Origin of the sequence: Streptomyces sp. NRRL B-24484, assembly GCF_000717715.1 — a bacterium.
Taxonomy (GTDB): Bacteria; Actinomycetota; Actinomycetes; order Streptomycetales; family Streptomycetaceae; genus Kitasatospora.
Genome location: NZ_JOAI01000008.1, coordinates 1 through 177,353, shown reverse-complemented (window position 1 = coordinate 177,353; position 177,353 = coordinate 1). Strand labels below are relative to the sequence as shown.

Annotated in this window: 156 protein-coding genes, 4 tRNA genes, 1 other RNA gene, 3 pseudogenes and 1 riboswitch; of the genes and pseudogenes, 80 read left to right on the top strand and 84 right to left on the bottom strand. The window is 74.0% G+C overall.

Translation table 11 applies throughout. The annotated features are described in order from the left end of the window. Window positions 1–239 precede the first annotated feature (239 nt). From dusB to IE98_RS50715, 4 genes and pseudogenes are all read left to right on the top strand, one after another. On the top strand, window positions 240–1,346 hold the full coding sequence (dusB, locus tag IE98_RS0110235) for a tRNA dihydrouridine synthase DusB (protein ID WP_043173880.1): 1,107 nt from the start codon (window positions 240–242) through the stop codon (window positions 1,344–1,346). Between the two features lie 564 nt (window positions 1,347–1,910). Further along, window positions 1,911–4,619, top strand: coding sequence for a pyruvate, phosphate dikinase (ppdK, locus tag IE98_RS0110230; RefSeq protein ID WP_043173822.1), 2,709 nt, complete (start codon window positions 1,911–1,913; stop codon window positions 4,617–4,619). Between the two features lie 308 nt (window positions 4,620–4,927). Beyond that, the gene (locus tag IE98_RS0110225) at window positions 4,928–5,494 is read left to right on the top strand and encodes a ribonuclease domain-containing protein (protein WP_078660895.1); all 567 of its coding nucleotides are present in this window, start codon (window positions 4,928–4,930) and stop codon (window positions 5,492–5,494) included. Between the two features lie 303 nt (window positions 5,495–5,797). Continuing rightward, window positions 5,798–6,661: pseudogene (locus tag IE98_RS50715) on the top strand (ADP-ribosylglycohydrolase family protein); the annotation flags it as partial. 386 nt (window positions 6,662–7,047) lie between these two features. Here IE98_RS50715 and IE98_RS0110215 read toward each other — a convergent pair. Further along, a complete protein-coding gene (locus IE98_RS0110215) occupies window positions 7,048–8,352 on the bottom strand; it encodes a C2 family cysteine protease (protein WP_030267635.1) in 1,305 nt (434 codons plus the stop codon). Window positions 8,353–8,537: 185 nt separating this feature from the next. Between IE98_RS0110215 and IE98_RS0110210 the strand changes: the two genes are divergently transcribed. Then, window positions 8,538–9,227, top strand: coding sequence for an MOSC domain-containing protein (locus tag IE98_RS0110210; protein ID WP_030267634.1), 690 nt, complete (start codon window positions 8,538–8,540; stop codon window positions 9,225–9,227). A 78-nt stretch (window positions 9,228–9,305) separates the two neighbouring features. Here IE98_RS0110210 and IE98_RS0110205 read toward each other — a convergent pair whose 3' ends face one another. Continuing rightward, on the bottom strand, window positions 9,306–10,025 hold the full coding sequence (locus IE98_RS0110205; RefSeq protein WP_030267632.1) for a GNAT family N-acetyltransferase: 720 nt from the start codon (window positions 10,023–10,025) through the stop codon (window positions 9,306–9,308). Window positions 10,026–10,722: 697 nt separating this feature from the next. Between IE98_RS0110205 and IE98_RS0110200 the strand changes: the two genes are divergently transcribed. Beyond that, window positions 10,723–11,667 carry a PAC2 family protein gene (locus IE98_RS0110200; protein ID WP_030267630.1) on the top strand — a complete coding sequence of 315 codons (945 nt, stop codon included), beginning with the start codon at window positions 10,723–10,725 and terminating at the stop codon, window positions 11,665–11,667. A gap of 152 nt (window positions 11,668–11,819) precedes the next feature. Next, window positions 11,820–12,827, top strand: coding sequence for an SGNH/GDSL hydrolase family protein (locus tag IE98_RS0110195; protein ID WP_052390358.1), 1,008 nt, complete (start codon window positions 11,820–11,822; stop codon window positions 12,825–12,827). A gap of 190 nt (window positions 12,828–13,017) precedes the next feature. Here IE98_RS0110195 and nirD read toward each other — a convergent pair whose 3' ends face one another. The 5 genes from nirD to IE98_RS0110170 all read right to left on the bottom strand — a co-directional run bounded on the left by nirD (window position 13,018) and on the right by IE98_RS0110170 (window position 21,332). Beyond that, window positions 13,018–13,371 (bottom strand): nitrite reductase small subunit NirD, encoded by a 354-nt coding sequence (gene nirD / locus IE98_RS0110190; protein WP_030267627.1) that lies wholly within the window; start codon window positions 13,369–13,371, stop codon window positions 13,018–13,020. Further along, the gene (gene nirB / locus IE98_RS0110185; RefSeq protein WP_043173820.1) at window positions 13,368–15,989 is read right to left on the bottom strand and encodes a nitrite reductase large subunit NirB; all 2,622 of its coding nucleotides are present in this window, start codon (window positions 15,987–15,989) and stop codon (window positions 13,368–13,370) included. The genes nirD and nirB overlap by 4 nt, the downstream gene beginning before the upstream one ends. After that, window positions 15,986–17,275, bottom strand: a complete 1,290-nt coding sequence (locus IE98_RS0110180; protein WP_199922891.1) for an NAD(P)/FAD-dependent oxidoreductase — start codon at window positions 17,273–17,275, stop codon at window positions 15,986–15,988. Before IE98_RS0110180 ends, nirB begins: the two co-directional genes overlap by 4 nt. A gap of 102 nt (window positions 17,276–17,377) precedes the next feature. Beyond that, complete coding sequence (locus tag IE98_RS0110175) at window positions 17,378–19,144, bottom strand: ABC transporter ATP-binding protein (protein ID WP_030267622.1); 1,767 nt, start codon at window positions 19,142–19,144, stop codon at window positions 17,378–17,380. A gap of 106 nt (window positions 19,145–19,250) precedes the next feature. Beyond that, window positions 19,251–21,332, bottom strand: a complete 2,082-nt coding sequence (locus IE98_RS0110170; RefSeq protein ID WP_030267620.1) for a molybdopterin oxidoreductase family protein — start codon at window positions 21,330–21,332, stop codon at window positions 19,251–19,253. Window positions 21,333–21,491: 159 nt separating this feature from the next. On the opposite strand from IE98_RS0110170, the gene IE98_RS0110165 reads away from it, so the two are divergent. Continuing rightward, window positions 21,492–22,310: a sirohydrochlorin chelatase gene (locus IE98_RS0110165; RefSeq protein ID WP_078660902.1), complete on the top strand. Its 819-nt coding sequence runs from the start codon at window positions 21,492–21,494 to the stop codon at window positions 22,308–22,310. Window positions 22,311–22,444: 134 nt separating this feature from the next. Here IE98_RS0110165 and IE98_RS0110160 read toward each other — a convergent pair whose 3' ends face one another. Both IE98_RS0110160 and IE98_RS0110155 read right to left on the bottom strand, forming a co-directional pair. Continuing rightward, window positions 22,445–23,740 (bottom strand): MFS transporter, encoded by a 1,296-nt coding sequence (locus IE98_RS0110160; RefSeq protein ID WP_052390357.1) that lies wholly within the window; start codon window positions 23,738–23,740, stop codon window positions 22,445–22,447. Beyond that, window positions 23,737–24,318, bottom strand: coding sequence for an ArsR/SmtB family transcription factor (locus IE98_RS0110155; protein WP_030267612.1), 582 nt, complete (start codon window positions 24,316–24,318; stop codon window positions 23,737–23,739). The genes IE98_RS0110160 and IE98_RS0110155 overlap by 4 nt, the downstream gene beginning before the upstream one ends. A 94-nt stretch (window positions 24,319–24,412) precedes the next feature. Here IE98_RS0110155 and IE98_RS0110150 point away from each other — a divergent pair, with 94 nt between their 5' ends. The 4 genes from IE98_RS0110150 to IE98_RS0110135 all read left to right on the top strand — a co-directional run bounded on the left by IE98_RS0110150 (window position 24,413) and on the right by IE98_RS0110135 (window position 29,494). Beyond that, window positions 24,413–24,871, top strand: coding sequence for a hypothetical protein (locus tag IE98_RS0110150; RefSeq protein WP_324605757.1), 459 nt, complete (start codon window positions 24,413–24,415; stop codon window positions 24,869–24,871). A gap of 48 nt (window positions 24,872–24,919) precedes the next feature. Beyond that, a complete protein-coding gene (locus IE98_RS0110145; RefSeq protein WP_030267608.1) occupies window positions 24,920–26,200 on the top strand; it encodes a deoxyguanosinetriphosphate triphosphohydrolase in 1,281 nt (426 codons plus the stop codon). Window positions 26,201–26,236: 36 nt separating this feature from the next. Then, window positions 26,237–28,147 carry a DNA primase gene (gene dnaG, locus IE98_RS0110140; protein WP_030267607.1) on the top strand — a complete coding sequence of 637 codons (1,911 nt, stop codon included), beginning with the start codon at window positions 26,237–26,239 and terminating at the stop codon, window positions 28,145–28,147. 207 nt (window positions 28,148–28,354) lie between these two features. Further along, window positions 28,355–29,494 (top strand): sigma-70 family RNA polymerase sigma factor, encoded by a 1,140-nt coding sequence (locus IE98_RS0110135; RefSeq protein WP_078660901.1) that lies wholly within the window; start codon window positions 28,355–28,357, stop codon window positions 29,492–29,494. Between the two features lie 47 nt (window positions 29,495–29,541). Here IE98_RS0110135 and IE98_RS0110130 read toward each other — a convergent pair whose 3' ends face one another. Continuing rightward, window positions 29,542–30,978 (bottom strand): FGGY family carbohydrate kinase, encoded by a 1,437-nt coding sequence (locus IE98_RS0110130; protein ID WP_030267602.1) that lies wholly within the window; start codon window positions 30,976–30,978, stop codon window positions 29,542–29,544. A 100-nt stretch (window positions 30,979–31,078) separates the two neighbouring features. Then, window positions 31,079–31,372: a hypothetical protein gene (locus tag IE98_RS0110125; protein WP_030267600.1), complete on the bottom strand. Its 294-nt coding sequence runs from the start codon at window positions 31,370–31,372 to the stop codon at window positions 31,079–31,081. Between the two features lie 303 nt (window positions 31,373–31,675). Between IE98_RS0110125 and IE98_RS0110120 the strand changes: the two genes are divergently transcribed. Both IE98_RS0110120 and IE98_RS0110115 read left to right on the top strand, forming a co-directional pair. After that, window positions 31,676–31,748, top strand: a tRNA-Asn gene (locus tag IE98_RS0110120). A gap of 46 nt (window positions 31,749–31,794) precedes the next feature. After that, window positions 31,795–31,867 (top strand) — tRNA-Asn (locus IE98_RS0110115). 116 nt (window positions 31,868–31,983) lie between these two features. Here the strand turns inward: IE98_RS0110115 and IE98_RS0110110 are convergent. Beyond that, window positions 31,984–32,727 (bottom strand): trypsin-like serine peptidase, encoded by a 744-nt coding sequence (locus IE98_RS0110110; RefSeq protein ID WP_030267598.1) that lies wholly within the window; start codon window positions 32,725–32,727, stop codon window positions 31,984–31,986. Between the two features lie 271 nt (window positions 32,728–32,998). On the opposite strand from IE98_RS0110110, the gene IE98_RS0110105 reads away from it, so the two are divergent. From IE98_RS0110105 to IE98_RS0110095, 3 genes are all read left to right on the top strand, one after another. Further along, a tRNA-Ile gene (locus IE98_RS0110105) sits at window positions 32,999–33,072 on the top strand. A gap of 252 nt (window positions 33,073–33,324) precedes the next feature. After that, window positions 33,325–33,996 carry a hypothetical protein gene (locus IE98_RS0110100; protein WP_159400872.1) on the top strand — a complete coding sequence of 224 codons (672 nt, stop codon included), beginning with the start codon at window positions 33,325–33,327 and terminating at the stop codon, window positions 33,994–33,996. Beyond that, a complete protein-coding gene (locus tag IE98_RS0110095) occupies window positions 33,996–34,250 on the top strand; it encodes a DUF6881 domain-containing protein (protein WP_159400871.1) in 255 nt (84 codons plus the stop codon). The genes IE98_RS0110100 and IE98_RS0110095 overlap by 1 nt, the downstream gene beginning before the upstream one ends. Window positions 34,251–34,258: 8 nt before the next feature. On the opposite strand, the gene IE98_RS0110085 is transcribed toward IE98_RS0110095, so the two are convergent. Continuing rightward, window positions 34,259–35,068 (bottom strand): polysaccharide deacetylase family protein, encoded by an 810-nt coding sequence (locus IE98_RS0110085; protein ID WP_078660894.1) that lies wholly within the window; start codon window positions 35,066–35,068, stop codon window positions 34,259–34,261. 303 nt (window positions 35,069–35,371) lie between these two features. Between IE98_RS0110085 and IE98_RS44435 the strand changes: the two genes are divergently transcribed. From IE98_RS44435 to IE98_RS0110070, 3 genes are all read left to right on the top strand, one after another. Continuing rightward, window positions 35,372–35,857: a hypothetical protein gene (locus tag IE98_RS44435; RefSeq protein ID WP_030267586.1), complete on the top strand. Its 486-nt coding sequence runs from the start codon at window positions 35,372–35,374 to the stop codon at window positions 35,855–35,857. A gap of 163 nt (window positions 35,858–36,020) precedes the next feature. Beyond that, on the top strand, window positions 36,021–36,719 hold the full coding sequence (locus IE98_RS0110075; RefSeq protein ID WP_043173819.1) for a class F sortase: 699 nt from the start codon (window positions 36,021–36,023) through the stop codon (window positions 36,717–36,719). A gap of 22 nt (window positions 36,720–36,741) precedes the next feature. Then, window positions 36,742–37,674: a 1-aminocyclopropane-1-carboxylate deaminase/D-cysteine desulfhydrase gene (locus IE98_RS0110070; protein ID WP_052390355.1), complete on the top strand. Its 933-nt coding sequence runs from the start codon at window positions 36,742–36,744 to the stop codon at window positions 37,672–37,674. Here IE98_RS0110070 and IE98_RS51895 read toward each other — a convergent pair. Both IE98_RS51895 and IE98_RS0110060 read right to left on the bottom strand, forming a co-directional pair. Further along, entirely contained in the window at window positions 37,661–39,220 is a 1,560-nt protein-coding gene (locus tag IE98_RS51895) for an LCP family protein (RefSeq protein ID WP_030267580.1), read from the bottom strand. The genes IE98_RS0110070 and IE98_RS51895 overlap by 14 nt on opposite strands. 179 nt (window positions 39,221–39,399) lie before the next feature. Continuing rightward, window positions 39,400–39,846 carry a MarR family winged helix-turn-helix transcriptional regulator gene (locus tag IE98_RS0110060; protein ID WP_030267578.1) on the bottom strand — a complete coding sequence of 149 codons (447 nt, stop codon included), beginning with the start codon at window positions 39,844–39,846 and terminating at the stop codon, window positions 39,400–39,402. A gap of 99 nt (window positions 39,847–39,945) precedes the next feature. Here IE98_RS0110060 and IE98_RS0110055 point away from each other — a divergent pair, with 99 nt between their 5' ends. Beyond that, window positions 39,946–40,965: an NADP-dependent oxidoreductase gene (locus IE98_RS0110055; RefSeq protein ID WP_030267575.1), complete on the top strand. Its 1,020-nt coding sequence runs from the start codon at window positions 39,946–39,948 to the stop codon at window positions 40,963–40,965. Window positions 40,966–41,318: 353 nt separating this feature from the next. Further along, complete coding sequence (locus IE98_RS0110050) at window positions 41,319–41,813, top strand: DUF3145 domain-containing protein (RefSeq protein ID WP_030267572.1); 495 nt, start codon at window positions 41,319–41,321, stop codon at window positions 41,811–41,813. Window positions 41,814–41,946: 133 nt separating this feature from the next. Here the strand turns inward: IE98_RS0110050 and fabF are convergent, their stop codons facing one another. The 5 genes from fabF to IE98_RS0110025 form a co-directional block, all read right to left on the bottom strand. Then, window positions 41,947–43,215 (bottom strand): beta-ketoacyl-ACP synthase II, encoded by a 1,269-nt coding sequence (fabF, locus tag IE98_RS0110045; protein WP_030267570.1) that lies wholly within the window; start codon window positions 43,213–43,215, stop codon window positions 41,947–41,949. A 116-nt stretch (window positions 43,216–43,331) separates the two neighbouring features. After that, window positions 43,332–43,574, bottom strand: a complete 243-nt coding sequence (locus IE98_RS0110040) for an acyl carrier protein (RefSeq protein WP_030267568.1) — start codon at window positions 43,572–43,574, stop codon at window positions 43,332–43,334. 91 nt (window positions 43,575–43,665) lie between these two features. After that, window positions 43,666–44,697, bottom strand: coding sequence for a beta-ketoacyl-ACP synthase III (locus tag IE98_RS0110035; protein ID WP_030267567.1), 1,032 nt, complete (start codon window positions 44,695–44,697; stop codon window positions 43,666–43,668). Next, a complete protein-coding gene (locus IE98_RS0110030; protein ID WP_030267566.1) occupies window positions 44,694–45,635 on the bottom strand; it encodes an ACP S-malonyltransferase in 942 nt (313 codons plus the stop codon). The genes IE98_RS0110035 and IE98_RS0110030 overlap by 4 nt, the downstream gene beginning before the upstream one ends. Before the next feature lie 90 nt (window positions 45,636–45,725). Beyond that, entirely contained in the window at window positions 45,726–46,922 is a 1,197-nt protein-coding gene (locus IE98_RS0110025; RefSeq protein WP_078660900.1) for a PucR family transcriptional regulator, read from the bottom strand. Between the two features lie 236 nt (window positions 46,923–47,158). On the opposite strand from IE98_RS0110025, the gene IE98_RS0110020 reads away from it, so the two are divergent. After that, a complete protein-coding gene (locus IE98_RS0110020; protein ID WP_030267560.1) occupies window positions 47,159–47,935 on the top strand; it encodes a pirin family protein in 777 nt (258 codons plus the stop codon). Window positions 47,936–47,948: 13 nt separating this feature from the next. On the opposite strand, the gene IE98_RS0110015 is transcribed toward IE98_RS0110020, so the two are convergent. Both IE98_RS0110015 and IE98_RS0110010 read right to left on the bottom strand, forming a co-directional pair. After that, window positions 47,949–48,740 carry a hypothetical protein gene (locus IE98_RS0110015; protein ID WP_159400870.1) on the bottom strand — a complete coding sequence of 264 codons (792 nt, stop codon included), beginning with the start codon at window positions 48,738–48,740 and terminating at the stop codon, window positions 47,949–47,951. Window positions 48,741–48,827: 87 nt separating this feature from the next. Then, the gene (locus tag IE98_RS0110010; protein ID WP_030267554.1) at window positions 48,828–49,661 is read right to left on the bottom strand and encodes a serine hydrolase domain-containing protein; all 834 of its coding nucleotides are present in this window, start codon (window positions 49,659–49,661) and stop codon (window positions 48,828–48,830) included. A gap of 184 nt (window positions 49,662–49,845) precedes the next feature. Between IE98_RS0110010 and IE98_RS0110005 the strand changes: the two genes are divergently transcribed. Then, a complete protein-coding gene (locus IE98_RS0110005) occupies window positions 49,846–50,286 on the top strand; it encodes a MerR family transcriptional regulator (RefSeq protein ID WP_234443482.1) in 441 nt (146 codons plus the stop codon). Next, the gene (locus IE98_RS0110000) at window positions 50,283–51,287 is read left to right on the top strand and encodes an aldo/keto reductase (protein ID WP_030267550.1); all 1,005 of its coding nucleotides are present in this window, start codon (window positions 50,283–50,285) and stop codon (window positions 51,285–51,287) included. Before IE98_RS0110005 ends, IE98_RS0110000 begins: the two co-directional genes overlap by 4 nt. Window positions 51,288–51,319: 32 nt before the next feature. Here IE98_RS0110000 and IE98_RS0109995 read toward each other — a convergent pair whose 3' ends face one another. The 3 genes from IE98_RS0109995 to IE98_RS0109985 all read right to left on the bottom strand — a co-directional run bounded on the left by IE98_RS0109995 (window position 51,320) and on the right by IE98_RS0109985 (window position 53,745). Continuing rightward, a complete protein-coding gene (locus IE98_RS0109995) occupies window positions 51,320–52,501 on the bottom strand; it encodes an alpha/beta hydrolase (RefSeq protein WP_030267547.1) in 1,182 nt (393 codons plus the stop codon). 153 nt (window positions 52,502–52,654) lie between these two features. After that, entirely contained in the window at window positions 52,655–53,005 is a 351-nt protein-coding gene (locus IE98_RS0109990) for an MmcQ/YjbR family DNA-binding protein (RefSeq protein WP_030267545.1), read from the bottom strand. 50 nt (window positions 53,006–53,055) lie between these two features. Then, window positions 53,056–53,745: a TetR/AcrR family transcriptional regulator gene (locus tag IE98_RS0109985; RefSeq protein ID WP_052390354.1), complete on the bottom strand. Its 690-nt coding sequence runs from the start codon at window positions 53,743–53,745 to the stop codon at window positions 53,056–53,058. 236 nt (window positions 53,746–53,981) lie between these two features. Between IE98_RS0109985 and IE98_RS0109980 the strand changes: the two genes are divergently transcribed. Next, the gene (locus IE98_RS0109980; RefSeq protein ID WP_030267534.1) at window positions 53,982–55,592 is read left to right on the top strand and encodes an MFS transporter; all 1,611 of its coding nucleotides are present in this window, start codon (window positions 53,982–53,984) and stop codon (window positions 55,590–55,592) included. A gap of 199 nt (window positions 55,593–55,791) precedes the next feature. After that, window positions 55,792–57,567, top strand: coding sequence for a serine/threonine-protein kinase (locus tag IE98_RS0109975; protein ID WP_052390353.1), 1,776 nt, complete (start codon window positions 55,792–55,794; stop codon window positions 57,565–57,567). Between the two features lie 66 nt (window positions 57,568–57,633). Here IE98_RS0109975 and aceE read toward each other — a convergent pair whose 3' ends face one another. Continuing rightward, entirely contained in the window at window positions 57,634–60,384 is a 2,751-nt protein-coding gene (gene aceE / locus IE98_RS0109970; RefSeq protein WP_030267531.1) for a pyruvate dehydrogenase (acetyl-transferring), homodimeric type, read from the bottom strand. A gap of 522 nt (window positions 60,385–60,906) precedes the next feature. Between aceE and IE98_RS0109965 the strand changes: the two genes are divergently transcribed. The 5 genes from IE98_RS0109965 to IE98_RS0109945 all read left to right on the top strand — a co-directional run bounded on the left by IE98_RS0109965 (window position 60,907) and on the right by IE98_RS0109945 (window position 64,756). Next, window positions 60,907–61,344 (top strand): DUF3052 domain-containing protein, encoded by a 438-nt coding sequence (locus IE98_RS0109965; protein ID WP_030267527.1) that lies wholly within the window; start codon window positions 60,907–60,909, stop codon window positions 61,342–61,344. 233 nt (window positions 61,345–61,577) lie between these two features. Further along, complete coding sequence (locus IE98_RS0109960) at window positions 61,578–62,036, top strand: peroxiredoxin (protein ID WP_030267523.1); 459 nt, start codon at window positions 61,578–61,580, stop codon at window positions 62,034–62,036. A 181-nt stretch (window positions 62,037–62,217) separates the two neighbouring features. After that, a complete protein-coding gene (locus tag IE98_RS0109955) occupies window positions 62,218–62,793 on the top strand; it encodes a TerD family protein (protein WP_030267520.1) in 576 nt (191 codons plus the stop codon). 238 nt (window positions 62,794–63,031) lie between these two features. Further along, window positions 63,032–63,607, top strand: a complete 576-nt coding sequence (locus tag IE98_RS0109950; protein WP_030267519.1) for a TerD family protein — start codon at window positions 63,032–63,034, stop codon at window positions 63,605–63,607. A 54-nt stretch (window positions 63,608–63,661) separates the two neighbouring features. Then, complete coding sequence (locus IE98_RS0109945) at window positions 63,662–64,756, top strand: DUF475 domain-containing protein (RefSeq protein ID WP_030267518.1); 1,095 nt, start codon at window positions 63,662–63,664, stop codon at window positions 64,754–64,756. Window positions 64,757–64,834: 78 nt separating this feature from the next. Here IE98_RS0109945 and IE98_RS0109940 read toward each other — a convergent pair whose 3' ends face one another. Then, entirely contained in the window at window positions 64,835–65,899 is a 1,065-nt protein-coding gene (locus tag IE98_RS0109940; RefSeq protein ID WP_030267516.1) for a DUF2637 domain-containing protein, read from the bottom strand. A 319-nt stretch (window positions 65,900–66,218) separates the two neighbouring features. Between IE98_RS0109940 and IE98_RS0109935 the strand changes: the two genes are divergently transcribed. Then, the gene (locus tag IE98_RS0109935; RefSeq protein WP_030267509.1) at window positions 66,219–66,959 is read left to right on the top strand and encodes a Tellurium resistance; all 741 of its coding nucleotides are present in this window, start codon (window positions 66,219–66,221) and stop codon (window positions 66,957–66,959) included. 109 nt (window positions 66,960–67,068) lie between these two features. Here the strand turns inward: IE98_RS0109935 and IE98_RS0109930 are convergent, their stop codons facing one another. Next, window positions 67,069–68,082, bottom strand: coding sequence for a TerD family protein (locus tag IE98_RS0109930; protein ID WP_030267505.1), 1,014 nt, complete (start codon window positions 68,080–68,082; stop codon window positions 67,069–67,071). Between the two features lie 320 nt (window positions 68,083–68,402). Here IE98_RS0109930 and IE98_RS0109925 point away from each other — a divergent pair, with 320 nt between their 5' ends. From IE98_RS0109925 to IE98_RS0109910, 3 genes and pseudogenes are all read left to right on the top strand, one after another. Further along, a complete protein-coding gene (locus IE98_RS0109925) occupies window positions 68,403–69,569 on the top strand; it encodes an HpcH/HpaI aldolase/citrate lyase family protein (protein ID WP_030267503.1) in 1,167 nt (388 codons plus the stop codon). Window positions 69,570–69,692: 123 nt separating this feature from the next. Then, a pseudogene (locus IE98_RS44430) lies at window positions 69,693–72,213 on the top strand (phosphoribosyltransferase). Then, on the top strand, window positions 72,213–73,067 hold the full coding sequence (locus IE98_RS0109910; protein WP_030267498.1) for a hypothetical protein: 855 nt from the start codon (window positions 72,213–72,215) through the stop codon (window positions 73,065–73,067). The pseudogene IE98_RS44430 and the gene IE98_RS0109910 overlap by 1 nt, the downstream one beginning before the upstream one ends. Window positions 73,068–73,155: 88 nt before the next feature. Here the strand turns inward: IE98_RS0109910 and IE98_RS0109905 are convergent, their stop codons facing one another. From IE98_RS0109905 to IE98_RS0109895, 3 genes are all read right to left on the bottom strand, one after another. Next, a complete protein-coding gene (locus IE98_RS0109905) occupies window positions 73,156–73,380 on the bottom strand; it encodes an FmdB family zinc ribbon protein (RefSeq protein WP_030267496.1) in 225 nt (74 codons plus the stop codon). A gap of 25 nt (window positions 73,381–73,405) precedes the next feature. Beyond that, window positions 73,406–73,948, bottom strand: coding sequence for a DUF4442 domain-containing protein (locus IE98_RS0109900; RefSeq protein WP_052390352.1), 543 nt, complete (start codon window positions 73,946–73,948; stop codon window positions 73,406–73,408). Window positions 73,949–74,013: 65 nt separating this feature from the next. After that, window positions 74,014–75,267 (bottom strand): hypothetical protein, encoded by a 1,254-nt coding sequence (locus IE98_RS0109895; protein ID WP_234443481.1) that lies wholly within the window; start codon window positions 75,265–75,267, stop codon window positions 74,014–74,016. A gap of 170 nt (window positions 75,268–75,437) precedes the next feature. Here IE98_RS0109895 and IE98_RS0109890 point away from each other — a divergent pair. From IE98_RS0109890 to IE98_RS0109870, 4 genes are all read left to right on the top strand, one after another. After that, window positions 75,438–75,509, top strand: a tRNA-Val gene (locus IE98_RS0109890). A gap of 888 nt (window positions 75,510–76,397) precedes the next feature. Then, entirely contained in the window at window positions 76,398–76,733 is a 336-nt protein-coding gene (locus IE98_RS50700) for a hypothetical protein (RefSeq protein WP_234443480.1), read from the top strand. Then, window positions 76,730–77,311: a potassium channel family protein gene (locus IE98_RS0109875; protein WP_078660892.1), complete on the top strand. Its 582-nt coding sequence runs from the start codon at window positions 76,730–76,732 to the stop codon at window positions 77,309–77,311. The genes IE98_RS50700 and IE98_RS0109875 overlap by 4 nt, the downstream gene beginning before the upstream one ends. 108 nt (window positions 77,312–77,419) lie before the next feature. After that, window positions 77,420–78,316 (top strand): FUSC family protein, encoded by an 897-nt coding sequence (locus IE98_RS0109870; RefSeq protein ID WP_043173860.1) that lies wholly within the window; start codon window positions 77,420–77,422, stop codon window positions 78,314–78,316. Between the two features lie 71 nt (window positions 78,317–78,387). On the opposite strand, the gene IE98_RS44425 is transcribed toward IE98_RS0109870, so the two are convergent. Together IE98_RS44425 and IE98_RS0109860 are read right to left on the bottom strand one after the other, a co-directional pair. Beyond that, the gene (locus IE98_RS44425; protein ID WP_030267481.1) at window positions 78,388–79,644 is read right to left on the bottom strand and encodes an ALF repeat-containing protein; all 1,257 of its coding nucleotides are present in this window, start codon (window positions 79,642–79,644) and stop codon (window positions 78,388–78,390) included. 309 nt (window positions 79,645–79,953) lie between these two features. Then, a complete protein-coding gene (locus tag IE98_RS0109860; RefSeq protein ID WP_052390349.1) occupies window positions 79,954–81,693 on the bottom strand; it encodes a SulP family inorganic anion transporter in 1,740 nt (579 codons plus the stop codon). 158 nt (window positions 81,694–81,851) lie between these two features. Between IE98_RS0109860 and IE98_RS0109855 the strand changes: the two genes are divergently transcribed. Continuing rightward, window positions 81,852–82,349: a hypothetical protein gene (locus tag IE98_RS0109855; protein WP_030267474.1), complete on the top strand. Its 498-nt coding sequence runs from the start codon at window positions 81,852–81,854 to the stop codon at window positions 82,347–82,349. Window positions 82,350–82,451: 102 nt separating this feature from the next. Here the strand turns inward: IE98_RS0109855 and IE98_RS0109850 are convergent, their stop codons facing one another. Continuing rightward, a complete protein-coding gene (locus tag IE98_RS0109850) occupies window positions 82,452–82,877 on the bottom strand; it encodes a MarR family winged helix-turn-helix transcriptional regulator (protein ID WP_030267471.1) in 426 nt (141 codons plus the stop codon). A gap of 75 nt (window positions 82,878–82,952) precedes the next feature. Here IE98_RS0109850 and IE98_RS0109845 point away from each other — a divergent pair, with 75 nt between their 5' ends. After that, window positions 82,953–84,272 (top strand): aldehyde dehydrogenase family protein, encoded by a 1,320-nt coding sequence (locus tag IE98_RS0109845; protein WP_030267468.1) that lies wholly within the window; start codon window positions 82,953–82,955, stop codon window positions 84,270–84,272. Between the two features lie 161 nt (window positions 84,273–84,433). Here IE98_RS0109845 and IE98_RS0109840 read toward each other — a convergent pair whose 3' ends face one another. Both IE98_RS0109840 and IE98_RS0109835 read right to left on the bottom strand, forming a co-directional pair. Continuing rightward, window positions 84,434–85,129 (bottom strand): type 1 glutamine amidotransferase domain-containing protein, encoded by a 696-nt coding sequence (locus IE98_RS0109840; protein WP_030267466.1) that lies wholly within the window; start codon window positions 85,127–85,129, stop codon window positions 84,434–84,436. 128 nt (window positions 85,130–85,257) lie between these two features. Next, window positions 85,258–86,013, bottom strand: coding sequence for a PP2C family protein-serine/threonine phosphatase (locus tag IE98_RS0109835; protein ID WP_030267463.1), 756 nt, complete (start codon window positions 86,011–86,013; stop codon window positions 85,258–85,260). 174 nt (window positions 86,014–86,187) lie between these two features. On the opposite strand from IE98_RS0109835, the gene gcl reads away from it, so the two are divergent. Next, entirely contained in the window at window positions 86,188–87,969 is a 1,782-nt protein-coding gene (gene gcl, locus IE98_RS0109830; protein ID WP_199922890.1) for a glyoxylate carboligase, read from the top strand. Window positions 87,970–88,118: 149 nt separating this feature from the next. Here gcl and IE98_RS50695 read toward each other — a convergent pair whose 3' ends face one another. From IE98_RS50695 to IE98_RS0109815, 3 genes and pseudogenes are all read right to left on the bottom strand, one after another. Continuing rightward, window positions 88,119–88,277 (bottom strand): hypothetical protein, encoded by a 159-nt coding sequence (locus IE98_RS50695; protein WP_234443478.1) that lies wholly within the window; start codon window positions 88,275–88,277, stop codon window positions 88,119–88,121. A gap of 278 nt (window positions 88,278–88,555) precedes the next feature. Beyond that, window positions 88,556–88,984: pseudogene (locus IE98_RS52540) on the bottom strand (alpha/beta fold hydrolase); the annotation flags it as partial. An 81-nt stretch (window positions 88,985–89,065) separates the two neighbouring features. Beyond that, entirely contained in the window at window positions 89,066–90,271 is a 1,206-nt protein-coding gene (locus IE98_RS0109815; RefSeq protein ID WP_030267457.1) for an alginate lyase family protein, read from the bottom strand. 267 nt (window positions 90,272–90,538) lie between these two features. On the opposite strand from IE98_RS0109815, the gene IE98_RS0109810 reads away from it, so the two are divergent. Then, window positions 90,539–92,434, top strand: a complete 1,896-nt coding sequence (locus IE98_RS0109810) for a ricin-type beta-trefoil lectin domain protein (RefSeq protein ID WP_030267450.1) — start codon at window positions 90,539–90,541, stop codon at window positions 92,432–92,434. A 70-nt stretch (window positions 92,435–92,504) separates the two neighbouring features. On the opposite strand, the gene IE98_RS0109805 is transcribed toward IE98_RS0109810, so the two are convergent. Then, entirely contained in the window at window positions 92,505–92,774 is a 270-nt protein-coding gene (locus IE98_RS0109805; protein ID WP_052390348.1) for a hypothetical protein, read from the bottom strand. 39 nt (window positions 92,775–92,813) lie between these two features. Then, window positions 92,814–92,969, bottom strand: coding sequence for a hypothetical protein (locus tag IE98_RS48980; protein ID WP_159400869.1), 156 nt, complete (start codon window positions 92,967–92,969; stop codon window positions 92,814–92,816). 117 nt (window positions 92,970–93,086) lie between these two features. Between IE98_RS48980 and IE98_RS0109795 the strand changes: the two genes are divergently transcribed. Further along, on the top strand, window positions 93,087–93,710 hold the full coding sequence (locus IE98_RS0109795; protein WP_030267444.1) for a TetR family transcriptional regulator: 624 nt from the start codon (window positions 93,087–93,089) through the stop codon (window positions 93,708–93,710). Window positions 93,711–93,722: 12 nt separating this feature from the next. Here IE98_RS0109795 and IE98_RS0109790 read toward each other — a convergent pair whose 3' ends face one another. Beyond that, a complete protein-coding gene (locus IE98_RS0109790) occupies window positions 93,723–94,025 on the bottom strand; it encodes a hypothetical protein (protein WP_043173815.1) in 303 nt (100 codons plus the stop codon). A gap of 127 nt (window positions 94,026–94,152) precedes the next feature. Here IE98_RS0109790 and IE98_RS0109785 point away from each other — a divergent pair, with 127 nt between their 5' ends. The 5 genes from IE98_RS0109785 (at window position 94,153) to IE98_RS0109765 (ending at window position 99,392) form a co-directional block, all read left to right on the top strand. Then, a complete protein-coding gene (locus IE98_RS0109785; RefSeq protein WP_030267440.1) occupies window positions 94,153–94,992 on the top strand; it encodes a S1 family peptidase in 840 nt (279 codons plus the stop codon). A 160-nt stretch (window positions 94,993–95,152) separates the two neighbouring features. Further along, on the top strand, window positions 95,153–95,779 hold the full coding sequence (locus IE98_RS0109780) for a TetR/AcrR family transcriptional regulator (RefSeq protein WP_030267437.1): 627 nt from the start codon (window positions 95,153–95,155) through the stop codon (window positions 95,777–95,779). Window positions 95,780–95,817: 38 nt separating this feature from the next. Next, complete coding sequence (locus IE98_RS0109775; RefSeq protein ID WP_030267435.1) at window positions 95,818–97,443, top strand: acyl-CoA dehydrogenase family protein; 1,626 nt, start codon at window positions 95,818–95,820, stop codon at window positions 97,441–97,443. Next, window positions 97,440–98,321, top strand: a complete 882-nt coding sequence (locus IE98_RS0109770) for an amidohydrolase family protein (protein ID WP_030267433.1) — start codon at window positions 97,440–97,442, stop codon at window positions 98,319–98,321. The genes IE98_RS0109775 and IE98_RS0109770 overlap by 4 nt, the downstream gene beginning before the upstream one ends. A 207-nt stretch (window positions 98,322–98,528) precedes the next feature. Then, window positions 98,529–99,392 (top strand): DMT family transporter, encoded by an 864-nt coding sequence (locus tag IE98_RS0109765; protein ID WP_030267431.1) that lies wholly within the window; start codon window positions 98,529–98,531, stop codon window positions 99,390–99,392. Between the two features lie 19 nt (window positions 99,393–99,411). On the opposite strand, the gene IE98_RS0109760 is transcribed toward IE98_RS0109765, so the two are convergent. Then, entirely contained in the window at window positions 99,412–100,200 is a 789-nt protein-coding gene (locus IE98_RS0109760; RefSeq protein ID WP_052390347.1) for an inositol monophosphatase family protein, read from the bottom strand. 120 nt (window positions 100,201–100,320) lie between these two features. Here IE98_RS0109760 and IE98_RS0109755 point away from each other — a divergent pair, with 120 nt between their 5' ends. Both IE98_RS0109755 and IE98_RS0109750 read left to right on the top strand, forming a co-directional pair. Continuing rightward, window positions 100,321–101,304: an Lrp/AsnC family transcriptional regulator gene (locus IE98_RS0109755; protein ID WP_052390346.1), complete on the top strand. Its 984-nt coding sequence runs from the start codon at window positions 100,321–100,323 to the stop codon at window positions 101,302–101,304. Between the two features lie 38 nt (window positions 101,305–101,342). Further along, complete coding sequence (locus IE98_RS0109750; RefSeq protein WP_030267423.1) at window positions 101,343–101,594, top strand: DUF2277 domain-containing protein; 252 nt, start codon at window positions 101,343–101,345, stop codon at window positions 101,592–101,594. On the opposite strand, the gene IE98_RS0109745 is transcribed toward IE98_RS0109750, so the two are convergent. Together IE98_RS0109745 and IE98_RS0109740 are read right to left on the bottom strand one after the other, a co-directional pair. Continuing rightward, a complete protein-coding gene (locus IE98_RS0109745; RefSeq protein WP_030267420.1) occupies window positions 101,563–102,066 on the bottom strand; it encodes a DUF2269 family protein in 504 nt (167 codons plus the stop codon). The two genes, IE98_RS0109750 and IE98_RS0109745, sit on opposite strands and share 32 nt — an antisense overlap. Window positions 102,067–102,202: 136 nt before the next feature. Then, window positions 102,203–102,910, bottom strand: a complete 708-nt coding sequence (locus IE98_RS0109740; RefSeq protein WP_043173814.1) for a 4'-phosphopantetheinyl transferase family protein — start codon at window positions 102,908–102,910, stop codon at window positions 102,203–102,205. A gap of 262 nt (window positions 102,911–103,172) precedes the next feature. Between IE98_RS0109740 and IE98_RS0109735 the strand changes: the two genes are divergently transcribed. The 4 genes from IE98_RS0109735 to IE98_RS48975 are packed head-to-tail and all read left to right on the top strand — an operon-like array spanning window position 103,173 to window position 109,431. Then, window positions 103,173–103,526, top strand: a complete 354-nt coding sequence (locus tag IE98_RS0109735) for a CU044_2847 family protein (protein WP_030267414.1) — start codon at window positions 103,173–103,175, stop codon at window positions 103,524–103,526. 12 nt (window positions 103,527–103,538) lie between these two features. Then, entirely contained in the window at window positions 103,539–105,353 is a 1,815-nt protein-coding gene (locus IE98_RS0109730; RefSeq protein ID WP_030267411.1) for a trypsin-like peptidase domain-containing protein, read from the top strand. Window positions 105,354–105,401: 48 nt separating this feature from the next. Next, window positions 105,402–106,409 carry an AAA family ATPase gene (locus IE98_RS0109725; protein ID WP_030267408.1) on the top strand — a complete coding sequence of 336 codons (1,008 nt, stop codon included), beginning with the start codon at window positions 105,402–105,404 and terminating at the stop codon, window positions 106,407–106,409. Continuing rightward, window positions 106,399–109,431 carry a TIR-like protein FxsC gene (locus IE98_RS48975; protein ID WP_052390345.1) on the top strand — a complete coding sequence of 1,011 codons (3,033 nt, stop codon included), beginning with the start codon at window positions 106,399–106,401 and terminating at the stop codon, window positions 109,429–109,431. Before IE98_RS0109725 ends, IE98_RS48975 begins: the two co-directional genes overlap by 11 nt. Here the strand turns inward: IE98_RS48975 and kynU are convergent. Together kynU and IE98_RS50040 are read right to left on the bottom strand one after the other, a co-directional pair. Next, on the bottom strand, window positions 109,406–110,629 hold the full coding sequence (gene kynU, locus IE98_RS50045; RefSeq protein ID WP_199922889.1) for a kynureninase: 1,224 nt from the start codon (window positions 110,627–110,629) through the stop codon (window positions 109,406–109,408). The two genes, IE98_RS48975 and kynU, sit on opposite strands and share 26 nt — an antisense overlap. Next, window positions 110,626–111,456 (bottom strand): tryptophan 2,3-dioxygenase, encoded by an 831-nt coding sequence (locus IE98_RS50040; RefSeq protein WP_030267401.1) that lies wholly within the window; start codon window positions 111,454–111,456, stop codon window positions 110,626–110,628. Before IE98_RS50040 ends, kynU begins: the two co-directional genes overlap by 4 nt. 179 nt (window positions 111,457–111,635) lie before the next feature. Here IE98_RS50040 and IE98_RS0109705 point away from each other — a divergent pair, with 179 nt between their 5' ends. Both IE98_RS0109705 and IE98_RS0109700 read left to right on the top strand, forming a co-directional pair. After that, the gene (locus tag IE98_RS0109705; protein ID WP_030267398.1) at window positions 111,636–112,070 is read left to right on the top strand and encodes an Lrp/AsnC family transcriptional regulator; all 435 of its coding nucleotides are present in this window, start codon (window positions 111,636–111,638) and stop codon (window positions 112,068–112,070) included. An 84-nt stretch (window positions 112,071–112,154) separates the two neighbouring features. Beyond that, a complete protein-coding gene (locus IE98_RS0109700) occupies window positions 112,155–113,420 on the top strand; it encodes an alanine racemase (RefSeq protein WP_030267395.1) in 1,266 nt (421 codons plus the stop codon). 22 nt (window positions 113,421–113,442) lie between these two features. Here the strand turns inward: IE98_RS0109700 and IE98_RS0109695 are convergent, their stop codons facing one another. After that, window positions 113,443–114,126, bottom strand: coding sequence for a DUF4232 domain-containing protein (locus IE98_RS0109695; protein WP_030267392.1), 684 nt, complete (start codon window positions 114,124–114,126; stop codon window positions 113,443–113,445). 122 nt (window positions 114,127–114,248) lie between these two features. Next, complete coding sequence (locus IE98_RS0109690) at window positions 114,249–114,560, bottom strand: barstar family protein (RefSeq protein ID WP_052390344.1); 312 nt, start codon at window positions 114,558–114,560, stop codon at window positions 114,249–114,251. Window positions 114,561–114,664: 104 nt separating this feature from the next. Between IE98_RS0109690 and IE98_RS0109685 the strand changes: the two genes are divergently transcribed. From IE98_RS0109685 to IE98_RS0109675, 3 genes are all read left to right on the top strand, one after another. Continuing rightward, window positions 114,665–115,228 carry a DoxX family protein gene (locus IE98_RS0109685; RefSeq protein WP_030267386.1) on the top strand — a complete coding sequence of 188 codons (564 nt, stop codon included), beginning with the start codon at window positions 114,665–114,667 and terminating at the stop codon, window positions 115,226–115,228. 66 nt (window positions 115,229–115,294) lie between these two features. Next, window positions 115,295–115,810, top strand: coding sequence for a hypothetical protein (locus IE98_RS0109680; RefSeq protein ID WP_030267382.1), 516 nt, complete (start codon window positions 115,295–115,297; stop codon window positions 115,808–115,810). Window positions 115,811–116,094: 284 nt separating this feature from the next. Next, complete coding sequence (locus tag IE98_RS0109675; RefSeq protein ID WP_078660891.1) at window positions 116,095–117,897, top strand: glycosyl hydrolase family 18 protein; 1,803 nt, start codon at window positions 116,095–116,097, stop codon at window positions 117,895–117,897. 101 nt (window positions 117,898–117,998) lie between these two features. Here the strand turns inward: IE98_RS0109675 and IE98_RS0109670 are convergent, their stop codons facing one another. Then, on the bottom strand, window positions 117,999–118,559 hold the full coding sequence (locus IE98_RS0109670; protein WP_078660890.1) for a MarR family winged helix-turn-helix transcriptional regulator: 561 nt from the start codon (window positions 118,557–118,559) through the stop codon (window positions 117,999–118,001). Between the two features lie 140 nt (window positions 118,560–118,699). On the opposite strand from IE98_RS0109670, the gene IE98_RS0109665 reads away from it, so the two are divergent. Then, on the top strand, window positions 118,700–120,016 hold the full coding sequence (locus tag IE98_RS0109665) for an MFS transporter (protein WP_234443477.1): 1,317 nt from the start codon (window positions 118,700–118,702) through the stop codon (window positions 120,014–120,016). A gap of 112 nt (window positions 120,017–120,128) precedes the next feature. Then, window positions 120,129–121,514, top strand: a complete 1,386-nt coding sequence (locus tag IE98_RS0109660; RefSeq protein WP_030267370.1) for an FAD-binding oxidoreductase — start codon at window positions 120,129–120,131, stop codon at window positions 121,512–121,514. Between the two features lie 27 nt (window positions 121,515–121,541). Here IE98_RS0109660 and IE98_RS0109655 read toward each other — a convergent pair whose 3' ends face one another. Then, the gene (locus IE98_RS0109655; RefSeq protein ID WP_052390343.1) at window positions 121,542–122,825 is read right to left on the bottom strand and encodes a Mu transposase domain-containing protein; all 1,284 of its coding nucleotides are present in this window, start codon (window positions 122,823–122,825) and stop codon (window positions 121,542–121,544) included. Window positions 122,826–123,162: 337 nt separating this feature from the next. Between IE98_RS0109655 and IE98_RS0109650 the strand changes: the two genes are divergently transcribed. Together IE98_RS0109650 and IE98_RS0109645 are read left to right on the top strand one after the other, a co-directional pair. Then, complete coding sequence (locus IE98_RS0109650; RefSeq protein WP_030267364.1) at window positions 123,163–123,483, top strand: hypothetical protein; 321 nt, start codon at window positions 123,163–123,165, stop codon at window positions 123,481–123,483. 157 nt (window positions 123,484–123,640) lie between these two features. Beyond that, window positions 123,641–124,180: a DUF2637 domain-containing protein gene (locus IE98_RS0109645; RefSeq protein WP_159400867.1), complete on the top strand. Its 540-nt coding sequence runs from the start codon at window positions 123,641–123,643 to the stop codon at window positions 124,178–124,180. Window positions 124,181–124,431: 251 nt separating this feature from the next. Here the strand turns inward: IE98_RS0109645 and IE98_RS0109640 are convergent, their stop codons facing one another. Beyond that, window positions 124,432–125,499, bottom strand: coding sequence for a MerR family transcriptional regulator (locus IE98_RS0109640; protein ID WP_030267359.1), 1,068 nt, complete (start codon window positions 125,497–125,499; stop codon window positions 124,432–124,434). A gap of 183 nt (window positions 125,500–125,682) precedes the next feature. Between IE98_RS0109640 and IE98_RS0109635 the strand changes: the two genes are divergently transcribed. Then, window positions 125,683–127,311 carry a dolichyl-phosphate-mannose--protein mannosyltransferase gene (locus IE98_RS0109635; protein WP_078660888.1) on the top strand — a complete coding sequence of 543 codons (1,629 nt, stop codon included), beginning with the start codon at window positions 125,683–125,685 and terminating at the stop codon, window positions 127,309–127,311. A 3-nt stretch (window positions 127,312–127,314) separates the two neighbouring features. Continuing rightward, the gene (locus IE98_RS0109630) at window positions 127,315–128,064 is read left to right on the top strand and encodes an ABC transporter permease (protein ID WP_234443476.1); all 750 of its coding nucleotides are present in this window, start codon (window positions 127,315–127,317) and stop codon (window positions 128,062–128,064) included. A gap of 22 nt (window positions 128,065–128,086) precedes the next feature. Here the strand turns inward: IE98_RS0109630 and IE98_RS0109625 are convergent, their stop codons facing one another. From IE98_RS0109625 to IE98_RS0109615, 3 genes are all read right to left on the bottom strand, one after another. Beyond that, window positions 128,087–129,076 carry a peptidoglycan-binding domain-containing protein gene (locus IE98_RS0109625; RefSeq protein WP_030267352.1) on the bottom strand — a complete coding sequence of 330 codons (990 nt, stop codon included), beginning with the start codon at window positions 129,074–129,076 and terminating at the stop codon, window positions 128,087–128,089. Between the two features lie 166 nt (window positions 129,077–129,242). Beyond that, a complete protein-coding gene (locus IE98_RS0109620) occupies window positions 129,243–130,160 on the bottom strand; it encodes a GNAT family N-acetyltransferase (protein ID WP_030267350.1) in 918 nt (305 codons plus the stop codon). A 64-nt stretch (window positions 130,161–130,224) separates the two neighbouring features. Continuing rightward, window positions 130,225–131,163 (bottom strand): AraC family transcriptional regulator, encoded by a 939-nt coding sequence (locus IE98_RS0109615; RefSeq protein WP_030267347.1) that lies wholly within the window; start codon window positions 131,161–131,163, stop codon window positions 130,225–130,227. A 141-nt stretch (window positions 131,164–131,304) separates the two neighbouring features. Between IE98_RS0109615 and IE98_RS0109610 the strand changes: the two genes are divergently transcribed. Both IE98_RS0109610 and IE98_RS0109605 read left to right on the top strand, forming a co-directional pair. Further along, on the top strand, window positions 131,305–131,796 hold the full coding sequence (locus IE98_RS0109610) for a DUF1772 domain-containing protein (RefSeq protein WP_030267344.1): 492 nt from the start codon (window positions 131,305–131,307) through the stop codon (window positions 131,794–131,796). 37 nt (window positions 131,797–131,833) lie between these two features. Beyond that, window positions 131,834–132,166, top strand: coding sequence for an antibiotic biosynthesis monooxygenase family protein (locus tag IE98_RS0109605; RefSeq protein ID WP_030267341.1), 333 nt, complete (start codon window positions 131,834–131,836; stop codon window positions 132,164–132,166). Between the two features lie 46 nt (window positions 132,167–132,212). Here IE98_RS0109605 and IE98_RS0109600 read toward each other — a convergent pair whose 3' ends face one another. The 6 genes from IE98_RS0109600 to IE98_RS0109575 form a co-directional block, all read right to left on the bottom strand. Further along, window positions 132,213–133,097 (bottom strand): ECF transporter S component, encoded by an 885-nt coding sequence (locus tag IE98_RS0109600; RefSeq protein ID WP_052390340.1) that lies wholly within the window; start codon window positions 133,095–133,097, stop codon window positions 132,213–132,215. After that, complete coding sequence (locus tag IE98_RS0109595; protein WP_030267335.1) at window positions 133,094–134,704, bottom strand: ABC transporter ATP-binding protein; 1,611 nt, start codon at window positions 134,702–134,704, stop codon at window positions 133,094–133,096. The genes IE98_RS0109600 and IE98_RS0109595 overlap by 4 nt, the downstream gene beginning before the upstream one ends. Then, window positions 134,701–135,807 (bottom strand): cobalt ABC transporter permease, encoded by a 1,107-nt coding sequence (locus IE98_RS0109590; RefSeq protein ID WP_052390339.1) that lies wholly within the window; start codon window positions 135,805–135,807, stop codon window positions 134,701–134,703. Before IE98_RS0109590 ends, IE98_RS0109595 begins: the two co-directional genes overlap by 4 nt. A gap of 20 nt (window positions 135,808–135,827) precedes the next feature. Then, window positions 135,828–136,478 carry an SCO2322 family protein gene (locus tag IE98_RS0109585; RefSeq protein ID WP_234443475.1) on the bottom strand — a complete coding sequence of 217 codons (651 nt, stop codon included), beginning with the start codon at window positions 136,476–136,478 and terminating at the stop codon, window positions 135,828–135,830. Continuing rightward, window positions 136,475–137,818: a prenyltransferase/squalene oxidase repeat-containing protein gene (locus tag IE98_RS0109580; RefSeq protein WP_052390338.1), complete on the bottom strand. Its 1,344-nt coding sequence runs from the start codon at window positions 137,816–137,818 to the stop codon at window positions 136,475–136,477. Before IE98_RS0109580 ends, IE98_RS0109585 begins: the two co-directional genes overlap by 4 nt. A 105-nt stretch (window positions 137,819–137,923) precedes the next feature. Continuing rightward, a riboswitch (cobalamin riboswitch) is annotated at window positions 137,924–137,993 on the bottom strand. A gap of 235 nt (window positions 137,994–138,228) precedes the next feature. Beyond that, window positions 138,229–138,828 (bottom strand): TetR family transcriptional regulator, encoded by a 600-nt coding sequence (locus tag IE98_RS0109575; protein ID WP_106976553.1) that lies wholly within the window; start codon window positions 138,826–138,828, stop codon window positions 138,229–138,231. A gap of 204 nt (window positions 138,829–139,032) precedes the next feature. On the opposite strand from IE98_RS0109575, the gene IE98_RS0109570 reads away from it, so the two are divergent. Genes IE98_RS0109570 through IE98_RS0109560 form a run of 3 tightly spaced genes read left to right on the top strand, consistent with a single transcriptional unit; the run spans window position 139,033 to window position 142,206 of the window. Continuing rightward, window positions 139,033–140,349, top strand: coding sequence for a glycosyltransferase family 4 protein (locus tag IE98_RS0109570; protein WP_030267320.1), 1,317 nt, complete (start codon window positions 139,033–139,035; stop codon window positions 140,347–140,349). Window positions 140,350–140,398: 49 nt separating this feature from the next. Beyond that, a complete protein-coding gene (locus IE98_RS0109565; RefSeq protein ID WP_030267317.1) occupies window positions 140,399–141,133 on the top strand; it encodes a class I SAM-dependent methyltransferase in 735 nt (244 codons plus the stop codon). Continuing rightward, window positions 141,130–142,206 (top strand): prenyltransferase, encoded by a 1,077-nt coding sequence (locus IE98_RS0109560; RefSeq protein WP_030267314.1) that lies wholly within the window; start codon window positions 141,130–141,132, stop codon window positions 142,204–142,206. The genes IE98_RS0109565 and IE98_RS0109560 overlap by 4 nt, the downstream gene beginning before the upstream one ends. 67 nt (window positions 142,207–142,273) lie before the next feature. On the opposite strand, the gene IE98_RS0109555 is transcribed toward IE98_RS0109560, so the two are convergent. From IE98_RS0109555 to IE98_RS0109535, 4 genes are all read right to left on the bottom strand, one after another. After that, window positions 142,274–143,140, bottom strand: coding sequence for a hypothetical protein (locus tag IE98_RS0109555; RefSeq protein ID WP_030267312.1), 867 nt, complete (start codon window positions 143,138–143,140; stop codon window positions 142,274–142,276). A 214-nt stretch (window positions 143,141–143,354) separates the two neighbouring features. Next, on the bottom strand, window positions 143,355–144,317 hold the full coding sequence (locus IE98_RS0109550) for an N-acetylmuramoyl-L-alanine amidase (RefSeq protein WP_052390337.1): 963 nt from the start codon (window positions 144,315–144,317) through the stop codon (window positions 143,355–143,357). A 7-nt stretch (window positions 144,318–144,324) separates the two neighbouring features. Next, window positions 144,325–145,626, bottom strand: a complete 1,302-nt coding sequence (locus IE98_RS44415) for a hypothetical protein (RefSeq protein ID WP_052390336.1) — start codon at window positions 145,624–145,626, stop codon at window positions 144,325–144,327. Window positions 145,627–145,837: 211 nt separating this feature from the next. Next, on the bottom strand, window positions 145,838–146,503 hold the full coding sequence (locus tag IE98_RS0109535; RefSeq protein WP_030267305.1) for a class I SAM-dependent methyltransferase: 666 nt from the start codon (window positions 146,501–146,503) through the stop codon (window positions 145,838–145,840). A gap of 211 nt (window positions 146,504–146,714) precedes the next feature. Here IE98_RS0109535 and IE98_RS0109530 point away from each other — a divergent pair, with 211 nt between their 5' ends. Then, on the top strand, window positions 146,715–147,794 hold the full coding sequence (locus tag IE98_RS0109530; RefSeq protein WP_030267302.1) for an alcohol dehydrogenase catalytic domain-containing protein: 1,080 nt from the start codon (window positions 146,715–146,717) through the stop codon (window positions 147,792–147,794). A gap of 76 nt (window positions 147,795–147,870) precedes the next feature. On the opposite strand, the gene IE98_RS50035 is transcribed toward IE98_RS0109530, so the two are convergent. From IE98_RS50035 to IE98_RS0109515, 3 genes are all read right to left on the bottom strand, one after another. Further along, a complete protein-coding gene (locus IE98_RS50035; protein ID WP_199922888.1) occupies window positions 147,871–148,026 on the bottom strand; it encodes a hypothetical protein in 156 nt (51 codons plus the stop codon). Between the two features lie 194 nt (window positions 148,027–148,220). After that, entirely contained in the window at window positions 148,221–150,164 is a 1,944-nt protein-coding gene (locus tag IE98_RS48970; RefSeq protein ID WP_052390335.1) for an alpha/beta hydrolase family protein, read from the bottom strand. Between the two features lie 49 nt (window positions 150,165–150,213). Beyond that, window positions 150,214–151,206, bottom strand: coding sequence for a hypothetical protein (locus tag IE98_RS0109515; protein WP_030267298.1), 993 nt, complete (start codon window positions 151,204–151,206; stop codon window positions 150,214–150,216). Window positions 151,207–151,657: 451 nt separating this feature from the next. Between IE98_RS0109515 and IE98_RS0109510 the strand changes: the two genes are divergently transcribed. The 3 genes from IE98_RS0109510 to IE98_RS0109500 are packed head-to-tail and all read left to right on the top strand — an operon-like array spanning window position 151,658 to window position 154,430. After that, entirely contained in the window at window positions 151,658–152,494 is an 837-nt protein-coding gene (locus tag IE98_RS0109510; RefSeq protein WP_030267290.1) for a Nif3-like dinuclear metal center hexameric protein, read from the top strand. A 32-nt stretch (window positions 152,495–152,526) separates the two neighbouring features. Then, complete coding sequence (locus tag IE98_RS50030) at window positions 152,527–153,270, top strand: zinc ribbon domain-containing protein (RefSeq protein ID WP_030267287.1); 744 nt, start codon at window positions 152,527–152,529, stop codon at window positions 153,268–153,270. Continuing rightward, a complete protein-coding gene (locus tag IE98_RS0109500) occupies window positions 153,267–154,430 on the top strand; it encodes a bifunctional RNase H/acid phosphatase (RefSeq protein ID WP_420706175.1) in 1,164 nt (387 codons plus the stop codon). Before IE98_RS50030 ends, IE98_RS0109500 begins: the two co-directional genes overlap by 4 nt. Before the next feature lie 280 nt (window positions 154,431–154,710). Here IE98_RS0109500 and yaaA read toward each other — a convergent pair whose 3' ends face one another. Next, complete coding sequence (gene yaaA / locus IE98_RS0109495) at window positions 154,711–155,511, bottom strand: peroxide stress protein YaaA (protein WP_030267280.1); 801 nt, start codon at window positions 155,509–155,511, stop codon at window positions 154,711–154,713. A gap of 190 nt (window positions 155,512–155,701) precedes the next feature. Here yaaA and IE98_RS0109490 point away from each other — a divergent pair, with 190 nt between their 5' ends. The 4 genes from IE98_RS0109490 to IE98_RS0109480 all read left to right on the top strand — a co-directional run bounded on the left by IE98_RS0109490 (window position 155,702) and on the right by IE98_RS0109480 (window position 160,396). Next, window positions 155,702–157,150 carry an RNB domain-containing ribonuclease gene (locus IE98_RS0109490; protein ID WP_030267277.1) on the top strand — a complete coding sequence of 483 codons (1,449 nt, stop codon included), beginning with the start codon at window positions 155,702–155,704 and terminating at the stop codon, window positions 157,148–157,150. 103 nt (window positions 157,151–157,253) lie between these two features. Next, window positions 157,254–158,684 carry a DHA2 family efflux MFS transporter permease subunit gene (locus IE98_RS0109485; protein ID WP_043173833.1) on the top strand — a complete coding sequence of 477 codons (1,431 nt, stop codon included), beginning with the start codon at window positions 157,254–157,256 and terminating at the stop codon, window positions 158,682–158,684. 13 nt (window positions 158,685–158,697) lie between these two features. Next, window positions 158,698–159,102: RNase P RNA component class A (gene rnpB / locus IE98_RS44440), an RNA gene on the top strand. Window positions 159,103–159,337: 235 nt separating this feature from the next. Next, the gene (locus IE98_RS0109480; protein WP_030267272.1) at window positions 159,338–160,396 is read left to right on the top strand and encodes a tyrosine-type recombinase/integrase; all 1,059 of its coding nucleotides are present in this window, start codon (window positions 159,338–159,340) and stop codon (window positions 160,394–160,396) included. Window positions 160,397–160,557: 161 nt separating this feature from the next. Here IE98_RS0109480 and IE98_RS0109475 read toward each other — a convergent pair whose 3' ends face one another. From IE98_RS0109475 to IE98_RS0109405, 15 genes are all read right to left on the bottom strand, one after another. Beyond that, the gene (locus IE98_RS0109475) at window positions 160,558–162,006 is read right to left on the bottom strand and encodes an NDP-hexose 2,3-dehydratase family protein (protein WP_030267270.1); all 1,449 of its coding nucleotides are present in this window, start codon (window positions 162,004–162,006) and stop codon (window positions 160,558–160,560) included. Window positions 162,007–162,030: 24 nt separating this feature from the next. Further along, window positions 162,031–162,771 (bottom strand): 3-oxoacyl-ACP reductase FabG, encoded by a 741-nt coding sequence (gene fabG / locus IE98_RS0109470; protein ID WP_030267267.1) that lies wholly within the window; start codon window positions 162,769–162,771, stop codon window positions 162,031–162,033. A gap of 224 nt (window positions 162,772–162,995) precedes the next feature. Then, window positions 162,996–163,688: a response regulator transcription factor gene (locus IE98_RS0109465; RefSeq protein ID WP_159400866.1), complete on the bottom strand. Its 693-nt coding sequence runs from the start codon at window positions 163,686–163,688 to the stop codon at window positions 162,996–162,998. 181 nt (window positions 163,689–163,869) lie between these two features. Continuing rightward, entirely contained in the window at window positions 163,870–164,628 is a 759-nt protein-coding gene (gene fabG / locus IE98_RS0109460; RefSeq protein WP_030267262.1) for a 3-oxoacyl-ACP reductase FabG, read from the bottom strand. Window positions 164,629–164,738: 110 nt separating this feature from the next. Next, window positions 164,739–164,939, bottom strand: coding sequence for an MbtH family protein (locus IE98_RS0109455; protein WP_030267258.1), 201 nt, complete (start codon window positions 164,937–164,939; stop codon window positions 164,739–164,741). Window positions 164,940–164,975: 36 nt separating this feature from the next. Further along, complete coding sequence (locus IE98_RS0109450; protein ID WP_030267256.1) at window positions 164,976–166,229, bottom strand: cytochrome P450; 1,254 nt, start codon at window positions 166,227–166,229, stop codon at window positions 164,976–164,978. 4 nt (window positions 166,230–166,233) lie between these two features. Then, window positions 166,234–169,248: a non-ribosomal peptide synthetase gene (locus IE98_RS0109445; protein WP_052390334.1), complete on the bottom strand. Its 3,015-nt coding sequence runs from the start codon at window positions 169,246–169,248 to the stop codon at window positions 166,234–166,236. Window position 169,249: 1 nt separating this feature from the next. Next, window positions 169,250–170,818 (bottom strand): ANL family adenylate-forming protein, encoded by a 1,569-nt coding sequence (locus IE98_RS0109440; RefSeq protein ID WP_052390333.1) that lies wholly within the window; start codon window positions 170,816–170,818, stop codon window positions 169,250–169,252. A gap of 34 nt (window positions 170,819–170,852) precedes the next feature. Beyond that, window positions 170,853–171,593, bottom strand: a complete 741-nt coding sequence (locus tag IE98_RS0109435) for an SDR family NAD(P)-dependent oxidoreductase (protein ID WP_078660885.1) — start codon at window positions 171,591–171,593, stop codon at window positions 170,853–170,855. A 92-nt stretch (window positions 171,594–171,685) separates the two neighbouring features. Beyond that, on the bottom strand, window positions 171,686–172,363 hold the full coding sequence (locus IE98_RS0109430) for a 4'-phosphopantetheinyl transferase family protein (protein ID WP_030267246.1): 678 nt from the start codon (window positions 172,361–172,363) through the stop codon (window positions 171,686–171,688). Further along, window positions 172,360–173,211, bottom strand: a complete 852-nt coding sequence (locus tag IE98_RS0109425; RefSeq protein WP_030267244.1) for a metallophosphoesterase family protein — start codon at window positions 173,209–173,211, stop codon at window positions 172,360–172,362. Before IE98_RS0109425 ends, IE98_RS0109430 begins: the two co-directional genes overlap by 4 nt. A 273-nt stretch (window positions 173,212–173,484) precedes the next feature. Next, on the bottom strand, window positions 173,485–174,807 hold the full coding sequence (locus IE98_RS0109420; protein ID WP_030267242.1) for an aldehyde dehydrogenase family protein: 1,323 nt from the start codon (window positions 174,805–174,807) through the stop codon (window positions 173,485–173,487). A gap of 16 nt (window positions 174,808–174,823) precedes the next feature. Next, on the bottom strand, window positions 174,824–176,155 hold the full coding sequence (locus tag IE98_RS0109415; RefSeq protein ID WP_234443473.1) for a carotenoid oxygenase family protein: 1,332 nt from the start codon (window positions 176,153–176,155) through the stop codon (window positions 174,824–174,826). Between the two features lie 35 nt (window positions 176,156–176,190). Next, the gene (locus IE98_RS0109410; protein ID WP_063748893.1) at window positions 176,191–176,964 is read right to left on the bottom strand and encodes a thioesterase II family protein; all 774 of its coding nucleotides are present in this window, start codon (window positions 176,962–176,964) and stop codon (window positions 176,191–176,193) included. 62 nt (window positions 176,965–177,026) lie between these two features. Beyond that, a complete protein-coding gene (locus tag IE98_RS0109405) occupies window positions 177,027–177,242 on the bottom strand; it encodes an acyl-CoA carboxylase subunit epsilon (protein WP_030267235.1) in 216 nt (71 codons plus the stop codon). Window positions 177,243–177,353 lie beyond the last annotated feature (111 nt).

Genomic DNA, 177,353 nt, shown 5'->3' with positions numbered 1-177,353 from the left:
CGGCCGGATTGAACGGCCCCGCGCCCGCCACCCCGCCCACCCCCAACCCGAGCCCGGTCGGGCCGCCACTCGGGTGGGGGACAATGAAGAGTCCCGAATCCCATCAGCCGAGGACTCTGCCGCGCATGACCACCACGTCCAGCACACCCGACACCGCAGGGGCCGCCGAAGCCACCGGTGAGCCCACCCAGTCCGCGTCCGCCGCGGGCGCCGAGTTCGCGCCGCTGAACATCGGCCCGATGCAGGTGTGGCCGCCGGTCGTGCTGGCCCCCATGGCAGGGATCACCAACGCTCCCTTCCGGACGCTGTGCCGGGAGCAGAGCGGCGGCAAGGGGCTGTACGTCTCCGAGATGATCACCACGCGGGCCCTGGTCGAGCGCAACGCCAAGACCATGCAGTTGATCAGGTTCGACCCGAGCGAGAAGCCCCGGTCGATCCAGCTGTACGGCATCGACCCGGTCACGGTCGGCAAGGCCGCCCGCATGATCGCCGACGAGGGGCTAGCCGACCACATCGACCTGAACTTCGGGTGCCCCGTCCCGAAGGTCACCCGCAAGGGAGGCGGCTCGGCGCTGCCCTACAAGCGCAACCTGCTGCGGGACATCCTCCGCGAGGCCGTCGCCAACGCGGGCGACCTGCCGGTGACGATGAAGATGCGCAAGGGCATCGACGACGACCACCTCACCTTCCTGGACGCGGGCCGGATCGGTGCCGAGGAGGGCGTATCGGCCATCGCCCTGCACGGCCGTACGGCGGCCCAGCACTACGGCGGCACCGCCGACTGGTCGGCGATCGCCCGGCTCCGTGAGTCCGTCCCGGCGCACATCCCGGTGCTGGGCAACGGCGACATCTGGTCCGCCGACGACGCGCTGCGGATGATGCGCGAGACGGGGTGCGACGGCGTCGTGGTCGGCCGGGGCTGCCTCGGCCGGCCCTGGCTGTTCAAGGACCTGGTGTCGGTCTTCGACGGCGACGTCGACTACGCCCGCCCCACCTTCGGCGAGGTCGCCCGGGCGATGGTGCGCCACGCCCAGTTGCTCGGCGAGTGGCTCGGCGACGAGGCCCGCGGCGTGATCGATTTCCGCAAGCACGTGGCCTGGTACACGAAGGGTTTCTCGGTCGGGTCCGAACTCCGGGTTCGACTGGCGAACTCCTCCTCCCTCGCCGAGATGGCCGAGTTGCTGCAGCAGATCGACCAGGCACAGACGTGGCCGATCGGCGCGGACGGCCCGCGTGGTCGGACCAGCGGAAACAACCGGGTGGTTCTGCCGGACGGCTGGTTGGACGACCCGTACGACTGCGCCGTACCGTCCGTTGACGCCGAATCGGACACATCTGGCGGATGATCTGTACTTCTCGTCGAAGTCGGTCCTGATCGGCCATCTGCCGCTGCGGACCAGCCCTCTTGTCCGATATGGCCAAGAGGGCTCCTTTCTGGCAGATTTCAGTGACATTCGGCTATCGAATCCACTACGCAGAATCGCATCGCGCGCGATCATGGGCGCTCGAAGGCTGAGATGCGCTCGTGACGCTTGCCACATAGTCTGAGTGGTTGACGGCCGGTCAGGTTGCCGGAAGGCCTCGACAACGTGAATCGCTTCCCGAAGGGGTTGTCGGTCCGATCGGCATGACTGGCTGCAGGAAATCAAGCCGGGGCAACAGAGTCGACGATCGGCCATCACTCTCTGTCCGGTTCGTGTGATCTTCAGGTTTCGCTGTCTTCACTACTTGAACGATAGCTAGCGTCAACCGGACGATTTCGGCAACACAGGTGAATGCCTACCGGGGCATTCGATCTGTTGGGTCCTGAGTGGTTCTCAAGCACGTACGGCCTATTGGCGGCACGAAAGCGCCTTTGAAATGGGTATGTTCTCCGGCGTCAGGGCAACCGTGTGCGAGGAGACCGACCCGTGGCGGCGAAGCAGAAGTTTGTTTACTCCTTCACCGAAGGAAACAAGGACCTCAAGGATCTTCTTGGCGGCAAGGGTGCGAACCTGGCCGAGATGACCAACCTGGGTCTCCCCGTCCCTCCGGGGTTCACCATCACGACCGAGGCCTGCAAGGTCTTCCTGGAGACCGGCAGTGAGCCCGCCTCGCTGCACGAGGAGATCAGCAAGCACCTGACCGCCCTTGAGGCCGAGATGGGCAAGACGCTCGGGCAGCACGACAACCCGCTGCTGGTGTCGGTCCGTTCGGGTGCCAAGTTCTCCATGCCCGGCATGATGGACACCGTTCTGAACATCGGCCTGTCCGACGCCTCGGTGACCGGCCTCGCCGCCCAGTCCGGCAACGAGCGTTTCGCCTGGGACTCCTACCGCCGCCTGGTCCAGATGTTCGGCAAGACCGTGCTGGGCGTGGACGGCGAGCTGTTCGAGGAGGCGCTGGAGGAGGCCAAGCACGCCAAGGGCACCGCCAACGACCTCGACCTGACCGCCGAGGACCTCAAGGGCTTGGTCGAGACCTTCAAGGGCATCGTCCGGCGCGAGACCGGCCGGGAGTTCCCGCAGGAGCCGCGCGAGCAGCTCGACCTCGCCATCTACGCCGTCTTCCACTCCTGGAACGGCGACCGCGCCCGGCTGTACCGCCGCCAGGAGCGCATCCCGAACGACCTCGGCACCGCGGTCAACGTCTGCACCATGGTCTTCGGCAACCTCGGCGAGGACTCCGGCACCGGCGTCGCCTTCACCCGTGACCCCTCCACGGGTACCCAGGGCGTCTACGGCGACTACCTGCAGAACGCCCAGGGCGAGGACGTCGTCGCGGGTATCCGCAACACCCTGCAGCTGGCCGACCTCGAACAGCTCGACAAGAAGTCGTACGACGAGCTGATGGCCATCATGCACACGCTGGAGACGCACTACCGCGACCTCTGCGACATCGAGTTCACCATCGAGCGCGGCAAGCTCTGGATGCTGCAGACCCGCGTCGGCAAGCGCACCGCGGCCGCCGCCTTCCGCATCGCCGTCCAGCTCGTCGACCAGGGCCTGATCGACCTGGACGAGGCGCTGCACCGGGTCACCGGCGGCCAGCTGGCCCAGCTGATGTTTCCGCGCTTCGCGCCGACCTCCGAGACCAAGCCGGTCGCCTACGGCATCGCGGCCTCGCCGGGCGCCGCCGTCGGCCGGGTCGTCTTCGACTCCTACACCGCCGTCAAGTGGTCCCGCTCCGGCGAGAAGGTCATCCTCGTCCGCCGCGAGACCAACCCGGACGACCTCGAAGGCATGATCGCGGCCGAGGGCATCCTGACCTCGCGCGGCGGCAAGACCTCGCACGCGGCCGTCGTCGCCCGCGGCATGGGCAAGACCTGTGTCTGCGGCGCCGAGGAGCTGGAGGTGGACACCAAGAACCGCAAGTTCACCACCTCCGGCGGCCACGTCGTCCACGAGGGCGACATCGTCTCCATCGACGGTGCCAACGGCAAGGTGTACCTGGGCGAGGTCCCGGTGCTGCCGTCCCCGGTCGTCGAGTACTTCGAGGGCACCCTGCACGCGGGCGCCGACGTCCAGGGCGGGCTCGTCCAGGCCGTGCACCGGCTGATGGCGCACGCCGACGTCCGCCGCCGCCTCGCCGTCCGCGCCAACGCCGACAACGCCGAGGACGCGAACCGCGCCCGCCGGTACGGTGCCCAGGGCATCGGTCTCTGCCGCACCGAGCACATGTTCCTCGGTGAGGAGCGCCGCAAGGAGGTCGAGCACCTGATCCTCGCGGACAACGACAAGGACCGCGAGCTCGCCCTGTCCTCCCTGCTGCCGCTGCAGAAGGGCGACTTCCTGGAGCTCTTCCAGTCGATGGACGGCCTCCCCGTCACCGTCCGCCTGCTGGACCCGCCGCTGCACGAGTTCCTGCCCGACATCACCGAGCTGTCGGTACGCGTCGCCCTCGCCGAGGCCCGCAAGGACCCGAACGAGAACGACCTGCGCCTGCTGCAGGCGGTGCACAAGCTGCACGAGCAGAACCCGATGCTCGGCCTGCGCGGCGTCCGCCTCGGCCTGGTCATCCCCGGCCTGTTCGGCATGCAGGTCCGGGCGATCGCCGAGGCCGCGGCCGAGCGCAAGCTGGCCGGCGGCGACCCGCGCCCCGAGGTGATGATCCCGCTGGTCGGCACCGTCCAGGAGCTGGAACTGGTGCGCGACGAGTGCGAGCGGGTGCTCGCCGAGGTCGCGCAGTCCACCGGCGTCCGGCTGGACATCAAGCTCGGTACCATGATCGAGCTGCCGCGCGCCGCGGTGACCGCCGGTCAGATCGCCGAGGCTGCGGAGTTCTTCTCCTTCGGCACCAACGACCTGACCCAGACGGTGTGGGGCTTCTCCCGCGACGACGTCGAGGCCAGCTTCTTCACCGCCTACCTGGAGAAGGGCATCTTCGGCGTCAGCCCGTTCGAGACCATCGACCGGGACGGCGTGGGCTCGCTGGTCAAGCACGCCGCCGAGGCCGGCCGGGCCACCCGGCCCGACCTCAAGCTCGGCGTCTGCGGCGAGCACGGCGGCGACCCGGACTCGGTCCACTTCTTCCACGAGGTGGGGCTGGACTACGTGTCCTGCTCGCCCTTCCGGATCCCGGTGGCGCGCCTGGAGGCAGGCCGCGCCGCCATCGAGACGGCGGGCAGCGATTCGCGCTGACACGAAGCAGCGCGGTCCCATCGCTGACCGCACACCCCCTCCGCAGGGGAGGGGCGTTCGACGGAGCTCGGCGCAGGAGAGCCGTCGGACGTAGCAGCCGGGGCGGGAACGGACAATGGGGTCCGTTCCCGCCCCGGCGGCCTTTTCCGCGCAGCCCTCGTCTCCCGCAGACGGCGAGCCTTCCGCAGACGGCGAGCCGCCCGCTCTCCGGGTCGCCGTGGCGGCCGATACTCCGTCTGCGGCCGAACGGGTGAGAGCGGCGCGAAGCTCGGCCCGGCGCGCTCGGCCGAGCGGGCAAGCTGTCGGCCATGACCAGCCGAAACCACGTGATCGTCGTCGCCGTCCTGCTGGTGTTCGCGATCGTCGCGGCGGCCGCCTACGCCCTGGGCGACCGCACCGGTTCGACGAGGAATCCCGCCACCGGCTCCACGCCAGGCGGCACCGCCACCGGCCCGGCACCGACCGCCCCGGTGTCCGGTCCCACCCCCCGTACGTCTCCCGGCCGGACCGCCACCGCCGGCCGTCCGACCGCCACCGCGGCCACCCCGACCAAGGGCGGCACCGCTCCGGTCTGGCTGCCCAGCGACCCGGCCATCGCCGACGTCTGCCGCACCCGGCTGCCGGCGCAGGCCGACGACACCCTCGTCCTGATCGCCGAGGGCGGCCCCTACCCGTACCGCTCGGACGGGGTCGTGTTCGAGAACCGGGAGGGACTGCTGCCCCGGCACACCACCGGCTACTACCACGAGTACACGGTGGTGACCCCGGACTCCGGCGACCGCGGCACCCGGCGCATCGTCACCGGGACGGCCGGCGAGCAGTACTGGACGTCCGACCACTACGCGAGCTTCCGCGAGATCGACCCCCGCTGCTGAGGCGGCCGGGAGGCCACCCGCGACAGCGGCGGAGGACCCGGCGCCGACCGGAAACACCCTGGTCGACCGTCCGACCCGGCTGTCACCATGGCCGTGATGACCGAATCCACCCGTCCGAGCGAGTCCGACGACCGCACACCGTCCACCCGTCGCACCCCGGCCACCGAGCCCACCGAGCCGACCCACCGCGCCGACCCCACCGGGCACCCTGGCCGCACCGAGCGCACCGAGCGCACCGACCGTACCGGCCCGCAGGCCGACCGGCCGGTCCCCGGTCCCCGGCTCGACGCGGCGCTCGACGCGCTGCAGGGCCTCTCCGTCGGTGATGCGCTGGGCGCCCAGTTCTTCGTCCCCGCCAACCGGCCGCACCTGGACCGGCGGCAGGCCCCGCCGGGCAGGTGGCCGTGGACGGACGACACCGAGATGGCCTGCTCGGTGCACGCCGCCCTCACCGAGCGCGGCCGGATCGACACCTTCGACCTCACCCACGCCTTCGCCCGCCGGCACGACTTCGACCGCGGCTACGGGCCGGCCGCGAACCGGATGCTCCGGCTGATCCGCGAGGGCGGTGACGCCCGCCTGCTGGCCGCCGAGCTCTTCGACGGCCAGGGCTCGTACGGGAACGGCGCTGCCATGCGGGTCGCGCCGCTCGGCGCGGCACACGCCGACGATCCGTCCGCCGCGGTCCGTCCGGCCGCGGACACCGCGGTGATCACGCACACCCATCCCCAGGCCGTGGACGGTGCGATCGCCGTCGCGGTGGCCGCCGCCCTCGCGGCCGGGGCCCGGCTGCGGGACGAGCGGCCGGCGGCGGAGGACTTCCTGGCCGAGGTCCGCCGGCTCACCCCGCGCGGCGCGGTCCGCGACGGGCTGGGGGAGGCGATCGGGCTGGCCGGGGTCGCGGACCCGCACACCGCGGCCAAGGTGCTGGGCAACGGCAGCCGGGTCAGCGCGGCGGACACCGTGCCGTTCGCGCTCTGGGCGGCCGCCCGGCACCTGGACGACTTCCCGGCCGCGATCTGGGACACCGTCGCCGCCGGCGGGGACGTCGACACCACGGCCGCCGTCGTCGGCGGAGTGGTCGCCGCCCGGACCGGTGTGGCGGGCATTCCGGCCGCCTGGCTGGCCGCCCGCGAGTCCCTGCCGGGTTGGGCGACCCCGGCGGCGGACAGCGTCCCGGACGGCGCGGGGAGCGGTACCCGGATCGTGCTGCCGCGGCCGGTCGAGCTCCCGGCGCTGCGCTGGACGGACCAGGACTGGCAGCGCATCAGGACCTCCCGCCGCGACCGGACGGGAGCGCTGCTGATGCACACCGCCGAGGGCGTGCTCCACCTGAGGGACGGCCGCTCCGGCCACGGGGTGCTCGACGTCCGGGTGGGGGCCCTGCCGCGGACGGGCTGGCGACCGGTCTCGGCACGGGTCGAGGCCCACCCGGGCCGTTCACCGCACGCCCCGGACGACCTGCTGGCAGCCCTCGCGCTCCTCTGACCGAGGACCCGCCCGGGACGGGCCCGCCCCGTGCGGTGAAGCCCGGACCGAACCGCCGAGGCCTGCTACCAGGTGTCGACGGCGTTCATCCGCCGCAGGCAGGAGGGGATCTCCTGGAGCGTCAGCCAGCACTCCCACATCCTGCGGTCGGCGCCGTCCCCCCAGGGGTTGCCGAGGCAGATCCGGCCGCCGGCCACGTCCACGTCCTTGATGAAGTAGGCGTGGCTCGCGGCGAGCCGCCCGCCGTGCAGCCGCTCGCGGTCGTCCCCGCGGCCGTGGGTGCTGGCGGTGAGGGCCTGGCCGCGGGACCGCCGGTCGGCGAGTTCGTGGCAGAGCCAGGGGTTGGCGAGGTCGATCGCGCCCTCCTGCGAGGGGCGGCCGGTCAGCAGGCTCAGGGCGTCGGCGGGGTGTCCGCCGTCGGCGACGGCCGGGTAGCCGCCGTAGAAGCGGGCGGCGGCCTTCTCGTAGTACCCGGGCCAGGTCTCGGCGTACCGGGAGTCGTCGCTGTGGCCCTTGGCGCCCCACAGCACGCCGTGCCCGTACGGCAGGTCGGGCACCACGGTGATGTCGATCGGCCGGCCCTGGTCGTAGAGGGTGCAGGTGACGGTGCCGTTGGCCTCCTGGCGCAGGTGGCGCGGGGCGTGGTGCGGGTTGGCCTGGATCACCGCCTGCACGCTGGTCAGCAGCCAGCAGGTGCCGAACCTGCCCTGGTCCATGTCCTGCCAGCTCATCGCCTCGGTCGAGCCGGAGACCCGCTGCCAGCGCTCGGTGTAGTAGGCGCCGTCCACCTGCGCGAACGGGCCCTGCGGCAGCACCCAGCCGTGGTCCCCGCAGTCGCAGCCGGGCTCGTACTCGGGCTGGCTGCACGGCATCGCGGTGCCGATCAGCATGGCGCCGTACGGGCTGACCGAGCGCAGCAGCCAGCCGAACAGCTCCTGCTGGCGGCGCCAGTCGTACGCGGACCGGCCGTCGGCGTCCTTGACGTGGGTGAGTGCGTCCCAGCGGTCCAGGCCCTGCTGGCCGAAGCGGCGCACGACCAGGTCGAGTTCGGCGGGCGGCAGCGGCATCAGCAGGTTGCCGACGTGGTCGAGCAGGGCGCGGGCGCCGTAGTGCTGCTCGCCGGTGAAGAGCAGGTCCCAGGCCTGTCGGCCGACGGCGTCGGCGCGGTGCGGGTCCGGCGGCGGGCCTGGCGGCTGCCAGGGCAGCTCCACCAGCGGGTGACCACCGCGCACATACGGGATGGTGCGCCGGTCGGCCTTGTCGATCAGCCGGTTGGCGGCGTCGACCGTGCCCAGGATCGCCCGGCCGCCCGGGACGAAGGGCGCGGCGGCCCCCGCCACCTGGCGCCAGTTGTTGCGGTGGTAGCCCATCCGGTCCCCCTCGTCCGTTCCACCCGACCCACGAGGGTAAGCCGTCCGGCCGGGGGACTTCCGCACCGGGCCCGGTCCGACGGTCCGTGAGGACCGCACGGGAGAAGGGCTGATGGCGCTGCGTCAGCCGGCGCGGGGGCGATATTCGGCTGCGGCGCCGGGCCGCCGCGCCTACGCTGCGCGGCATGCCGACACTGCTCTCCGTCAATCTGGCCCGTCCGCGTCCCAACCCGGCGAAGCCGGGGACCGGGGGCACCGGGATCGACAAGCGCCCGGTCGACCACCCGGTGGAGGTGCGCGCGCCGGGCCCCAAGCACACCGGGCTGCACAGCGGCCTGGTCGGCGACCGGATCTTCGACACCCGCAACCACGGCGGCGACGACCAGGCGGTCTACGCCTACGCCCGGGAGACCCTCGACCGGTGGGCCGCCGAGCTCGGCCGGGAACTGCCGAACGGCAGCTTCGGCGAGAACCTCACCACCGCCGGGCTCGACGTCGACGGCGCGCTGATCGGCGAACGTTGGCGGGTCGGTCGCGAGGTGCTGCTGGAGGTCGCCGTGCCGCGGATCCCCTGTTCGACCTTCGCGTACTGGCTGGACGAACGCCGGTGGCTGCGCCGGTTCACCGAGGCGGCGCAGCCCGGCGCCTACCTGCGGGTGGTCGAACCGGGCCCGATCGGCGCGGGCGACCCGGTGACCGTGGAGCACCGGCCCGGGCACGGCGTCACGATCGCGGGCTGCTTCCGTGCGCTCACCGGGGACGCCTCGCTGCTGCCGCTGCTGCTGGACGTCGGCGAGCTGCCGGAGGACGTCCGCGAGCTCGCCCGCCGCCGCACCGACCGCCCGCCGTACGCCCCCGGACCGGACGCCCCGTAGCCGGATCAGCCGCGAACAGCCGACCGGGCCCGGGCGCACACGGCGCCCGGGCCCGGTCCGCGGTGGCGGCTGCGGCCGTCAGGCCGGGATCAGCGGACCGCCGTGTCTAAGGCACTCCTGGTTGATGGCCGGGTCCGGGGCGCTCGGCGAGGTGGCGGCGGCGATCCGCAGCTCGACGATGTCGCGGACGGCCGGCCACTCCTCGTCCAGGATCGAGTAGAAGGCGGTCGAGCGGACCACCCCGTCCAGGCCGCGCGAGTGGGCCCGCCGGACCCCTTCGCAGGTGGCGCCGAGCCGCTCGATGGCGGCGCGGGAGCGCAGGTTGCGGGCGTCGGCGCGGAGCGAGATCCGCTGCACCCGCCACACCTCGAAGGCGTGGCGCAGCATCAGCAGCTTCGCCTCGGTGTTGATGCCGGTGCCCTGGGCCCACGGGGCCAGCCAGGTGTTGCCGATCTCGGCGGCGTCCGGCACCGCCTCGCGCGGATCGCCGAACGGCACGCCCGGCACCGGGGGCCACACCAGCGGGCCCTGCCAGTAGTCGAGCTCCAGGAACCGGGTGGAGCCGACCACCCGGTTGTCGGCGCTGCTCACGGTCGCGAACGGCAGCGACCGGCCCGCGGCCTGGTCGGCGAGGGCACGCCCGATGTACTCCCTGGCCGCTTCGAGGCCGTGCGGGACGGGGGTGAAGGCGTAGGTCGTACGGTCCGCTGCACCTGCCTCGGCCAGTGCCTCCGCGTGGTGCTCTGCGAGAGGCTCCAGCCGCACGGTGCGGCCGATGAGGGTGACGGGAACGGGCACGGAATCCTTCGGTCCTTCGGCGGTCGGAGGGTCCCTCGGTCCGGGGTCACGGCGTCGAGGGTCTGGTCTTCGCCCCGCTCCGGGGCCTCCGCCGCACCGTCGGCGCACGCCGGAAGGACCGGTCGGGCGGCGGGGAGCGACGGCCCGGGAACGGGCAGCGCGGTGCCGGAACGGGAACGGATCGACGACCCGGACCGGCGGGATGGGCGAGGGGACAGTGTGCGTCCGCGAGATGGCCGAGAGAGAGACGAGAGCACGAAGGGAAGCAGGCGGCCAAGTGAAGGCAAGGTGCGCAGAAGGTGGCTGGCAACACACCTGTTCGGGGCGTGGCCGACGACGTCACGGACGGCGCGGCGACGACGCGACGGTGCGAGGCAGCGAGAGGACGATACCCGCAAGAAGGCGGTGCGTCACTTCGCGGCGCGAGATCGGGGGCGTGCGCGTGTCGGAGGTACGCCGTGACGGGCGTCCGACGGCCCCGGAACAGCCGTCCGGACGCCTTCCACCAGCCGTTTCGGCCCGAAGTGAGAATATTCTGCAAGCGGGGTGGAGACACGCGGCGGCAGCGGGAATTCCCGCGGCCCCGGGCACGCTGGAGTGATCGACGGGCGTCCGTGCGACGCCTGCCGGGGCGGTGCCGACGAACGGGCGGCCCCGAACGAACGACGTGACGAGACGGAACGGGGTTGGGTGCGCCGTGCGTGATCCCAAGGAGCTGTACGCGCTGGAGCCTGCAGGTGTCGAGGCGGTCGCCGCGGCGCAGGAGGCCGCGGCCGAGGCCGGCGGCGGGCTGGTGCTGCTGTACCACTTCGAGGGGTTCATGGACGCCGGTGAGGCCGGTAGCCAGGTCGTCTCGCACCTGCTGGAGCACGGTGCGCCGCAGACCGTCGCCCGGTTCGACCACGACCGCCTGGTGGACTACCGCGCCCGGCGTCCCGCGATGGTCTTCGACCGCGAGTGCTGGACGGACTACGACCCGCCGGAGATCCTCCTCCAGCTGGTGCACGACTCGGTCGGCGCGCCCTTCCTGGTGCTCTCCGGCCCCGAGCCGGACACCGAGTGGGAGCTGTTCGCCGTCGCGGTGCGCGGCCTGATCGAGCAGTTCGACGTCCGCCTCGCGGTGGACTTCCACGGCATCCCGATGGGCGTCCCGCACACCCGTCCGGTCGGTCTGACGCCGCACGGCACCCGGATGGACCTGGCGCCCGGCTACCCCCGCTGGTTCGACCAGGCGCAGGTGCCGGGCAGCGCCCAGGCCCTGCTGGAGTTCCGGCTCGCCGAGGCCGGGCACGACGTGCTCGGGTTCGCCGTCCACGTCCCGCACTACATCGCCCGTTCGGCCTACCCGGCCGCCGCGGTGCAGATCCTCGAAGCGGTGCAGTCCGCGACCGGCCTGGTGCTGCCCGGCACCGAGCTGCGGCTGCGGGTGGACGAGGTGTACGCCGAGATCGAGGAGCAGCTGGAGCAGGGCGACGGCGAGCTCCGCTCCGCCATCCAGGGCATGGAGGGCCAGTACGACGCCGTGGCGGGTGCGGACGGCCGGGAGAGCCTGCTCGCCCAGGCCACCGACCTGCCCTCCGCGGACGAGCTGGGCCGGCGCTTCGAGGAGTTCCTCGCGGAGCACGAGCGCGACACCGAGTGACGCACCGGCGGACCGTACCGTCCCCCTAACCCCTAACCCCTGACCCCTGACCCCGGCGCCCGGGGCCGGGCGACACGGCCGTCCCGCGGTCCGGGAGCTTCCCCGCACGTCCCGTACGTTGGGACGACCAGGAACGAAACCCGGGGGGACTCATGGCACGACGGCGTGACGGCGGCGGAACCGCCCTGGCGGCGGCCCTGCTGCCGGTGCTGCTGGCCGCGGTCGGCTGCGGCGCGGACGGGGGCGCGCGGGCCGCACCGCCCGCCGGTCCCTCGGGCCAGGCGCTCCGGCCGTCCCCGGGGCAGTCGGCCCCGCAGGGCTCCCCTTCGCCGGCCGGACCGTACGTCGCCCTCGGCGACTCCTACACCTCGGGCCCGAAGGTGCCGCCGCAGAGCGGCACCCCGGCGGGGTGCGCCCGTTCCGGGGTGAACTACCCGGCGCTGGTCGCCGCCGGGCTCGGCCTGACGGGGGACGGCTTCCGGGACGTCAGCTGCAGCGGCGCCCGCACCGGCGACCTGACCGCCCCGCAGCGCACCGCGGACGGCACCAACCCGCCCCAGCTGGACGCCCTCGCCGGCACCACCCGGCTGGTGACTGTCGGGATCGGCGGCAACGACGCCGGCTTCATGGACGTCGTCACCCGCTGCGCGCGGGAGAGCCTGCGCTCCACCCTGGCCGCGGGCGGCGCCACCGGCGGCGCGGCCTCGGCCTGCCGGGCCGTCTACGCCGCGGCCGGCGGCGGTCCGGACGAGGTGCAGCAGCAGGTCGCCGCGGCGGGCCGGAAGGTCGGCACCGCCCTGGCGGAGGTCCACCGCCGGGCGCCCTCGGCACGGGTGTACGTGGTGGGCTACCCGGCGCTGCTCCCGGCCGACCCGGCGGCCTGCCGGGAGACCCTCGGGGACGGCTTCGCCGCCGCCGACCTGACCTTCCTCACCGAGAAGCAGCAGCAGCTGAACGGGATGCTGCGGGAGCGGGCCGCCGCGGCCGGGGCGGTGTTCGTGGACACCGCGGCCGCCTCGGCGGGCCACGACATGTGCGCGGGGGAGGCCGAGCGCTGGATCGAGCCCGCGCTGCCGGCCGGGGGCGCCGCACCGCTGCACCCCAACGCCCGGGGCGAGCAGGGGATGGCCCGGGCCGTCCTGGCGGCCGTCCGCGGCTGAGCCGGCCGCCCCACCCTCCGCTGCGGAACGGCCCGGAACGGCGGAACGCCCGGAAGGGCCTGGAACGGCCCCGAACAGCGGGGTGCCCCCGAAGGAGCACCGGCCGTCCGCGGGTCAGGGCAGGGACTGCGGACGGCCGGGCCGATCAGGGGCGGTGGCGGGCGGGAGGGCCGGCGGGGCCGGCCGGGGTTCAGACCTCGCCGAGCCGGGCGGTGTGCACCGGGATGCGGACCGTCTCGTCGTCCAGGCACTCGCCGGTCGCCAGGTCGAAGCGCTGCTTGAGGAGCGGCGAGGCGACGTACACCCGGCCGTCGGCGGTGGAGCCGACCAGGCCGCGGGAGAGTACGTACGCCCCGGTGAACGGGTCGCGGTTGGCGACCGCGTAGAGGCGGTCGGCGCGGTCGCGGAAGACGGCGGCCTGGGTGCCGTCCGGCAGCAGGACGGCGACGCCGCGGCCGGGGACGAGCCGCTCCCAGTCGCAGACGGTCGTCCAGGACCGGTCGGTCAGCAGCTCGACGCGGGTGGTGGTGGCGACGGTGGTCATCGGGTCTCCAGGAGCGCGTTGTCGGGGTCGAGGGCGGCGAGCAGTTCCTCCTCGGTGGCGAGGAGCACCAGGTCGGGCTTGATCTGGTCGCGCTCGGGGGTGAATTGGATGCTCGGGTCCGGCACGCCCGGGGCGTTGACGAAGGAGACGAAGCGGCGCATCCGGTCCGGGTCGGCCAGGGTGGCGGCCCACTCGTCCTGGTAGTCGGCGACGTGGTTGGCCATCAGGGCCTCCAGGTCGGCGCAGATGCCGAGCGAGTCGTCCACCACCACGTCGCGGACGTGGTCGAGACCGCCCTCGATGCGCTCCAGCCAGGTGGAGGTGCGCTCCAGCCGGTCGGCGGTGCGGATGTAGAACATCAGGAACCGGTCGATCAGCCGGATCAGCTGCTCGTCGTCGAGGTCCTGGGCGAGCAGGTCCGCGTGGCGGGGGGTCGCGCCGCCGTTGCCGCCGACGTACAGGTTCCAGCCGTTGGAGGTGGCGATGATGCCGAAGTCCTTGCCGCGGGCCTCGGCGCACTCGCGGGCGCAGCCGGAGACGGCCGACTTGAGCTTGTGCGGGCTGCGCAGGCCGCGGTAGCGCAGCTCCAGCTGGATCGCCATGGCGACGGAGTCCTGGACGCCGTAGCGGCACCAGGTCGAGCCGACGCAGGACTTCACGGTGCGCAGCGACTTGCCGTAGGCGTGGCCGGACTCGAAGCCGGCCGCGACCAGGCGGGACCAGATCTGCGGGAGCTGGTCGACGCTGGCGCCGAACAGGTCTATCCGCTGACCGCCGGTGATCTTGGTGTAGAGGCCGAAGTCGCGGGCGACCTCGCCGATCACGATGAGCTTGTCCGGGGTGATCTCGCCGCCGGGGATCCGCGGCACGACCGAGTAGGAGCCGTTCTTCTGCAGGTTGGCCAGGAAGTGGTCGTTGGTGTCCTGCAGGGCGGCCTGCTCGCCGTCCAGGATGTGCCCGGAGGCCTCCAGCTCGGGGGCGAGCGAGGCGATGATCGAGCCGACGGTCGGCTTGCAGACCTCGCAGCCCTCGGCGCCCTCGGGGGCGCGGCCGTGCTCGGCGAGCAGCTGCCGGTGGGTGGCGATCCGCTTGACCCGGACGATCTCGTACAGCTCGGCGCGGGTGTGGGCGAAGCAGGGGCACAGGCCCCTGTCGACCTCGACGCCGGAGGCCTCCAGCTCGTCGGTGACGATGGTGGAGAGCAGCTTGATGCAGGAGCCGCAGCCGGTGCCGGCCTTGGTGCACTTCTTGACCTCGGGCACGGTGGTGCAGGAGTGCTCGGTGACGGCCGAACGGACCTGGCCCTTGGTGACGTTGTGGCAGTTGCAGACCACCGCGTCGTCCGGCAGCGCGGAGCTGCCGAGCGAGACGGGGGCGCCTGAGCCGGCCGGGAGGACGAGGGACTCGGCGGGCACGGGCAGCGGGTTGCCCGTCCCGGCCAGCGGTCGCAGGGAGGAGTACGCCTCGGCGTCGCCGACCAGGATGCCGCCGAGCAGCGCGCCGTCGGCGGTGACGACGAGCTTCTTGTAGATGCCGGAGCGGGAGTCGGAGTAGACGACGTCCAGCGAGCCCTCGGTGGTGCCGAAGGCGTCGCCGAAGCTGGCGACGTCGACACCGAGGAGCTTGAGCTTGGTGGAGAGGTCGGCGCCGGTGAACGGCTTGCACGTCTCGTCGGCGAGCTGCTGGGCGACGGCCTGGGCCATCTCGTAGCCGGGGGCGACCAGGCCGTAGACCCGGCCGTCGACGGCGAGCGCGCACTCGCCGATGGCGAAGACGTGCTCGTCGGAGGTCCGGCAGTACGCGTCGACGGCGATGCCGCCGCGCTCGCCGACGTCCAGGCCGCAGTCGCGGGCCAGCTGGTCGCGGGGGCGGACGCCGGCCGAGAAGATCACCAGGTCGGTCTCCAGGTCGGAGCCGTCGGTGAAGGTCATGCCGCGGGCCCTGCCGTCCTCGACCACCACGGTCTTGGTGCCGACCCCGGTGTGCACGACGACGCCCATCTCCTCGATGGTGCGGCGCAGCGCCTCGCCGCCGCCCTCGTCCACCTGGACGGGCATCAGCCGCGGCGCGAACTCGACCACGTGGGTCTCCAGGCCGAGGCCCCTGAGCGCGCCGGCCGCCTCCAGGCCGAGCAGGCCGCCGCCGACCACCGCGCCGACGTTGGCGGTCGCCGCGTACGCCTCGATGGCCTCCAGGTCCTCGATGGTCCGGTAGACGAAGCAGCCCTCGGCGTCCTTGCCGTCGACCGGCGGGACGAACGGGTAGGAGCCGGTGGCCAGCACCAGGGTGTCGTAGCCGATCGTGTTCCCGGCCGCGGTGGTGACGGTCTTCGCCGTCCGGTCGATCGAGGCGACGGGGGAGGAGAGGTGCACCTCGAAGCCGTGCTTGTCGGCGAAGCCCTCCTCGGCGAGCAGCAGGTCGTCGGCGGACTTGCCGGAGAAGTACGAGGTGAGGGCGACGCGGTCGTAGGCGTGCCGGGGCTCCTCGGCGAGGACGACGACCCGGTAGCGGTCGGCGGCACCGGTGTCGGCGAGGGCTTCCAGGAAGCGGTGGCCGACCATGCCGTACCCGACCAGGACGACGGTCGGCTTGCTGGTGGTCATCGGGCTGGTGGTCATCGGGAGGGCCCTCCGGGGGTCGTGCTCTGGGTGGTGAGCAGGTGCAGCGGGTGTGCGGACAGGGCTTCGTCGCCCTCCCAGGTGCCGGCGAGGTCGCCGACGGTGCCGAGGTCGCCGAGCAGGACGCCGCCGACCAGGCGGTCGCCGCCCAGGTCGTCGCGGCGGACGATGACCTTGCGGTAGGTGCCTCGGCTGGCGTCGGCGAGCCGGACGACCCGGTCGCCGGGGCCGGACGGCGAGGTCTCGCCGAAGGCGGCGAGGTCCAGCGGCGCCGAGTCCGGGCCGGCCAGGGTGAGCCGGGTGAGCAGCCGGCTGCCCCGGTACGGGGCGTCCTGGCCGCACAGCAGCCGGGCCAGGTGGTCGGCCTGCGCGAGGGCGGGGCCGGCCAGGCCGTAGACGGTGCCGCGGTGCTCGGCGCAGTCGCCGACGGCGTGCACCGCCGGGTCGGAGGTGCGCAGCCGGTCGTCGACGACGATGCCGCGGCGCACCTCCAGCCCGGCCGCGGCGGCGAGGCCGGTGCGCGGCCGCACCCCGGTGGCGATGACGAGGAGTTCGGCGTCCAGCCGGAAGCCGTCGGCGAGTTCGACGCCGGTGATCCGGCGGTCCTCGGTGAGCGCGGAGCGCACCCGGCACTCGGTGTGCACCTCGACGCCGAGTTCGGCGAGGTGGGCTCGGAGCAGGCCGGCGGACTCCTCGTCGAGGTGGCGCTCCATCAGGTGTTCGCCCTGGTGGGCCAGCACCACCTGGACGCCGCGGGCGGCGAGCGCCCGGGCGGCGCTCACCCCGAGGAGTCCGCCGCCGACGACCACGGCCTGCCGGACACCCGGCAGGTGACGGTCGATCAGCTCGCAGTCGGCCATCGTCCGGAAGGCGAAGACGCCCGCCGGAAGCTCGTGCCGCTCACTGCCGGTCAGGGCGTCGTCGAACAGGCCGCGCAGCGGCGGCAGGACGGGGTTGGAGCCGGTGGCGAGGACCAGGTGGTCGTACCCGACGGCGGCGCCGTCGTCGCACTGCACCAGGCGGTGCTCGCGGTCGATCCGGACGGCCCGGGCCCGGTGGCACTCCACCTGCGGGGGGAGTGCCGCCAGGGCCGCGATGTCCGGGGCGTACCGGCCGGCCAGCACCTCGGCGAGCAGGACCCGGTTGTAGGGAGCCTGCTCCTCCTCGGCGAGCAGCGTCACCCGGCGTGCGCCATGGGCGGTGAGCTGCTGGGCGAGCCGGTGGCCGGCCATGCCGCCGCCGATCACCACGATCCGCGGCTCCGCTGTGCTGTCCGTCGCTGTCATGCCCTTGAGCATGGTCGCCGGAGGTTTCCCGGCCGGGGCCGCTCTGTTTCGCGAGCGGAAAGTCGACCTCAGCGGCGCGCGGAGCCCGCTGTGAGCCCCGGGTCAGGCGAGCTGGGCGGCCTGCAGTCCGGCGTACGCCCCACCGCTGCGCAGGAGTTCGGCGTGCGGGCCGACCTCGGCGATCCGGCCGCGGTCCATCACCACGATCCGGTCGGCGTTCCTGATCGTGGAGAGCCGGTGGGCGACCACGAACACCGTGCGGCCCTCGACCAGCCGGGCGAGCGCCTGCTGCACCAGCGCCTCGGAGCGGGAGTCCAGGGCGGAGGTCGCCTCGTCGAGGATCAGCACCCGCGGGTCGCGGATCAGCGCCCGGGCGATCGCCAGGCGCTGCTTCTGGCCGCCGGACAGCCGGGCGCCGCGCTCGCCGACGACGGTGTCCAGGCCCTGCGGCAGCCGGTCGATGAACTCCAGTGCGTTGGCGTCCCGCAGCGCGGCCCGCACGGTCTCCTCGGGCACGTCCTTCAGGCCGTAGGTGACGTTCTCCCGGATGCTGCCCTCGAACAGGATCGACTCCTGCGGCACCACCGACAGGAACTTGCGGTAGCTGCGCAGGTCCAGCTGCTCCATGTCGGTGCCGTCCAGCAGGATGCTGCCCCCGGTCGGCCGCAGGAAGCCGATCAGCAGGTTGAGCACCGTCGACTTGCCCGCGCCGGAGCCGCCGACCAGCGCGATCGTCTCGCCCGGCCGCACGGTCAGGTCGAAGCCGCTCACCGAGGGCTCCTCGCCGCCCGGGTAGGTGTGCCCGACGCCGCGGAACTCGATCCGGCCGGAGACCTGCGCGACCTCCGCCTTGCCGGAGTTCTCCTCCAGGTCGGGGGCCTGCAGCACCTCGCCGACCGAGCGGACGGACTCCAGCCCCTTGCCGAGCTGCGGGGTCAGCGTCAGCAGGGTGGTGACCGAGCCGGTCAGGCCGGAGAAGTACGCGCTGAGCATCACCACCGCGCCCGGGGTGACGTCCAGCCAGCCGTAGTAGGCGACCAGCGCGGAGCCGGCCAGGCAGCCCACCCCGATCGCGTTGAGCAGGATCCAGGCGAGCGAGCCGAAGCGGCCGTTGAGCAGGTCGAGGCGCAGGCCCGCGTCCAGCACCCGGCCGAGGGTGCGGTCCACCCGGCGCAGCGCGGTCCGCTCCAGGCCGTGCGCCCGGGTGATCGGGATCAGCGTGGTCATCTCGCCGACCCGCGAGGACAGCCGCTCGACCTCCAGCCGGAAGGACTCGTTCTGGCTGCGCAGCCGTTCCCGGAGCCGGACGACCAGTACCGCCGCGGCCGGCACGATCACCAGGAAGACCGGCAGGAAGGCCGGCGTCTGCAGGCCGATGACGACCAGGCCGCCGCTGAGGGTGGCGATCGCGGCGAGCCCGTTGTCGGCGGTCTGCTGGGAGGCGTTCTCGATGCCCTCGACGTCACGGATCACCTTGGCCTGCAGCACACCGGCGCTGACCCGCGAGTGGTAGCCGATGGACAGCTGCTGCATCCGGTGGCAGAGCGCCGAACGCAGCCGGGTGCCCATCCTGCGGATCGAACCGTGCATCCAGTGCACGTACAGCAGGTGCAGCGGCAGGTTGAGCAGCAGGATCACCAGCAGCACCGCCGAGTTCCACCACAGCACGGAGACCGGCCGGTGCCGGACGACCACGTCCACGATGTTCGCGGTGATCAGCGGCAGCAGCCAGACCGGCGCGTGCTTGCAGAAGAACACGGCGACGGCGAGGGCGACGCGCCCCCGGTCGGGCCGGAAGAGGTAGAGGAGGGTGCGGACGGGGTGCTCGCCCCGGTAACGGTGGCTGAGCGGACCCTGGGGCAGCGCCATGGACGGTTCCTGGGGGAGGAGTTCGGTGCGGGGGTGGCACCATCCTGGCAGCCCGGTGCCGCCCTGCGGCTGGCCGGAACCGGTCAGCCGCAGGGCGGCCCTCCGGTCAGCCGCCGCCCTCGCACCGCTCCAGCCGCACCGCGCAGGCCTTGAACTCCGGCATCCGGGACACCGGGTCGAGCGCCGGGTTGGTGTGCAGGTTGGCGTTGGCCGCGCCCGGCCAGTGGAACGGCATGAACACCGTGTCCGGCCGGATCGCCGTGGTGAGCCGCGCGGGGGTGACGGTCCGTCCGCGCCGGCTCACCACGGCCACCTGCTCGCCGTCGCGCACCCCGAGCCGCTCGGCGAGTCTCGGGTGCAGTTCGACGAACGCACCGGGCGCGGCCGCGTTCAGCTCGGCCACCCGGCGGGTCTGCGCACCGGACTGGTACTGCGCCAGCACCCGGCCGGTGGTCAGTCGCACCGGGTACTCCTCGTCCGGCTCCTCACCGGCCGGACGGTGGTGCACCGCGGTGAACCTGGCCCGCCCGTCCGGTGTCGCGAACCGGTCGAGGAACAGCCGCGGGGTGCCCGGGTGGTCCGCCGACGGGCACGGCCAGAACACCCCCTCCTCGGCCTCGATCCGCTCGTAGCTGATCCCCGCGTAGTCCGCGGCGCCGCCGGCCGACGCCCGGCGCAGCTCGTCGAAGGCCTTCTCCGGCTCGGTCGGGAAGCCCTCGCCGTGGCCGAGCCGCCCGGCCAGCCCGTGCAGCACCTCCAGGTCGCTGCGCACCCCCGCCGGGGCCTCGGCCGCCTTGCGGCGCAGGATCACCCGGCCCTCCAGGTTGGTCATGGTGCCGGTCTCCTCCGCCCACTGGGTGACCGGCAGGACCACGTCCGCCAGCGCCGCCGTCTCGGAGAGCACCACGTCGCTGACGGCCAGGAAGTCCAGCGACCGCAGCCGCTCCGTGACGTGCGCCGAACGCGGCGCCGACACCACCGGGTTGGAGCCCGCCAGCAGCAGCGTCCGCACGTCCGTGCCGAGCGAGTCCAGCAGCTCGTAGGCGCTGCGCCCGGGCTGCGGCAGCGAGTCCGGGTCGACGCCCCACACCGCGGCCACGTGGGCCCGCGCCGCCGGGTCGTCCAGCTTGCGGTAGCCGGGCAGCTGGTCGGCCTTCTGGCCGTGCTCGCGGCCGCCCTGGCCGTTGCCCTGCCCGGTGAGGCAGCCGTACCCGGCGTGGAGCCGGCCGGCGTTGCCGGTGGCCAGGCACAGGTTGATCCAGGCGCTCACCGTGTCGGTGCCCTTGGCCTGCTGCTCGGGGCCGCGGGCGGTCAGCACCATGCCCGTCCCCGCCTCGCAGAACAGCCGCACCGCCTCGCGCAGGTGCGGCAGCGGCACCCCCGTCACCGACTCGACGTGCTCCGGCCAGTGCGCCATGGCGGCCGCACGGGTCTCCGCCCAGCCGCTGGTCCGCCCCGCGATGAACTCCTCGTCGGTGCGGCCCTCGGCGACCACCAGGTGCAGCATGCCGAGCGCCAGCGCCAGGTCGGTGCCCGGCCGCGGCGCGAGGTGCAGGTCGGCGAGTTCGGCCGTCCGGGTGCGCCGCGGGTCGACGACGACCAGCGTGCCGCCGTTCTCCTGCAGCTCGCGCAGGTAGCGGACGAACGGCGGCATGGTCTCCGCCGGGTTGCCGCCGACCAGGATCACGCAGCCGGCCCGCGGGATGTCCTCGACCGGGAACGGCAGCCCGCGGTCCAGCCCGAACGCCCGGATGCCGCCGGCCGCCGCGGAGGACATGCAGAACCGGCCGTTGTAGTCGATCGCCGAGGTGCCGAGCACCACCCGCGCGAACTTGCCCAGCAGGTACGCCTTCTCGTTGGTCAGCCCGCCGCCGCCGAACACGCCGACGGCGTCCCGCCCGTGCGCGGCCGCGGTGGCCGTCACCGCGCCGGCGATCCGGTCCAGTGCCTCGTCCCAGGACGCGGGCCGCAGCTCCCCGCCGGTGCGCACCAGCGGGGTGGTCAGCCGGGCACCGGGGGCGAGCACCGCGGCGGCGTTCGTGCCCTTGCCGCAGAGCGCCCCCCGGTTCACCGGGAAGCCGGGCCGCTCCACCACGGCGACCGGGACGGGCCCGTCCGTGCGGCGCAGCCCCATCCCGCACTGCAGCGCGCAGTACGGGCAGTGGGTGTCGGTCGCGGCATCGTTCATGCCCCCACGGTGCTACGCCGCTGTTTCGCCGCCGCGGCCCGCAGGTTACGGCCCCCGCACACCGCCCTCACCAGGGCCTGCGGCGGCTGTGAGGCCAGGGAAACCACTCGTGACCACCGGGCAACGGCGGGGAAACAGCCGTGGGTGACGCTGGACGGCATGACGCCGATCCCCACGCTCGTCGCCGCCCCCACCATCCCTGCCACCGGTGCCGCCCCGGCTGCCACGACCGCCGTCCCGCCGCGGCCGGTGCGGGTCCTGCACGCCGCCCGCCGCCCGGCCCTCGTCCTGGTCGCGCACGGCTCCCGCGACCCGGCCGCCGGGGCGGAGATCGCCCGCCTGGTCGACCGGCTGCGCGCCGCCAGACCCGAACTCGACGTCCGGCTCGGCCACCTCGGCCTCAACGCACCGCTGCTCCCCGACGTCCTCGACGGCCTGAGCGGCCCGGCCGTGCTCGTCCCGCTGCTGCTCAGCCGCGGCTACCACGCCCGGGTCGACATCCCCGCCGCGCTCGCCGCCGCCCCGCAGGTCACCGGCGTGGTCGCCGCCCCGCTCGGCCCGCACCCGCTGCTCGCCGAGGCCCTCGCCGCCCGGCTCGCCGAGGCCGGCTGGCGCCGCGGCGCCGACGGGCGGGACGCCGTGGTGCTCGCCGCCTCCGGCTCCCGCGACCCGGCCGCCGCCCTCGACACCGCCGAGCAGGCCCGACTGCTCGCCCTGCGCCTCGGCGTCCCCGTCCACCCCGGCTTCGTCGCCGCGGGCGGGCCCAGCGTCGCCGAGACCGTGGCCCGGCTCACCGCCGAGGGCCGCCGCCCCGCCGTCGCGGGCTACTTCACCGCCCCCGGCGACTTCGCCCGCCTCGCCGCCGCGGCCGGCGCCCGCCTCGCCGCCGCCCCGCTGGGCGCCCACGACGCGGTCGTCCGCCTCGTCCTGGACCGCTACCGCGCCGGCGTCCCGACCCTGCTCCCCATCGCCGCCTGAACGGGCACCCGCCCGCAAGGGCCCGCCCACCGGCGGCGCGGGGACCTGCGCGACCGGCCCCCGCGAGACGCGCCGTCATCTCCGACCCCCACCACCCGCGACCATCCGGCCCGATGCTGCGGCCTCGTCCCGCGTCAGCGGGCCGCGCACCGCTCCTGCCCCGGGCTCCCCGCGACCACCGTGCCCCGTACCCGCGCCGGCAGGTCCCGGCAGCGCCGCACCGGCGACCACCAGAGGATCAGACCGGCCAGCGGCACTCCCGCCGTCATGATCCACATCGCCGGCCGCAGGCCGAGCTCGGTGCCGAGCAGTCCGGCGAGCACCGCACCGACCGGGATCGCGCCGTAGTTGAGCACCGCGCTGCTCGCACTGAGCCGCCCGAGCAGCTCCGGCGGACAGTACTGCTGCTGGAACGTCGACTTGACGACATTTCCGGCCACCACCCCGGCGGACACCGCGAACGCGCCGACCAGGTAGTACGCCAGCCCCGCGCCGGGCGTGGTGAGCGGCACCAGCAGGGTGAGCAGCGGCAGGCCGATCTCGAACACCAGCATGGCCCGGGCGGTGCCGATCGCGGCGGCCACCCGCCGGGCGACGGCCGCGCCGGCGATCCCGCCCACCGAACCGACCGCGACCAGGCTGCCGACCGCCCCGGACGGCAGGTGCACCTCGCGGACGAGGAAGACCACCAGGATCGACTGGAAGCCGGTGAGGGCGAGGTTGCCGGCGGCGCCCCACAGCGTCAGCGTCCGGAACCAGACGTCGCCGAAGACCAGGCCGAGTCCGTCCCGGACCTCGCGGCGCAGCGAGCGCTCGCGGGCCGGCGGCAGGACCTCCCGGTGCCGGATCCGGGCGGTGCACCACAGCGAGAACACGAAGGTGGCGGCGTTGGCGACCAGGCCGCCGACCGGTCCGGCGAGTTGGGAGATCAGGCCGCCGGAGCCGAGTCCGGCGATGCCGGCGGCGGAGGCGCTGCCGTGCAGTTTGGCGTTGCCCTCGGCCTGGTCCGCCGGGTCGAGCAGGCCGGGCAGGTAGGCGGTGTACGCGGTCTGGAAGAAGACCCCGGCGGTGCCGGTGCCGACCGCGACGGCGAGTAACTGGGCGAGCGTGAGCGCGCCGGCCGCGGCGGCCGCGGGCACGGTGAGCAGCAGGAGCAGCGAGACGGCGGAGGAGGCCAGCATCACGGGTCGCCGCCGCATCCGGTCCACCCAGACGCCGACCGGGAGTCCGAGGACCAGCCAGGGCAGCCAGCCGGCGGCGCCGAGCAGGGCGACCTGGAAGGTCGTGGCGTGCAGGGCGGTGACGGCGATCAGCGGCATCGCGAGGCCGGTGACGGCGGAGCCGAAGCGGTTGGCGGTCTCGCCGCCCCACAGCAGACGGAAGTCGCGGTGGCGGCGGAGCAGTCCGCCGCGGCGCTCGTCGGCGCTCATGCGGCACCGCCCTCGGCCCGCGGGACGGCCTGGATCTGCACGACGACGGGCCGCGCCGACGGATCGGGCTCGGCGTCGGGGTCGGGGGTGTGGCGGGCCACCACCTGCGACAACTCTTCGCTCAGGGCGCGCAGCTGGTCGGGGGTCAGAACGAGGTTGTTCCAGTCGCTGACGGAGCCGGAGTCGCGCCACTCGCCCGTCCACTCGGCGGCCAGCGAGTCGGCCACCCGCCGGAACTGCCCGCGCAGCATCTCCTGGAGGTAGACCGCGGCGGCGTCGCGGGACTCGGGGTCGTCGGCGAAGTCGGTGGTGCTGAGCACGTTCCTGCTGCGGACCCGGCGCCACCAGCGCTCCCGGCGGGTGCCGCGCCCGGTGTCCTCCTCGATGAAGCCGTGCTCGGCGAGCAGGCGCAGGTGCCAGCTGATGGTGCCGGTGCTCTCGCCGAGGCGCTCGGAGAGCCGGGCGGAGGTGGCGGGGCCCTCGGCGGCGAGGGCGTCGAGGATGCGGACCCTCAGCGGGTGGGCGAGGGCGCGCAGGCTCCGGGCGTCGATCCGGCGCTGGTTCTCGGGTGCGGTCATGGCTCCACCGTACAGTGCAGAGAACTCTCTGCAAATGGTTCTCTGCAACATTCCCCGGTGCGCGACTCCCCGCGGCCGTGCCAGAGTTGGCCGCATGGCCGACCCCAGGAGCGCCGCCCCCGACACCCCTGCCGACCCCGCCGGTCCCGGCACTCCCGCCGACCCCGGCACCCCTGGTACCCCCGGCACCCCCGGCACTCCCGCCGACCCCGTCCGGCTGCCCGACGCGCTGCGCTTCCTCACCGAGCTCGTCGCCTGGGTCGCCGCCCCCTGGGCCCTCGCCGGCGTCTCGCCCTGGCTCGCCGCCGCCGCGCTCCTGCTGCTGATCGGCCTGCCGACCGTCCTCGCCACCCCCGGCGACAAGAAGCAGGTGATCGTCCCCGTCCCCGGGTACGTCACCGTCGGCCTGGTGCTGCTCCAGCTCGTCGCCGCGGTCGCCGGAGCCTGGGCGGCCTGGCCCGTCCGGGCGGCCGTCCCGGTCACCCTGCTCGCCGTCGCCTGCCTGGTCACCGAGCAGCCGCGGTGGCGCCGCCTGCCGGCCGCCCGGCCGTAGCGCGGCGCCTCCCTGGATGTCGGTCAGCGGGCGTACCGTGGCGGGTATATGGACGACACCACGCCGTACGACCCGAACGCCGAGGCCCGCTGGGTGCCCGAGCCGGACAAGCGCCCCGGCCGCACCGCCTTCCAGCGCGACCGCGCCCGGGTGCTCCACTCCGCCGCGCTGCGCCGGCTCGCCGGCACCACCCAGGTGGTCGCCCCGCTGCAGAGCGACTTCCCGCGGACGAGACTGACCCACTCGCTGGAGTGCGCCCAGGTCGGCCGCGAGCTCGGCGCCGCCCTCGGCTGCGACCCGGACCTGGTGGAGACCGGCTGCCTCGCCCACGACATCGGCCACCCGCCGTTCGGCCACACCGGCGAGGAGGCCCTGGACCAGGCCGCCCGCGAGTGCGGCGGCTTCGAGGGCAACGCCCAGTCGCTGCGCATCCTCACCCGCCTCGAACCGAAGCGCTTCGCCCCGGCCGACGAGAGCCCGACCCGGCTCGCCCCCCGGCCCGGCCGCAGCGTCGGCCTCAACCTGACCCGCGCCGCCCTCGACGCCGCCACCAAGTACCCGTGGGCGCGCGGCCGGCATCCCACCGACCCGTCCTCCACCAAGTACGGCGTCTACGGCGACGACCTGCCGGTCTTCCGCTGGATGCGGGCCGGCGCGCCGGACGGCCGCAAGTGCTTCGAGGCCACCGTGATGGACTGGTCCGACGACGTCGCCTACTCCACCCACGACGTCGAGGACGGCCTGCAGGCCGGCCACATCGACCCGAACGCGCTGCGCTCGGCCGAGGAGCGCGCCGAACTCTTCAAGATCGCCGAACGGTACGCGCCCGACGCCGCCCCGGCCGAGCTCGCCGAGGCCCTCGACCGCCTCCAGGCGCAGGAGTGGTGGCCGCGCAGCTACGACGGCAGCGCCCGCGCCCGGGCCGGGCTGAAGGACCTCACCTCCCAGCTCATCGGCCGGTTCTGCCTGGCCGCCGAGCAGGCCACCCGGGCCCGCTACGGCCCCGGCCGGCTGACCCGGTACGGCGCCGAGCTGGTCGTGCCGCGCCCCGTCCGGCTGGAGTGCGCGGTGCTCAAGGCCGTCGCCGTCCGGTACGTGATGCAGCGCGACGAGCAGGCCCAGCTCCGCTCCCGGCAGCGGATCGTGATCGCCGAGCTCGCCGACGCCCTCACCCGCAGCGCCCCGCACGGCCTCGACCCGGTCTTCGCCGCCGTGCACGAGGATGCCGAGGACGACCGCGCCGCGCTCCGCGCCGTGATCGACCAGATCGCCACCCTCACCGACGCCTCCGCCCTCGCCCTGCACGCCAGGCTCGTCCAGCACCGCTGACCCCGCCGGTCGCGCCCGGTCGCCTACACTTCACGGGTGGCCGGGCGGATCAGGGACGAGGACGTGCAGGCGGTGCGCAGCGCACTGCCGATCGACGCCGTGGTCGGCGACTACGTGCAGCTCGTGAACGGTGGCGGTGCGCAGCTGAAGGGCGTCTGCCCCTTCCACGACGAGAAGTCCGCCTCCTTCTACGTCCACCCCGGCAAGGGCGTCTTCAACTGCTTCGGCTGCGGCGAGGCCGGCGACACCATCTCCTTCCTGATGAAGATCGAGCACTGCTCGTTCGCCGAGGCCGTCGAGCGGATGGCCGCCCAGGCCGGCATCACCCTGCGCTACGAGGAGGGCGGCTACTCGCCGCGCCACCAGCAGGGCGAGCGGACCCGCCTGGTCGAGGCCCACAAGGCGGCCGCCGCCTGGTACGAGGAGCAGCTCGCCTCCCCGGAGGCCGAGATCGGCCGCCGCTTCCTCGCCGAGCGCGGCTTCGACGAGACGGCCGCCAAGCGCTTCGGCGTCGGCTACGCCCCGGCCGGCTGGGAGCACCTCGTCCGGTACCTGCGGGGCAAGGGCTTCAGCGACAAGGAGATCCTGCTCGGCGGCCTGGCCTCCAAGGGCCAGCGCGGCGGCCTGATCGACCGCTTCCGCGGCCGGCTGGTCTGGCCGATCCGGGACACCGCCGGCGAGGTCATCGGCTTCGGCGCCCGCCGGCTGCGCGAGGACGACAACGGCCCCAAGTACCTCAACACCCCCGAGACACCGCTCTACAAGAAGTCCCAGGTGCTGTACGGCATCGACCTGTCCCGCAAGGAGATCGCCAAGTCCGGCCGGGCGGTGGTCGTCGAGGGCTACACCGATGTGATGGCATGTCACCTCGCTGGTGTGGAGACCGCGGTGGCCACCTGCGGCACCTCCTTCGGCGAGGAGCACATCAAGGTCATCCGCCGCTTCCTGATGGACACCTCGCAGTACCGGGGCGAGACGGTCTTCACCTTCGACGGCGACGCGGCCGGGCAGAAGGCCGCGCTGCGGGCCTTCGAGGACGACCAGAAGTTCGCCGCCCGCACCTCGATCGCCATCACCCCCGGCGGCATGGACCCGTGCGAACTGCGCCTCGCCAAGGGCGACGACGCCGTCCGCGAGCTGATCGAGAACCCCGTCCCGCTCTTCGAGTTCGCCCTCCGCCAGGCCGTCGCCCGGCACCGGGTGGACACCGCCGAGGGCCGCGCCGCCGCGCTGGAGGAGGCCTCCCGGATCATCGTCCGGATCAAGGACCGCTCCATCCAGCACGAGTACGCCGTCCAACTGGCCGGCATGCTCGGCATCCTGGACGAGCAGTTCGTCGTCCGCCGGATCGGCCAGCTCGCCCGCTGGCAGCGCGAGAACCAGCAGAACGACCGGACCCGCCCGGGCGCCCGCCGCGCCGAGGCCGCCCCGCAGCCCGTCCGCCCGGCCGCGCCCGCCTACCGGCTGAACCCGCGCGACCCGGCCCAGTTCGTCGAGCGCGAGCTCGTCAAACTCGCCCTCCAGCACCCCGAGTTGGTCAGCCCCGCGTTCGACCAGTACGGCGAGGACGAGTTCCCCACCCCGCCGTACCAGGCCGTCCGCCGGGCGATCGGCCAGGCCGGCGGCACGGCGTACGGCGCCTCGCTGCCCGACTTCACCGGCGCCGTCCGCGAGGCCTGCCCCGACGACGAGGTGCGCCGCCTCGTCCTGGAACTGACCGTCGAACCGATCCGCTCCCGCCGGAAGGCCGACGAGATCTACGCCGGCGAGTTCCTCGTCAAACTGCGCCTGCAGGCCGTCGACCGCCGCGTCACCGAGGCCCGCGGCCACCTCCAGCGGCTCGGCAGCCGCGCCTCCGCCGAGGAGGTCAACGCCGTGCAGAGCGAGCTGTACGCCCTCCAGCAGTACGGCCACCAACTCCGCTCCCGCGGCTCCGCAGCCCTCTAGGAACGCCCCTCGCGGGGGGCCCGGCGGCCCGGCTGTCCGTACATCTCCAGGAATGCCGCCGCCCCGCGTGTGGCGCGGCCCACACTCGTGGGTATCCCAGTCCCGTGTGGCGCGGCGTCCCCCAGCTGCCGCGCGCGGCCCGAAGGGATTCCCGTGGAGCTAGCAGCAGCCCGCCGGCCCCAGGCCGTCGCCCGCGACGACGGCACCGTGCACGACCGCGCCGCCGGCCCGCCGGACCCCGAGAGCAGGGTGCCCCCGCAGGCCGGACCGCCCGGCGCCGAGGCCGGCCCGCCCGCGGACGGCGACGGCCCCCCGGAGCCCGGACCGGCCCGACGGCCCGATGCCGGCCGGCCCGATGCCGAAGGGACCGACACCGAGGAGTCCGACCCCGGGGCCCGCCTCCCGGCGCTCGACGACACCACCGGGCCCGCCGCCGACCTGCTCCGCCAGTACCTGCGCGAGATCGGCAGGGTCCGGCTGCTGACCGCCGCGGAGGAGGTCGAGCTGGCCTGCCGCATCGAGGCCGGCCTGTTCGCCGAGGAGGCCCTCGACCGCGCCGCCGCCGACGGCGAACCGCTGGACGGCACCCTCGCCGGCGACCTCGACCGCCTGGTGGTGATCGGACGGATCGCCAAACGCCGCCTGATCGAGGCGAACCTGCGCCTGGTGGTCTCCGTCGCCAAACGGTACGTCGGCCGCGGCCTGACCCTGCTCGACCTCGTCCAGGAGGGCAATCTCGGTCTGATCCGCGCCGTCGAGAAGTTCGACTACGCCCGGGGCTACAAGTTCTCCACCTACGCGACCTGGTGGATCCGCCAGGCGATGAGCCGGGCACTGGCCGACCAGGCCCGCACCATCCGCGTCCCGGTGCACGTGGTGGAGCAGATCAACCGGGTGCTGCGGGTGCAGCGGACGATGCTGCAGGAGAACGGCCGGGAGCCCACCGCGGCCGAGGTCGGGCTGGCCGTGCAGCTGCCGGAGGAGCGGGTCCGCGAGGTGCTGCGGCTCGCCCAGGAGCCGGTCTCCCTGCACACCCCGGTCGGCGAGGAGGACGACGTCGCGCTCGGCGACCTGATCGAGGACGCCGACGCCGCCTCGCCCGCGGAGAGCGCCGCCCTGCTGCTGCTCCGCGAGCACCTGGACGCCGTGCTCGCCACCCTCGGCGAGCGGGAGCGCCAGGTCGCCCGGCTGCGCTACGGACTGGACGACGGCCGGCCGCGCACCCTGGAGGAGATCGGCACGCTGTTCGGCGTCACCCGCGAGCGCATCCGGCAGATCGAGTCCAAGGCCCTCGGCAAGCTCCGCGCGCACGCCTACGCCGAGCAGCTCCGCGCCTACCTCGACTGACGCCCGTACCGACCGGAGCCGGCCGACGGTCCACGGGGCGGCAGCGCTCAGCCGGCCGCCGTCTCCGGGTGGATCTGCTCGCGGACGGCCTTGAACTGCTGGCGCACCGCGTTGCCGATCGGCAGGTCCTGGTCCGGGTCCGGGGCCAGCACGACCACCTCCGGCAGCTCCCACTCCGGGGGCTCCGGGGTGCCGGCCAGCGCCCACGCGGCCTGCCGGGCGGCGCCCCGCGCCGCGTGCGCGCCGGGCGGCGGGATCAGCACCGGCACCCCGAACAGCTGCCGGGCCACCTCCCGGACGGCCGGCAGCCGCCCGACCGCGCCCAGCAGGAACACCCGGCCGACCGGGACGCCGTGCGTGCGCAGCACGTCCAGCGCCTCGGCGACGTTGCAGAGCATGCCCTCGACGGCGGCCCTGGCCAGGTGCTGAGGGCCCATCGACTCGGCCCGCAGGCCCGTCAGGGTGCCGGCCGCGTGCGGCAGTTTCGGGGTCCGCTCGCCGTCCAGGTAGGGCAGCATCACCAGGCCGTACGAGCCGGGGGAGGACTGCAGGGCGAGGTCGCTGAGCGCCTCCAGGTCGCAGCCGAGCATCGCGGCGGTCGAGCGCAGCACCTGCGCGGCGTTGAGGGTGCCGGCCATCGGGAGGTGGCGGCCGGTGGCGTCGGCGAACGAGGAGACGGCGCCGGTGACGTCGACCACGGCCTGCTCGTGCACGGCGAAGACGGTGCCGTTCCCGCCGAGCGAGACCACGGCGTCGCCGGGGCGCAGCCCGAGGCCGAGGGCGGCGGCCATGTTGTCGCCGGTGCCGGCCGAGATCAGCAGGCCCTCGGGGGTGTGCCCGGCGGCCTCGGCGGGCCCGAGCACGTGCGGGACCTGCAGTTCGTGGCCGAGCGCGAGCTTGATCAGGTCCTGCCGGTACTCGCCGGTGACGGGCGACCAGTAGCCGGTGCCGGAGGCGTCGCCCCGGTCGGTGGTGCGCCGCCTGGGGTGGCCGAGCAACTGCCAGACCAGCCAGTCGTGCGGCAGCAGCACCTCGGCGATCCGCTTGGCCGAGACCGGCTCGAACTCGGCCAGCCAGCGCAGCTTGGCGATCGTGTACGTGGGGGAGGGCACCGAGCCGATCGCCTCCACCCACGGGGCCGGGCCGCCGAGCGCGTCGATCAGCGAGGCGGCGGCGCCGGCCGAGCGGGGGTCGTTCCACAGCAGTGCGGGCCGGACGAGCACGCCGCCGGCGTCGAGTCCGATCAGGCCGTGCTGCTGGGCCGAGACGCCGATCGCGGTGACGCCCTCCAGCAGGCCGCCGGTGGCCGCCTCGCCGAGCGAGTGCAGCCAGGTCTGCGGGTCCACCTCGGTGCCGCGGGCGTCGGCCCCCTCCGGGAGCGGGTGCGGTGCCTTGCCGTCCCGGAGGACGGCGCCGGTCTCGGCGTCGCACGCGACGATCCTGGTGCGAGTGGTGGAGCTGTCGATGCCCGCAACGATGGCCATGATGCGATCATGCCTCAGCGGGCGTCCCGATCGGGGCCCGCCGCGTCAAGTGTTGCCCAGTCGGTACAGGACCCGGGGAGGTCCGGTGTGCGTCCTTGGGCTACGGCCGGACGGTGCCCCAACTGTCGTCGGTCGCGTGGCTGCGCTGGAACGCCGAGACCCGGTCGGTGACGGCGTTCGGCAGCTTGTCGCCGACCTTGTCCGCGACCGCGCCGGCCGCCTTGCCGGCCACCGCGCCCGCCTGCTGCTTGGCCTTGCCCGCGGCGTCCTGGACCTTCGGATTCTGCGAGACCCGCTGGGCGGTCCGGACGATCTGCTCGTACCGCTGCTTGCCCGCCTTGGCGCCGAGGACGTAGCCGACCCCGACCCCCACGATGAACGTGACCTTCCACATGCTCTGCTCTCCGCCCTTCCACGCGGTCGTCTGCCGCGTTGCGCCTACCCTTCGTGCCCGGCGGCGAACCGCCCCGGCGGCAGCCGCCCGCGGGGCGGGGGCGCCGCCGTGGCACCAGCATCCCCGGAGGGGCGGACGGCCGCGCGCGGGGCGCGCCGGGCGGGGGCGGCGGCCCGCGCCGCAGGCGGACGCTCCGGAGCCGGGCGAAAGCGATTGGCGGACCACCCCCCTCAGTGCGCTAATGTATGACCCGCAGCGAGCGCCGCGGGCCCGGGAGAACCGGAGGCCGGGGCGGAAGCTCGATCCCCCATAGCTCAATTGGCAGAGCAGCCGACTGTTAATCGGCAGGTTATTGGTTCGAGTCCAATTGGGGGAGCTCCGGACGGCTCCTGCAGCCGCCCGATCGTGTGCAGTAACAGCAGTCCCCCATAGCTCAATTGGCAGAGCAGCCGACTGTTAATCGGCAGGTTATTGGTTCGAGTCCAATTGGGGGAGCTTCACCCGCAGTGCCGGGTGATCAGCGCAGAGCGAAGGCCTCCGGGAAGCCGGGGGCCTTCGTGTTTCCCGGGTGCTCCGGGCTTCAGGACTCCGGTGTTCCAGGGCTCCGGGGCTCAGGCGGTGGCCCGGCGGTAGAGCGCGGCCACCCGGTCGTCGAAGGTCACGCTGTACGAGACCTCGTCCTCGTAGCCGCCCTGCTGGTAGCCGCCGATCACGCCGATCACCGCGCCGTCCTGGGTGAGCCAGGGGCTGCCGCTGGTGCCCACGCTGTAGCCCGTGCAGCGGAAGCTCTCCTGGGTGGGGCTCTGCGAGGCCGTCCGGGTGGTGCAGGTGATCGGCTCCTCGCTGTCGTTCGGGTAGCCGGTGACGGAGACCGGCAGGCCGAAGCCGCGGCCGGTGCCGAGCCGGTTGCCGCCGAGCACGTCCTCGATCCCCTGCCCGTCGACGTCGGCGACGGTGAGGAAGGCCACGTCGTACTCCGGGTCCTCGGACTCCGTCCAGTGCTGGTCGACGGTGATCCCGGTGAGCGGCCAGACGCCGTGCGGGGTCCGGCCGTCCCGGAAGCCGGGGGCGAAGACCAGACCCTCCTCGCGGCCGCGGTCGAGGGTCTCCACGCAGTGCGCGGCGGTCACCAGCAGGTTGTGCCGGGGGCTGCTGACCACGCTCGCGGTGCACATCCGGGGGCCGTCCGGGCTGCCGAGGAAGAGTGCGCCGATCCGGTCGGTCGCTGCGTCCCGGGGGGCCGGGTGGGAGCCGGGGGTGTCGGGGCCGCCCCCGGGCCAGGAACAGGAGGCGGTCGCCCAGCCGGCGGCCGCCAGCAGCAGTGCCAGGGCACCGGTGCGCCGCCTGCCTGCCATCAGCCTGTCTCGCTTCCCTCGCCGCCGAGCCGCGGATGCGGCCCCCCGCAAGATCTAATCAGCACCCTCCGCAGGCGCGCCAGAGATGTCGGGCGGGGCCGGCCGGCCGGCGTCACGGGCGGCGGGCGGCCGCGGCGGGAGTGCGCGGGCGTACCCGGATGCGCACCCGGCGCGCATTCCGACTGATCGACCGGCTATGCTGCCGGTGACGGCCCTGAGGGGCCGTCTGCTGCTGCAAGGGCCTTCGCGCCGGTGCGGCAGGCCGGATCGGGGGGCGGTAGCTCAGCCGGTTAGAGCAGGGGACTCATAATCCCTTGGTCGTGGGTTCGAGTCCCACCCGCCCTACCTCCGGCCCGACGGCCTGTCAGCCCAGAAGGGCTTCTGACCAGGCAAAACGCCCAAGCCGGCGACTCCCACTCTAGAGCACCGCGCGGCCCGCGAGCCGCGCACCACGCCGGGATTCACCCGCCCGTGGAGGCCGCTCCGGCCCGCTGCCGGACAGGGATCCGAATCGGCTGGCGGACCGTCACCCGCGAGTCTCCGCAGGTAACGTGCGGGCGAGTTCCGTTCCGACGGCCGTTCCCGGGAGGGCGAGTGGTGCGAGGTGGCACCGGGCTGCACGGGGCCTTCTGCCTGATCCGGCTGCTCCCGCTCCTCGGGGCCGTCGGATCACCGCTGGTGCCCGCCGTCGAAGGCGTCGTGCAGGCATTGCTGGCGGGTTCCGAGATGCCCGACGGCGTACTGATCGGTCTCGACGACTACCGGCAGGCCGCCGGCTGGCACGTCGGGTTCGACGAGCCGCCGGTGGACTTCGAGGAGCGGGTCTGCGGCATGGCGATCCTGGCCGCCGGCGTGGAGACACGGTTCGGCCGGCCACCGCTCCCGGCCGCTCTGGACAGTGCGCAGTACGTGTGGGACGAACTCGGGACGCTGGCCGCGGACCTCCGGGCGGCGGAGGCGGACCGGCAGCAGGAGGACGAGCGGGTCGCCGCCGCGGCCGAGGACGATCCGGGGCCGGCCGACCGCCGCCTCCGGCAGCTGCGGACGGCCGCCGAGGCGGACCGGCGGGTGCTGGAACGACTCGTCGTGGACCTCGGGTGGCGGCCGACGGGCCGTGCCGTACCAGCGCGTGCGACTGGCCGTCCTGCACTGCCCGGGCGGAGGAGCCCCGCTGCCTGGAGAACCGCGACTTCCGGCCGGAGCAGAGCCTCGGCGCGGTGCTGCGCCGCAAGCACGGCAGGCCTGCGCAGCGGTGGTTCGTGCGGGTGATGTTCCTGGACGACGCACCGGGTGACGAGCCGTGGGAGGTCCTCAGCGAGATCAGTGCGGAGGGCTTCGAGACCCGGAAGATCGTCCATTGGCTCGACGGCAGGCGGGTCAAGGTCGGCGCGGGCCGCACGCACGCCGGAATCGCCCTGGAGCGGGAGCCGTTCCGCACGGTGGCCGAGTGGGAGCAGCTGTACGTCTCCGTGGAGGAGCTCTCCGAGGACCTCTTCGAGGAGATGTGGGCCTACGGGGACTGAGGTCCGCGCTATTGAGGGGCGGTGAAGCGGTAGCCCTCGTCGAGGAGGACGGGGAGGTAGGTGCGCAGGGCGGCGATCGTCTGGGAGCGGTCGCCGCCGCCGTCGTGGTTGAGGACGATCGAGCCGGGGCCGATGGTCTGCAGCACGCGCTGGGTGATCAGCGAGGTGCCGGGGCGGGCCCAGTCCTGGGGGTCGACGGACCAGCCCATGGGGCGCATGCCGAGTTCGGCGCAGATCCGCAGGGAGGCGTCCGACCAGTCGCCGCCGGGGGCGCGGAACCAGGTGGGGGTCCGGCCGGTGGTGGTCCCGAGCAGGTCGGAGGTGCGGAGCAGTTCGTCGCGGACCCTGGCGTCGGTGATGCCGCGCAGGTCCGGGTGGCTCCAGGTGTGGTTGGCGATGTGGTGGCCGTGGTTGGCGATCTCGCGGACGAGGGCGGGTTGCCGTTCGGCGTTCTCGCCGATCAGGAAGAAGGTGGCGCGCAGCCGGTACTGCTCCAGGATGGACAGGACTACGGGGGTGTGCACCGGGTCCGGGCCGTCGTCGAGGGTGAGGGCGACCAGCCGGTCGTCGGAGGCGAGCGAGAAGAGCGGGTTGCTCACCTTGCGGGGCTGCGGCGGCACCGGCCCGGAGGCGGGGCTCGCCGCGGCGGGGGCGGACGAGGCCGCGGGCGGCGCGTACGACGCCGGGGGAGAGGCCGGGTCGGAGGGCAGGAGGCCGCCCGGTGCTGCTCCGTCGCCGCCGTCGTGCGAGGCCAGCTGGCACGCGGCCGCGGAGAGCAGGCCCATCCCGGCGACGCTCAGCAACAGCCGACGGGACATGATCTGATGATGTGACAGCATGACGGATGCATGCCCGAGGCTGCAGCGATGGCGCGCCGATTCCCGCAGCTACACCCCAACGGCCCAGCGCCCGCCCCGGGCGGACCGTCGCGGCCGGGGCCGCGACACTCCGACGCACGCTGGCGGGACGCCCTGACCGTCCGCCGCCGCGTCCCCCGCACGGGCGATGACCTGCGGTGGCGGCCTGACGGGGTGTGAACCACGGTGGTCACGGCGCATCCGCGATCCCTTGCGCCGGCACCGAGGCCGGCTGTCGCACGGAGGCGCCGGAAGGAAACCCCCATGCTGCCCAAGCGCATCCTCTTCGCCGGAGCGGCCGGCGCCGCCGCCCTGGCCATCGCCATCCCGGCCGCCTACGCCGACCCGCCCACCGGTCCCGGGAGCGACGACCAGAGGGTGTGGACGGAGCAGGCCCCCGCCGACAAGGCCCCGGAGAAGGCACCCGGCTCGACCGCCGAGCAGAAGTCCGTCCCCGAGGACCACAAGGCCGGGACGAAGTCGGACACCAAGTCCGGAAGCCCGTCCGACATGACCTACGAGAGCAAGTCCGAGAGCAAGTCCGAGGGCAAGTCCGAGGGCAAGGACTCCGGCAAGGAGACCAAGGCCGAGGGCTCCTGGGCGGACAAGGCCCCGCACGGCGGCGTCCACACCGGCGGCGGCGGGATCGCCGTCTCCGGCAGCGGCCTGGCCACCGGCGCGGCGCTGCTCGCCGGCGGTCTCGGCGTCGGCACGGTCGCGCTGCGCCGCCGCCGCGGCTCCGAGGCGTGATCCCGATCCGCTAGTACCGCCCCCGCGGCGCCGTCCCGTTCCCGGGGACCGCGCCGCCCACCGGCCGCGTCCGGCCGTACCCGCCCCGGAAGCCGGGCACGGCCGGACGCGTCTTCCCCAGAAGATCCGCAGGACCCGCAGCACCCCGTGAGAGGCGGCCGCCATGGGCCAGCAGACATCCGGCACCGGTGAACGGCCCGCGGGCAAGGACCCGGGCCGCAGCCCGCTGCGCTGGGCGATGGGCCTCGCCGCCGTCGGGGTCTTCGTGATGTACCAGTCCGTGGAGACCACCCCGGCCGCCCCCACCTCCACCGACGGAGGCCCGGCGGCCGTCGCCAGTGCGAGCCCGGTGCCCACCGCACCGCCCTCCCGGACCGCCCCGGCCGTCCCCGCGATGTCCCGCTCCAAGCCGGTGAAGCTGCGCATCCCGCAGCTCTTCGTCGAGGCCCCCTTCACCGAGCTCGGCCTCACCCCGACCGGCGGCCTCGCCGCCCCGCCGGCCGACGACCGCAACCTCGTCGGCTGGTACAAGGACGGCCCGACCCCCGGCGAACGCGGCCCCGCCGTCGTCGCCGGGCACGTCGACACCACCAAGGGCCCCGCCGTCTTCCTCATGCTGTACGTGCTGCGCCCCGGCAACCCCGTCGAGGTCACCCGCGCGGACGGCTCGGTCGCCGTCTTCACCGTCGACTCGGTGCAGACCTTCGCCAAGAACGCCTTCCCCGACCAGCTGGTCTACGGCGACACCCCGGACGCCCAGCTGCGGCTGATCACCTGCGCCGGCGAGTACAACCGGGCCACCCACGACTACGCCGACAACGTGGTGGTCTTCGCCCACCTCAGCTCCACCCGGCCGGCCTGACGCGGGCCCCTAGCATGGCGGGATGCCGCTGTCCGCCGACCTGCCGACCCCGCTCACCCCGATCCGGGACCCGGTGCTGGCCCGGGCCGGCGTCGAACTCCGGCTGAAGCGCGACGACCTGCTGCACCCGACGGTGCCGGGCAACAAGTGGCGCAAGCTCACCCCCAACCTGGAGCACGCGCTGGCCGAGGGGCACACCCGGCTGGTCACCTTCGGCGGCGCCTACTCCACCCACCTGCGGGCGACCGCCGCCGCGGCCCGGGCTCTCGGGCTGTCCTCGGTCGGGGTCGTCCGCGGCGAGGAGCTCGCCGACAGGCCGCGCAACCCCTCACTGGCGGCCGCCGAGGCCGACGGGATGGAGCTGGAGTTCGTCACCCGCGGCGCCTACCGGGAGCTCGTCCGCGACCTCGGCGGGCCACTCGCGCAGCGCTGGGGGCGCTGTCTGGTGCTGCCCGAGGGCGGCTCCAACGCGCTCGCCGTGCGCGGCACCGCCGCCCTGCCGGCCGAGCTCGGCGACCTGGGCGCGCGCGACACCGTCTGCTGCGCGGTCGGCACCGGCGGCACCCTGGCCGGCATCGCGGCCGGACTGCCGCCCGGGGCGCGGGCGCTCGGCGTCGCGGTGCTGCGCGGCGCGGGCTACCTGGAGGCGGAGGTGACCGCGCTGCACCGGGCGGCGTACGGGCGCGCCTTCACGAACTGGCGGATCGACCACGGCCACCACGGCGGCGGGTACGGGAAGGTACCCGCCGCGCTGGAGGAGTTCGCGGCCGGCTTCGGCGAGCGGCACGGGATCGGCGTGGAGCGCCGGTACGTCGCCAAGGCGCTGTGGGCGGTCCACGGGCTGGCCGGCACGGCGGTGCTTCCGCCCGGCAGCCGGGTGACGCTGGTGGTCACCGGACTGCCGGACGGTGCGGCCGCCGCGGCGGCGCCGGGCTGCGGGGTCAGCCGAAGCTGAGGTCGGCGCAGAGGTCGCTGTCGGCCGGCCGGGTGTTCGAGGAGATGCCGGTGGGGATGCCGCTCGGCAGCGTCACCGGGCCCGAGGTGTCGCCGGAGGCGTGGTCCTGGCCGAGCGTCAGGACCAGCCCGTCGGCCTCGGGGTCGGGCCGGACGGTGGCACCCGGGTAGAGCGCGGCGAGCTGCTCGGCGGCGGCCTTGTGGCCGGAGGAGTAGCCGACCGTGGTGGTGTTCCGGCCCTTGGTGTTGGCGCCCACCACGACCTCGCGGTAGCCGTGCGCGGCGAGCGCCGTCGCGGCCCGGCCCGCGGTGCCGGTGGCGCCGGAGGCGTTGTGCACGGTGACCGGCGCGGCGGTGGCGTCCGGCCCGGCCGGGGCCCCGGTGGACGGCGCGGCGGTGGCGGACGGCGTCGGGGCGGCCGGGGCGGAGGGTGTCGCGGTGGTGGGGGTCGCGGTGGTGGGCGTCGCGGTGGTGGGGGTCGCGGTGGTGGGGGTCGCGGTGGTGGCCGGGGCGGTGGCCCGGCCGTCCAGGGTGCGGTCCTGGCGGAGCAGCTCCCAGAGGGTGTCGACGTCCGGGTGGACGAGCGCGACCCGGGCGCCCGCGTACTCCCAGGGCACGGTGACGAAGGAGATGTCGGCCAGCTTGATGTCCTGGAGCGACTGGGCGAAGGTGGCGAGCTTCATGGCGCTGCCGAGCTCCTCGTCCACGGTGAGCGAGCGGGTCGCGGCGTCGGCGAGCGGCAGCAGGGTGGTCAGGTCGAAGCCCTGCCCCTGGACCTTCTTGATGAGCGAGGAGAGGAAGGCCTGCTGGCGCTTCATCCGGCCGATGTCGGAGCCGTCGCCGAAGCCGTGCCGGGCCCGGACGTAGTCGAGCGCCTGCTGGCCGCTGAGCGTCCGGCGGCCCTTGGTGAGGTGTATGCCGTAGGAGTCGACGTCGTTGGGCACGCACACGTCGACGCCGTGCAGCGCGTCGGTCATGGCGGCGAAGCCCTTGAAGTCGACCACGATCGTGTGGTCCACCCGCAGGCCGGTGAGGGCCTCCACGGTGTTCTGGGTGCACGCCGGGTTGCCCTGCGGGTACAGGCCGACGGTGAAGGCCGAGTTGAACATCTGGCTGCTGCGCTCGCTCGTCCAGGTGCCGTTCGGCAGCTTGCACGGCGGGACGGTGACCAGGGTGTCGCGGGGGACGGAGACGCCCACCGCGTGCCGGTGGTCGGCGTAGACGTGCAGCAGGATCGCGGTGTCCGAGTGGCCGACGCCCTCGTCGCCGCCGCCGAGCGCGCCGTTGCCGTCGGAGCGGGTGTCCGAGCCGAGCAGCAGGATGTTGACGGGGCGTCCGCCGCCCGCGGCGGTGGGGCCGGCCGGCGGGCGGTTGGTGGCGACGCCGTCCGCGGAGAAGGTGCTGATGTTCTGGTCCAGGCGGTGGTAGAACCAGGCGCCGGCACCGGCGGTCGCCAGCACCAGGACGGCAGCGGTGGCGCCGGCGATCCGTGCCAGGCGGCGGCCCGTCCCGCGGGAGGCCGCGGCCGGCCCGCTCTTGTCGCTCATCACACAGTTGCTCTCTGTACGGCCGTGCCCGGCCCGGAAGGGTGTTGGCCGGCACTCCTGTGTGCCCCCACTAGTGAGACGGCCTGGCGGGCCGTTCGGTTACACGCGGACCCGATCGGATACGGCCGCTTCCGGTCCGAATCCGATCGGGACGCCCCCTTCGCGTCGGGCTGCGCCCGTCAGGTCTGCGGCACCGCGCCGGCCAGCATCCGGCGGAGCAGGTCGCGCAGCTGGATCCGCTCCTCGGGGTCGAGCGCGGCCAGCGGCTCGCGGGCGAAGTGCAGCGACTCGCGGAGCTCGACGGAGGCGGCGGTGCCCGCGCCGGTGGCGGCGACCAGCTTGACCCGGCGGTCCTGCGGGTCGGCCTCGCGGGTGACGAAACCGCGGGACTCCAGGCGGTCGACGATGCCGGTGATGTTGGACGGCTCGCAGCTCAGGGTCTGCGCGATGTGGCGCATCGGCATCGGCCCGCGCCGCAGCAGGGCGAGCACCTTGGCCTGGGCGCCGGTGAGCGAGCGGGCGGCGGCGGCCTCCTCGTACTCGCGGTGGAAGATTCCGACCAGGTTCGCCATGAGGTCGGTGACCTCCAGCGTGACCGGGTCCGTGGGCGGCTGCTGCGTCTCCATGGCATCCACTGTACCTGAACATTTGACAACATGAACTATTCGTGTCCACGATTGCTTCAGTAACTCAACCTTTCAGGTGGATGCACCATGGAGACAGCAATGGCAGAGCAGACGATCCCCACCACCGGCCGCGAGTGGCACCTGGCGGCGCGTCCCGTCGGCCGGCCCGTTCCGAGTGACTTCGCCCTGGTCGAGGCGCCCGTCCGGCAGCCCGGCCCGGGCGAGATCCTGGTCCGCAACGCCTACCTCTCGGTCGACCCCTACATGCGCGGCCGGATGAACGACGTGAAGTCCTACGTCCCGCCGTTCGCGATCGGCGCGCCGATGGACGGCGGCGCGGTCGGTTACGTCGTCGCCTCCGCGGCGGAGGGCTTCGAGGTCGGCGACGCCGTGCTGCACGGCCTCGGCTGGCGCGAGTACGCCACCCTGCCCGCCGCGCAGAGCGTCAAGGTCGACCCGGACCTCGCCCCGCTCTCGTACTACCTCGGCGTGCTCGGCATGCCCGGCCTCACCGCCTACGCGGGCCTGCTGGAGGTCGCCTCCTTCAAGGAGGGCGACACCGTCTTCGTCTCCGGCGCGGCCGGCGCCGTCGGCTCGCTGGTCGGCCAGATCGCCCGCCTCAAGGGCGCCGCCCGCGTGATCGGCTCGGCCGGCTCCGCCGAGAAGGTCGCCACCCTGACCGGCCCGTACGGCTTCGACGCCGCCTTCAACTACAAGGACGGCCCGGTCGCCGAGCAGCTCGCCGCGGCCGCCCCCGAGGGCATCGACGTCTACTTCGACAACGTCGGCGGCGACCACCTGGAGGCCGCGATCGGCGCCCTCAACCCGCACGGCCGGGTCACCCTGTGCGGCGCCATCGCCCAGTACAACGAGACCTCCGCGCCGGCCGGCCCGCGCAACCTCGCCCTCGCCATCGGCAAGCGGCTGAACCTGCGCGGCATGCTGGTGCGCGACCACGCCGCCCTGCAGCCCCGGTTCGTCGCCGAGGTGGCCGGCTGGCTGAAGGACGGCAGCCTGCGCTACGACGAGACCGTGGTCAAGGGCGTCGAGAACACCGCGGAGGCCTTCCTCGGCCTGCTCCGCGGGGACAACACCGGCAAGATGGTCGTCGAGCTCTGATCGTCCGACGAGCCGTCACCACCACCCCCGCGGGCCGTCGCCCGCGGGGGTGGTGCGCGTTCCGGGCGGGCCGAGAACGCCCTGGGCGCGGGGCCGACGGGGGGTCAGCGGCCGTCGCCGCGAAGGGTGATGGTGCGCGTCCGGACGGAATAGGTCCGTTCGGGGGAGAGCACTTGCAAGGGGGTGGACCTCATGGGGGATTCGACTAGCATTGGGTGAAAGCTTGTCCGTTTTGCTCAATTTGATTACCTAATGTCGAGTAAGTTGAGCTTCACGGTGGTAGTCAGTACCTGCCGGCAGGTGGCACGAGGCAGCTGGGGAAGGCGACCCTCGTCCACAGCCTGGAGGTCCCGGTGACGACACGTGGTGTCCTGTACATCCACTCCGCGCCCCGCGCGCTGTGCCCGCACGTCGAGTGGGCGGTCGCGGGCGTGCTCGGCGTGCGGGTCAGCCTCGACTGGATCCGCCAGCCCGCCGCGCCCGGGCACTGGCGTGCCGAGCTCTCCTGGCAGGGCGAGCCCGGCACGGCCTCGCGCCTGGCCTCGGCCCTGCACGGCTGGCAGCTCATCCGGTACGAGGTCACCAGCGACCCCTGCGCGAGCGCGGAGGGGGAGCGCTACAGCTCGACCCCGAGCCTCGGCATCTTCCACGCCGTCACCGGCATCCACGGCGACATCCTGATCCCCGAGGACCGGCTGCGGGCGGTGCTGCTGCGCGCCCGCACCGAGGGCGGCGACCTGGAGGCCGAACTCGCCCGGCTGCTCGGCAAGCCCTGGGACGACGAGCTCGAACCCTTCCGCTACGCCGGCGAGGGCGCCCCCGTCCGCTGGCTCCACCAGGTGGTCTGAGCCCGCCGGCACCCGGGTACGCGAAAGGGGCGCGGGGCCGCACGGACCGGAGGGCGGATGCCTTCGCCCTGCCGGTCCGCGCGGTTGCCCGCGCCCCTTCCGTGTGCCGCTACCGGTGCCGAGTGAGCGATTCTCAGACGGTGCGGAAGGCCAGGACCACGTTGTGGCCGCCGAAGCCGAAGGAGTTGTTCAGCGCCGCGATCCGGCCCTCGGCGCGCAGCGCGCGGGGCTCGCCGCGGACGATGTCGGCCTCGACGTCGTCGTCCAGGTCGTCGACGTTGATGGTCGGCGGGGCCGTGCGGTGGTGCAGCGCCAGCACGGTCGCGACGGTCTCGATGCCGCCGGCGCCGCCCAGCAGGTGGCCGGTCATCGACTTGGTCGCCGAGATGGCCACGTGCTCCAGGTGCTCGCCGAGCTCCTTGGCGAGCGCCTTCACCTCGGCGGTGTCGCCCTGCGGGGTCGAGGTGGCGTGCGCGTTGACGTGCACGACCTCGGCCTTGTCCAGGTCGCTGCGCTCGAACAGGTCGGCGATCGCGCGGGCGACACCGGCGCCGGTCGGCTCCGGCTGGGCGATGTGGTGGGCGTCCGAGGACAGGCCCTGACCGACGGCCTCGCAGTAGACGCGGGCACCGCGGGCGGCCGCGTGCTCGGCCGACTCCAGCACCACGATGCCCGCGCCCTCGCCGAGCACGAAGCCGTCGCGGGCCTTGTCGTACGGACGCGAGGCGCGCTGCGGCTCGTCGTTGTTCTTGGACATCGCCATCATGTTGGCGAACGCGACGATCGGCAGCGGGTGGATCGCCGCCTCGGTGCCGCCGGCCACCACGACGTCGGCGCGACCGGTGCGGATCATCTCGATCGCGTAGCCGATCGCCTCGGCGCCGGAGGCACAGGCGGAGACGGGGGTGTGCACGCCGGCGCGCGCGCCGACCTCCAGGCCCACGTTGGCCGCGGGGGAGTTCGGCATCAGCATCGGGACGGTGTGCGGGGAGACCTTGCGGACGCCCTTGTCCTTCAGCACGTCGTACTGGTCGAGCAGGGTGGTCACGCCGCCGATGCCGGAGGCGATCACGGCGCCCAGGCGCTCGGGCGCGAGCTTGGAGGACTCGTCGGTGGCCGGGGTGTCGTAGCCCGCGTCGGCCCAGGCCTCGCGGGCGGCGATCAGCGCGAACTGGGCCGACCGGTCGAGCTTGCGGGCCAGCGGACGGGGCAGCACCTCGCCCGGGTCCACCGCGGTGCGCGCGGCGATCCGGACGGGCAGGTCCGCGGCCCACTCCTCGGTCAGCGCGCCCACGCCGGAACGGCCCTCCAGCAGGCCCTCCCAGAACGAGGCGGCGTCGCCGCCCAGCGGCGTGAAGGCGCCGATACCCGTGACTACCACGGTGCGGTTTTCAGCGGTCACTGGTTCTTCTTCTCTCACGTGTGCAAGGGGTGGCGGAGGGGCCGTGGGGGACCGGCCGGCCGGGGCTGGGTGTGGCCCCGGCCGACCTGAGGCAGCCGGACCTGCCGGCTGCGGGCTCAGCTGTTGGCGAGGATGTAGTCCACCGCGTCGCCGACGGTCTTGAGGTTCTTGACCTCGTCGTCCGGGATCTTCACGTCGAAGCGCTCCTCGGCGGCCACGACGACCTCGACCATGGACAGCGAGTCGACGTCCAGGTCGTCGGTGAAGGACTTGTCGAGCTCGACGTCCTCGGTCGGGATGCCGGCGATCTCGTTGACGATCTCGGCGAGACCTTCCAGGACCTCGTCCTTGGTAGCCATAGCGGCTGCTCCTCTTCGGTGTTGACAGCGAGCGGTCCGGCGGACCGTCGCGGGTTTTCAGGGGGGCGCGGACACCCGGGGAGAGTGACGCCTAGGGGAGAGTAACGACTGCGGCGGCGTACACGAGACCCGCCCCGAAGCCGATGATGAGCGCGAGGTCGCCGCTCTTGGCCTCACCGCTCTCCAGCATGCGCTCCATCGCCAGCGGGATGGAGGCCGCGGAGGTGTTGCCGGTCTCGGCGATGTCGCGCGCCACCGGCACCGACTCGGGCAGCTTCAGTGCCTTGATCATGGCGTCGGTGATGCGCATGTTCGCCTGGTGCGGGATGAAGGCGCCGAGCTGGTCGGCGGTGATCCCGGCGGCGTCCAGCGCCTGCTGGGCCACCTTCGCCATCTCCCAGACCGCCCAGCGGAAGACGGACTGGCCCTCCATCCGCAGCGCCGGCCACTTGGTCTCGTCGCCGACGCCGTTGACGGCGTCCTGCTTGGCGAACGCGGTGTCCCAGGCCTGGGTCTGCGAGATGACGTCGCGCTGCGAGCCGTCCGAGCCCCATATCACCTTGCCGATGCCGGGGACCTCGGACGGGCCGACGATCGCCGCGCCCGCGCCGTCACCGAAGATGAAGGCGGTCGAGCGGTCGGAGGTGTCGGTCAGGTCGCTCAGCCGCTCCACGCCGATGACCAGCACGTACTCGGCGCTGCCGCCGCGCACCATGCCGTCGGCCAGGCCCAGGCCGTAGCCGAAGCCCGCGCAGGCGGCCGAGATGTCGAAGGCCGGGGCGGTGCCGCAGCCCAGCCGGTCCGCGATCTCGGTGGCGATCGCCGGGGTCTGCTTCAGGTGCGAGACGGTCGCCACGATCACGCCGCCGATCTGCTCCGGGCTGATCCCGGCCTGCGCGATCGCCTTGCCGGCGGCCTGCACCGACATCTCGGCGACGGTCTCCTCCGGGCCGGCCCAGCGCCGCTCGGCGATCCCGCTGCGGGTGCGGATCCACTCGTCCGAGGACTCGATCCAGTTGAGCACCTCGGCGTTGGGAATCACCCGCACGGGGCGGTAGCCGCCGACACCGTGGATGCGCGAGTACGAGGCACCGGTGGCCGGCTTGATCTGGGGCGCTGTCATCCGTTGTTCTCCTGAGCGCCGTGCTCGGCGACCAGCCCGCGGGCCTTGTCGAGATCGGCAGGGGTCTTGAGGGCCAGCGTCGCCACGCCCTTGAGGTTGCGCTTGACCAGGTTGGTGAGGGTGCCTGCGGGCGACAGCTCGATCACGGCCGTCGCGCCGAGCCGCTGGATCGCCTCCATGCAGAGGTCCCAGCGGACGGGGTTGGAGACCTGCGACACCAGACGGGCCAGCACCTCGGTGCCGGAGCCCACCACGCCGCCGTCCTTGTTGGAGACGTACGCCACGGCCGGGTCGGAGACCGTGAGCCCGGGGGCGAACTTCTCCAGGCGCTCCACACCCGGAGCCATGTGCTCGGTGTGGAAGGCGCCCGCCACCTTCAGCGGGATGAGCCTGGCACCGGCCGGCGGGTCCGCCTTCAGCGCCTCCAGCTGCTCCAGCGTACCGGCGGCCACGATCTGGCCGCCGCCGTTGTTGTTGGCCGCGGTCACGCCGTGCTCGGCGAGCTTCGCGGCGACGACCTCCGGCTCGCCGCCGAGGACGGCGATCATCCCGGTCGGGCGCGCGGCGGCCGCCTCGGCCATGCCCAGGCTGCGCTCGCGGACGAACGCCAGGGCCTCCTCGGCGCTCAGCACGCCGGCCAGCGCGGCCGCGGTGATCTCACCGACGCTGTGGCCGGCCACACCGCCCGCCACCGAGCGGACGTCCGCGTCGGCGAACAGCACGCCGGCCGTCACCAGACCGGCGGCCACCAGCAGCGGCTGGGCCACCGCGGTGTCCTTGATCTCTTCCTCGGAGGCCTCGGTGCCGTAGCGGACGAGGTCGAGACCGGCGACCTGGGACCACTGCCCCAGCCGGTCGGCGGCGCCGTCCAGCTCGAGCCAGGGGCTGAGGAATCCGGGGGTCTGAGCACCCTGTCCAGGGGCGACGATTACGAGCACGGTTCAACCCTCTCTCGCCAGGCACCCGTGGGCGGGTAGGCGACGACAACGAAGAAAAGCACGCCGGGTTGTGCAGTCCCTACAGCGCGGTCAGCCCTGGTCGGCGACCGCTCCGAGACGGCCCAGCGCAAGGGCGATGCGCAGGGTGAACGCCGAGCGCACGTCGGACGGAGCATAGCCCGTGACGTCAGTCACACGACGCAGCCGGTAGCGGACGGTGTTGGGGTGGACGAAGAGCATCCGGGCCGCCCCCTCCAGCGAGGACGCCTGCTCCAGATAGACACTCAGCGTCTCCAGCAGTGCCGACCCCGCCTCGTCCAGCGGTGTGTAGATCTCCTCCACCAGCTGCCGCCGCGCCGCGCGGTCCCCGGCCAGCGCGCGCTCCGGCAGCAGGTCGTCGGCCAGCACCGGCCGCGGCGCGTCCGGCCACGCCGCGCACGCCCGCAGCCCGGCCGCCGCGGCCTGCGCCGAACGTGTCGCCGACAGCAGGTCCGGCACGCTCGGGCCTACCACCACCGGGCCGGGCGCGAACTGCCCGATCAGCGCCTTGGCGGTGTGCACCGGCTCCTTGTCGCCGCCCACCACCACGACCAGCCGGCGGCCCAGCACCCCCGTCAGCACCTGCAGCTTGGCGTACCTGGCGGCCCGTCGGATCGCCTCCACCACCGCCTCGCTGTCCCCGTCCGGGGCGCTGCCCATCACCACCCGCACCTGGCTCGGCTGCCCCCAGCCCAGTGCGGCCGCCCGCGACAGCACGCCCTCGTCGGCGTCGCCGGAGAGCAGCGAGTTCACCACCAGCGCCTCCAGGCGGGCGTCCCACGCACCCCGGGCCTCCGCCGCCTGCGCGTACACCTGGGCCGTCGCGAAGGCGATCTCCCGGGCGTACACCAGCACCGACTCGCGCATCCCGGCCTCGTCGCCCGGGGCGGCCACCTCCTCGATGGCCTCCTCCATCACCTCGATGGTGGTGCGGATCAGCTCCACGGTCTGCCGCAGCGTGATCGCCCGGGTCAGCTCGCGCGGCGCCGTCCCGAACACGTCCGTGGAGATCGCCTGCGGCGCCTCCGGATGCCGGTACCACTCGGTGAACGCCGCGATGCCCGCCTGCGCGACCAGGCCGATCCACGAGCGGTGCTCCGGCGGCATCCGCCGGTACCAGGAGAGCTGGTCGTCCATCCGGGCGATCGCCGCGGTCGCCAGCTTGCCCGAGGACTTCTCCAGCCGTTTCAGCGTGGCCGAGCGCAACTCGGCACGTTCGGCGGCCAGTCTGCGCTCCTGCGCGGTCAGCCGACCGCCCCTCGCAGGGCGCGGCGAATCCCCGGCCGGCGCCGCCTTGCGGGCGGTGGCCTTCTTGTCGGCCCGCGAACTGTCGGGCTTTGCACTGTCGGGTTCTGCTGAAGCGGCTGGCACAGGAACAAGACTGCCTCACCGCACGCCGTGCTCGTGCACACCCCCCGCCGGTCGTACCCGGCGCGCCGGACCGCACCGGCCGCCCGCCGGCCCGCACCGGCTACCGTGAGTGGGTGACCGAGACCCGAGACCGCGGCCGTGCCGACCTCCGCCGGGCGCCCGAGCGCTACCGCTCCACCCCGGCCGAGGGCATCGAGACCCGGCACTCCTTCTCCTTCTCCGGGCACTACGACCCGAAGAACACCCACTTCGGCGCGCTGCTCGCCTGCAACGAGGAGACGCTCGCCCCCGGCGCCGGCTTCGACGAGCACCGCCACCGCGACACCGAGATCCTCACCTGGGTGCTGGAGGGTGCGCTCGCCCACCGCGACGGCGAGGGGCACGCCGGGGTGGTCCGGCCGGGCACGGTCCAGTACCTCGGTGCGGGTTCCGGGGTCGGCCACACCGAACGCAACCTCGGCGGCTCGACCGTGCCCGTCCGCTTCGTCCAGATGTGGCTGCAGCCGGACACCTTCGGCACACCGCCCGCGTACGGCCTGCGGAAGGTCGAACGCGCCGAGGACGGGCTCACCCTGCTCGCCTCCGGCATGGAACGTGACACCGCGTCGGGCGCGCTGCGGCTGCACCGCTCCGACGCCGCCCTGCACCTCGTCACCGCCGGCCCGTGGCAGCCGCTGCCCGCGCTGCCCGAGGCGCCGTACCGGTACGTCCACCTCACCGCCGGCTCGCTCGGCTACCGCACCGTCCCCGGCCCGCACGGCGCCGGCCGATCGCTCGAACCCGGCGACGCCGTCCGCATCACCGGCGACGCCTTCGCCGACCCCACCGCCGGCCCGGACGGCGCCGAACTCCTGCTGTGGGAGATGCACTCGCCGCTGCGGTTCGGCTGAGGCCGCCGGGTCCTCACAGGTCCTCGTGGTCCGACCAGGTGTACCAGGGACCGGACCGGTGGGTGTAGGACACCTCGTCCTCCGGAGGGCCGTCCGGCAGGTACGCGAAGCCGGTGTGTTCGAAGAGGCCGCTGCCCGGCACGGTGAACCGGAACCCGCGGCCGCCCACCGCGGTCACGTCCTCGACCGGGTACGTGCCGAGGAACGACGGCTGCGGCAGCCGGCCGTCGTCCGTCGCCACCCGGTCGGCGAAGGCGGACAGCGCCGGACGGGCGAGTGCGAACCGGGCCTGCTGCGGCACCTGGAAGTGCAGCAGCACCGCGGTCGCCGCCAGCAGCAGCGGAGGCACCGCCCAGCGCCAGTCGCCCGACGGCCGCACGGCGGCGGCGGGAGCGTCGGAGAACAACCAGCCGAACCAGAGCACGACGGTGGCGGCACCACCGCCGATCGCCACGAAGGCCATCGCCCAGTCCGCCGCGGGCAGGCTGAACGCCAGCAGCGCCGCGGCGGTCAGGACCGCGCAGCCCGCGAGCACGGAGTTGCCGGGCCTGCGGAGGCGCCCACGACGGCGCCACAGGGCGGTCGCGGCGGCGACGGGCATGGCGGCGGCCGTCAGCGCGGCGATCCAGCCCAGGGCCCCCAGCGCCACGGCGAACACGGCGACGACCGCCCCGCCGAACGCGATGATCCCGGTCGCCCGCGGCACGGCCGCGACGAACAGGACGAGCACGGCGAGCAGGACGGGCCCGCGGTAGCCCCCCACCAGCAGCAGGCGCCGCACCCGCGCCACCGACGTCGAATGCATGCCCGATGATCTACCGCAGCTGGGAGCGGTCGTGCAAGAGCCGTCCCGGGCGCGGGCCGGGCGCACCCGCGCCGGGAACGGCCCCCGTCAGCCCCGGAGTTCGGCGAGGACGGCGTCGGTGAAGAGCGGCCAGACCTCGGCGGCCCACGGGCCGAAGTCACGGTCCGTCAGGGCGACGGCGGCGACACCGGCGGCGGGGTCGACCCAGAGGAAGGTGCCGGACTGGCCGAAGTGGCCGAAGGTCCCGGGGGAGCTGGTGGTGCCCGTCCAGTGCGGGTCCTTGGCGCCGCGGATCTCGAAGCCGAGCCCCCAGTCGTTGGGCCGCCGGTGGCCGAAGCCGGGCAGGACGCCGCCGAGGCCGGGGAAGGCGACCTCCTGGGTGGCCCGCTGCACGGTGGTCGGGTCGAGCAGCCGCGGGGCCTGGAGCTCGGCGGCGAACAGCGCGAGGTCGGCCACGGTCGACAGGCCGCCCGCCCCTGCCGGCGCCCGGTGCGCGGTGTTGATCAGCGTGGCGTGCATCCCGAGCGGGCGGAGGACGGCCTCCTGCGCGTACTGCGCGAACGGGATGCCCGAGGCCTTCTCCAGGGTGTCGGCGAGCACGTCGAAACCGGCGTTGGAGTAGAGCCGGCGGGTGCCGGGCTGCGCCATCACCCGGTGCTCGTCGAAGGCCAGCCCCGAGGTGTGGGCGAGCAGGTGACGGACGGTCGAGCCCTCCGGCCCGGCCGGGTCGTCGAGTTCGAACACGCCCTCCTCGACGGCGACCAGGGCGGCGTACGCGGACAGCAGCTTGGTCACCGACGCCAGCGGGAACAGGTGCTCCTGCGGCCCGTGGGCGCCGAGCACCGCTCCGTCCGCGCCCCGCACCACCGCGGCCGCCGCGTTCGGCACCGGCCAGTCCTCGATCATCCGCAAGCTCTGCATGCGCCGACCTTAGCCGTCCGCCGGGCGCCGTCGCGTGGCAGGCTTGCTTGGAGTGCACTCCAACTCAGTAGCGTCGTAGCCGTCGCCGACCACCGAGGAGGCCTCCGTGACACCGCCCGTCCGCTCCGCGCCCGTTCTCGCCGATCCGCTCGCCTGCACGCACGAGGACGAGCCGGCCGAGTCCGTGCGCAGCGAGTGGCACACGATCAGCGAGGTCTCCGCGACCACCGGCCTGACCGCGCACACCCTGCGCTGGTACGAGCGGATCGGCCTGCTCGACCCGGTCGACCGCTCGCACTCGGGACAGCGCCGCTACAACGGGGCCGACCTGGACCGGCTGGCCTTCCTGGGCCGGCTGCGGCTGACCGGGATGCCGGTGGCGGACATGCTGCGCTACGTGGAGCTGGTCCGGGAAGGCGACCACACCGTGGGCGAGCGGCACGACATCCTCGTCGCGCAGCGCGAGGAGGTCCGGCAGCGGATCGCCGATCTGCACGCCACGCTCGCCGTGCTCGACTACAAGATCGACATCTATTCGTCCAGCCTCCCCGGCGACGGCGCGACCGGCCCCTCGGCCGGCGCCGCTGCCGCGGACGCGCCCGGCAGGAAGCAGAAGAGCGCATGACCCTCCCCACCGCACCGCTCGGCACCAACGGCCCGATCGTCGGCATCCAGGGCCTCGGCTGCATGGGAATGAGCGAGTTCTACGGCCCGACCGACACCGAGGAGGCGCTGGCCACCCTCGACGCCGCGCTCGACCTGGGCGTCACCCTGTTCGACACCGCCGACATCTACGGCTCCGGCCGCAACGAGGAGCTGGTCGGCCCCTTCGTCCGCGCCAACCGCGACCGCGTGGTGCTGGCGACCAAGTTCGCCATCGAGCGCCGCGCCGACGACCCGACGCACCGGGGCGTCCGGAACGACCCGGCGTACATCCGCAGCGCGGTCGACGCCTCGCTGCAGCGGCTCGGCATCGACGTGATCGACCTCTACTACATGCACCGCCGCGACCCGCAGGTGCCGCTGGCCGAGTCGGTGGGCGCGATGGCCGAACTGGTGCAGGCCGGCAAGGTCCGCCACCTCGGGCTCTCCGAGGTCACCGGCGACGAGCTGCGCGAGGCGTACGCGGTGCACCCGATCGCCGCGCTGCAGTCCGAGTGGTCGATCTTCTCGCGGGACGTCGAGCGGACGGCGGTGCCCGCCGCCGCCGAGCTCGGGGTCGCCTTCGTGCCGTACTCGCCGCTCGGCCGCGGCTTCCTGACCGGCGCGTTCACCGCCGCCGAGCAGCTGAGCGCCGACGACTACCGGCGCTACCACCCGCAGTTCTCGGGTGCCAACGCGGAGGGCAACGCGGCCCTGGTGGCGCCGATCCAGAAGATCGCCGCGGAGCGCGGCGCCACCGCGGCGCAGGTCGCGCTGGCCTGGGTGCACCAGCGGGCCGAGGTGCACGGCCTGACGGTGGTGCCGATCCCGGGCACCCGCAAGCGCACCCGGCTCGCCGAGAACGCGGCGGCGGCCGAGCTGCGGCTGACCGCGCGGGAGCTCGCCGAGCTGGAGCCGATCGCGGGCCTGGTGGCGGGCAACCGGTACGCCGACATGTCCTCGACCTCGGCCGGCCGCGAGTAGTCCGGTGCCGGGGACGTCACCCGCCGCCCGGCCTAGGGCTGGCGGCGGGTGACGTCCCCGTAGTCGCCGAGGGCGATGGCGCCGAAGTTGTGCAGGCTCTGGGTGTTGTCCGCGAAGTAGCCGGTGTGGCCGTTGGAGCCCTGCGAGGACACCTCGACGGCGCCGAACTCCTGCGTCGTCGGGTCCGCGCCGTGGCCGAAGCCGCCGAACTCCAGGTACGGGACGTTGCCGATCCAGTCGGTGGGGTTGCGGGTCGCCCAGACCCGCACGCCCGGGCCGAGCTCGGCCGCGGTCTGCACGCCCATGCCCGGGCTGCCGAAGACCACCACGTCGGCCGGGCCGGAGCCGTGGATCGAGGGGGCGGCGGTACCGCAGACCACCGAGCCGTAGGAGTGGCAGAACAGCGTGGGCCGGGCGGAGGCGCTGCCGGTCTCCCGCAGCCCGGCCAGCAGCCGCAGCAGCCGCGGCGCCGCGGCCTCGGCGAGCCGCGAGGTGACGGCGTCCGGGCCGAGCCCCGAGGGGGTGACGTAACCGGTCCAGGCGATCACGGCGGTGCGGCTGCCGGGGGACTGCCGGTGCTCCTCGGCGAGCAGGGCACGGGCCATGCCGGTCACCGAGCGCAACGGGTCGGTGGTCTGGTCGAAGTGCGCGAGGTCCGCGTCCGAGCCGGGCACCAGCACGGAGATCCGGTCGGCGGTGGTGAGGTCGCCGTACGCCTCGCTGACCAGTCCGCGGCCGCGCGGGTCGAAGGCGAGGATCTGCCGACCCGGCTTGAGCAACCGCTCGGTGTCGTCGGCGCGGACGGCGGCCGCCGCGCGCTCGACCGGGGTGAGGCGGTCGTCGGCGGCGCGCTCCCGGGCCCGCTCGACCTCCTCGCGCACCGCGAGGCGGTTGGCGCGGTAGCGCAGGGCCACCGGTACGCCGTCGAGGTTGCCCACGACCAGCGGGTACACCTCGACGAGGCGGTCCTGCTCGGCCTCGGTCAGCCCGGCGAAGAAGGCCGCGACGGCCGGGGCGTCCGAGGTGGCGGGGTCGGGCATGGCGCGGCCGATCGACTCGTCCTCGACCCAGGCGGCGCTGCCGGCCGGCGGGGTGGTGATCGCCACCTGTTCGTTGGAGGCGGCGGCCTGGGCCGCGGCCGCTCCGGCGTCCAGCAGGACGGCGGAGGCGGCGAAGGCGCCTATCAGCATGCGCTTGACCCGCCTGCGCTGCATGGGCGTACTCTCCCTCGGGCCGGTGACCGTGACAGCGGGCGTGGCCCGACGGTGGTACGAATGCTGTGCCAGCCAGGGTAGAACGCCCGAGCTGGGGGTGAGCAGAGTCTAAACCGTGGGATGGGTCACACAGGAGAGGGACCTGGCGTGGCGTCAGGTTGCCCGTTCGGCGTCGAACGTCCGGACCGGCCGCTTGGGTGCGGTGCTCCGCCGGGCCTCGGTGACCGGCTCGCGCAGCTCGTCCGCCCCGACCCCGCCGAGTTCGACCGGCACCCGGCCGTGCCGACCCACGTACGGTGCCACAGCATACGTGTCCGGGGCGGCCGGGAGTAGCGCCGCCTGCTCCTGCTCGGAGGCCTTGACGCAGACCCGGCCGGATTCGGGGGTGCCCATGGCGAAGATCTTCTCGCCGACCCGCAGGGTCACCTCGGTCTCCCGGGTCGGCCGCTCGGTCGCCGAGGGCAGGGCGGGGCCCATCTCCAGGAACTGATCGAACGTCACCATGCCCGAAGCCCGGAGGTGCGGGGTGGCGCAGCTCGGGGTGTCGTGGCTCCTCAGCCGCGCCAGGGGCCGGCGAGGGCGGGGCCGAGCTGGTCGAGGTGGCGCTCGATGATGGCGATCATGCCGTCGGGGCCGGCCGCGTGGGCGGCGGTGTCGGCCGTCCAGGACAGGTGGGAGACCCGGATGACGGCGCCGAAGGCGGCGGCGAGCACCCGCGGGCGGACGTCGGCTGCGGGGTCGAGGCCCTCGCGCTCGGCGAGGATCGCGGTGACCACGCCCTCCTGCTCGATGGTCCGCCGCAGGTGGGCGGCGAGCAGCACCGGGGTGGACTCGATGAGGTCGATCAGCTCCAGCGCGGCCTGCACGCCGCCGGGCCCGCTGCCCTCGTCGCGGCTCATCACCTGCCAGGTCCGGGTGATGGAGGCCCGCATCGCCTGCAGCGGCGTCTCTTCGGCGGGCCGGCGCCGCAGGCACTCGACGAAGTAGTCCTCGGCGTCCGCGAGGACGGCCAGCGCGACCTCCTCCTTGTTGGCGAAGTACCGGAAGAACGTGCGCTGCGAGACGTCCACGCCGGCGGCGATCTCGTCGACGGTGGTGCGGGCGTACCCCTGCCGGAGGAAGAGGTCGTGGGCGGCCGCCACCAGGGAGTCCCGGGTGCGCTGCTTCTTCCGCTCGCGCAGTCCGAGGACCCGGCAGTCGGAGGCCGGCTGTCCGGTGCGGGAGGGGGTGAGCGGCAGGGCCATGCAGGGCGCCTTTCCTGGCAGAGCGGGACGGATACCACGATAGCGGCTCTGACATATGACAGTGCCAGACGTACGGCAGGAATTGCCGAATGTCAGCAGCTGCCATAATGTTCCCGCGAGTGGCGCCGCGCGGCCGGACAGCCGTGGGGACGGGTGGGCCCGCGGCGCCACGGCACGAGCGCCACCCGCGCCACGAGCGCCCCGTCATCCCTCGTCCGATCGCCCCGGAGGGCAGCATGAGTTCGTCCGTCGTCAAGACCGGGAAGGCGGACGCGCCGCCGCGGTCCGCCGGCACCCCGCCGACCGGCCGGGGCCTGCAGGGCCACCCCTGGCTGACCCTGCTCACCGTCGCGGTCGGCGTGATGATGGTGGCCCTCGACGGCACCGTCGTCGCCATCGCCAACCCGGCCATCCAGGCCGACCTCGGCGCCTCGCCCGCCGACATCCAGTGGGTGACCAGCGGCTACCTGCTGGCGCTGGCGGTCTTCCTGATCACCGCCGGCAAGATCGGCGACCGGTTCGGCCACAAGTCGACCTTCCTGGTGGGTGCGGCCGGCTTCGCCGCCACCTCCGCCGCGATCGGCTTCGCCGGCAGCATCCGGACCGTCATCCTGTTCCGCGTGCTGCAGGGCCTGTTCGGCGCGCTGCTGCAGCCCGCCGCGCTCGGCCTGCTGCGCGGCGCCTTCCCGGCCGAGAAGCTCAACATGGCGATCGGCATCTGGGGCGGCGTGATCGGCGCCTCCACCGCGGCCGGCCCGATCGTCGGCGGCCTGCTGGTCGAGCACGTCAACTGGGAGTCGGTCTTCTTCATCAACATCCCGGTCGGCCTGATCGCCCTGGCGCTCGGCCTCTGGATCCTGCGCGACGTGAAGACCGAGAACGCCGCGAAGTCCTTCGACGTCCCCGGCATCGTGCTGCTCTCCGGGGCGATGTTCATGCTGGTCTGGGGCATCATCAAGGCCCCGGTCTGGGGCTGGGGCGACCCGGCGACCCTGGTCTTCCTGGGCGGCGCCGTCCTCGCCATGATCGTCTTCGCCTTCTGGCAGACGAAGGCGAAGGAGCCGCTGATCCCGCTCAGCCTGTTCCGCTCGGTGCCGCTGTCGGCCGGCACCCTGCTCATGGTGCTGATGGCCTTCGCCTTCTTCGGCGGCGTCTTCTTCGTCACCTTCTACCTGCAGAACGTGCACGGCATGGCCCCGGTCGACGCCGGCGTCCACCTGCTGCCGATGACCGGCATGATGATCGTCGGCGCCCCGGTGGCCGGTGCCGCGATCGGCAAGCTCGGCCCGCGCATCCCGATCGTCGCCGGCATGCTCTTCACCACCGCGGCCATGCTCGGCATGTCGACCCTCTCCACCGACTCCGGCACCGGCGTGATGTCGCTCTGGTTCGTGCTGATGGGCCTGGGCCTGAGCCCCGTCATGGTCGGCGCCACCGAGGTGATCGTCGGCAACGCCCCGCTGGAGCTCTCCGGCGTGGCCGGCGGCCTGCAGCAGGCCGCGATGCAGGTCGGCGGCAGCCTCGGCACCGCGGTGCTCGGCGCCGTGATGGCCTCCAAGGTCACCGACGTGCTGCCGCAGAACTGGGCGAAGGCCGGCCTGCCGCCCGTCCGGGGCGCCCAGGCCGAGGGCCTCAACCAGGCCGCCCAGCTCGGCATCGCCCCGCCCGCCCCGGCCGGCACCCCGCAGCAGGCGGTGGACGCGATGGCGAACGCCGTCCACACCTCCTTCGTCAGCGGCATGTCGCTCGCCTTCGTGGTCGCCGCCGTGGTGGCGCTCGCCGCCGCCGGCCTCGGCCTGCTCACCAAGCGCGGCGCCAACGACGCCGGTCCGGCCGTCCACATCTGACGCCCGCGCACCTCGGCGCAGCACACCGCGCACCACCCCCTCGCACCCGGCCGGGAGTCCGCTCCCGGCCGGGTGCGCTGCGTCGCCGTCCCGCCGCTCCCGGTCGCCGGGCCGGGGCACCGGGCCCAGACTGGGAGCCGGGCGGGGCCGTCCGGCCGGAGCGGCGGGACGGATTTCGGACGGGGCACAGGGGACGGCGATGGACCCAGCGGACGGCGGCGGGCCCCCGGCGGACGGCGGGGCGGACGAACCGAACGGCAGGCACGCCCCGGACGACGCGCACGCCCCGGACGACGCCGACGGCCGGCTGCTCGCCGGGCGCTACCGGCTCGGGCGGCGGCTCGGCCGCGGCGGCATGGGCACGGTCTGGGTGGCCCGGGACGACAAGCTCGCCCGCCGGGTCGCGGTCAAGGAACTGAGCGTCTCCGGCCTGCCCGAGGAGGACCTCGCCGCCGTCCGGGCGCGGATGGAGCAGGAGGCCCGCGCGGCCGCGATGCTCAAGCACCCCGGCGTGATCACCGTGTACGACGTGCTGGAGGAGGCCGGCCGGCCGTGGATCGTCATGGAGCTGATCGACGGCCGCTCGCTCGCCGAGGTCGTCGCCGAGGAGGGCACCCTGCTGCCCAAGGACGCCGCCCGGATCGGCGAGCAGGTGCTCGCCGCCCTCGACGAGGCGCACCGCAACGGCGTGCTGCACCGCGACGTCAAGCCCGCCAACGTCCTGCTGGAGCGCGGCGGCCGGGCCGTCCTCACCGACTTCGGCATCGCCGTGCTGGCCGGCGCCCCCGGCCTGACCCGCACCGGCGACATCGTCGGCTCGCCCGACTACGTGGCCCCGGAACGGGTGACCGGCCACCGGCCCGGCCCCGAGTCCGACCTCTGGTCGCTCGGAGCGACGCTGTACGCGGCGGTCGAGGGGCAGTCGCCGTTCCACCGGACGACCACCATGAGCACCCTGCAGGCGGTGGTCGCCGACCCGCTGCCGGAGCCCCGCAACGCCGGCCCGCTGGCGCCCGTGCTGGAGGCGCTGCTCCGCAAGGACCCGGCCGAGCGGCCCACCGCGCCCGAGGCGCTGGCGATGCTGCACGAGCTCGCGGGCAGCCGGCCGCGGGCCGTCCACCCGCCCACCGAGCGGTCCACCCCGGTGCTGGGCCTGCCCACCGCGGCGACCCCGCCGACCCCGGTCGCCGTCCCGGCAATCCTGTCCGCCGTCCCGCCGCCCGGGGAGCCGGCCGCCGGTGAACCGCCGCCCCCCGTGGACGGCGCCGAGGGGCGGCGCGGCCGTCGCCGGACCCGGCTGATCGCCGCCGGCGTGCTGCTGGCGGCGCTGCTGGCCGGCGGCGTGGCCTTCGCCCTGCTCGGCGGCTCGGACAAGACCGGCGGCTCCTCGGCCGCGGGCACGTCGACGGCCACCGCGCCGACCCCGACGCCCAGCCCCACGCCCAGCCCCACGCCGAGCCCGAGCCCGACGCCGACCCCGACGCCCAGCCCGACGCCCAGCCCGACGCCCACGCCGAGCCCGACCCCGCCCGGCACCCCGGCCCCGGCTGGCTTCCGCTGGAGCGACGACCCGGCAGGCTTCCGGGTGGCCGTGCCGCAGGGCTGGACCCGCAGCGAGACCGGCGGCCAGATCGACTACTCCCCGGACGGCGGCCTGCACCTGCTGCGCTTCGGGGTCGCGCCGGGCGCGGCCCGGTCGCCCGAGTCGCACTTCCTGGAGCTGGAGCAGACCGTCTCCGCCCAGCCCGACTACACCCGGATCGTCCTGCAGCCGAACGTCTACCAGGGCCGCGAGGGCGCGCTCTGGGAGTTCACCTCCACCGACCGGCAGGGCAACCCGCGGCACGCGGTCGACCAGGCGTTCATCGCCCCGAACGGCACCGAGTACGCGATCTACGCGGCCTCGCCCGAGGAGGACTGGACGCTCACCAGCCAGCAGTTCTCGACCGTCCTCAACTCCTTCACCGTGGCCTGAGCCGGGAACGCCGGAGGGCCGGCCACCCCCTGCGGGGCGGCCGGCCCTCCGGACCGGATCAGCGGATCAGGCGTCGCCGCCGGCGGCGCCCGGGTCGGCCGAGGCCACGTCGAGCAGCTGGTAGCGGTCGATCGCGGACTTCAGCACGCTGCGCTCGACCTTGCCCTGCTTGGCGAGCTCGGTGAGCACCGCGAGGACCACCGACTGCGCGTCGATGTGGAAGAAGCGACGGGCCGCACCACGGGTGTCGGCGAAGCCGAAGCCGTCCGCACCCAGCGACTGCCAGGTGCCCGGCACCCAGCGCGAGATCTGGTCCGGCACCGCGCGCATCCAGTCGGACACGGCGACGAACGGGCCCTCGGCGCCCTGGAGCTTGGCGGTCACGTACGGGACGCGCTGCGGCTCCTCCGGGTGGAGCAGGTTGAACTCCTCCGCCTCGACGGCGTCGCGGCGCAGCTCGTTCCACGAGGTCGCGGACCACACGTCGGCCTTGACGTTCCACTCCTCGGCGAGGATGCGCTGGGCCTCCAGGGCCCACGGCACGGCCACGCCGGAGGCGAGGATCTGCGCCGGGATCGCGCCGGCCTCGCCGCCCTTGAGCCGGTACAGGCCCTTGAGGATGCCGTCGGTGTCGACGCCCTCGGGCTCGGCCGGCATCCTGATGGGCTCGTTGTACACGGTGAGGTAGTAGAAGACGTCCTCGCCCTGCGGGTGCTCCGCGCTGCTGCCGTACATCCGGCGCAGACCGTCCTGCACGATGTGCGCGATCTCGTAGCCGTACGCCGGGTCGTACGCGACGACGCCGGGGTTGGTCGAGGCCAGCAGGTGCGAGTGGCCGTCGGCGTGCTGCAGGCCCTCACCGGTCAGCGTGGTGCGGCCGGCGGTGGCACCGAGCACGAAGCCGCGCGCCAGCTGGTCCGCCATCTGCCAGAACTGGTCACCGGTGCGCTGGAACCCGAACATCGAGTAGAAGACGTACACCGGGATCAGCGGCTCGCCGTGCGTCGCGTAGGACGAGCCGGCGGCGATCAGCGAGGCGGTGCAGCCCGCCTCGGAGATGCCGTCGTGCAGCATCTGGCCGGTCGGGGACTCCTTGTACGCCAGGAGCAGCTCGCGGTCGACCGACTCGTAGGTCTGGCCGAGCGGGTTGTAGATCTTGGCGGACGGGAAGAGCGAGTCCATGCCGAAGGTGCGGTACTCGTCGGGCGCGATCGGCACGAAGCGGTTGCCGATGCCCTTGTCCCGCATGAGGTCCTTGAGCAGCCGGACGAACGCCATGGTGGTGGCGATGGTCTGGTTGCCGGAGCCCTTCTTGACCGCCTTGTACGCGTCGTCGCCGGGCAGTTCCAGCTTGCGCGGGCGGACCTTGCGGGTCGGCACGTAGCCGCCGAGCTCGCGCCGGCGGTCGTGCATGTACTGGATCTCCTCCGAGTCGCGACCCGGGTGGTAGTAGGGCGCGTAGCCCTCGTCCAGCTGCTTGTCGGTGATCGGCAGGTGCAGGCGGTCGCGGAAGCGCTTCAGGTCCTCGACCGTCAGCTTCTTCATCTGGTGCGTCGCGTTGCGGCCCTCGAAGTTCGGGCCGAGCGTCCAGCCCTTGACCGTCTGGGCGAGGATGACCGTCGGCTGGCCCTTGTGCTCGCGGGCGGCCTTGAACGCGGCGTAGACCTTGCGGTGGTCGTGGCCGCCGCGGCCCAGGTGCTGGATCTCGTGGTCGGACATGTTCTCGACCATGGCGCGCAGGCGCAGGTCGCCGCCGAAGAAGTGCTCGCGGATGTACGAGCCGGTCTCGGTGGCGTAGGTCTGGAACTGGCCGTCCACCGTGGTGTTCAGCTTGTTCACCAGGACGCCGTCGCGGTCCTGCGCGAGCAGCGGGTCCCAGCTGCGGTCCCAGACCAGCTTGATCACGTTCCAGCCGGCGCCGCGGAACTGCGACTCCAGCTCCTGGATGATCTTGCCGTTGCCGCGGACCGGGCCGTCGAGGCGCTGCAGGTTGCAGTTGACCACGAAGGTCAGGTTGTCCAGGCCCTCGCGCGCCGCGAGCGACAGCTGGCCGAGCGACTCGGGCTCGTCCATCTCGCCGTCGCCGAGGAAGGCGTAGACGTGGCTGTCCGAGGTGTCCTTGATGCCGCGGTGCTCCAGGTACCGGTTCATCCGGGCCTGGTAGATCGCGCCGAGCGGGCCGAGGCCCATCGAGACGGTCGGGAACTCCCAGAAGTCCGGCATCAGCCGCGGGTGCGGGTAGCTGGAGAGGCCGTAGGGGGCCTTCGACTTCTCCTGGCGGAACGCGTCGAGCTGCTGCTCGGTCAGTCGGTCCAGCAGGAAGGCGCGGGCGTAGATGCCGGGGGAGGCGTGGCCCTGGAAGAAGATCTGGTCGCCGGACTCGCCCTCGGCGTCCTTGCCGCGGAAGAAGTAGTTGAAGCCCACGTCGTACAGCGACGCGGAGGAGGCGAAGGTGGCGATGTGGCCGCCGACGCCGATGCCCGGGCGCTGCGCCCGGGAGACCATCACGGCCGCGTTCCAGCGGGTCGCGTTGAGGATCTTGCGCTCGATCTCCTCGTTGCCGGGGAAGAACGGCTCGTCCTTGGTCGCGATGGTGTTGACGTAGTCCGTGCTGCGCATCTCGGGCACGGCGACACGCTTCTCACGGGCGCGCTCGATCAGGCGGAGCATCAGGTAGCGGGCGCGCTCACGCCCCCGCTCGTCGATGGCCGCGTCGAGCGACTCCAGCCATTCCGCGGTCTCCTCGGGATCGAAGTCCGGGACCTGACTCGGAAGGCCGCCAATGATGATCGGGTTGCGATCGGATCCGGAAGCCACGCTGTTCCTTCACTGTCGGTCGAAACTGAGGTGTGTCGCGCCGCCTCCATCGTGTACCGCGACTCGGAGATCCGTCATCTCTACCGATCGGTAACCGTTCCGCCTGGTGGGCGGGCCGGTCGGGGGGTGGTGCGGGGGGCGTCGTCGCCCGTCCTGCGCACCCCCGGTTGTGGTGTTACGAAGAGGTGGTCCGACCTGGGTCCCTCCCGCCCGGAAGGGCGGTCGGGCTGAGGGCCAACAGGAGACTCTACGCCCGCCGGAGCAGTGACCCCGAATGCCGTTCGCATCTCGGGCAGGTGTACGGCCGGTGCTGGACCTGGACCAGGGGGCGAAGCATGATTGGTCGGGGCAGAAAAGGGCAAACGGGTGTGATTCGCGACACATCACTCGGCGTGTCCCCCTTCCCCACGTCAACCTTTGGGTGGGATCGGGTGTCGGGTACTTGCGCGAACCGCCGCGCACGTGTGGACTACGCCCACAGCCTCGGCATGGACGCCGAGCCGAATACTGGAGGTTATTCCCGTGAGCGCGACCGCGGACCCCGCGGACAAGTCCAACCCGGCAGCTCGTCTCGGCTTCGAAGAGGGCCAGATCATCCAGGAGCTCGGGTACGACGAAGACAGTGACCAGGAGCTCCGCGAGGGCATCGAGTCCATCACTGGCAGCGATCTCGTCGACGAGGACTACGACGACGTCGCCGACGGCGTCCTGCTGTGGCACCGCGAGGAGGACGGGGATCTCACCGACGCCCTCGTCGACGCGCTGGAGTACCTCGCCGAGGGCGGTCTGATCTGGCTGCTGACGCCCAAGACCGGCCGTGACGGCCACGTCGAGGCGCACGAGATCGCCGACGCCGCCAAGACGGCCGGCCTGTCGCAGACCAGCTCGGTCGCGATCGCCAAGGACTGGGCCGGCACCCGCCTGGCCACCCCGAAGGCCGCGCGCTCCGGGAAGCGCTGACCTACGGAAGACCGCGAAGGGCCCCGCTGGAGAATCCTCCAGCGGGGCCCTTCGGCGTGCCGCGCCACGTTGTGCCCGCCGCCGGTGCGGATGTTCACCGAGGGCGGAACCATGGGGCCGGGCCTCCGCCCATCTCACCCGAACGGCCGAAAGCACCCGGACGGATGCGAGGATGCCCCTGTCCCGAGGTCGCGCTCCGCGGCCGCGGCACCACGACGAGGAAGGTCCCATCCATGGCCATCGAGGTCGGCACCCAGGCTCCGGACTTCGAGCTCAAGAACCAGCACGGCGAGCTCGTGAAGCTCTCCGACTTCCGGGGCGAGAAGAACGTCGTCCTGGTCTTCTACCCGTTCGCCTTCACCGGTGTCTGCACCGGCGAGGTGTGCGCGATCCAGAAGGAGCTGCCGCGCCTGCAGAACGACGACGTGCAGGTGCTGGCGGTCTCCAACGACTCGCCGTTCACCCTCCGCGTCTTCGCCGACCAGGAGGGGCTGGACTACCCGCTGCTGTCCGACTTCTGGCCGCACGGCGAGGTCTCCCGCGCCTACGGCGTCTTCGCCGAGGACAAGGGCTGCGCGGTGCGCGGCACCTTCGTGATCGACAAGGCCGGCGCCGTCCGCTGGTCCGTGGTCAACGGGCTGCCGGACGCCCGCGACGAGCAGGAGTACCTGGCCGCGCTCGGCGCGCTCTGAGCCGTGGGCCCCGGCCCGGCGCGTTCGGACGGTTGTCCGACGCGCCGGGTTCTCCTGGCGGACCGGTGGGGAACCCGGCACTACGATCGGGCCGTTGGCAGGACGGGCACCCCGCACGGGGCGGCCCGGACCCGCACCACCGGGGGCACCGGCACGTGCCTCCCGCACCTTTGGAGGACTAGTGGGTGTCAGCCTGAGCAAGGGCGGCAACGTCTCCCTGACCAAGGAGGCCCCGGGCCTGACGGCCGTCATCGTCGGCCTCGGCTGGGACGTCCGCACCACCACCGGCACCGATTTCGACCTGGACGCCAGCGCCCTGCTCTGCACCGACCAGGGCAAGGTCCGCTCCGACGCCGACTTCGTCTTCTTCAACAACCTGACCAGCCAGGACGGCTCGGTCGAGCACACCGGCGACAACCTCACCGGTGAGGGCGAGGGCGACGACGAGCAGATCAAGGTCAACCTGGCCGGCGTCCCGGCCGAGGTCGCCAAGATCGTCTTCCCGGTGTCGATCTACGACGCCGAGAACCGCCAGCAGAACTTCGGCCAGGTGCGCAACGCCTTCATCCGCGTGATCAACCAGGCCGGCGGCGCCGAGATCGCCCGCTACGACCTCTCCGAGGACGCCTCCACCGAGACCGCGATGGTCTTCGGCGAGCTCTACCGCAACGGCGCGGAGTGGAAGTTCCGCGCGATCGGCCAGGGCTACGCCTCCGGCCTGCGCGGCATCGCGCAGGACTTCGGCGTGAACGTCTGACCGCGTCGGCGGCTGCATACTCTTGGCCGGGGCCGGTACGGGTGCACACCCGTACCGGCCCCGGCCGCTGCGTGTCCGCGGCGGTGCGGTCAGGTAGTTCAGGAAGTTCAGGCCGGTGCGCGGGATCGTGCGACGGTGCGGGGGCGTAGATCTGGGGTACGTCCCGTCGTGCCGGTCGCAGGCCGGTGCCGGCCCGGCAGAGAGGCCCCGGGGACGGGGGGACTGGGAGGAAATCCAGATGAGTGTCACGCTGGCCAAGGGCGGCAACGTCTCGCTGACCAAGGCCGCGCCCAACCTGACGCAGGTGCAGATCGGACTGGGCTGGGACGCCCGTTCGACCACCGGCGCGCCGTTCGACCTGGACGCCAGTGCGCTGCTCTGCGCCGGCGGCCGGGTGCTCGGCGACGAGTACTTCGTCTTCTACAACAACCTGCGCAGCCCCGAGGGTTCGGTCGAGCACCAGGGCGACAACCTCACCGGTGACGGCGACGGGGACGACGAGGTCGTGCAGGTCAACCTCGACCTGGTGCCCGTCCAGGTCGACAAGGTGGTCTTCGCGGTGTCGATCTACGACGCCGAGGCCCGGATCCAGAACTTCGGCCAGGTGTCCAACGCCTACATCCGCGTGGTCAACCTGACCGACGGGCGCGAGATCGCCCGCTACGACCTCACCGAGGACGCGTCCACGGAGACCGCAATGATCTTCGGCGAGCTCTACCGCTACCAGGGCGAATGGAAGTTCCGCGCCGTCGGCCAGGGCTACGCTTCGGGCCTGCGCGGCATCGCCCTGGATTTCGGCGTAAACGTCCAGTAAAGTCCGCCGCCGAAAACCCGCCCGTGGACATGAATTCGAAAGGTAACTGACCCCGTGTTCCTCCGCACATTCGGATGGTCCTTCGCCATCACGATCGTCGGCCTCATCGCAGCCGGCCTGATCTGGGGGGCCGAAGGGTTCGGCGTCGTGCTGATCCTCTCGATCCTCGAGATCTCCCTCTCGTTCGACAATGCCGTCGTCAACGCCACCGTCCTGAAGCGGATGAACGCCTTCTGGCAGAAGATCTTCCTGACGGTCGGCGTCCTGATCGCCGTCTTCGGCATGCGCCTGATCTTCCCGCTGCTGGTGGTCGGCCTGACGGCCCACCTCGCGCCGGGCACGGTCATCGAGCTCGCCCTGGACTCCACCAAGACCTACAACGGCCAGACCTACGCCGACTACCTGGAGGCCGCGAACCCGGCCATCGCGGCCTTCGGCGGCATCTTCCTGCTGATGATCTTCCTCGACTTCATCTTCGAGGAGAAGGACTTCAACTGGCTGCGCTGGCTGGAGAAGCCGCTGGAGAAGATCGGCAAGCTGGACGCCCTCTCCTCGGTCATCGCGCTGGTCGTCCTCGCCGTCTCCGCCCGCCTCTTCGCGGCCGACCACGCCGAGACGGTGCTGCTGGCCGGCCTGATGGGCCTCGCCACGTACCTCGCCGTCAACGGCCTGTCCGGCGTCTTCGAGTCCGGCCTGGAGGCGCAGGAGGAGGCCGAGGAGGAGGCCGAGAAGACCGGCAAGTCGATCGTCCAGGTCGGCGGCAAGGCCGCGTTCTTCCTCTTCCTCTACCTGGAGGTCCTGGACGCGTCGTTCTCCTTCGACGGCGTGGTCGGCGCCTTCGCCATCTCCCAGGACATCTTCATGATCACCCTGGGTCTGGGCATCGGCGCGATGTACATCCGCTCGCTCACCGTCTTCCTGGTCCGCAAGGGCACCCTGGACGACTACGTCTACCTGGAGCACGGCGCGCACTACGCGATCGGCGCGCTGGCGCTGATCCTGCTGGCCTCGATCGAGTACCACATCCCGGAGCTCGTCACCGGCCTGATCGGCGTCGGCTTCATCGGTGCGGCACTCGCCTCCTCGGTGGTCCGCAACCGGCGCGAGCAGGCGCTGGAGACCTCCGAACCGGAGACGACCTCGGTCTGACCCGCACGGCCGGTCCGCCCGCGGAACGGCGAAGGGCCCCGCACACCTCGGTGTGCGGGGCCCTTCGTGTCGCCGGGATCAGCCGAGCTGCTGCTCGATCGCGCGGAGCTTGCGCTCCAGCGAGTCCAGCTTCGGCATCGCCAGGGTGTCCTCGTCCAGCGTCAGGTCGATGCTGGACGAGCTGCCGACGGCGGCGCGGGGGCGCCGGCCGGCGGTGAGGGCGGCGGGCTCCAGGGCGGAGGGACCGACCTTGGCCATCGGGTCCTCGTCGGCTGGGGCAGGCTCCGTCGTGGAGGACTCGCCCGAACCGGCCGCGGTCAGCGCCGGCACCTGGCGGCCGCCGCGGGCCCGCGAGAGCACACCGCCCTGCGAGCGGGCGATCGCCTTCAGCTCGGCGCGCTCGCGGCGGTCCGCCGAGCGGGCCCGCAGCTTCGCCTCCTGCTTGGCCTGGCGGTCCTCGCGGACCTCGTCGACCGCCTCGTCCAGGCTGCGCACGTTCTCCAGCAGCATCAGCGACCAGGCGGCGTAGGTCTCGCGGGGCGCCCGCAGCCAGCGGACGATGCGGATCTGCGGCAGCGGCCGCGGGATCAGGCCCTGCTCGCGCAGCGCCGCCCGGCGGGTCTGCTTCAGCGCCCGGTCGAACAGCACCGCCGCCGAGATCGACATGCCGGCGAAGAACTGCGGGGCGCCGTCGTGCGAGCCGCCGCGCGGGGCGTGCACCCAGTTGAACCAGGCCGAGGCGACCGCGAACAGCCAGACCAGCAGGCGCGAGCCGAGCGCCGCGTCACCGTGGCTGGCCTCGCGGACCGCGAGCACCGAGCAGAACATCGCGGCACCGTCGAGGCCGAACGGGACGAGGTACTCCCAGCCGCCGGACAGGCCGAGGTTCTCCTGGCCGAAGCCGACCAGGCCGTGGAAGGACAGCGCGGCCGCGACACCGGCGCAGCAGAACAGCAGCACGTAGGAGGCGCCGCCGTAGAGCGCCTCCTTGCGGCGGCGGCGCTCCTCGCTGCGCTCCCAGGAGTCGGTGTTCTCGTCGACCTTGGTGTTCTTGACGCGCAGCACGGCCACCAGGACGGCGGTGAACAGCAGGGCAGCGCCGCCGATGACGGCCCATACCAGCTGTATGGAGGAGAGGTTCATCGTGGGTCGGGCCTCGAATTTCCGCAGGACGGGGGGATGGAACGCGGTGGGTCACAGGAGGCGGCCCGGGCGGGTCGGGATCCTGACGAAGCGTCGTGGACGCCGCCGCACGGGACGACGGGGACTCCTGTGCGGCACCGACGATATCGCGTCCAACGGCCCGGCATGGTACGGGAGGCGGCGATCGGCCGCCAGGCGGACGACTGGCGGTGGCTCATCGTCGCCGGTGGGGTACAGCTCTGATGGGACGATACGAGCACGGTGCACGACGGAGGGCGATCACCGGCCGCAGGGCCGGGAGAGGGGGAGGGCGGACGCCATGGTCTCGGTCTGGGAGTTCCTCAAGGGGGACCGCAGAGGAGTGGACTCCGGGGGGCAGTTCAAGGTCACGCTGACCAAGTCCCAACCGCATCACGCGCTGACCGGTGCGGCGGCTACCACCGGGTATCTGTACGTCAACCTGCACTGGACCACCCGTTCGGCCGATCGCCCGTCCGGGGGCGGCGGCCTGCGCAACCTGTTCGACCTGCGGAACCTGCGTCCGATGGCACCCCAGTCGCTGGACCGGGCGCCGGTCAGCGTCGACCTGGACCTGGCCTGCATGTACGAGCTGGCCGACGGCAGCCGCGGGGTCGTCCAGCCGCTGGGCGGCTACTTCGGCGACCTGAACCGGCCGCCGTACGTCAAGCTGAGCGGCGACGACGTCTATGGCGCCCCGTCCGGCGAGACGATGTACGTCAACCTGGAGAAGAAGGACCAGTTCCGGCGGCTGCTGATCTTCGTCTACATCTACGACGACACGCCCGCCTTCGGCCACACCCACGCGACGGTGACGATCGTCCCGCAGACCGGTCCGCGGATCGAGATCAAGCTGGACGAGCGGGCGCCCGCGGCGCGCTCCTGCGCCGTGGTGCTGATCGAGAACTCCGGCGACGGGCAGCTCACCGTCCGCCGCGAGGTCCGCTACGTGCACGGGTTCCAGTCGGATCTGGACCGGCTGTACGGCTTCGGCATGCAGTGGCAGCGCGGCTACAAGGGGCCGGCCGGGCCGGCCGCCTGATCCGGGCGCCCGATCCGGGCGGCGGCCCGGGTGCCCCGGACGCACCGGGCGCACCCGGACGCACCCGGGGCACCCGGGGGCGCGCCGCGCGGACGGCGCGCCCCGGTGGTCAGCGCGGCTGGAACTGCGGGCCCTGCGGCGGCAGCGCGAAGCCCGGCGCACCGGTCGGCTGCGGGGCCGGCTGCGGCGCCTGCTGCTGGGGCTGCGGGGCGGGCTGCTGCTGCGGGTACCCGTAGCCGGGCGCCGGCTGCTGCTGCGGATGGCCGTACCCGGGCTGCTGCTGGGGGTAGCCGTACCCGCCGGCCGGCTGCTGGGGCTGCTGCGGCGGGTAGCCGTAGCCCCCGGCCTGGGCGGCGGCAGGCTGCGGGTAGCCGTACCCGGCGGGCGCCTGCGGCGCGGGGGCGGCGGGGGTGCCCACAGTCGGCGGAGCGCTGGGCGGCGGCGGCAGCGGGGCCGCCGGGGGCGCGGCCGGCGCGAGCGTGTAGATGTCCGGCTCCTCCGGCAGGTCGGCCGCGGGCCCGGCCGGCTCGGGCGCCGGCGGCTCGGGCACGGGCGGCAGCGCGTCCGCGACGTCCTCGCCGTCCTCGACCGCGATGCCGTAGTCGGTGGCCAGCCCGCTCAGGCCGGTCGCGTAGCCCTGGCCGACCGCCCGGAACTTCCACCCGCCGTCCCGCCGGTAGAACTCACCGGCCACCAGGGCGGTGACGTCCCCGCTGTCGGTGACCGGGAACTCGGCGAGCGGATCGGCCTCGCCGGCCGCGGTGTCGAAGACCAGCACCCGCAGCCGCGGCACCGACGGGAAGGAACCCCCTTCGGATGAGCCCGCCAGCACCACCCGGTCGACGTCCTCGGCGAGCCGGCCGAGGTCGATCTCGACCGCGTCCGACACCTCGTCCCCGGCGCCGGCCTGCTGCTTCGGCAGGTGGCGGACCAGGCCCGAGGGGTGCCTCGGCTGGTTGTAGAAGACGAAGTCGGCATCCGAACGGACCTTGCCGTCGGCGGCGACCAGCAGCGCGGAGACGTCCACGTCGGGTGCGCCGGGCGTCGCCGACCAGCGCAGCACGGCGCGGACGGCGGTGGCCGGCAGCGGGATGTTGGCGCCCTTCGCCATCACGTGCGTCATGCCCCAATCCTGCCCGGCCCCGCCCTCCGCGGACAATGCGGGCCGCCACAGGCCCGGAGGGGGGTTTTGTGTCGCACCGGGTAACCTTCCGAGAATTCGATGTTTCAGGTCTTTGCAAAGCCCTGAAGGACCGTACGATTAGCGGCCAACGGCTCCCGGTACACCACCCACCTCGGCGAACGCGTCGCGGCGGACGCGAGGGCGACCGCGCCGCCCCCACCCGCGAAACCATCGGGCCCCGCTGTTCGTCCCTGTTGTCGGGACGTCAGCCCAATCCCGCCCGGTGACCGGGATGCCACCACGATCGCAGGGAGAGCAGCTTGCGCCACTTCGGCCACCTCGCCGACGACGTCCGCGAACGGCTCTTCCTGCACCAGCCGGTCGACTTCGCGCTGGACAGCGCCCCGGCCGTGCTCTCCACCGCGCTCGGCGCGACCCTCTACAGCCCGGCCACCCGCAGCACGCTGGCCGCCGACATCCGCAAGCAGGCCGCCCGCGGCGTGGTCTCCATGGTGCTCTGCCTGGAGGACGCGATCGCCGACCACGAGGTGCCCGCCGCCGAGGAGAACCTCGTCGCCCAGCTCGGCGGGCTCGCCGCCGCCGGCGACACCGGGCTGCCGCTGCTGTTCGTCCGGGTCCGCGCCGCCGCCCAGATCACCGACCTCACCGCCCGGCTCGGCCCCGCGGTGCGGCTGCTCGCCGGCTACGTGGTGCCCAAGTTCACCGAGGAGAGCGGCGGCGCCTACCTGGAGGCGCTCACCGCCGCCGAGGAACGCTCCGGCCAGCGGCTGTTCGCCATGCCGGTGCTGGAGTCGCCCGAGCTCGCCCACCTGGAGACCCGGCGCGAGCAGCTCTTCTCGATCGCCCGGCTGCTCGACAAGCACCGCGAGCGCATCCTCGCCGTCCGGCTCGGCGTCACCGACCTGTGCTCCGCGTACGGACTGCGCCGCTCGCCCGACCTCACCGCCTACGACGTGGCCCTGGTGGCGGGCGTCATCGGCGACGTGGTCAACGTGCTCGGCCGTGCCGACGGCACCGGGTACACCGTGACCGGCCCGGTCTGGGAGTACTTCCCGGTACAGGAGCGGATGTTCAAGCCGCAGCTGCGCCGCACCCCGTTCGCCGAGGCGCAGCCGCCGGCCGACGGTGTCCGGCAGCGGATCATCGAGCACGACCTGGACGGGCTGATCCGGGAGATCGAGCTCGACCGCGCCAACGGCCTGCTCGGCAAGACCTGCATCCACCCCAGCCACGTGCCCGCCGTGCACGCGCTCTCGGTGGTCACGCACGAGGAGTACTCCGACGCGCAGGACATCCTCAGCCGCGACGGCGGCGGGGTGCTGCGCTCCGCGTACACCAACAAGATGAACGAGGCCAAGCCGCACCGGGCCTGGGCCGAGCGGGTGCTGCTGCGGGCCGAGGTCTTCGGGGTGGCCCGCGAGGACGTGAGCTTCGCCGAGCTGCTGGGCGCCTGCCTCTGCGGCTGACCCGGCCGGACCCCGGACACCTCCGCGCGCCCCGGACGCCGCTGCGTACCCTGGGCACCTTTGCACGACCGCACGACCGTACTGCTGCACGACCGCACCTCTGCACCACCGAAAGCAGGAGCCTTGACCGCACAGCACCCCGCCCCGGCGCCGTGGACCGGCCAGTGGGTCACCGACCGGCTCGGCATCGGGCTCACCGGCTCGCCGGAGCTGCGGGAGCTGATCGGGCTCGCCCTGCGCCGCAACCCGCGCCGCGCCCACCTGCTGGTCTCGCACGTGCTCGGCAAGCACGTGCCGCAGCTGCCCGCCGTGGTGCACGGCGCCGGCCTGGAGCTCGGCCGCCGGGTCGCCGAGCTGCTCGGCCCCGAGGACGCCGCCCGGGCCGTCGTCCTCGGCTACGCGGAGACCGCCACCGCGCTCGGCCACAGCGTCGCCGACGGCCTGGACGCCCCCTACCTGCACTCCACCCGCCGCCCGGTCGACGGCGTCGAGCCGGTCGGCGGCTTCGAGGAGGAGCACTCGCACGCCACCTCGCACCTGCTGCTGCCCGAGGACCCGGCGCTGCTCGCCGGCGACGGGCCGCTGGTGCTGGTCGACGACGAGTTCTCCACCGGCAACACCGTGCTCAACACCGTCCGCGCGCTGCACGCCGCGCACCCCCGCGACCGCTACGTGGTGGTCGCCCTGGTCGACCTGCGCACCGAGGCGGACCGGGAGCGCCTCGACAAGGCCGCCGCCGAGCTCGGCGCCCGCGTCGACCTGGTCGCCACCGCGGTCGGCGGCGTCCGGCTGCCCGCCGACGTGCTGGCCCGAGCCCAGGAGATCGTGGACGCGCAGCCCGCCGCCGCGCCGCTGCCCGACGGCCCGCTCGCCCCCGTCCACCGGGCCGCCCTCGACTGGCCGGCCGACCTGCCCGACGGCGGCCGGCACGGCTTCACCGCCGACCACCGCCGCCGCCTCGACACCGCCCTGCCCGGCCTCGCCGCCCCGCTCGCCGAGCTGCTCGCGGACCGCCGCCGCATCCTCGTCCTCGGCTTCGAGGAGCTGATGTACGCGCCGCTGCGCCTCGCCGGAGCGCTCGCCGACCGGCTCGGCGGCGACCGTGTGCGCTTCTCCACGACGACCCGCTCGCCGGTGCTCGCCGTCGACGACCCGGGCTACGCGATCCGCACCCGGCTGGCCTTCCCGGCGCACGACGACCCCGCCGACCGCTCCACCGAGCGGTACGCCTACAACGTGGCCCCCGGCAGCGACCCCGACCGCCGCTTCGACGCGGTCGTCCTGGTGGTCGACACCCCCGCTGACACCGCAGCCCTGCACGAGGGCGAGGACGCCCTGCTGCGCCAGCTGCGGGCCGTCACCGACCAGGTGGTGCTCGCCGTTCTCCCCGCGTACCGGCCCGGGTCACCCCGCTGACGCCTCCGCCCCCCACCATCGACAGCGCACCTCCCCACGTAAGGCGACCATGACGACCACCCTGCCCGCGCCGCTGTTCGGCCCCGCGTTCTCCTCGTACTCGGCCGAGGACGTGATCTGGCTGCTCAAGGACCTCTCCGGGGTGGCGCTGGAGGCGCCGACCGAGGAGCGCGAGGAGGCCGTGCAGTCCGGCGGCGCCCACTACGCCGAGTCGCTGCCGATCGAGTACCAGCCCAGCCCCGAGTACCAGGAGCTGTACAGGCAGGCGCTCAGCGCCTCCGGCGAGCGGATCGCGCTGGCCGTCGGCACCGTCGCCGAGACGCTGCTGCGCGAGCGCGGCCGCGGCCTGGTGCTCGCCTCGCTGGCCCGGGCCGGCACCCCGGTCGGCGTGCTGATCCGCCGCTGGCTGGGCTTCGCCCACGGCCTGGACGTCCCGCACTACACCGTCTCCATCGTGCGCGGCCGCGGCATCGACCCGGTGGCGCTGCGCCACCTCGCCGCGCACCACGACGCCGGCTCGGTGGTCTTCGTCGACGGCTGGACGGGCAAGGGCGCCATCACCCGCGAACTCGCCGAGGCGCTGCAGGACACCGGCTTCGACCCCGACCTCGCGGTGCTCGCCGACCCCGGTCGCTGCGTTCGCACCTACGGCACCCGGGACGACTTCCTCATCCCGTCGGCCTGCCTCAACTCCACCGTCTCCGGCCTGATCTCGCGCACCGTGCTGCGCCCGGACCTGATCGGCCCGGACGACTTCCACGGCGCCAAGTTCTACCGCGAGCTCGCCGTCGCCGACGTCTCCAACGACTTCCTCACCGCCGTCGCCGCGCACTTCCCGGCCGTCCGGGCCACGGCCGTCGCGGCCGCCGACGCCCTCGCCACCGAGGACCGCACCCCCACCTGGGAGGGCTGGGAGGCCGTCGAGCGGATCAGTGCCGCGTACGGCATCGACAACGTCAACCTGGTGAAGCCGGGGGTCGGCGAGACGACCCGCGTCATGCTCCGCCGGGTGCCCTGGCGAGTGCTGGCCCGGCGCGGTGCCGGAGCCGACCTCGACCACGTCAGGCTGCTCGCCGCACAGCGCGGCGTCCCGGTGGAGGAGGTGGACGACCTGCCGTACTCCTGCGTGGGTCTGATCCACCCCCGCTACACCCGCGGGGCGACCGGCGCCGACGGCACGGCGGTGCACGCCGCCGAGGGCGGCGAAGTTCTCACGAAGGAAAGTTGATGCCGAATCAGCAGCCGAGTCAGTTCCTGGTCGCGAGCGACCTCGACCGCACCCTGATCTACTCCAACCGGGCGCTCGCCCTGGACGTGCCGGACCGGCTCGCCCCCCGGCTGCTCTCGGTGGAGGTCAACGACGGCCGGGCGCTCTCGTTCATGACCGAGCGGGCCGCCGAGCTGCTCGTCGAACTGACCCGGCTCGCCGTGTTCGTGCCCGCCACCACCCGCACCCGGGCCCAGTACGAGCGGGTCAACCTGCCCGGCCCGACGCCGGGGTGGATCCCGAAGTACGCGATCTGCGCCAACGGCGGCCACGTGCTGGTCGACGGCGTCTGGGACCGCGACTGGCACGCCGAGGTGCGCTCCCGGCTCGCCGCCGCCAGCGCCCCGCTCGCCGAGGTCGTCGAGCACCTGGCGATCTCCGCGGACCCGGAGTGGACGCACAAGCGGCGGGTCGCCGAGGACCTCTTCGCCTACCTCGTCGTCGAGCGCGCCGACCTGCCCGAGGGCTGGCTGGAGGAGCTCACCGGCTGGTGCGCCGAGCGCGGCTGGACGGTCTCGCTGCAGGGCCGCAAGGTGTACGCGGTGCCGGCCCCGCTCACCAAGAGCGAGGCCCTGGCCGAGGTCGAGCGCCGGACGGGCGCGGCCACCGTGCTGACCGCCGGCGACTCGCTGCTCGACGCCGAGCTGCTGCTCGCCGCCGACGCGGGCTGGCGGCCCGGCCACGGCGAGCTCGCCGACACCGGCTGGGCGGCGCCCGGCGTCACGGCGCTCACCCAGGTCGGTGTCGCGGCGGGCGAGGAGATCGTCCGCCGGATGCTGGAGCGCGTCCGGGCCGGGGCGGCCGTCCGCGCCTGAACGTCGGCGGGGCCCGGCCGTGCGCCGGGCCCCGTTCCGTTCCGGCCGTTCCTGTTCCGGCGGTTCCGGTCCCGGTCCGTTCCGGGGGTCAGCCGCAGCAGCCGCCGCCGCAGCAACCGCCGCCGCCACCGCTCGGGGCGGGGGCCGCCGCGGCGCCGCCGCCCGCGGTGCCGGTCACGGCGACGGTGGAGAGCAGCTTCACCGTGTCGGCGTGGCCTTCCGGGCAGACGGCCGGGTCGTTGGCCTGGGCCATCGTGCGGCGGAGTTCGAAGGTGGCTCCGCAGGAGCGGCAGCGGAAGTCGTAGCGAGGCATAGCGGCAGGGTACCCAGGCGGCGGCTCAGACGGCAGTAGCCACCGGTTCGGCCCGCCCGCCCCGCTCGTCCCGTGCGGTCCGCCCGGGGCCCTCCGGTCGGGCCCGCTCGGGCTTGGGCCGGACGTAGACCTGCTTGCGGACCCGGGCGACCACCGAGCCGTCCTGCGCCAGCACCTCGGTGTCGAACCAGACCAGCGCCTTGCTGCCGTCGGCCGTCAGCTCGCGGATCTCCGCTAGGCGGTCGTCGGTGAGCACGAACTCGGCGGTGATGTCGCCGCGGCCGGGGGAGACGAAGTCGATCTCCGCGGCGCTGTCCCACACGTAGTAGTCCGGGCCGAGGTTCTGCATCACCAGCAGCATCCAGAACGGGTCGGTCATCGCGAAGATCGAGCCGCCGAAGTGGGTGCCGACCCAGTTGCGGTTGAGCCGCCCGAGCCGCAGCCGGACCTTCGCGCTGCGGAAGGCGTCGTCGACCGCCAGCACCTTGATGCCGGCGAACAGGAACGGCGGCCAGAGGTTGATGCCGCGCCGGAAGGTGGCTGCGGAGAGCGTGCGCTTGCGTGCCATGGGCGCGACTCTAGCACTAAGTTACTGACCGGTAATGTGTCCCGGGTCACTCCCGCGGCGACCCGTCAGCGCGGCCCCCGGATCATCGCCACCACCCCGGCTGCGGTCTCCCGCACCGCCGCCAGCTCGGTCAGGAACCGCCAGTAGTCGGGGTGCCGGCCGGCCTCCTCCAGCGCCGTGACCGCCCGGTCCAGCCGCGCCACCGCCGCGTCCAGCGGGGCCGCGTGCCGCGGGTCCGGCGTCTGGCGGCCCGTCATGGCCAGCCGCTGGGCGTCCCGCAGGGCGAACCGCGTCCGCTCGATCTCCTTGTGCGGGTCGTGCGACACCTCGTTCAGCTGCCGGAGCCGGTCGTTGACCGCGGTCACCGAGCCCTCCGCCGTCTCCAGCACCGCGCGCACCGTCCCGATCGCGCCGGTCGCGTCCGCCCAGCGCTGCTCGTCGCGCGCCCGCGCCGCCTCGTCCAGCTTCCGCGAGGCCGTCGCCACCGCCTCCGTCGTCTGCGCAGAAACCTGCTGCAGGTCCTGCCAGCAGGAGACCGAGAACCGCCGCCGCAGCTCGCTCAGCGCCGGCTCCACCGTCCCCCCGCGCGTCTCCAGCGCCTGCACCCGCGTCCGCAGGCTCGCCACCCGGCGGTCGATCTCCTTCGCCCGCTGCGGCAGTTGCTCCGCCTGCTCGCGGACGGCCCCGGCCCGGCGCGCCACGTCCTCCGCCCGCTGCAGGGTGGCCTGCACCCCGTGCCGGGCCACGCCCTCGTTCATCCTCGTCAGCTCCGGGCCGAGCTCCGCCAGCCGCGCCGCCAGGTCGTCCGCCTTCAGCCCGGCCGACCGCACCTGCTCCAGCGCCGTCGTCGCCCCCAGCAGCGCCTGCCGGGCCTTCTCCACCGCCGGTGTCACCCGGATCAGCTGCGACTCCGCGTGCTGCACCAGCGGCTGCAGCCGCTGGACGAAGGAGTCCAGCTCCGTCCGCTGCCGCTCCAGGTCGTTCTTGGCCTGGTCCAGCTGGCGGCGCGCCCGGCCCGCCGCGGCGGAGTCCAGCTCCGGGTCCTCCAGGTCGTACGCGTCCAGCGCCGACAGGTAGCCGACCGTCACCTCGTCGATCCGCCCCGACAGCGCCTGGAAGTCGGCCTGCGCCCGGCCCGCCGCCGCACTGTCCTCCGCCGACCGGATCGTCTCCAGGGCGAGTTGGGCGTCGCGCTGCGCCGAGTCGAGCTCGTAGAAGGTCTGCTGCGCCGCGTCCCGGGCAGCCACCGCCTCGGCCCGCGCGCCGTCGCCCCGACGCCACCAGCCGCCCCGCCCGCCGCCACCGCCGGCCACCCTCACCACGCGCTCCCTGCTGCTCGTACGCCTGATCCAGGCCCATTCTTCCCGATGGCCCCCACCGTCCGGGACCCGCCGTCCGACGCCATCCGGACGGTGGCGGCAGGCAACCCCCCGGACCGGGTACGCTAGGCCTCCGTCGTGCACCCGGGCATCCCCGTGTGCGGTGGCACGGGCGCATAGCTCAGCGGTAGAGCGCCGCCCTTACAAGGCGGATGTCGGCGGTTCGAAACCGTCTGCGCCCACCGGCAGTGAACACCGCGAAAGCCCCGGACCCTTCCCGGTCCGGGGCTTTTGACGTCCACATCCGACATCAACGGCGTACGGACTGCCGTCCGGCCGTCCGGGGTTCACGCGTGGTGCCGTGTCGGCCACCCGCCGACACGAGGCCGGGCGGCCCGGTCCGTCAGGGCCGTCCGGCCCTGACACGGGCCGGGTGTCGTGCGACGGTGGATACAGGACCGCAGCCCGGAGTACGAGTGTTGCCGCCGTGGGACGGGCCGCAGCCGACCCGGGTGGTCGGCTCCTGGAGGATGTGCCATGCGGGCGACGGACAGGACACCGGGAAGGTCGCGGGACGGGCGGGAGGCACGGGCCCGTGGCGCAGGGGGAAGACGCCCCGGCGGGAAGGCCGTTGAGCGGAGCGTCCGGCGCGTCCGGCGGGCGGGCGAGTGGGGGAGGGCGAAGTGCGCGGGGCCGTGGGCCGAGTACCTGTGGCACCGCTATCTGGACGCGTTCGAGTTCCTCGGCCGGGCCGTGCTGCCGGCCGCCACGCTGCTGCTGTGCGCGTTCCCGTTCATGCTCATCACGTCCGCCCCGGCCGGGCGGTCGGCGGTGTCGACGCCGGCCCTGCGACTGGGTCCGAACAAGGAGGCCGCCACCGACGTCGGTGACCTGTTCGCCTCCTCCGCGGCCACCTCCTCGGCGGTCACCGGTCTGTCGTGGGTCTTCTTCGTCCTGGGCGGGCTCGCCGCAGCCGGCTCGGTCCAGAAGCTGTACCAGCAGATGTTCGAGGTGCCCGCCCGTGGCGCGCGGGACCGGCTGAGGGTGCTGGGCCGGCTGGCCGTGGTCGTGGGCTGGGTCTCCCTGGGCACCACCGCCGGGAAGGCGTTCTACGACAGTGCGCCGGTCCGGTGGTGGATCGTCAACGTCCCCGCGTACACGGCCTTCTGGTGCTTCGCGATGTGGTTCCTGCTGGCCGGCCGGGTCGCCCGGCGCAGGCTGGTGCCGGCCGGGTCGCCACCGGTGCGTTCCGGCTCGGCATGCCGGTCGTCTTTCGCGTCGCCTTCTCCGGCATGGTCACCAGCCACCACCGGGAGTACGGGCCGATCGGGGTGGTGTCCGCCCTCATGCCGTTCTTCATCGCGATGGGGGTGGTGATCATTCTGGGCGCGGTCACCGGGATGATGTGGCTCGACCGGGGCATGTCCTTCCGCGCCGTGCTCACCAGGCCGCGGAGGCCGTCATGACCGGCGGCACCGGGGCGCCGTCCCAGGACCCGGCCGGAGCCCGGCCCTCGGTCCGGAGGATCGCCTGGACGCTGGTCCGCGTGGTCGGCTCGGTCGTCGCGCTGGTGGCGCTGTACTACGGGTTGCCGCTGGACCATTCGTCCACGTCGGCCACCGTCACCATGCTCCTCGTCGGACTGGCGGGGTTCATCGTGCTGGTCGCCGTCCAGGTCCGCTCGATCGTCCGCTCCCGGCACCCGGGACTGCGGGCCGCCGAGGCGCTGTCCATCTGCGTCCCGTTCTTCCTGCTGCTGTTCTCCGCCACCTACGTCGCGCTGGCCGCACTGTCCCCCGGCAGCTTCGACGAGCCCCTGTCCCACTCCGACGGGATCTACTTCACGGTGACCGTCTTCTCCACCGTCGGATTCGGCGACATCACCGCCAAGACCGACACCGCGCGGCTGGTCGTCACCGTCCAGATGCTGGCCGACCTGGTGGTCCTCGGCCTGGGCATCAAGGTCATCGTCGGCGCCGTCCAGCGCGGCCGGCGGCGGAAGGCCGGACCGCGGAGCCCCGGGGCCGGGGACGAGGAGCGATGACCGCCGCCGCGGACCCGCACACCGACGACTCGGGCCGGCGAGGCTGCCGTGGTCGGTACGAGCGGACGAGAAGCACAGACTGTTCAGGGTGGAAGGGGCACGACCTGGCTGTCGCACGTGTTCGAGCTCAGACCCGCGGGGCTTAACCGGCCGCGGGCGGTGGTGTTCCCGGACGTCGCGCTGGTGCCGCTGATCGTCCTCTGGGCGATCGGGTACGAGCAGTACCTGCTCAGCGCACTGTTCGGCCTCCTGTTCGCGATGCCGGAGGACCCGGGAGGCAGCTACGGGCGCCGCGCGGGGCACATCGCGCTCTTCGCGGCGATCGGCGCGGGGCTGACCGCGCCGGCGTTCGGGCCCGGCGGCGCGGCCTGGGGGTGGCTGGCGCCGGCGGCCTTCGCGGTCACCCTGGTGGCCGGCCTGATGGCCGCGTTCGGGGCGCGGAGGTTCGTGAACGCGACGCTCCTCAGCATCTGGTTCATCGGCGCCCTGTCGCTCGTGGTCGGCTGCCACCACGCCGCCCACACACATCACCAGCCACACCTGGGCCCAGGCGGTTTCCCGGGCGGGCGGGACCTGACGCACGGATCCTGGATGCCGATCGCGGCCATGATCGCGATGAAACCGGGCCTGGAACAGACCACGCTCACCGCCGCCCAGCGCCTCCTCGGCGCCGCGATCGGCGCCGTCGCGGCGGCGCTGACCCTGCTGATCCCGACCGGTGAACACGGACTCAGGCTGTTCGCGGTCGACCGCGGACTCGAAGTGGTCGCGCTGGTCCTGTTCATGCACGGGGCGGCGATCCGCTTCTGGAACCACGCGTTCTACTGCGCGGCCATCGCCGCGGGCGTGCTCATCCTGGTGGACCTCCTGCAGCCGTCCGACTACGCGGCCGGGGGCTACCGGGTGCTGTGGACGGCGTGCGGCGTCGGGATCGGCGTGCTCGTCATGCTCCTCGCGGGCCTGCTCGCCAAGCGCACCGCCAAGGCACCACCGCACCCGGCCTGACTGCAGATCCGTCCCGAGTGCCTCACCCGGGGCCGGTCGGCGCGACCCGCGCGCCGACCGGCCGGGGTGGGTCAGGCCCGCGAGCGGCGACGCGTGGCGATGACCGCGCCGGCGCCCAGCACGACGGCTGCGCCGCCGACGGCGGCGAGCTGCCCGAGCGGGGCGGACGGGCCGGTGGAGGCCAGCGAGCCACTGGTGCCCGCACCGTCCGTGGTGGTGGTGAGCGCTGCCGAGGCGGTCGTCGTGCCGGTGGTGGTGGCCGCCCGGGTGGTGGTGGAGTTGTTCTGCGCGGCCTCGGCGGCGGCCTTGTCCTTGGCGCGGGCCGCGAACTGACCCTCCTTCAGGAAGGCCCGGACGTCCTCGACGGTGCCGTTGAGCGCGGCGGTGCCGGCCTTCCGGACCTCCGGCCCCCCGGCCTCGACGATCTGCGAGACGCGGACCCGGTCGTCGCTCGCCCGCAGCGGCTCCAGCTCCGTCTTCAGGAAGTGCTCGACGTCCGCGGCGGTGCCGGCGAGCGCCTTCTCGGCCGCCTCCCGGACGTGCCGGCCGGTGTCGGCGTCGTCGAGGACGTGCCGGACGCGGGCGCGGTTCTCGTCCTCCGCGCGGGCGACGTACTGGCCCACCTTGAGGAAGGCGCGGACGTCCTCGATGGTGCCGTCCAGCGCTGCGCCGGCGGCCTTCCGCACCGCCGGGCCGCCGACGGACATGATCTGGGAGAGGAGGACCCGGTCGTCGTCCTCCGCGGCGGCCTTCCGCCCCACCGTGAGGAAGTGCTCGACGTCCGCGGCGGTGCCGGCGAGGGCCTTCTGCGCGGCCTCGCGCACGCCCGGTCCGCTGCTCGGGTCGTCGAGGATCCGCTGCACCTCGGCGCGGTGCTCGTCCTCGGTACGGGCCGTGTACTGGCCGACCTTGAGGAAGGCGCGGAGCACCTCGACGTCGTCCGACGGGAACGCGGCCTCGCCGGCCTTCTTCACGGCCGGGCCGCCGGCGGTCACGATCCGCATGATGGCGATCCGTGCGTCGTCCCGGCGGATCCGGTCCACCTCCACCGCGAGGAAGTGCGCCCGGTCCTCCGGGGTGCCGGCGAGCGCCTCCGCCGCGTGCTCGCGCAGGTAGGTGCTCGGGGCCGTGAGCAGGTAGTCGTTCGGGTAGACGAGCAGCTTCTCGATCGCTGCGCGGTTCTCCTCGTCGGTCTTCGCCCCGGCCTGATCGGCCTGCCCCTGCCCCGCCGGGGCGGTGTCGGCGAAGGCCGGGGCGGCACCCAGGGCGACGGGTGCGGCGGCCGTGGCGAGCAGGACGGCGGTGGCGAGCGAACGACGGATCTTCAACGGTCCCCCGGGATCTGAAAGAGAGTGAGCCCACCGCGAGTCCCCAGCGGTCGGCCGAGTGATCGTATAGCAACGACACCCTCCGCCACCGAACACATTTCCGTCACGTCCCGTGCCCGGGGCTTCGTCGCACGCACGGACGGGACGCGTCCGGGGCGGCCGCCGGGCAGGTGCCGGACGGGGGCGGTCGGGCCGACGGGCGGATGTGCGGCATCCCGGCACCCGCCGGGATGCCGCACGTCGGCGCACTCCCACCGCCCCAGGCTTTCATGATCGACGTATCGCCGCGGTAGCGCGGCGGGCACGGTGCTACGCCTCGGTGCCGCCCCACTCCTCGGCGGTGCCGGCCGAGGAGTGGTACGCGGCGACGGCGGTCGGGAGGGTGGGGAAGATGTGGTCCTCGCCGACGGAGGCGGTGAGGCCGTAGGCGTCGAGCTCCTCGCGGAGGTCCTGTTTGACCCGGGCCAGGGCGAAGACGATGCCGCGGTCGGCGAGTTCCCTGCGCAGCGAGTCCACCGAGTCCAGGGCGGTGATGTCCACCTCCACGTTGGCCTCGGCGTTGAGGACGAACCAGCGCACCGGGTCGGGCTGGTCGTCGACGGCGGCCAGGGCACGCCGGCGGAAGTCCTCGGCGTTGGCGAAGAAGAGCGGCGAGTCGTAGCGGTAGACGACCAGGCCGGGCACCGTGCGGGCGGCCGGGTAGTCGTCGACGTCGTGCATGCCGGCGAGCCCCGGCACCGTGCCGAGGACGGCGTCGTGCGGGCGGGCCACCCGGGTCAGCAGCTCGGCGATGGACAGGCCCACCGCGACCAGCACGCCGTAGAGGATGTCGAGGGCGAGGACACCCGCCAGGCAGCCGAGCGCCAGCAGGAACTCCCCGCGGCGGAAGGACAGCAGCTTGCGGAAGCCCGACACGTCGATCATGCGGACGGCCGCGTAGACGACCAGGGCGCCGAGGACGGCCGTCGGGGTGTGGCTGAGCAGCGAGCTGAAGAACAGCAGCACCGCCACCACGGCCAGCCCGGCGGTGAGCGCGTACGCCTGGGTGCGGCCGCCCGCGGACTGGGCGAGTGCGGTGCGGCTGGCGCTGCTGCTCACCGGGAAGCCGTGCAGCACGCCGGAGCCGACGTTCGCCGCCCCGAGCGCCAGCAGCTCCTGGTTGGCGTCCAGCCGGGTGCCGTCGCCCGGGGTGGCGAAGGCGCGGGCCGTGAGGATCACGTCCGTGTAGCCGACCAGCAGCACGCCGAGCGCGGGCAGCACCAGCTGGGACAGGTCGGACAGACTGGGGAAGGCCGGAGTGGGCAGTCCGGGCGGGATCGCGCCGATCACCTTGATGCCGTGGTCCTCCAGCCCGAACACGGACACCGCGGCCGTCCCCAGCACCAGCGCCAGCAGCGGCCCCGGGACGCCGCGGAACCGGCCCGCGACGAAGAGGAAGAGCAGTGCGGACGCGCCGAGGACTACCGTCGCCGGGTGGAGGTCGGAGATGTTCCGGAAGAAGGACGCCAGCTGGGGGAAGAAGCCCTCGCCCTCGGTCTCGACACCGGTGAGCTTGGTCAGCTGGTCCACCATCATGATCAGCGCGACGCCCGCCAGATAGCCGATCAGGACGGGCCGGGACAGCAGGTCGGCGACGAAGCCGAGCCGCGCCACCCACGCCACCACGCAGAGCAGGCCGACGACCACGGCGAGGGCGGCCGCCAGCACGGCGTACCGCGCGCTGTCGCCGGCGGCGAGCGGCGCGATCGCGGTCGCGGTCATCAGCGCGGTCGTGGACTCGGGGCCGACCGAGAGCAGGCGGGACGAGCCGAGGACGGAGTACATCAGGATCGCCGGGAGGATCGCCCACAGGCCCGCCACCGGCGGCAGGCCCGCGACGCTCGCGTAGGCCATGACCTGGGGCACCAGGTACGCCGCCACCGTGGCGCCGGCCAGCAGGTCGCCGCGGATCCAGTCGCGCCGGTAGTGCCGGAGCACGGCGAGGCCCGGCACGGCGGGCACCACGCGGTGCCACCACGGCCGGTCGGAGGCATCGGTCTGCTGCGACACGCGGCTCTCCCTTCGCCTGGGGACATGATGCCCCGGAACCGGCCGGACGCAGGTCAGGCCACGCGCGCCGGATGCGTGCGGCAAGGCGGCCACGGGGCGGCCCTCCGCTGACGGGAAGTCAGTCGCATGCCCGTGCGGGGGGTGGGTAGGTCTGGGGCATGGGACCCCTGGCGCCGAACCCCGTCGAACTCGTCCTCGGTCTGGTCTGCTTCTTCTTCGTGTTCCTGGTGCTCGGCCGGCGCGTGCTGCCGCGGATCGAACGGACGCTCGCGGAACGCGAGGAGGCCACCGGCGGCCGGCTCGCCGTGGCGGAACGGATCCGCCACGAGGCCCTGGAGCTCCGCGGGGAGCGCCGCGCGCAGCTGGACGCCGCCCGCCACGAGGCGGCCCGCATCCGGCAGACGGCGGCCGAGGAGGGCGCGGCCCTGGTCGCGGCGGCCCGGGCGGAGGCCCAGCGGGAGCGGGAGGAGCTCGTCACGGCGGCGCAGGTGCAGCTGGCGGCGAGCCGGGTGATCGCCGAGGCGGAGCTGCGGGAGGACGTGGTGACGTCGGCGGTGGAGCTGGCCGGCCGGGTGGTCGGCGAGCCGCTGGCCGGGCTGCCGCGGACGGAGGCCGCCGTCGCACGGTTCCGCGCCGAGCTGGAGGCGGCGGACTGAACGGGCGACCGCGGGCCGATCGGGCGCCGCGGGCTGAACGGTCGGCGGTGGCCTGCCCGGGCGTTCCCCGGCCCGGGCCGGCCCCGGTCGGTCCGCGCCGTTTCAGTCCTGCGGCCGGCCGAGCAGGTCGCCGAGCCGGTGCAGCAGCGGGAGCAGGGCGCCGCGCTCGGTGGGGGTGAGGCCGGCGAGCGCGCCGTGCACGGTGTGCATCTCGGCGCGCAGGGTACGGGCGAGCCGGTGCCCGTCCGCGGTGGCGTGCACGGTCTTGCTCCGGCGATCCTCGGAGGAGGGGGTCCGGGCCACCAGTCCGCGGGCCTCCATCCGGGCGACCAGCCCGGTGGCGTTGGAGGCGTCGCACACCAGGTGCTCGGCGAGCGCGCTCATGCTGAGCGGGTGGTCGAGGGCGATGAGCGCGCGGGCCTGGGTGGTGCTGAGCCCGTGCCGCCCGGCGACCGTCGCCAGGTCGTCGTAGTAGCCGCGGACCACGCGGGCGAGCGGCTCCACCAGCTCCGACGCATCTGGATTCACTTGACATCCTCAAGTAACTGGCGTTTCCTGACAGCAGGTAGTTGAGGATATCAACCATTCCCTGCGAGGACCCCCATGAACGACCGCCCGGCCGAGCAGCCCGCCGACCTCGTCGCCCGCCTCCGTGCGGCCTTCCGCACCGGCCGCACCCGGCCGCTGTCCTGGCGCACCGAGCAGCTGCACCGGCTGCGCGCGCTGCTCACCGAGAACGGGCCGGAGCTCGCCGCGGCGCTCGGCGCCGACCTGGGCAAGAGCGAGCAGGAGTCGATGCGCACCGACGTCGACTTCGTGGTGCGGGAGATCGACCACACCCTGGCGCATCTCGCGGACTGGCTCCGGCTCGAGGACGCGCCGGTGCCCGAGCGGCTGGCCGGTGCGCAGGCGCGGACGCAGTACGACCCGCTCGGCGTCGTCCTGGTGATCGCGCCGTGGAACTACCCGGTGCAGCTGCTGCTGGCGCCGGTCGCGGGGGCGCTGGCGGCCGGCAACGCGGTGGTGGCCAAGCCCAGCGAGCTGGCGCCGGCCACCTCGGCGGTGCTCGCCCGGCTGCTGCCCGCCTACCTGGACACCGGGGCGGTCGCGGTGGTGGAGGGCGGGGTGCCGGAGACCACGGCGCTGCTGGCCCAGCGGTTCGACCACATCTTCTACACCGGCAACGGCGCGGTCGGCCGGGTCGTGATGCGGGCCGCGGCCGAGCACCTCACCCCGGTCACCCTCGAACTGGGCGGCAAGTCCCCGGCGTTCGTCGACGCGGGGGCGGACCTCGCGACGGTGGCCGAGCGCCTGGTGGCGGGCAAGTTCCTCAACGCGGGCCAGACCTGCGTCGCCCCCGACTACGTGCTGACCGACCCGGCCACCGCCAGGGCCCTGGAGCCGCTGCTGGCCGGGGCGGTGGAGGCCCGGTACGGGGCGGACCCGGCGGCCTCGCCGCTGTACAGCCGGATCGTCAACGAGCGGCACTTCGACCGGTTGGCCGCGCTGCTGGACTCCGGCCGGACGGTGGTCGGCGGCGGCCGCGACCGGGCCGCGCGCTACCTCGCGCCGACCGTGCTCGCGGACGTGTCGCCCGACTCGCCGGTGATGCAGGAGGAGATCTTCGGGCCGATCCTGCCGATCGTCGAGGTCGCGGGCCTCGACGAGGCGATCGACTTCGTCAACGACCGGGACAAGCCGCTCGCCCTGTACGTGTTCAGCCCCTCGGAGGAGACCCGGCGCCGGCTCGCCGAGGAGACCTCCTCGGGCGGGCTCGGGTTCGGCCTGCCGCTGGCTCACCTGACCGTCTCCGACCTGCCGTTCGGCGGGGTGGGGGAGAGCGGCATGGGCAGCTACCACGGCCGCTACTCGATCGAGGCGTTCAGTCACCGCAAGGCGGTGCTGGAGGTGCCGGTCGGCTGACCGGTTCCCGCAGGAGGCGGAAGCGGAAACGGGCGGGAGCCGGTGGTCGGCTCCCGCCCGTTCTGCTTGATGATGTCAAGCAGTTGTCGCTACCGCTGGACCTGAGGGGCCTGCGAGACCTGAGGGACCTGCCGGGCCGGCGGTACCTGCGGGCCGCTGCCTCAGCCGATCGCCTTGAGCAGTTCCTCGGCCAGCGGGCCGGAGGAGGCCGGGTTCTGGCCGGTGTGCAGGGTGCGGTCGGTGACGGTGTACGGCGCCCACGGCTCGCCCGCCGCGTAGTCGGCGCCGAGTGCGACCAGGCGGTCCTCCAGCAGCCAGGGGGCGCGGTCGGCGAGACCGGCGAGCCGCTCCTCGGTGTTGCTGAAGCCGGTCAGCCGGTACCCGGCGAAGGTCGGCGTGCCGTCCGGGCGCACGGCGGCGAGCAGCGCGGCCGGACCGTGGCAGACCACGCCGAGCGGCAGACCGGCGTCCAGCACGGAGGTGAGGAGCCGGCCCGAGTCGGCGTCGACCGCGAGGTCCTCCATCGGGCCGTGGCCGCCGGGGTAGAAGACGGCCGCGTAGTCGCCGAGGTCGACGTCGGTCAGCGCGAGGGGGTGCTGAAGCGGCTCGGCGGCGGCGATCGCGGCGGCCGCCCCGGCGGCGTTCTCCTCGCCGCCGAGGGCGCCGGCGGAGAGGCTGCCGGCGTCCGCGCTCGGCCGCACGCCGCCCGGCGTGGCCACCACGACCTCGTGCCCGGCCGCGGTGAAGGCGCGGTACGGGGTGAGGAACTCCTCCGCCCAGTAGCCGGTGGGGTGCTTGCTGCCGTCGGCCAGGGTCCAGTGGTCGGCGCCGGTCATCACAAACAGGATCTTCGCCATGTCGGCGGTCACTCCTTCGTTGGGCTTTCCCCCGACGCTAGGCCGCCGACCGGCGGTCGGGCCAATAGGTGGGCCGATGGCAGCCATCGGGATCCCGATGGTTCACCCGGCCGGCGGCCACGGCCCGCTCATTCGTCGATCCGCACCAGCGCCAGGGTGATGTTGTCCGGCCCGCCGGCCTCGATCGCGGCCCGCCACAGCTCGAAGGCGGCGCGCTGGTCGTCCTCGCCGGCCAGGACGGCGGCCAGTTCCTCCGGCGGGACCGGATCGGTCAGGCCGTCGCTGCACACCAGGTAGCGGGCGCCGACCACGGTGGGCAGGCGGCGCAGGTGCGGCTCGACCTCGCGGCGGACGACCGTGCCGCCGAGGGTGCTGGTGACGATGTTGGTGGTGCGCCGGCCGGGCGGGGGCGGCGGGCTGTCGTCGGTGCTGAGCAGCCGCAGTCCGGGCGTGCCGGGCGGTCCGGTGATCTCGAAGACCTGGCTGTCGCCGATGTTGAACACCAGGACGTGCTCGGCGCTCAGCACGAGTCCGGCGACGGTGGTGCCCGTCCCGGTGAGGTCCGGGTCGGCCTCCGCGGCGTCGTACAGGGCGGTGTTGCACGAGCGGAGTTCACTGCGGACGTCGTCCTCGGAGCGCAGGCCGGTGCCGGCCGCGGCGAGTCGGCGGGCGGTGAGCGAGGAGGCGACCTCGCCGGCCGGGTGCCCGCCGAGACCGTCCGACACCGCCACCACCACGGGGGTGCCGCCGAGCGGGAAGAGCAGGGTCTGCGGGCTCTCGGTGACGGTGGCGCAGAGCGTCCACGGCCCGACGGTCAGGCTGTCCTCGTTGTGGTCGCGCACCAGTCCCTCGTGGCTGAGTGCACTCACGGCGATGTACGGCATGCGGCTCGCCCCCTCTCCCCTCCCATTGTGGTGCCCGCCGGGCCACCCCCGCCGAATGCTTCAACGATCTGTTGAAACCTACCTTGACGCCCCCCGCGGCCCCGGCTTACTTTGATTCCGCAGTTCAGAATCAGCATTTCACATCGCGGAACTTCCGCCGGGCAGGAGAAGCCGATGCCTCGAATGACAGCCGCCCGCGCGGCAGTTGAGATCCTCAAGCGCGAGGGCGTCACCCACGCGTTCGGTGTTCCCGGCGCGGCGATCAACCCCTTCTACGCCGCCCTCAAGGCCGCCGGGGACGTGCACCACACGCTGGCCCGCCACGTCGAGGGCGCGTCCCACATGGCCGAGGGCTACACCCGTGCCAACCCCGGCAACATCGGCGTCTGCATCGGCACCTCCGGGCCGGCCGGCACCGACATGATCACCGGCCTGTACTCGGCCATCGCGGACTCGATCCCGATCCTGTGCATCACCGGGCAGGCCCCGGTCGCCCGGATCCACAAGGAGGACTTCCAGGCGGTCGACATCGCCTCGATCGCCCGCCCGGTCACCAAGGCGGCGACCACCGTGCTGGAGGCCGCACAGGTCCCCGGCGTCTTCCAGCAGGCCTTCCACCTGATGCGCTCCGGCCGCCCCGGGCCCGTCCTCGTCGACCTGCCGATCGACGTCCAGATGACCGAGATCGAGTTCGACCCGGAGACGTACCAGCCGCTGCCGGTCTACCGGCCCACCGCCACCCGGGCCCAGATCGAGAAGGCGATCGACCTGCTGCAGGCCTCCGAGCGGCCGCTGATCGTCGCCGGCGGCGGCGTCATCAACGCGGACGCCTCCGACCTGCTGGTCGAGTTCGCCGAGCTGACCGGCGTCCCCGTGATCCCGACCCTGATGGGCTGGGGCACCGTCCCGGACGACCACCCGCTGAACGCCGGCATGGTCGGCCTGCAGACCTCGCACCGCTACGGCAACGCGACCTTCCTGGAGTCCGACTTCGTCCTCGGCATCGGCAACCGCTGGGCCAACCGCCACACCGGCAACCTCGACGTCTACACCAAGGGCCGCACCTTCGTGCACGTCGACGTCGAGCCCACCCAGATCGGCCGGATCTTCGCCCCCGACTACGGCATCGCCTCCGACGCCCGGGCCGCCCTGGAGCTGTTCGTCGAGGTCGCCAAGGAGCGCAGCGCCGCCGATGCCCTCAAGGACCGCAGCGCCTGGGCCGCCTCCGCCCAGGAGCGCAAGGCCACCCTGCTGCGCCGCACCCACTTCGACGACGTGCCGCTCAAGCCGCAGCGCGTCTACGAGGAGATGAACCGCGCCTTCGGCCCGGAGACCCGGTACGTCACCACCATCGGCCTCTCGCAGATCGCCGGCGCACAGATGCTGCACGTCTACAAGCCGCGGCACTGGATCAACTGCGGCCAGGCCGGTCCGCTCGGCTGGACGATCCCGGCCGCGCTGGGCGTCGCCACCGCCGACCCGGAGACCCCCGTCGTCGCGCTCTCCGGCGACTACGACTTCCAGTTCATGATCGAGGAGCTGGCGGTCGGCGCCCAGCACCGGATCCCCTACGTCCACGTCCTGGTGAACAACTCGTACCTGGGCCTGATCCGCCAGGCGCAGCGGAACTTCGACATCGACTTCCAGGTCAAGCTGGAGTTCGAGAACCTCAACTCGCCGGAGCTGGGCGTCTACGGGGTCGACCACGTCAAGGTCGCCGAGGGCCTCGGCTGCAAGGCGATCCGGGTCACCGAGCCGGACCAACTGCTGCCCGCCTTCGAGGAGGCGAAGAAGCTCGCCGCCGAGTTCCGCGTCCCGGTCGTCGTCGAGGCGATCCTGGAGCGGGTCACCAACATCGCGATGAGCGGCACCGACATCGCCAGCGTGGTCGAGTTCGAGGAGCTCGCCACCGAACCCGGCCACGCCCCGACCGCCGTCCGCCCCCTCGCCGGCTGACCCCGGCTGACCCCGGCCGACCTCCCGAACCACCCGCATCACCCTCCGGGACCGCCCGGGCGACCCGATCGCCCGGGCGGTCCTGCCGTGTGAGGGGAGCCGGCGGGGGCGTGTCCCCGGAGCCCGTGGATGCGCCACCCCTGACGTGGTCACCCGAGCAGCGCGGTCAGTCGGGCGGCGAAGGCCCGGGGGTGGGTGAGGTTGCCGTTGTGGCCGCCGGGGAACTCGGCCGGGGCGGTGCCCAGGCGGTCGGCGAGGAGGGCGGCGCAGCGGCGGTCGAAGACCTGGTGCGGGGTGGTGCGGCCCACGGCCGGGACGATCCGGGTCGGGCCGTCGCGCAGGGCGTCGAGGTCGGCCGGTTCGAGGCCGCCGGCGAGGATGGTGTCGATGTCGCGGGTGAGGAAGCCGGCGAAGTTCGCCGCGCGGGCCTCGGTGATCGGTTCGGCGGTGACGTCCGGTTCGGTGTCCTGGTGGTCCGGGTCGATGCCGAGTACGGCGGTGACCCGGCGGACGGCCGCGAGCCAGCCTCGTCCCGGTAGGTGCGGGTGACGGCGCGCAACTCGCCTTCGGTGGCGGTGCGTTCCGCGGCGGGCAGCAGCTCGGGGACGGCGGGCTCGTGGGCGATCAGCGTGTGCAGCGCTCCGGGGCGGCGTACCGCCAGGCGGAGTCCGATCGCGGCGCCGAAGCTGCAGCCCAGCATCAGGGCGGGCCGGTCGGCCAGTGCGGTCAGCAGGCGGTGGGCGTCGTCGGCATGGGTGGCCATGGGTACCGGGCGTGACGGATCGTCGGGTGTGCTGCGGGAGAGGCCGCGGCGGTCGTAGGTGACGACGGTGAAGTCGTCGACGAGCCGGCCGACCGGCGCCGCTCCCTCGTCCGCAAGGCCGCCGAGGTCTCCGAGCGTTCGGCGCTGGCCGCCGCCGCACCCGTCGACCCGGCCGTCGCCGCCGCACTCGGCACCGACGACCCCGCCGCACTGGCCGAGGTGCTCGCCGCCCTCGACGTCCTCGGCCGGCACCTCACCCCCGAGTCCGTCCGGCGACTGCGGGACGCCGGCCCGGCCGGCCGGGGGTGAGGGCGGCTTCGTTCCGGGCGCGCCTCAGGACGGGTTGTTGGCGTGGGTGAGGGTCTCCCAGGCGGTGAAGAGGTTGTCGGTGCCGGCGGGGCGGCGCTGCTCGGTGAGCTTCTGGGTGTTGTCCATGCCGTAGCCCAGGCGGTTGTGCAGGGCGTTGAAGCCGACCTCGGTGACCGGGCCCATGTGCTGGGAGAGGCTGCCGCCGCAGAGCCAGGACGGGACGGCCGTGCCCAGTTCGTACTTGGACTGGAGGCCGAGGGCGTGCCGCAGCCGGTCGGCGACCTCCGGGTAGAGGTCCTGGCCCTGGATGCGGCTGGTCTCGGCGACGTGCGCGATCGCGGACAGGCCGTAGCCGGTGTGGGTGAGGTCGCGGCAGGTCTCCTGGGTGAGACCGTCGACGAAAGTGGACTGGCCCTGCCAGTACTTCACGATCTCGTCCCGGGTGTCGAGGCCGCTGCCGGGCACCGTCTTCGGCAGGGTGCCGTCGGAGGCCAGGTAGATGTAGGCGGGCACCCGGTTGCGGAAGGTCGCGACCGCCTTGTCGTACACCGTGCGGTCGTTGAGGAAGACGGCGATGCCGATGGTGGCCTCGGTCATGCTCAGCTCCCAGTTGCCGTTGGAGCGTGAGCCGTTGACGACCTTCGGCAGGTAGACGCCCCGCAGCATGGCGCCGAAGCGGTCGACCTTGTCGGCGGGCCAGCCGTTGTAGGTGTAGCGGATGATCTCGGCGGCCCGCGGCCAGGTGGAAGCCGCCCAGGCGCTCTGCAGCGGGGCGTTGCTGTTGGTGTGGTCCTTCACCGTGCCTGACCAGGCGTCCATGATCTGGACGGCCTTGGCGGCGTAGCGGGTGTCCCGGGTGATCGACCACTCCAGGGCGAGGGTGTACGCGGCCAGGGCGTCCTCGCGCTCGTCGGTGCAGCCGTAGTCGGGGTTGGAGTACGAGCCGCACTCGACCACCGCGCGGGGCTTGGGCGTCCGGCTCAGCGAGGCGTACTTGCTGGCGTGCATCTGGTCGTAGGCGCTCTTCCACGGCTGCGCCCCGGCCTGCACCTTGGTGCGCACGAAGTCGAGTTGGGACTTGGAGAGCAGGACGCCGGGGTGGGCGAACGCGGTCGGCGCGGCCTCGGCCGGCGCGGGCGCGGTCGCGCTGATGCCGACGGGTATCGCGCAGACGAGGGCGAGCAGCGCGGCGGCCGCGGGAAGCCTGCGGCGGCGGTGGCGACGGTGCATGGGTCCTCCGGTCGGTGGGGGCGACGGGAGCTGGAGTCAACTAGTCCGGTGATGGCCACGTCAAGTCAACTGGAAACTTTCCTGTCAGACGATTCGTCAACTCGTGGCACATGATCACCGAGCAATCGCTCTCCTGTGTTCACGAGTTGACAGGAATTTGGTTCAGACCAGCCGCTTGACGGTGATGAGTCATCAGGAGTTGAATCTGGACCGCCGGCCGGCAGTCGCACTTCCCCACCCACCCCCACACCGAAGGCGAATCCGATCATGGCCTGGCCCCCACCCCACCATGCCGCCCGCACGCGCCGGACGGCCGCCGCGCTGCTCTCCGGCGCCCTGGCCGCGACCGGCCTGCTGGCCGGAGCTCCCGGCGCGCACGCGGCAGGCGAAACCGTGAACGTCTGGCTCACGACCACCGACGACGCCGGCGGTCGGCACGTCACCCGCGGGCTCGCCCAGCAGGCGGCGTTCACCTTCAACTCGGGCTCCGGCAGCGGAGGTCAGCTGATCTCGGTCGACGAGTCCACCCGCTACCAGCAGTTCACCGGCGGCGGCGCCTCGTTCACCGACACCGCCGCCTGGCTGATGAACAGCAGCGGCGCCCTGAGTGCGGCCACCCGCGACGCCACCATGCGCAAGCTCTTCTCGCCGACCGAGGGCATCGGGCTGTCGTTCCTGCGCAACCCGATGGGCTCCTCCGACCTGGCCCGCTACGGCTACACCTACGACGACCAGCCCGCGGGCTCGGTCGACCCGGCGCTGAACGGATTCACGATCGGCCACGACCTCGCCGACGTGCTGCCGCTCACCAAGCAGGCCAAGCAGCTCAACCCGGCCCTCACCACCATGGCCTCGCCGTGGACGGCGCCCGCCTGGATGAAGGAGAGCGGCAACCTCAACGGCGGCTGGCTGAAGGCCGAGTACTACGGCGCCTACGCCCAGTACTTCGTGAAGTACCTGCAGGCGTACCAGGCGCAGGGCGTCCCGGTGAACTACGTGACGGTGCAGAACGAGCCCACCTGCTGCGGCGGCTACCCGTCGATGAGCTGGAACGGCTCCGGCCTTGCCTACTTCACCAAGACCAACCTGCTGCCGGCGCTCGCCGGTGCCGGCCTGCCGGCCAAGGTCCTGGCCCTGGACTGGAACTGGGACCAGTACAACGGCTACGCGGCGCCGGTGACGGACGACGCGGCGATCCGCACCCACCCCAACTTCGGCGGCATGGCCTGGCACGGCTACGGCGGCGACGTCTCGATGCAGACCGCCGTGCACAACCAGTACCCGACGGTGGACGCCTTCGACACCGAACACTCCGGCGGCACCTGGATCGGCAACCAGCAGCAGGAGGACATGCGCAACATCATCGACTACACCCGCAACTGGGGTAAGTCGGTGACCAAGTGGAGCCTCGCCGTCGACCAGAACATGGGCCCGCACTACGGCGGCTGCGGCACCTGCACCGGCCTCGTCACCGTCCACAACGGCGACTCCCGCAGCGGCCAGGTGGACTACACGGTCGAGTACTACACCATGGGCCACCTCACCAAGTTCGTCCGCCCGGGCGCGTACCGGATCGCCTCCACCGCCAACTCCTCGGTGCCGAACGTCGCCTGGCAGAACCCGGACGGCTCGAAGGCGCTGGTCGCGTACAACGACAGCGGCAGCGCGCAGACCGTCCGGGTGGTCTGGGGCGGGCAGAACTTCAGCTACAGCCTGCCCGCGAAGACCTCCGCCACCTTCACCTGGGCCGGCACCCAGGGCGGGGGCGGCGGTGCGACCGGCCGGATCACCGGCCTGGCCGGCAAGTGCCTGGACGTCGCGGGGGGCACCTCCGCCAACGGCACCGCCGTGCAGCTCTACGACTGCAACGGCACCGGCGCCCAGGACTGGACGGTCGGCACCGACGGGACGGTCCGCGCCCTCGGCAAGTGCCTGGACGTGGCCTCCGGTTCGACCGCCGACGGCGCCAAGACGCAGCTGTACGACTGCAACGGGACGGGTGCCCAGCAGTGGGCGTACAACCCGTCGACGCACGACCTCGTCAACCCGGCGGCGAACAAGTGCCTGGACGTGACGGACAACAGCCCGGCCAACGGCGCGCGGATCCAGATCTGGACCTGCACCGGAGCGGCCAACCAGAAGTGGACGGCCCCGACCTCCTGACGGGCCGGTCGTCCACGGGCGCGCGCCCGGTCCCGCCGCAGGGGGCAGGACCGGGCGCGTCGTCGTTGCGTCAGGCGCCGAGCTGCCAGACGGTGCCGTGCCCGGCCAGGGTCGCCACCACCAGGACGGCGAGGTCGGCGACGCCGAGCGCGATGCCGAGCAGGGCCCGGCCGCGCCGGCCGGTGCCGCGGACCAGGGCGAGCGTGCCGAGCACGATCGCGACCGGGCCGAGCACCAGGTTGAAGAGCAGCAGCCCCGGCAGGGCCAGCAGGAAGGAGGCGACGGCCATCTGGTCGCCGTCGGCGGCGGTGCGGGTGCGGGCTGTGGCGAGCTGTTCCATGGCAGGACTCCGGTGGGAGGTCGAAAGGGTGCCGGGTTGTCAGCGGTGCCGGGTGCGGGCGATCCGCTCGCGGGCGCCGAAGGCGAGCAGCCAGAGCGCGATCGCGGCGGAGGCGGCCAGGAAGACCGGCATGGAGGTGTGGATCGCGGCCCCCGCGAGGAGGCCCATGGCGACGATGACGATCAGAAGGCTCACGGCAGGTGTCCTCTCCCCGGTCGGCGGCCGATTCGGTGTACGACTGTTCGCCGACTTCTCCATCCTACGCGCTCCCGGGGCTCGCAAAAGTCGGCAAACGGTTGTTTACTGAATGATGTGAGTCACACCCCCGGGGTCCGCCAGGCCCAGAAGCAGCAGAGCCGCCGCGCCCTCCTCGACGGAGCCCTCGGCCTGCTGGAGCACCAGAACCTCAGCGGCATCGGCGTGCGCGAGGTGACCCGCGAGGCCGGGCTCTCGCCGGCCGGGTTCTACCGGCACTTCCGCGACCTGTCCGAACTGGCCGTGGTGCTGGTCGAGGAGTCGCTCGCCAGCCTGCACGGGATGATCCGCCGGGTGCTGGCCGAGTCCGGGGACTCCGAGCAGCTCATCGACCGCTCGGTCGAGCTGATCGCCGACCACGTGCGCGAGCACCCGGCCCACGTGCGGTTCCTCGCGCGCGAGCGGCACGGCGGGGTGCGGGCCGTCCGCGAGGCGATCGCCGCCGAGTTCGAGCGCTTCGCCGAGGAGGTGGCGGCCGGCCTCGGCGCCCAGCCGGCCTCGGAGGGCTGGTCGGAGGCGGACGTGCGGATGCTCGCCGGACTCTACGTCGAGCACATGGTGGCCACCGCCGCCTCCTTCCTGGAGGCCGGCCCGGCGGGGGAGGCGCGGATCGCCCGCACCGCCCGCACCCAGCTCCGGCTGATCACCACCGGCCGCCGCCACTGGCTCGACGGGGGCTGAAAATCCCGGGGGCTACGGCCGGAGGTCCTGACCGCCGCGGCCGCTCGGGTCGGCCGTCGGCAGGTCCTCGTGCAGCCCCGCCGGCGGGCGGGTTCGGTCGAGTTCCTCCAGTGTCGTGAAGACGGCCTCGTAGGCGACGGCCCGGGCGAGGAGCGTCAGGTCGTCACGGTCGGCCCCGGCGTCCAGCAGGCGGTCGGCCGCCGTCGATCCTTCCAGGGCGCCCGGGGCGGCCCAGCCGTCGACGGCGCCGTGCCGGAGCGCCCGGAGCAGGGCGTCGCGGGCGGGCTGCGGCGGGTCGTCCTCGATCTCGTTCATCGCGGCGGAATGCCGTACGGGCGGCTCCCGAGGGGCGGTTGTCGTAACCGGTAATTCATACAGGCATATTGACGCGACGTCATGGACACGCCAGGTTTGGAGGACCCCCACTCCGAGAGGCCCTCCCATGAAGAAGCCGCTCATCGGCGCGTCCCTGGCCCTGCTGCTCGGCGGCGCCACCGCGCTGGCCGGCGCCGCCCCCGCCGCAGCCGCCACCAAGGGCGCCGCGCCCGTCGCCGTCGACTTCGCCGGCACCGTGGCGCTCAGCAACTGCTCCGGCTCGGTCGTCCGGCTGCCCGGCTCGGTCTCCACCGACCCGGCCCTGGTGCTCACCAACGGCCACTGCCTGGAGACCGGCATGCCCTCGCCCGGTCAGGTGATCACCAACCGCTCGTCCAGCCGCAGCTTCACCCTGCTCAACTCCTCCGGCGGCAGCCTCGGCACGCTGCGCGCGAACAAGGTCGTCTACAGCACGATGACCGACACCGACGTGACGCTCTACCAGCTGACCAGCACCTACGCCGCCATCCAGTCCCGCTACGGCATCGCCCCGCTCACCCTCTCGGCGAGCCACCCGGCGGCCGGCGCCTCGATCAAGGTGGTCTCCGGGTACTGGAAGAAGATCTACTCCTGCAGCGTGGACGGCTTCGTCTACCGGCTGAAGGAGGGCGGCTGGACCTGGAAGGACTCCGTCCGCTACACCTCCAGCTGCAACACCATCGGCGGCACCTCCGGCTCCCCGGTCGTCGACACCGCCACCGGCCAGGTCGTCGCCGTGAACAACACCGGCAACGAGGACGGCGAGCGCTGCACCGAGAACAACCCGTGCGAGGTCGACCAGAACGGCACGGTGACCGTCCGCAAGGGCATCAACTACGCCGAGGAGACCTACCTCATCCCCGCCTGCTTCGCCGCCGGCAACAAGCTCGACCTGAACCGGGCCGGCTGCGCGCTGCCCAAGCCGTAGCCGTACCCACGCCCGTACGGGCCCGACAGCCAACTGCCGCCCCTCCCCGAGGGCCGTCCGCCGACCGGCGGGCGGCCCTCGCGGCGTTCCCGGACCGGCCCGGGCGCGCCCGGCGCCGCCGCCCTTCTCGAAGCAGTGAATCAGTGCTTCAATGCTTGGCATGGCATACCGACGCACCCCCGCCGTCCAGGCCCGGCTCGACGCCCAGCGCGCCGCCGTGCTCCAGGCGGCCGTCGCCCTGCTCGCCGAGCGCGGCTACGCGGGCTGCTCGGTCGCCGCGGTGGCCGAACGCGCCGGCATCGCCACCGGCTCCATGTACCGCCACTTCGCCGGCAAGTCCGACCTCGCCGTCGAGCTCTTCCGCACGGTCGTCGGCAGGGAGGTCGCCGCCGTCACCGAGGCCGTCGCCCGCGAGTCCACCCCGCAGCGCCGGGTCGCCGCCGTCGTCGAGACCTTCGCCGCCCGTGCGCTCAAGGCACCCCGCCGCGCCTACGCACTGCTCGCCGAACCCGCCGACCCGGTCGTCGACGCCGAACGCCTGGTCTTCCGCCGGGCGTTCCGCGACCTCATTGCCGCACAGATCGCCGACGCCGTCCGGAGCGGCGAACTCCCACCCCAGGACGCCGAACTGACCGCCGCAGCCCTGGTCGGCGCGATCGGTGAGGCCCTCGTCGGCCCGCTCGCCGCCGGTGGCGACCCCGGCGACACCATCCCCGCGCTCACCGCCTTCGCGCTGCGCGCCCTCGGCACCCCCGAGACCGCACCACCGCCCCGCACCGCCCGCTGACCCCCGAAGACCCTCAGACCACCGCCCAGGAGGACGGCATGCCGACGCACGAGGTCACCAACCAGGTCCCCGACCCGTACGGCCACGACGTCGCCGCCGACCCGGCGCTGCTCGCGGCCCTGCACCGGGCCGGCGCCGGCTGGGCCGAGGACGAGCTCCACGAACTCGGGCACCTCGCCGGCTCCGAGGAGGCCGACACCTGGGGCCGCCTCGCCAACGAGAACCCGCCCGTCCTGCGCACCCACGACCGCTACGGCCACCGCATCGACGAGGTCGAGTTCCACCCGTACTGGCACCGGCTGACGGACACCGCCGTTCGCTACGGCCTGCACGCCGCCCCCTGGGCCGACGACCGCCCCGGCGCGCACACCGCCCGCGCCGCCAAGTTCTACGTCTGGGGCCAGGTCGAGGCCGGCCACACCTGCCCGATCTCCATGACTTACGCGGCGGTGCCCGCCCTGCGCGCCACCCCCGCGCTCGCCGAACGCTACGAACCGCTGCTCTCGGCCCGGGAGTACGACTTCGGGCTGCGCGAGCCCGGTACCAAGCGCGGCCTGATCGCCGGCATGTCGATGACCGAGAAGCAGGGCGGCTCCGACGTCCGCGCCAACACCACCACCGCCGTCCCGCACAGCGACGGCAGCTACCGGCTCACCGGCCACAAGTGGTTCACCTCCGCACCCATGTCGGACGTCTTCCTCACCCTCGCGCAGGCCCCCGGCGGACTGAGCTGCTTCCTGCTGCCCCGGGTGCTGCCCGACGGCAGCCGCAACCCGATCCGCCTCCAGCGACTCAAGGACAAACTCGGCAACAAGTCCAACGCCTCCGCCGAGATCGAGTACGAGGGCGCCACCGGCTGGCTGGTCGGCGAGGAGGGCCGCGGCGTCCCCACCATCATCGAGATGGTCAACATGACCCGCCTCGACTGCACGATCGGCGCCGCCTCCGGCATGCGCTACGGCACCGTCCGCGCCCTCCACCACGCCACCCACCGGCGGGCTTTCGGCGCCGCCCTGGTCGACCAGCCGCTGATGCGCAACGTCCTCGCCGACCTGGTCGTCGAGTCCGAGGCCGCCACCACCGTGGCCATGCGGCTCGCCGCCGCCACCGACGCCGCCCTCGCCGGGGACGAGCAGGAGACCCTGCTGCGCCGCCTCGGCCTCGCCGTGTCCAAGTACTGGGTGTGCAAGCGCGGTCCGGCGCACGCCGCCGAGGCGCTCGAATGCCTCGGCGGCAACGGCTACGTCGAGGAGTCCGGCATGCCCCGGCTCTACCGCGAGGCCCCGCTGGTCTCCATCTGGGAGGGCTCCGGCAACGTCGCCGCCCTGGACACGCTGCGCGCCATGGCCCGCCGCCCCGCCAGCGTCGAGGCCTTCCTCGCCGAACTCGACACCGCCGCGGGCGCCGACCGCCGCCTGGACGCCGCCACCGCCGCGCTGCGCAAGCAACTCGGCGACCTCACCGACCTGGAGTACCGCACCCGCCGGCTGGTCGAGTCGATGGCACTCACCCTCCAGGGCTCGCTGCTCGTCCGGTACGGCGACCCGGCCGTCGCCGACGCCTTCTGCGCCTCCCGGCTCGGCGGGGACCGCGGACTCGCCTTCGGCACCCTGCCGGCCGGCACCGACACCGCCGCGATCCTGGACAGGGCCGTCCGGCGGTGACCGAGACCGGCGAAGTCCGCGCCTTCTGGCAGCAGCTGGGGCTGCCCGGCCTGATCGACGTGCACACCCACTTCATGCCCGAGCGGGTGCTCGACAAGGTGTGGGCCTACTTCGACGCGGCCGGGCCGCTCACCGGGCGGCCCTGGCCGATCGCCTACCGGCACGCCGAACAGCAACGCATCGACACCCTGCGGGAGTTCGGCGTCCGCGCGTTCACCGCCATGCTCTACCCGCACAAGCCCGCGATGGCCGCCTGGCTCAACGCCTGGGCCGCGGACTTCGCCGCCCGCACCCCCGACTGCCTGCACACCGCCACCTTCTACCCGGAGCCCGGCGCCGCCGAGTACGTCGCGGCCGCGATCGATCGCGGCGCCCGGGTGTTCAAGTCGCACGTGCAGGTGGGTGCCTACGACCCCGCCGATCCGCAGCTGGACGGCGTCTGGGGCCTGCTCGCCGAGGCCGGCGTCCCCGTCGTCACGCACTGCGGGTCCGGCCCGGCCCCCGGCAAGCACACCGGCCCCGGACCGACCGGCGCCGTGCTCGCCCGCCACCCCCGACTCCACCTGGTGGTCGCGCACATGGGCCTGCCCGAGTACGCCGACTTCCTCGACCTCGCCGACCGGTACCCGAACGTCCATCTCGACACCACCATGGCCTTCACCGACTTCACCGAACGCCTGGCCCCCTTCCCGCCCGGCCTGCGGCCCCGCCTCACCGACCTGCAGGACCGCATCCTGCACGGCACGGACTTCCCCAACATCCCGTACGGCTACGGGCATGCGCTGCAGGCGCTCGCGGGTCTGGGGTTGGGGGAGGGGTGGTTGCGGGCGGTGTGCTGGGGGAACGCGACGCGGTTGTTCGGGGTCGCCGGGGGCTGATCCGCTGCGCGGGGCGGGACGGCCCGGGTCGGGCCGCTGCGCGGGGCGGTGTGCGGTGGTGCCGTCTCCGGTTCGGGTCGTTGTCCTTGGGTCCCCGGTGGCGGCGCCCCTGAATGGCTGGCGCCGGGGTGGGGTGCGGCGCGGTGCGCCGGGGGTGCGGGGCGGGCGGGTGAGACTGGGCGCACCCGGTGAAGGGAACCGCCCGCCTTGCTCCCCGTCCTGTTCGCCCTGTGCGGCGCGATCAGCAACGCCCTGGCCACCGTGCTGCAGCACCGCGCCGCGCAGACCGTGCCGCGCTCCTCCGGCTTCCGGTTCGGCCTGCTGCGCGACCTGGCCCACCGCCCGGTCTGGTTGGCGGGCATCGCCGCGGTGACCGCCGCCGCGCTCTTCCAGGCGGTGGCGCTGGCCCGCGGCGCGCTCTCCGTCGTCCAGCCGATCTTCGTCCTGGAGTTGCCGTTCGCGCTGGTCATCGCCTCGGCGATGTCCCACCAGAACCTCTCCCGCCGGGCCTGGGCGGCTGTCGGCTGCATGGTGTTCGGCCTCGGTCTCGCCCTGGGCGCCGCCGCGCCGACCGCCGGCACCATGCACGTCCCGATGGCCCGCTGGATCCCGGCGCTCATGGGCTGCGGCGCCGCGATGGGGGTGCTCTGCGCGGTGGCGCTGCGCCGTCCGCCCGGCGGTGTCCGCGCCGCCTGCCTGGCGGGCGCGGCGGCCGTCGGCAACGCGCTGACCGCCGCGCTCATCAAGTCCTCCACCCATCTGCTCGACAAGCACGGGCTGGAGGCCTTCCTCACCGCCTGGCAGACCTACGGATTCGCCGTCGCCGGCGTGGGGGCGCTCTACCTGCTGGAGAACGCCCTGCAGTCCGGGCCGCTGGTGGCCTCGCAGCCCGCGCTGACCCTCGGTGACGCGGGGGTCAGCCTGCTGCTGGGCGTCCTGCTGTACGAGGAGACGCTGCGTACGGGCCTCTGGCTGATCCCCGAGACCGTCGGCGTCGCGCTGATCGTCGTCGGCGTCGTGGTGCTCGCCCGGACCCCGTTGACCAGCACCCTGATGAGCCCGAAGGACTGACACCGGCCGACCTCGGCGCTCACCGCACCTGCGCCAGCACCGCCAGCGCCTCGGCGTGCACCCCGGGTGCGGCCGCCAGGAAGCCGTCCGAGGCCGCCGTCCACGGCCCGCCCGCCGTGTCGGTGACCACCGCGCCCGCCTCGGCGGCTATCAGGGCGCCCGGCAGCAGGTTGGTGCCGTCCTGGCCGTACTCCCAGAAGAGTCCGAGGTTCCCGGCGCCGACCTGGGCCACCTGCAGGGCGGTCGGGCCGAGGTTGCGGACGGCCAGTGCCCCGCCGAGCATCGCCGTCAGCGACTCGCCGGCCCGCCGCCGGGCGACCGGGTCCCCGGCCACCGTCGGCGGCTGCGCGGTGGCCGCGACGGCGACCTGCAGGGTGCGGGGGAGCGGGGCGATCGGCCGTCCGTCGAGGTGGGCGCCGCCGCCGAGCAGTGCGGTGTAGGTGGCGTCCTGGCGGGGTGCGTGCACCACGGAGAGCACGGCGGCGCCGTCCCGGACGAGGGTGGCGGTGACCGCCCAGTGCGGCAGCCCGCCGAGGTACTGGACGGCGCCGTCGGTGGCGTCGCAGACCCACCACTCGCCCTCGGCGGGGATGTCGCCGTCCAGCTCGTCCTCGCACCATCCGGCGGACGGCCGCAGTGCGGTGAGCCGCTCGCGCAGCTGGGCGGCGGCGGGTCCGTCCACCGCGCGGAAGGCGGCCATCGCCTCGGCGAGCCCGGTCGCGGGCACCGGCGCCGGGCTCTGCAGGGCGGCCAGCCGCTCGCCGACGGCGTGCACCGCGTCGATCGTCCCGGACAGCGTCTTCTCCACGGGGGCTCCTCTCGGTCGCGGCCGGTCCCGTTCCGGCCGGCTGGGGCATGGACGAGGAGTACCGTGGTCGCGGCGGACCAGGACCCTCAATCGGCCGAGTGCGGCGGAGATCGGACATCGGTGGACCTCGAAGCGGTGGATCCGGACAGTCGGCTGGACGCGCTGGACCGGCAGCTGGTCTGCGCCCTGCAGATCGACGGCCGCGCGGAGACCGGCCGGATCGCCGAGGTGCTCGGTGTCTCGACCCGCACGGTGACCCGGCGCCTCGCCCGGCTGCTCGGCAGCGGCACCGTCACCGTCGTCCTCATGCCGGACGTGCGGGACCGCGCGGTGGGCGCCCTGCTGCTCAGGGTCCGCGTCCTGCGCGGCAAGGTGGAGACCGTCGCGCACGCGCTGGCGGCCCGCCCGGACGTGCCGTTCGTCGACATCATGCTCGGCGGCAGCGAGGTGGGCGCCGTCGTGCTCACCGACGCCGGCTCCCGCGACCGCCTGCTCCACGGCCAACTCCCCGCCACCGGAGCCGTCCTGGAGACCGGTGTGCACGCCGTGCTGCACGCCTTCGCGGACGCCGGGCAGTGGCACTCCGGCCACCTCGCACCCGAACAGGTCGCCGCCCTCGCCCCGCCGGCCCCCGTCACCGCGGCACCCGCCACCGATGCGCTGGACCGCGCTCTGCTCGACCTGCTCGGCCGGGACGCGCGCCGGTCGCACGCCTCCCTCGCCGCCGCCTCCGGCGCGCCCGAGTCCACCGTCCGCCGGCGGCTGCACCGGCTCGCAGAGGGCGGACTGCTGCGCACCCACGCCACCGTCGACCCGCGGCTGCTCGGCATGGCGGTCGACGCCAACCTCTGGCTCGACGTGCCGCCCGGCCGGCTGACCGAGGTCGGCGCGGCACTGGCCGGCCGTCCGCAGGTGCACGGCGTGCTCGCGACCAGCGGCCCGACCAACCTGATGGCCACCGTCTTCTGCGAGGACCACGCCGCCCTGTTCCGGTTCACCACCGACGTGCTCGGGCCGCTCGGTGTCACCCGCGCGGAGACCGCGATCGTCGCCCGGGCGGTGAAGCGCGCCGGCGTACGCCTCCCGGGCCCGATCCGCCGATGACCGCCCGCAGGACGGGCGCGCCGGGGCAGACTGGGGGTATGTGCCGATCGATCAAGACGCTCAGGCCGCCGGAGACGCCGGAGGTCACCACCGACGACGTCCACGCCGCGGCCCTGCAGTACGTCCGCAAGGTGTCCGGCTTCCGGGCGCCGGCCGCCCACAACAGGGAGGCCTTCGAGCAGGCGGTCGCGGCGGTGGCCGCCGCGACGCTGGAACTGCTCGAAGGCCTGGAGATCCGGGGTGCCGGACGGGTGGAGGTCAGGCCCCCGTCGTCGACCCCGGTCGGATGACCATCAGCACCACGACCACCGCCCACAGCAGGTTGAAGACGCCGGCGGTCATCGGCAGCAGCTTGAGGCCGCGCTCCGCCCGCTCCCGGTCGTCGCCGCGGGAGTGGGGGGCGGGGGTTCCCGCCTCGGCGTCCAGGGTGTCGATCACGGACTGCTGGGCGGGCACCACGAACAGCAGCAGCGATCCCGCCGACAGCGCGGTGATCACGATCGAGGCGATCAGCCAGCTCTGGCCGAGGACGTCCATCACCTGGGCGACCCCGATGCCGAGCAGCGGGACGGCGATCCCGAGCAGTGCGTAGACCTGGGTGATCCGGTGCAGCAGCCGCACCGAGGCGGCCGCGGTCGGCTGGTCCGCACCGGAACCCAGCGCCGCGGCCGCGCGCCGCGGGAACATGCTGACGGCGACCGCCACCGGGCCGATGAACAGCACCGAGGCCAGCACGTGCAGGCTCAGCAGGAACTTGGCCATGGGGAAGTCGTCCTTCGCGCGGCGGGGAGGAATGGGCGGACCTGCGCGGATGCGGTCCGGCGCGGCCGTCGCCGACGCTAACACCCCTTACGCGGACGCCTCCGGACACCCCTGGACGTCCACGGGCCCGCAGCCGTCACCCCCGGGCGAGCAGGTCGTCCGGCGGCAGGAGCCGGACCGGCCGGGTGCTGACCGCGGCGACCAGCGCCCCGCTCCCCGGGAGGGTCCAGTCCAGCAGGTGCAGGTCGCCGTGGCGGTGCAGGGCCGGGCCGGGGCCGCGCGGGTCCAGCGGCAGCGCGGAGAGGTCGACGGAGGCGAGGGTGTCCAGGCTCGCCCGGCCGATCTTGATCATCGCCTCCTTGCGCACCCACTGCCGCAGGAAGGCCCCGTCCGGGTCCGGATGGGCGGCCACCAGGGCGGACTCGGCGGCGCCGAGCACCCGGTCGTGCAGGTCGGCGGTGCCGTCCCGGCCGCCCGGCAGTTCGACGTCCACCCCGACCGGGACGGGCCCGGCCGCCGCGGCCACCACGCCCTCGGTGTGCGAGAGGCTCAGCCCCACGCCCGGGTGCCCGGCCAGCACGGGTGCGCCGTGTCCGGAGAGCCCGCAGTCGGGGCAGTACTGCTCCAGCACCAGCCCGGCGACCGGAACACCCAGCAGCCGCGCCGCGCAGACCCGGACGAGCAGGTGCGCGGCGACGAAGTCCAGCCGGTTCCGCTCGCGGTGGAAGCGCGCCGCACGGTCCCGTTCGACCGGGGTCAGCAACTCCTCACCGAGGCCGGGCAGCGCCAGCACCCCGGCACTCCCCGCGACCGCCACCAGCCCCCCGCCGGCCGTCCCGTCCACCCGCTCGCCCTCCTCGGTTCCGGTCGGACCACCCTAGTGCCGCACCCGCCCCGTGCACCTGCTCCGTGCACCTTCCTCGCGCACCCGCCCGTCCGGCGGGATCCGGCCGGGCACGGCGGGGCGGATCAACCTGACATATTGTCATGTTCCTTGAAGATTACTGATGTCAACCCCGTCGGAACCGCTGCGCCACGGCCTGTGCTGTGCGACCATCGCCAAGGAATTCGGCTGACAGTACGGCTTGACACGGTGGGGAGTGCCCATGTCGCACTACGTGGAGTTCCTGACGGCCGACGGCGCGGTGGTCCGGGTGGAGAGCACCTCCCAGGCCCCCGCGGCGTACGGGATGCAGCCGGTCGGGCGGGGCAGCGGCGACGCGGTCGTCCGCGCCTCGGAGACCTTCGAGCACGCCTTGGGCGGCGTCCGGGCCGCCGCCGAGGCCGCGCTCGCCGTCCTGCGCGACGGCAGTCTGCGGCCGGACGCGGTGGAGATCGAGTTCGGCGTCAAGCTCTCGGCCGAGGCCGGCGCGCTGATCGCCCGGACGGCCGCCGACGCGCACCTGACGGTCAAGCTCTCCTGGTCACCCGGCGCCACCGGGGAACGGGCGGGGCACTGACCGGACGTGCCGATGCAGGACGTCCGCTGGCTCGCCCGGATCGACACCGCCGGGCCCGCCGGGCCGCTGACCGGCGCCGGCATCCTCATCTCCGACCGCGAGGTGCTCACCTGCGCCCACGTGGTGCACGGCGTCCAGGAGGCGGAGGTCCGGCTGGTCGCCCACCCCGACCTGCCGCCGCTCACCGGCACCGTCGCACTGCGCGGCCCCTGGCCCGAACTCCCCGGCGGCGCGGGGGACGTGGCCGTCCTCGAACTCCACGAGCCGGTCCCCGCGCAGATCGCCGCACCGGCCCCGTTCGCACCGCTGCACCGCTGGGCCGGGCCGCCCGCCCCCGCCCTGGTCGCCTACGGCTTCCCGGCCGGCCACGACACCGGCCTCAGCAGCGAGATCCGGCTGACCCGCGGCGGCTTCCGGATCGCCGGCGAGCTGGTGCAGTTGGAGCACGAGGGCACCGGCATGCCGCTCTCCCCGGGCTTCAGCGGCGGACCGGTGGTCATCGCCGCCACCGGCGAGGTGGCCGGGCTGGTCACGGCCGCGCTCGACACCCTCGGCGTGCCGCGCGGCCCCGACGACCGGAGCCGGCCCGCCGCCCGGCTCGGCCAGATGCTGCCCGCCGAGGCCGCCGCCCGGTACGTCCCGCAGCTCGCCGACCGGCTCACCGGCGCCGCGCTGCCCGCCCACGCCGTCCGCGGACTGCGGCTGCTGCTCGGCGCCGGCCCGCCGCCCGCCGACCCGCTGGAGCTCTACCGGGCCGCCGTCGGTCCGCTCGGCTGCCCCGACCCGCCCAGCCGCCCCACGACCCTCTGGGACGCCGGCTGGTACCTGCTCGCCGAGGTCCCCCGGCCGCCGCACGGCCCGCACCCGGTCGTCCACTTCGCCCACCACGTCGCCGAGGCCCACACCGACCAGGCCCTGCGCGAGGGGCTGCTGGACTGGCTGGAGCGGCACCGCGACACCGCTCCCGCCACCGGGCGTCGCCGCGAGCGCTGGCGGCCGATCCTGGTCGAGATCGCGCCGAGCGGCGCCGGGCCCGCCATGTTCCACGTCGCGGTCGCCTCCGTCCGCGACGGCCGGATCGGCGCCGCCGACTCCCGCACCGTCCCGCGGCTGCGCCTCAAGCACGCCGTCCGCGACCGCATCGACCACGAACTCGGCCGCCTGGAACCGGACGGTGCGGAACTCGTCATCTTCTCGCTGCCCCGCAAGTGGCTCACCGAGCCGGTGCACGGCTGGGCGCGCCGGCGCACCGACTACGGCCCGCTCGGGGCCGACCACGCCGTCGTCGTGGTCGACGCGCAGCGCCGCGCCGACCCGGCCGCCCGCCGCCAGCTCGAACTCAAGTGGGCCCCGCTGCGGGCCGCCGCCGGCACCCGGCTGCACCAGCTGCGCTGCACCGAACTCCCGGACGGCAAAAGGCTCTACCACCGGCTCAGGCCGCCCGAGCGGGTCGAGCTGCCGGCCCTCCCCGGCCCGCCCCGGGGCGCCCCGTACGAACCGCTGCTGGCGGCCGCCCTGCGGGCCGGCGTCCCCGCCGTGCTGTGGCCGGGCGAGACCTGCACCGCCGACCACACGCACACCCGGACCTGCCGCAACGAGCGATTCCTTGCCAGACTGGCGGAGGAACTGGCCGACGTCGCACCTGCCGACCTGCCGCGCCGGGTCCGGGAGTTGCGGCACGAGGCGGAGGAGGCGGCAGACCCTTCGCAGCACTGGGCGGCGGGCCTGGTGCTGCTGTGGGAGGACCCGGCGGTGCTGCCCGGCCCGCACCGCCCCTACCGCGTCGTCCCGACCGCACCGCCGCCCCACGCCGCGGGCCCCGAGTGAGACCCGGACCGCCGAAGGCCCCGACGAGTGAGCAGGAGCAGGAGAGCAATGCCGCTGAAGCGCATCTACCAGGGCGTCAACGAGCCGCACGACGGCATCGCCGAGCTGCCCGCACCGCCGCCCTGGCGCGACTTCGACGGGGGGCCGCTGCTGCCGCAGCCCGAGGGCCCCGCCGACCCCGTGCCCGACCCGGCCCGGCACCGCGCCGCGACCTTCCGCCCCACCCCCGAGACCGTCGAACTCGTCAACGCGGCGCTCTACCTCCGGCGGCCGCTGCTGGTCACCGGACCGCCCGGCGGCGGCAAGTCCAGCCTGCCGTACGCGGTCGCCCGTGAACTCGGCCTCGGCCCGGTGCTCCGCTGGAACATCACCAGCCGCACCACCCTGCGCGACGGCCTGTACCAGTACGACCCGCTCTCCCGCCTCTACGCCGCCAACCGCTCCGGCCCGCAGACCCCCGACGCCTCGCTCGACGAGCACCTGCGGCTCGGCCCGCTCGGCACCGCCCTGCTGCCCTACCGGCGGCCCCGGGTGCTGCTCATCGACGAGATCGACAAGGGCGACCTGGACCTGCCCAACGACCTGCTGCACATCCTGGAGGAGGGCCAGTACGAGATCGACGAACTCGTCCGCGCCGCGCCCCAGCAGCCCGAGGCGCACGTGCTCACCGCCGACGGCACCGGCCGGGCTCCCGTCCGCTCCGGCCGGGTCCGCTGCCGGGCCTTCCCGTTCACCGTGCTCACCTCCAACGCCGAACGCGAGTTCCCCGCCGCCTTCCTCCGCCGCTGCGTGGTGCTGGAGCTGCGCCGCCCGGAGGGCGCCGAGCTGGAGTCCATCGTCCACTCCCACCTCCCGGACTCCGACCGGCAGTTGGTCACCGAGATCCTCGACGTCTTCCTCGCCCGCCGGGAGGAGGGCGAACTCGCCACCGACCAGCTGCTCAACGCCATCTACCTCACCTCCCGCCCCGAACTCGGCGACGCCGCCGACCGCGCCGCGCTCGCCGCCCAGGTGATGCCCTACCTCAGCCGCGGCCAGGACGACGATGTCTTCTGACCCGGCGGCCCTGGACCGCCTCACCGACCTGCTCGCCGAACTCGGCCTCGCCCCCCGGGCCCCCGTCGAGCTGGCCGAGCTGCTCTGGCTGGCCGCCCGCGGCACCGAGGGCGGCACCGGGGCGGACACCGCAGGCCGGGCCGCCCCGCGCACCGACCGCCCGGCCGCCGGCACCCCGAACGGTCACCGTCCCCGCCACCGCACCGAACACACCCCCGGCCCGGACGGCACCGGCCCGCGCACCGCCCTGCACCTGCCCGCCCCGGACCGCGGCGGCCGATCCGCCCCCGCCGTCCCCGCGCCCACCCCCGGTGCGCCGATGCTGGCCCGTCCGCTGTCGCTGCAGCGCGCCCTGCGCCCGCTGAAGCGGCTCGTCCCGGACGAGCGCCGACGCCTCCTCGACGAGCAGGCCACCGCCGACCGGATCGCCGAGGCGCTGCGCGAACCCGGCCCCGTCCAGTGGCTGCCCGTGCTGCGGCCCAGCACCGAGCGCTGGCTCGACCTGCACCTGGTGCTCGACGTCGGCCCGACGATGACCCTGTGGCGGCCGCTCGCCCGCGAACTGCGCACGCTCTTCCAGCAGACCGGCGCCTTCCGCCAGGTCGGCTCCGGCCGCCTGCTCGCGGACGGCCGGCTCGCGCACCGCCGGATCGCCGAGGGCCGCTCCGCCGTGCTGGTGATCAGTGACTGCATGGGCCCGCAGTGGCGCTCGGGGCCGGCCGGCGACCGCTGGCACCGCACCCTGCACGCGCTCGCCCGGCGGCTGCCGGTGGCGGTCGTCCAGCCGCTGCCCGAGCGGCTCTGGCCGCTGACCGCGGTGCCCGCCGTGCCCGGGGTGTTCACCGCCACCGAGGCCGGCGCGCCCGACGCCGCCTACACCTTCACCCCGTTCACCGACGCCCCGCCCGGGCGCGGCGCACCGGCCGTCCCGGTGCTGGAGCCCGGCCCCGAGTGGCTGGCCAACTGGGCGCAGCTGGTGGGCAGTCCGACGGGCGGGCAGGTGGTCGGCGCGGCGCTCATGGTCGGCGCGGCGACGAACCCCGCGGGCCGGGTGGTCGAGGCCGGGCCGGACCCGGAGGAGCTGACCGCCGAGGAGCTGGTCGTCCGGTTCCGGGCGACGGCCTCCCGGGAGGCGTTCACCCTCGCCGGGATGACCGCGCTGACCACGCCCGCACTGCCGGTGATGCGGCTGCTCCAGCAGGTCGGGCTGGCCCGGCCGCAGCCGCAGCACCTGGCGGAGGTGGTGGTCAGCGGTCTGCTGCGCGAACAGCCGGGCCGGCCCGGCTACTTCGCGTTCCGCCCGGGGGTGCGGGAGCTGCTGCTGCACACCCTGCCGCGGTCCACCGCGCACCATGCACTGGAGCTGCTGATCCGGGTGGGCGGGCGGATCGGCGACCCGGGCCGGACGGGCGCCGGCACCTTCCCGGCATGGGTGGAGACGGCCGGCGGCGGCACCCTGACCATGCTGGACACCCGGCCCTTCGCCCTGGTCAGCCCCGAGGCGGCCCGGCTGCTCGGGGTCACCGGCGCCCCGGTGTTCACCCTGGCCGGCCCGATCGCCGGGACGCACACCGCCGACACCGGGTCCGCGGCACAGCAGCAGCAGGAGGCGGCCCGACCGGTCGAGGAGGACACGCCGGCCGTCCCCGCGCCGCCCGAACCCGCCGCGCTGCCCGATCCGGAGCGCTCCCGGGCGGTGCTGCTGCTGACCACCTCGCGCGGCGCCCCGGGCGAGGTGCTGGAGGAGCAGGAGTACACCGCGCTGCGCGATCTCGCCGCGCTCGCCGAGGCCCTGGTCGACCCGGCGCTGGTGGGGCTGGACCGGCGGCACATCTGGCTCGGCGAGGACGACCCGGACGGCTTCCAGCGGGCGCTGCAGCGGGCCGTGCAGGAGGCCGAGGACACCCTGGTGGTGCACGTCGGCGGCCCGCTCGGCCCCGGCGACGAGCTGGGGGTGGCGGTCGGTGCCGGCCGCTGGGGCGGGGTGCACCGGCCGGGCCTGGACTGGCAGGCGGTGGTGGAGACGGTCGCCGGCGGCCGGGCGGCCCGGCGGCTGCTGATCCTGGACGGCTCGCGGAGCGTGCCGCCGGAGCCGGCCGCGGGCGGCCCGGTGGCGGTCGACCCGGGCAGCTTCCAGGTGGTCAACCTCCGCCACCCGGTGGACCGTTCGGTGGCGGGACGGCTGGCGGCGGCGATCCGCACCGGCGACCCGGACGGCGCGCCGCAGCTGACCGTCCACCACCTGCTGGAGATCGCCCTGCAGTCCACCCCGCCGGCGCCGCCGGTGACCCGGATCTGGCCGCCCCGGGACGGCCGTCCGCTGGTGCTCGCCCGCAACGCCCAACTGCACGGCGGGCCGGTCGAGTCGCGCACCCCCTCGCACTCGGGCACGCACCGCAAGGAGCCGGCCGGCCCGGAGGCGCCCAGACCCTACTTCTTCCTCAGCCACCCCGGCGGCCCGGGCGGCCGTACGGTGGACCGGCTCTTCCAGGACCTCTGCGAGGAGGTGCTCCAGCTGACCGACCTGCCGTCCGCGGTGCCGCCCGGCTTCGTCGACCGCAGCCCCGAGCTGGACAGCTGGTCGCGCTGGCAGATCACCGAGGCGCTCGCCACCTGCCGGGTCTTCGTGCCGCTGTACTCGCCGCGCTACTTCGCCAGCGAGCGCTGCGGCCGCGAGTGGTACGGCTTCGCCCGCCGGGCGGCCCGGGCCGCGGAGCGCTCGGCGGTGCAGGCGAGCGGGATCGTCCCGGTGATCTGGCTGCCGGTGTCCTCGGCCGAGCAGCCCGCGGCCGCCCGCCAACTGCGCTTCAACCACCGCAGCCTGGGCCCGGAGTACCAGAGCGAGGGCCTGTACGCGCTGGCCCGGGCCGCCGGCCGGCGCGAGCTGTACGAGCTCGCGGTGCACCGGCTGGCGACCCGGATCGTGCAGGTCGCGCACGAGACCCGCATCCCCCCGGGCCGCCCGCTGAACTGGGACGGCCTGGAGAACGCCTTCCTCAGGTCACCGCGCCCCGGCGGCTGAACCGGTCCTCGCGCCACTCGCCGCTCTCCAGCACCTCGGCGAGGTGCCGCACCGCGTCGAAGACGTCCGTGCGGGAGAGGTAGAGCGGGGTGAAGCCGAAGCGCATCAGGTCGGGGGCGCGGAAGTCGCCGATCACCCCGCGGGCGATCAGCGCCTGCATCACCGTGTAGCCCTCGGGGTGCCGCAGCGAGACGTGGCTGCCGCGCCGGGCGTGCTCGCGGGGGGTGACCGACTCCAGCCCGAGCGGCTCGACGAGCTCCAGGAACAGGTCGGTGAGCGCCAGCGAGGCGGCCCGCACCTGTGCCAGGTCGGCCTTCTCCCAGACGTCCAGGGCGGCGTCCAGCCCGGCCATGCCGAGCAGCGGCGGGGTGCCGGTCAGGAAGCGGCCGATGCCCTCGGTCGGCGCGTACGAGGGCTCGAAGGCGAACGGCCGGGCGTGGCCGAACCAGCCGCTCAACGGCTGTGCGGCCGCGGCCTGGTGGCGCTGCGCCGCGTACAGGAAGGCGGGTGCGCCGGGGCCGCCGTTGAGGTACTTGTAGCCGCAGCCGACGGCGAAGTCCACGCCGCAGGCGTCGAGTTCGATCGGCAGCGCACCGGCGGTGTGGCACAGGTCCCAGACCATCAGGGCGCCGGCGGCGTGCACCTGCGCGGTGATCGCGGCCATGTCCAGCAGTTCGCCGGTGCGGTAGTCCACGTGCGAGAGCACCACCACGGCGGTGTCCTCGCCGAGGTGCTCGCCGAGGTCGGCGGCGCGCGGCAGCAGCACGGTGCGGGCGCCGTCGAAGAGGCCGGTGACGCCCTCGGTGATGTACAGGTCGGTCGGGAAGGCGGCGTGCTCGGCGAGCAGCGTGCTGCGCCCCGGCCGCATCCGCAGGGCCGCGCCGATCACCTTGAAGAGGTTCACGGAGGTGGAGTCGCAGACCACCACCTGGCCCGGGGCCGCGCCCAGCATGGGCGAGAGCCGCTCGCCGAGGCGGTGCGGCAGGGCGAACCAGCCGGCGTCGTTCCAGCTGCGGATCAGGCCCTCGCCCCACTCGCGCTCGACCATGCCGGCGACCCGGGCCGCGGTGCCCTTCGGCAGGGCGCCGAGCGAGTTGCCGTCCAGGTAGAGCACGCCCTCGGGCAGGGCGAACTCGCCGCGCAGGGCGGCCAGCGGGTCGGCGGCGTCGAGGGCCGCGCACTCCTCGCGGGTGGTCACAGTTCGTTCCTCACGGTCCACAGCTCGGGGAAGACGTCCTGGTCGGCGGACTGCTTGAGCCAGCTGAGGCCGCTGGAGCCGCCGGTGCCGGGCTTGGCGCCCATGGTGCGCTTGACCGAGGAGAGGTGGCGCTGGCGCCAGCGGGTGACCCGCTCCGCGGTGTCCAGCAGCGCCTCGCCGAGCCGGGCGAGCTCGGCCAGCTCCGGGTCGGTGTAGACCCGGCGCCAGGCCTGCTCGACCTCGGCGCTGTGCCGGTGCCGGCCCGGGGTCGGCTCGTGCGGCACGTCCACCCCGCGGCGGGCGAGCAGGGCGAGCGCGTCGTCGTACAGGCTGGCGCCGTTCAGGGCCTCGGTGAGCTCGGCGTGCACGGCGGGGGAGTCCTCGTACATCCGCAGCAGCGAGCCGGCCTTGTTGCCGAGCAGGAACTCCAGCCGCAGGAAGGCCGAGGACTGGAAGCCGGAGGCCTCGCCCAGCACCTCGCGGAAGGAGTTGAACTCGGCGGGCGTCATGGTGGCGAGCAGGTCCCAGGAGCCGACCAGCACGTCCTGTATGTGGGTGCCGCGGCGCAGGGCGGCGACCGCGCCGGCGGGGTCGTTCTCGCGCAGCGCCAGCTGGGCGGCGACCCACTCGCGCTGCAGCAGGTCGAAGAGCAGCTCCATCACCTGCGTGGCGACGATGAACGTGTACTCGGCCGGCACCTTGCTGCGCGGCTGCTGCAGGCCGTGCAGCACGTCCAGCATGGCGTAGCGCGCGTACGGGGTGCCGTTGCCGGGCTCCCCCTGCGGCGCGAAGGCGAGATTCGGCCGGTCGACGGTGTCCCCGCCCATGGCACTCCTCCTGGTGTGTCCTGTTACGTCCCACTCCCATCGTGGGGGTCACCATTGTGCGGCGGCATCCGTTCCGTCTTGAATGGGCGGCGGGCAGCGAAACCGCGCCCCGGCTTCACGAACACAAGGTCTTGGAGCCGATCCGCTTTGCGAACGCAAACCCGACCCCGGGAGTCGCCATGGACGCCGTCGACCGGCTGCTGCTCGCCGAACTGCAGGCCGACGCCCGGCTCTCCTACAACGAGCTCTCCCGGCGGGTGAAGCTCTCCGCCCCGGCCGTCGCCGAACGGGTCCGCCGGCTGGAGGCCGACGGGGTGATCACCGGCTACCACGCGCACGTCGACCCCGCCCGGGCCGGCCTGAACGTGATGGCCCTGGTCACCATGCAGTGCTACGGCCCGCACTGCGTGCTCCGCGACCCCGAGGTGACCCGCTGGCCCGAGGTCTTCCAGCTGCACCGGGTCACCGGCGGCGCCTGCTGCATCCTGCTGGTCGGGGTGCCCGGCATGGTCGCCTTCGAACAGCTCATCGACCGGCTCGCCGCCTACGGCCAGCCCGCCAGCTCGATGATCCTCTCCAGCCCCGTCCCCTGGCGGCCCGTGGTGGCGCCGTAGGCCCGCGGCCCGGCGGCGACGGCATAGGCTGCCCGTCGGACGCCCGGGACGCCGCGGGCGCGGGCGAGAGGACGGCTGGGCGCGATGGAGCTGATCGACCGGGCGAAGGTGGCCGAACTGGCCGGGGAACGGCTGGACTTCCGCTTCAAGGCGATCCCCGCCGAGGCGTGGGGCCTCACCGTCGCCGAGTACCTCGCCACCGCCCCCGGGCTGGACGGCCTCGGCACCCCGCTGCTGACCCTGGACGCCGCCGCCCTCGACCACAACCTGCGCACCATGGCCGCCTGGTGCGAGCAGGCCGGCGTCGGCCTCGCCCCGCACGGCAAGACCTCGATGGCCCCCGCCCTCTGGCAGCGCCACCTGGACGCGGGCGCCTGCGCCGTCACCCTCGCCAACCTGCCGCAGCTGCGGGTCGGCCGCGCCTTCGGGCTGCGCCGCATCCACCTGGCCAACACCCTGCTCGACCCGGCCGGGCTGCGCTGGCTCTCCGCCGAACTCGCCGCCGACCCGGAGTTCCGCTTCGCGAGCTGGGTCGACTCCACCCGCGCCGTCGCCCTGATGTCCGAGGCGCTGCGCGGTGCGCCCGCCCCGGTCGACGTCTGCGTGGAGCTCGGCGCCCCCGGCGGCCGTACGGGGTGCCGCACGCTCTCCGAGGCGGTCGAGGTGGCCCGCGCCGTGCACGCCGCGCCCGGCCTGCGGCTGGCCGGCGTCAGCGGCTACGAGGGCCCGATCGGCCCGGACGCCTCCCCGGCCTCCGTCTCCGCCGTGACCGGCTACCTGCGGGGGATGGCCGAACTGCACCGGCAGCTCGCCGGCGAGGGCCTGTTCGACGCGGTGGACGAGGTGTGGGTGACGGCCGGCGGCAGCGCCTTCTTCGACACCGTCGCCGAGGAACTCGCCCCGCTCGCCGACGCCCGGACCCGCGTGGTCGTCCGGGCCGGCGCCTACCTCGCCCACGACGACGGCTTCTACCGCGGCATCTCGCCGTTCGGCCGCCGCGGCGCCGGCGAGCCGCTGCGCGCCGCGCTGCACGGCTGGGCCCGGGTGGTGTCCGTCCCGGAGCCCGGCCTCGCCCTGCTGGACGCCGGCAAGCGCGACCTCCCGGTCGACCTCGGCCTGCCGGCCCCGCAGGAGGTCCGCGGCGGCAAGCCGCTGACCGGTGCGACGGTGAGCGCCCTCAACGACCAGCACGCCTACCTGCGGGGCGCCGAGGTCGCCGTCGGCGAGGTCGTCCGCCTCGGGATCTCCCACCCGTGCACGGCCTTCGACCGGTGGACGCTGATCCCGGTGCTCGACGACGCGGACGCGGACCGCCCGCGCGTCGTCGACCTCGTCCGGACGTTCTTCTGACCGGCCCCGCGGAGCGCGGGCGTCAGCCGAGCAGGACGCCCTGGTTGGAGGGCTGGAGGGTGCCGACGGTGAAGCCGGCCTTCGCGACGGGGAACTGCACGACCGGCTTGCCGTCGGTGCCGAGCACGGTGGCGGTCAGCCGGGTGGTCTCGTCCGGCGGGGTGACCACCAGGCCGGCGAGCACGCCGCAGGTCGCGTCGGCCTTGTCGCAGCTGTTCCAGGAGAGCCCGGAGAAGGCGGTGGTGCCGGGCTTGAGGGTGACGGCGACCGGCAGGCCGGGCTTGGCGACCCGGTGGGTGGCGGTGTCGGTGCGGGAGTTGTCGGCGAGCAGCCCGCCGTAGCCGAGGTAGCCCTTGACGGTGCAGCTGCGGCTGCCCTTGTTGGTCAGCATCACCATGGCCTTGCCGGCCTCCTGGATCTGCACGTCGGCCTTCAGGTCGGCGGTGCGGCAGCGGTCCGTGCCCGCCTGCGCGGCGGCCCCGCCCGTCCCGGCCGCCGAGCCCGGCCCCGCGGTCCCGGCGGGCGCGGCACTCGCGGTGGAGCCGTTCCCGGCCGCGGCCGCGGTGGCGGTGGAGGCCGCGGCGGCCGGCGCGCCGCTGCCGGCCGCGGTGGTGCCGTCGTCGCAGCCGACCGCGCCGAGGGCGAGGGCGAGCACGGCGGCGGCGGTGGCAGCGGCGCGGGCGGTGGCGGTCGGGCGGTGGTTCACGGGTGCTCCTGCGGGTCGCCGGTCACGGGGTGTCGGGCGTGACCACGCCCGGCGCCGGCGGCCCGGTTCTGCACGGAGTGTTCCGGCTCCGTAACGGCGGCCGGGGACGCCGTCACGGCCCGTCAGCGCAGCCGCACCGTGACGCCGCCCTGCTTCAGGACGTCCAGCACCGCCTCGAAGTAGCTGCACTCGCGGCCGGCCAGCAGCATCCGCCGGTCCAGGCCGGAGGCGGCGAGCGCGGAGGCGTGCCAGACCAGCACGAACGGCGGCTCGGGGCCGTAGCCGCCGCGCAGGCAGTCGGCGAGCGCGTCCAGGTTGCTGCCGTAGTAGCCGTCCGGCGGGCGGAGGGCCGCGCCGAGCGCGGTGAACAGCGACCGCTCGTCGGTGACCTCCGTCCCGTCGAGGTGGAACACGGGTGTGGCCGGCGCGGTCATGGCGCTCCTCGGTGGTTCGCCCGGATGGCGGTCCCGGGTCGAGCGGCCTCGGCCCGTGGGCTGGGATGGAGAGGACGTGCTGCCATCGACCCAGGGGCCCCATCATGACCAGTCTGCACCGCAAGGACCTCGGCCTGTTCGCCCTGCGCGCCGCCGTGGGCGGAGTGATGTTCGCGCACGGCGCGCAGAAGCTCTTCGGCTGGTTCGGCGGAGGGGGGATCGAAGGGACGGCCCAGGCCATGGAGCACATGGGCTACGAGCCGGGCCGGCCCAACGCCGTCGCCTCCGGGCTCGGCGAGGCCGGCGGCGGGGCGCTGCTCGTGCTCGGCCTGGCCACGCCGGTGGCCGGCTCGGTGGTGGCCGGGACGATGGCGGGCGCGATCGCCGTGCACGCCCCCGCCGGCTTCTTCGCGATGGGCGGCGGCTTCGAGTACCCCGGCCTGCTCGGCACCTGCGGGCTGGCCCTGGGCATCTCCGGGGCCGGCCGCTACTCGCTGGACCACGCGCTCGGCCACGTGCTGGACCGGCCGTGGGTCGGGCTGCTGGCCTTCGGCGCGAGCGCGATCGGCGCGGCCGCGGTGGTGACGCGCCGTCAGGACACCGTGCGCCGACGGGAGATCCGGGAGGTCGAGCAGGCCGCCATGCAGGAGGGCGCGGGGCTGTCCTGACCGGCGGGTCTTGCCGGACCCGGCCCCCACCCGCGAGAACCGCCGTTCCCACAGGAGCAGACACCCATGAACCTCCAGATCCGTTCCGCAGCCCTCCTGGGCGCCGCCGCGCTGCTGGGCGGTGCCGCACTGGCCGGCTGCTCGTCGGACTCCTCGCCGACCTCGGCCGCCTCCTCGGCGGCCGCCGCGATCGGCTCGAAGGCCTCCGAACTGGCCTCCTCGGCGGGGGCCCTCGCCTCCTCGGCGGCATCCGCGGTGGCCTCCGCGGAGGCGGCGGCCTCCTCGGCGGTGGCCGACGTCACGGGCGGGCTGGACGCCGCCGGGGACGTGAAGCTGGGCACCCCGGTGACGTCCTCGGACGGCAAGGTCGAGGTACCCATCACCGTTGCCAATGGGCAGAGCGACCCGCAGAAGTACCTGGTGCAGGTCGACTTCCAGGACGCGAGCGGCAACCGGCTGGACACCGTGGTGGTGACCGTTCCGGAGGTCGCGGCGGGCGGAACGGCGCAGGCCACGGCCACCAGCAACCGCTCGCTGAGCGGTCAGGTCAAGGCCGTCGTGAGCCGGGCGGTGCGGTACTGAGCCGTATCCCAACGGAACCTTAAGGGCACCTCAAGCCCAGGAGACGACTCTTGACGGGACGTTTGGTCTAGTCCATTTTTGTGGCCAGGTGCAGGGAGCCCCTGGGTCGGTGCCGGCGGTTCGGGCCGTCGGTACCGGCTCGGCACACCTCCCCGCACCTGGTTCTTCTTGCGTGTGCAGGCCAACGTTCGAATTCCCTGTCATGCCCCTGACGTGGCGGTCCCACCCGCCGCGACCTCCCCGGGGCTCGCGGGACCGCCCCCACAACCAGGAGTCACGCAGCCATGCTTCGTTCCGTTCCGTCCCGACCGCGGCCGAGCGGGCACCGCCGCCGCCGCGGCGTGGGCCTCCTCGCCGCAGGCACCGCGGCCTCCCTGCTGCTCGGCGGCGCGCTCGCGCTGACCGGCACCAGCGCCCAGGCCGCCCCCACCAACTCGACCGGTGCGCCCGCCACTTCGGGCGGCATCAAGGTCGCGTACTTCGACCAGTGGTCGATCTACTCCAACGCGTACTACCTGAAGACCGTTCAGGACACCGGCGTGGCCTCCAAGCTGGACTACCTGATCTACGACTTCGCCAACATCGACCCGACCAACCTCACCTGTTTCGAGGCGACCAAGGCCGCCTCGCAGAACGAGGACGACCCGAACGCGGGCGACGGTGCGGGCGACGCGTACGCCGACTACCAGAAGACCTTCGACACGGCGACCAGCGTGGACGGCGTCGCCGACACCTGGAACCAGCCGCTGGTCGGCAACTTCAACCAGCTGAAGAAGCTGAAGGCGAAGAACCCGAACCTCAAGGTGCTGCTGTCGATCGGCGGTTGGACCTACTCCAAGTACTTCTCCGACGTGTCGGCCACCGACGCGGCGCGCAAGAAGTTCGTCTCCTCCTGCGTCGACATGTTCATCAAGGGCAACCTGCCCGTGCAGGGCGGCTTCGGCGGCGCCGGCTCCGCGGCCGGCGTCTTCGACGGCTTCGACATCGACTGGGAGTACCCGGGCGGCGGCGGCCACACCGGCAACCACGCCTCGCCCAACGACAAGCAGAACTTCACCGCGCTGATGGCCGAGCTGCGCTCCCAGCTCGACGCCCAGGGCAAGACGGACGGCAAGAGCTACGCGCTCTCCGCCGCGGTCGGCGCCGGCCAGGACAAGATCAAGAACGTCGAGACCGACAAGCTCGGCCAGTACCTGACCTTCCTCGACGTCATGACCTACGACATGCACGGCGCGTGGGACAAGACCGGCCCGACCAACCACCAGGCGCCGATCTACAACAACCCGAGCGACCCGATGACCCCCGTCCCGGGCGGCACCGGCAAGTACTCGATCGACAACGCCGTCAAGGCGTGGACGGTCGGCGACCCGCAGTACGGCATCCCCGGCGGCTTCCCCGCCAAGAAGATCAACATGGGTGTGCCGTTCTACTACCGCGGCTGGACGGGCGTCCCCGCCGGTGCCAACCACGGCCTGTTCCAGAGCGCGACCGGCCCGGCCCCGGGCGCCGCGATGTCGGGCAACGTCGCCGGCATCCAGATGTACAAGGAGCTCAGCAGCTTCGTCGGCAACGCGGCGAACACCTACTGGGACGACGCGGCGAAGACCTCGTACTTCTACGACGGCACCACCTTCTGGACGGGTGAGAACGCCAAGTCGATCCAGGCCAAGATGGACTACGCGCACTGCAACGGCCTCGGCGGCTCCTTCGCCTTCTCGCTGTACGACCTGGGTACCCAGACGTCGCTCTTCGACACGATGGTGAGCGCGACCAACGGCTCCGCCGCCTCCTGCCCGGCGCCGACCACCTCGCCGACCGCCTCCGCCTCGCCGAGCTCCTCGCCCAGCTCCTCGGCCTCGCCGAGCTCCTCCCCGTCGACCTCGCCGTCGACCTCCCCCTCGACCTCGGCCAGCCCGACCGGTGGCACCTGCACCGCCCCGAGCTGGAACGCCGCCACGGTCTACGCGACCGCCGGCGCCAAGGTCTCCTGGAAGGGCCACAGCTACACCAACAAGTGGTGGACCCAGGGCGAGGACCCGACCCTCAGCGGCCAGTGGGGCGTCTGGACCGACAACGGCGCCTGCTGACCCGCGTCACCCCGCACCACCCCGCACCACCCGAGCTGAACGGGACTGCCCCGGACGGAACCTCCGTCCGGGGCAGTCCCCGTTCCGCGTCCGGGCGCGGGTCAGTCCAGGTCCTCGGTGCGGCCGAGGGCGTCCGGCTGGCTCCGCTCGATCCGGCGCATCATCCGGCCGAGCATCGCGGAGAGCGCGCCCCGGTCCTCGCCGGTGATGTCCTGCAGCAGGTCCGCCTCGAAGACGGCGGCCATCCGCATGAGCTCCAGCCACTTGTCGCGGCCGGGCTCGGTCAGCTCGACGATCACCCGGACCCGGTTGGCCTCGTCGCGCTCCCGGGTGACCAGGCCGTCGGCGACCATCCGGTCGATCCGGTGGGTCATCGCCGCCGGGGTGAGGCCCAGCCGCTTGGCGAGGTCGCTCGGGCCGAGCCGGTAGGGGCTGCCCGCGAAGACCAGGGCCTTGAGCACCTCCCATTCGGCGGACGTGATTCCCAGCACAGCCAGCTGGCGGCTGTAGGCCACGTTCATCCGGCGGGACAGCCGGGAGAGCGTGGACACGATCGTCTCGACCTGCGGGTCCACGGTGGGGAATTCCCGCTGGTAGAGGGCCACCTGCTCGGCGATGCCGAGCTCGGAGGCAGCCGGCTCGTCCGGCTTGCGTGTGCTCATGGCCGTCATTCTCCCACGCATGGTGCAGCTGTTAAGCCTTTGACAGCTGAGTCTTCGAAGACTTAGATTTTAGCTCTGAAATCTTGCAGTGTTAAAGCAGGAAGGGTTCAACCTTCCGCGACGACGAAGGGGTGTGCACGGTGACCGGCACGGTGAAGCAGTGGGCACGGCGGGCGGACGGAGCGGGCGGCCCGCTGCGCCGCGTCCAGATCGGCAACGCGCTGAGCGCGTTCGGCAGCGGGTTCACGATGCCGTACATGTTCGTGTACGTGGACCAGGTGCGGGGGCTCGGCTCGCTCGCGGCAGGGATGGTGTTCACCGTCTTCGCGCTCGCGGCGCTGGCGGTGCTGCCGTTCACCGGCCGCGGCATCGACCGGTACGGGCCGCGCCCGGTGCTGCTCGGCGGTGCCGCGCTCGCCGCGGTCGGCGCCTTCGCCTTCGGGCAGGCCGCCACCGCGCCGACCCTGCTGGTCTCCTCGTTCCTCTTCGGTGCGGGCATCACCGCCTGCCAGCCGGCGCTCGCCACGATGATCGTCCGCAGCACCGGCCGGGCCGGCCGGTCGCGGGCCTTCGCCCTGCAGTTCACCCTGGTCAACCTGGGCATGGGCATCGGCGCCCTGGTCGGCGGCCAGATCGTCGACCCCGCCGACCCGGCCAGCCTGACCCGGCTGTTCACCATCGAGGCGCTGACCCTGCTGGGCCTGGCCCTGGTGGCCGGCACCGCCCGCATCCCGCAGGCGGAGCCCGTCCCGGCCGCCGGGCACGGCGCGGCCCGGGGGCAGGGCCAGGGCCTGCGCGCGGTCGTGAAGGACAAGGCCATGCTGCGGCTCTGCCTGCTCGCCGGTCTGATCTTCTTCACCTGCTACGGGCAGTTCGAGTCCGGTGTCGCCGCCTTCGCCACCGACACGGTCGGCACCGCGCCGTCCGTGCTCGGCCTGGCGATCGGCGCCAACGCGCTGACCATCGTGCTGCTGCAGATGGTCGTCGTCCGGCTCACCGAGCGCCGCCGCCGCACCACCGCGATGGCCGCGGCCGGCGTGGTCTGGCTCGGCGCCTGGACGGCCGCCCTGGTCGCCGGCCTGGTCCGCTCGGACGCGCTCGCCGCGACCGTCGCCGTGGTCGCCGTGTACGCGCTGTTCGGCGTCGGCGAGTCGATGCTCGCCCCGACCCTCGGCCCGATCGTGGCCGACCTCGCCCCGGCCCGGCTGCTCGGCACCTACAACGCCGCGCACGCCCTGGTGAAGCAGATGGCCATCGCGGTCGGCCCGGCCGTCGGCGTGCTGCTCGTCGGTGCCGGCACCTGGCCGCTGTACCTGCTGGCGATGTCCGCCTGCACGGTGGGGATCGTGCTGCTGGCGGTGCGGCTGCGCGGCCACCTGACGCCGGCGCAGGACAACGCCGTCGTCGCGGTGGCGCAGGTCCGGCCGATCGTGCGGGAGCTGCAGACCGCGGCCTGAGCCGCTGTCAGGCCGCATCCGGCTCGGATGCGGCCTTCACCCGTCCGGCCTACTGTCGGAAGCGGGGCCGCCGGCCGCGGCGGTCCCGCACCGGCCGGAAGGACGGCTCACCATGGCACCCCCTGCGAACGGCGGCCTGCGTCCGGAAGAACTGGCCGAGGGCTTCGCCGGCCGGGTACTGCTGCCCGGCGACGAGGCCTACGGCGAGGCCAGGACCATCCACAACGCCATGATCGACCGCAGGCCCGCGGTGATCGCCCAGTGCGAGGGGCCCGCCGACGTGGCCGCGGCCCTGGCCTTCGGCCGCAGCCGCGGCCTGGAGACCGCCGTCCGCTGCGGCGGCCACGCGGTGAGCGGGCAGGCCCTGGTCGACGGCGGCCTCGTCCTCGACCTGCGGCGGATGAACGGGGTGCAGGTCGACCCGGACGCCCGGGTCGCCCGGGTCGGCGGCGGCGCCCTGATGCGCGACCTCGACCGGGCCGCCCAGCCGCACGGCCTCGCCACCACCGGCGGCCGCGCCTCCACCACCGGCATCGGCGGCTTCGCGCTCGGCGGCGGCTCCGGCTGGCTGGAGCGCCGCTTCGGCCTGATGTGCGACAACCTGCTCGCCGCCGACCTCGTCACCGCCGACGGCCGCCGGGTGCACGCCAGCGCGCAGGAGAACCCCGAGCTGTTCTGGGCACTGCACGGCGGCGGCGGCAACTTCGGCGTGGTCACCGAGTTCACCCTCGGCCTGCACCCGCTGCCCGGCTTCTCCATCGCCCTGCTGCTCTTCGAGGCCGACCGGGGCCTGGAGGTGCTGCGCGCCTACCGCGACACCATGGACGCCGCACCGGACGAGGTCGGCGGTGCCTTCATCCACCTCACCGCGCCGCCTGAGGAGTTCGTGCCGCCGCAGCTGGTCGGGCAGCACGCGGTCGGCGTCCTGCTCACCTACGCCGGCGACCTGGAGAGCGCCCGCCCGGCCTTCGCGCCGATGCTCGGACTCGGCCACGCCGCCGAGGTGGTCACCGACATCCCGTACCCCGACCTGCAGTGCATGCTCGACGACCCGCCCGGCTTCCGGAACTACTGGTCGGCCGAGTACCTCTCGGGCCTGCCGGACAAGGCGGTGGACGTCTTCACTGCCCGGGCCGAGGACATGATCGTGCCCTCGCCGAGCCAGCACATCGTCTTCCCGCTCGGCGGAGCGGTCGCGGCGGCCGGCCACGAGTGGCCCGTCCCGTGGCGGGCCGCCCCCTGGGCTGTCCACCCGTTCGCGGTCTGGGAGGACCCGGCCGACGACGAGCGCGGCCGCGCCTGGACGAAGGCCGTCCGCGCCGACATGGCGCCCTGGTCGATCGGCGCCGTCTACCTCAACTTCATCGGCGACGAGGGCGACGAACGCGCCGCGGCGGGACGCGGCGCCGAGAACCTCGCCCGGCTGGCCGCCGTCAAGGCCGAGTACGACCCGGAGAACGTCTTCCACTTCAACCACAACATCAGCCCGGCCGCCTGAGGCCGGGTCGGCTGCGGCCGGTCGAGGTCAGCCGCGGCGCGGGGCGCCCGGAGCGCGGCGCACCGGCCCCGCCGGCGCGGCACGCCCGTACTGTCCGCGCAGCGCCTCGGCCTCGGCGGACGCCTCCGCGGACAGCGGGCGGCGGACCCCGGTGTCCGGACAGCCCGCCGAACCGGACGGGACGGTGCGGGGCGGACGCTCCAGCACGAAGACCGTGTCGCCGTCGGCCACCGTCCGGCCCGCGCCGCGCGGGGCCAGCACGTGGCGCGCGATGACCGCACCGCTCGACGCGGTGATCGACAGCCGCGGCTCGTCCAGCCGGTGCCGGACCTCCACCAGTGCCCCGGCGAGGTCGGGCGGAACGGCGTAGCGGTTGCCGCGGAAGTGGACGAGGCCGCGCTGGTCGACCGTGCGGAGGGTGCGTACGCAGGCGGGGAACGGCGTCGGCGGCAGCGCGCCCAGCGCAGGGGCGGCGGACGGCCCGCCGTCGCCGGCCGGGAGCCGGTCGTCGGACCACGCCGCCAGGCGGTCGAGGATCTGCTGCGCCGCGCGCGGACCGAGGTCGTCGACGACGCTGCGCCAGTGCTGCCCGGCGGCCGCGGTGCGCCGCTCCTCCTCGGCGGTGGGGCCGACGGCCTCCAGCTCGATCTCCACCCCGTAGTACCGCCCCACCGGCGCGAACTCCTTGGCCAGCCGGCCGGTTGTCGGGCACCGGACGGGGGCGGCGCGGTCGAAGCGCCACCGCGGGGCGGTGCCCCCGAGCCGCCGCAGCAGGTGGTCGACGGCCTCCAGCACCTGCGGGAAGTCGTCGCTGTCGAGGAGGACCCCGCGCCAGCGGTGGGACCGGCGCAGCGAGCCGGTCAGCAGATGGGCCTTCGTGCCGCCGTCCCAGCCGGGCCGGGACTCGGCGAGGTCCGTCCAGCCGAACCGGATCTCCTCCTGGTCGGTCTCCGGTCCGTCCGTCGCGCCGCCGGGGACGCCGAGGTGGCAGTGTCCGCAGGGCGGGCGCAGGCGGTGTCTGCGCAGGGCCCGGGTGAAGGTCGAGTAGCCGCCGCGGTAGCCGAGGTCGGTGATCTCGTCGAGGAGCGCGGTCGCCGGCAGGTGCGGGTCGTCCGCCAGCCGCAGGCGGCAGTACGGGAGGAAGGAGAGGAAGACGTCCTCGGCCGGGGTGCGCACCCCGGGTTTGCGGTTCCCGGACAGGTACCGCCGGACGGTCTTGCGGTCCCGTCCGAGATGCCGGGCGATCGCCGAGATCGACCACCCCTGGCCGTGGAGCCGCCGGACATCCAGGTATTCGTTCGTGCTGAGCAACCCAAACCCCCTACGTGCAGGCTTGCCGGCCACATCGGCTGATAATTCGCGATGGAACGCTGCAAGAGAGTGACCCTACAGCACCGCTTTGAAGATCGGAATCAGAGGAAACGTTCCTCCGGTGCGTGGCGTCCGGGTAATTTCGGAGAGCGTGGCGTGGCACAACCGCGGTGCGCGCCGCACGGATGGGAAAATTCGGCGAGCGGTGTTGCGCATATGCTCGACCGCACCACCTGCGAGGAGATCCGCAGAGCGCGCACGGGCGTTCATACGGAATGTCGCCCGAATTCCGCACACCCGGGTGGAAGATCGCTTCGTTGACCGTGGTGTGATTCCCATGCCTGACCCAGCCACCCCGCACAGCTCCGAGCGCGACCCGATCTGCAGCCTCGGTGCCTGGCTCTTCGTCCCGGACCGGCAGAACGCCGCGGGTGACGTGGAGACCGGCTACCTGGTGCGCAACGGCCGGCGCGTCGTCCTGTGGCACTGTTCCCGGATCCTCGCCGACTTCCTCCGGACGCTGCGCCGCCTGGAATGCCGGTTCGCCGTTCCCGGCAGTGCCCCACTGCCCCCGGGGCCGCGCGCCGCCGACGTCCCGGAGGCGTCGCCGGCCGCCCATTCCGCGGCCGCCGCGGGGAATGAGCCGCCCCGTGCATGACCCGTTGCTGGAATTCTTTCGTCCGTACGGAAATGACCCGCTGTTTTCGGGTTCCGATGACCATTGTGAGGGGGTGATGGGCCCGCTCGCCGCCGACGTCGGATGGTATGCGTCGCCGACCGTCGAAATGTCCGGCGCCTGGAGTTCCGGCGTTTTCGTGCCGAGCCAGGCCGCCCCGGTCGACGATTCCCTGCCGCGGCCCGTCCCGCCGCCGCCGCGGACCCCGCGGAAGCGGCGCCGGGTGCGGGCCGCCGAGGCGCGGCGCGAGGAGGCGCTGAGCGAACTGTTCCGCACCACGCTCGCCGTCGCGGTGACGGTCGTGTGCGTGCTGGGGTGGGTCCTCTCCTACCCGCCGCTGCAGGACCTCGCCCTCGCCCGGGTGCCCGGCGGGCTGTCCCCGCTCTGGCCGGTCGTGGTCTACGGGCCCTGGCTCGCCGGCTGCCTGTCGGTGCTCCGGGCGGCCCTGGACGGCCGGCGCGCGCTGCACGCCTGGACGGTCGTCCTGGCGTTCTCCGCCGTCGCCACCGGGCTCTGCGTCTGCGGCGTCGCGCAGACCGTGCCGGACGTCATCGTCGCCGGGCTGCCTCCCGTGGCGGCGGCGATCTGCCTCGACCAGCTCGCGCGCCAGCTGATCACCCGGCACCCCTCGCAGCGGCCGCGCTCCCGGCACGGCGGGCGCTCGCGGCGGGGCGGATGACGTCCCGGCCGGCGGCAGGGGTCACGGCCGGCGGGGGGTGATCGGCCATGCGGGACTCCTGTCGCCGTGGTGCCGCCGCGGGGCCGGACGGTGGACCGGGTGCCGCGGGCGGCGGAACCACCGTAGGGAGCGATCGGCATATGCCCGAGGACATCGCCGCGGTCTCCACGGATTCGGCGCACCGTGTGCGATTCACCCCAACGGCCGCGTACCTGCATCCTCCGGTCTCCACGAGGGCCGGCCCCGGCCCCTCAGGGCGCGGTGGGCATCAGCAGCGAGAAGGTGCCCGCACGGTCGGGGAAGCGGACGGCCAGCGGGGCGACCGGGCCGCCGAGCTCCAGCACGAGCTGCCCGCGGGCGCCCGCACCGACCGCCTCCAGCAGGAAGTCCCGGTTGACCCGGACGCGCAGCCCGTCCTCCTCGGCCGCCGCACCGCCGACCGTGAGGACGCCGTCGGCGGAGACGGCGAGCTCCGAGACCGGGAAGTCCACCCCGTCCTGGTCCCGGCGCACGGTGCGCACGGGCCCGGTGCCGAGACCGTCGCGCAGCGCGTCCGCGGCGATCTCCACCCGGCGGACGGGCTCCATGCGCAGCATCGGGCGGTAGTCGGGGAAGTCGGCCGGCACCGGACTGCCGGTCACCTCGCGACCGCCCGCCGCGGCGGCCAGCGTGCCCTCGGCCACCGTCAGCTCGGCCGTGCCGTCGCCCGCGCCGGCGAGCAGGCCGCGCAGGCCGTCCACGAACGCGGTCGGTGCGAGCACGGCGACGGCCGGCCCTTCGACCGTGCCCGGCGCGGCCTCCGAGACGGCCAGGCGGTACCGGTCGGTGGCGACCAGGCGCAGCACCGCGCCGTCGGTCTCGAAGAGCACCCCGGCCACCTGGGGGAGCGAACCGTCGGGGCCGACCGCGAAGCGGACGGCGTCCAGGGCGGCGGCGAGCTCGGCGGCGGGCAGGGTCAGTCGGGTGCTCTGCACGGGGTTCTCCCTCAGTTCCAGCAGGTGTCGGACGGTGGACAGTTCGCGGCGGGCGTCCGCCAGCCCCTCCTCCAGCCGGCGCAGGTGCGCGTCCAGGGCGGCCGCGGCCTCGCCGGGCCCGCCGGCCAGCACCCGCGAGAGCTCCGCGAGCGGCATGCCGACCCGCCGCAGCCGGGCGATCAGCCGGGCGTCGGCGAGCTGCTCCGGTGCGTACCAGCGGTAGCCGGTCTGCGGGTCGACCCGGGCCGGGCCGAACACGCCCGCGCCGTCGTAGAAGCGCAGGGCGCTGATGGTGAGTCCGCTCAGCCGGGCGGTCTCGCCGATGCTGTGAAGTCCGCTGTCCACACCGCCGACTCTGCCCCCTCGACCAGGTCGAGGGTCAAACCGCGGGCGCGGTGGACAACGGCACCGCGCGGCCGGGCTAGGATCACTCCGACAAAGGCGACATAGCACCAGTCCGGGCCTGCGACCCGTCAGCCCGCGACCGCCGCGTCCGCCGCGACACCGAACGAGGAGCGGCGGGAGACCATGGCGCATCCGGCAGTCACCGAGCATGCACCGGCCACCGGCGTCCCCGCCGCAGCCCCGCCGCCGGCCGTCCGGCGCGGCCCGCTGCCGTGGATCCTGCGGCACGCCGACTGGCTCGGCCCGATCGCCGTCGCCCTGTTCGCCGGACTGCTGCGCTTCTGGGGCCTCGCGAAGCCGGACGCCTTCGTCTTCGACGAGACCTACTACCCCAAGGACGCCTGGTCGCTGCTGCACCAGGGCTACGAGGGCGTCTGGCCGGACCTCGCCAACCGGGAGATCATCTCCTCCCCGCAGAAGATCCCGCTGACCGCCGAGCCCGCGTTCATCGCCCACCCGCCGCTCGGGAAGTGGGTGATCGCGCTCGGCGAGTGGGTGTTCGGCCTGCACCCCTTCGGCTGGCGGGTGATGGTCGCCCTGCTCGGCACCCTCTCGGTGCTGATGCTCGCCCGGATCGGACGGCGGCTCTTCTCCTCCACCCTGCTCGGCTGCACCGCGGCCCTGCTGATGGCCGTCGACGGCCTGCACTTCGTGATGAGCCGGGTCGGCCTGCTGGACGGCGTGTCGATGTTCTTCGTGCTCGGCGCCTTCGGCTGCCTGCTCGTCGACCGCGACCGCACCCGGCAGGTGCTCGCCGCGGCCCGCGCCGAGGGCGGCCGGGCCGCCGACGAGGTCCGCCTCGGCCTGCGGCCCTGGCGGATCGGCGCCGGCGCCCTGCTCGGCTGCGCCGCCGCGGTGAAGTGGAACGGCCTGCAGGTCCTGCTGGTGTTCACCGTGCTGACGCTGCTGTGGGACCGCGCCGGCCGCCGCGGGGCCGGCGCCCACCGGCCGACCCGCAGCCTGCTCCGCCGCGACCTGCTGCCCGGTCTGCTCTCCACGGTCGGCGTCGCGCTGCTGGTGTACACCGCCTCCTGGACCGGCTGGTTCGCGAGCGACGGCGGCTTCGACCGGCACTGGGCCGACCACCGGGCCGGCCTGTCGATGCCGCGCACCCCGGTGGTGGACCTCCCGCTGCCGCAGGTGCCGATGACCTGGGTGCCGTCCGCGCTGCGCAGCTGGTGGCACTACCACGCCCAGATGTACGACTTCAACACCGGCCTGACCTCGCCGCACACCTACCAGTCCAACCCGTGGAGCTGGCTCGTCCAGGGCCGCCCGGTGTCCATGTACTGGCAGCAGCTCACCGCCGGCCAGGACGGCTGCACCGCGAACGGCGGCTGCGCCTCGCAGATCCTCGCGCTCGGCACCCCGCTGCTGTGGTGGGCCGCCTGCTTCGCCCTGGCCTACGCGCTGTGGCGCTGGGCGTTCCGGCGGGACTGGCGCTCCGGCGCGATCCTGGCCGGCGTCGCCGGGACCTACCTGCCCTGGTTCGGCTACCAGGAGCGGACGATCTTCTCCTTCTACATGGTCATCCTGGTGCCGTTCCTGTGCCTGGCGGTGGCCCAGATGCTGGGCGCGATGCTCGGCCCGGCGGGCTGCAGCCGGCGGCGCCGGATCTGGGGGGCGGCCGGCGCCGGACTCGTGGTCTTCGCGGTGGTCGGCTGCTTCGCCTACTTCTACCCGCTGTACACGGCGGAGGTGATCCCCATGTCGGAGTGGCAGGACCGGATGTGGTTCACCAGCTGGATCTGACCGGTGGCCGCGCCGGCCGGGCAGCTGCTGCCGGTCACCTGGCTGCTGGGCGTCGAGATCGCGCTGCTGCTCGCCGCGGCGGTCGCGGTGGCCGGCCGGGGACGGCTCGGGCACGGGCACGCGGTGCTGCGGGCGGGGCTGCGCGCCGTGGTGCAGCTCGGCGTGGTGGCGCTGGTCATCTCCTGGGTGGTCGGCTCGCTGGGGACGTCCGCGCTGTTCGTGCTGCTGATGTTCGGGGTGGCGGTGCGCACGGCGGGCCGGCGGATGACCACCGGCCCGGGCTGGGCGTGGGCCGCCCTGCCGATCGGCGCCGGGGTGCTGCCGGTGCTGGTGCTGCTGCTCGCCACCGGGCTGCTGCCGCACAAGGGCATCGCGCTGATCCCGATCGCCGGCATCCTGATCGGCGGCGGGCTCACCGCCACCTCGCTGGCCGGCCGACGGGCACTGGACGAGCTGCGTACCCGCCGCGGCGAGGTGGAGGCGGCGCTGGCGCTCGGCTTCGAGGACCGCGACGCCCGGCTGGAGATCTGCCGGACGGCCGCGGCCACCGCGCTCGTCCCGGTGCTGGACCAGACCCGCACGGTGGGCCTGGTCACGCTGCCCGGCGCGTTCGTCGGCATGCTGCTCGGCGGCGCCGGGCCGGTGCAGGCCGGCGCGGTGCAGCTGTTCGTCCTGGTCGCGCTGCTCGCCGTGGAGTCCGCCGCGGTGGTGCTGGTGCTCGAACTGGTCGGCCGGGGCCTGGTGCCCGTCTGACCCGCCGCCGGACCGACCGCCGTCAGCAGTTGGGGTCGGCCGAGGCCTTCTCCAGGGCGGCGCGGGTCTTGGGACCGTACTGGGTGCCGTTGCGCTCGTCGCCCTTGATCCGGGCGTCCCGCTGGAACTCGCTCAGGATCCACTGCGTCCAGGAGTCGAAGGTGCCGGTGGCGAACCAGACGTTGAGGTCGCCGCAGGAGACGGTGATCAGCATCTGCTGCATCGCCCGGACGTCGGTGCCCGAGTCGCCCGGCTTGAGCACCCGCGCCGTCGCCGAGGTACTGGGTGCCACCGGCGGTGCGGCGCTGGCGCTCGCCGGGGCCGACCCGGCCGGGCTGAGCGCGGCCGCGGGCGCCCGGCTCGCGGTGGCCCTGGCGGTGCGCGTCGGGGAGGCCGAGGACGTCCTGCCGGCCGAGGCGCTCGCGGTCGTCGACGGCTCGGGCTGCCCGGTGTCCGGCGGCGCCACGTCGGCGGTGCCGGAGGGGACGGGCAGCGCCTGGTCGAGGTTCGGCTTGTCCGAGGACGGCGACAGGGCCAGCGCCAGACCGGCGCCGACCACCGCGATGCCGAGGCCGGCGGCGATCACCGCGGTGCGGCGCCGGCCGGCGACCAGCTGGGCGCTCTCGCGCCGCTCGGCCCGGCCGCCGGGCCGCTGCCGCGGGGTGCCGTGGAAGTCGAAGACGCCGAGGTCCCCGCCGCCGGCCGCGGCGGGTCCGGCCCCGGGGGCCGGGCGCTGCGGCGGGACGGCCGGCGGTGCGGACGGCGGCGGCGGAGCGGCGGGGCGCGCCGCGGGCGGGGCCGGCGGCAGCAGGGTTGTCGCGAACGGGTCCGGGCCGGGCCCGGGGTACGGCCGGCCGTGGCCGCCGCCCGCGGCGACGTAGGGTCTGACCAGCGGCGGGCCCTCCATGTGGGGCAGCACGGCCGTGTCGGTGACATCCGGGGACGAGGAGGCGCACGCGCAGCCGACGGCCGTCCGGACCGTGCCGCACAGCGGGCAGAGCTCTCCCGGCATCGGCCGGTCCTCCTCGGTCGGTGTGACGAACGCGCCCGATTATGCAGGAGGTTGCACGGGTAGGACAGGGAGGTCCTGTGTCGAACGGTGGCCTTGTCCTATTTGGTGGTGAAACGGCCGGGATGAACGGTCGGTGACACCCCGCCGTCCCCGCGGTGCGCCACCACTACGCCCCGGTGCCGCCGCTGACGTCCCGCGAGCGGCTCTCCTCGACCACCCGGTACCCGGCCGCGGTGTACAGGTTCATCGCCACGGTGTTCCCGCCGAAGACGTTCAGCATCAGCGCGCCGTCCCCGGCCGCCAGTGCCGCCCGCTCGCCGGCCGCCATCGCCGCCCGGCCGAGGCCCCGGCCCCGCTCCGCGGGGAGGACGTCCAGCGAGCAGCCGAAGGTGACGCCCGGCAGGAAGCCGTGGTGCAGCCAGCCGGTGCCGACCGTCCGCCCCTCGGCCTCCAGCACCAGCACGGCCTGGCCGGGCGTGGCCATGTCCTCGGGCAGCATCCGGGCGAAGTCCGCCGCCGACTTGGCCCGGGCCTGCTCCTGCGTGTGCGAACCGGCGCGGAGCATGTCGAGGACGTACGCCTCCTCCTGCTGCGCCCGCCAGGCCGGGTACTCCTCGGCCGTCATCGGACGGGCCGTCACGGCGCCCGGTCCCGCTTCCGCGGCCGCCGCGGTCAGCTCCTTCAGCCGGTTCTGACCGCGCACCGCGTACCCGTCGAAGAGCGGGTCCGGGCCCGTCACCCGCGCCTCGACCCGCACCGCCCCGCGCTCGGCGCACCACCGCTCGGCCCACCCCAGCGCGTCCGGGCGCAGCCGCCCGTACCCGGGCTCCGTCCACACCTCGCCGATCCGGCCGACCGGGGTGCCCTCGCGGTCCGCGACCCCGACGGCGACGGTGCCGACCGGACGGCCGTCCGCCCGGATCTCCGCGACCGTCCACGTCTGCGCCTGCGCGCGCTGCTGCTCGGCCAGCCGCTCGGCGGCCGCCGCGGAGAGCCCCGCCGCGCGGTAGGACGCCACGAGGCGCCGCAGATGGGCGTCCGGCCAGCTGTCCCGGCCGGCGCCGGGTGCGATGTCCAGGGTCATCCGGGCACGGTAGGCCGCGCGGCGGCCCGGCTGCGACCGGTTTTCCCCGGCCGCGGCGGCCGGATCAGCCCGCGCGGTGCTCCCGCGGGCTCACCCCGCGCACCCGCTTGAAGGCGCTGCTCAGCGCGAACGGACTGCCGTAGCCGACCCGGCGGGCCACCGCGGCGAGCGTCGCGTCCGGCTCGCGCAGCAGGTCCGCCGCCAGGTCCAGCCGCCACCCCGTCAGGTACGCCATCGGCGGCTCGCCGACCAGCTCGGTGAAGCGCCGCGCCAGCGCCGCCCGGGACACCCCCGCCTCCGCCGCCAGCGAGGCCACCGTCCACGGCTCGGCCGGCCGGCGGTGCAGCAGCCGCAGCGCCCGGCCCACCACCGGGTCCGCGGAGGCCCGGTACCAGCGCGGCGGGGCGGCCTCCGGCCGGGCGAACCACTCGCGCAGCGCCGTGATCAGCAGCAGGTCCAGCAGCCGGTCGAGCACCACCTCCTGGCCCGGCGCGTCCCGGTCCATCTCCTCGCCGAGGAGCGCCGGCAGCGGCGAGGACCAGGCGTCCGCGGGCACCACCGCGACCGGCGGCAGCGCCCGCAGCAGCCGCCCGTTCACCTCCCCGCGCAGCTGATAGGTGCCGGTCAGCATCACCGTCGCACCGTCCGCCCGCTCACCCCAGGACCGCCCGCCGAGGTCCATCTCCTCGCACAGCGGGACGCCCTGCGGATCGGTGGACACCTGCCCCGGGTGGATCACCACCCGCACCGGCGTCTCCGGCCGGTCCGCCACCGTGTACGGCTCCGGGCCGCGCACGATCGCCAGGTCGCCCGGCGCCAGCACGGCCGGACCGCCGACCGCGGGAACGATCCAGGCCGTACCGCTGACCAGGCTGACCACCGTCAGCGGCGCCTCGTCGCGCACCGCCACCGCGAACGGCGGGGCCAGCACCGAGCGCAGCAGGAACGCCCCCTGCGCCCGCGGCGCGGCGAGCAGGCCGGCGAGTCCGTCGACTGCGTTCATGCGGCAAGCCTAGAAGCAGCAGCCCCCGAGGGGTTGGACGCGTGCGTATGCGGGTGAGCGGCTCGGCGATGGGCAGCGGGGCGGGGCGCCGGTTGACTTGACGGCATGACACGGATCCGGGGGGAATCGGAGGTGCGACCCATGGCAACGGCACTGCTGCTCGCGGCCGCCGTCGCGACAGGACTGATGGCGGGCCTCTTCTACGCGTTCGCCTGCTCGGTGATGCCGGGCCTCGGGCGCAGCGGCGACCACACCTTCGTCGAGGCGATGCAGCGGATCAACACCGCCATCCTCAACGGCTGGTTCGCCGCGGCCTTCGTCGGCGCGCTGCTGCTCACCGTCGCGGCCGGCGCCCTCCACCTCGGCGGCACGGGACGGCCGGCCCTGCCCTGGATCGCCGCCGCCGCCGTGCTCTACCTGGTGGTGCTGGTGGTCACCATGGCGGTCAACGTGCCGCTCAACGACCGGCTCGCCGCGGCCGGCGAACCGGGCTCGCTCACCGACCCGGCCGCCGTCCGGGCCGCCTTCGAGCAGACCTGGGTGCGCTGGAACACCGTCCGCGCGGTGCTCAACACCGCCGCCTTCGGCTGCCTCGGCTGGGCGCTCGTCCTCTCCGGACGCGCCGGGGCCTGACCGCCGTCCGGGTGTGAGGTGGTGCAGGATGGGAGGCATGTCCGTAGTGAAGATCAACGTGCTGACCGTGCCGGCCGAGATGCGGGAGACCCTGGAGAAGCGGTTCGCCGCCCGCGCCGGGGCCGTGGAGAACTCCGACGGCTTCGAGTGGTTCGAGCTGCTGCGCCCGGTCGAGGGCACCGACCAGTACCTGGTGTACACCCGGTGGGCCAGCGAGGAGGCGTTCAAGGCCTGGATGGAGGGGCCGATGCAGGCCGCGCACCGCCAGGGTCCGCCGGCCGGGGGCGGCGAGGCGCCGAAGCGGCCCGCCGCCGCCGACTCGGTGCTGTGGTCCTTCGAGGTGGTGCAGTCCGCCGGGCCGAAGGCCTGACGGGATCCGAACGGTGAGGGGGGTGCGGCCGCCGGCCGCACCCCCCTCAGTGCTGCTCGGCGGGCTCGTCGGCGTCCGCTGCCGCACGCGTCCCGGCCGGCGGGGCGAAGGCCACCGGCGCGCCGAACGCGGCCCGGCGGGTGGTGCGCCGCAGCGCCCGCAGCACCGGCCCGCCGACCGTCAGGCAGAGCACGGCGGTGAGCGCGGCCCGCGGCAGGTCCCAGCCGAGCGAGGTGGTCAGGCAGTACAGGGCGAAGCGCGGCAGGTTCGCCGACAGCGGGTCGCCCGGGACGAAGGCGATCGAGCTCGCCTGCCCGGCGATGTACGGCCAGCCCTGCAGGTTCATCACCGTGCCGTAGGCCACCGCGGCGAGCGCCCCGTACCCGGCGAGCAGCAGGTGCTCGCCGCGGCCGCGGAGGGCGGCCGGGCCCGGCAGCAGCCCGGCGCCGAGGCAGACCCAGCCCATGGCGAGCATCTGGAACGGCAGCCACGGGCCGACCCCGCCGGTGAGCAGCGCCGAGGCGAACATCGACACCGCGCCGAGCACGAAGCCGAAGCCCGCCCCGAGCACCCGGCCGGCCAGCACCATCAGGAAGAACATCGGCTCCAGGCCGGCGGTGCCCGCGCCGAGCGGCCGCAGTGCCGCGCCCGCCGCGGCCAGGACACCGAGCAGGGCGACGGCCTTGGCGTCCAGGCCGGGGGCGCCGCCGCCCGCCGAGCGGCCCTCGGAGATCTGGGCGACCACCACGGCCAGCAGCAGCGGCAGCATCAGGGCGAACAGCCAGGGTGCGTCGGCGGAGTGGCCGACCAGGTCGGAGCCGGGGGAGGCGAGCAGCGGCCAGCCGAAGGCGGCGACGCCGATCGCCGACAGCAGGGCGAGCGCCGGACCGGAGCGCCGCCCGAGCGGGGCCGGCCCGGCCGGCGTGCTCACAGTTCCTCCCCGAGCTCCGAAGTGACCTGACGGAGCGTCAGCCACTGCTGCGGCGCGAGGACCTTGGCGATCTGCGGGGCGAACGCCGGTGCGGCGGTGACGACGTCGGCGGTCGGTCCGTCGGCGACGACCTCGCCCTCGGCCAGCACCACGGTGCGGTGGGCGAGTTCGGCGGCGAGCTCGACGTCGTGGGTGGCCAGCAGCACCGCGTGCCCGGCCTCGGCGAGGCCGCGAAGCACCGTCACCAGGCGGGCCTTGGCGGCGTAGTCGAGGCCGCGGGTCGGCTCGTCCAGCAGGATCACCGGGGGCGCGGCGGTGAGCACCACGGCCAGCGCCAGGGTGAGCCGCTGGCCCTCGGAGAGGTCGCGCGGGTGCCGGTCGTCGGCCAGGCCGGGCAGCAGCCCGGCGACCAGGGTCCGGCAGGTGCCGGCGGGTGCGCCGGCGTCCTTGTCGGCGGCGGCGCACTCGGCGCCGACGCTCTCGGTGCAGAGCAGGTCGCGGGGCTCCTGCGGGACGAGGCCGATCCTCCGGACGAGTTCGGCAGGCCGGGCCTTGTGCGGGACGAGCCCGCCGACCCGGACGCTGCCGCCGGACGGGGCGTGCAGGCCGACCAGGCTGCCGAGCAGGGTCGACTTGCCGGCGCCGTTGCGGCCCATCAGCGCGGTGGTCCCGCCGGCCCGCAGCTCCAGGCCGATGCCGCGCAGCGCCGGGACGGGCCCGCGCTTGACCACCAGCCGGTCGACGGCGGCCAGCACCTCGCCGCCCGGCGCCGCGGCCGCGGGCGGGGTGCGGTCCGCGAGCCGGGCGCGCAGCCCGGCGGCCCGGCGGCGGGCGTCGCGGACGGACAGCGGCAGCGGCGACCAGCCGGCGGCCCGGCCGAGCGCGACCACCGGCGGGTGCACGGGGGAGTGCGCCATGACCTCCGCCGGCTCGCCGAGCTCCGGGGCCAGGCCGGGTCCGGGCAGCAGCAGCACCTGGTCGGCGTACTGGACGACCCGCTCCAGCCGGTGCTCGGCCATCAGCACGGTGGTGCCGAGGTCGTGGACGAGCCGCTGCAGCACCGCCAGCACCTCCTCGGCGGCGCCCGGGTCGAGCGCCGAGGTCGGCTCGTCCAGCACCAGCACCCGGGGGTGGACGGTGAGCACCGAGCCGATCGCGACCCGCTGCTGCTGGCCGCCGGAGAGCGAGGTGAGGGCGCGGTCGCGCAGGTCGGCGAGGCCGAGGAGGTCGAGGGTCTCCTCGACGCGGCGCCGCATCACGTCCGGGGCGAGGCCCAGCGACTCCATCCCGTAGGCGAGTTCGTCCTCGACGGTGTCGGTGACGAAGTGCGCGAGCGGGTCCTGCCCGACGGTGCCGACGACGTCGGCGAGGTCGCGCGGGCGGTGGGTGCGGGTGTCCCGTCCGGCGACGGTGACCCGGCCGTGCAGGGTGCCGCCGGTGAAGTGCGGGACGAGCCCGCTGACCGTCCCCAGCAGGGTCGACTTGCCGGAGCCGGACGGGCCGACGACCAGGCAGAGCTCGCCCTCCGGCACGGTCAGGTCGACCCCGCTCAGTGCGGGCTCGGCGGCGTCGGCGTAGGCGACCGACACCTGCTCGAAGGTGATCACGAGCTCCTCCGGGGCGGGACGGGGGCGGCCGCGGCCGGCACCAGGCCGATCAGCACGGCGGCCACGGCGGGCAGCGGCAGGGAGGGCAGCTCCGGCGGCACCACGGACGGGGCGAACGCCGCCGGGTACCGCCCGGAGCACCAGACGGTCAGCACGGCGACGGCGATGCCCGAACCCGCCACCAGCCACTCGCGCACGGCCCACGGATCGGGCCGGTAGCGGGTGCGCAGGCTGCGCCGGCCGCCCAGCAGCAGCCCGGCGCCGGCCGAGGCCAGCCCGAGCAGCAGCACCGGCAGCGCCCAGCCGCTGCCGGCCGCGCCGAGCAGCCCGTACAGGGCGGCGCAGATGCCCAGCAGGCCGAGCAGGGTGAGTGCGGCGGTGGCGCGGGCGAGGCGGCGCGGCACGTCGGCGGTGCGGCCGAAGCCGCGGGTGTCCATCGCCGCGGCGAGGGCGACCGAGCGTTCCAGTGCGCCCTCCAGCACCGGCAGTCCGACGCTCAGCAGGGCGGCGACGCCGCGGTCGTCGCGGCCGCGCAGCCGGCGGGCGGCCCGCAGCCGCCGTACGTCGGCGACCAGGTTCGGCGCGAAGGTCATCGCCACCACCGCGGCGAGCCCGGCCTCGTACAGGGCGCCGGGCAGGGCGCGCAGCAGCCGGGTCGGCGAGGAGAGCGCGTTGGCGGCGCCCACGCAGACCAGCAGCACGGCGAGCTTCAGCCCCTCGTACAGGGCGAACAGCAGTCCCTCCAGGCTGATCGCGCCGCCCACGCGGACGCCCTGCGCCCAGGACGGCAGCGGCAGCTGCGGCAGGGTCAGCAGCACGTGGGTGCCCTGCACGGGCGAGCCGAGCAGCACCGTGAACGCCATCCGGATGCCCAGCACCAGCAGACCGAGCCGCAGGAAGGCCCCGTACGAGCGGGACCACGGCTCGTCGCCGCGGCGGGCGGCGACCACGTACCCGGCGACCGCGCCGATCAGCAGGAGCAGCAGCGGGTTGGTGGTGCGCGAGGCGGCGGCCGCGAGGCCGAGCGCCCACAGCCACCAGGCGCCGGGGTGCAGGTGGCGCGGGCCGACGGCGGGGCGCGCGGTGGTGCGGTTGCGTGGCACGGCGGGTCTCCGGTCGGTCGTCAGCGGCGGCGGCGCAGCTGCCACCAGGCGCCGGCACCGAGCAGCAGGACGAGGACGCCGCCGACCACCGGGCCGGTGAGGCCGGTGCCTCCGGACGGCGAGCCGGAGGCGGCCGGCGCACCGGCGTCCACCGCCTCGCCGCAGCCGGCGCGCGGGTAGCCGGCGATCGCGCACAGCATGCCCGCGCCGTCGTAGCGCAGCGGCGGCGCGACGGCGGCGAGCACCTCGGCCGAGGTGGCGGCGGTCGGCACCGAGGCGCAGGCCGTCCGGGCGGCGGGCGGGACGCCCGCGCCCTTCGGGGCGTCGGCGGCGGTGCCGGGGTCGAGCACCACGCCGACCCGCTTGCGGCCCTGCTGCGCCGGGGTGGCGGCGCACAGCGCGGCGAAGTCCCCGGAGCCGCCCGGCCGGGCGGCCTCCTTCCCGCCGTCCGGGCTCAGCGCGAACCGCCAGCCGTCGACCGCGCCGTCGGCCGGCACGTACACGGCCGGGCCCTGCTGCTGGTAGGCCCAGGTGCCGCCGCTCCCCTTCCAGAAGGACCAGTAGCGGTAGTCCGCGGCCTGTGCGGGCCCGGCCGGCAGCAGGACGAGGAGGACGGCCGGGACGGCGGCGGCCAGCAGGGCCGCCGCCGTCCGGCGCAGCGCGCCGGTCACTGCTGCCCGTCGTCCTTCGCCGGGGTGCCCGCGGCGGCGGCCGCGGCGGCCTGCCGGCGGCGGTTGAGGCTGATCATCAGCCCGCCGCCGATGCCGACCACCAGGCCGGTGCCGACCAGCCAGATCGGCGAGAAGCCGCCGTTGTCCTCGCCGTCGGTGATGCCGGAGCCGGGCGCCTGGGTGCCGTCCGGGTTGGCCGACGCGGCCGAGGCCGCCGCCGACGGCAGCGAGGCCGGCTTCGGGCCGGAGTCCGCCAGCAGCTGCACCAGGTTGGTGCCGCCGAAGTTGTAGGGGTCGAGCTTGGCGGCCCGGGCGACCAGCAGCAGCGTCGCGGCGGCCGCCGGGTCGGTGCCGTTCTTGCCCTTCGCGGCCCAGGCGTAGCCGTTGCCGGCCAGCCAGTCGGCCGCACCGGCGGCCTGGTGCGGGTGGCCCGCGCGCACCAGCGACAGCACCGCCCAGGAGGTGGCGTTCAGGTCCGGGGCCGGCTCGGCGCCGGGAGTGGTCAGCATCAGGTGCTGGCCGTTGGCGTTCAGCTGCCCGACCAGGTGCGCGGAGGCGGCCTCGGCGGCCTGCGCGGCGGGCACGGCCGTCGCGGCGCCGCCCGCGGGGCAGGCCAGGGCGGCCGGTGCGGCGTCCACCCGGTCGGTGGTGGCCACCGGCAGCGCCCCGCCGGCGGCGGCGAGCGCGGCCTGCCCGGTCGCCAGGCCGTTCGCCTTGGCGTCGGCGCCCGGCTGGTAGACGTAGCCGCCGCGCTCGGGGGCCGTGGCGGCGCAGCCCAGCTGGAAGCCGGCGAGGCCGTCCAGGGCGCTGCGGCCGGCCTTGGCGACCTGCGCCGGGTCGGCGTGCGCGGCGGTCAGCGCGCTGACCGCGAGGCCGGTGGAGTCGGCGTCGCCCGGGCCGCCCGGGTTGTACGACCAGGTGCCGTCCGCGTTCTGGTTCGCCTTCAGCCAGGCCGTGCCCTTGGCGACGGCGTCCTGGTGGCCGCCGAGCGCGGTGAGCGCCTGCACGGCGACGGCGGTCGCGTTGCTGTCCTCGGTCTTCGGGTCGCAGGCCGCGGCCGCGTCCGCCCGGAAGGAGGGCCAGCCGCCGTCCGCGCACTGCTGGCCGGTCAGCCAGGAGACCGCCGACGCGGCCGGGACGACCTTCGCGGAGGCCAGCGCCGTCAGCGCGAGGGACTGGCGCCACACGCCGTCGTAGGTGGGGTCGCCCTTGCCGTACAGCGCGGCGGGCGGGGTGACCGGGGTCGGTGCCGGGGTGTCGGCCAGGGCCGGGGCGGCGGCGCCGGCGGCCAGCAGCAGGCCGGCCAGCGCGGAGGCGCCCAGGCGGGCGGCGGTGAGCATGTGAGGGTGAGCCTTTCGGTGAGCGGTGCAGCAGCCCGGCGGGCTGCCCGTAGACCTCGACGGAACCGGGCGTGCCACGCCCGGCCGGCCGCTCGCCCCGGCCCCGGGCAGTCCGGCTCGCCCGCGGGGCGGGCTCACGGTTGCGGGTCAGCGCCGGATTCGCACCGGCTTCCCCCGGGAGGGGCGGATGGAGTTGTCGTGCGGCCCCGACTCTAACCGGCACCCGCGAACGGCACGCAGTCCGTCCGGTAGAACGCGTTCCAGTTCCAGGCCCTCCGCCTGAGGCGGCGCCGCAGGGGCGCGCGGAACCGTGCAGTCCGAGAGCGGACGTACCGGCGGTCGGGGTCGACCCCCGGTTCGTACGGTGACCCGCATCCGAATCGCGCAGTTCCCCCCGCCCCCGGGCGTGCCTAGCCCGTCGGGGTCAGCAGGCGGGCGGCCGTGTGCAGGTCGGCGCGGACCTCGGCGAGGGAGCTGCGGCCGGAGAGCCAGCTCAGCAGCGTCGCGTGCCAGGTGTGCCCGACCACCCGCAGCGCCGCCTGCTGCTCCGCGGTCGGCTGCCCGGGCAGCCGCGCGGCGGCGAGCACGATCTCGGACGTCAGGTCCGCCACCGCGTCCACCTCCCGCCCGACCGAGCGGTCCGCGAACGACAGCGCCCGCACCATCGCCTCCGCCAGCCGCGGGTCGCGCTGCAGGGCGTGGAAGGCCAGCGTCAGCGTCTCGGCGACCCGGCCGGCCGGGTCCGCGGCGGTCGGCGGATGCCGCCTCACCTGCTCCTTCAGCTGCCGCAGCTGCTCCTCCATCACCGCCACCAGCAGGTGCACCTTGGACGGGAAGTAGCGGTACAGGGTGCCCAGCGCGACCTCCGCGTCCTCGGCGACGTCGCGCATCTGGACGGCCTCCCAGCCGCCCCTGGAGGCGAGCGCGGCGGCGGCGCGCAGGATCCCGCGGCGCCGCTCCGCCTGGCGCGGGGAGAGCCGGCGGCCGGCAGTGGTGGACACGGTCAACACAGCCCCCAGGGCGTCGACGGGACGGGACCGGGCACGTGGCGTGAATCACCATCCCCGGCCCGAACCGCGAAGCTACGGGCCGGTATCTTCGAGGTCTCTCGTTGTTCACATGCCCGACGACGATGACACACTCCACCGTGAAACGTGATCTACTTTAGCCGCTGCGGCCGCCGAGCCGGGCTGAGTAGGGACAAGGGGACCAGCATGACCGCGTCGCCGCGACCGCTGCGGATCGCCCTGCTCTCCTACCGCGGCGATCCGTTCTGCGGCGGCCAGGGCGTCTACGTCCGGCACCTGTCCCGCGAGCTCGCCCGCCTCGGCCACCACGTCGACGTGATCGGCGCCCAGCCGTTCCCCGTCCTCGACGAGGTCGAGGGCCCCGGCTCCGTCCGGCTGGTCGAGCTGCCCAGCCTCGACCTGTACCGCGCCGACGACCCCTTCCGCACCCCGGCCCTCGCCGAGTACCGCGGCCCGGTCGACGTGCTGGAGTTCCTCACCATGCGCACCGGCGGCTTCCCCGAGCCGCTGACCTTCTCGCTGCGCGCCCGGCAGTTCCTCGCCCGGCACAGAGGCCGCTACGACGTCGTCCACGACAACCAGACCCTCGGCTACGGCCTGCTCGGCCTGGAGCGGCACGGCTTCCCGCTGGTCACCACCGTGCACCACCCGATCACCGTGGACCGCCGCCTGGAGCTGGAGGCCGCGGCCACCGCCGTCAAGCGGCTCTCGCTGCGCCGCTGGTACGCCTTCACCCGGATGCAGAAGCGGGTCGCCGCGCGCCTGGAGCACGTCATCACCGTCTCCGCGAGCTCCGCCGCGGAGATCGTCGAGCACCTCGGCGTCGCCGCCGGCGCCGTCTCGGTGGTGCCGATCGGCGCCGACACCCGGCTCTGGTCGCCCGACCCGTCGGTGGCCACCGTGCCCGGGCGGATCGTCACCACCTCCTCCGCCGACGTCCCGCTGAAGGGCCTCGTCCACCTCGTCGAGGCGCTCGCCAAGGTCCGCACCGAGCGCGAGGCCCACCTCGTGGTCGTCGGCAAGCCGCAGAAGGAGGACGGCCCGGTCGCCGACGCCGTCCGCCGGTTCGGCCTGGAGGAGCACATCGACTTCCGGACGGGGCTGACCGACCGGGAGCTCGTCGACCTGTACCGCTCCGCCGAGGTCGCCTGCGTCCCCTCGCTGTACGAGGGCTTCTCGCTGCCCGCCGCCGAGGCCATGGCCACCGCCACGCCGCTGGTCGCCACCACCGGCGGCGCCATCCCCGAGGTCTCCGGCAAGGACGACGAGACCTGCCTCGCCGTGCCGCCCGCCGACGCCGGCGCGCTCGCCGCCGCCCTCGGCCGGCTGCTCGACGACCCCGCGCTGCGAGAACGCCTCGGCGCCGCCGGCCGCGAGCGGGTGCTGGCCAACTTCACCTGGCAACGCGCCGCCGAGCTCACCGCCGAGCGCTACCGCGCCGCCGTCGCCACCGGGGCCGGGCAGCGCGCCCGCGCCGGCCGCGGCTGGCGCTACGTCACCTGACGCTTCGCCCACCTCCTTCAGTACAGCAGCAACGAATGGGAGCCCCGCAGTGCTGACCGTCGATTTCTCCCGCTTCCCGCTCGCCCCCGGCGACCGGGTGCTCGACCTGGGCTGCGGCGGGGGCCGGCACGCCTTCGAGGCCTACCGCCGCGGCGCGAACGTCGTCGCCCTGGACCAGAACGGCGACGAGATCGCCGAGGTCCGCAAGTGGTTCGCGGCGATGGAGCAGGCCGGCGAGGCCCCGGCGGGCGCCTCCGCCACCGCCATGGAGGGCGACGCGCTCAACCTGCCCTTCGAGGACGACACCTTCGACCGGATCATCATCTCCGAGGTCATGGAGCACATCCCGGACGACAAGGGCGTGCTGGCCGAGATGGTGCGGGTGCTGAAGCCGGGCGGTCTGCTCGCCGTCACCGTGCCCCGCTACCTGCCGGAGAAGATCTGCTGGGCGCTCTCCGACGAGTACCACGAGGTCGAGGGCGGCCACATCCGCATCTACCGCGGCGACGAACTCGTCGACAAGGTCCGCGAGGCCGGCCTGGAGCCCTACGGCACCCACCACGCGCACGCCCTGCACGCGCCGTACTGGTGGATCAAGTGCGCCGTCGGCGTGAACAACGACAAGGCGCTGCCCGTCCGTGCCTACCACCAGCTGCTGGTCTGGGACATCGTCGGCACCCCGGTGATCAGCACGATCACCAAGGCCGCCGAGAAGGCGCTCAACCCCGTGATCGGCAAGAGCTTCGTGGTGTACGCCTCCAAGCCGCACCGGGCCGGCAAGTGACGGCGGCCGTCCCCGAGGCGCTGCTGCTCGACGGCGTCCTCGACGCCGAGCAGGCCGCCGCCACCGTCCGGTCGATCCTCGCCGACCAGCAGCCCGACGGCGCCCTGCCGTGGTTCCACGGCGGCCACCTCGACCCGTGGGACCACACCGAGGCCGCGATGGCCCTCGACACGGCCGGCGAGCACGCCGCCGCCGAGGCCGCCTACCGCTGGCTGGTCGACCACCAGAACCCCGACGGCTCCTGGTACGCCGCCTACTCCTACGGCCACGGCGGCCCCGACGGCGAGGTCACCAACCCCGCCAAGGAGACCAACTTCTGCGCGTACGTCGCCGTCGGCGCCTGGCACCACCACCTGGCCACCGGCGACGACGCCTTCCTGGAGTGGATCTGGCCCACCGTCCGCCGCGCGCTCGACTTCACCGTCGGCCTGCGGCTGCCCGGCGGCCCCATCGCCTGGCGCCGGGACGAGGACGGCACCGCCCCCGACGAGGCGCTGCTCACCGGCTCCTCGTCGATCCTGCACGCCCTGCGGTGCGGCCTCGCCATCGCCGACCACCTCGAAGAGCCCCAGCCCGACTGGGAGTTGGCCGCCGGCCGGCTGCGCCACGCGATCGCCCACCACCCGGAGCGGTTCCTCGACAAGGACCGCTACTCGATGGACTGGTACTACCCGGTGCTCGGCACCGCCCTGCGCGGCGCCGAGGCCGATCGGCGGATCGCCCGCGACTGGGACCGCTTCGTCGTCCCCGGCCTCGGCGTCCGCTGCGTCAGCGACCGGCCCTGGGTCACCGGCGGCGAGAGCGCCGAACTCGCCCTCGCCCTCTGGGCGGTCGGCCAGTCCGACCGCGCCGTCGAGATACTCCGCTGGATCCAGCACCTGCGGCACACCGACGGCTCCTACTGGACGGGCTACGTCTTCGAGGACGACGCGATCTGGCCCGAGGAGCGCACCACCTGGACGGCCGGCGCCCTGCTGCTCGCCGTCGCCGCCCTCGGCGGCGACCACGCCACGGTGGCCGTCTTCGGCGGCGACGGTCTGCCCGCCGGACTGGTCGTCAACGACTGCTGCTGAGAACCCCGCACGCACGCCGAAGGGGCGGCACCCGACCGGGTGCCGCCCCTTCGGCGTTGAGCCGCTGTCAGCCGCGCTGGATGCCGGAGGCGTCGGCCAGCAGGCCGTGCGAACCGTCCGGCAGCTGCGCCACCAGCGCCGCGCCGCGCTGCTCGACCGCCAGGTACCAGGTGCCCGGGACGAGCTCGCCGACCGGCGGCGCCGCCGGGTTGTCCTTGTTCGCCAGCTGGCGGACGGCCGGCACCGCGAACCAGAACGGCTGGAACGGCGCGGCCGGGGCGGCGTCGTGCACCGGCTGCGCGGCCTGCTGGGCCGCACCCGGGTAGCCGTAGCCGCCGGCCTGCTGCTGCTCCGCGCCGTAGGCCGGGGCCTGCGCCGCACCGGGCTGCCCGGCCTGCGGGTAGCCGTACTGGCCGGGCTGGCCCGGCTGGCCCGCGCCCTGCGGGAACGCCTGGTACGGCTGCGCCGGCGCGGCCGGCTTGTCCGTCAGCAGCGGCCCCTGCAGGGCCGGCACCAGCGGGCCCGCCGCGGCGGCACCGGCCAGCACCAGCGCGGCCAGCAGGCCGAGCCAGGCGCCGAAGCCGTGACTCACGCCGTCCCCGCCGCCGCCGATCGCCCAGAGCGCCGACCACAGCGTGGCGACCGACAGTGCGGTGCCCCACTGGTCGAGGCGCAGGCCGAGGACCTGCCGGGTGGCCGAGGCCTCGCCCTGCAGGCGGTGCACCAGGATCAGCGCCGCCGCGACGATGCCGAGCAGGAACGCCGACGGCAGGATCGGGAAGAGCGAGGCCTTCCACGCGTTCTGGCTGTCCGAGGTGCACCGGTTGGCGATGCAGAACTCGACCGTCAGGTAGGGCAGGAAGGACGCGATGAAGAGCAGTACGGCCGCACCTGCGACGGCGGCGTCTCCCCGCGTGAGAGCGCGCAGATTCACTAACGTTCCCCTCGTTGGTGTGTCGTGGACTGCGTGTCGGGCGGTCGGCTGACCGGTACGGGACGTCCCCGGACTGCTAGAGCCTAGGGCCCGGGTCGTGCGCTGTGCACAGCGCCCCGGGGAAACCCCCGATTTCGTTGCCAAATCGCCGTGACTCCAGGTCAGCGCGCGACCGGCGGACGGGCCGGTGCGGCCCCGCCGGTCGTGCGCGCCGTCACGAGCCCCCGGCCAGGAAGGCGGTCACCGCCTCCGCGATCCCCTCGGCGGCCTTCTGCCGCCACTGCGGGTCCGTCATGTGCTGGGCGTCCGCGGCGTTGCGCATGTTCCCGCACTCGATGAACACCTTCGGCACCCGCGACAGGTTGAGCCCGCCCAGGTCCGTGCGGGTGTCCAGGCCGTCCTTGCCGATGTAGTCGGCGTACGGCTGGCCGGTCGCCTGCTTGAAGGCGTCCCGCAGCTCCAGGCCCAGCCGGTGCGAGGGGTCGACGATCGCCGAGGTGTCGGCGGCGCCAGCGGTGACCTTCCCCGGCATGATCACGTGGAAGCCGTGCGCACCGGACGGGGCGCCGTCGGCGTGCACGGACACCGCCGCGTCCGCCTTCGCCTGGTTCCCGATCCGGGCCCGCTCGTCGATGCACGGCCCGAACGGCCGGTCGCCGTCCTGGGTGAGCACCACGTTCGCACCGCGCTGCCGCAGGATCTCCCGCGCCCGGTGCACCACGTCCAGCGTGTACGCGGCCTCGCTGTAGCCCGCGTTGGTCGCCGTACCGGTGGTGTCGCACTCCTTGCGGGCGTTGCCGATGTCCACCTGCTTGTTGATCTCGCCGGTGTGCTTGACGTTGCCCGGGTTGTGCCCCGGGTCGAGCAGCACGGTGCGGCCGTTCAGCGGCCCGGAGCCGGTCGGCGCGGAGGCGCTCGGCGCGGGCCCGCCCGCCGTCGCAGCGGAGGAGGCCGGGGCCGGCCCGGACGGGGACGGGTCCGGCGCCGGTGCCGCGGCGGTGTCCGCCGGGGTGGCGGCGGACGCGGCCGCCGGACGGGAGCCGTCGGCGAGCGCCTGCCAGCCGAACCAGCCGCCCGCGCAGAGCGCGGGCACCGTGCAGACGAGCACGGCGATGCCGAGGCGGCGGGCGCGGCGGGGGCGCTCCGGGTACTGGGGGTCGTTGGTGGTGCCGGTCACGGGTGGTTCAGATCCTGTCCCAGGTGCGCTCGGTCAGACCGTAGGTCTTCGCGATGGCGTTCCATTTCGCCACGAAGTCCTTCTTGGACTGGGTGGCCTGCGGATTGAGGTCGTTGGCGCGCTTCTTGTCGGCGGTGTTCGGGGCGGAACTGCCGGAGCAGCCCTGGCCGGCGACCGTCCGCGCCCAGGCCGCGTACGCCCGGTCGATGTCGCCCGAGGTCTGCCAGGCGGACTTCAGGGTCTGCGCGGCCTCCGCGCCGCCCGGCAGCGCGCCGAGGTCCAGCTTGCCGAGGTCGGCGACCAGCTGGTCGCGCTGGGAGGCCCCGTCGTCGAAGACCTGCGCGGCACCGCTGATCTCCGCCTTGTCCGGGCAGCTCGTCACCTTCGCGACCGCGCTGCCGATCGGTGCCTTGGCGCTCTCGCCGCGGGCCAGCAGCGCGTCCAGCGCCTTGGCCTGCCCCTCGGCCCCGGGCCCGGCGCTCGCGCCGTCGCTCGGCGAGGCCGCCGCCGACCCGCCCGCCGGGGTGGACGGCGCCGCACCGCCGGCCCCGCCCTGCCCGGGCGGCGGCACCGCGGAGGCGGCCGGCGCGTTGGCCGTCGGCTTGCCGTCCGAGCCCGAGTTCTGCACCGCCCAGACCGTGCCGACCCCGACCAGCAGCAGCAGCGCCACGCCCGCGCCGATCAGCAGCGGCGTCCGGTTGCGGGCCGGCTCCTCGGCGTCCAGGTCCTCGTACGCCGGGCCCGGGGCGGCGGCCGGGTACGGGGCGGCCTGCGCCGGGTCGAAGGCGGGGAACGGCGGGCGGCCGCCGCCGTCGAACGGGGCGCCGCCCTGCGGCGGGAAGCCGGGCCCGGGCGGGAAGCCCTGCGGCGGCGGGAAGCCCTGCTGCGGCGGAGCCGCTGCGGGGAAGGCCTGCGTCCGGTCCTGCGGCGGGAAGCCCGCCGGTGCCGCACCCGGCTGCGCGCCGGCCACGTACGGCCGGGCGCCCGGCGGCGGCCCCTGGTCGCCCGCGGGCACCGGTGGCAGCAGCGTCGTCGCCTGCTCGTCCCCCGCCGCCCCGCGGGCCGGCGGGAAGCCCGGCGGAGGGACGGACGCGCCCGGCGCCTGCGGGCCCGCGTGCGGCCCGGCCTGCGGGGGGAACGGCTGCGCGTGCGGCGGGAAGCCGGAGGGCGCGGCGGCCGGGCGGCCCGGGGCACCGGCCGGGGGCGGCGGCGCGCCCTCGGGCGTCGGCCTGCGCCGCACCCAGCCGCCGGCACCGCCGCGCGCGGTCGGGTCCCAGACCGCCGGCGGCGTGTTGTCCTGATCCGTCATTCCCCTGCCCTCGCCCCGCTGCGTAGTCGCGTTGCACCCACCGCGCCGTGCCCAGCCGTTCGACTGCTGTCCGACACCGTACAGACCGCGGGTGTGCCACGGCACGGCACCCGGTGGTACCGCCGTGTCGTACGACGGCGGAGCGCCCGGGATCGTGCCCGCGGCGCCCGCCGGTCCGGTCCGGCCGGCCGGACCGACCGGCCGGCGCCGGTCAGCCCGAGGTCCGCCGCCGCAGCACCCGCAGCGACCCCGTCACCGAGACCTCCTCGAAGCCCTCGGCCAGTGCCCGCAGGTACACCCGGTACGGCGCCTGGCCGCCGTCCGCCGGGTCCGGGAAGACGTCGTGCACCACCAGCAGGCCGTCCTCGGCCAGGTGCGGCACCCAGCCCTCGTAGTCGCCGGTCGCGTGCTCGTCGGTGTGCCCGCCGTCGACGAAGACCAGCGCCAGCCGGCCGCCCCACAGCGCCGCGATCTGCGGCGAGCGGCCCACCAGGGCCACCACGTACTCCTCCAGCCCGGCCTGGAACAGCGTCCGGCGGAAGGACGGCAGGGTGTCCATCCGGCCTACCTCCGGGTCGACCAGCGTCGGGTCGTGGTACTCCCAGCCCGGCTGCTGCTCCTCCGAGCCGCGGTGGTGGTCCACGGTGAGCGCCACCGTGCCGGTCCGCCGGGCCGCGTCCGCGAGCAGGACCGCCGAGCGGCCGCAGTACGTGCCGATCTCCAGCACCGGCAGCCCGGTGCGCTCCGCAGCCTCCACCGCCGCCGCGTACAGCGCCAGGCCCTCGTCCACCGGCATGAAACCGGTCGCCGACTCGAAGGCCTTCAGCACCTCGGGCTCCGGGCGGGCCGCGCCGGGCGCGTCGTGGCGGTCGGTCATGCTGGTGCTCCCTGGTGCCGGACGGACGGGTGCAGCGGACCCTACCCGACGGTCCGCGGCCGCCGGCCGCCCAGGTCCGCGCCCGGAGCCCGGCCTCCGCGCCCGGCGCCCGTACGCTCGTGCCGTCGGGCGCCGCCGCACGCGGGCGTGCGCGGGCCGTCCGGGTCGGTCGTCCGGGTCGACCGGGGCAACGAGGGGAACGGGAGCACCGATGCGCGCAGCGATCCTGCACGAGACAGGCCAGGACGGGCTGGAGGTCCGCGACGACGTGGAGACGGTCGACGTCGGGCCGGGCACCGTCCGGGTCCGGATGCGCGCCGCCGGGCTCTGCCACTCCGACCTCTCCGCGATGAGCGGCGTCCTGCCGCAGCCGGCCCCGTTCGTGCCGGGCCACGAGGGCGCCGGCGAGGTCACCGAGGTCGGCGCGGGCGTCACCGGCCTCGCCCCGGGCGACCGGGTGGTGCTCTGCTGGATGCCGCCCTGCGGCCGCTGCGCGTTCTGCACCCGCGGCGAGACCCACCTGTGCACCGCGAGCCTCAAGCGGCTCGCCGAGCCCACCTTCCGCTTCGGCGACGGCACCGCCGCGCACGGCTTCTACAGCACCGGCAGCTTCGCCGAGGAGGCCGTGGTCGCCGCCGACGCCGTGCTCAAGGTGCCCGCCGACCTGCCCTTCGAGCTGGCCGCACTGGTCGGCTGCGGGGTCACCACCGGCTTCGGCGCGGTGGTCAACACCGCCCGGATCGAGCCGGGCGCCACCGTCGCCGTGCTCGGCGCCGGCGGGGTCGGCGCGGCCGCCGTCCAGGCCGCGCTGGTCAGCGGCGCGGCCCGGGTCACCGTGGTCGACCCGGTCGCCGCCCGCCGCGAGCTGGCCCTGGCGCTCGGCGCCACCGACGCCCTCGCCCCGGAGGAACTGCGGGCCGCCGCCAAGGGACTCGCCCTCGGCGGCTACGACTGCGTGGTGGAGGCGGTCGGCCGCTCGGAGACCGTCCGCGCCGCCTACGACGCCGCCCGGCGCGGCGGCACCGTCGTGGTGGTCGGCGCCGGCGCCCGCGACGACAAGGTCTCCTTCAGCCTCGGCGAACTGTTCTTCAACGAGAAGCGCGTGCTGCCCTCGCTGTACGGCGGCGGCGACGTCGCCCGCACCGCGGCCCGGGTGATCGACCTGTGGCGGGCCGGGCGGCTCGACCTGGCCGCGCTGGTCACCCACCGGGTGCCGCTCGCCCGGGTCGGCGAGGCCGTCGCGGGCATGCGCCGCGGCGAGGGGCTGCGCACCGTGGTCACCTTCGACTGAGTCGAGAGCGGCCGGGAGAACGACGGAACGGCTGCGGCCCGGGGCAGGAGCCCCGGGCCGCAGCCGTTCGATCAGGTCAGCGACGGTGCCGGCCGTGCGGGTCGGCATCGGCCCGGTCGTCCGGCGCCGTCGTGCCGCGGTGGCGGCCGTGCGCGGTGTCCTCGGCCATGGCCTCGTCGGCGCCGGGCGCGGTGCGGTCGTGCTCGGTGGTGTCGGTGAGGGTTTCGGACATCAGGATCTGTGTTCTCCGTGCGGTGCGGTGCTGCGGCTGCAGCGTCGTCCGGCCGGGCACTCGGCGGCCCGGCCGCCCGGACGTTCGGCGCCCGGGACCCCGGCCGCCGCAGCGGCCGGATCGGGTACGAGCCTATCGGGGCCGTCACTGCCCGCGCACGGCACACTCCGATCCAGTGGCGCCGGGGCGGGCCGTCAGGCCGGTCTGCCGGTGCGCAGGAAGCCCGCCAGCAGCTCGTGCAGGACGGCGGCGCCCTCCTCGGCCAGCAGGTCGTGGCCGGCCCCGGCGGCCTCCACGTACCGGAAGTCGGTGCCCTCGGCCCGGCCGAGCCGCAGCAGCTCGTGACGGAGGGTGCGGGACTGCCCGACCGGCACCACCTCGTCCCGGTCGCCGTGCACGACCAGCAGCGGGGCCGTCAGCCGCCCGGCGAGCTGCAGCACGTCGCGCGGGCCGCGGGCGTCCTGCGGTTCGGCCTCGCCGCCGAGGCGCTCGCACATCGCCCGGACGGGCTCGGCGGCCTCCGCGAGCAGCCGCGCCCCGGACAGGAAGGGCGCCACCACCGCGCAGCGCGCCAAGTGCCCGGCCGGGGCGTGCGCGGCGGCCAGCAGGGCCAGGAAGGCGCCGTAGCTGACGCCGAACAGGGCGGGCGGCTCCAGGCCGAGGGCGGCGCGCTGCTCGGCCAGCCCGTCCAGCAGGTGCAGCACGTCGTCGAGGTCCGGGCCGCCCCAGGCGCCGTGCACCGCCGCCTCGTGCTCGGCCCCGTAGCCGGTCGAGCCGCGCTGGTTGACGGCGACCACGGCCGTGCCGCGGTCGGCCATCCGCTGCAGCGCCGGGTCGAACTCCAGCCGCCAGGTGTCGGCGGGGCCGCCGTGCAGCGCCAGCACGAGGTGCGGGGCGGCCAGCCAGGAGTCGCCGCCGTACACGACGGCCTCCAGCGGGCCGGCCGGGCCGCCGAGGTGCACCAGCCGGGCCGTGTGCCAGCTGCCGCCGTCGCCGGGTTCGGCCGAGCCGTCCACCCGCCAGCCCGGAGGGTGCGCGTCGGCCAGCCCGGCGGGCTGCTCGCCGTGGACGGCACCGGAGCCGAGCGGGGCGAGCTGCAGCGGCAGCGGCGGCGGGACGGCGCCCGGGGCGCCCGTGCCGCCGGCCGTCAGCAGGGCGTCCACGTCGACGGTGGCGAGGGCGGCCGGGCGGTCCGGCGCCGAGTACGGGATCCGCAGGCCCGCCGCCGACCAGTGGCCGGTCTCGCCGAACCGGCCGGGCGGTGCCGGCAGCCGCTCCAGCCGGCCCGAGGAGGGCTGCCAGAGCGCGAGGCCGGTGGCCGCGCCGTGGTCGAGCTGCAGCACGACGCGCGGATCGGCGGACCCGTCCGGGGCGAGCGCGACCGGTCGCGGCACCGGCCCCGGCGTGTGCAGGCAGTCGGGGAAGCGGACCGGGTCGGAGCCGCCGAGCACCGCCCAGCCGAGGCGGTCGGCGCCCGGCGCGTCACTGCGGACGAGGCCGAAGCCGCTCGCCGGGTCGAACAGCACCAGCCGGTCGTTGCTGCCCTCGGCGATCTCCAGCAGCGGGGTGACGGCGCCGAGTTCGAGGTCCAGGACGACGGTGCGCACCGCACCGTCGGCGACCCGGTCGAGGGCCAGCAGCCGCCCGGCGGTGTCCAGCCAGACCCCGCCGCCGTACATCCCGGGCAGCTCGGCGGCCTGGGCCGGCGGCGAGCCGTCCGCGGGGATCCGCCAGACCGTGGTGACCGGCCGGCCGTCGGTGCCGAGGGCGACCGCGCCACCACCGGGCTGCGGCAGCAGCCGCAACCCGGGCAGCCAGAGCCGGGCCAGCTGCTGCTCGCGGCCGTCCGGCTCCGCGGACAGCAGGACGAGGTCGTGCCGCTCGCCGTCGTGCCGGCAGACCAGCACCCGGCCGTCAGGGAGCGCGACCAGCTGCGAGCGCAGGGTCTCGGTGCGGCCGCCGGGCGGGGGCAGCGGGACGGGCCCGGCGGCGGAGCCGTCGGCGGGCAGCCGCCAGCTCTCGGCGTACCAGCCGCCGTCCGGGCCGGCGGCCAGGCAGGCGGCGTGCGAGCCGTCGGCGGCGAAGGTGAAGCCGAACCGGCGCAGCGCCTGCGCGGCGCTCCGGGCAACGGTGCTCATCGGCGGCTCTCCTGATCCGTACGGGGGTTGGGGGCGGGCGGCGCGCGGGTCAGGTACCGGTGCGGCCGCCGGGGGAGGACGGGGACGGCGGGGACGGCACTGCGGGCGCGGCCGGTACTGCGGGCGCGGCCGCAGTACCGGTGAGCGCCGCCAGGGCCCGCTGCGGCGGCCAGCGGTCCGCGGGGGAGTCGGCGGTCAGGCCTAGCACGACGGGGGCGAGCCGGCGGGCGGTCTCGCCGCTCCGCGCGGCCAGGGCCAGCCAGCGCCGCAGCCGGGCCGCGGCGGGCGGGGCCGGCGGGGTGCCGGCCCGGGCCTCCGGGAACTCCTCGGCGAGCAGCGGCGGCCGGCCGGTGGCGAGCAGGAGGAGCAGTCCGCCGAGGGCCTGCCGGTCGTCGGCGTACGGGCCGCGGTGCAGCACGGCGGCGCCGGAGCGCGGTGCCGGGTACGGCCGCGGGTCGAGCAGGACGATCCGGCCGTCCGGTCCGACGAGGACCCGGTCGGCGCGGAGGTCGCGCAGCGCCGCGCCCAGCCCGTGCACCCGCACGAGCAGGTCGGCCAGCGCCGTGGCGACGGGACGGGCCTGCGGCCAGGGGACGCCGGGATCGCCGTCCCGGCCGAGCCGGTCGGCGACCCAGTGGTCCAGTGCCGTGCCGGTGGCGCCCGCCGGCGGCCCCGGTGGTGCGGCGAGGCCGGCTGCGGCGAGCGCGGCGGATAACCGCTCCGGTGCGTCGGCCTCCCGTGCCGGCCGGGCCGACCCCCTCCCCTCGAAGGGGCCGACCTGCGGCTCGGCGAAGCCCCGCCCGCCACCGCGGAGTTCCGAGCCCGCCGGCTCGTCGCGCCTCCCCGCGCGACCCGCCGGCGCGGACGGCCGGGCGGTGCGCCGGGGGCCGTCGACGGCGGCCGCCCGGCCGCCCTCGCCTCCCCGCCCCTGCGCACCGGCCTCGGCCGTCCGCACGACCTCCAGTGCCGTGCCGTCCGCATCCGGCCCGTCACCGACCGGCCCCGCCACCGAGGCCGAACGCAGCGGTGTGCCCGCCCCCATCGCTTCACACCCCTTCGTGTCGACGCCGCGGGTGCCCACTGCTCCTGCACCGCGGCCCGGTCGTTCTGGAAGTGACGAGAGCCGCCCGGTTGCCGGACCGTCCGCGGGCCACTCGTCCGGCCCGCGCCGGAGCCCGGCGCCCTTCCCGACCCCCCAGGTCAGGGCAACTCTCGTTCGCGGAACTGAAGTTACTTTCGTGGTCGGTGTGACTCAACGCAGCCCGGGTCACTTCACTCGTAAGGGTGATCCAGATCCGATTCCGGTCCTGCGCGGGCCCCGGGGTGCGCTCCGGGCCCCGCCCGGCGCCCCGGAGCGCACCCCGTGCGACGTGCGCCGCGGACCGGCCGGTCGGCGGACGGCGCGCCGCCGCGCGCGGGTTGACGCGCAGCTGTGCGGACGGCCGCCGAACGGCGCGCACCGGGGCGCCCGCCGGGCGCGGTAGTCTCGACAGGTGCCGAAACTGTCCGACGTGATCACCGCGCTCGAAGAGCTGTACCCGCCGCAGTGGGCGGAGTCCTGGGACGCCGTCGGGCTGGTCTGCGGCGACCCGGAGGCCGAGGTCCGGCGGGTGCTGTTCGCCGTCGACCCGGTGCAGCCGGTGGTCGACGAGGCCGTCGCGTGGGGCGCCGACCTGGTCGTCACCCACCACCCCCTCTACCTGCGCGGCACCACCAGCGTCGCCGCCACCACCTTCAAGGGCCGGGTCGTCCACACCCTGATCCGGCAGGGCATCGCCCTGCACGTCGCGCACACCAACGCCGACCACGCCGACCCCGGCGTCTCGGACGCCCTCGCCGAGGCCGTCGGCCTGCGCGTCACCGGCCCGCTCGTCCCCGACCCGACCGACCCGGCCGGCCGCCGCGGCGGCGGCCGGATCGGCGTGCTGCCCGAGCCGATGACCCTCGCCGCGTTCGCCGCGCAGGTCGCCGCCGGACTGCCCGCCACCGCCACCGGCGTCCGCGTCTCCGGCGACCCGGAGCGGACGATCGGCCGGGTCGCCGTCTGCGGCGGCTCCGGCGACTCCTTCTTCGCCGAGGTCCGCGCCGCGGGCGTCGACGCCTACGTCACCGCCGACCTGCGCCACCACCCCGCCTCCGAGGCGTCCGAGGCCGCCCCGACCGCCCTCGTCGACGCCGCCCACTGGGCCACCGAGTGGCCCTGGCTGAACCTCGCCGCCCGGTCCCTGGACGAGGCGGCCGGCAAGCACGGCTGGCAACTGGAGACCAAGGTCTCCCACCTGGTCACCGACCCGTGGACGGGGCACGCCCCCATGCCGTACACCGCCTGACACCTGATCGATTCCACACAGGAGCTTCCCGCTTGAACGCCGCGCCCGCCGACCAGATCCGCCTGCTCGACCTGCAGGCCATCGACTCCCGCCTGGACCAGCTGGCCCACCGGCGCCGCAGCCTGCCCGAGCTCTCCGAGATCGAGAAGGCCGGAGCCGACCACACCGCCCTCAAGGACCTGGTCGTCGCCGCCCAGGCCCAGCTCTCCGACACCACCCGCGAGCAGACCAAGGCCGAGCAGGACGTCGAGCAGGTCCGTGCCCGCGCCGCCCGCAACCAGCAGCGGATGGACTCCGGCACCGTCGCCTCCCCGAAGGACCTGGAGAACCTCCAGCACGAGATCGGCTCGCTCGCCAAGCGCCAGTCCGACCTGGAGGACGTCGTCCTGGAGGTCATGGAGCGCCTGGAGTCCGCCCACGACCGGGTCACCGAGCTGACGGCCCGTCTGCAGCACTCCGAGGTCGTCCTCAAGGAGGCCGAGGAGCGCCGCGACGCCGCCTGGGGCGAGATCGACGCCGAGGTCGAGAAGACCGCCCGCGACCGCGAGACCGTCGCCAAGGTGATCCCCGCCGACCTGCTCAAGCTCTACACCCGCCTGCGCGAGCAGCAGGGCGGCGTCGGCGCGGCCCGCCTGCAGCAGCGCCGCTGCGAGGGCTGCCGGGTCGAGTTCGCCATCACCGACCTCAACGCCATCAAGGCCGAGCCGGCCGACGCGGTCGTCCGCTGCGAGAACTGCGGCCGCATCCTGGTGCGCACCGCCGAGTCGGGCGTCTGAGCGGCGTGTCCCCCCGCAGGTTCATCGTCGAGGCCGACGGCGGCTCCCGGGGCAACCCGGGGCCGGCCGGCTACGGCGCCGTCGTCCGCGACGCCGACACCGGTGCGATCATCGCCGAGGCCGCGGAGTTCATCGGCCACGCCACCAACAACGTGGCCGAGTACCGCGGCCTGATCGCCGGCCTGCGGGCCGCCCACGGCCTCGACCCGGACGCCTCCGTCGACGTCCGGATGGACTCCAAGCTCGTCGTCGAGCAGATGTCCGGCCGCTGGAAGATCAAGCACCCCGACATGCAGCCGCTGGCCGCCGAGGCCCGCACCGTCTTCCCGCGGGCCCAGGTCGCCTACACCTGGATCCCGCGCGAGCGGAACAAGGACGCCGACCGGCTCGCCAACGAGGCCATGGACGCCGGCCGGGCCGGCCGCCAGTGGGCGCCCCGGGCCGCCGCGGCCTCCGCCGTCCCGGCCGCCCCGGTCGAGGAGCCGCTGCCCGAACCGGCCGCCCCCCGCGCCGGCTGGGCCGCCCCCGCCGACCTCGGCACCCCCAGCACCTTCGTTTTGCTCCGGCACGGCGAGACCGCCCTCACCCCGCAGAAGCGCTTCTCCGGCAGCGGCGGCACCGACCCCGAACTCTCCGAGAAGGGCCGCTGGCAGGCCGAACGGGTCGCCGAGGCGCTCGCCGCCCGCGGCAGCGTCCAGGCGGTCGTCAGCTCGCCCATGCGGCGCACCCGCGAGACCGCGGAGGCCGTCGCCCGGCGGCTCGGGCTCGACGTCCGGATCGAGGACGGCCTGCGGGAGCTCGACTTCGGTGCCTGGGAGGGCCTCACCTTCGCCGAGGTGCAGCAGCAGTACCCCGACGACCTGAACGCCTGGCTGGCCTCCGCCAAGGCCCGGCCGACCGGCAGCAGCGAGAGCTTCGCCTCCCTCGCCCACCGGACGGGCGTCGCCCGCGACAAGATCCTCGCCCGCCACCCCGGCCGGACGGTCCTCGTCGTCTCCCACGTGAGCCCCATCAAGACCCTCGTCCGGCTCGCCCTCGGCGCCCCGCCCGACGCGGTCTACCGGATGGAGCTCTCCGCGGCCTCCCTCTGCGCCGTCCAGTACTACACCGACGGCAACGCCTCCCTCCGCCTCCTCAACGACACCAGCCACCTCCGCTGAGGCTGCCTGCCCGTAGGGAGAGTCCGGTCAGGGCCGCTGGGGGCGGAACTGCACAGTCCGGGGCGGGCTCACTCTGCAGGCACGGCGAGGTCAATCAGGGGCGCGGGGAACTGCGCAGTCCGGGGTCGGCCGAACCCGCAAAGCACGCCGATTCCGAATTGCGCAGTTCCGCAGCCGGCCTTCGGCCGGGAGGTGCCCCCAGCGCCTCTGACCGGCCCAGCCGTCCGCTGATCGGCTCGGCCATCCGCACCGGGCGCCCCTTGCGTGCTGCCCGCCGCGCCTAGTGGATCTCGGTGACGACGACGTCGAGCTGCCAGGGGCGGCGGGCGGTGCCGGGGGCGGAGACCTCGACGCGGTGGCCCAGGTCGGCGAGGGCGTCCACGAGTTCGCCGGGGGTGGCGGGTTCGGCGCCCGCGTTCAGCAGGTCCCGGACGATGCGCCCCTTGGTGGCCTTGTTGAAGTGGCTGACCACCGACCGCTTGAGTTCGCCGCCGACCTCGCGCTCGTGCAGCACCCGCACGGTCGCCGTCCGCCCCGCGACCTCCCCGGTCGGCTTCCACGCCGCCGCGTACGCGGAACTCCGCAGGTCGAGCACCAGCCCCGCCCCCGCCGCCTCCGGCAGGACCTCCGCGGTGGCGGCCCGCCAGTACGCCCCGAGTGCGCCGAGCGGCGGAAGCTTCACCCCCATCGAGCACCGGTACGGCGGGATCCGGTCGCCGATCCGCACGGCCCCCCACAGGCCGGAGAAGACCAGCAGCGTCCGCTCCGCCCGCCCGTAGGCCTCCTGGTCGAGCTTGGCGAGGCCCAGGTTGTCGAAGAGCACACCGGTGTACACCTCGCCGGCCGGCAGCGCCCCGGCCGTGGTCAGCCCGGTGTTGCGCGCGATCTCGCCACGCAGCCCCGGGGACAGCCCGAGCACCTCGGCGGCGGTGTCCCCGTCGCCGCGGCAGAGCCCGACGAGTGCGTCGAGCACGGCCCGCCGCGCCGTGGTCAGCCCCGGCAGCGACAGCGCCCCCAGGTCGACCGGTGCCCCCTCCGCCGACGCGGCCTTCCCCTCCGAGGGCGGCAACAGGACCAGCACGGCGGAACTCCTCAACACTTTGTGGCAGCGGACCCCGCCACTGTACTGGCGACCGGCAGCCCACCCCGAAGCCGTCCACCCTCCGCCCCCGCCGGGCGTCAACTCCCTGCCGCACCGCCGCACCGCCTCTGACCACCGGACGGGACGCGCCCGACGGGCCCGCCGGTGCGGGCCCGCTTACGCTGCGGTCATGCCGCGTCGACAACTGAGTGTCCGCACCGCCGACACCGCCCGGATCAACACCGAGCTCGCCGAGCTGCGCAGCCGGCTGGAGATCCGCACCGACTGGCCCGCCGAGGTGCTCGCCGAGGCGGACCGCGCGGCCGCCGTCCCCCGACTGCCGGACGCCGACGCGACCGACCTGGAGCTGTTCACCCTCGACCCCCCGGACTCCCTCGACCTCGACCAGGCGATGCACCTGGCCCGCCGCGACGGCGGCTACCGCGTCCACTACGCGATCGCCGACGTCGCCGCGTTCGTCGTCCCGGGCGGGGCGGTGGAGGCCGAGGCCCGCCGCCGGGTGCAGACCCTCTACTTCCCGGACGTCCGGGTGCCGCTGCACCCGCCCCGGATCTCCGAGGACGCGGCCAGCCTGCTGCCGGGACGGCTGCGCCCCGCGGTGCTCTGGCAGATCGACCTGGACGCGGACGGCGCCGTGGTGCTCGCCGACGTCCGCCGCGCCCAGGTCCGCTCCCGCCGCCGGCTGGACTACGCGGGCGTCCAGGAGGCGTTCGACGCCGGCACGGCCGACGAGCAGCTCCGGCTCCTCGCCGAGATCGGACGGCTGCGCGAACAGCAGGAGGCCGCCCGCGGCGGCATCAGCCTGCCCGTCCCCGAGCAGGAGGTCGAACCGGCCGACGGCGGCTACCGGCTCGTCTACCGCGCCCCGCGCCCGGCCGACGCCTGGAACGCGCAGATCTCGCTCCTCACCGGCATGGCCGCCGCCGACCTCATGCTCGACGCCGGCACCGGCCTGCTCCGCACCCTGCCCACCGCCCCCGAGGCCGCCTACGCCCGGCTGCGCCGGGTCGCCCGGGCGCTCGGCGTGGACTGGCCCGAGTCCACCACCTACCCCGGGCTGATCCGCTCGCTCGACCCCGCGGACACCCGCAACGCCGCCTTCCTGGAGGAGTGCACCGGCCTGCTGCGCGGCGCCGGCTACCACGCCTTCGACGCGGCCCGGGGCGTGCCGCCGCCCGCCGACCCGGGCCACGCCGCGCTCGCCGCGCCGTACGCGCACTGCACCGCGCCGCTGCGCCGCCTCGCCGACCGGTACGCGCAGGAGATCTGCGTGGCGGTCGCCGGCGGCACCGACGTGCCCGACTGGGTCCGGGACGAGCTGCTCGACGTGCCCGGGGAGATGGAGCGCGGCGACCGGCGGGCCCACGAGGTCGAGCGGGCCTGCGTCGACCTGATCGAGGCCGAGGTGCTGCGGGGCCGCGAGGGCGAGGACTTCGACGCCGTGGTGATCGACGTCGACGAGCGCAGGCCCGCCCGCGGAACCGTTCAGCTCGCCGATCCCGCCGTCGTCGCCAAGTGCGACGGCGAGGGGACCGGGCTGCCGCTCGGCGAACGCATCCGCGTCCGCCTCACCAGTGCCGATCCCACCACCCGAACCGTCCGCTTCGCACCCGTGTGAGCCGCCCGTGTCCCTGAGCCGACCCGTCCCGCCGTCGCCCGGTCCCGGCTACGACGGCCCCGCCGCCCGTCCGCCCGCCCCCGCGGGCGACCGGCGCCGCCGCCTGCTCGTCCTGGCGGTCTGCTGTCTCAGCCTGTTCATCGTCAGCCTCGACACCACCGTGGTGAACGTCGCGCTGCCGGCCGTCCAGCACGACCTCGGCGCGCCAGCCTCCGGCCTGCAGTGGGTGATCGACGCCTACACGCTGGTGCTCGCCGCGCTGCTGATGCTCTCCGGATCGGTGGCCGACCGCGTCGGCCGGCGGCGGATCTTCCTGACCGGCCTGTTGGTCTTCGTCCTCGGCTCGCTGCTGTGCAGCCTCGCGCCGAGCCTGGGCTGGCTGATCGCCTTCCGCGGCCTGCAGGCGGTCGGCGGCTCGATGCTCAACCCGGTGGCGATGTCGATCATCACCAACACCTTCACGAACCCCCGGGAGCGGGCCCAGGCGATCGGCGTCTGGGGCGGCGTGGTCGGCATCTCGATGGCGCTCGGCCCGCTGATCGGCGGCTTCCTGGTGGACAGCGCGGGCTGGCCGGCGATCTTCCTGGTCAACGTGCCGATCGGCCTCGCCGCCTTCGTGCTGACCGTGCGGTACGTGCCCGAGTCCCGCTCGCCGCGGCCGCGCCGGCTCGACCCGGTCGGCCAGGTGCTGATGATGCTGCTGCTCGGCTGCGGTACCGCCGCGATCATCGAGGGCCCCGGCCACGGCTGGACCTCCCCGCTGATCCTGGCGCTGGCCGGGGTGGCACTGGGCGCGCTCGTCCTGCTGCCGATCTGGGAGTCGCGGGTGCGCGAGCCGCTGATCGACCCGCGGTTCTTCGCCAGCATCCCGTTCGGCGGCGCCACCGTCACCGCGGTCTGCGCGTTCGCCTCGCTCGGCGGCTTCCTCTTCCTCAACGCGCTGTACCTGCAGGAGGTGCGCGGCTACGACCCGGTGCAGGCCGGGCTGTTCACGCTGCCGATGGCCGTGATGATGCTGGTCTTCGCACCGGTGTCCGGGCGGATCGTCGGACGCTCCGGGCCGCGGATGCCGCTGGTCTGCGCGGGCGCCGCACTGGCCGCCAGCGGGCTGCTGCTGACCCGGGTGGCCGCGGACTCGCCGCCCGCGCTGGTGCTCGGCGCCTACGCGCTCTTCGGACTCGGCTTCGGGCTGGTGAACGCGCCGATCACCAACTCGGCGGTCTCCGGCATGCCGCTCGCCCAGGCGGGGGTGGCCGCCGCGGTCGCCTCGACCAGCCGCTCGGTCGGCCAGTCGCTGGGCGTGGCGGTGATCGGCACGGTGGTCACCTCGGCGCTGGCCGGCCCGGTCGCCGCCGGCTTCGCGGAGGCCAGCCACGCCGGCTGGTGGATCGTCACCGCGCTCGGCCTCGCCGTGATCGGACTGGGCCTGGCCACCACCACACCGCGGGCCGCGGCGAGCGCCGCCCGGGTCGCCGCCCGGCTCGACCCGGCCCGGGCCGGTGTGCCGGGCGGGGCGCCCGAGCGGCTACGATGACCACTACGGCGGACGAGCCGGCCGGGCGGTCGCGACGGGTCCTTCACGGGGCCCGCCGAGGAACGTCCGGGCTCCACAGAGCAGGGTGGTGGGTAACGCCCACCCGGGGTGACCCGCGGGACAGTGCCACAGAAAGCAGACCGCCCACCGCTTCGGCGGCGGGTAAGGGTGAAACGGTGGTGTAAGAGACCACCAGCGACCGAGGTGACTCGGCCGGCTCGGTAAACCCCACCTGGAGCAAGGTCAAGATCGGTGCCCCTCGGGGTGCCGTGCGCGGATGTTCGAGGGCTGCTCGCCCGAGTCCGCGGGTGGACCGCACGAGGCTGTCGGCAACGGCAGCCCTAGATGGATGGCCGCCTCCCCGGGCCGCGCAAGCAACCCGGGAGACAGAACCCGGCGTATAAGGCCGACTCGTCCGTCGCCTGGCTCAAAAGGCCCCCTGGCCTGCAAATATGCAGGTCGGGGGGCCTTTTGCATGTCCGCCGGAGGACGTTCGCACTCCTGCCTGGTCGAGCCTTCCCGGCCTGTTTCTCGGTGTCGTGCGGCGATCGTGTGGCGATGAGAGGCCGCTCGGGCGTGGCCTCTCGCAGCGGTTCTGTCCACCTCGGGGGCCGTCGGTCGTTAGAGCCTCTGGGCGAACGGAGGAGTGACCTGTGGACACCACCGAAGAAGAGACGTACGAGCGCCGTGTGCCCGAAGCCGCGTCGCCGGGGGTTGCCGTCCGCCCGGGACACCTCCGGACGACCTTCCTGGAGTGGTCGCAGCAGTGGATCACCTCGAAGGAGCGGAGGCCGGGAACTCAGGGCTCGTACGAGATCAACCTCCGGAAGCACATCCAGCCGGCCTTCGGCGGCATGCTCCTGCACCGGATCGAGACGCCTCACGTACAGGCGTGGGTCAACGGGCTGAAGGCGAAGGGGCTGGCACCCCGCACGGTGCACCTGATCTACAAGACGTTCCGGGCCTGCATCAACAGCGCCGTCCGAAAGCGCGTACTGCTCCACTCGCCGTGCGTGGACATCGACCTCCCCGAAGTGAAGAAGAAGCGGTTCGTCCCGGCGACGCGAGAGCAGGTGTGGGCTCTGCATCAGGCCATGCCCGCGCACTCCCGGGCCCTGATCATGGTCGGAGTCGGCTGCGGCCTGCGTTCTGGTGAGGCCCTGGGCCTGTGCGAGGACGTCATCGACTTCGATTCCGGCGTGCTCGTCGTGCGCCGCCAGGTCATCAAGGTGAAGTCGCAAGCTCGACTGGTCGAGTACAACAAGAGCGCGACCTCGCACATGCGAGAAGTTCCTCTGCCGGCCTTTGCTCGCAAGGCCCTGCTGCTGCACCTTGGCACTCAGGGCGTGTTGGCCACGCCGGACGGTCACCGCGTTCTCTTCCGGTCGTCCCGGGGGAAGCTCTTCCGGCGGGACGCCTTCTACAAGACGTTCAAGAGGGCGCTGAAGGAGACGGGCCTTCCCGAGGGCTTCCGCTTCCACGACCTCCGTCACACCTTCGCCTCCCACGCCCTCGATCAGGGCGTGCCTGAGTCCACGGTGCAGCTCTACATGGGTCACGCGTCGACCGAGGAGCTGAAGGGCACCTACCACCACCAGGTGAAGGGGGCCGCGGCCCGCGACCGGGCCGCCCTTGAGGCGGTGTTCTCCGGTGGGACCTATGAAGTGGAGGCCCCGGCCGGCATGGAGGTGGACGAGGACGCAGACGAGTGAATGTCCGGCGTACAGGCCGACTCGTCCGTCGCCAGGCCTACGGAAGGCCCTCCGGTCAGCACATGTGCTGACCGGAGGGCCTTCCCCGTGTCGCCGGGGGCGGATCCCGTCCGGCCGGACCCTCGCGGCGACGGCACGGGGCGGCCGCCGCACCACGGTGGTCACCAGATGGTGTGCAGGCCGGCCAGGAGGCTGCGGGTCTGGATGTTCAGGTAGTTGCTGTGAGCCAGCAGCACGGTCATCTGGTTCACCGTCATCCAGCGGAACCCCGGGGGTTCCTCGAGGTCGAACTCCTCCCCGACCTCGATGATCTGGTAGCGGTTCTCGGCGTGGTGGAAGCGGCCGCCCTCCTCCGACTGCACCACGTCGTACCGCAGCCGTCCGGGTTCGGCCCGCAGCACCAGGTCGAGGAAGGGCGGGCGTTGCTCCTCCGGGACGTCGCGGAAGTTGCCCGGCAGGCACTGCACCGTCGGGCCGAGCTCCGCGACGTTGAGCACCCCGGCCTCCAGCCGGGCCCGGAGCAGCAGGTGCAGCACTCCGTCGATCCGCCGGACGATCATCGCGACCCGGCCGCACTCGACGGGCGCCAGGAGCGGCTGGGTCCAGCTGGAGACCTCCCGGTTGGGGGCTTGGACGTCGGCCGCGATGATGGTGAAGTACTTCCCCGTCTCGTGGCCGATCACGTCGGCCGACACGTGCCAGTGTTCGACCTCCCGGAGCGGCACGCTGCGCTGGACCAGCGCGTGGCGGGTCTTGAGATCGGTCAGCCAGCTCAGGATCTCGCCCGTACCGTGCACGGACCCCTGGTCGGCCGACATCGACCGCACCAGCCCCTCCCGGAACGGGCCGGCCGAGCCGCATCGGGCAGGGCCGTTGGGTGCGTCGAACGGGATGCAGGACAGCACGGTCCGGGCGTCCATGTTGACGATGTTGTCCTGGAGGAGGAGCTGATGGATCTGGCCGACGGTCAGCCAGACGAAGTCCTCGTGCGGCGGGACCTCCTCGGTGACCTCGACGATCATGTTCCGGTTGCGCTTGCGCAGGAACCAGGAGGCCTGCTCGGACTGGAGCGAATCGACGAGGACCCGACCGCGCTCCGGGTCCCTGAAGTACTCGATGAAGGTGATCCCGCGTCCGCCGTGCACTCCGGTGAAGTTGCTGCGAGTGGCCTGCACCGTCGGTGAGAGCTGGATGGTGTTGAGGTTCCCGGGTTCCATCTTCGCCTGCATCAGGCAGTGCAGCACGCCGTCGAATTCCTTGACGACGATCCCGAGGATGCCGATCTCGGGCTGGTTGATGATCGGCTGCGCCCACGAGGAGTGGTGACCCCAGTTCGTCTCGACCCGGAGTCCTTCGACGGTGAAGAACCGGCCGCTGGTGTGGCCCAGGTTCCCGGTCTCCGGGTGGAACTGCCAGCCGCGCATGTCCTTGAACGGTATGCGGTTGACCTCGAACCGGTTGCGGACCCGCTGGTCGGCGAACCAGCGGCGGAAGACGTCGTTGGGCGTCACCGCGGACTCGAGGAGGGACGCCGAACTCGTGAAGCGGCGGCCGCTGTCCACGGACTCCCTGGCGGAGCGCTCCGTGCGCAGTGTCTTGGTGGGGCTCATACCTGTACTCCTCATGTAAGGACGTCAGATCGAAAGGCCGCCATCGATCTGGAGCACCGAGCCGGTGACGTACTCCGCGGTCACCAGGTACGCGACCGCGTCGGCCACCTCGTCGGGCCGGCCCATCCGGCCGAGTGAGACGCCGGCGACGGCCTTGCTCCGCAACCCGTCGGAAAGTCCGGCCACCATGTCGGTCTCGATGAACCCGGGAGCCACCGCGTTGACGCGGACCGCGTACCGGCCGACCTCTTTCGAGAGGGCCTTCGTGAATCCGATGATTCCGGCCTTGGAGGCGGAGTAGTTCGCCTGGGTAGAATTCCCGTGCACGCCGGCCACCGAAGAGATGTTCACAATGCATCCGGACTTTCGCTTCAGCATTCCGAAGACGGTGGCGCGGCAGACGTTGAACGTGCCGCTGAGATTGACGTCGATGACATCCTGCCAATCCTTGTCCGGCATCATCACCAGTGGCCCGTCGCGCACGATCCCGGCGGAGGTCACCACCACGTCGATCGGACCGAGCGAGTTCTCGACGTCACGCACCCATTCCCGAACCTGTGCCGCATCTGCTACATTGACCCGACGATGCGAAGCCCGCCCCCCGAGTTCAGTCACGGATTTTGCCAGGTCATCGGCGGCCTCTGATTCGCGCTGGTAGCAGAACGCCACATCGAATCCATCGCGGACCAACCGCAGCACCACGGCCCGGCCAATGCCGCGTGAGCCGCCCGTCACCAGGGCGATACGCCGGACACTGTGGCTCATCATGCAACTCCCCGTTGTCGTCGATCCGGTCGGGACTCAAATCGCCGGACATTACGCAACAGCCTCGTGGGAGTCGCTGCGGAGCACAAGCAGCGGTCCTCTAATTTTTCGCTAGCTTATGACAAGCGCTCATTACCTGCACAGCCGACGGCGCCATTGCCGTCCGCTGCGACAGCAGGAGATCCGTTCACCGTTCGGGCATCCGCCACGCAGGACGGGCCCGCTCAGGCCGCCTCTTCCTCCGAGGCCCGGTGGCCGGCCAGCCGGAAGCCGACCCCGCGGACGGTTTCGATGAGCATGGGCATCCTCAGCTTCTTGCGGAGCCCCGTCATGTGGACACCGAGCGTCCGCGTGTCCCCGGCGCCGTCGTGCCCCCAGACCTCGCTCATGATCTGCTCGCGCGTGCACACCCGGCCGGGGTTCGTCGCCAGCAGTGCCAGGACGTCGAACTCCTTGCGGGTCAGCATGACCTCGTGGCCGTTTCTCAGTACCGTCCGTCGGTTCATGTCGATGCGGATCGGCCCGAACTCGTGGACCTCGTCGTCCGGCTCGGCCCGGAGACCCCAGGAATTCCGGGCGCGCCGGTTCACCGCCTCGATCCGGGCGGCCAGTTTGCGCAGGCTGCAGGGTCGCACGACATAGTCGTCGGCTCCCAGCTTGAAGCTCAGTACCTGGTCGAATTCGTCGTCCTGCAGGCCCATGACAATGACCGGCACATGCGAAGTGGCCCGAATGGCCCGGCACACCTCGAATCCGTCGACGTCCGAGAGCGTGAGGTCGAGCAGTACCGCGTCGACATTCCTACTCTTTTCGAGTGCCGGACGTACGTTGCTTTCCTGTTGAACCTGGAACCCCTTGCTCCCCAGCCCTTCCGCCAGTTCCCCGGCGAATTCAAGATCGTCGGCAACAATCAGCACCTGCGTCATTGTCCCCCGCTTTTCTGGACGTGTCGCGGCTTCTCCCCCATAGCGACCCAACGCTCTGTCGTCAATCGGTCAGAAGCATCAGTTTTGCCCAGCTTACAGCGGATCCTTGTGGTGTCAAGATCGTTTGGCCGTGGACGAATGTCAGCCATTCCCGCCAATCGGGAGATCGACGCTATCGAGGTCCTCCGTCCACGTAGATGGTCTGTCCAGTTAGGTACGCTGCGTCGGCACTTGCCAGGAAAGCCACCGCGCCGGCGATGTCCGACGGCGAGCCGACCCTGCGCAGCGGCACCCGCGAAGCCACCTCCTCCTGCAGCCGCGCAGGGTCGGTTCCCAGCCGGCGGGCCGTGTCGTCGGTCATCGCGGTGGCGATGAAGCCGGGGGCCACCGCGTTGACCGTGATCCCGTGCGGACCGAGTTCGGCCGCCAGGGTGCGGGTGAGTCCCTGGACGGCGGCCTTGGCGGTCGCGTAGTTGGCCTGACCCGGGTTGCCCGAAGCCGCGACGGAGCTCAGGTTGACGATCCGCCCCGAGCCCTGCCGCACCATGTGCCGCTGTGCTGCGCGGACCGTCCGGAGGGCGCCGTGCAGATGCACGTCGATGACGGTGTCCCAGTCCTCGTCGGTCATCATGAAGACCAGGCCGTCCCGGGTGACCCCGGCGTTGTTGACCAGGACGTCCAGGCGGCCGAACTCCTCGGCCGTGCGGTCGATCGCCGCCTCCACCTGGTCGGTGGCCGTGACGTCGCAGCCGATGCCGATGCACCGGCCGCCGGCGGCGCGGATCGACGCGACGGTGTCCGCGGTGTCCGCCTCGATCCTTTCCACGACGGCCACGGCAGCGCCCTCCAGGGCGAGGCGTTCGGCCGTGGCCGCACCGATGCCCCGTCCTGCTCCGGTGACGACGGCGACGGTGTCGGCGGCGAGGGCCATGCGTGGTCCTTCCTGTGCGGGGCTGTCGGTGGCTGTCGGGCTCCGGTCGCGGATCGAGTCGTGACCGCCGACCCGGCCGGATCCGGACGTCGCCCGGACCGGCGGCCCTCCTACGGGCGGGGCAGGCTCTTCGGACGCAGGTCGGTCCATGTGGCTTCGATGTGCGCGAGGCACGTCGAGCGATCGCCTGGCCCCAGTGCGACCCGCCATCCGGCCGGCACGTCGGCGAATCCGGGCCAGAGCGAGAACTGCTCCTCGTCGTTGCGCAGTACCAGGTAACTGCCGTCTTCGTCGTCGAACGGGTTGGCCATGACCTCCACCTTTCCGCAGGGGTTCTTGAGCGACCGTCAGGCCGTCTTCGGCATGTGGCCGCCATCGGCCTTGAGGGACACCGGCAGCGAACTCATGCCCTGCAGGACGCTCGAGTAGATCCACTTCTCGGGCGCCGTCTGCTCGAAGTCGGAGACCGTGCGGCGCAAGCCGTCCAGCACCGCCTCGACCTCCATGCGGGCGAGGAAGTGGCCGAGGCAGTAGTGCGAGCCGGTGGCGAACGTCAGGTGCTTGTTGGGCGTACGGTTCAGGTCGAACCTGTCCGCGTCCGGGAAGACCCGCTCGTCCCGGTTGGCCGAGGCGAACCAGACGCTGACGATGTCACCGGCCTCGATGAGCTGCTCGCCGTTCACCACGGTGTCCGCGGTGGCGTAGCGGCCGCCGTGCAGCGGCGGCACGGTCCACCGCAGGACCTCGTCCGTGGCGGTCTTCAGGTCCGCGTCGCCCCGCTTGAGCGCCTGCCACTGGTCCCGGTGCTCCATCAGCGCGAGCAGCCCGCCGGTGATCGCGTGGCGGCCGGTCTCGTCACCTCCGATGATCAGTCCGTAGCAGTTGGCCATGAGCTCGGCGGCGTTGAGCGGCACGCCGTCGATCGTGCTGTTGGCCAGCAGGCTCACCACATCCGTCTCCTCGCTGCCCCGGCGGGTCTCCGCCAGGTCCGCGAAGTAGAGGAGGATCTCGTTCTTGGCCACCGAGCCCTCCTCGGGCGGAGCGTCGGCGTAGTCCGAACTCAGGACGTGACCGGTGAGGTTGAGCAGGTACCTCCGGTCCGCCTCCGGAACGGCGAGCAGGTCGCAGATCGCCGCGAGCGGGACGTTGCCCGACACGTCGGTCGCGAAGTCGCAGTCCCCACCGGCTGCCGCGTCGGCCAGGAGCCGGTCGACCGTCCTCGTCAGGGTGTCCTTGATCTTCATCAGCATCCGCGGCGAGAACGCCCTCGTCAGGATGGAGCGCATCTGGGTGTGCCGGACGCCGTCGGTCACCGCCAGCATCGTGCGTGAGGCCGAGTCGCCGCCGGCGACCAGCATCGGCAGGACGTTGCCCTTCTCGGCGGTGAAGTTCTCCCGGTCCTTGTACACGGCGGTGGCGTCGGCATGGCGCGTGACCACCCAGAAACCCGGCTGCGAACCGCGCGGACGCTGCCAGTGGAACGGGCGCTGCTCCCTCAGGTGGCGCCACACCTCACTGAGATCGTTCTCTGCGTGCAGCCTGGGGTCCGCCAGGTCGATGTTCTCGAGCTCGTGCGGCGGGACTACGGGTAGTGCGGTCATCGTCTTACCTTCCGTTTCCGTCCGTCGGGGCCGCCGCCCGTGCCGGTGACCGGTCGACACCGCGCGCCACCGCGGCGAGCGCTTCGACGGTCGGGTTCATGACGAGGTCCTTCGGCGAGATCGCCAGACCGGCCTTCCGCGCCTTCTGGATCACGGCGATCGCCACCATGCTGGTGCCGCCGAGCTCGAAGAAGTTCCTGTCGGCGTCCACCGGGGGCACGCCGAGCACTTCGCCGAAGATCGCGCTCAGTGCCTTCTCCTCCGGGGAGACGGGAGCCCGCCCGGTCGACCCGGATTCGATCGCTGGCTCCGGCAGTGCCCGACGGTCGAGCTTGCCGCTCGGCGTCAGGGGAAGCGAGTCGATCAGGACGTAGGCGCCCGGAACCATGAAGTCGGGCAGGAAGCGTCCGGCGTGCCGGCGGAGCTCAGCCGTGGTCGGTGCGGTGCCGGCGGGGATCAGGTAGGCGACGATCCGCCGTGCGCCGACCCGGTCCTCGCGGATCACCGCGACGGCCCGGGCGACCGCGGGGTGCGCGGCGAGGGCGGCCTCCACCTCCCCGAGTTCGATCCGGAACCCGCGCAGTTTCACCTGCTCGTCGGCGCGGCCGAGGAAGTCGAGGGCCCCGTCCGGCCGTCGGGACACCACGTCACCCGTCCGGTACATGCGGGAGCCGTCGGCGGCGAACGGGTCGGCGACGAATCGCTCGGCGGTCAGCGCCGGCCGCCCGAGGTAGCCGCGTGCGAGCCCGGCACCGGCCACGTAGAGCTCACCGGGCACCCCCGCGGGCACCGGGCGCAGTGCCCGGTCGAGCACGTAGCACGCCGTGCCGGTGATGGGCCCGCCGATCGGCGGCGTCGCCGCGGCCGACAGCGGTTCGCTCATCGTGGCGCAGACGGTCGCCTCGGTCGGGCCGTAGGCATTGATCACTCGACGGCCTGCCGCCCAGCGTCCGACGAGGTCGGCGGAGGCGGCCTCGCCGGCGAGCACGAGGGACCGCAGCTCCGGCAGCGTCTCGGGCGCCACGCTGGCCGCAGCGACCGGCGGAAGGACCGCGTGGGTGATCCGTCCGTCGATCAGGACGTCGGACAGGGTGTCGCCGGCCAGAACGGCGGCGGGCGGAATGACCAGGGTGGCCCCGGCGTCGACGGTCGCGAGGAGTTCCGTCAGGAAGGCGTCGAAGCTCGGAGACGCGAACTGCAGGATCCTGCTCTCCTCATCGACGTCCATCCGCTCGACCTTGGCCGCCGCGAGGTTGGCGAGGCCGGCGTGGGTGACCGCGACGCCCTTCGGCCTGCCGGTGGATCCCGAGGTGTAGATGACGTAGGCGAGCGCTGCGGTCGACAGCGGGGCCCCGCCGTCGAAGTCCCCGAGGTCCTCCTCGGACAGCCGGTCCGTCTCGGCGACGACGGCGTCATCGTCCAGCAGGACGTGCCGGGGTCCCTGCGGCAGCCCGTCCGCCGCCGCCCGGTCGGTGCACAGCAGCACGGGGCCGGCATCGGCCACCATGTAGGCGATGCGATCGGCGGGGTAGCCGGGGTCGATCGGCAGGAAGCCCGCGCCCGTCTTGGCCACTGCCGCAATCGCGACCACCATCTCGATCGAGCGGGGCAGGGCCAGCGCCACCAGTCGCTCCGGTCCGGCACCGCGGGCGGCCAGGAACCGTGCCAGCCCGTTGGCGCGACGGTTCAGCTCGCCGTACGAGAGGGTCTCGTCACCGGAGACCAGCACGGTGTTGTCCGGACTGCGTCGGACCCTGCGCTCCACCAGCTCCGCCAGGGTGACGGCAGGCACGCTCCGGTCGGTGCGGTCCGAGTCGCGCAGGATCCCGCGCGACTCGTCGTCGTCGAGCATCCGCACTCGGCCGACGGGCCGCCCGGGCTCATCGGCGATCGCGTCGAAGATCCGGCGCAGCACGTCCAGCACCCGCTCGGCCTCGGCGCGGGGGAACAGATCGGGCCGGAAGTCCAGTACCAGCCGCAGCCCGTCGTCCGTGCGGCGAACGACCAGGGCGAGTGCGGCGCCGAAGTCCTCGTGCTGCTCCACGGCGACGATGCGCAGCTCGGGGAGGGCGCCGAAGTACCCCGCCGGATCGGGATCCGCGTCCTCGAGCACCGCGACGGTGTCGAAGAGCCCGTGCCGGCCGGCGAGGGCATCGATCTCCGCCGCGCGCAGCGGCGTGTGCTCGGCGATCCGTGCCTGTTCCTGCTCCAGCCGGGACAGCACCTCCACGAGGGGCTCGCCCGCGCTCCACCGCACGGCCACCGGCAGGACGTCGGAGAAGCCGCCCACCATCGACTCGATGCCGGGGAACCTCGGCGGGTCCGCGTGGACGCCGCCGAAGACGACCTCTCGACGGTTGGTCAACCAGCCCAGCAGCAGTCCCCACGCACCCTGGACCACCGTGGTGAGCGACAGCTGGTGGTCACGCGCCCGGGCGAGGACCCGGGCGCCGACGTCGGCCGGGAGTTCGCAGGCGACCCGCTCGGTGGCCGTCGGCCTCCCCGCGGGGACGGTCCGTGCCACCAGGGTGGGTTCGTCCGCCGCGGCGAGCCTCCCGCGCCAGGCGTGTTCGGCGGCGGCCCGGTCCCGCCCGGCCACCCACGCGTCGTAGTCCTCGGTGGACGTCGGCACGGGCACGTCGGCCACCTCGACGGGCTTGACGTACCAGTCGAGCAGTTCCCCGAGGAGCAGGCGATGGGACCGGGCGTCGAGCACCGTGCGATCACTGGTCAGGCGGAGCCGATGGGTGGTGGCTCCCAGCCGCACCAACGTCAGCCGGAGCGGGACTCCGGCGGCCGTGCGCTCCTCCGAGTCGAGCCGGTCCAGCTCGGCCCGGCGGCGTTCCTCGTCCAACCCGCTCAGGTCGACGGCGCGCCAGGACAGGCCTGCGGCGGACACGGGGTGACGCTTCGCCAGGACGGTGGCGGCGACGGCGAGCGCCGCTTCGTCGGCAGGGCCCTCGACATCGACCGACGACACCACACTGCCGGGCAACATGGCCATGTTGTTCTCCGTCATCTCAGGACTCCTCTTCACCGGGGGTGGCCGCGAAACGCGCCGCGGCATCCGCACGGAGCCGCAACTTGTCCGGCTTCCCGAGGCCGACGAGCGGCAGGCTCTTCCGCAGCTCGACGTCGCTGGGAGCGTGATTGGCGCTGAGGCGGCCGACGACGTGCTCGCGCAGTTCGTCGGGAGCGACCTCCGCGCCCCCGCGCAGGACGACCGCGGCGCAGATCCGCTCGACGCGGTCGGCGTCCGCCACCCCGAACACCGCCGCCTCCGCGACGGCGGGGTGCTCCATCAGGGCGTGCTCGACCGAGGCGGGATAGACCTTGATCCCGTTCGCCTTGATCACGTCCGCGATCCGGCCGTGCAGGTGGAGGTAGCCGGCGTCGTCGAGGTGCCCGATGTCCCCGGTGTGGATCCGCCCGTCCCGCACGGTGCGCGCGGTCCGCTCGGGGTCGTTCCAGTAGTGGTCCATCGCCCAGGGCGAGTCGACGCACACCTCGCCGGACTCGCCGGGCGGCAGCACCCGGTCGTCCTGCGGGTCCCGGATGGTCACCCGGAGCCATTCGAGCGGGCGCCCCACCGTCGCGCGCAGGGCGTCGTCCCCGTGCTCGTGCGGCAGGAGCCAGCTGATCATGTTGGTCTCGATCGTGCCGTAGACCTGCATGAGCACGGGCCCGAAGACCTTCGCGGCCACCGCCAGCCGCTCGGGCGAGGCGGGCAGGCCGGTGTAGAAGAGGTCGCGCACGCTCGACAGATCGGTCCGCGCCGTGTCCGGGTGGTCCGCCAGCGCGTACAACTGCGGGGCGGCCAGCACGAGTCGGTTGACTCCGTGCAGGGCCACCGTCCGCAGGACCTCCGCCGGGTCGAAGCCCGGCAGCAGCACGACCGTGCCGCCGGGAACCATCACGTCGTCGGCCGCGAACCCGCTGGAGTGGGTCAGGGGTGCGGTGATCAGGCTGGTCGCCTTCTGCGCCCGGAGGGCGGACGCCGTGATCATCTCGTTCTTCACCCTGAACGACCAGCTCGCCCCCTTGGGCCGGCCGGTCGAGCCGCTGGAGTAGGTGACCACCGCGATGTCACCGCTGCGCGCCGTGTCCAACCGGAAGGCGTCCGCAGGAAGGGCCGTCAGGTCGACGACGTCGCCGCCCAGGTCGCCGAAGCCGGCGAGCAGAGGGCGGACCGCCGTCGTGCCGCAGATCGCCCGCGCACGGCCGAGATTGGCCTCGTCCACGGTGATCATCACGGGTGCCGCCTCGGCCGCGATGCCGCCCTGCGAGTCCGTCGAGAGCTGGTCGGCAGGATCGACGGCGTTGACACCGGCGAGGTGGACCACCGTGGCGCCGAGCAGATTCGCGGCGTAGCGCGACACCAGGGTCGCAGGGGTGTTCGGGTCGGTCAGGACGCCGACCACGCTTCCCACCCCGACACCGTGCGTGCGCATCACCGCGGCCGCCGAGGTGACCGAGTCGGCCAGTTCGCCGGCCGTCGTGGGCACGTCGCGGTGGACGAGCCGTACGCCGGAGGGGTCGGCCCGGAAGGCGTCCAGGATCTGACGGACATAGTGCTCGTTGCCCTGCAAAAGACAGTCTCCAATCCAGCTGGCGGGGCGTGGTTCAGACCATTTCCTCGTCGCCCACGTGGACGACCTGACCGGTCACCGATGACGCCCCGTCGCCGACCAGGAGGGGCACCGCCGCAGCGACCCGGGCCGCGTACCGCGTCGCGGCCGCACCGGCGCTCCGTGGGGCGGCACCGGTTCGGATGTCCGCGGCGGGGGGTGCGGGCGCGACGGCGTTCACCGTGATCCCGAACGCCCGCAGCTCCAGCGCGATCGTCCTGGTGAACCCTTCGAGGCCGGCCAGTACGGTCGAGTGGTCGTGCGGCCCGTCGGTCGCGGGGGCGGACACGTCCGCGATGTTGACGATCCGCCCCCGGCCCTGCCTGATCATGGGATCGATCACCGAGCGGCTGACCACGAACAGCCCTCGGAGGGGGCGGCCGGCCAGCGCGCGCCAGTCCTCGTCGGAGATCCGGCCCAGTGGGCCGCGGACGGTGGCGGCGACGGTGTTCACCAGGACGTTCGGATCGCCCAGCTCGGCGCACACGCGACCGAGCGCGGCATCGACCGAAACGGAATCGGCGACATCGGTCCGGACGGCCATGGCCCGTCGTCCGGTCTCCCGTACCCGATCGACGGCCTCCGCGCCGGCGGTGCCGTCGGGCCGGAGCATCGCAACGTCCCAGCCGAGCTCCGCCAATTGCACCGCAACGGCGGTGCCCGAACCCTGCGCTGCGCCGGCGACAATCGCGACAGGAGCCATGTGCCGATCCTCCTCGAATTTACCGCCGCCCATTATGCGACGACTTTTAAAAAGGTTCGGCGCACCCTGCAAGCAGCCTCTTCGAATATCGACGAGAACTCAAGCGCCCAGTGACTAAGCTTTCGCTAAATCTCTGCTGCGCCGGCGGCGGTCACGGTGATCGCCGTGAGGAGGAGTCCGTTCCCGACCAGCCAGCGCCCGTCGAACCCCGGCAGCCGGGCCCCGGCGACGACCGGGCCCGGGACCAGCAGCCGGGCCCGGAACGTTCCGGCGTCCGGATCGATGGTGATCGAGGCTTCCTCGAAGTCCAGCCACTGGTGGGTGAGCGGGAACCACGCCTTGTACACGCTCTCCTTGGCGCTGAACAGCAGCCGGTCCCAGCAGATCTCCGGCCTGCGGGCCGTGAGGCCGGACAGTCTGGCCCGTTCCTCGGGGAGCGCGAAGACGTCCAGCTCACCGCCGGGCAGCGGCCGGTGGGGCTCGGCGTCGAGGCCGATCGTCACCAGGTCGGCGGCGCGTGCGACGGCGGCCGCCCGGTAGCCCGCGCAGTGGGTCATCGAGCCGACGACGCCGTCGGGCCAGGCCGGCGCGCCCCGGAGCCCGGGGAGGATCGGGACGGGGGCGATCCCGAGCCCGGACAGGGCCGTGCGGGCGCACGCCCGCACCGTGCCGAACTCCCTCCGCCGGCCGTCCACCGCGCGCGTGATCAGTGCCTGCTCCTCGGCGAAGAGCGCGGGCGGATCCACCGGGTCGGCGAAGGCCTGGACGGCCACGACCGGCGGCGCCAGCAACTGCTCGATCATCCGCCGCTCCGCGCTGCAGCCGCCTCGGAAAGGACCCGGACCAGGCGCCCCGGCGCCGTGGGCCGGGGCTGCCACTCACCGGGGTAGCCGAGCGAGACCTCGAGGTGCGGCACCCCGTCCTCGTGGAAGAGCGAAGGGATGTGCAGGTGCCCGTAGACGACCGCCGCCGCACGGAACCTGCGGTGCCAGTCCGCGGTGGCCTCGGTGCCGCACCAGAGGGCGAACTCCGGATGGCGCAGCACCCCGGTGGGCCGCCGCACCAGGGGGAAGTGGTTGACCAGGACGGTCGGCAGCGCCTCGTCCACGGCGGCCAGCCGCGCCTCGGTGATCTCGACACGTGCGCGGCACCAGGCGGTCCGGCTCGGGTACGGGTCCGGGTGCAGCATGAACTCGTCGGAGCAGATCACCCCGGCGTTCTCGGCGATGGCGAGCGCCTCCTGCGCGTCCCGGGCGCCGACGGGCCGGAAGCTGTAGTCGTAGAGGACGAAGAGCGGTGCGACGACGGCCGGACCGCCCGCGCCCTCCCACAGCGGGTACGGGTCCTCGGGAGTGAGGACGCCGAGCCTTCGGCACAGCTCAACGAGGTGGCGGTAGCGGGCCTCGCCGCGCAGCTGCACCGGGTCGTGGGGCGGGGTCCACAGCTCGTGGTTGCCCGGAGCCCAGACCACCTTCGCGAAGCGGCCCGCCAGCAGCGACAGCGCCCACTCGACATCCGCAACGGTGTCACCGACGTCCCCGGCGACCAGCAGCCAGTCGTGGTCCGATTCGGGGCGCAGCGTTTCGACGATTCTCCTGTTGTCCGGGAACCGGACGTGCAGATCGCTGATCGCCACCAGGCTGCCCTGCATACTCACCGGTCCTGCCCTTTCGAACGCTTCACCGGACATGCGATTCATTGCGGGAGCAGCGAATACCGGCGGGCGGTTCCTATTCCCGCAGTCGGACCGGCGGAACGGGTTCACCGGCGCATTCCGATTCGACACGCTCGCCGATATTGCACGGTATCGATCATAGGGATCGGTAACGGTGCGAACAAGCAGCTCAGTTCTAGTAGGCCGTTAAGTCGACTTAGTCTCGGCCCCGCACATCGGCCGGTCGGCCGGCCCCTCGAAGGCCCGGGGTCAGCGCGCCGGCACGTCGAGCACGGTCTTGCGATGGCTGAAGGCGGCCAGGGAGTGCGCGCCCCGGTAGCTGCCCGTCCCGCTCTGCCCCACCCCGCCGAACGGCAGCGCGGGGTCCAGGACCTGCGCCATCGGCAGGCCGACCACGAGACTGCCCGAGGCCGTCTCCTCGGCCAGCCGGCGCCGGACCTCCGCGGAGTCCGTGAAGCCGTACACCGCGAGCGGCTTGTCCCGCTCGTTGATGAAGGCGATCGCCTCGTCCACCCCGGACACCTCGACGATCGGCAGGACCGGACCGAAGATCTCCTCCTGCATCACCGGCGCATCGGCCCGCACGTCGGCCAGCACCGTCGGTGCGATGAACCGGTTCTCCCGGTCGTGGCGGCCGCCGACGACGACCCGGCCGGAGTCGAGGAGCCGGACGATGCGGTCGAAGTGCCGCAGGTTGATGATCCGCCCGTACCCCGGCGAGGTCTCCGGCTCGGTTCCGAACATCTTGTCGAGCGTCCGGGCGAGCTCGACCTCCAGCGCCCGCGCCGTCCCGGGGTCGGTCAGCACGTAGTCGGGTGCGACGCAGATCTGGCCCGCGTTGGCGAACTTGGCCCGGGCCAGCCGTGCCGCCGTGGCTGCGAGGTTCGTCCCGCGGTCGACGAACACCGGCGACTTGCCGCCCAGTTCCAGGGTGACCGGGGTGAGGTGCTCGGCCGCAGCGCGCATGACGATCCGTCCGACGGCGCCGTTCCCGGTGTAGAAGACGTGGTCGAAGCGTTGGGCCAACAGCGCGGTGGTCTCCGGCACCCCGCCCTCCACCACGGCGACCGCATCGGCGTCCAGGTAGTGCGGGATCAGCCGGGCCAGGAGCGCCGAGCAGGCGGGCGCCACCTCGCTGGGCTTGGCCACCACCGCATTGCCGGCGGCCAGGGCGCCGGCGACCGGGACGAGCAGCAGCTGCACGGGGTAGTTCCACGGTGCCATCACCAGCACCACTCCCAGGGGGTCGTACCGGAAGTGGGCCGTCGAGCCGGGAGGACACCCGGTCACGTCCACGGGCACCGGACGCAGCCACTCCGCCAGGTTCGCCAGGATGTGGTCGATCTCGCGGATCGTGAACCCGATCTCCGCCGCGTAGGCCTCGGTCCGGCTCTTGCGCAGGTCGGTGTGGAGTGCCGCGGCCAAGTCCTCCACGTGGTCGCGCAACAGGGTCCGCAGCCGGGTGAGCTGCTCGGTCCGCCACTCCAGTGAACGGGTGCGGCCGGTGCGGCAGGCGGCGCGGAGACGGGCGACGACGTCCTCGGGCTGCTCCGGGGCAGATGCGTGTGGCAAGGGACCTTCCGTTCGGTCAGGCCGGGTCGGCGATCCAGCTCCCGTGGAATCCGAGCGGGACCCGGGCGGGCAGGTGCACGGTGGCGAGGGGCTCACCCGTGAAGTCCTCCGCGGACAGGACGACGAGGTCGCTGGCGCCGCGGTCGGGGTCGTGGACGTAGGCGAGCAGGTAGCCGCCGTCCTCCGCACCCGCGGACGCGCGGGGGACGAAGACCGGCTCACCGGTGTAGTGGCCGCGGCCCAGGGAGCGGACCGCAGTGGATCCGGCGGAGAAGTCGTGTTTGAGCAGCGCGTCGCCGTACGCCCGATCGGGCAGGCCCTCCAGGTCGTCGTCGGGACCGAAGTAGGAGTGCATGTCGGGGACCACGGCCGCGTATCCGAAGCGGTGAGGGGCCGAGACCACGGCCGGGTTGACGCCGGGGAACTCCTGCGGGCGGTCGTCCAGGCGGGTCTCCGTGACCCTGCCGCTCACCGTGTCGACGACCCAGCGGTCGAGCGTGGGCAGTGAATTGCCGTCCAGCCGGAGGCCCGTGTACATGCGGGGGTAGCGGATGACGTCGACGATCACGCGGTCGCCGTCGTCGTAGGCGTTCAGGGTGTGGAAGACCCAGCAGGGGGCGATGTCGAACCAGCGCACCTCGGTCCCGTGCCTCGGCAGGAGCCCGATCCTGGCTCCCCGGTTCTCCCGCCAGTCGTACACCAGGGGTTCACCGGATGCCGCGGCCACCAGGCTGTTGACCACCGGCAGGTCGTAGAGGACGACGTACTTGCCGGTGAGCGCGAAGTCGTGCATCACCGGGCGGTGCGGCGCGGGGACGTTCACGATCCGGGTGACCATGCCGGCGGGTGAGATCACCGAGTACTGCACGAACTCGGCCCGCGTCGCATAGGCGACGGCATGGAGTTCACCGGTCTGCGGGTCGAGCTTGGGGTGCGCCGAATATCCCGCCGGGAGCGTGCCGCGGAAGTCGCACGGGCCGACGGTGTCGAGGTCCTCGGTCAGTTCGTACGGCCGGAAGCCGTTCTCGACCAGGGCGAGGATCCGTCCGGCGTTCTCGATCACGTGGGTGTTGGGGGCGAAGTCCGATCCGGGGAAGCGGGAGCCCCGGCGCACCTTCTCCCCGAAACCCCTCGCCACGGCGGCGGATCGGACCCACCGGTTCCGGTACCACTCGGCGCGGCCGTCCCGCAGCCGCACCCCGTGCACCATGCCTTCCCCGAGGAACAGGTTGAGGCGCGGATCGTCCAGGCGCAGCGGATTCGGACCGATGCGCAGGTAGCGACCTTGCAGCTCGTCGGGGATCCGGCCGGTCACCGGCAGGTCGAAAGCGGTGACCTCCTCGCTCACCGGAGTGAAAGCTCCCTGGTAGGGGGCCTTGCTGCTCACCGGACGACTCCTCTCGTGGTGTCCCCGGCCAGGGCGCAGGACTGCAGCGTGGCGGCGATGTCCGCCAGGAGCACACGCCCGTTGGACGGGAGGAAGGGGAAGAAGTGGCCGCCGGCCAGGGTCCTGGAACGGAAGCCACCGGTGGTGAAGTCGCGCCACCCCGGCAGCGTGGACGCGGGGACCAGCGGGTCGTCGGCACCGGCGTAGGCGGTGAGCGGCAGGCCGAGCCGGACACCGTCCAGCCCGAGAAGAGCGCTCCGGGCCAGCACCAGGTCGTGCGCCAGCACGTAGTCGGCCGTGGAGTGACCGCTGCCGGTGTCCAGGGCCCGTAGCGGCAGCCGGTGCCGGGTGAACATCAGCTCCAACCCTTCCGGCGAGTCCAGCGGAACCGCGAAGTCGAGCGCGTCGGGACCCGGGATCCCGGCGGTCAGGACGAGGCCGGCGCACGGGCCGGGGCGGTGTGCGGCGACCGTCACGGCGAGCAGGGAGCCCATGCTGTGACCCCAGTAGAGGGTGGGGAGCGGCGGGAGGGCCGCCAGCTCGCTGCCGATCCCCTGGACCGCGGCGGCGAGCGGTCCGGTCGGCGTCTCGTCGGCGCGGCGCTCACGGCCGGGGAGGGTGACCCCGATCAGCTCGACGTCACCCGGCAGCCCTGACAGCAGGCGTGCGTAGGTGCGCGGCCCCGCACCGGCGTGGGGGAAGACCACGAGTCTGGAACGGCTGTGCGTCGCAGGACGCAGGTGCCCGGTCCAGACGGACGGTGAATGCATGCTGGTGGTCCTCACGGGCAAGGGCCGGGCGGGCTGCGCGGCAGGATCCGAAAGCGGGGGGCCTAGGAGGCCGTTCGCCAACTGCGGGGCCCCTGGAAGCCGTTGACACGCTCCAGGCGGCGCCAGCGGGCGGTGGCGCGTCGGCCGTCGGCGTCCGCCGACCGGTCGGGGCCGCCGTGGCGGATCCGGGCCAGGAGGACGGCGGTGATCACCGCGAGCTCCTCGGGTCCGGGCCGTCCTCTCTCCACTCGGACGGCGTTGAGCATGACGTCGGCCATCGAGGCCTCCTCTACATCGGTGGGTTGCCGTGCTTGCGGCTGGGCAGGTCGGCGTGCTTGGTGCGGAGCATGGCGAGCGAGGCGGCGAGCACCTGGCGGGTTTCGGCGGGG

Bases quoted from the DNA above. Each gene is read 5' to 3' on its own strand.
- dusB (WP_043173880.1), top strand. From the start codon at position 240: ATGCAGGTGTGGCCGCCGGTCGTGCTGGCCCCCATGGCAGGGATCACC.
- IE98_RS0110225 (WP_078660895.1), top strand. From the start codon at position 4,928: ATGACCAGCCGAAACCACGTGATCGTCGTCGCCGTCCTGCTGGTGTTC.
- IE98_RS0110215 (WP_030267635.1), bottom strand. From the start codon at position 8,352: ATGGGCTACCACCGCAACAACTGGCGCCAGGTGGCGGGGGCCGCCGCG.
- IE98_RS0110210 (WP_030267634.1), top strand. From the start codon at position 8,538: ATGCCGACACTGCTCTCCGTCAATCTGGCCCGTCCGCGTCCCAACCCG.
- IE98_RS0110195 (WP_052390358.1), top strand. From the start codon at position 11,820: ATGGCACGACGGCGTGACGGCGGCGGAACCGCCCTGGCGGCGGCCCTG.
- nirD (WP_030267627.1), bottom strand. From the start codon at position 13,371: ATGACCACCGTCGCCACCACCACCCGCGTCGAGCTGCTGACCGACCGG.
- nirB (WP_043173820.1), bottom strand. From the start codon at position 15,989: ATGACCACCAGCCCGATGACCACCAGCAAGCCGACCGTCGTCCTGGTC.
- IE98_RS0110180 (WP_199922891.1), bottom strand. From the start codon at position 17,275: ATGACAGCGACGGACAGCACAGCGGAGCCGCGGATCGTGGTGATCGGC.
- IE98_RS0110175 (WP_030267622.1), bottom strand. From the start codon at position 19,144: ATGGCGCTGCCCCAGGGTCCGCTCAGCCACCGTTACCGGGGCGAGCAC.
- IE98_RS0110170 (WP_030267620.1), bottom strand. From the start codon at position 21,332: ATGAACGATGCCGCGACCGACACCCACTGCCCGTACTGCGCGCTGCAG.
- IE98_RS0110165 (WP_078660902.1), top strand. From the start codon at position 21,492: ATGACGCCGATCCCCACGCTCGTCGCCGCCCCCACCATCCCTGCCACC.
- IE98_RS0110160 (WP_052390357.1), bottom strand. From the start codon at position 23,740: ATGAGCGCCGACGAGCGCCGCGGCGGACTGCTCCGCCGCCACCGCGAC.
- IE98_RS0110155 (WP_030267612.1), bottom strand. From the start codon at position 24,318: ATGACCGCACCCGAGAACCAGCGCCGGATCGACGCCCGGAGCCTGCGC.
- IE98_RS0110150 (WP_324605757.1), top strand. From the start codon at position 24,413: ATGGCCGACCCCAGGAGCGCCGCCCCCGACACCCCTGCCGACCCCGCC.
- IE98_RS0110145 (WP_030267608.1), top strand. From the start codon at position 24,920: ATGGACGACACCACGCCGTACGACCCGAACGCCGAGGCCCGCTGGGTG.
- IE98_RS0110130 (WP_030267602.1), bottom strand. From the start codon at position 30,978: ATGGCCATCGTTGCGGGCATCGACAGCTCCACCACTCGCACCAGGATC.
- IE98_RS0110125 (WP_030267600.1), bottom strand. From the start codon at position 31,372: ATGTGGAAGGTCACGTTCATCGTGGGGGTCGGGGTCGGCTACGTCCTC.
- IE98_RS0110110 (WP_030267598.1), bottom strand. From the start codon at position 32,727: ATGGCAGGCAGGCGGCGCACCGGTGCCCTGGCACTGCTGCTGGCGGCC.
- IE98_RS0110095 (WP_159400871.1), top strand. From the start codon at position 33,996: ATGTTCCTGGACGACGCACCGGGTGACGAGCCGTGGGAGGTCCTCAGC.
- IE98_RS0110085 (WP_078660894.1), bottom strand. From the start codon at position 35,068: ATGTCCCGTCGGCTGTTGCTGAGCGTCGCCGGGATGGGCCTGCTCTCC.
- IE98_RS44435 (WP_030267586.1), top strand. From the start codon at position 35,372: ATGCTGCCCAAGCGCATCCTCTTCGCCGGAGCGGCCGGCGCCGCCGCC.
- IE98_RS0110075 (WP_043173819.1), top strand. From the start codon at position 36,021: ATGGGCCAGCAGACATCCGGCACCGGTGAACGGCCCGCGGGCAAGGAC.
- IE98_RS0110070 (WP_052390355.1), top strand. From the start codon at position 36,742: ATGCCGCTGTCCGCCGACCTGCCGACCCCGCTCACCCCGATCCGGGAC.
- IE98_RS51895 (WP_030267580.1), bottom strand. From the start codon at position 39,220: ATGAGCGACAAGAGCGGGCCGGCCGCGGCCTCCCGCGGGACGGGCCGC.
- IE98_RS0110060 (WP_030267578.1), bottom strand. From the start codon at position 39,846: ATGGAGACGCAGCAGCCGCCCACGGACCCGGTCACGCTGGAGGTCACC.
- IE98_RS0110055 (WP_030267575.1), top strand. From the start codon at position 39,946: ATGGCAGAGCAGACGATCCCCACCACCGGCCGCGAGTGGCACCTGGCG.
- IE98_RS0110040 (WP_030267568.1), bottom strand. From the start codon at position 43,574: ATGGCTACCAAGGACGAGGTCCTGGAAGGTCTCGCCGAGATCGTCAAC.
- IE98_RS0110035 (WP_030267567.1), bottom strand. From the start codon at position 44,697: ATGACAGCGCCCCAGATCAAGCCGGCCACCGGTGCCTCGTACTCGCGC.
- IE98_RS0110015 (WP_159400870.1), bottom strand. From the start codon at position 48,740: ATGCATTCGACGTCGGTGGCGCGGGTGCGGCGCCTGCTGCTGGTGGGG.
- IE98_RS0110010 (WP_030267554.1), bottom strand. From the start codon at position 49,661: ATGCAGAGCTTGCGGATGATCGAGGACTGGCCGGTGCCGAACGCGGCG.
- IE98_RS0110000 (WP_030267550.1), top strand. From the start codon at position 50,283: ATGACCCTCCCCACCGCACCGCTCGGCACCAACGGCCCGATCGTCGGC.
- IE98_RS0109995 (WP_030267547.1), bottom strand. From the start codon at position 52,501: ATGCAGCGCAGGCGGGTCAAGCGCATGCTGATAGGCGCCTTCGCCGCC.
- IE98_RS0109990 (WP_030267545.1), bottom strand. From the start codon at position 53,005: ATGGTGACGTTCGATCAGTTCCTGGAGATGGGCCCCGCCCTGCCCTCG.
- IE98_RS0109985 (WP_052390354.1), bottom strand. From the start codon at position 53,745: ATGGCCCTGCCGCTCACCCCCTCCCGCACCGGACAGCCGGCCTCCGAC.
- IE98_RS0109980 (WP_030267534.1), top strand. From the start codon at position 53,982: ATGAGTTCGTCCGTCGTCAAGACCGGGAAGGCGGACGCGCCGCCGCGG.
- IE98_RS0109975 (WP_052390353.1), top strand. From the start codon at position 55,792: ATGGACCCAGCGGACGGCGGCGGGCCCCCGGCGGACGGCGGGGCGGAC.
- IE98_RS0109960 (WP_030267523.1), top strand. From the start codon at position 61,578: ATGGCCATCGAGGTCGGCACCCAGGCTCCGGACTTCGAGCTCAAGAAC.
- IE98_RS0109950 (WP_030267519.1), top strand. From the start codon at position 63,032: ATGAGTGTCACGCTGGCCAAGGGCGGCAACGTCTCGCTGACCAAGGCC.
- IE98_RS0109940 (WP_030267516.1), bottom strand. From the start codon at position 65,899: ATGAACCTCTCCTCCATACAGCTGGTATGGGCCGTCATCGGCGGCGCT.
- IE98_RS0109935 (WP_030267509.1), top strand. From the start codon at position 66,219: ATGGTCTCGGTCTGGGAGTTCCTCAAGGGGGACCGCAGAGGAGTGGAC.
- IE98_RS0109930 (WP_030267505.1), bottom strand. From the start codon at position 68,082: ATGACGCACGTGATGGCGAAGGGCGCCAACATCCCGCTGCCGGCCACC.
- IE98_RS0109910 (WP_030267498.1), top strand. From the start codon at position 72,213: ATGCCGAATCAGCAGCCGAGTCAGTTCCTGGTCGCGAGCGACCTCGAC.
- IE98_RS0109905 (WP_030267496.1), bottom strand. From the start codon at position 73,380: ATGCCTCGCTACGACTTCCGCTGCCGCTCCTGCGGAGCCACCTTCGAA.
- IE98_RS0109900 (WP_052390352.1), bottom strand. From the start codon at position 73,948: ATGGCACGCAAGCGCACGCTCTCCGCAGCCACCTTCCGGCGCGGCATC.
- IE98_RS0109875 (WP_078660892.1), top strand. From the start codon at position 76,730: ATGACCGGCGGCACCGGGGCGCCGTCCCAGGACCCGGCCGGAGCCCGG.
- IE98_RS0109855 (WP_030267474.1), top strand. From the start codon at position 81,852: ATGGGACCCCTGGCGCCGAACCCCGTCGAACTCGTCCTCGGTCTGGTC.
- IE98_RS0109845 (WP_030267468.1), top strand. From the start codon at position 82,953: ATGAACGACCGCCCGGCCGAGCAGCCCGCCGACCTCGTCGCCCGCCTC.
- IE98_RS0109840 (WP_030267466.1), bottom strand. From the start codon at position 85,129: ATGGCGAAGATCCTGTTTGTGATGACCGGCGCCGACCACTGGACCCTG.
- IE98_RS0109835 (WP_030267463.1), bottom strand. From the start codon at position 86,013: ATGCCGTACATCGCCGTGAGTGCACTCAGCCACGAGGGACTGGTGCGC.
- gcl (WP_199922890.1), top strand. From the start codon at position 86,188: ATGCCTCGAATGACAGCCGCCCGCGCGGCAGTTGAGATCCTCAAGCGC.
- IE98_RS0109815 (WP_030267457.1), bottom strand. From the start codon at position 90,271: ATGCACCGTCGCCACCGCCGCCGCAGGCTTCCCGCGGCCGCCGCGCTG.
- IE98_RS0109810 (WP_030267450.1), top strand. From the start codon at position 90,539: ATGGCCTGGCCCCCACCCCACCATGCCGCCCGCACGCGCCGGACGGCC.
- IE98_RS0109805 (WP_052390348.1), bottom strand. From the start codon at position 92,774: ATGGAACAGCTCGCCACAGCCCGCACCCGCACCGCCGCCGACGGCGAC.
- IE98_RS0109790 (WP_043173815.1), bottom strand. From the start codon at position 94,025: ATGAACGAGATCGAGGACGACCCGCCGCAGCCCGCCCGCGACGCCCTG.
- IE98_RS0109785 (WP_030267440.1), top strand. From the start codon at position 94,153: ATGAAGAAGCCGCTCATCGGCGCGTCCCTGGCCCTGCTGCTCGGCGGC.
- IE98_RS0109780 (WP_030267437.1), top strand. From the start codon at position 95,153: ATGGCATACCGACGCACCCCCGCCGTCCAGGCCCGGCTCGACGCCCAG.
- IE98_RS0109775 (WP_030267435.1), top strand. From the start codon at position 95,818: ATGCCGACGCACGAGGTCACCAACCAGGTCCCCGACCCGTACGGCCAC.
- IE98_RS0109750 (WP_030267423.1), top strand. From the start codon at position 101,343: ATGTGCCGATCGATCAAGACGCTCAGGCCGCCGGAGACGCCGGAGGTC.
- IE98_RS0109745 (WP_030267420.1), bottom strand. From the start codon at position 102,066: ATGGCCAAGTTCCTGCTGAGCCTGCACGTGCTGGCCTCGGTGCTGTTC.
- IE98_RS0109735 (WP_030267414.1), top strand. From the start codon at position 103,173: ATGTCGCACTACGTGGAGTTCCTGACGGCCGACGGCGCGGTGGTCCGG.
- IE98_RS0109730 (WP_030267411.1), top strand. From the start codon at position 103,539: ATGCAGGACGTCCGCTGGCTCGCCCGGATCGACACCGCCGGGCCCGCC.
- IE98_RS0109725 (WP_030267408.1), top strand. From the start codon at position 105,402: ATGCCGCTGAAGCGCATCTACCAGGGCGTCAACGAGCCGCACGACGGC.
- IE98_RS48975 (WP_052390345.1), top strand. From the start codon at position 106,399: ATGTCTTCTGACCCGGCGGCCCTGGACCGCCTCACCGACCTGCTCGCC.
- IE98_RS50040 (WP_030267401.1), bottom strand. From the start codon at position 111,456: ATGGGCGGGGACACCGTCGACCGGCCGAATCTCGCCTTCGCGCCGCAG.
- IE98_RS0109705 (WP_030267398.1), top strand. From the start codon at position 111,636: ATGGACGCCGTCGACCGGCTGCTGCTCGCCGAACTGCAGGCCGACGCC.
- IE98_RS0109700 (WP_030267395.1), top strand. From the start codon at position 112,155: ATGGAGCTGATCGACCGGGCGAAGGTGGCCGAACTGGCCGGGGAACGG.
- IE98_RS0109690 (WP_052390344.1), bottom strand. From the start codon at position 114,560: ATGACCGCGCCGGCCACACCCGTGTTCCACCTCGACGGGACGGAGGTC.
- IE98_RS0109685 (WP_030267386.1), top strand. From the start codon at position 114,665: ATGACCAGTCTGCACCGCAAGGACCTCGGCCTGTTCGCCCTGCGCGCC.
- IE98_RS0109680 (WP_030267382.1), top strand. From the start codon at position 115,295: ATGAACCTCCAGATCCGTTCCGCAGCCCTCCTGGGCGCCGCCGCGCTG.
- IE98_RS0109675 (WP_078660891.1), top strand. From the start codon at position 116,095: ATGCTTCGTTCCGTTCCGTCCCGACCGCGGCCGAGCGGGCACCGCCGC.
- IE98_RS0109670 (WP_078660890.1), bottom strand. From the start codon at position 118,559: ATGAGCACACGCAAGCCGGACGAGCCGGCTGCCTCCGAGCTCGGCATC.
- IE98_RS0109660 (WP_030267370.1), top strand. From the start codon at position 120,129: ATGGCACCCCCTGCGAACGGCGGCCTGCGTCCGGAAGAACTGGCCGAG.
- IE98_RS0109650 (WP_030267364.1), top strand. From the start codon at position 123,163: ATGCCTGACCCAGCCACCCCGCACAGCTCCGAGCGCGACCCGATCTGC.
- IE98_RS0109635 (WP_078660888.1), top strand. From the start codon at position 125,683: ATGGCGCATCCGGCAGTCACCGAGCATGCACCGGCCACCGGCGTCCCC.
- IE98_RS0109625 (WP_030267352.1), bottom strand. From the start codon at position 129,076: ATGCCGGGAGAGCTCTGCCCGCTGTGCGGCACGGTCCGGACGGCCGTC.
- IE98_RS0109620 (WP_030267350.1), bottom strand. From the start codon at position 130,160: ATGACCCTGGACATCGCACCCGGCGCCGGCCGGGACAGCTGGCCGGAC.
- IE98_RS0109615 (WP_030267347.1), bottom strand. From the start codon at position 131,163: ATGAACGCAGTCGACGGACTCGCCGGCCTGCTCGCCGCGCCGCGGGCG.
- IE98_RS0109610 (WP_030267344.1), top strand. From the start codon at position 131,305: ATGGCAACGGCACTGCTGCTCGCGGCCGCCGTCGCGACAGGACTGATG.
- IE98_RS0109605 (WP_030267341.1), top strand. From the start codon at position 131,834: ATGTCCGTAGTGAAGATCAACGTGCTGACCGTGCCGGCCGAGATGCGG.
- IE98_RS0109580 (WP_052390338.1), bottom strand. From the start codon at position 137,818: ATGCTCACCGCCGCCCGCCTGGGCGCCTCCGCGCTGGCCGGCCTGCTG.
- IE98_RS0109570 (WP_030267320.1), top strand. From the start codon at position 139,033: ATGACCGCGTCGCCGCGACCGCTGCGGATCGCCCTGCTCTCCTACCGC.
- IE98_RS44415 (WP_052390336.1), bottom strand. From the start codon at position 145,626: ATGACGGATCAGGACAACACGCCGCCGGCGGTCTGGGACCCGACCGCG.
- IE98_RS0109535 (WP_030267305.1), bottom strand. From the start codon at position 146,503: ATGACCGACCGCCACGACGCGCCCGGCGCGGCCCGCCCGGAGCCCGAG.
- IE98_RS0109530 (WP_030267302.1), top strand. From the start codon at position 146,715: ATGCGCGCAGCGATCCTGCACGAGACAGGCCAGGACGGGCTGGAGGTC.
- IE98_RS50035 (WP_199922888.1), bottom strand. From the start codon at position 148,026: ATGTCCGAAACCCTCACCGACACCACCGAGCACGACCGCACCGCGCCC.
- IE98_RS48970 (WP_052390335.1), bottom strand. From the start codon at position 150,164: ATGAGCACCGTTGCCCGGAGCGCCGCGCAGGCGCTGCGCCGGTTCGGC.
- IE98_RS0109515 (WP_030267298.1), bottom strand. From the start codon at position 151,206: ATGGGGGCGGGCACACCGCTGCGTTCGGCCTCGGTGGCGGGGCCGGTC.
- IE98_RS0109490 (WP_030267277.1), top strand. From the start codon at position 155,702: ATGCCGCGTCGACAACTGAGTGTCCGCACCGCCGACACCGCCCGGATC.
- IE98_RS0109475 (WP_030267270.1), bottom strand. From the start codon at position 162,006: ATGAGCCCCACCAAGACACTGCGCACGGAGCGCTCCGCCAGGGAGTCC.
- fabG (WP_030267267.1), bottom strand. From the start codon at position 162,771: ATGAGCCACAGTGTCCGGCGTATCGCCCTGGTGACGGGCGGCTCACGC.
- fabG (WP_030267262.1), bottom strand. From the start codon at position 164,628: ATGGCCCTCGCCGCCGACACCGTCGCCGTCGTCACCGGAGCAGGACGG.
- IE98_RS0109455 (WP_030267258.1), bottom strand. From the start codon at position 164,939: ATGGCCAACCCGTTCGACGACGAAGACGGCAGTTACCTGGTACTGCGC.
- IE98_RS0109450 (WP_030267256.1), bottom strand. From the start codon at position 166,229: ATGACCGCACTACCCGTAGTCCCGCCGCACGAGCTCGAGAACATCGAC.
- IE98_RS0109445 (WP_052390334.1), bottom strand. From the start codon at position 169,248: ATGACGGAGAACAACATGGCCATGTTGCCCGGCAGTGTGGTGTCGTCG.
- IE98_RS0109435 (WP_078660885.1), bottom strand. From the start codon at position 171,593: ATGGGCGGCGGTAAATTCGAGGAGGATCGGCACATGGCTCCTGTCGCG.
- IE98_RS0109430 (WP_030267246.1), bottom strand. From the start codon at position 172,363: ATGATCGAGCAGTTGCTGGCGCCGCCGGTCGTGGCCGTCCAGGCCTTC.
- IE98_RS0109425 (WP_030267244.1), bottom strand. From the start codon at position 173,211: ATGCAGGGCAGCCTGGTGGCGATCAGCGATCTGCACGTCCGGTTCCCG.
- IE98_RS0109410 (WP_063748893.1), bottom strand. From the start codon at position 176,964: ATGCATTCACCGTCCGTCTGGACCGGGCACCTGCGTCCTGCGACGCAC.
- IE98_RS0109405 (WP_030267235.1), bottom strand. From the start codon at position 177,242: ATGGCCGACGTCATGCTCAACGCCGTCCGAGTGGAGAGAGGACGGCCC.